The organism is Pantoea sp. B65, assembly GCF_047308185.1.
Taxonomy (GTDB): Bacteria; Pseudomonadota; Gammaproteobacteria; order Enterobacterales; family Enterobacteriaceae; genus Erwinia.
The window spans coordinates 1-227,799 of sequence record NZ_JAHXPU010000017.1 but is presented as its reverse complement, the minus strand read 5'-3'; the positions used below and the strand labels follow the sequence as shown (position 1 = coordinate 227,799).

Here is a 227,799-nt window from a genome sequence, read left to right as displayed (position 1 = left end):
TTCCGCCTGGCATGGAGTGAAAACCAGCCAAAGCCACAGGTGGCTTTTGGCCATGCGCGCTCGGCGGATGAAGTGGCAAAACTGATGCCGCTGCTGACGGCAAAATATGACTTTACCAGTGATGTACCTTATATCGCCCGGCGCGGCGGCTCGATGTTAATGGATCAAATCAGCAAGGCCCTGCAACAGGGCGTCACGCCACAGCGTGATGCGCCGCCGGACGTCCGCTGGTTGCTGTATGTGGCGCACGATACCAATATCTCTTACCTGCGCACGATGCTGAATTTCAGCTGGCAGCTCGGTAACTATCCGCGCGGCAATATTCCACCCGCCAGCAGTCTGGTGTTTGAACGCTGGCGTGACAGTCGCAGCCAGCAGCGGTTTATCCGCATCTATTTCCAGGCGCAAACGCTCGATCAGATCCGCGCATTGCAGACGATCGATCAGCAACATCCGCAGCTGAAACAGGAGTTAAGTGGCAAAGATTGTCAACTGACGGCGGTAGGTACGCTGTGCCCATACCCGAGCACCATCAGGCGGATAACGGCAAGTATTGATGGCAGTGCCGTCAGTAAAGTGAATTATAGCGGAGAGTAATAGCAGCTGGCCGGGCGTCTGCCCGGCCAGTAAGTGGTTACTGACGACTGAGACGCTGTTTAATCATATAGCCTGCCAGCAGCAGCACAATCCACACCATACCGACATACAGTGATACGCGGGTATCCGGGAAGTAACCAATCAGGCCGATAATAAACACCAGGAACGCCACACCGACCATGGCGGTAAAGGCGCCACCCGGCACGGCAAATTTCAGCGCCCGCGCTTCTTCAGCGCTCAGTTTGCGGCGGAAAGCGATCTGCGAGCAGAGGATCATAATCCAGACCCACACCGTGGCAAAGGTCGCCAGCGAGGCAATCACCAGGAACACTTTCTCCGGCATCAGGTAGTTAAGATAAACCGCCACCAGCATTGCCAGCATCATCACCAGCACCGTCACCCACGGAATGCCGCGCCGTGATACTTTCATAAACATCTTCGGCGCATGACCCTGCTCCGCCATGCCGTGCAGCATACGCCCGACGCCGAATACGTCGCTGTTAATCGCCGACAGTGAAGCGGTGATCACCACAAAATTCAGCAATGAGGCCGCCGCGGCAATCCCCAGATGCTGGAAAGTGAGAACGAACGGACTACCGGCGGTGCCCACCTGGTTCCACGGGTAGATCGACATAATTACAAACAGCGTGCCGACATAGAACACCAGGATACGCAGCGGTACTGAGTTAATTGCGCGGGGAATCGACTTCTCCGGCTCTTCAGCTTCACCGGCGGTAATACCGATAATCTCAATACCACCGTAAGCAAACATCACCATCTGCAGCGACAGCAACATACCGACAATACCATGGGCAAAAAAGCCGCCATTGCTCCACAGATTATGGATACCGGTCGGCTGACCGCCGTTGCCAATCCCCCAGATAATGATGCCAAAGCCGGCAAGGATCATAATAATGATGGTGGCAACTTTAAAGAACGAGAACCAGAACTCTACCTCGCCAAACACCCTGACGCTCAGCAGATTGATACCGCCAATAATCAGCACCACGCTTAGCACCCATATCCAGTGCGGCACGTCCGGGAACCAGACGCCCATATAAATACCAAAGGCGGTTACATCGGCAATGGCGACAATCAGAATTTCAAAACAGTAGGTCCAGCCGGTGATATAGCCCGCCAGCGGACCGAGATAATCCTGGGCATAGCGCGAAAACGAACTGGCCTGCGGATTGTTGACCGACATCTCTCCCAGCGCACGCATGATAATATAGGCCACTGCGCCGCCAATGATGTAGGCCAGTAGGACACTTGGCCCGGCCATTTTTATCGCGTCAGCGGAGCCGTAAAACAGCCCGGTACCAATAGCCGATCCCAAAGCCATAAACCGTATATGGCGTGTGCTCAGTCCGCGTTTGAGCTTGTTCGTTTCTTGCATAGCGACTTATCACCTGTGGAAATGAAAAAACCACGGGCAAGCCCGTGGTTATAAAACAACCTGCTGGATTACTGCTGGTGAGCAGTCACTTGCTGACGTCCCAGTAGCCGGTCATACAGCGCAACCAGAACCAGCATTGCCAGTGACGGCGGCAACCAGGCCAATCCCTGATCGGCCAGCGGCAGATGCTGACCCCAGACAGGCAAAATATCTTTAAAGTTGGTGGTTTTCGTCGCATCAATAATGCCGAATAGCAGGCTGACCAGCATGGTCGGCGCAATGATACGACTGCTTTTATGCCACCAGCTCAGAGTAAAGCTCAGTACCACCAGCACAATACAAGGCGGGTAGATGGCGGTCAGTACCGGAATCGAGATCTGAATCAGATGACTCAGCCCAAGGTTTGATACCAGCATCGAGAACAGACCGAGAATAAATACCAGCGTACGATAGGAGAGCGGCAGACACTGCGCGAAGAACTCGGCGCAGGCACAGGTCAGGCCAACCGCCGTGACCATACAGGCGACGAAAATCAGCGCCGCCAGGAACAGGCTGCCCATGTTGCCAAAGGTCTGCTGCACATAGGCGTGTAAAATCGCCGCGCCATTAGCATGCTGATCGACCAGCGCACCGCTGCCGGAGCCGAGTTTAAACAGACTGAGATAAACCAGCGTCAAACCCATACCGGCAATCAGACCAGCGAGTATGGTATAGCGCGTCAGCAGCCGATTATCGCTAACGCCGCGTGAACGCGCCGCATTGACGATAACAATACCGAACACCAGCGCCCCGAGGGTATCCATGGTCAGATAACCATTCACAAAACCGCTGGAGAAAGCAGCATACTGATACGCTTCGCTGGCCGGCGTAACGCCGCCCGCCGGCCACATCAGTGCGGCCAGCCCCAGTACCGTCAGCGCGACAATTTTCAGCGGCGCCAGAATATGGCCGACGGTGTCGAGCAGCTTACCCGGATAGAGGGAGATAGCCATCACCAGCACAAAGTAGACCACGCTGTAGATAAATAGCGGCAACGGGCCTTCACCGGTAATCGGCGCGATACCGACTTCAAACGAAACCGTTGCGGTTCGTGGCGTGGCAAACAACGGCCCCACCGCCAGATAGCAGACGGTAGCCAGTAGCAGACCGGCGGCTTTGCCGATTGGCGAGCTCAGCGCGTCAATACCGCCGCCAACCCGTGCCAGCGCAATTACGGTGATCACCGGTAAACCCACCGCGGTGATCAGGAAGCCCAGAGCCGCAACCCAGACGTGTTCCCCGGACTGAATTCCCACCATCGGGGGGAAAATAATATTGCCCGCGCCGACAAACAGGGCGAAGGTCATGAAACCCAGCGCGAGGATATCTTTTGGAGCTAAACGATGTGTCATAAAGCCGAATTGCCTGTAACTGATGTTGCGTGAAAGTTGTGTTTAAACGTTGCGAATCCGACAGCACGCTAAAAATTATCAATAGTTCAGACAACTACAGAGCAATATGCTTACTGATGGCCTGACGTGCAGGTGATTTGAGCTGATTTTCTTCTGTTCACAGGGGATGAATCGACAACGGCGCTAAGTAGAACTTTTATAGCGGGTAAAGGCAATACGGGATCGAAAAAGCAGAGTGATATATCGGATAAATCATTTAAAGCAGTGCATCACTTCAGAATATAACAAAAGCGCATTACATGATTTGTATTTTTTCTGCACAGCGTGAGGTTAAATTGGTCATTAATCGGTTTTTAATGCACAAAAGGCGCGTATAAACGCGCCTGTCTGCACAACTTTACGCCAGCTACCAGAGCTTTTTCGCGATATCAACCACCAGCCGCAACTTCGCCCACTGCTGCTCTTCCGTCAGGCTGTTGCCCTCTTCGGTTGAGGCGAAACCACACTGTGGACTCAGGCAAATCTGGCTCAGATCGACAAACTTCGTCGCTTCAGTAATACGCTGCTGCACAGTTTCCGCCTGCTCCAGCTCACCGTTTTTGGTGGTGATCAGTCCCAGTACCACCTGCTGATTGCCCGGCCGGATAAAACGCAACGGCTCAAAGCCACCGGAACGTTCGTTGTCATATTCAAGGAAGAAGGCGTCGACATTCACCGTGCCAAACAGAATTTCGGCTACCGGCTCGTAGCCCCCTTCCGAGATCCAGGTGGAACGGAAGTTACCCCGGCACACATGCAGACCAATGGTTAAATCGTCCGGTTTCCCTTCAATCGCCTGATTCAGCACCCGGGCATAAATACGCGCCAGCTCCTGTGGATCTTCCCCGCGTTCGCGGATCTGACGTTTCTGATCGTCGGAACACAGATATGCCCAGACGGTATCATCCAGCTGCAGATAGCGACAGCCTGCCGCGTAAAAGGCTTTAATCGCGTCGCGATAAGTCTGCGCCAGGTCGTCAAAATAGGCATCCAGCTGTGGATAAACACTGGCATCAATCGCTTTGCGACCGCCCCGGAAATGCAACACGCTCGGGCTGGGAATGGTCATTTTCGCTACCGCGTCGCCACTGACACTCTGCAGGTAGCGGAAATCTGCCAGCATCGGATGTTCGCCGAACCCCAGCTTGCCGATCACCCGAATGCCATGGGCTTTGGTCTGGACGCCGTTAAACTGAATGCCCTGCTCAGACTCATAACGCTCAACCCCCTGCAGGCCGTCGAAAAAGTCAAAGTGCCACCATGCGCGGCGAAACTCGCCGTCGGTTACCACCGGTAAACCACAGGCGCGTTGCTGGCTGACCACATGGCGAATGGCTTCATCTTCAATCTGACGCAAGGCAGTGGCATCAATTTTTCCTGCGGCAAACTGTTCGCGCGCCTGTTTAATCGCTGCCGGACGCAGGAAACTGCCAACAATATCGGCACGGAATGGCGCGGTGGTTCTTTGCATGTTAATAAACTCCTGGCTTATGCGCGCGGCGCATAATTTACCTGTGAAATAGTTACTCTTGGTTATTCTCAGACTTCTGGATGTCTATATGTCTGAAAGCAGAGTGACATGAGCATTCTTCAGGTGCAACAGAGGATATTTCATCGGTGATGAATAAAATTCATCATGGCGGTGCGGGCGGCATCAATCCGCCCTACAGAGGGGAGCCATTGATTAACGCCTGCGCCTGATGCAGCTGCGTATCCGAAAGCGGTAAATAGCCCGCGCGCTTCACCAGCTCCTGCCCCTGCGCGGAAATGGCCTGTAGCAGAAAAGCACGGGTCAGTGGTTCCAGCGGCTTACCCGGCGCCTTATTAACGTAGATATACAGCGGACGACTGTACGGATAACTACCGTTACGAATATTTTCGGTGCTCGGACTCACCGCCGCCGCGCCATCACGCGCAATGGCCAGCGTTTTTACCCCGCTAATATGAAAACCGATACTGGCGTAACCAATACCGTTAAGCGTGGCGGCAACTGCCTGCACCACCGCCGCCGAGCCGGGATACTCACTGACATCACGGCGAAAATCACCGCCGCACAACGCCTGCTGTTTAAAAAAACCCCAGGTGCCGGAAGCGGAGTTACGGCCAAAACGTTGCAGCGCGCGCTGCTGCCACAGTGCAGATTTCAGTTGCAGATCGCCCCATTTTTCCGGCACCGTCGTCGCGCCACAGCGACGCGTCGCTGAAAACACCGCGTCCAGCTGCTGACTGTCGATCGCCGTTAGCGGATTGTCCTGATTCACCATCACCACCAGCGCATCCATCGCGACCGGTATCGCCAGCGGCGCATAGCCATACTTATCAGCAAACAACTGACGTTCTCCGGCCTGCATCGGACGGCTCATCGCCCCCAGTTGCGCGGCGCCAGCCGCCAGCGCGGTAGGTGCAGTAGAAGAACCGGCCGCCTGAATCTGCACATTAACGCCGGGATACTGACGATTAAAATTCTCGCCCCACAGCGCCATTAAATTCCCCAGCGTATCAGAGCCGACACTGGTGAGATTTCCCGCCAGCATCCCCTCTTTTGCCGTCGCCGTCGCAGACAGCAGCAGTAGCGCCATCAGAATCAGTTGTTTCATGCTTTGCGCCTGTTAATGGTCAACGCGTAGCATTCTCCGGCAATTCCGCATGAACAATCAACCGTGGCGCCAGCGTAAAACTGAAGCAGGTCTGAATATCCGGAATACTGGTAATATCCAGCCGCGAATTATGGTGGCTTAACGCATGCTTGACGATCGCCAGCCCGAGGCCACTGCCGCCGGTGGAGCGGGAGCGCGCCTTATCCACGCGATAAAAACGCTCGGTAAGACGTGGGATATGCTCAGCGGCAATACCCGGCCCGTTATCTTTTACCGCAAAGTGCGCGCCGGTTTTATCGCGTAACCAGCTGATATCAATCCGGGTGCCGGATGGCGTATGGTTCACCGCGTTATACACCAGGTTAGAGATGGCGCTGCGCAGTTGATCATCGTTGCCAAACACCTGCAGATGCGGATCGGTATGAAAATGAATTTCATGACGTCCGTTACTCAGGGTTTCCGCTTCGCGCTGTACCAGCCGTAACATCATCGGCACATCGACTTTCTCCTGCAGATCAATCGCCGGAGCTGCCTCGATACGTGACAGAGTCAGTAGCTGTTTTACCAGACTGTCCATCCGTCGCGTCTGTTCCTGCATGGTGTGCAGCGCTTTGTTACGCGAGGGACCTTCCAACACCGCATCATTCATCATCTCCAGATAGCCCTGCAGCACGGTTAGCGGCGTGCGCAGCTCATGGCTGACGTTGGCGAAAAAGTTTCGCCGCGCCCCTTCCAGCTGATGCTTCTGGGTGACGTCACGCGCCACCAGCAACCACTGACCTTCGCTGTAAGGCATTACGCGGAACTCTAAATGACGATGATTATTCAGCACCAGGGTTAACGGCCGGGCAAAGTCGCGCTGACGCAGATAACGGGAAAACTCCGGATAACGCAGCAGGTTCAGGATATTTTGGCCATTATCTTCCGGCCAGCGCAGCCCGAGGTGTTGCTGCGCCAACCCGTTACACCAGAAAATATTGCCCTCTTCGGTGGTCAGCACTACCGCATCCGGCAACGATTCGGCGCCGCTGCGAAAACGTTTGATCAGGTTACCCAGCTCGCGCCGACGACGACGGTTACGCAGTTGCATTTGATAGAGGCCATAGAACAATGGCTCCCAGCTGGCGTGACCGGCAGGCGGCGTCATGGTGCGGTCGACCCACAGCCAGTGCGACAGGCGCAGTAAATTATAGAAGTGCCAGCCGAGCACGCCGAGCACTGACACTAACAGCCACCACGGCAAATAGCCGAACAGCAGACCCAGTATCAGTGCCGGCAGACAGGCCAGCAATAGTTCCAGCAGCAATCTCTTCCAGGAGAGGCGTTCCAGCACGGTTCAGACTCCGATCAAAAACGAGCGGAGAAACGATACCCCGTTCCGCGCACCGTTTGCACCATACGATCGTGGCCGGTGACTTCCAGCGCCTTACGCAAACGGCGGATGTGAACATCGACAGTGCGATCTTCAACATAAACATTGGTACCCCAGACGTGATTCAGCAGCTGTTCACGGCTGTAGACACGCTCAGGATGCGTCATAAAGAAATGCAGTAATTTATATTCGGTCGGCCCCATATCCAGCGGGGTGGTTTCAGCCATCACCCGGTGTGATGAGGGATCGAGGCTCAGCCCCTGCATCTCGATCACTTCTTCAACCGCCATTGGCGAGATACGGCGCATCACCGCTTTAATTCGCGCGACTAACTCTTTGGGCGAAAAAGGTTTGGTGATGTAATCATCCGCGCCCACTTCCAGCCCCCGCACCCGGTCTTCTTCTTCGCCGCGCGCGGTCAGCATCATCACCGGAATATCGCGCGTCATGGCTTCACGCTTCAGGTGTTTAATAAATTGAATGCCGCTGCCGCCTGGCAGCATCCAGTCAAGAAGGATCAGATCTGGCCACGGTTCGATCAGTAAATTTATCGCACTGTCATAATCTTCCGCTTCTATCGGTTGATAGTCATTTTGCTCAAGGACGAAACACAACATCTCACGAATTGGGGCTTCATCTTCGACTACCAGAATGCGCTTAGCCATTATTGCTCCTGCTGATGTGACCGGTTTGTCACTGGGGTTCGCGGCGCCATTATGCGTCAGTTTTATGACAGTTTTATGAAAAAAGCACGCCCCGGAATCCGGTTTGTCACACTTTTGTGAAACCAGATTTGGCAATTGCTCACCCGCTTTTCGGCCACTCTGTTTATAATCGCCCTCTCAGGTTACCGTTTGTATCCTGAATCATGTGAATTGCAGTATCACCGATATGCAGGGAGTTCTATGCGCATCATCCACACCGCGGACTGGCACCTCGGCCAGTTCTTCTACACTAAAAGCCGCGCGCCGGAACATCAGGCGTTTCTCGACTGGCTGATCCTGGCCGTAGAAGAACATCAAATCGATGCGGTCATTGTCGCCGGTGATATCTTTGATACCGGCTCACCGCCGAGCTATGCGCGTGAACTGTATAACCGTTTTATTGTGCAGCTACAGCGAACCGGCTGCCAGCTGGTCGTACTGGGCGGCAATCACGATTCGGTCGCCACGCTAAATGAATCGCGCGATCTGCTGGCCTGCCTGAATACCCGTGTCATCGCGGCCGCCAGTGAACAGATTGCCGACCAGGTATTGCTGCTAAACGATCGCCAGGGCAATCCGGCGGCGTTACTCTGCGCCATTCCCTTTTTACGCCCGCGCGATATCCTGCGCAGCCAGGCCGGACAATCAGGACGCGAGAAACAGCAAAGCCTGCAGGAAGCGATTAGCGAACACTATCAGCGCTGTTATCAGCAGGCGTTGCGCCAGCGCGAGGCGCTGGCGTTACCATTACCGATTATTGCTACCGGTCACCTTACCACGGTCGGCGTCAGCAAAAGTGACGCGGTACGTGATATCTATATTGGCACGCTGGATGCTTTTCCGGCGCAGGCGTTCCCTCCCGCCGACTATATTGCGCTGGGGCATATTCACCGCGCCCAGCGCGTTGCCGACAGCGAGCATATCCGCTATAGCGGCTCGCCAATCCCGCTGAGTTTCGATGAAACCGGTAAAGCGAAAAGCGTGTTCCTGGTCGAGTTTGCTGGCCAGCAACGGGTTCGGGTGGAGCCATTGCCAATCCCGCTATTTCAGCCAATGTGCATGATTAAAGGCACGCTGGCGCAGATCGAACAGCAACTGACACAATTCACCACGGCCAGCAGCAACGTCTGGCTGGATATTGAAATTGTCACCGAAGATTACCTTAACGATATTCAGCGGCGCATCCAGCAGCTGACCGACGACCTGCCGGTCGAGGTGGTACTACTGCGCCGCAGTCGTGAGCAGCGCGACAATGTTATCGCACGTCAGAATAACGAAACCCTGAATGAACTCAGTGTCGAAGAGGTTTTCAGCCGACGGCTGGCACAGGAAGAGAGCAGCGACACGCAGCGGCAACAGCGAATACAGCAGCTGTTTGCCACCACCCTGGATGCGGTTCGCAGCGAGGAACAGCAATGAAAATTTTAACGCTGCGCTTTAAAAATCTGAATTCGCTGAAAGGCGAATGGAAAATCGACTTTACCGCCGAGCCCTTTGCCAGCAACGGTCTGTTTGCCATCACCGGCCCGACCGGCGCCGGTAAAACCACTCTGCTGGATGCCATCTGCCTGGCGCTGTATCACCAGACGTCACGCCTCGGCGGCATCAGCCAGTCGCAGAATGATTTGATTACCCGCGATACCGCCGAATGTCTGGCTGAAGTCGAATTTGAAGTGAAAGGCGTCGCCTGGCGCGCATTCTGGAGCCAGAATCGTGCGCGTGGCGCGCTGGATGGCAATCTGCAGGCGCCGCGCGTCGAGCTGGCGCGTTGCGCCGATAACAGCATTGTCGCCGATAAGGTCAACGACAAGCTGAAGATGACCGAAACCCTTACCGGCCTCGATTTTAATCGTTTTACCAAATCGATGATGCTGTCGCAGGGTCAGTTCGCCGCCTTCCTCAATGCTAAAGCCAGTGAACGGGCAGAGCTGCTGGAAGAGCTGACCGGCACCGAAATCTATGGTCGCCTCTCGGTGGAGGTATTCGAACGCCATAAAAGTACGCGTATCGCGCTGGATAATTTGCGCGCGCAGGCTTCCGGCATGGCGCTGTTGGATGAAGAGGCGCGCCAGGCACTGCAACAGCAGCTGGATCAACTGATTTCGCAGGAGCAAGTACTCACTCAGTCACTGAACGGCTTGCAGTTTCAACAGCAGTGGCTGACCCAACAACAGCGGTTACAGCAGGATTGCCAGCAGGCTCAACAGCGGCTTCAGCAGGCAGAAACGGCCTGCCATCAGGCGCAGCCGCAACTGCAACGACTGGCGCAGGCGGAACCGGCAGAGAAGCTGCGTCCGTTGTGGCAGCAGCGCAACCAGTATCAGCAGGACATTATTGTTCTGGAACAGCAAATTAACGCACTAAGCGCCGAGCAGCAGCAGGCGACGGCCCGGCGGCAAACTCTCAGCGAGCAGCAACAGCAGGCGGAAGCGTCGCGTCAGCAACTGCTGGCACAGCGTCAGCAACAGGAGACGCTGATTAATGAACAGATTATCCCGCTGGACCATCAGCTGGCCAGCCTGCAGCAGCAGTGTGAGCAGCTGAGCAAGGCACTGAGTGAACTTCAGCTGACGCAACAGCAAAAACAGCAGAGTCAGCAGCAGCAACAGCAGGAAATCAACCAGTTACGGCAGCAGCGCCAACAGCATCAGCAGTGGCGTGAACAGCATGCGCAGGTGGCGCAATGGGGCGAATCTTTACTGCTGTGGCGCGAGCGCTTTAACCACCTGCAAAAAAGCGAGCAGGTACTTACTTCGCTGCAGCAACGTGAACAGCAACAGTTACAGGCTATCGCCGGGCAAAACCAGGCGCTGGAACAGCTGGTTCAGCAGGTCACACCGTTACAGGCCCGGCAGGAGGCGGCACAGCAGCAGCTTAATCAGGCTGAACAGGCCTTCAATCTGTTACAGCAGCAACAGCCGGAAGCAGTGCTGCGCGCCGGGTTACAGCAGTTACAACAACAACGCCCGTTACGTCAGCAGTTGGCTCTGCTTTCGCCACAACTGATCCAGCTCAGTCAGCAGCAGCAGAAACAACAAACCGCACTCCAGACGCTGAGCCAGCAGCTGGAACAGGATGAACAGCAGCTGGCCGCGCTGCGCAGCGCCTTTAAAGAGAAGAAGCAGCACCATATAGATCTGAAGACCCGCTGCCAGCTGGAACAACAAATCGCTGACTTAGCGCAGTACCGTGCGGCGCTACAACCGCAACAGCCTTGCCCGTTGTGCGGCTCCTGCCAGCATCCGGCGATCGCCGAATATCAGTCGCTGGAGCTTTCCGGCAATCAGCTGCGTCTGCAACAGCTGGAAAAAGAAGTGCAGCAGCTGTTCGAGCAAGGCACCGCTAAGGGTGAACAGGTTCGCTTAACTAAACTGCAGCTGGAAAAACAGCAACAAGATCGCCAGCAGACCGACAGCGATATTGCGCAGCGGCAACAGCAGTGGCTGGAACTCTGTCAGTCGCTGGCGCGGGTAAATATGGCCGCGCTGGATGGCGAAGCCGTCGCCAGCTGGTTGCAGCGCCAGGAACAGCAGGAAGCGGCACTGCAACAGTCACTGCAGCAGCTGGAGCAGGCTACGCGGCTTTGCCAGCAGGCCAGAGACGCGCTTGGCATCCAGCAGCAGACGCTGCAAAAACAGCAGCAGTCACAGCTACTGGCCCAACAGCAACTGAGTTATGCGCAACAGCAACTGGCCGAACTGCAAAAACAGCTATCGGCGGAACGTCAGCAGGCACAGCAACAGCGCGAGGATTTGACGAAGCAACTGGCTGCCTGGCAGTTTACCGTCCCGGCCACTGAGGCGGTGGAAAGCTGGCTACAGGAGCGTCAGCAGCAGTGGCAGCGCTGGCAGCAGGGTGAGCAAGTACTTGCTGATCTCGGCCCCAAACTGGCCGCATTACACAGTCGTCAGGAGAGCAATAGCGCCGAACTGGCAGAACTGCAACAGCGGCTGGAGCGCGGCAACAGCGAGCTGGCGGCCGCCCGTCAGCGTTGCAGCGAAATGCAACAACAGCGCCAGCAGCTGTTTGGCGCACAAGTGATCGCGGAGGTACGACAGCGGCTGCAGCAGCAGGCCGTACAGGCCGAGGCGCGCTGTACAGAACAGCATCAACTGTGGCTGACGGCGCAGAGTCAGCTAAATACACTGACCGGACAGCATAAATCACTAAATAACCAACTTTCGTCGTTACAGTCGCGACTACAGGAAGCGCAGCAGCAGTTGAGCAGCGCGCTGAGCAAAAGTCCGTTTGCCGATGAGAGCGCCTTTACTCAGGCGCTGCTGGATGATGACACTGCGCACGCCCTGCGCGCGCAGCAGAAACAGCTGGAGAGCGGCCTGCAACAAGCCAGCGCATTGCAACAGCAGGCAAATAAGGCGCTGATGGCGCATCAGGCGCAGCAGCCAGACAATGTTACCGATCAACCGGAGCGGCTCACGGAACAGATCGATAGCCTGCGTCTGCAGGTGCGCGATAATGCGCAGCAGCAGGGCCAGGCACGTCAGCAGCTGTTGAGCGATCGGCAGCGACGTCAGCAGCAACAGGGGTTGTTACAACAAATTGCCGCCGGCGAACAGCAGCTGGAGGACTGGGCGTGGCTGAATGAGATGATTGGCTCCGCCACCGGCGATAAATTCCGCAAGTTTGCTCAGGGGCTGACTCTCGACCATCTGGTGTGGCTGGCCAATAACCAGCTGGGCCGCCTGCATGGTCGCTATCTGCTGCAGCGCAAATCGCAGGAAGCACTGGAGTTACAGGTGATCGACACCTGGCAGGCGGATGCCCGACGCGACACCCGCACCCTGTCCGGTGGAGAAAGCTTCCTCGTCAGTCTGGCGCTGGCGCTGGCGCTCTCCGATCTGGTCAGTGATAAAACCCGTATCGAGTCGCTGTTTCTTGATGAAGGTTTTGGCACCCTTGATGCTGAAACGCTGGATACCGCGCTGGATGCGCTGGATGCGCTGAATGCCAGCGGTAAAACCATCGGCGTTATCAGCCATGTTGAAGCGATGAAAGAGCGAATTCCGGTGCAGATTAAGGTGCGAAAAGTTAACGGACTGGGCTACAGCAAACTGGAGACGCCCGCGGCCTGAGGGCACAGGGGGCGCCGCAACGGCGCCCCTGGCGATCAGATTTTTGCCGCTTTCGCGCGCGGACCTGGCAGAATACCGCCATTACTATTAGCCGTCAGTAAGCGGTCACTGGTGACGACAGCAATATCGTGCGCGCCATCGCTAATATTATTGGCAATCTGCTTAACTGCCGCAGTGACCAGCATGCCAACCAGCCCCTGATTACCATTGTCTTGCTCGTTATTCGCTGCGGTGGCGAGGCCACTCCAGATCTGTTTACCGCTGCGCAAATCCACCAGTCTGGCAGTGGCGCTCACTCGCGTCACACTGTCGATAACAATATATTTGGTACCGTAATCAGTAATGTCGATATACAGCGCCGCATCAGCATTAAAGATACTGCGCAGTTTTGCCGGCGGCACGCTACGAATATCACTGGCATTGGTTAACCCGTTCTGTTTGAAGGTTTCTTCCACCACCGCCACCGGGAAAACATAGTAGCCGGACTCCGCCAGCGGCTGCGTCACCAGCGAGGCAAAACTGTGGGCGGCACTGATATCCGTGGTATGGTTTTCCGCCGGCAGCACCAGAATCGAGGCCGGCTTACTTTCACGGAAAGCTGAATAATCATAGGGGGTTTTCTTCACGCAACCGGTCAGGGTAACCGTGGCCAGTAGTGCGGCAATGGCTAAGATTTTCTTCATTGTGCTGCTCCCTGCTTGTTGCGCATCAGGAAATCCATGTAGAAAGAGGACTCAGGAAAAGCGGTTTTCTCCGCGGTAAACTGGCGGAAAGCCAGATCCGGGTGGCCGGTATTGACATATAACAAACCCAGCTGCGCATGCAATCCCGGGGCTACCGGTTTATTTTTCGCATTAGCCTGCTGAATAACCGCGTTCAGCGTCTCAATCTCTTTTTCCGGTGCCGCCGTATGTTTGTAATAGCTATATAATGACGGCTGATATTCCCCCCAGTAATAGGTGGTGCTGGTTTTTTCCGCGCAGGCGGTTAATAGCAGAGCCGTAGCCGCTGCCAGCGTATATTTCACAATGCGCATTTTCTTCTCCGTTTATTATTTAACCGCACGCCAGGCGCCGGATTCAATTCCGCTGACCAGATGATTTACCGCTTCACGAATCGCCAGATCCATCACTTTGCCATTTAGCGTGGAGTCATAGCTGGCAGTACCGCCAAAACCAACCACTTCACGATTTGACAAGGCATACTCTCCGGCGCCCTGCACCGAATAAACCACTTCTGCGGTCGCCACATCGACAATGTTCAGGTTGACTTTGGCATAGGCAATCTGCGTTTTGCCGCGGCCCAGAATGCCAAACAGCTGCTGGTCGCCGACCTCTTTGCGGCCAAACTCGGTGATATCGCCGGTCACCAGATAATCGGCGCCTTTAATTGACTGCAGGCTACGCTTGTAGCCTGCTTCGGCTTTCAGTTCGTCAAGGTTGGCGCGATCGAGCACGTTAAAACGCCCGGTCTGCTGGAGATGAGTGATCAGAATGGTTTTGGACTGATTACCCAGATGATCGACGCCATCGGAGAAGATGCCGTTCATATAAGACGAGCGATTATCAAATTTCCCCACGGCAATCGGGCTTTTCACCCCCTGCCAGGCCGGCTGGCTGGCAGCAGTAACCTGAGGGGCTTCTATTGCACGTGACGACTCTGTGGCGCAGCCGCTAATAACGGCACTACTCAATAACGTTAAAGCAATAAGCTGATAATGAGTTTTCATTTCTGTTCCATGAATGAAGTTAAAAAACCAGCAGCGCGCGATTAATAACCGGGGTAAACAGATTCCTGTCACGCCGGAAGCAGCAATAAAACAAACTTCCGCTAAACGAAAAATAGATTAATCATGATGTAAAATATAATTTATTACCGTTATTAACTGATTTGCTTTATTCTGTTTGCCGCCAATAATGCTGGCTGCTGCCAGGCCGCAGGGGAATTATCTGTAAATGGTCAGGCAATGCTGGAATAACCTGTCAGCAGAAAGCTAACGTTGTAAGCTATCGGCTGCCATGAGAAAATCTTTAGCAATCCGGGGGATAAAATGACGCCAGCGATGCAGCGGACAGGGATGATAGCGGCGGGAATGACCGTGCTGGTACTGATGCTGGCGGGCTGCCAGTCAGTCAGCCCCAGTCGCCACCCCAAACTGCCCCCTCCTGACGCCCGGGAGTTGCAGCAACAGGCGGAAAAACAGTGCCGCACGCCGCCAGCGGGCATGTCGCAGCAGGATTGTCACTATTACGCTCAGATGCAGTACGGGATCCGGCGTAATTTTTACGATGCTGACCACTATCGCGGGCGCGAGTGCACGCTAACCATTAGCTGGGGACGCCATGGCCGTTACAACGTATTGAGTACTTCAGGGGATGAGGTATTGTGCAAAAAAGCCTGGGGAGTGGTAAGCAGTGCAGATTACCTGCCGCCGCCGCCCAAACATATCCCTGGCAAAATCATGATTGATTTCAGGCCCGGCTAACCGGCCATCTCATCCTGACGCCACTGGCGCGGACTGATGCCAAACCAGCGGCGGAAAGCGCGTGAAAAAGCACTCACTTCCGAGTAACCCAGCAGCAGCGCCATTTCCGAAATCGGCAGCTGCTTTTGCTGCAGATAGTGCCGCGCCATTTCGCAGCGCACTTTATCCACCAGCGCAGTAAAACTAAAGCCTTCGTCACGCAGCCGACGCTGCAGCGACCAGCTTGACAGCCCCATTTTTTCCGCCACTTCTTCCAGAACCGGTTCACCCTGCAGTAACGACAAATGCACTTGCGAGCGGGCCTGATCGACAATATTTTGCTGCGGCGCGCTGCAGTTAAGACGGCGGATTGCGTCCTGCATAACGGTTAACAGGATCGGATCGCTGTCCGGCATCGCGCGTGCCAGATCGCGTTTGGGGATCACCAGCGAGTTAAACGGCTGATCGAAATAGACCGGGGCATCAAACACTTTACAGTGCTCATGCCACTGCTCCGGGCGCGGATGCTCAAAGTGCACCTCCCGCGGCGACCAGCTTTTACCGGTGACATGGCGGATCAGATTCATAATCATGCCGAGGGTTAACTCCGCATCCTGACGGCGGCAGAGAATCGCCCCGTGCCGCACCTGATAATCAAAGCGCCAGCACTCCCCTTTATCCACCAGCCGCGTCAGGGTGTCGTGCTGATGAAAAGGAAAGGCATTAACCACATTCTGTAGCGCCTGCTCCAGATTGGCAGAGCAGAGACCCACATAACCAATCAGACCTAATGACTGCGGTTTAAACTGCTTGCCGTAGTGCAAACCGAAGTTATCAAAACCAGAGGAACGCGCCGCTTCTTCCAGCACCCGACAATAGTTAATCAGTCCGAGGCTAAGCGTCGGGCTGGCCAGCAGTTCCGGATCGATACCGCTAACGCCGAAAATCCGGTCCGCATCGCCGCCCTTATCACTGATAAATTCACTCAGCCCGGTAGCGGCCGCAGCCAGCACTCCCCGGTTACTGGCAAACCCGGCAGCCAGCACGCCAGCCATCCCGGGTTGTCTTGTCATTACATTTTCCATCATCGCCTCGCCTCGCGCTGCAAAAGGAATAGTCAGGCTGGATCGTTACAGCTTATACCGGGGTAAGCAGCAAATTTCGTACCAACCATCAGGGCGTCAGGAATCAGTAGGTTAGCAGAGGGGATATCGGGCCGGGCACCGCGGGTGCGCATCCCTGCCCGATAATAGTGCAGGCTCAGGCGCCGACCGGCAGCTGAGAGGTTTCCAGATAGCGGCGGCACAGACGCACCGAATGATCGGCCCACTGTGGCCCAAGGCTTTGCGCCATTTCGGTTTCCGCATGGGAACCGGCCCATGCCAGCAGCTGAATGCGGCGCTGCATCAGTAAAGTCGGCACCAGCGCCATATCGTCATCGGAGATATGCGCCACCTGTTCATAGCCGTGGATCCAGTGATCGACCCACTCGGCGGCGCGCGGATGGTGCTCGACAAAACTGATGGCCGCCGCCAGATCGTGCAGATACCAGCCAAAGCCGCAGTCGTCAAAATCAATCACCCGGGTTTCACCACGATGCAGCAGCAGATTGGTCAGGCGCAAATCGGCATGGATCAAACCATAACGGTCGGCGCTTTTGCCGTAATCCGCCAGCTCGCTGCCAATACGTGCAATCGCCTGCTCAACGATGGCGCGATCGCCGACTTTCAGATTAGGTGCGTCCTGCCAGTGTCCCCAGTGGCTGTGCGGGCTAACCATGGTGTGATGATCCCAGATAATGCGCTGAAAACCCTGGGGCCGCTGCCAGCGGCGGCTGTGCTGATGCAGGCGCGCAGTGATATGTCCCAGCTGCCGGAAAGCGCGTGGATCAACTTCGGTGGTCGGCATTTCGCCTTCAATCCAGTGAAACAGCACCGCATAACGCTCGCCGCCGTCTGGCAGCGTCAGCGTCAGTACCGCTTCCCCCTGCAGGTTCAGCACCGCTTGCGGCACTTCAATACCGGTTTCGCGCAGGGCGTTCAGCCAGTGCAGCTCACTCTCGATATCGGCTTTTTGATGGTAATCCGCGCGGTGCAGACGCAGTGCATAGCGCCGGCCCTGCGCCACCAGCAGAAAAGTGGCGTTTTCTGAACGACACAGCAGGCTCAGTTCGCCCTGCAGCGCCGCGGGATATTGTGCTAAAGCAGCGTGCGCCAAAGCCGTCAGCGCAGTGTTATCAAGGGTGTCGTATTGTTTGGCACTCATAAGTCAGGCTCCGGGGATAACGAATGTGTTATCAGCATGTGATGCCTGCCGTCTGTTCGGCTTGACCGCAGACGACCCAATGTTGACCGCAGCGTACAACTGGCACTTTTCTTGCCTCTAAGTTGACTATAGAAGACAAAACTTAGTGCGCCAGCGTCAAGTCTTCCCCTGCATGCCAGCGTCATTATCAAACGCAGTTGGCAAGCGATAACCGGGGCGAGGCGCTGACCTCGAATAACAAGACGATGACGGGGATAACATCATGACGAGTAAGCTAAAGCCCACACTGGGCACGATACATCTGTGGGGCATAGCGGTAGGTCTGGTCATTTCCGGCGAGTATTTCGGCTGGAGCTACGGCTGGGGAGTGGCAGGCACGCTGGGGTTCCTGATCACCACCGCACTTATCGCAACCATGTACACCTGTTTTATCTTCAGCTTTACCGAACTGACCACCGCCATTCCGCACGCCGGGGGGCCTTTTGCCTATAGCCGCCGCGCCTTTGGCGAAACCGGCGGCCTGATTGCGGGTATGGCAACACTGATTGAATTTGTTTTTGCTCCACCGGCGATAGCCATGGCTATCGGCGCCTACCTGAATGTGCAGTTTCCGGAACTGAATCCTAAATATGCCGCTGTCGGCGCTTATATTGTGTTTATGGCGCTGAATATTCTGGGGGTCAAGCTGGCGGCGATGTTCGAACTCTGCGTCACGGTGCTGGCGGTGATAGAACTGCTGGTGTTTATGGGCGTCGTGGCGCCAGGCTTCAGCGTGGCAAACTTTACCGCCAATGGCTGGTCAGGTGGCGAGAGTTTCGGCCTGCCGGCGGTGTCCGGTATTTTTGCCGCCATTCCGTTTGCCATCTGGTTCTTCCTCGCCATCGAAGGCGCCGCCATGGCTGCTGAAGAGGCGAAAGATCCGAAGCGCACCATTCCGAAAGCCTATATCAGCGGCATTCTGACGCTGGTGGTGCTGGCGATTGGCGTGATGCTGCTGGCGGGGGGTGCAGGCGACTGGCGTACGCTGTCGAATATTAACGATCCACTGCCGCAGGCGATGAAAATGATTGTCGGCGAACACTCTGGCTGGATGCATATGCTGGTGTGGATTGGTCTGTTCGGCCTGATTGCCAGCTTCCACGGCATTATTCTTGGCTATTCGCGTCAGTTCTTTGCCCTGTCCCGCGCCGGTTACCTGCCGCCGGGGCTGGCAAAACTCTCGCGTTTCCAGACGCCGCACCGGGCGATTATTGCCGGTGGTCTGATTGGCATCGCGGCAATTTTTAGTGACAACTGGATCAACCTGCAGGGCATGACGCTAACGGCGGCGATGATCACCATGGCGGTATTTGGCGCTATCGTGATGTACCTGATGAGCATGCTAAGTCTGTTCCGTCTGCGTCGTATCGCCCCGGAAATGGAACGCAGTTTCCTGGCGCCGGGCTATCCCTGGGTGCCGGCGATAGCGCTGGTGCTGGCGTTTGTCTGCCTGATCGCCATGCTGTGGTTTAACGCATTAATTGGCGGACTGTTTATCGCGTTTATGGCGGTCGGCTATGCTTACTTCCTGCTGACCAAAGCACAGCGTGACCGTGCCCCGGCGGATGCAATGCTGTCAGGCGCCGACTAATCTCTGCCGCCCTCTGCCAGTGACGGCAGAGGGCTGATTTCCCGCTACAGCGGCCACAACCAGGCCGCGCCACGCACGCCGCTGGAATCGCCATGCTGCGCCTGCAAAACCGGCGTCTCACACTCGCCGCCAAACACCCAGTTTTTCAGCAACAGCGGCACTGTCTGGTACAGCCGCGCGACATTGCTCATGCCGCCACCCAGCACAATCACATCCGGATCGAGAATATTGATCACCTGCCCGAGCGATTTTGCCAGCCGTTGCTCATAGCGACTCATCGCCAGTTCCGCCAGCGGATCCTGCTGATCCAGTAGCTGAATAATTTCCGCTCCTTTACGCGGCTGACCGCTCAGACGCTGGTAATCAATGGCAAAACCGGTGCCTGAAATAAAGGTTTCGATACAGCCCGCCTTCCCACAGTAGCAGGACACTTCCTGACGATAGCGCAGCTCGTCGTCATCCATCCACGGCAGCGGATTATGTCCCCACTCGCCGGCATTACCATTACTGCCGATATGCGCCTGACCATTCAGCGCCACGCCCGCCCCGCAACCGGTGCCGATAATCACCGCGAACACCGTCGCTTTCCCTGCTGCTGCCCCGTCAACCGCCTCGGACACCGCCAGACAGTTAGCATCGTTAGCTACCCGCACTTCGCGCCGAAGTCGTGTGGCGAGATCTTTATCCAGCGGCTGGCCATTCAGCCAGGTGGAATTGGCATTCTTCACTTTGCCGCTATACGGCGACAGCGTACCCGGAATACCAATGCCGACACTGCCCTGCTGAGCGGTGTTCTGTTCCGCCAGGGTCACCAGCCCGACAATGGCATCGAGGGTCTGCTGATAGTCATCACGCGGAGTCGGCACCCGATGACGAAACAGCTCTTCTCCCTGGTTGGATAAAGCAATAACCTCAGTTTTGGTGCCGCCTAAATCGATACCTATACGCACGTTTTAGTCCTCATTATTCGACGCAGAGTCAATTACCTTAGAAGGGCAAAGCAGGAAAGGCAATGAAACTGCAGCGATGTTTCGCTATCATGCGCCCTGACTTGAAGACTTGCGCGCCAGATCGCGCCCCGGCTAAGGACAACACCATGTTGTGGTTTAAAAATTTAATGGTTTATCGTCTGAATCGTGACATTCCGCTGTCGACGGACGATATGGAAAAGCAACTCGAAGCCTTTTCCTTTAGTCCATGCGGCAGCCAGGATATGGCAAAAACCGGTTGGGTTTCACCGATGGGCTCACGCGGCGATGCGCTGACCCATGTGAATAACGGGCAGATCCTGATTTGCGCCCGTAAAGAAGAGAAGATCCTGCCCTCGCCGGTCATTAAACAGGCGCTGGAAGCGAAGATCGATAAGCTGGAAAGCGAACAGCAACGCAAGCTGAAAAAAACCGAGAAAGACTCGCTGAAAGATGAAGTGCTGCACAGTCTGTTGCCGCGCGCCTTCAGCCGTTTCAGCCAGACTTTCTTGTGGATCGATACGGTTAACGGTCTGATTATGGTCGACTGTGCCAGCGCCAAAAAAGCCGAAGATACCCTGGCGCTGCTGCGCAAAAGTCTGGGTTCGCTGCCGGTGGTGCCGCTGACGCTGGAAAGTCCGATCGAGCTCACCCTGACTGAGTGGGTGCGTTCCGGCGAGGTGCCGGCCGGGTTTGCGCTAATGGATGAAGCCGAACTGAAAGCGATCCTCGAAGATGGCGGCGTGATCAGCTGTAAGAAACAGGATCTGGTGTGCGACGAGATTGCCAACCATATTGAAGCCGGCAAGCTGGTAACCAAACTGGCGCTCGACTGGCAGGAACGCATCCAGCTGCGGCTCTCCGATGACGGCTCGCTGAAGCGCCTGAATTTCGCCGATACCCTGCGCGAGCAGAATGACGATATTGACCGTGAAGATTTCGCCCTGCGCTTTGATGCGGACTTTATTCTGATGACCAGCGAGTTAGCGGCGCTGGTCAGCAATCTGGTGGAAGCTCTGGGCGGCGAAGCTCAGCGTTAATCGCCACCAGAGGCGGTATTGTAGGGGCGGTATTAATGCCGCCCGCGCCGATGATTTGCAACGGCCGTGATAACGGCATTTATGCCGCCCGCGCCAGTGATTTGCACCGCCCATGATGACGGTGTTTATGTTACGGGAGCCATAAATGGCTCCCCTACAATATTTCAGATATTCCCTGTAGGGACGGCATTTATGCCGCCCGTGCCAGTGATTTGCACCGGCCGTGATAACGGTGTTTATGTTACGGGAGCCATAAATGGCTCCCCTACAATATTTCAGATATTCCCTGTAGGGGCGGCATTTATGCCGCCCGTGCCGATAATTTGCACCGCCCGTGATAACGGCATTTATGCCGCCCGCGCCGATGATTTGCACCGCCCGTGATAACGGTGTTTATGTTACGGGAGCCATAAATGGCTCCCCTACAATATTTCAGATATTCCCTGTAGGGGCGGCATTTATGCCGCCCGTGCCAGTGATTTGCAACGGCCGTGATGACGGCATTTATGCCGCCCGTGCCAATGATTTGCACCGCCCGTGATGACGGCATTTATGCCGCCCGTGCCGATGATTTGCACCGCCCGTGATAACGGCATTTATGCCGCCGCGCCAATTATTTGCACCGGCCATGATAACGGCATAGCAGCGGCTCAGACGTTATCGCCGCCCACTTATCTGCACTGTCACCACACTGCCCAATACCATCACTAAACCGACCATTGCCAGCCCGCTCATCTGCTGACCAAGAAACACCCAACCCAGCACTACCGCCGTCAGTGGGCTCAGTAGCCCCAGCGATGTCACCGCTACCGGCGACAGACGCGCAATACCGCGGAACCACAGGCAATAGGCCAGCAGCGCACCGGCAATCGACAGATAAGCATAAGACAGCAGCTGGCTGTGACTTAACGCTGGCAGCGGGGCATCGGCCAGCCAGGCCGCCGGCAGCAAAATCACCCCGCCCAACAGCAGCTGCCAGCCGGTTAACGCCATCACCGGTAATGGCAGACTCCAGCGCCGAGTCAGCCAGGCTCCCGCCGCCATACAGCCCGCGCCAAGCAACGCCGCCATGATTCCCACGCCATTCCAGACGCTATGGGGCGACAGCAGCAGCAGCGCCATACCGAAGATGCCGCCAATACTGGCCCACACCGCCAGCGCCAGTGGCCGACGCTTATCCACTGCCCAGGCGAGAAACATCACCAGTAGCGGCTGTATTGCCCCCACCACCGCAGCCATTCCTCCCGGCAGGCGATAAGCGGCAACAAACAGTAACGCCTGAAAAAAGCCAATATTCAGCGCCGCCAGCAGCAACAGACGCCACCAGTAACGTAACGCTGGCAGCGTGCGCATCCATAACACCAGCAGCAAACCAGCCGGTAAAACGCGGATTAACGCAGCGGTAAAGGGGCGGTCGGGTGGTAAAAACTGTGACGTAACAATATAAGTTGACCCCCAGATCACTGGAGCCAGCGCGGTCAGCGCGATATCCTTAAATACAGAATCTGATAAACTGTTCACAAACTACCTCGATATCAAGATAAAAATCCAGTCTGCAAAGATATTACCTTGACGTCAAGACATTGGAGCACGTATGACTACCCGAAAACCGGATGCGGTTGACGCAATTCTGGAACAGTGGCGACGGGAAAGGCCGGATATCGATGCCAGCCCGATGGGCCCGATAGGCCGTCTGAAACGTTGCACTATGCTGCTGGAACCGAGGATTGAAGCGGCATTCACCCCGTTTGGCCTGACGCGCTGGCAGTTCGATATGCTGGCGACTTTACGCCGTTCCGGCGCCCCTTTTTGCCTGTCGCCTACGGCGCTGTTCTCCGCACTAATGATCACTTCCGGCACCATGACGCACCGGCTGAAATTGCTGGAAGCCAGCGAACTGATCGTTCGATTACCCAACCCTGAGGATGCGCGCAGTCTGCTGGTGCAACTGACGGAGAAAGGCTTAACCCTGATTAATCGGGTGGTGGAAGCGCATGTGGAAAACGAAAGGAAAATCTTATCCCTGATCCCGGAAATGACACTGGCGGAACTGGATAATGCATTATCGCTATTAATGCAGGCACTGGAAGAGAGTTCAGCCGCAGGGGGCAGGAAGCATTAATATGCCAGAATATGCCAGTCTGGCCGGGGATCCCCGGCCAGTTACAGATTACAGATAGCGGCACAGATAGGAGGTCGGTTCGGCAACCTGCAGATGGAATTCGCTGTGCTCAGGAACGTTAAACGCCGTTCCCGCCTGATAGATTTTCCACTCGGTTTCACCTGGCAGCAGAACTTTCAGTGAACCACTTACCACTGTCATCTCTTCCGCCTGAGCCGTGCCGAAGTTGTATTCACCTTCAGCCATCACGCCAACGCTCGCGCGTCCGGTGCTGGCACTGGTGAAACCAATGGATTTCACTTTTCCGTCAAAGTACTCACTAACGTTGAGCATGCAACTTCCTCGAAACCTAAAAATGTGTGAAAAGTCAGTGTAGAGGTTTGTTTAACGCTCTGTCACGCAAAATTGCTGCGCAATGTCGCCTGCCTCACGCCCTGATTACACCAACAGTTCAGCAGCCAGTTTCGCCACCAGCACATTTGACAACAGCACCGGAATATCCAGCAATTTCTGCAGGAAATCACGATGATGCTGGTGGTAACCGATGCAATCCAGCACCACCACATCCGCTCCCTGTTCTTTCAGCGACAGCGCCGCCGCCGTCAGGGTTTTATCATCGCTCAGGTAAGGGCTGGCCACCGCAAAACAGGGCGCTTTACGGAGATGACGCCATTTACTGGCCTGCTCACCAATCTGTTCGCGCACCGGCACCACAATCCCCACCTGATGACTGTCGACAATGGATTTAATCAGCGGCGGAATGATACGGTCCGGTTCCAGCAGTAACGCGTTATTCGCCTGCAGATGACCAAACTCCCCGGTGCAAAGTAACAAAATAATTTCGTAGCCCTGCTGCTCCAGCTCCAGTATTTTGCGCTGCAGGCCAGTTTCCACTTTGGCCGCCGACAGACGCGCCTGCGAACCATCCTGTAAACGCGATACCAGCAACTTTTCATGCGGCTGCGGGGCAAACTGCTCTGCAACCTCAGCGGCAGTCAACCCGTCCAGTAATCCGGCATGAGCAATCTGCTCTTCCGGCAGATGCTCCAGCAGCAGCGGCAGAATATCGCTGCGTGGAGACTGACCAATGGTAAGCGTAACCAGTGTCTGCTTCATGATTATTTCCGCGCGCGAAGATGGCCCAGACTGCCGTACATGTCAACCAGGCGGGCATACTCATCGGCGTCATAGAACTGGCAGGTGCCGCGGCCAAATTCTTTTGCCACTTCCACCGCAAATTTCGCCGTCAGCGCAATATCCACTTCATGGCTTGCGCCGGTACCGCAGCCTGGCACCACAGATTCAGTACAGATTGCTACCCCGACTACCGGCACATCAGTGGCGGTCGAAGGCTGTAAAATACTGTTCAGATGATAGATACCGTTACCATAAGGCGTGATGTCCTGGGTAGTAATCGGGAAGGTCACCGCCGGACGCCCGCTGGTCATCTCCATAATGCGCAACAGATCTTCCGAGACGCGCAGGATATAGCCCTGTTTTACCGTCGGCGACAGCGCATAGCCTTTGTGATTGAGAATGCGATTTCCCTTGGTGGTATCAATAGAAAGGATAGCATCTGCCTCAGCAATAGCTTCGTTATTGCTCATGGAGAGATCGTCGATCGGCGAGTCCATAAAATCTACCGGCTCATGCGGGCGCGTTGGCGCATCCGGGCAGATATGCGTGGTGATAATCACATCGCCAGCCAGAACATCGCCTTTGCGCTGCATTTCCGCCAGTTTCAGGGCGCTGGCGACCGCGGCCACCGCACCATCGGCATCGGAAACCAGGCCAATGCGTGTCGGACGCGCGCCAATCCCCCCCAAACGGCCGATAATACCCAGCGTCGCCGCGTTACCACCGTGAAGTTTGCCATCGCTGCCGTGGATTTCGATGCGGACAAAATCAGTGCCGCCTTTACTACTGTCCACCCGATGGGTGGTGGCTTTCACACCGGCATAACCGGCAAACAGATCAACAATATCCTGACCACTAACCCTGGCGTGGTCCATTAACTCAAAAACCTGCAAAGTTTGTTGCAAACTCATGTTCAATCCTCAGTCTATTTTTTGCTGCCACTGGTAAAGATGGAGTTGAAGAAGCTGTACAGCGCATCGCCGGCAATAAAACCGGCTGCCATCACTTCCATTGGCGTGCGGCCACGCTCACCCCAGATACGGCTGATAATCAGGCGCAGCACAATACCGGCGACCACCGCCCAACCGGCGGCGGCGTTATTGATCAGCAAACCGGTAGCCAGCAGCACGCCCAGCTGACGTTTTGGCCCGCCGATTAACTGGATAATCGCGCCAGGGATCGCCCAAATCAGCAGGTTCATCGCGATCCCCGGCTCAGCGCCGGCCTGAATGGTTTTGGCATAGACGCGCGCCACCGGCGGCAGTAAGTCCTGGGCAAAATAGCTAAAGTGAGCAAACCACACCACCGGAATCGCCACCAGGAAAGCAATCAGCGCGGCGATCAGCTGAATGCGACGTCCCCACAGCTCTTGCTGCACATTTTTGCCATGGCCGCGCAGCACAAAGCCCGCCTTCAGGTCGTAACCCATATCGGCGAAGGCCGGACCGGTGGCGGCGGTAAAACCGGTTAACACACAGAGTGCCAGCGGCGGGAAACCAATCAGGATGCCGATAATCAGCGTAATCAGCGCCACAGCAAAGGCCGGAAACCAGCCGGAGTGCATAGCGGCAATACCGACAATCAGCTCATGCACAAAGGCAGCAAAGGCGGCATACAGGATAAACAGCAGCAGCATCGGCAGTGACATCGCACTCCATAAGCCCGCTGCCAGCGCCAGCAGCGCAGCAATCAGCACATACCCTGCCGACCCCAACCCCAGCGCTTTGCGTACTTCGCTGTCCGGGCTGGAGTAGCCGCTGTTATCGGTTTTCTTACTGCGGATCACCTGCACGACCTGAATCAGCGCCACCAGACCGGCGCCCACCATCACGCCGTGGGGAATATAGTTGGCATTGATATTAATTCCGCCAACCGGTTCGGAATAAGCGCGCAACAGCAGGCCAATCCCGAACATCCCCAGCGCCCAGATATTGCCGATAAATGCGGTGCCAAAGGCCGCCATTGGGATTTTCAGCATCGATCCGACCACCCCGCCGACAATCCCCACCACCAGCAGCCAGGCTTGTTTACCGCCCTTATCACCGGCTTTAATCGCTTCCGCCGCCGCTACCCCGGGAGGCCAGGCATTACTGGCAGGGAAAACGCGCGTATCAAACAGCCGATAGAGTAGATAAGCGTCCAGCAGCATCGCGGCAGATACGCCAATAAACATCGGCAATACCAGCTGTGGCTGCCCCATCACCCATGGCACGGCAATTGGCATTAACAGACTATTCGCCGCACCAAAAGTCGCGGAGGAGATGGCGGTTTGCGCCAGGTTTTGCGTATCAATCGAACGATAACGCTGAAAGGCTTTCATTGGCATACGCGCTAACAGCATCGCCAGTAGTGCGCCAATAATAGAGGTATTCGGTGTGACACCGAGTGTAGTTAACAATTGCACGCCAATAATGGCGCCAAGCACTGAAAGCAAAATCAGCATCACGACGATGCCCATATCCTTAAGTGGATTATCCTGCCGCATATTTTCCCCGTTGAATTACCCTGTCTGTCGGTTTATTGCAATATTATCGGATTGGTTATTCAGGTTAATTCTCCCCTGCGGAACGCGCCGGGGAGAATGACCTGTTTTTAGTCTCTGCGGACTTTGCTTTTACAACGTGAGCTGGAAATAAAGCCCTGGTGTTGGCTTTTCACTTTGCTTTCCCTGGTGAGGCGCAAAGTAGTCACTGACGAGCCGGATGGGTTTGCAGCCATTGCAGATCGCCAAATTTTTCGGCCAGCTGATGCGCGGTGGTCATCAGCGCCGCTAAAACCAGTGGGGAATAGCGCTGTTCAGCCTCAATCGACGGAAATGACAGACACAACCCAATAGTTTCGCCACGATGTTTATTGGTCACCGCCGTTGCCAGCGAACTGATACCCTGCAGCGTCTCGTTGCGGGCTAATGCCCAGCCCTGCTGACGCACCTGCGCCAGCATCGCCAGCAGTTCATCCAGCGTTTGCGGCGAGTTCGGCGAACTCACCTGCCAGGCATCCTGATACAACGCACGGACATATTCATCGCTGTGACGCGCCAGGATGGCACGGCCTACCGAGGTTTCTGCCGCCGGCGAGCGACTTCCGGCGGGGGTCACCACCTGAATAAACTGACGGCAATGAAACATGCGCATCACTATTATTTCGCGCCCTTCCAGCACCGAGATATAGCCGGTGCCGTTAGCCTCCATCGCCAGCCGCGCCATCAGAGGCGAGGCGCTATCGACCAGCGGTGTCGACAGATAACTACTGGCCACCGAGAGCAACACGCGGCCAATATGAAAACAGCGGGTTTCCGGATCACGCTCCAGCAGCCCCTGAGACTCCATGGTCGCCAGCAGCCGCGAAACGGTACTTTTCGGCAGCGCCAGCGACTCGACCACATCACTGAATGACAATCCTGGCTGGCCTTGCATCGCGCCGTAACGGGTAAAAAGCTTTAATACCGCGGCGGCATTTTCTAAGGTTGTCATTGTGCTGTTCCGCTATATGGAACTAAGTTCCTTTTTAATCTGTAATGAAATTAAGATCGTTACCCTGGCAGGTCAAGACCTCATTTTTGATCAGCGGAAATAAGCACAGCATGATATGCCGGAGAAATAGCAACGAAGGGACAATGCGCTACAAATAAAAGCAAAAAGCGCGGAGATCGACAAAGGGGGAAAAAATCCCCCGAAGAATATTCTGAAATTATTTCATTTAGCTTTCGCTAAACAGAGGTAATTAATTAGCTGAACTATATACCACGGCGGGCAGGGATAATTATGCCGCTACTCTTTATCGATATCTTCGTAGCGCTGTTTCGCGTCCTGCGCTTCCTGTTCCGTTTGATGTTCGCTGATTAACGTATTTTCATGAGGGTGATCGGCGCGCAGTTGATACCAGGTGACGGTGTGGCCTGCAGGGCCCTTTTCAACCGCTTCGATACGAGCCTCGTGCGGATATGGAGGTTTAGTCGCCATAATATATTCCCTCTGATAGTGGATGAAGATAGTGATATCCAGAGGGTAAGTATAGACAAGAACGGGATTTTTTCCGCAAGCCCCCTGCGGTACGGCATGTATACCGTCCGCAGGAGAAAGAATCTAGCTGGCGCGCGCCAGAGACAACGCCTGCAGCAGTTGCCGGACAACCTGATCAGGGGTTTGCATGGCATTGATCACATGGTGTGCCGCCTGATGATACAGTTTATCGCGCTGTGACAGCACTTCCACCATCTCATCGGCAATCGGGCGTCCGGTCAGCGTCGGGCGCTGATCCGCTTGCGGATAGGCGGACAAACGGGCCGCCAGCACTTCAGGTTCAGCCTTCAGATACACCACCTGGCCCTGTTCGCGCATAAAGCGACGATTATCTTCCGCCAGCACCATGCCGCCGCCGGTCGCGATCACCGTTGCAGGGGCGGTGACCGCCATCAATGCCTGGCTTTCACGCCGACGAAAGCCGTCCCATCCTTCTGCCGCAACAATATCGGCAACCGTTTGTTGCGTGGTTTGCTGCAGAAAATGATCGGTATCGCTAAAGGCATAGTCCAGTGCCAGGGATAACGCCCGTCCAATGGTTGTTTTTCCGCATCCGCGGGCACCGATCAGATAGATGGGTAATGACATAAATGGTAAATCCTCAGCCACATTGTCAGGGGCAACATGCTCGCCAACACGGGTAAAACAGCTCAACTTTGCGTCGCATCATACCGACAATTTTTCCCGCGAGCCAGATGTAAAGTCATTTTTACGAACTGTAACGTAAACATTCCAGCTAACCAACTGATTATCAATAAAGAAGCCATGCACGTTTTGTGCATGGCTTTGCTGATTAGCCGTTTTTTTGCTGGCAACATTTACTTACCCGACGCTGATTTACTTTCCTGCCGCGATTGCCACAATGAGGTTGTTCCCTGTTTACGGAGGTTTACCATGCAGAATGAAGAACAACAACTGATTGAGAATCTGTTTAGCCGACTGAAGCAGGCCGAATCCCAGTCAGGGCCGCGCGATGCCGCCGCTGAGAAACTGATTGCCAGCCATCTGCAACAGCAGCCCGGCGCAACCTATTATATGGCGCAGGCGATCCTGATTCAGGAAGCGGCGATGAAGAAGCTTAATGAACGCGTGAATGAGCTGGAAAGCCGTCTGGCGCAACAGCAGCAGCAACCTCAGCAAAGTAGCGGTGGTTTTCTTTCCAGTCTGTTTGGCGGCGGCAATCGCCAGTCGCAGCCGGTGCAGCAGCCGACACCATCCGCCTGGAACAGCGCGCCAGCGCAGCCGCAAGCCGCGTATAACCCACCGCCTGCGGCGGCGCGCGGTACCGGCTTCCTCGGCGGCGCCTTACAAACCGCCGTCGGCGTGGCGGGCGGGGTGGTAATGGCCGATATGCTAACCAGCATGTTCCGTCACTCGCAGCCGGAAGAGATTGTTAATATCATCAATGAACCGGCAATGCCGGAAGCGATCGATACCAGTCTCGACACCTTTAATCAGGGTGGACAAGAGTCGTTTCTTAATCAGAATGCCGGTGTATCGCAGGATTATGCCAATGATAATAGCGACTTCGGCAATGATGGTTTTGATGATAACGACTTTGGCGATGATGACAGTTTTGTCTGATGGCACGGGCGGCATTAATGCCGCCCCTATGGCGTTTATCCCTTTAACAACCATTTATCCAGCTCATTGGCAAACTGCTGCCGATCCCGCTGATTTAATGTCGATGGCCCGCCGGTCTGGATGCCGCTGGAACGCATAGTATCCATAAAATCGCGCATCGTCAGGCGCTCACGAATGGTAGCATTACTGTAGCGCTCCCCACGCGGATTCAGCGCGATCGCCCCCTTCTCCATCACTTCCGCCGCCAGCGGGATATCGGCGGTCACCACCAGATCGCCCTTTGCGGCGCGTCGGACAATTTCATTATCCGCCACATCAAAACCGGCAGGAACCTGCAAGGTGCGTAAAAAACGCGACGGCGGTACGTTCAGTGGTTGATTCGCCACAAAAGTAATCTCCACCTGCGCACGATCGGCGGCGCGATACAGCACCTCTTTAATCACTTTTGGACATGCATCGGCGTCCACCCAGATTGGCATAACATTTCCTGTCAGGATTGGGGAATGATGGAGATCTTGCCGTTCTTTTCCAGAATGGCAAATTTTATCTGATCCAGGCGCTCCAGTCCCTGGCTGGTACGGGCCGATAACAGAATATCTTCCTCACTGATGCCCGCCTGACGCGCCCGTTTCGGCAGTAGTTTACCGTTCTCCACCAAAATCAGTGAGCCGCCATCGATCAATAACTCCAGTCGCGGCATCCAGGACTTCAGCATACCGAACAGAATATCTATCACCACCAGGGTAACAATCGTCAGGCTGGCGCCGGTTACCGAAAAATCATTACCCAGTAGCGCCTGCTGTGTGGCCTCACTGATAATCAATAGCAGAATCAGATCAAACGATGTCATCTCCAGCAACGTCCGCCGTCCGGCGATTTTCAGCACCACCATTAGCACCAGATACATACTGGCAGCCCGTAATACTGTTTCCATGATCACTCCTAAGGATAAACCCACTGCGTGAACTGCACGCGGGTGTCGTTATTCAGCGTAACCGTGACCGGATAGCGACCAAAAGTCTGCGGCTGCATACCCAGCCAGACCGTCGCCCCGGCTTGTTGGTTACTTATGGCATAGGTCAGGATCAGCCGGTTATTCTCACTGCGCGCCGTTAACGGCTGCGGCTGTAAACTCTGGATCTGGAAATTATCCATCTCCTCGCCACCGATCGTCAGGGTAAAGCGCTCCCCAGGCAGATGCTTAACCCGTAACGTCATATTCATATCGCTGTCGCTGCGACCAAAGCGCTCATACTCCACGCGTAAATTGCCGTCGTCGGAGAGCTGCTGACGACTGCTCAGCACCCCTTTCGAAAACAGCCCACAGGCGCCAAGAATGACTATCACTGCCAGCACCAGATAACCGACATACTGAATGCGCCATTCAATACGCTGCCAGCGCATATTTTCCTGAACCGGATAGCTACGGCTCTCATCTTCGTGTTTTTGCATGATTATTTATCTTCGCGGGTCGGATGGCTTTAAGCGTAGCTGAAGCTGGATTAAGGTGGAGAATGTCGTAAGCTAGTCGACAGCGAAAACTAAATGTATGAAGGAAATGAGATGCTGGAGAAAAAGATAGGCTTTATCGGCTGCGGCAACATGTCTAAAGCCATCATTGGCGGCCTGGTGGCCGGTGGCGCGATAAAGCCTGAGAATATCTGGGTATTTGATCGTAAACCCGCAACCAATCAGGCGATGCAACAGCAGTATGGCATCACCCCGGCGCAGAGCGCTGAAGAGGTCGCCAGGCAGGCTGATATTCTGTTTGGCGCAGTTAAGCCGAACGTGATCCTGAAAGTATTGAAAGAGGTAGCGGGTAGCCTGAATAAAGAGACGCTGGTGGTTTCTATCGCCGCTGGCGTGACGCTGGATGCGCTGGCGGTGGCTCTCGGCCACGACCGTAAAATTGTCCGGGTGATGCCTAACACGCCGGCGCTGGTCAATGAGGGGATGACTTCCGTCACCCCTAACGCGCTGGTCACCCGGCAGGAAACCGACGAAGTCGTCGCGATTTTCAACAGTTTTGGCAAAGCCGCTGTGGTAGATGAATATCTGATCCACGCGGTCGTCGGCGTCAGCGGCTCCGCCCCCGCCTACGTGTTTATGTTTATTGAAGCGATGGCCGATGCGGCCGTTCTCGGTGGTATGCCACGGGCGCAGGCGTATCAGTTTGCCGCTCAGGCGGTGAAAGGTTCGGCGCAGATGGTGCTGGAAACCGGCAGGCATCCGGGCGAACTGAAAGATATGGTCTGCTCGCCCGGCGGCACGACCATTGAAGCGGTAAAAGTTCTCGAAGAGAAAGGCTTCCGGGCAGCGGTGATCGAAGCCATTAGTCAGTGTATGGCCAAGTCGGCCGCACTGAGCAAAAAGCCCTGACTGCCCGGGGCGGAGGCAGCTCCGCCCCGCGTTGCTTACTGATATTCTCTGGCCAGGCTGAGAGCCTGTTGTAGAGTCATCGGCTGCTGCATACGCTTTATCAGCAGCGCCGTCAGGGTGTACATCCCGCAGGAAGCCACCGCCGCCAGTTTTCCCTGCTGACCATAGAAGGCGATAAATTTCTTTTCCGCTAACGAGCCGAGTAGTTCAAATTGATCCCATTCGCTGGCATGGCCCAGATATTCATAACGCTTGCCAAAATGCGCCGTCCAGAAAAACGGCACCCGATCATAAACCTGCTGCGCGCCCAGCATATTCTGCGCCGCGATCCGCCCCTGCTGATGCGCCACACGATAGTGCTCAATGCGCAGCTTACCGTCGCGGGTCGGATAAGTGGCAATGTCGCCTGCCGCCCAGATATTCTGCGCCACCTGTAACTGCGCGTCGGTTTGCAGGCTGCCATCTTCCAGCAGCGCGATATCGTGAATAAAACCGGCGGCGGGCGCAATACCGGTAGCAAACAGCACCACATCCGCGGGTATCACCTTGCCACTCTTCAGCATAACGCCGCTGACATGCTGTTCACCCTGCAACGTCGCCACTTCATCCTCAATAAAGCGAACGCCATTCTCTTCATGCAACTGACGAAAAAAGGTGGCGATCTGCTCGCCAAATTGCTGTTTAAACGGCAGTGGATGACGGGCGATCACCTGTACCGCAATCTTGCGGGCGCGCAGCGCCGAAGCCAGCTCCATACCGATAAAACTATTACCGATAATCACCAGTTGCTGACGGCTATCCACTTCCCTGAGCAGGCTGTCAGCCTGCTCAATGCTACGTAACACATGCACGCCAAACAATGCTTTACCGGCGATATCCGGGCGTTGCGGCACCCCGCCGCTGGCAATCAGTAACTTATCGAAGTGCAGCGTCGAGCCATCGGCAAAGTGTAAACACTGCTCACGGCTGTCAAGGCGTTCAACATCCCCCTCAACACGTGTCACCTGGCCGAGGAAATCCTCATCCAGTAGCGCAGGAACTTCGCTGATTTCCATCTTGCCGGCGGGGACAAATTTGCTTAACGCCGTCCGATCATAGGGCGCCTGATTTTCGCGATCGACCAGAATCAGCTTACCGTTAAATCCCTCATCACGTAGCGTCCACGCTGCCGCACTGCCTGCCGCGCCACTGCCCAGAATCACAAATACCGGTGTTTCCTCGCGGCTAGCACTCTGCCGGCTCGCCGCCAGAGGGTGCGGATCGACCTGGACCATGCCATTTTCAATCCGTAACGGATAGCGCTGCAAATGGCTGAGCGCCAGCGGATCGGACAGGGTGCCGTCACTCAGGTTAAATACCGCTTTATGCCACGGACAGATCAGCTGCTGGTCACAAATCGCCCCTTGCTCAAGCGGCGCGCCAGCGTGTGGACAGGTAGCCTGCCAGGCAGACACCGATTCGCCGTTGCGGATCAGCAACACATCGGTGTCACCTACGGCGGCTTTAAGCGGTTTCATCTGCGGCAGATCCTGCAGTACCAGTACATTTTGATAGCTCACGACAATGCCTCCTGTTTTTAATTGCAACTGGCATGGCGTAAACAATTAATAAGGCCGCTGCCAGCCGGTCGCGTTTAAACCCATATCTTTTACAGGAATAGATTTAAGCCTGGCAGGATAAGTGAGGTTGGCAATGCGCGGATAAAAACTGCTGGATAACCTGTTGTTTAATCCTCAGTTTAAAAGCTTAAACAAATATTAATCAGGTCGTCACCGACTGCGCAATCCAGATCTCATTATTGCGCTAAGTCATCAAATGTCGGCCGCAGGCCAAAGCTTACACCGACCATTCGGCAGATTTAATAACGGGGATAAGTGAGAAGTCTTTGGATATAGCCCTGTAATAATGAGGCATCTTCCTGGGTGCTGGTGGCTGCATCTTCTGCCGCTTTGCGCATCGCAACCTCAATGCCGGCATTTAGCTCCAGGCGCTGCGACTCCTCCATTTTACGCAGCATGGCGGTGACAACTATTTCTAACGCTTCAACCTGAGCAGTTAACTCTTTCGACTCTTCTTCTTTGGCAGCGAGCTTTAACAATAATTCAGCAATGAGATTTTTCATGCGAATGTCTCAGCAAGTTAAAGCAGAACGTTAACATTGAGATAAATAAAATGGTAGTGCTTTTCAGGTTATATTTTCGTAGTTTAACCACAGAAGATAGCGATAAACAGGGGCGAAACGTTTCTCTGTTTATTTGCTGGCGGCAACCGGCAGGATAGAACAATAACAGCGCGAACAAACTTAATCTGAATGATTATTATTGCATCGCCAAAATACAAACCCCCCCTTTTGTTAGCAAGGGGGGAACTGACAGGCTTAGTGTGGGCCATCCATAAAACCACCGCGCGGACCACCGCCGCCGCCGCCCCAACCACCACCACCACCGCCGTGTCCACCACCGCCGCCGCCGCCCGGTCCCCACATCGGGAACAGACAACCACTCAATGCTGTTACCAGCGCCACAATTGTGACCAGCTTAATAATACGACCCATAAATAGAACCTCAGTGTGACGATTTCGAGCCGAGTGTATGCGCAGGAATATCGCCCGACAATGCGGAATACTCTGCTTCAGGCCGCAATTTACCGGACGTAACCACACTTAACACTTTCCTGTCGGAATCCAGTGACCAGACTGCAGCAACCGCCGGTTACCGTCAGATAATCCCCGTCGTTCGGAACGCGATCGCCGTCGCGGAATCACCGCGTTCCTCTTTACTGTTGGGATAATTACGGGCAATGTGAGCGCATAACATTCAATGAGAGTTAATGATGAAAACAGAAGCCATTCACACACTGTCAGAGATCATTGCACGGCGCGACTGGGAACAGCCAGGCACCACCCAACTTAATCGCCTGCCCGCTCATCCCGCCTTTTTTAGCTGGCGCGATGCGCAGCAGGCGCGTGACGACCTGCCATCCGGCCGCCGTCAAAGTCTGAATGGCAGCTGGCATTTTAGCTATTTTTCCCAGCCGGAAGCGGTGCCGCAAAGCTGGTTACTGCAGGATCTGGCTCAGAGCGACAGTATCCAGGTTCCGTCAAACTGGCAGCTCGCCGGTTATGACAGCCCGATATATACCAATGTGCAGTATCCGATTCCGGTCACGCCCCCGCGAGTGCCGGAGCACAATCCAACCGGATGCTACTCGCTCACATTCGCCGTTGACCCCGACTGGCTGCACGCCGGACAAACGCGGATTATTTTTGATGGCGTCAATTCGGCTTTTTATCTGTGGTGTAACGGCAACTGGGTCGGTTATTCCCAGGACAGTCGCCTGCCGGCTGAATTCGACCTCAGCGATTTTCTGCAGCCAGGCAATAACCGTCTGGCAGTGATGGTGTTGCGCTGGTGTGATGGCAGCTATCTTGAAGACCAGGATATGTGGCGCATGAGCGGTATTTTCCGCGATGTTACCCTACTGCATAAACCACCGGTCCAGCTCAGCGATATTCAGCTGGAAACCCATCTCAGCCCGGAATTCAGTTCGGCGCGGCTACAGGCAAAAGTCGTCGCCAGCGTCACGGCGGACAATAGCGCTGATTATCAGGTGAAGATCGAGCTCTGGCGTGGCAATCAGTCGGTCGCCAGTCAGCAACAGCCTTTTGGCAGTGAGACCATCGACGAACGCGGCCACTATATCGATCGCACTACCGTTAACCTGCAGGTGGCGCAGCCGCTGCTGTGGAGCGCCGAAACCCCGCATCTGTATCGTGCGGTGATTTCACTGCTTGATCGCGCCGGAACCCTGATCGAGGCGGAGGCCTTTGATGTTGGCTTCCGCCAGGTCACCATTGAGCAGGGATTATTAAAACTGAATGGCAAAGCATTGCTGATCCGTGGCACCAACCGCCATGAGCATCACCCGGAACATGGCCAGGTGATGGATGAAGCCACCATGGTGCGCGATATTCAGCTAATGAAGCAGCATAACTTTAATGCGGTGCGCTGCTCCCACTATCCGAATCATCCGCTGTGGTACCGGTTATGCGATCGCTACGGTCTCTACGTGGTGGATGAAGCCAATATAGAAACCCACGGCATGCAGCCGATGAACCGTCTGTCTGATGATCCGCTCTGGTTTAATGCCTTTAGCGAACGCGTTACCCGCATGGTGCAACGCGACCGCAATCACGCCTGTATAATTATCTGGTCGCTGGGTAATGAATCGGGGCACGGCAGCAGCCATGACGCGCTGTATCGCTGGGTGAAAAGCAACGATCCGACGCGTCCGGTGCAATATGAAGGCGGCGGTGCCAATAGCGACGCCACCGATATTATCTGCCCGATGTATGCCCGCGTCGATCAGGATCAGCCGTTCCCGGCGGTACCCAAATGGTCGATCAAAAAATGGATCGGCATGCCGGGAGAAACCCGACCGCTGATCCTGTGCGAATACGCCCACGCGATGGGCAACAGTTTTGGTGGTTTTGACCGCTACTGGCAGGCGTTTCGCCAGTTTCCGCGTTTACAGGGCGGCTTTGTCTGGGACTGGGTCGATCAGAGCCTGACCAGACAGGATGCTGATGGCCGTCGCTGGCAGGCTTACGGCGGCGATTTTGGTGATAAACCGAATGACCGTCAGTTCTGTATGAACGGTCTGGTGTTTGCCGACCGCACGCCGCATCCGTCGCTGTATGAAGCGCAGCATGCGCAGCAGTTTTTCCAGTTCAGCGCCGATGCCGCCAATCCGCTGGCATTCACCATCAGCAGTGAATACCTGTTCCGCCACAGCGACAACGAACAGCTGCGCTGGCGCATTGAACAGGATGGCGCAGTAATTGCCAGTGGCGCCCTGCCGCTGGCGCTGGCGCCGCAGGGTAGTCAGCGTATTGAGCTGGAGGCGCAGCCTGCCGTAAGCGGAGAGCTATGGCTGAATCTTGAGGTGGTGCAACCGCAGGCGACCGCATGGTCGGCGGAAAATCATCGCGTCGCCTGGGCGCAGTGGCGTCTGCCCGCCAGTCTGGCGCTACCGCCGGAAGTCAGCGCCGGTGAGGCCCCGACCCTGACCGCTGATGCCGATCTGATTGAGATTGGGCATGGTCAGCAGCGCTGGCAATTTTCCCGTCGCAGCGGCGAACTGATTCAGTGGCTGCAGCAGGATCGCGCCGGCTTACTGTCACCGCTGCGCGATCTGTTTGTGCGCGCGCCGCTGGATAATGATATCGGCATCAGTGAAACCACCCGTATCGATCCGAATGCCTGGGTAGAGCGCTGGAAACGCGCCGGACTGTATCAGCTGGAAGCGGTCACCCTGCAGTTTAAGGCCGACAAATTGCAGGCGTCGGTGGTGGTCGAAACGCTGCACGCCTGGCAATACCAGCAGCAAACGCGGTTCCTCAGTCGCAAGCGCTACGAGGTGAATGCGCAAGGCGAAATGACCATTGAAGTCGCGGTAGAGATCGCCGCCGGGGTACCTGCTCCGGCACGTATCGGGGTGCGCTGCCAGCTGGCGGAAGTGACGCCGACAATCAGCTGGCTGGGGCTGGGCCCCCATGAGAACTACCCGGATCGGCGCAGCGCGGCACAATTCTCACGCTGGAACCTGGCGCTGGATGCATTGCATACCCCGTACGTTTTCCCCAGCGACAATGGTCTGCGCGGCGGCACGCGCCAGCTGGATATCGGCAGGCTGCAGCTAAACGGCGATTTCCATTTCTCACTTAGCCGTTACAGTATGGAACAGCTGCGCGATACCAGTCATCGCCATTTATTACGCGAAGAAGCTGGCTGCTGGCTGACAGTGGATGGTTTTCATATGGGCGTGGGCGGTGACGACTCCTGGAGCCCCAGCGTCAATGAGGATTTTTTACTGACCGAACGACAGTACCACTACCGTTTTACCCTGCGTCAGCGCTGATGCGGGGAGAGTGGTTAACCGCCACCCGGTACGATTAGCGCTAGCGCAGGTCACCCGGTCTTGCCAGATTACTGGCAAGACTCCTGCCACGCTTTTTTCTACGCGGCGGCACGCGCATTGTGCTGCCGGTACAGACGCCGCAACTGCCAGGTATTCACCAGCAACACCAGCGCCGTAACGATAAATACCCAGCGGAAACCAGCAAACGCCGAAACGCCTGCCCCAATCAATGGTCCGACGACATTGCCGAGATACATAAAAGACTGGTTATAACCGAAGATACGTCCGGTCACCTGGTCGCTGGAGTGACGCAGCAACAGGGTCTGTACCGCTGGCATCATCGCGCCGTCGGCAAAACCGAGCATAAAACGCAATATCCCCAGTTGCGCTGCATTGTGCACAAACCCCATGGCGACAAACAGCACAATTGACAGACACAGGGTGGCGATTAATACCCGTTCCGAGCCAATACGATCGCCAAGCTTACCCAGTACGGGCGCCGATATCAGTGCCGAGACGCCGGGGATCGCCGCAATAAAGCCACTGAGAAAGGCAATATTTTGCACATCCGGCGCCAGGTCGCGCACAAACAGCGTCAGAATCGGACTGATGGAAGAGTTACTTAACTGAATGACCAGCGTGGTAAAAAACAGGGTGATTACCAGCGCCGGATTATTCAGCGTGTGTAATACCGCGCTACCGCTGAGTTTGTCCTCTTTTTTCACCGCTTTGTGGCCGGTCTCTTTAATCAGAAACAGCGTGATTAAAAAACTGACCATCAGCAAAGCGGAGGTCAGCAGGAACACGCTGCGTAAGCCAACCCAGTCCGCCAGCAAACCACCGAGCATCGGGCCGGCAATCACGCCTGATATCTGCCCGGTCGCCACGGTACTTAATGCCCAGCCGCTGCGCTCGCGTGGTACCTGGGAAGCCACCAGCGCCATGGCGTTAGGAATATAACCGGAGGTCAGCCCCATCAGGGCGCGCAGCAGAAACAGCTGCCAGACATGGGTGACAAACGCCTGCATCAGGATCACCACCCCCATGCCAAAAGAGGCGCGTAGCAGCATCAGCTTACGGCCTTTACGATCGGCCAGGCTGCCCCACATCGGTGAAACCACCGCCGAAACCATAAAGGTGACGCTGAAAGTTAATCCGGACCAGAGAGTTAAAGCACTATGGGATTCAACACCAAGCTGTTGAATATAGAGAGGAAGAAACGGCAGAATTTGACTGATTGCCAGCCCGGTAAAAAAACAACCGAACCAGACTGAAATAAGATTTACCTTCCAGGATTCCATAGCGAAGTGCGCGTGGCCTCAAAATACATAGCTGAGCGCCAAGTCTATCAAGTTGATAAATATGATGAGTGGCAAATCTTGGCAGCGGGGAAAGTTCAGGTTTTTCAGCTAAAACCGCCTCCTGCTGACGCCCTGCCACACTGTCTGCCGCCGAATGGCATTATCTTTATGCTTAAAACGCAAAAAACCCGCACAAGGCGGGTTTTATGTAGCGTGTCGTGGCTGAACACCAGGCGGTTAAACCTGACCTTCAACCGCGATAAGTTCGCTTAGATAGCAGTTACGTTAGCAGCTGCAGGGCCTTTCTGGCCATTCTCGATAGAGAATTCAACTTTCTGACCTTCTTCGAGGGTCTTAAAGCCGTTGTTCTGGATTGCAGAGAAATGTACGAATACATCTTTGCTGCCGTCGGTTGGAGAAATAAAACCGAAGCCTTTCTCAGCGTTGAACCATTTTACTAAACCAGTCATTTTGTTAGACATTTGTCTATCCTTCATTCAATTACAAGCCACATTGGGCGAAATGGTTTGTCTACAGAATTTATGAGGCACTCAGGAAGGAGTCAGGAAGAAGAGATATCTAAGATAACGCTTGAACTGAAGACTGCTTTACTAAAACTGCTCGCATATTCGGCTCTGCTTAACAAACCGACGTCGCATTTACTCATAGGGGCCAGAGAGATGCAAGGTTTATTTTTCCCCCTTGCGCTATTCCTCGATCGCCGACACATTCTGACTGGCGTTAGCCGCATAGCGTTGCAATACTGGACCAGGAAAGATTTTACTCTGATGGCGCGCCACCCCCTACCCGTTAAGGATATCAGCATGCTGGAACTGTTTAAGGCGATTGGACTTGGCCTGGTAGTGTTGTTGCCGCTGGCTAACCCGTTAACCACGGTGGCGCTGTTTTTAGGGCTGGCGGGGGAAATGAGCTTCCGCGAACGCAACAGACAAGCGCGTGATGCCTCGCTGTATGTTTTTATTATTATGGCTGTCGCCTATTACGCCGGTAACCTGGTGATGGATACGTTCGGTATCTCGATTCCGGGCCTGCGGATTGCCGGTGGGTTGATCGTCGCTTTTATCGGCTTCCGCATGCTGTTTCCGCAGCAACCTGCCGGTCAGTCGGTGGAGGCAGAGCATAAGCAGGATGAGCTGAATGATCATAAAGGGGTGAATATTGCCTTCGTGCCGCTGGCGATGCCGAGTACCGCCGGCCCCGGAACCATTGCAATGATCATCAGTTCCGCCGCCACCATCCGTAACAGCACTGAGTTCTCCCCCTGGGTGCTCACCGTGGCGCCGGTACTGACGTTTATCGCCGTCAGTGTCATTCTGTGGATCAGCCTGCGCAGCTCAGGCGGCATTATGCGTCTGGTCGGCAAAGGCGGCATCGAAGCAATCTCCCGATTGATGGGATTCTTACTGGTGTGCATGGGGGTGCAATTTATTATTAATGGGGTTTTAGAGGTAGTTACCACTTATACACACCCTTAGCGTAAAAAATATTTCATTCTGTTACTGACAACCCTTCAGCCGCGTTCTATGTTTAAAAAATCTCCACCTGTTTAACTTCTGGCAAGTGGCGGGTTAACTGTTCTGGTTGCCCGGATCGCAATCATATGTGTCCTGTTTATGATCTCACCGGCTTACCGGTGTGTGGCCGATGGCGCTTTTTCGGAGGTTTATCATGCGAGCATATACCCGTGGCGCAGGCCGCGAGATCACCGAATATTTTAATAGCCCGGCCTGGCACGCCCCGCGCGAGGCGGAATTGCTGGCAGCGGTGATGACTGAGCTGATGCAGTCCGGTAAACCCGCCACCAGCAAAGCGATTATTGCCAGTGTGATCAGCAAGCTGGAACATGAAGTGGATGAGACGTTGTTACAGGGCTATCGCAATGTGCTGGCGCAACTGATGGATGAGAAGCCGGAGTAGCTATTCTGCCATGTCACCCCTGTGTGCTTTAAATGAACCCTCAGACCGTCAGCCATAAATACCAGAACAGCGCAATTTCATTGCGCTGCGGATTGAGCGCGCGGTACAAGGCACGGTCAATGCCCGCCAGTTCAAAACCATATTTCTCGTAAAACAAGCAGGCGGCGACGTTATTGGATTGCGTCTCCAGTACCAGCCCGGAGAGATTTTGCTCACGCGCCCACTGCACGGCGGCATCCATCAGGGCGCGGCCACAGCCCGCCTGACGGGCAGGACGATCGACGGCAATATCTTCCACCAGCGCCAGACCATTCCAGTTACGGCTAACCGCCAGATATCCCAGCAGTTGCTGCTGGCGCCGGGCGATAAACAGGGCGCTATCAATACTATCGACGTAACCACTGAACTGCTGTGGATCGTTGAAGTAGTGCTTTTCATAAATCTCAACCGGCTTCAGATTCTGACTGACGGGGGAGTCAAAAACCGCGACAAACTCTTGATCGACGCGAAAGCTATAATCAAGCGCACTCAGGGAGCTAAGCATTGTCGCGCTGGCAGGCGAGACCGTTATTGCTGGGTTAGTTTCAGGCATCATCTCTGTTATCCGTTTAATGACTCCTGCTAATTATTCATCTACAGCGTAGTCGATTGCACTAAGCAAATGATCTGATGTTAAAAAAAAGCCAAAAAAAATCCCGCACACGGCGGGAAGGTATGACAAGACAAGCATTACCTGTTTGGGGTGACGAGGAGATCACTTCTCCAGGGCAAGGGCTAAGCTAACCTGACGCCATTGCAGCAATATGACAACCGGCGCGGATTAATGCTAAACCGCCCGGGCGCGGCGCATCCCCCCGTTGCGCTGCTTACCCGCAGTAAACGCGGCTTATTTTGCCGCTGACATCCCCCTGGAAGTTGAGACGATTAAGATTAAAATCCATCGTCACCGCGCCGTTGTGCGGAATGGCGCGCACCGGGGTGGCAAATTTTACCGTCTCCAGCGAAGAGAGCGGTTTGCCAATATAGTTCTGGTACTGTGCGGCGCCACAGCGATCATTCTCAGTATCAACCGGTTGCGCGGCGCTATTGTGGCTGGACGGGCTATTACAGGCGGACAGCGCAAACATCGCGGCTGGCAGCAGAATTTTTGCATACAATTTCACATTTCACTCCTCTTCGACCTGTTTTGACTGTAGGTCAGCATTCAGACCGGCAGATTACTTTGTCCTGGCGGACGGTTTTTCACCCTACCGCGTCCGCGGTTTTCACTCGTGTCAGAGCGGCACAAATCGCTTAAGATTTAAGCAGTGATTGACTATAATTTCCTGAGATAAATCTGAGGAGGACATTATGGAACTCACCATCTTTATCTGCTTTGCCGTGCTGATGACGCTTATCGCTATCCGTGTGCGTTAAACCTTCTGCTCTGCTTTTCGCGGTGCGGGCCGGGTAATCATCTGGTCCACTGTCTGCCGGCCCGCAGTTTCCGCACTTTGTCGACTCGACAGTTGTCTAACTGATTGATAGTATTGCCTGACTCATCTGAAGCGGGCAAATGATGAACGCCAATACCAACCGGATCATGCTGACGCTGTTTTATGTCGGCATCTTTGTCATCTACTACCTGATAACCCTGCTGATTACATTGCTGCCAAATGCGGCGACGCTGCGCAGCAACGGCCTGCTGGTACCGGTAGTTTGCCTGTTTGAGTTTGCCGCGATCTGGCCGATTTATCGTTTTTACTGTTCACGTCGCGATGATATTCCGCCGGGTACGCTGCGGTTAACCACTACCTTACTGTTTATCGCCGGGCTGGCGCTGCTGCTTTTGCTGCAAAGCCAGGTACTCCAGCCTGAAGCCTGGCTGGAGCAGCAGTCACATCAGAGCCGTGCTGCGGTGCTGATCCTGGTGTTTACCGCCGTGGCGCTGGGGCCGGTTTTTGAGGAGATTCTGTTTCGCGGCTTTATGTTGCAGGGATTTCTGCTGTGGGCGCCGAAAAGCCCGCTGGCCAGCGTCACTCTCACCTCGATTCTGTTTGCCGCCATGCATACGCAATATGTGCATCTGCAAACCCTGGCGATGTTAACGCTATTTTCCATGTTGCTGTGCTACGCGCGGCTGAAATCCAACGGCCTGAAGCTGCCGATTTTTCTGCATATGGTTAATAACCTGCTGGCGCTGTTGCCGGCGCTGTATGCCACGCTGCTGAATGGCTAATCCGGCTGACGATACTCGCCGCGCCGATACAGCCAGACCGCCTTATGGCCATAAGCCGCCACTTCGGCAAAGTGAAAACCGAGCTTTTTCGCCAATGCCTGCGAACGCAGATTATCCGGGTCAATAATGCAGAACAACCCGGCCTGCAGCTGCTGGTCGGCCCAGGCCAGTACCGCGCGCGCCGCCTCGGTCGCATAGCCTTTGCCCTGTGCTTCCGGCAGTAACGTCCAGCCGGCCTCGACAAGGTCAGCGTAATGCGCCGGCAGATCTCGCCGGTTATACGCCAGTCCGACACTGCCAATAAATTGCCCGCTACTCCGTACTTCCAGCGCCCAGTAACCATAGCCCATCAGCTGCCAGTGCCCCAGATGACGTAACAATTTGCTCCATACCTGCTCCGCATTTAGCCGTCGCGCTTCCGCTACCTGCTCACCGGCCCACAAACGCTGACAGGCGGCAAAATCATCGGCAGTAAAGGCACGCAAACGCAGATTTGGCGTGATAATAACGGGAGTAATGGCTGACGACATAAGTAATCCCTTTGATTTCGCGACGGAAAATTTGCTAATAATAATAGTGCTAAGATTGAACCGCTGACAGCCAGTTATTATCTCAGCCGCCGATTTGTTGACGATTTATAACCAATTTCATTTACTTAGAACAAAAATACATAACGATAGCGAATAATCTACTATTTGATAATGCTATGAGTCATTTACACTCGCGACAAATTTTAAGGTAAGGAAACGTCATGAAAAGTATCGTTCCGTCACTCATCGCCGTCACGCTGGGCGCCTCTTTTGCCACTCAGGCCGCCACACCGCCAGATACTCTGGTGATTGCCCAGTCGATCGATGATTCCAGCAGCTTTGACCCGGCGCAGGGTTTTGAACTGACTTCGATGCAGGCCTTTACTAACATCTATCAACGCCTGGTCCAGTCCGATCCTGGCAACCCGGTCGATCTGAAACCCACGCTGGCGACCTCCTGGCAAGCTGCTGGCGACAACCGTAGTCTGATCTTTGCCCTGCGTGATAACGCTAAATTCTCCAGCGGCAATCCGGTACGCCCGGAAGATGTGATCTTTTCCCTGTCGCGGGTAGTGAAGCTGAATCTGGATCCCTCTTTCATTCTGACCCAGATGGGCTGGACCAAAGACAACGTTGATGCGCAGCTGAAAAAAATCGATGACCAACACGTTCAGGTCAGCTGGACTGCTGATATCAGCCCGACCTTCGTATTAAGCCTGCTCTCGGCGCCGGTCGCATCGATCGTCGATGAAAAAACCGTTATGGCCAACCAGCAGAAAAACGACCTTGGCAATCAGTGGCTGGGCGCGCACTCGGCGGGCAGCGGCCCGTATCAGATCCGCAAGTTTATTCCCCATGAAGTGGTGCTGCTTGCCGCCAATCCGACCTCACCGGCCGGTGCGCCGAAGCTGAAAAACATTCTGATTAAAAACGTGCCGGAACCTGCGGCGCGTCGCCTGCTGCTGGAACAGGGCGATGCCGATATTGCCCGTAATCTGGGCGCCGATCAGATGGCGGCGCTGAAGGACAAAGCCGGCGTGAAACCAATGGCGATCCCGATGGCTTCGCTGTACTACATACAGTTCAATATTGATGCCTCACCGGCGCTGAAAAATCCGGCGCTGTGGGAAGCATCCCGTTACCTGTTCGACTACCACGGCATTGCCGATGATCTGCTGAAAGGTCAGTTCCAGGTGCATCAGGCGTTCCTGCCGGAAGGTTTCCTTGGTGCGCTGAACGATAATCCCTATAAATACGATCCGGAGAAAGCCAAAGCGATTCTGCAGAAAGCCGGCCTGACCAACGTTAGCTTTAAGCTCTCCGTCAGCAACCAGCCGCCATACCTTGATATTGCGCAGGCGCTGCAGGCCAGCTTCGCCAAAGGCGGGATTAAAGTTGAGCTGATTCCGGGCCTGAGTACCGAAGTCTCCACCAGCGTGAAGGCGCATAAGTATGAGGCGACACTGAACGCCTGGGGCGCTGATTATTTCGATCCCAACACCAACGCCGCCGCCTTTGCCTACAACCCGGAAGATGGCAGCAAAACCCTGGCATGGCGCTCGAACTGGCACATTCCTGAGCTGAGCAAGCAAACGCTGGCGGCCACTGCCGTTAGTGATAACGCGAAGCGCATTGAGATGTATCAGAGTATGCAGCGCGAAGTGCAGAAAAACTCACCCTATGTGGTGGGTCTGCAGGCGCGCAACCTGATCGCGCTACGCGCTAACCTGAAAGGCTATGTACAGGGCATCAACCCGGATATGGTTTACTACAACCAGGTCAGTAAATAATGGCAGCACCTTCTGCTGACGCCGGGTCCGCCCGGCGTTTCTGGCGCGGTGGCGGACGTCTCGCCACCAGCCTGCTTTCGTTACTGGTGACGCTGCTCGGCTTACTGGCGTTTACCTTTATGTTGTCCCATCTGTCGCCGGTTGATCCGGTGTTGCAGATTGCCGGCGATCACGCCAGCGAATCGACCTATGCTCAGGTGCGCCAGGAGTTAGGCCTCGACCAGCCGGTAGTGATGCAGTTCTGGCACTATATCGAACATCTGGCGCACGGTGATTTGGGCGTGTCACGCATTACCAATCAACCGGTAGCCAGCGACCTGCTGCGTACTTTCCCCGCGACTATCGAACTGGCGACCTGCGCCATGATTTTTGGTGCATTTTTTGGCATCACGCTGGCGCTGCTGGCGGCATGGAAACCAGGCAGCATTATCGATAACCTGGCGCGGCTGATTTCGCTGCTCGGCTATTCGGTTCCTATTTTCTGGCTTGGCCTGCTGGGTTTACTGCTGTTTTACGCGGTGCTGCACTGGTCGGCGGGGCCGGGCAGGCTGGATGATATCTATGTCTATACCCTGGAGCCGCACACCGGTCTGATGCTGATCGACAGCTGGCTGTCGGGCGATCGGGACATGTTCCGCAACGCCATCGCCCACCTGTGGCTGCCGGTGGTGGTACTCGGCATGCTGTCGATGGCCGGCATCACCCGCCTGCTGCGCGCCGCGCTGCTGGAAGAGAGCAGCAAAGAGTATGTCACCCTCGCGCGCGCCAAAGGCGCCGGACGCGGACGTATTTTGCTGCTGCATATTTTCCCCAATATCTCCGGCACACTGATTACCGTGCTGGCACTCTCCTACGCCACTCTGCTGGAGGGGTCGGTACTGACGGAAACCGTCTTTGCCTGGCCTGGCGTTGGCCGCTACATGACTACTGCGCTGTTCGCCTCCGACGCCCCGGCGATTCTGGGCTCCACCCTGCTGATTGGCGGCTGTTTTATCGTGCTCAATACGCTGGCCGACGCCCTCACCTGGTTAACCGATCCGAGAACCCGATGACGCAAAATTTAACTGATATTGAAAATGTGACGCCGCGTCGCTATCGCCGTCGCCGGGTGACGACGCTGGTGATTGGCGGCGCGCTGGTTGCCATTCTGCTGCTGGCGGCACTGCTGGCCCCGCTACTGGCGCCATTTGATCCGAATGCGCAGCTGATGTCAGCACGCCTGCTGCCGCCGTCTGGCGCGCACTGGTTAGGCACCGACGGCTTTGGTCGCGATCTGCTGTCGCGGGTGATTTACGGAACGCGCCCGACGCTGTTGCTGGTCTCGCTGATTCTGCTGCTGACCATTCCGGTCGGCATGCTGGTTGGTATCGCTGCCGGTTATCTCGGTGGCTGGACCGAGCGCGTGCTGATGCGCATTACCGATATCTTTCTGTCACTACCCAACCTGGTGATCGCCCTGGCGCTGGTGGCGATGCTTGGCCCGGGCCTGATGAATGGTGCGCTGGCGCTGGCGCTGACCAGCTGGCCGCCGTTTGCCCGCCAGGCGCGTGCGGAGACCCTCGCCCTGCGCCGCAGTGACTACCTCGCCGCCGCGCGTATGCAGGGGATTACCGGTTTGCGCCTGATGTTTGGCCATATTCTGCCGCTCTGTATGCCCAGCGCCGTGGTGCGTGCGGCACTGAGTCTCGGCGGTATTATTCTCGCCGCCGCCGGTCTCGGTTTTCTCGGTATGGGCGTACAGCCGCCAACCGCCGAATGGGGATCGATGGTCGCCGAAGGCAGTAAAGTGATTTTTGACCAGTGGTGGGTCGCTGCCGCACCGGGCGGTGCAATTCTGTTTGCCAGCCTGGCTTTTAACCTGACAGGCGACGGCCTGCGCGATCGACTGGATACCCGTAATGCCAACTGATTCTTCTGCGCTGATTATCGCCGATGGGCTAAATATTTCGCTGGGTGATGGCACCACGCTGGTAAAAGATCTGTCATTTACTCTCGGACGTGAACGCGTGGCGTTGGTCGGGGAATCCGGTTCCGGCAAATCCCTCACCGCCCGCTCGCTGATGGGGCTGCTGTCACCGTCGTTGCATGTTCAGGCGCGCAGTTTACAGGTTGCCGGCGAAGATGCCTTAACCCTGAGCGAGCGCCGCTGGAACCAGTTACGCGCCAGTAAACTGGCGATGGTAATGCAGGATCCGAAATATGCTCTGAATCCCACCCGCACCATTGGCTGGCAGGTTGAGGAACCGCTAAAACTGCATCAATCCTTTGGCCGCGCCGAACGTCGGGAAAAGGTCTGTGAGATGCTGGATGCCGTGGGTCTGCCGCAACCCGCGCAGCTGATGACGCGTTATCCGCATCAGCTCTCCGGCGGTATGGGGCAGCGCGTGATGCTGGCCATCGCGCTAATTGCCGATCCACAATTTCTGATTGCCGACGAACCGACCTCGGCGCTCGATCACGCGATGCGCGATCAGGTGCTGGCGTTAATCCGTCGTCTGGTTGAGCAGCGTAATATGGGACTACTGCTGATTAGTCACGATCTGCAACAGGTAGCGGAACACTGTGATCGCGTGATGGTGATGTATAAAGGTGAAGTACTCGATACCCTGCCAGCGGCTGAACTGCCGCGCGCGACCCATCCATACACCCGCACGCTGTGGGCCTGCCGACCGGGTAAAGCGACTCATGGTCAGCCGCTGCCGGTACTGGATCGCGCGGCACTGGAGGCCACTCGTGAGCATGATTGATCTGCAACGGCTTAGTGTGTCGCATAAACAAGGTTATGAACTGCGTACTGTGGTACATGATGTATCGCTGTCAATTGCTGCGGGTGAATGTTTTGGCCTGGTTGGCCCCTCCGGCTGCGGCAAATCCTCACTGCTGTGGGTGATGGCCGGGCTGAATCCGCACTGGCAAGGAAGTATGCAGCTGGCCGGACATCAGGTTGCGCCGGGTAAAGCCTTTACCGGCGCGCTGCGGCGTGAAGTACAGATGGTGTTTCAGGATCCTTACGCCTCGCTACATCCGCGCCACCGTCTGCGCCGCACGCTGGCTGAGCCGCTAAAACTGCTGAAAGTAAAAGATATTGATGATCGTATCGATCAGGGTTTCCGTCATGTTGGTCTTGATCCGGCGATGGCCGATCGCTATCCGCATCAGCTTTCCGGCGGACAACGCCAGCGTGTCGCCATTGTACGCGCGCTGCTGTTAGAGCCGAAAGTGCTGCTGCTGGATGAGCCTACCTCGGCGCTGGATATGTCGGTACAGGCGGAGATCCTTAATTTGCTGAATGACCTGAAGCGGCTGGATAATCTGACGATGGTATTAGTCAGTCATGACCCGGATGTCATCGATCATATGTGCGATCGCGCCGCGCATATGGCCAATGGCCGGATTGTCGGTTGATGGCAGCGGCACGGGCGGGATTGATCCCGCCCCGGTGGCAGATTTGCAGCAATATTTTTCGAGCCCCCCCGATAGTTTAATGATCATCCATTTCTCAGCTGTTCACGCCACGCTACTCTCGTCAGCGGAGGCACAACGGATGAAAAAACGTTTATCACCACGGCTAAAATATTTTTGCTATGCCCGGCCAGGAGCATATTTCGTCACTCTGGTTACCCATCAGCGTAAAACGTTATTTGGTGAAATCATTGACGAAGAAATGTTCCCTACCCGGCTGGCTAAACTGGCGACTGAGCACTGGTTTACACTGCCCCGACGCATCGCCACCCTGGCTCTGGACCAGATGGTCATCATGCCGAATCACCTGCATGGCATTATCTGGCTGACGCCAGAAAACGCGCGTTCGCTTACCCAGATTGTCTGCCACTACAAAGCCGGGGTCACACGAGAATATCAGGCGCATCAGCCGCTGTGGCAGCGTGGGTTTTACGATCGTGTTATCCGTAATGAAGCAGAGCTTAATGCCATTCGTCAGTATATTCATGATAACCCGCAGCGCTGGCATGAGGACCGCCTGAACAGGTCTGAAACCGGGTAGCGGCGGGATTTATTCCGCCCGCTGCCTTATGCAACACGGGAGCCGTAGCGGCGGGATTTATTCCGCCTGCTGCCTTATGCAACACGGGGGCCATAAATGGCCCCCTACAGACCCTGTAGGGGCGGGATTTATTCCGCCCGTAAATATCCCCTGAGGTTAATTATAACCCTTTGATCTGGCTATAGTCTGAAAGCAGAAAACCATAGTTAAAACTCATATTTCCAACGCTGAATTTGCCACCTATAGTCCTGATATCCCCCTCCATGTCAGGATCAGCAAATGCGTAAACTTTTACCCGCTCTTATCGCCAGTGCATTAACGTTAAGCGCTGGCGCCAATGCAGCGACGCCCGCAGACACGTTAATCGTGGCCATTCCGCTTGATGGCATTATCAGTTTCGATCCGGCAGAAAGCTTTGAAACCGTCAGCACCAGCAGCCTGACCGATCTCTACCAGGGGCTGGTCGCCTCTGACCGCAACAACCCACGCGCACTGGTCGCCGAGCTGGCCAGCAACTGGCAACCCGGCAGCAGCGAACACAGCCTGGTATTCAACCTGAAACCAGGGGCGAAATTCGCCAGCGGCCATCCGATAACCGCCGATGATGTTATCTGGTCACTCACCCGGGTGGTAAAACTGAATAAGACTCCGGCTTTTATCCTCGGTGAATTCGGCTGGACGCCAGAAAATATCGATGCGCAATTTACCCGTATCAGCGACAACAAACTGGAACTGCGCTGGGTATCGCCTATCGGTAGCGATCTGGCGCTGCGCCTGCTCAGCGCGCCGGTGGCCTCAATCGTCGACAGCAAGCTGGTACAGCAACATGCTAAAGATAACGATTTTGGTAATGGCTGGCTGCGTACCCGTTCTGCCGGCAGCGCCGGCTACAGTATCAGTAACTATGTACCGCAGCAGGCGCTGGTGCTGGAACAGAACCCCGAGGCGCAGCCCGCGCCAAAACTAAAACGGGTGATTCTGAAAGGCGTGGCCGATGCAGGTTCCCGACGTTTATTGCTGGAACAGGGGGATGCGGATGTCGCCTATGAACTGGGAGCCGATCAGTTTGATGCCATCAAAAATCACCCTAGTATTAAAGTCGCCAGCTTTCCTTCCAGCCTGATTTACTACCTCGGCTTTAATACTCAGGACAAGCAGCAACCCGCGCTGGGAAATCCGGCATTCTGGCAGGCGGCACGCTGGCTGGTGGATTATGACAGCCTGTCAAACCAGCTGTTAAAAGGGCAATATCAGGTGCACCAGACCTTTCTGCCGCAAGGTTTTGACGGGGCGCTAAACGATAAGCCGTTTAAACTGGATGTCGCCAAAGCGAAGAGCATTCTGCAACAGGCCGGGATTAAACCGGGCACCCGCTTCTCGTTAACTATCGTTAATCAGCCGCCCTACACCGATGTGGCGCAGGCGCTGCAGGCCAGCTTTGCCAAAGCCGATATTGATATTCAGATCCAGCCGGTGGCGGAGTCAGAGCTGTGGGGCAAAATGCGTGGGCGCAACTTCCAGTCAATTTTTATCTACTGGGGAGCGGACTATGTCGATCCGAATACCAATGCCAGCACCTTTGCCTATAACGTGCCGGGAGGGCCAAAAACCCTTGCCTGGCGCGTAGGCTGGGAGATCCCCAAACTGAGTGTGCAAACCCGTGCCGCTGCTGCCGAAAGTGATGTGCAAAAACGTCAGGCGCTGTATGGCGAGTTGCAAAAGGAAATTCAGCAAAACTCGCCATTTGTGGTGACCCTACAGGGACAAAAACTGGTGGGGCTGCGGGAAAATGTCAAAGGCGCGCAGCAAGGTATTGGTACCAGCATGCTCTATTACGATCAGGTGAGTAAGTAGCTTTCCCCACCGCCGCTAAACGCCATTATCCTGATGGCGTTTACGGTATTTTAGCGGTGTATCGCCAATCATCTTCTTAAAGCAGGTGATAAAATAGGAGGTATCGGCAAATCCGGTCTGCTCTGCGATCGCTTCTACCGCCCGCTGATCACTGCGCAGATAGTGACAAGCCTGCCACAACCGGCGCTTCAGCAGATACTCCTGGATCAATCCGCCGGTCTCCTGTTTGAAGGTGCGGGAGATATAGCTGCGCGACAAATTCAGCGCCGTCGCCAGCGCCGCCAGGCTGAATTTCCGCGCGTAGTTCTCTTCGACCCAACACATCACGCGAGTGGAAATGCTGTTGTCCGGTGGTTTACGACTGACAGAATGTTCCGGGAAAAAATTCATCAGTTGCAGAATCAGGCAGGCACTGTCCGGCAAATTAAACGGACGACTGTCAAAAACGCGCTGATACACCGTAAATAACTGCTCCAGGCCGGATTGATATTCACTCAAATCATATACCGTTGCGGCGCTGCGTTGATGGCAAAATCGCTGTAAGCGTGCCCGCTGGTGGGGAAAGTCGCGCAGGAAATTGATAAATGTCGTGCTATCAATATGAATCATCGTACGTCGATAGCTGTCGGCAGCGCGCGGATCAATCATCACCTTGTGCAGCTTAAAGGGTGGGAAAATAAATCCACATCCCGGGTGCAAAGCATATTGCTGATTATCAACAATAATGGTGCCATGCCCCTGTTCTATCAGCAAAATTTCCAGCCCCTGATGCCAGTGGTGATACCCGACGCGGCCAACCACGCGCCGGGTAAAGGAGATTGCGCGTTCGGTTAAAGAATTAAGTTCAATGGTTTCCATCGTCATGCCATGTACCACGCCACTGGTTACGATTCCCCGTAGAAAATTTAAACCGTTGTTTTATTTTTTTATCACCATAATTTTTATTAGCCGAGGATATTGTGATAGCCCCGGCACTGTTCACGCCATTGCGTCAGCTACGGCGGAAAAATTGGCAATATGGTGGTTGGGTCACATGGCAGACGCGGGATCAGGAGTAGAGCCGGAAAGATTGCGGGCGGGCGTCCCCGCACCGCATTCGGTTACGAGATGGCGGAATCAGAAGCGTGCTTATGTTTATCCGCTTCAAAGTGCGCTTTAAACTGCTCGTAGATCGAGATCATATTTGACGCATCGCCCTGCAATGGGCTGAGCTTACCGGCGCGAACCAGTTCGATTACCAGCTGAAGGGCAGCCTGCTTAGGGCTGCTGGATGGATGTGCAATTTCGTTAGACATACGGCTCCCGGTAAAGTGTAAAACGTCAACTGTAACAAGTTTAGCTACTGCCTGTTACCCTTTTCCGGTTAGCTGCGCTGCATCTGTATTAAAACCAGGCAAATCACTCACCGCAGCGTTTTTTTTGCCAGCGGGCTGAACGGGGTTACCCCCATGGTGTGAACTACGGTAGATTGCTATATCCATCCCGCCGATCGTAGCGCGCACCTCTGACAGGAGTATGTAATGGATAATAGCCTGCTGGCGTTGTTGTCAATTTGTGGTGTTATTGCGTTAGGCGCGATCTCACCGGGGCCCAGTTTTTTGCTGGTGGCAAAGACCGCCATGTCCGCGAGTGCTCGTAGCGGGGTTTTTACCGCCCTCGGAATGAGTGCAGGCAGCGCACTGTTCGCGCTGGCGGCCATCCTCGGGTTACAGTCGATCCTACTGACCGTCCCGTGGTTATTCTGGCTGCTGAAGATTGCCGGTGGTATCTATTTGTTATTTCTGGCCTATAAAATGGTGGTTAACGCACGCCAGCCGTTGCCCCTGGAACTGAATGGCCCTGGCGCACAAGGAGCCCTGCGCGGTTTCAACCTTGGTCTGCTGACGCAAATTAGCAATCCACAAACCGCGCTGGTGTTTGGCAGCGTGTTTGCGGCATTTCTCAGCCATCAATATCCCCTTTGGATGAATATTGCGCTGCCGATCGCGGCTTTCGTTATCGATTTTGCCTGGTATCTGTTTGTGGTGATGGTGCTGTCCGCTCCGGTTCCGCGCAAGGCTTATCTGCGATTTAAACAGCGTCTCGATACCCTGAGCGGAGGCTTGATGGCGCTGCTGGGGATCAAACTGATCGTTAGCCAGCATTCTTAACATGCCGACGCCAGCGATGTTATCCCGCCGCCCGGCAGGATGACGCTGGCTATCTCTTCTGCTGTTTTAGCCAGTGCTGCATGCGGTCAATCTCCGGCTGCTGGGCACTGATAATTTCCTGCGCCAGCTTGCGCATTTCCGGATCCTTACCGTATTTTAGCTCGGTTTTCGCCATATCAATCGCCCCCTGGTGATGCGCTGTCATACCCCGGGCGAAAGCCACATCCGGATTGTCCGACTGCATTCCCTGCATCATATCGCCATGCATCTTATTCATATCACTTTGATAACTCTGCTGTGCACCGCTCTGCTGCGTGTGGTTCATATCCATAGGCATCGACTGCGCAGCCAGCACGCTCAGCGGCGCCAGCAGCACCATCAGCAGTAAAGATTTTATCTTGTTCATTGCGTCCCCTCATCCATCAGATAACCTCAGTTATTCAGAGGGTAAACCCTCCCCTTGGGGTAAGGTCAAGCAGCGTGATAAAAACGCAGTTTCCCGGCGACAGAAACGACAAAGCCCGCGGGTAGCGGGCTTTAGTGGTTAAACTTCATCAGATTTCCAGTGATAAGCAGTATCGACGTTAGCGTCGGGGTTTACTGCAATGGTTAGGTGCCGCCCCGTAGGGATGATTTTGGCGCTGCTGGCGACGTGTAAACTGACGTCGGACAACCAGGGCCGCTACAACTCAGGATGCTTGTGGAGAAATCCTCTTCGCTTGTTGTTTATTGGAATTCCAAAATAACACCTTCAGCGCTAAATAACTGTTCGATTATTTCTGTTTTGCAGACCGGAAACTTCTTAAAAACCGAATTTTTCCGGAAACTTTGTCATTAAGATTTTACTTCAACTATTAACGGCCTCAAAATGGGGGCAAGCTGATACCACATTTTGTCGGTCTCTTCCGCTCGCGTGCGTCAGCCCCAAAAAAAGAGTTTTAAAAGCGTGATCTGTTAAGCAATTATTAGATTGCCCAATCAGCGTCCTGCGCAATAGCTCTACACTCACAGTACCAATAATTAGCAACCTTATTATGATGGCGTATCGCTGGCTGTCAGGTGCCCGGTGATCTCTTACAGTGTGTTAAAGGATGTGCAAAATGAAATGCCCACAGGTATGGCATACAACCAACCTGCCCGCTCTGGGGATGGTCGGATTATTACTTTCACCGCTTGCCATGGCAGAAACGGTAACGGTTTCACTCTCTCAGGAACAGGACGGTGGCGATAAGGGTCGGGCCTGCATCTATGTACACCAGGGTAAAGCGGAATTCCGTATGGTGAAGCCTGGTGAACAATGCGCGCCTAATATCACCATTGAAGACAAGAAAGCCTGAGTGCGATTGCCGGCAATCGTAGCTGAAGTACGGATTATTAAGTCGCTGTAATATTAAATAAAAATTCAATCAGAAACTTATTTTCTGAGGAGAATTATTGCTTTTTTTTTGCTTATTTTTAATCTGATAAATGCGTAAATTTGAGTTAAATGAATTTAATGGATTAATAATAGCGCTTTTATTTTCGCTAATGTATTTTTGTGGCCGCCGGACAAATATATTTCCTGCGGCCAATAACCATGCGGCTTCAGCTAAAAAACCACACTTTGGCTTTTCTTATCTTTTCAGTATCACAGAAACCGGTACGCAGTTGCCGCTTCGCTCGGCTATACTCAACTTCTGAAGCCAGAGAGTATCTGGCCTCAACGCGGTAGTTAAGGAGGGGGGTATGTTAATTGGATTTGTGCTGTTAGTAAGCGCCTGCGGTTATGATGCCTGCGATGCCCTGCCGGTGTCAGAACATATCTATCCCACTCACGCCGCTTGTCAGCAGATGGCGGACCGTATTCACCAGCGCCGTCCAAATGCGGTACTGATGTGCGGCGAGGTGTGGCGCTAGACCCGCCCCACCGCACAGCAAAATGGACAGTTTATTTTAATGACGCCTGCTTCAGAGCATTAAAAATCATCGATTTGTCAGAATCGGTGATATTGTGCTGTGAAATCAAACGATTAAATACAGGCCGGTCGTCCTCTTCGATACGGTCGCCGGCTTTCAGCAGTTGCGCCAGCTGCTGAAAGGTTTGCGTGCTGTGCTGTGCAATTTTTTCACGCGCCACAGACAACGGTAGTGGAGTCCACTTCTCTTCAGGCTTCGACAGCCAGTCAGCACGGTAGCGATATTGTATTGCTTTTGCCGCATCCATTTGCGCGCGAATAAAAGGTTTTATCGACTGTGGTTGCAGACCGAGGAGATCGGCGCTATTCACGGCAAGGGCCGACACCCGCGCCTCCTGCGCCAGGTCCTCAATCGCCTGATGATGAGCTGCCTTATAGCCAGCAACATCTTTCATCCAGGCAAGACGCTGATTAATATGCTCAAACAGCTGCGTTTTCTCACTTGCCTGCACGGCGGGCAGCAGCAGCGGTGTCAGTAACATCGCCAGTAATCCACACTTATTCATTATCGCGCTCCTCCTCCCTGAACAGACTAAGTAGTTTAGCCCGGAAACTAATTAGCCAGCATTTCGCGTAAATTTCAACAATAAAACACCCTCATATTTCGTTAACCCTGTAGTGGTTAGCTGGAGTAGACTGATTGATCAGAGTGCGTCTTATATTTGCCAGTTGAAACCCGTCGTGTGACAGGTCAAAATATAGGCTATTTTTTATTACACCCCCAGCTCAGCTATAGTTGCCCCAATGAAAACGCCCAAGCCGCGTCGTCCTAATGGTCGATGGATTTACTACATACTTTACGATGGCATTTTATGGCCCTGTCCGGTGCGCTGGGAGTGGGAAAATGGCTACGGCGGCTGGCTGCCTTTTTATTACTCCCCGACCTTCGAATTCGTCGCTGGCGACCCGGGTAAAGCGCATCGGGTGTCAAGAAGCACCAGTAAAGCGCGCGAAGCGGAGCGCGTGCATTAAGCGTGTCCGTGGCATGTTTACAGAAACTGGCAGCCAGGGGAAAAGCATGCCAGGTTGTAAACAAGGAGGTAGCGCTATGAAACGAGATGTGCTGAGTGAAGAGTACTATGATGAAGTCTGTCGCGTCGTTGGAGATGCCGTTATCGTGCTGGCAGAAAGCGGCCACGATACGCAACGTGCGGTGATCACCGATCTGCTGAAGCAAACCCGTCTGAAACGCGGCGATAGCGAAAGAGATGAGCAGAAAATCCTCGAGCATGCCATCCGGCTGGTAAAACCCTGACCAAAGCGCCAGGCTGAAGCCTGGCCGCCTGCTTTTGTTTAATTCTGCTTAACTGAGTGGACAGTTTCTCGCCTTGTCCGGCATTGAATGCCATGATGCAAAATCATCGCCTTCAGGTTGGACCGCCATGAAAAAAATCCTTCTCAGCGCTTGCCTGGCTGGCTTTCCGGTACGCTATAACGGTTCGGCCAAAACCCTTGTCAGTAAACAGCTTGCCCGCTGGCGGCGACAAAATCGTTTGGTAATTTTTTGCCCGGAGCTGGCGGCGGGGTTCCGGACGCCGCGTCCGGCGGCAGAGATCCAGCCATCTTTACATGGCCATGCGGTTATTACACAGGGCGCCAGAGTGATCGAAGCCACGGGTGAAGACGTTACCGAACGTTATATTTTAGCCGCCTGGCTGACGCTGGAGATGGCTCAGCAGCATAACTGCCAGTTTGCCATTCTCACCGAGGGCAGCCCGTCATGTGGCAGCAATATGATTTACAGCGGCGGCTTTAACGGCAGCAAAATAGCTGGCATGGGGGTCACCGCCGAACTGTTAACCCATAATGGTATTGAAGTGTTCTCAGAGCACAATATTGCGCAGTTATGTACGCGCCTTGCCCGGGAAAAGTCTGATGATATCCCCTGCACCAGTCGCTGAAGAGCGGCAGATAACCGATAACGCAAAAAGGGAGCCACAGGCTCCCTTCCAAACTGAATTCAGGATTACTTGATCAGGTCAGCAGTCATATACACATAGTTGCCGGTGCTGGCGCTGGTAATTTTATACGATGCAGCGCCGGCTTCCTGAGCTTTAGCGGCAATTTGCGCTTCCGCGGTATCAAGCTGGCTGCCGCTGGCAGAAACGCTCTGAGCGAAGCTGGTGAAAGATACGGCTGACAGCGCGATAACTGCAACAAAAGTTTTGATAGATTTCATAATATAATTCCTTCAGGTTTTTGACTGTGAGAAGGCTCATCGCCTTCGATAAAACAATAGTAACGCCCGCAATCAATGTTTGATAGCGGATCTATTTGCTTATCTTAGTCAAAAAAATTGACCACACTTCCTCACTGTCAGTAACCCCATTCAAGAGATTCGGCAACATGCCGATAACTACTTTGTAGCCACAGCGCCAGCTTCCGTTGTTGTAGCCAGCGACAGGCCATACCCCGTAGAACTCACTCTCCTGCAAAAGGAAACTGTTTATGGCGATCATTTTTATTCCGACGCTGGTCAAGTCGCTGGTTAAAGCGCAAAACAAGCAATCCACCCCGTTATCACGGGCAGAGGTGGAACAGATCCGCGCTAATGCAACCGCCGTCAGCCTGCCTGATCATATTGCTGCCGAAATGACGAAAAACGGTATCTGGGCGGATATCAACCCGGATCGTTGCTGGGAAGAGTGGCTGGCCTATTGTCATGTCAGACGCATCGGCAAAGATCGCCGCATCGGCGCCCGCTAGCGCTGTCGATCGATACCGTCAGATTTTCTGCCAGGCTGCGCCGCAGCGGGCAAAACTGCTGCAAGAAAAACCTAATCAGGTTACGCTATTGCCCTTCAGCGTGGCGACAGCGCCACCCCTTTGCCTGCGTTGGCAAACATCTCTGAGAGAACAGAATGAACAAAAGAGCGATTGCACCGGCTATTATCTTTATTGCGGCGGTGGTTTTCTTTGTCTGGTTTATTGCCAGCGGCGCTGCGGTGCCAGGTAGCTGAAAACCAACAGCTGCGACGCGATAGTTCCTGGCGATAATTTAACAAGGAGTCAGTCAATGGCAGTGGGATCAATTGAAGAAGTCAGAAACCAGATAGATCGGCTTGATCAGCAAATTGTGGCTTTAATTGCGCAGCGCAGCCAGTTTGTCCGGCTCGCCGCCAGCTTTAAGAAAGACGAAAACGCGGTGCGGGCGCCGGATCGGGTACAGAAAGTTATCGATAAAGTCAGGGCGCAGGCAGCGCAACATGGTCTGCCAGAGAGCATTGCCGAAGAGGTCTATCGCGCCATGATAAATGCTTTTATTGCTTACGAACTCGAACAACATCAGCAGTTATCAGACGCGAAATCGTGATCGCTTCCAGGGCGGTATCATACCGCCCGCGTTGCATGCATCTTCATTGCCCTGGTCAGGCTTAGCGCTGATCGGCTGATACCACTTTGCCGTCCAGCGTCATCGGCTCACCATCCAGCGACAACGAACAGTTACGCAGCGGAATATCAAGATGGCAAGGCGTATCGCGCGTTCCCCCCGCTTCCGTATTGGGTCCGCTGGAGAACAGGAAGTTGCCGGCAAACGCCCGCGCATCCATACCGATGGTTGACTCACGATCGTAGAGACCTAAGGTGCTCCAGTGCGCGCGCGTCATTAATCCCCAGCCAACATGCGCCATGGCATAAGCCTCCGGATCGTTAAACGAATCCATAAAGCTGCGCATAAATTCGGCATCAAATCCGCCTTCAATCTTGCGGATATACCCCTCTTCAATAATCAGCGTCACCGGTTCCCGCACATAGCGTTTAAATGGCAGAATAATATCGCCACTATCAATCACGATCTTACCGTTCGAACTGCCTTCATTCGGCCACGTGGCAACAAAACAGCTTGGCCAGTGGTCCCACTTACCTGCCACATCGGAGAAACCGTGCTGCGTTAGCACCGGATAAGCGCCAAGTGCGCAACGGAAATCGGTGCCGGCTGGCGAGGTCACCGTCATGGTTTTCGCCTGCTGCAGCCGTTTGGTGGCCGCCAGCGCGCGCTGTTTATCCTCCAGCGTTGGCAGTAAGCGCAGCAGAATTTCCGGTGGCTCCACCGCCAGTAGCATGCGGGTATTGGCTTTCAGAATCTCTTCCTGCTGCGGTGAAAACAGCAGCATCATGGTATCGATAATCAGGTCGCTGCTTTTTAGCGCACTGAGCGCCACTTTATTGGTTTCAAGCGCGGTTTTACCGACATAGCCCGATTTATCCGGACTCAGCGCTTTCTCGCCGTTCATCGGCGGCAGCACCAGACGCGTCACCACCGCGCCCATCAGACCACAGGCAATTTCACAGGTGTTGACCACCTGCGGATGGGAGTCGGTGCTGGTCAGCAACGTCACCTGTTCGCCAGCGGTTAACTGGCACAGGCTGAGAACCTGCTGCCAGCCGCTAACCAAATCGCTATCACTTACAGCCATCTTATGCTCCTCAATCAGATAAAGTTCAGGCGATACTTGCCGCCGCCAGCGAGAAATAGTGACGATCAAAATGCAGTAACGGGGTATGTTGCTGACCAAAGCGTATGGCCTCTACCGCACCAAAAAACACACTGTGGGTTGAAGTCTGCACACGTTCAGCAATACGGCAGTCAATATTAACCAGTGCGCCATCCAGCGCGGGCGCACCGCTCTCCAGTTCACTCCATTGCGCATGGGAAAAGCGATCGGCAGGCGCAATCCCGGCCTGACCGGCAAACATATCGGCGAGAAAACGCTGTTCCGCATGCAGTACATTGACGCAGAAGCTGCCGTTTTCCACTATTGCGCGATGCGCCTCACCAAAGTGATTGACGCAAATCAGTACCATCGGCGGCGTCACCGTCAGGCTGCATACCGCCGAGGCGGTCAGGCCGCGTCGTTCGCTGCCCTGCCCGGTAGTAATGATATTGACCGCCGTCGCCAATTGACGCATCGCTGCTTTGAATTGATCTTCCAGCGTATTTTGCACAGTTGTCATCGTGATTCCTCTTTTTCCCAGCCAGGTAAGCGGCGTAATTGTCGGACAAAAAACGGGGCCCCCAACACCACCACAAACATACGTACGGTTTGCAGAGCCAGAACAAAAGTCACATCAACGTGGCTGGCAATGGCGACAATCGCCACCGAGTCAATGCTGCCGGGTACCGTCGCCAAAAACGCCGTCAGCAGATCCACGCCCATTAAGTAACTCAACAGCAGTGAAAACAGCGCGCTGAGGCCAATCAGCGCCAGCGACGCCAGTAACGCCAGCGGGATCATACGGATCAGCCGCAGCAGGATCGCGCGGGTAAATTTCAGGCCGACCTCCAGACCAATGGCGGCAAACGCCAGGTTAAGCACCCAACCGGGCAGCGTCATATGGTAGAGGTCGCTGGCGCTCAGTACCGCCCCGACAATCAGCGGTACCATCATCGCCGCCGCCGGTAAGAAAGCGAGGTAACGTGTCGCCAGCGGGCCAAGCGCGGCAATCGCCAGCGTGCTGCACAAGGCGCTGACAGCAATCGGCGTAAAACTAAACAACTGTGTGGTATTGAGCGCTGCCGACGGCGTGGCAAACAGATGCGACACCATAGTTACCGCCAGCACCACCGCCGCCAGGCGAATGTATTGCACCAATGCCACCACGCGGCCATCAGCATGGCGTTCATAGGCGATAATCACCATCGCGCTCGACATGCCGGGCATCGCCGCCCAGATGGCGGTTTCCGCCGACACTTTGCCGAAATAGCGAATGCCCCAGCTAATGCAAAATGAAAACAGTAAGGTAGCCGATACCGACAGCAACAGAATCGGCCAGTTCGCAATGACCGACAGTAAAATAACCGGCGTCAAATTGGTGGCGATCAGGCAACCGGCTACCCCCTGCGCCAGCAAAAACAGCGGACGCCACAGCTTGCGCTCATTACCGCTGACCGCAAAAAACACCCCGGCCAGCATTGAACCTAACAGTGCTGCAGCCGGGAAATTAATCAGCGTTAATAGCTGAGAAATACCGGCGGCGAGAATAAACAGCCCGCACCAGTTCAGGAACTGATTACTGCGCGAGGGCGTAATGGCTGACGCGGTTAGCTTCATACTGATCCTGTAAAAACATCGGGCATACTGCCCGTCTGGCGCCTGAAATCGGTTAACCGCTGACGCTGTCGTCCGTTAAATGATCTTCAATCCAGGCCGCACACTGCAGCAAACGCGCATCCTCGCCGATACGCCCAACCAACTGAATACCTACCGGCAACCCCTGAGGTCCGCGCCATGCCGGTAAGGTAATGCATGGCGTATGCAGTAAGGTCCAGACCTGGTTAAACGCCGGATCGCCAGTGGAAGCCAGTCCCTCCGGCGCTTCACCGGGTGCGGCGAGGGTCAGAAACAGATCATAACCGTCCATCAGCGCCTGCATGCTGGCGCGCCACTGGCCGATTTTTGCCATCGCCTGCTGGTATTGCGCCAGCGTCGACCCGGCCTTGAAGTCCAGAAAGCGCCGCGTCACCTCACTGATTTCAGCGCGCCGATGTTCAAACGCCAGCGCATGCGTAACCTCCCAGCCCATCACCGCATCATGCATGGCGAACAGTTCGCTGAAATGCTGCGGCGTGGCCACCTCCGCTACGCTGGCGCCCGCCGTCGCCAGCCGGGTGGCGGCAAACTCCAGCGCCGCATGGGACTCAGCCCCTGCCTGCGCCCAGTTTGACGAGCGAAACAGCGCAATACGCGGTTTATAGCTGGCATCGGCGATATTCAGCGCCGGCTGACTGGCCAGCACCGCGCTGGCAAAACCGGCATCGCGCAGGTTGCGGGTGATCACGCCGATAGTATCCAGCGAGTGCGACAACACCTTGGCGCCGGTACTGTTAATGGTGCCAAAACTGGGTTTATAACCCACCACGCCGCAATAGGAGGCCGGGCGGATAATCGAACCCGAGGTTTGCGTGCCATAGGCCACCTGCGCCATATTGGCCGCCACCGCCGCACAGGAGCCGCTGGATGATCCCCCCGGCGTATGCTGCGGATGATGGGGATTTCGCGTCTGATTGGGGCTGGCCATGGCAAACTCTGTGGTCACCGTTTTGCCGAGGATAATCGCGTCAGCGCGCCGCGCCATCGCGACGCAGCTGGCGTCCCAGGCCGGGCGAAAGCCGCTATACAGCGCCGAACCGTAGCCGGTCGGCAGGTCGACGGTGTCGATGACATCTTTAACGCCAATCGCGACGCCAGCCAGCGCCCCTTTCTGCGGCCGCGCATCAAGGGCGCGGGCTGCCTGTAGCGCCTGTTCCGCAGCCAGGGTTTGCCAGGCGAGAATGGTCGGATCACGGCGGGCAATCTCAGCCTGACGCGCTTCAGTGGCGGCAGTGGCGGTAAGTTGCCCGGCTTGCACCTGCGCGGCCAGTTCACGGGCAGTTAAGGCAAGAATGGCCTGCTCAGTAAGAGACATCGGTAGCTCCTGAAATTAAAGAGAAGGACGGCGATTAAACCAGGGTTGTGCGCGTTCAAGCTGACCGGCCAGCGCAAACAACGTGGCCTCCTCGCCAAAAGCGGCGCCAAAATGGACGCCAATCGGCAATCCGCTGGCGGAGATACCCAGTGGTACGCTCATCGCCGGACAGCCAGAGGCATTAAACACACAGGTAAACGGGCCGTGCTGCCAGAAGCGCTGATAAAACCCATCAAGATCCGTGGTATTGCCGTGCATTTCGCCGAGCAGTGGCGCCGTTTCACTGGTCACCGGCGATAATAAGATGTCGTACTGACTAAAAAACTGCCCCATCGCACGCGCCGTGGCATGCAGCTGATTGATCGCCCACAGATAGTCGAGACCGCGCCAGTTTTGCCCTTCAAGGATCCACTGCTGGTTTACCGGCTCCAGCAGCGCCAGCGGATCGCGGATCGCGCGTGCGGCGGCGAAGCTGTTCATCCCATTCGCCACATTAACCCCGAGGATAATGCGCCAGGCGCGCATCAGGGCTTCCACGTCATAGGCACAAACCGCCGGTTCCACCTGATGGCCGAGTGAAACGCAGAGCGTTGCCGCCTCGTCCACGACCCGCAGGATCTCCGTATCAACGGCATTGCCTAACGGTGAGCGGGTGATCAGGCCAATGCGCAACGGCCGNGGGTAACCGCCTGTAAAAAGCTGTGCGGGCTGGCGGGCGCCGCATAGGGATCGCCGCGATCCGCGCCGGCGCTGGCATCCAGCAAGGCAGCGTTATCGCGTACCGACCAGCTCAGCGCATGCGGTGTGGACATACCGGCAATCGCCTCCACCGCTACCGGCCCCAGCGGATTACGCATCCGGCTGGGTTTAAAACCAAACAGACCGCAATGTGATGCCGGTACGCGCGTGGAACCGGCGCCATCCGAGGCATTTGCCAGCGGCAGCCAGCCGGCAGCGACCGCCGCCGCAGACCCGCCGGACGAACCGCCCGGCGTACGCCGCAAGTCCCATGGATTACGGGTTGCGCCATAGGCCAGCGGCTCAGTGGTAAAACTCAGGGCAAATTCCGGCGTATTAGATTTTCCCAGCAGCAGTAAACCCGCCTTGCGGTAACGCGTAATCAGCGTGCTGTCCTGTGTGGATACCACCTCGCTAAACAGGCGCGAGCCGCTGGATAGCGCTTGCCCGCTGACCTCAAAGCCGGTGTTTTTAATAAGCATCGGCACCCCGGCAAACGGCGCATCCGGCAGCCCGTCGCGCAGTTGCTGACGCGCCTGTTGATAAGCCGGATGCACCAGCGCATTTAGCGTTGGGTTGCCGCGTTCGCACAGGGTGATGGCCGTCTCCAGCACCTCCTCTGCGCTAATCTGGCGCTGGCGGATCAGCTGCGCCAGCCCTAAACCATCGTAATCTGCATACTCGTTAAACATGCGCTTCCCCGAAACCGAGAGAGACGCGAGAAAGCAGAGCTGCTTTCACGCGCGTTGAGCAATACCCGGAGAAAAACCGCCGCGGCGATCAGGCCAGACCGGCCAGCTTCTTCACCTGGTCAACGAAGACATCACGTTTCACTTCTTCATACAGACGCGCGCGCAGGCGCGGCGCCGGGCTGGAGTTCACGTTTTCGAACAGCGCGACGCGGCCCGCCAGAGAACTGGTGGTCATATCCCAGATAAAGTTCATCAGTTGCTCTTTTTCCATCGCGCTGGCGCCGTGACCAACCAGCAGATCGCGCAGATAGTGACCAATATCCGGGTTATCAAACGCGGCTTTGCCAAAACGCATCACCAGCCCCTGCCCGCACATCTCCTGCAGCACATGGATAATGCGCGGATAGTGCTGAATCGAGTAGAGGCGGCCGGTGGTCAACATGCCGACATCCGGCGCCATCACCTCGCCTTCGGTCATCTTCGCTTTCGCTTCTGCGGCATAGACAAAGGCACGTAAGGTTTGGGCATATTCAATCAGTTCGCCGAGCATGGCCTGTACCGCCGGAATTCTGCCGGTGCCAAGCACATCCAGCACCAGCTGACCAGCGCCGACAAACAGCTCCGCTTTCACCGCCAGGCGTGTTAACACGTGCCAGTGGGCAAAAGTACACACCGGTCCGTAATACTGCATCGCGGTGGGATCGCCGAGGTTAAAGATGCGATCGGTCGGGACGAACACATTGTCGAAAATAATAAACTGGTCGGCCTCTTCACCGAGGCGGGCAATCGGATGGTCAAAAGGATCGGCGCCAGGATGAGACACCATTTCCCGCGAAATCAGGCGAATGCCTTCCGAGTTAATCGGCACCGAACCCCAGATACAGGCTTCCGCAGGCGTTTCCTGAATACCGCCAAGGTTGGTGAAGAAAATTTCATTGGCCTGAGCCGCAATCGAACCCACCGTTTTCGCGCCGGAGACGCGAATGCCGCCGCGCTCAATACTTTTTACCCGCAGCAGTGAGGCTTCACCGGCTTTCGGCGAGGAACGGTCGGTTTGCGGCCCGGCCAGACTTTCCGATGCCGTCAGATTATTGTCGCGGCCATATGCCAGATAGCGTTCGATATTCTCGGCGAAATCGGGCTGACAGCCATCAAACGTCGATTTTTTCGCTTTAAAGGTCGGCAGATAAGCATACAGACCCACGGCAATGGCTGGCGCCAGATCCGGTGGACGACCAAAGGTGCCGCCGGTTTTTAATGAGGTGTATTCGATCATCTTGCGACGATCCTGCAGCTCGGCAATGGTGCGCGGGATCTGCCAGGCTCGGCTGTAAACGTCGCCGCTAACACTGTCGGTTACCGTGGTGGCATCCGCATGCTCGGCAGTAAACTGATCGTCGAACATGGATGCCAGTAAATCAATGCCGGCAGCCAGCGCCGGTTCATCGGTGACCTTCTCCAGTTTTTTGCCGTTTACCCACAGCTGGCGGCCATCATCTAACGAAGCTTTGAACTCCGCGCCGGTTTTCAGTTTTTGTTGTGCTACGCCTTTCAACATCGCTTCCACTGGCTACCCCCTGAGTTTGAGAACCTGTTACGGCGCTGAATGTGCAGCGCCGTACTGAACAGCAAAACCATTAACTCAACCATTTCCGGGATTCCTCTGGTGTTGGCCTGCCCGGTATAGCCAGAAAAACACAACAACAAAAAAATTTCAACCAATAACGCTGGTCATTAAAATATTGGTTAAAAAAGATAAAGGGGTGAAAAAGGGTGATAAAGGCGCGCTAACCGCAGGAGAAAAAGTCAAATAAAAACCAATAAATTCAAAATATTAAATAAAACAAATTCAATTTCCGTCGCACCCTTCCGCCTGAGCAACCAAATTCAGCCAATGGAAAACTCTATGACCCGCGGCCTTGTGATAACCAAACGATCTGGAACAACCAAAAATATTGGTTGCATATTGGTTATACCGATAGCTTAATGAAATGCATCTGAGTATTACTGCGGTGATCTGAACAGCGTAAGCCAGTGATTACGCTGTTTCATTCCGTTAATTGGCCTGGTGCGGAGGGGATGATGGCAGGAAAAAAGTCTGATTCATCAGGTTGCAGGCTGGCACTGTGTGCTGTTGCTCGCTTCGCGACAGGTAAACTGGCCGGAATGCGGCGTTTGCTGACGCCGATCGGGCAGCGTGAACTGATAGCGGGTCTGCCAGCTGGCACCATGCTGACCACACCAGAAACGCTGTACCGGCATGCGGTCCTGCTGCTGGTTAAGAATAAACACTTCGCCGCTGCGGCTGTTTTTCCACAATGCGGTATCCAGCGTTTTTCCCGGTGCAATATCGCCCAGAGCCACCGAGTACCAGTGCGCAGTGGTCACTTCGCAGGACAACGCCTGTGCGCCCTGATTATTCACGGCGATGACAAATTTATCGAGCCCCTGCGTTCCGCGTTCAACATGCAGCGTTTCCTGTGCCATCAGCGGAGATGAAAAAATAACGGCAGAAATAAATAACCAGCTAATTCGCATAGCAACTCCCGGAATAAAGGAACGGACAGATGAATATTTACCTGTATCAGATTTCACATAATCACAGCCGGGGAGAGAATTAATACCCCGAGCCGATGATTGGCACCACATAAAGATTTAATTAATTTCAGGCAATGTCAACAATAATATTATTGAGGAAGAAGAAGATGATGAGAAGTTGGCAAAAATTGCGTTGCGCGTTGTTCGTTAGTCTGTTTTTTTGTGCTGCCAGCCAGGCTGCAGAGATTAAATCGATTGCGATTCTAAGCCCGGAACCCGGCACCGACTTCGGCTGGAACCAGCAGGGAATTGACGCGGCTAAAGCCGCCGGCGCCAAAGAAGGGGTGAAAGTCATGGTGGCGGAAAACCTCGGCTATGGCGATATTCGCCCGGCTCTGCGCGACCTGATCGATGACGGCGCGCAGTTGCTGATTGCCCATGCCAGCGGCTACAACCAGGCGGCGCCAGAAATTGGTATGCAAAGTAAAGTGCCGGTAGCGGTAACTGACAGTCCGGCGTCACTGAAAGCCGGGCTGGTAGCCGACTATACCGTCAGCGGCCATGAAGGGGCTTATCTGGCCGGAGCGCTGGCGGCCAAAATGACCCGCAGCGGTACGCTGGGTATTGTGGTATCCGGTGAGCCGCCATCCTGGAATGCGCAGTCTAACGCCTTTATTCGCGGCGCGCGCGCCACCAAAGCCGATGTCAAAATTCGCTATGCGGTAATTGGCCCGGCGGCCTACAGCGACGCCGCAGGCGGTAAGCGCGTCACCGCCTCGGTGATTGCCGCAGGCGCGGATATTATCTTTGGTCAGGGCAATGGCTCCAGCTTTGGCATGTTGCAGGCGGTGGAAACCGCCAAAGCGCCAGACGGCGGTAAAGTCTGGTTTATCGACGTTATTGGTGATAAATCGAAAATCGACAAAGGCAATTTATTAAGTTCAGTGTTATGGAATTTAACGCCGGTATTTACCGCCATGATCAGTGATTTAAAAACCGATAAATATGGCAGCCATAATTACTCCACCTCGCTGGCCGATGGTTCGATTAGCTTATTAAAGACCAGCCATATTCCTGAAGGCGTCTGGAAAAGTGTCAATCAGATAAAAGAACAGATTATCGAAAAGAAAATCACCATCCCGGCGGAATATGATGCCAAATCACTGCATGATTTATTAAACGCCGGTAAATCTTAATTTTTTGCGTCACGGTTTTATCCCTGAATAATGGGTGTTGCAATGTCCAGGGGTGGCGATTAGCCGCCCCTGTAACCAGGAGTCCGTTATGAGTGAGCTTTCGTCTGCTCTACAACCAGTACTGTCGGTGAAGCAAATAACCAAACGCTTCCCCGGCATTGTGGCTAACGATCAGGTGGATTTTGCCCTGTGGCCTGGTGAGGTCCATGTCTTGCTGGGGGAAAATGGGGCGGGTAAATCCACGCTGGTTAGCATGCTGGCAGGCCTGTTGCAGCCTGATGAAGGCACTATTTCGCTGGATGGAGAACAACGGGCAATTAATTCGCCACAGCGCGCGCTGGATTTGGGCATTGGTACGGTCTTTCAGCACTCAATGATGGTGCCATCGCTCACGGTGGTCGATAATTTCGCGCTTGGCGCGCGCTGGTGGAAACGTCCGCCGCGCGCGCAATTAGCCACGGAAATTCAACGCATCAGCGCAGAGATTGGCGTTAACGTTAACCCATATGCCGAGGCCGGTTCATTGTCGCTTGGCGAGCAGCAACAGGCGGAAATTGTCCGCACTCTGCTACGCGGCAGCCGGGTGCTAATCCTCGATGAAGCCACGGCAATGCTGACGCCGCAAAACGCCAGCGAGCTGGGACAGCTGATGCGCCGACTGGTGGCGCAAGGCCTGGCGGTAGTGTTTATCACCCATAAACTGAATGAAGCGCTGGACTGGGGCGATCGCATCTCGGTACTGCGCCTTGGGCGTAAAGTCGGGGAAATCACCCCGGACATCCTGCGAACCCTCAGCCGCGAAGAAGCGACACGCCAGGTAGTGCAACTGATGTTTAACCTCGATCCCGCGCTGACCAGCGAGGTCGCCGGAGTGGTGCGCCATAGCAGCTGTCAGGAAGAGGCAAAACCGGTGCTGGAAATCCACGCGCTGGAAGTCAGCGATAACCTGGTGCCGGTCAGCCGGGTGGAACTGCGGATTCGTCCCGGTGAAATTATCGGCGTCGCGGGCATTGATGGCAACGGTCAGAAACAGCTGGCGGAAGCCATCGCCGGCCAGCGCCCGCTGAGCGGTGGCCGGATCTGGCTGGACGGCGCATCGATTGAGAGCTGCTCGATCGGCGAACGGCGGCGACGCGGTTTACGCTATGTCACCGATAACCGCCACGGCGAAGGCACAGTGAGCACCTTTCCGGTCGCGACCAATCTGCTGCTAAAGCAGATCGGCGACGCGCCATTCTGGCGTCACGGTATTGAACAGACGGCGGAAATTGCCCGCTGGAGCGCCGCACGTATCCGTGAATACGATATTCGCGTACCGCAAACGGATACCCCGATTGGCAAACTCTCCGGCGGCAATATTCAGAAAGCAGTGCTGGCGCGCGAGCTTGGCGACACGCCACGGGCGGTGATCTTCTCCAAGCCGACTTACGGGCTGGATCTACAGAATATCCGTTCCACGCGCCGCCGTATCCGCGAGTCGGCACAGGCAGGTAGCGCCGTAATGCTGATTTCTACCGATCTGGAAGAGATCCTTGAGCTGGCTGACCGCATCGCCGTGATGTCGCAAGGCCAGATTGTCGGCATAGTCGACAACGATCCTGCCGCCCGCACGCGGGTGGGTGAATTGATGAGTGGAGTGCATTAATGAGCAGTCAATCCGGACAAAGTGATATTTCAACCCCAGCGGTAACACTGCCGCCCTGGATCAGGCTGTGGCTCGCCCGGCTCGGCTTTTCGCTGCTGCCATTGCTGATCGCTCTGCTGATCACCGGCAGCCTGCTGTTAGTGATGGGGGTCAATCCGCTGGAGTATTACGGCTATATTGTGCGTAAAGGCCTGCTTACCCCTTCCGGGCTGGATGCCACCTTAACGCGAATGGGCCCGCTATTGTTGATTGCCGCCAGTCTGATCGTCGCTTTTCGCGCCGGACTGTGGAATCTCGGCGGCGACGGTCAGTTTCTGCTGGGCGCGGTGACGTCGTCGGCGGTAGCGCCGGCGCTGATCGCCTGGGGCGTACCGGTTTGGCTGACGCTGCTGCTGGCCATGCTGGCGGCGGCGCTGGCAGGCGGCATCTGGGCCTTGTTGCCCGGGCTACTGAAAGCCTGGCAAAATATCAATGAAATCATCACCACTATGATGATGTCGTTTTTAGGTATTTCGCTGGCGAATGTGCTGGTGAAACTGGTGTTTTTTGATCCCGCCACCACAGTGCCGCAAACCCGCACCCTGCCGTGGGAAGATCGCCTGCCGATGCTGTTTGGCAGCAATATCTCCAGCGGATTACTTCTTGGTCTGCTGGCGATTCTGGCGGTGCACTGGATGATGACGCGCACCGCCTTCGGCCTGCAACTGCGGGTGGTGGGCGCCAATCCGCAGGCGGCAGTTCATGCCGGTATCCCGGTCAGTCTGCTGACGCTGGCGGTATTTGCGCTCTCCGCGGCGCTCGCCGGACTGGCCGGCGCGGTGGACATTATCGGAGTGCAGGGCAATGTGCGCGCCGACTGGAACCCCGCCTATGGTCTGGTGGTGGTGCCGCTGGTGTTCCTGGCGCGGTTTAACGGCTTTGGCACTATTGCTTTTGTCTTTCTGTTTTCCATGCTGTCGATTGGCAGTGAAAGCGCGGCGCGACGCATGGATATTCCCAACCATTTCACGCTGGTCACGGTTGCGGTACTGATGCTGGTGCTGGGATTGACCGAATGCGTCGGGCAGCGTCAGCGCCTGAAAGCGAGGGGGTAGTATGGATCTGTTTACGGTTGGTTTTCTGACTTCACTCCTGCTGGGGGCTGTCACCGCTGGCGTGCCGTTGCTGCTGGCTGGCCTGGGTGAGCAGCTGTCGGAAAAAGCGGGCGTGCTGAATATTGGCCTTGAAGGCATGATGCTGAGCGGCGGCTATCTTGGTTTTTACGTTGCCTGGCAAAGTCAGTCGATGGGGCTGGGGCTGCTGGCGGGCGGCGTTGCCGGCGCGCTGACCGGCGGGCTGATGGCGCTGCTGTGCGTCTGGTGGCGACTGAATCAGATTGTGGTGGGTATTGCCATTACGCTGGGCGCCGAAGGCGCCACCGCCTTGCTGCACTATTTTCAGTTCAGCCGCACCTATCCGCGTCTGGGCAATGTCGAAAGCTGGGCGATACCGGGTCTGAGCAAGCTACCAGTGGTCGGCCCGGCGCTGTTTAACCAGCCGCTGATCGTCTATCTGGCGGTGTTAGCGGTGCCGATGTTTGCCATTATCTACCGCGCCACGCTGGCGGGTCTCTATCTGCAGGCGGCGGGCGATAAGCCTGCGGCGCTGGATGCGGCGGGGGTAAATGTACTGCGAACCCGCACGCTGGCGGTCGTCATCACCGGGCTGTTTGCCGGTTTGGGCGGTGCTTTTATGTCACAGATCGGCGCCGGGATTTTTGTGCCTTTTATGACCCAGGGGAATGGTTTTATTGGCATTGTGCTGGCGATGCTGGCGCGCGGCAGACCAATGTGGGTACTGGCTGGCGCCCTGTTGTTTGGCTGCTGTCTGTCGATGACCACCGCATTACAGGTGCTCGGCGTCGATGTGCCGACTGATGTGATTCAGATGCTGCCGTTTATTACCGTGATGCTGGTGCTGCTATTGTTCGGTCGCCGTGCCAGTTTACCGGCGGCGCTGGGCGCGCCCTATATTCGCGGCGCACGTTAAACCGGCGGGAGCCATAAATGGCTCCCCTACAATATTCCAGATATTCCCTGTAGGGGCGGCATTTATGCCGCCCGTGCCGACGATTTGCACCGACCGTGATGACCGCATTTATGCCGCCCGTGCAGATGATTTGCACCGATCGTGATGACGGCATTTATGCCGCCCGTGCCGATGATTTGCACCGACCGTGATGACGGTGTTTATGTTACGGGAGCCATAAATGGCTCCCCTACAATATTCCAGATATTCCCCGTATGGGCGGCATTTATGCCGCCCGTGCCGACGATTTGCACCGACCGTGATGACGGCATTTATGCCGCCCGTGCCGATGATTTTCACTGACCGTGATGACCGCATTTATATTACGGGAGCCATAAATGGCTCCCCTACAATATTCCAGATATTCCCCGTAGGGGCGGCATTTATGCCGTCCGTGCCGACGATTTTCACTGACCGTGATGACCGCATTTATGTTACGGGAGCCATAAATGGCTCCCCTACAATATTCCAGATATTCCCCGTAGGGGCGGCATCTATGCCGTCCGTGCCGACGATTTTCACCGATCGTGATAACGGTGTTTATATTACGGGAGCCATAAATGGCCCCCCCTACAATATTCCAGATATTTCCTGTAGGGGCGGCATTTATGCCGCCCGTGCCAATGATTTGCACCGACCGTGATGACGGCATTTATGCCGCCCGCGCCGATGATTTGCACATTTGCAGAGGGCGCTGGGATTAACCCATGATTGCCATCGCCGCCGCCACGCCGACGCCAATATCCAGCTGCGCCTCCCGCAACTGATTCAGCGCCCCGGCCAGTGCGGTAAGCGCAATAATGGCAAACATCGGCTGCGCGGTGGGGCCCATATGACCGACACGCAACACTTTGCCCAGCGTTTCACCGCGTCCCGCGGAGAACATCACGCCATAAGCTTCACGCGCACGCAGCCGCCATTGCTGTTCATTAACCCCTTCCGGCACCCGCACCGCGGTTGCCGTCGGTGAAGCGAAGCGCTCATCCGCCGCCCACAGGCTAAGCCCCATCGCCTGTATCCCGGCACGAAACGCCTGCGCGGTTAATGCATGACGCGCCCAGACCTGTTCCGCGCCCTCCTGCAAATAACCATCCAGCGCCGCTTCCAGCGCATTGATCTCCGCCACCGAAGGCGTATAGGGGAATGGCTGCTCTGCCGACCAGGCATGACGCCAGTCAAGCAGACTCAGCACTGAGGCGCGCGGTGCGGCAGCATTGGCTTCAATCTTCCGCCAGGCCGCATCCGATACCGCCACCAGGCTTAATCCCGGCGGACATCCCATGCATTTATTTGGTCCGGTAATAAACAGATCCGCCTGACAGCTGGCCGCCGTCACTGGCACCCCGGCGAATGAGGAAACCGCATCCACCAGCAGCAATTTACCGTGTTTTTTGACTACCCGCCCAATCTCATCCAGCGGGTTAAGGGTGCCGGACGGCGTATCGTGATGGCAGACCGCCACAATGGTGACCTGCGGATGAGCGCTCAGCCAGTGATCAACCGCGGCGGGATCAATCACCTGATTGAAGTCAACACGCAGCTCTTCAACCTGGGATGAGTAGCGCCGTGCCCAGTCAGAGAAACCGGCGCCATATACGCCAGAGACCAGGTTCAGTACCACATCATCAGAGCTAATCAGCGAGGCCGCCGCCGCTTCCAGCGCCAGCACCGGCTCGCCCTGCAAAATCAGCGGTGGTGTGGCGGTTTGCAGCGCCTGCGCCGCTTTCAGGCTCACCCGTTCAAAACAGGCCTGAAAAGCCGGATCGTAGTCGTACCAGATCGGCATCGACAGCGCGCGGGAAACCGCCGGGTAGATATCGACCGGACCGGTGGTCAGAGTAAATAACGGTTGTGCATAGGCGGAACGCATTATGACCTCACAGGATAATTGCCAGACAGAGGTTCACAGTATGTCCCGCAACCTTAAAAATCAACCAATTCACAAATGGTTTTATTAGCACCATTTTTTCGGTTATGATAAATAAAAAATGCGCTCAACCATTATTCAGGCGCAAAACGAACATGTTATCAATATGTTTTAAAACACATTTATTAGTTAACCATTTTAACTGGTTGCATGACATGAATAATCGACATCACCCCTACCCTGACGCCCCCGGGTACTGAAAACTGACAGGATCGCCTCATGACAACCATTAAATCCGCGACATCAGAGCGCTCGCCGGTCAAGGAGAAACAGCAGGAGAAGCTGGAACACCTTGTCAGTGAGATCAAAAAGCTGATGCAGGCGAAAGGGATGTTACCGGCGGAGCGCGTGCTGGCTGAGAAGCTCAATATCAAACGCCATCTGCTGCGTTTAGCCCTGCAACTGATGCGCGATCGTGGGGAAATTCCGGCCGCGCGCCCCGGTCGCCGTACCAGTGTGCCGAAAGTCAAAAGCCGGGTGGTTAAACACCCGATAACCACCGCGGCGCCACAGGATGCGGTCAGCAACTTTATCGGCAGTGACCTGGTGCGCTCCACCAATCCGCTGGAAGTGATGGAAATGCGCATGATGCTGGAACCGGCGCTGGCCAGGCTGGCGGCACTGCGCGCCTCTCCTGAGGAGATTGCGGCGATTAAAGCCGCCGCCAGCACCCCTGACGATCTCACCCCCAGTGAAGCCGATCAGCGTTTCCACCGGGCAATCGCTATTGGTTCGCGCAACAGCCTGGTCAGTGAACTGTTTGTGTTATTAAACCAGGTCGCCAATGACAGCCGCCTGCGTTTCGCACAAAGCGATGAAGAAACCACTTATGATCGCATCGAACAGCGCGACCGCGAGCACCATCTGATTGCCGATGCGATTGCCAGCCGCGATTCTGACGGCGCCGAACGCGCAATGTGGCAGCACCTTGCCGTGGTGCAACAAAAAATTATTAGTCGCTTAGGTTTTGCACCTTCAAAGAAGGACTACGCCTGAGATCACGAGCAACGGGGGAAAGCTATGCGTCATTTTGATGTACTGGTCATTGGTGGTGGTTCAGCAGGTTCAGTACTGGCGTCGCGTTTTTCAGAAAACGCAGATTGCCAGGTCGCGTTACTTGAGGCCGGGGAATGGCCGAATGATCCGGATATTGCCCGGCCCGATATGTGGCCACTGATTCAGGGCCGATCTTATGACTGGCAATACGCTACCTTACCGCAAGCCGGTACCGCTAATCGCGTCCACCCATGGCCACGCGGCCGCATTGTCGGCGGTTCCAGTTGCTTACATGCCATGGCGCATGTGCGTGGCCATCAGGATGACTTTGCCCCCTGGGCACAGGCCACCGGCGATCAGAACTGGTCATGGCAGGGCCTGCTGCCGTGGTTTATCAAAAGTGAACGCTTTTCACAGGGCGCCAGTGCGGTTCATGGTGCCGATGGTCCGTTAGATGTCTGGCTTCCTGACGAAGAAGTGCATCCGCTGGTAAAAAGCTATATGCAGGCCGGGCTGAATCAGGGGGTGCCATGGCTGGGCGATCATAATACCGGGCAGCTGTGCGGCGTGGCGCCAAACTCCCTGACCATCCGCCAGGGCGAGCGGGTTTCCGCTGCCGATGCCTGGCTGAAACCGGCGCTGAAACGCAGTAACCTGACGCTGCTGTTGCAGACGCAGGTGGAAAAGTTGCTGATTAAACAGCATAAAATTGCCGGTGTTGCCTGCCTTATCGCCGGTGAAGCACAGACGATTACCGCCGATACGGTGATCCTCGCCGCTGGCGCGCTCTCCTCCCCGGCACTGCTGATGCGTTCCGGCATTGGCTGCGCCAGCGAACTGGCAGCGCTGGGCATCAGCTGCCAGCTACCGCTGGATCGGGTGGGTAAAAACCTGCATGACCATTTGCTGGCGGCGGGCAATGTGTGGCTGGCGCGTCAGCCGATTGCGAAAACCCGGCTGCAACACTCCGAATCTTTGATGTATCTGGATTCGGCGGATATTACCCGGCGTGATGCGCAGCCCGATATTGTTTTAGGCTGCGTCTGCGCCCCGTCCGTAGCGGAAAGTTTCCCGCAGCCGGTGGCTGGCACCACCTATACCCTGCTGTGTGGCGTCACCCGCCCGACCAGCCGGGGGCAGATTACCCTCAGCGGCGCCGGCAGCCACGACAAGTTACTGATCGATCCGGCCTATTTGCAGACTGAGCACGATCGCCAGACTTTTGTTAAGGCGCTGAAAATTGCCCGCAAGATTGGTAATGATGCGGCACTCAGCCCGTGGCGGGAAAAGGAGTGGTTACCCGGTGAAACGGTGCAGGATGATGCCGCGCTCAGCGATTTTATCGCCCGGGCGGTGATCACCCACCATCATCCGGTCGGCACCTGTCAGATGGGGAAAACCGCGCAGGATTCGGTGGTTGATGGCCGGCTACGCATTCATGGTCTGGAAAATGGTTATGTGGTGGATGCTTCAGTGATCCCCACCATTACCAGTGGACCCGTGCATGCCGCCATACTGGCGATTGCCGAATCTTTTGCCGGACGTTTTCGCTAATCACTGTCGCCCCTCTGTATACTGCGGGAGGGGCTCGGTTTCTGCATAATAAACTTGTCATGCCACATCTGACGCCCTCTGAAGATAACCCTGATAGCGGATCTCCACACACCACCGCGAATAGATCACGCAGCGCCAGTGGCGAAAAAAGCAGTTAACACACTGAAAAAAAACACTTTATACTGTCTGGCGCGGCAATTGCATCGATAGAGGCATTTCAACACAAAAGTGGAAGTGTCTATGCCCTGGTATTATAAAAACCCGATTCTCCATGCCGATTATGCCGACCCGGATCTTATCAGAAGCGGCGCTGATTTCTGGATGGTGTCATCCAGTTTCAATCATCTGCCCGGCATCCCCCTGCTTCACTCCAGAGACCTGGTGCACTGGACACTGGTTAATCATGTCGTACCGCGTCTGCCATCAGAAAATTATGATCGCGTCCAGCCCGGTAAAGGCATCTGGGCGCCCAGCCTGCGCTACCATGCAGGTCGCTACTGGGTGTTTTTTAGCATTCCGGACGAGGGTATTTACGTTTGCCATACGGCCAATCCGCTGGGGAGCTGGAGCGAACCGCACTGTCTGAAACAGGTTGCGGGATGGATCGATCCCTGCCCGTTCTGGGATGATGATGGCCGCGCATGGCTGATTCATGCCTTTGCCTGGAGCCGCAGCGGCATCAAAAATAAACTGCAACTGATCGAAATGGCTCCCGACGCATCACGCTTGCTTGATCAGGGCAAAATTATCTTCGACGGCACACCATCGCATCCGACGCTTGAAGGGCCAAAACTGTATAAACGCCATAATGAATACTGGATCTTTGCCCCCGCTGGCGGTGTTAAACGCGGCTGGCAAACCGTGCTGCGTTCACGCCATTTGCATGGCCCGTGGCTGAGCCGGGATGTGCTGCACCAGGGCGAAAGTCCGGTAAACGGCCCTCATCAGGGCGGCTGGGTTGAACTGGAGAATGGTGAAAGCTGGTTTCTTCACTTTCAGGATAAAGGCCTGTATGGCCGTATCCTCCATTTGCAACCGATGCACTGGCAGCAGGATGGCTGGCCGTTAATTGGCGAACCGCTCGATGAAACCGGTAAAGGACAACCGGTGCTTAACCATCGGGCGCCGGATTTACCCTGCTACCCGCAAGAGATGCAGACCAGTGATGCATTTTTATCGGGTCAGCCCGGCAAACAGTGGCAATGGCAGGCTAATCCGCGCAGCGACTGGCTGCTGCCCGGCAGCCCTGGCCTGCGGCTGCGTTGTGCGCCATTAGCTGACAAAGAGGGTACGCTGGCGTTGTACGCCACTCCCCAGTTGTTGCTGCAAAAATTTCCTGCCGTCCGCTTTAGCGTGACTACCGTTATCACTCCTGATTTTCAACAATCCGGTGATGAAGCCGGGCTGGTGATCTACGGCGAACGCTATGCCGCACTGATTCTCTGCCAGCAGCAAGGGCGTCTGCTGGTCGGCTTACGTCATGGCTGGATAAACGATCGTGGGGGCTTAACTGAGCAGTTACTGCTGATTGACGATGTTTCCGGTTGCGCAGTCGCTGAGCTGGCCTGCGACATTGGCTATGACGGGATTGGTCATTTTCGCTATCGCCGGGCAAGCCATGGCGACTGGCAGCCGGTTACCCCGCCATTTTCTGCTGGCGCCGGGAAATGGGTCGGGGCAAAAACCGGAATTTATGCGGCGTCAGGCCATAACCATTCTGCCGGGCATGCCCGCTTTACTCATTTTATCGTTAGCAGTAAATAACCCGGCGAATAAATAAGGGCAGGAAAACCTGCCCTCTGGCTGGCGCTTAAAAAATATAATAACGGATACCTAAACGGAATCGGACCTGGTTGTCATGGTTTTTATCCTGATCTAACCATGCGACTTCCGCATACGGCATCCAGTGCTGATTAACCCGATAACGAGCGACAATACTTGGCTCCCAATGGGTTTTCTGCCCGTTTGAGGCATAAAAATCCCCGCTATTAATAAAAAACTCCGGATTAAGCTGTAACCATAATTTATCGGTTGCCTGATAATTAAAGAACACGTCAATCTGATGGCTGTCGTTGTAATCCATATTACTATTATAATCGAGTTCTTTATGGGTCATATGGTTATAGCGGTAACGCGTGGCAATACTGAAAGCCTTACTGAACTTATATTCAATCCCGGCATAGGGCGCCAGTTTGGTGCCGCCACTGTCGATATCGGTCAGGCCGCCAGGTGAAAACGTCCAGTTATCGCTTAACGGAATCGGATACCAGCCCTCAAACTCCTGAAAAGTACTTCTGAACTGCTGGAAGTCCTGACCGGGGTCATACATTGCTGAAGCCAGTATCCCCGCACCATTATCAAAAATATGCCCGGCACCGATTTTGTATTGGTTTTTCTCTGCGGCAGTGGTATGCGCATAGCGGTTATCAATCCATGTCGCAGACGCCAGCGCATTCAGGGAACAGCAAACCAGTGGCAGAGCCATGGCCAGGTAAAGTGTTTTTTTCATTTTAGTTCCTGCTATTATTTTTTGTTGAGTAATTCTCAGTGCAAGCGCGTCCCCACAGAATAATTCCGTGTCGCACAGGGTTTATATTTCACCGCAAAAATGAAACACAACCTCTCTTACGCACTTATATTGATGAATAATAACCTTGGTGACAGAAAACTGTTATTGCCACGCATTATATTAAGCAAAGGCTATGCCATAAAAATAAAACCACTTAATTACAGTAAGTTAAGAAAATACCGGCCAATACCTTAGACACTTTATAATTAATCGTTCCTGTTTCAGCTTCTGTTTAAACCATAACACTGTGTCTTCTGCTACTAAATTTGAAGGCGCTCACAAAAAAGCATTACTGTTTAATTACAAAGTATTCTAAAACTTTGGCCGCGCCATCCTGCTGATTACTGTCAGTAGTCCAGTCAGCAATCAATTTGATTTCTGCCGCCGCATTGCCCATTGCCACTGCCAGTCCGGCAAATAACAGCATCTCTTTATCGTTTAGTTCATCGCCAACCGCAATAATATCGTCAGGTACGATATTCAGATATGCGGCCAGTTTCTTACAGGCCGCGCCTTTATGGACCCCCTGCTTCATTACCTCGTAATAATTGGGTTCACTACGCACAAAATGATAGCGATGATATATGCTGTCCGGGACCAGGCTGGCGAGCAGATTAATGTTTTCTTCCGACTCAATAAACATCATTTTGGGCGAGGTGCGCGGCTGGTTTTGCCAGCCATCAACGAGTTTAACCACCGGCAGATGGCTATACTGATAGCCTCCGCAACGGCGCGTGACAGGAAAGGCGGTCATCAACTGATTATTTTCGAGGAAATACGCGGCATAGCCCAATTGCTGTCCCAGTGCGCTGAGTGCCAGCACATCGGCATGTTCCAGCAGCTCGCTGCCAATACAGCATCCCTGTGATTCGCTCCAGATCAGCGCACCGTTACAGGCGATGGCGAACCCCTGTTTCTCGGGCAGCGGCAATTGTCGCATCAGCTCCAGCACACTACTCAGTGAACGCCCGGAAGCCAGCGCAATCTGTACCCCCTGCGATAACGCACGCTTTACCGCGGATTTAAACCGTGGGGTCAGTTGCTTTTCGGGAGTTAAAGCGCTGCCATCGAGATCAAAAACCACCAGCTTATAGCTGGTCGTGGCGACCATCATCCGGCCACTATCTGATGACATAATTCCTCGCCCTGTAGCCAGCGACGAAATTCCTGCAACACAGAATCAGCCAGACGCTGAGTTTCATCATTTAACGCCCCGGCAATATGGCTGCTTAACTGAATATTGGGTAATTTATAAAGCAGTGAACCTGCCTCCGGTGGCTCAGGTTTAGTGACATCTAATAGCGCCGTCAGGTCCGGGCGCTGGCTAAACACGTCAATTAAATCCGCCTCGTTAACCTGTAATCCACGCCCGCTATTAATAAATACCGCCCCGGGGCGCATGCGGCGAAAGAGTCCCCTATCTAATACCCCAATATTGTCTTGCCGGTTCGGCAGATGATTGCTGATCACAAACGCCGTTTCAAATGCCTCTTCCAGAGACATAACCCGATGTTCTGCGCGCGAAGGTACCGTCAGCACCGTCAGCGAAAATGGCTTTAGCAACTGCGTCAGCGTTTGTGAAATGGCGCCAGCACCTAACAACGCCACGCTTTCTCCATAAGCGCCAGCAGCCGGATGCTGACGACTCAGCGCGGCGAACATCGCCGGAGTGCGATACTCACGGGTATTACGAAAGTAGCCTTTACAGGCTAATAAAATTTGCGCCAGACAAAATTCGGCAACCGGGATCGCATTCGCCCGCCAGGCACTGACCACGGTAATGCCGCGCGCCAGAAATGGCGCGGCAAAATAATCAGTACTGCCCGCGGCGTAAAATACCGCTTTTAGTTTTGGTAAACGCTCCAGTTGCGGCGGGCTGAGCGTAAACATGCCCCAGCTGGAAAATATCACTTCTACCTGCGACAACGCCGGTAATTCCGTCTCCAGCAGCGCCGGAGTCACAATATGCGGATAAAGCTGGCACATTGCATTGAGCTGTTGCCAGCGGCCACGGGAAAATACCTGCCGGAATTTTTCCGGCTGACTGGAAAAACATGCTGCATAACAAGTCATCTCACACCTGCCCTATTTGGGCGGCAATCGATGCCGCCCATACTGATGGTTGTCACACTGACCGGTTAGCGTCAGACAATGCCAATAGCAGCGGCGGCAAACCCAAGAATAATCAGAAAAATAAGGACCCGGTTCGGACTGACCTTTTTGTTCAGCATCCGCAGGCACCCCAGCACCAACAGCAATGGGATCAGCCCGACGCAAATTTTGTCGAGGATCTCCTGTAACACAAATGGCTGGCCGGCGATCATGGTTTTATAGCTGGTGGGAAACTTCACCATTGTGGCGCTCATCGCCCCCACCATCATCAGCCCCATAATTGAGGAGGCTTTGGTTATACAGCTTAATAGTCCCGACTGAGTCGCCTCGGCAATATATTTAGACCCCAGCCGGTAGCCCATTACTCCGCCGTAGTAACGGATCAGATAGCTGGGAATGTTATAAATCAGCAGAAACAGTAACGGCCCCAACAGATTTCCCTGTGATGCCAGACCAATGGCTATCCCGGTTGCGATAATGCGCAATACGCCATAGAAAAAAGAGTCCCCGACACCGGCAAATGGCCCCATCAACGCCACTTTAATGCCGTTAATCCCTGCAGTATCAAACGCCCGATTACTGGCATTCTCTTTTTCCATCGATAATGTCAGCCCGAGAATAAACGGCGCCAGATGTTGGTTAGTATTAAAAAACTGGCTGTTGCGCTTTAACGCCTCCAGGTAACGATGCGGATCCGGGTAGATCTTTTTCAGCATCGGCGCCAGCGCCCAGCCGTAGCTCAGCCCTTCCATACGGGTAAAGTTCATTGAACCCAGTAGCGGAAACTGGCGAAAGAACAGCTGACGCAACATTTTTTTCTCTTCTTTGTCGCTACTGACGGCAGCGTCTGTTATCCGGATATCAGTCATTGAAGAACCCATCCTTATCATCTACAGAAATAGCGCTGGCGTTGGTGCTATTCGCCTGCTGTTTATTTAATTTGAGCTGATTGAATTCGTTAAAGCACAAGTAAACCGCCACCGATCCGGCAATAATCGCGATACCCATAATCGGCAAACTCAAATAGGCGGCGAGGGCAAAACCAATAAAGAAGAAGGCGGCAATATTGCGATTCCACAACGCCTGAAGCAGGATGGCAAAACCGAGCGCGGGCAGGATGCCGCCAACGGCAGTCATACCGTGCATCACGGTGCTGGGGATGTTATCCACCAGGCTACGAATCACGTCGGTGCCAAATAGCACGCCGAAGAAAGCGATCACCGCAAAGGGAATACCATAGAACAGGGTCATCCCCAACGTCAGACCAAGCGCAGCCCGGTCGCGCCCCTGATCCAGCAGCGCGTCATATTTTTCCACCAGTGCGGTATACACCAGTTTCAGTACCTGATAGACAAATACCGCCAGCAGGCTAATTGGCAGCGCCAGCGCCACCGCTACTGCAGGTTCGGCATGCGTCAGAATAGTAAATGCGGTAGCCAGTACCGATCCGACCGCCAGGTCAGCGGGGACCGAACCGCCGATAGTGATAGTGCCAAGGAAAATCAGTTCAAGACTGGCGCCAATAATAATCCCCTGCTGCAGATCACCCAGCACAAAGCCCACCATAGCGCCACACACCAGCGGCCGCTCAATCAACGGCTGGCCAAGGGTATGGTCACAAAATTTGGCGACAAACATCACCAGTGCCACAAGCAATGCTGAAATTAACATGATGACCTCGCTTATCTGGCGTTATCTAACATTTCGATCAGATTTTTCACCGGGTGGGAAGGCAGGACCTGGTACTCGACCTTCACGCCCTGGCCGGCAATGGCAAGAAAATCCGCCACATCTGCCGGCGTGACATATACCGTGTCGGAGATTTTGCTTTTTGCCGCCAGATTGTCGGTGATGCGCCCAAAGTTAGCGACATTAAGGGTTTTTATTGCCGTAACCTGTTCAATTAGCCGACGGGCATCCGCCACATTATTAACAATCACCAGGATCTTCATCTTTTCAGAACGCGGATCGCAAAGCGTATCTGCCGCCTCTTTTACCGCCATAATTGCGCACTTCGCCGTATCGGGGGCGGCCATACGCAGTGACATTTTTTGTACTTCATTATTCACGATCTGATCGTTGGCGACTAAAATTCGGTTCACACCAAGATGCTTGGTCCAGACCACAGCAACCTGCCCATGAATTAAACGATCATCAATACGAACTAAGGAAATCATCAGCCTTTCTCCTGTTATTAGAATTTACCAGTAGGGTGTCCAGATACGGGATAAGCGCACCAGCGCCTCGAAATAGAAATAATCGCCCCACAGATTGGGCTGGTTAATGCCCATATTGCGGCCATAGTTGTAAACACCTTCCCGCAGCAGACCGTCCTCTTCACGCACGAAATAGTGTTGATGCAGGTTACGCATCATCATACTGATAGCGTGCTGATAGGCCGGACGCAGCGTATCGCTAAGCGGCAGCTGCCTGAGTAATTCGCTCAGGCCGCAAACCGCAATTGCCGCTGCCGAGGTATCACGCAGCGCATGGTCCTGCGGCGTGAAAATTAAATCCCAATAGCAGATATAATCTTCCGGCAGACGGTTGAGGAAGTAGTGACTCAGTTTGCGCGCCAGTTCTGGCAGACGGGTATCGCCGGTATAGTTAAAACCCAGCGCAAAACCATATATTCCCCACGCCTGGCCGCGTGACCAGCAGGAGTCATCACTGAATCCCTGGTGGGTATCCCCACGCAGCGGCTGGCCGCTATGGATATCCATATAGAAGGTGTGAAAGGTGGAGGCGTCGCTACGCACCAGATAACGCGCCGCCTGCTGCAGATGACGGGTTGCCGCCTGCCGCCACTGCAGGTTTCCGGTTTCATTTGCCGCCCAGAACAGCAACGGAAGATTCAGATTACAGTCGATAATCATCCGCCCCTGTCGCGCCGGGTCGGTTAAATCCCCCCACGCCTGAATCACCCCGGCGGTATGGTCAAAGCGGCGATACAGCAGTCCGGCGGCGCGCAGCGCCAGTTCGCGTGCCGGTTGATTAGCGGTCAGTTTCCACGCATTGACGCAGGAGAGCAGATAGAGAAACCCCAGATCGTGAGTATCAACCTTAATCTGCTGGTCCAGTCGTTGGGCGAAACTATCAAGCAACGTCTCCGCCGCCTGGCGATATTTTTCCGCGCCCGTCACCTCCCAGGCCAGCCATAACAGGCCGGTCCAGAAGCCTTCGGTCCAGTCGACCTTTGCCACTGGCAGGTAGCGGCCATGCTCAGCGCTGGCGGCCGGGAAAGTGTGACTAAAACGAGGCAGCATGGCATCAATACGGGCGAGAACATCGCCAATCGCATCCTGTAACCATTGCCGGGTCAGCGCCGGATATGACGCCTGATAGCGCGGATGAAGAGGTTCAAGTATTACGCTCATTGCAAGTCCTCTACAGCGAAAAAATCATCGGCGTCGTTATCGCTGCTGCGGCTAAGATTCTGGCGTGCAGTCATCACTTCCGCGCGCAAATTCATGTACTGCATAGCGTCGATTGCCATCTGCATGGCGTCTTTTACCCGTGTCGGCGTATCGCGATGCTCCGACAGACAAAACTCCATCAGCATGATTAAATTCGCCCCGCTGATCACGTGCATATGGGCATAACTGACCATCACCTGAACGGCAGTGTTATTGACGCTGCCTCCCGCCATATCCGTGAACAGCACCAGCTCATTGCCGCGTCGGGCGGCTTCCAGCGCCATCAGGTCAAAGCGCTGCGCCAGTTCGCTGGTTGAACCAATATCTCCACAGTAAGCGCAGATGGCAGTGATGCCGTGATCGCTGCCGATCAGTAAATCAAGCCCCGAAACGATTCCTTCAGCATACTTGCCATGGCTGGCGATATAGACCTCTCGCATTACGCGTTCCTTAAATGGTTTCTGACAACTCAGGCTAACCAGAGCAAAAGCCATGCCATAAAAAATAACCATTTAAAAACATCAGGTTGAATATTAAAATCAACGCTACTGTTTGTGTCTAAAGCCAGGCGGGGAGAGAGCGTCTAACGCTGTACCCGGCGGAAAATACCGTCGGGCAAGGGGAAGTTATTCCACTGACTGCGGGGTGATCCAGGGTTCCATGATTTCATAAATCATCAGCACTTCGGTAAGCGGCAGAGAAATATGGTATTTACGATTTAGCGCATCAAAGAACGTGTCATGAACCGCGATAAACGCCTGTTGTTCCGCACCCGGCTCGGCGTCGTCACGATTATGCATGCCGGCGTTCACCATAACCCGCTCAATCATCAGCGCCAGATGCATAAATAAATTAATCCGCAGATAGCTTTCAAAGTGAATTTTATAGAATGCTTCATACTCTTTGATCACTGACTCCACCTCATCAATAATCACCACCGGATTAAGGAAATTAAGCCGGCTCGCCACCCCCTCCACGGTAAACAGTTTAACCACCTCTTCCACCATCGGCTCCAGTCCATCGGCAGACAGCAGGTCGGTGAAATAGTCGCGGCGCAACACCGCCGTTTTCTCTTTAATCAACTGTTCGACACTTAACAAAGGAATATAGCCGGCATCAAGATCGGTGGTAGTGATAATCAGTCTGGTGCCATTCAGTGACGGATCGGCACGGGCGATTTTCCACTTCACATCATCATATTCCATGGTGACGATCTCAATCTCCTCGCGCAGCAGATAGCGCTGAACAATATCTTTCAGTTTGCGCGAAATACCTTCGCCAGAAATACACGAAATGATGATCTTATTACCCGGCAAGATTCCGGCGTAATAACGGGTCTCCACTTCCCAGGCGCCCTTCACACTGTCGATAATCTCTTCCATCGAGAGGCGTTGCTGCATACGGGAGGCAATGTCTAACGCCATGGCGGTACTGACATTATTAATCACCAGCAACTCGCCATGCAGATGGAGTTTAATCTCCTCGTAAATCTCTTTCAGTGACCCCATATCAACCAGAATAATTAATCCGCCTCCCTGCTTAATGGCATCAAGATGATTGATCAACATATCAATAATCTCACGGGTGGAAGTGGCATTTGGCATATCGAAGGCTTTAAAAAAATACCCCCCGGTTAGCTGGTTCGCGACCCCGGCAATGCTGGATGCGGTAGCGCGGCCATGCGACACAATCACGCCCTGAATAATGTCATCATCGCCGGCAAGTTTCTGAAAGGCGCTGCTCAGCAACGGTATTAGCAGCGGTAGTGAAGTATTTACCACATGCTGACGCAACAGGCTGATGCAGGCATCAGCCACCAGCCTCGCTTTGCAGGAGACGTAATCGGTAATGGTCTGCAACTCATTAACTTGTAACTCATTATGCTGATGATGCAGCGCATAATGAACGCATAACCAGATAGCTTTACGCTGATCCAGGCTGAATGTCAGCCCGGTTAAATTTTCCAGTTCATTGACGGCATGCATGGTGTTCTGCCAGATATAACCGCTGTAAAGCTGGTCATGAGTGACGACACCACCGATGGTGGTTAACAGTTGCTCCAGCTTACGAATAAACAACAGTGTATTACCGCTGTGACAGAACTCTTTAAAAATCACTTCATCGCGCATCGCTTTCGGCAGAAAGGCGTCGACATCCAGCTGACGGGGCGTTTCGCGCGGGGAAATAACCAGAATTTCACCACTGGCTGGCCGCATTTGCGGTATCGCCAGTGTGATCGATTTAAGATTATCGCTTTCACTCCAGGCACTGGCGCAGATGACTTTAATCTGGTTTTTTAACTCGCCAATGTTGCCCCGCACTGGCGACATCACCAGCTGATGCATCAGGGAGGTATCCAGACAGATATCGCGTGCAAGGCTTTGCGCTTCCTGACGCAGAAAAAACTCCACCTGCGCCACGCGTTCCGTCAGTGGCCGGGAGATAAAATTGGGCAGGTTAACGCGCACCGGAATGCGACGACGGAAGGTATTCAGCAGGGCAGTATCAATGTTTTCGGTGGTGGCAAAGATAAAGCGAATTTTTGCCGGATGCTGGCTACGATTATCGCCAAGCCGGTAGAAATAGCCTTTATCCATAAATAAGAAGAGTTTTTCCTGATTTTCGGCGGACAGGCGGTGCACTTCATCGAGAAACAGAAAACCGCCATCGGCATCATCAAAGGCCCCCCGCTTCTCCTTGTCCGCGCCGGTAAAGGCACCGCGCACATAGCCAAACAGCGTACTGGACAGCAACTCAGGATTATTGGCATAGTCAGCGCAGTTAAGCTCAATTAACGGTTTATCGGCGGCGATAAACCCACGCTCCAGCGCATAGTCGTAAATCAGCGTGGCCAGATGACTCTTCCCCACCCCGCTTTCACCCGCCAGCAGCACCGGCAACCCTTCGTCAGGGTAATCCACCGCCGAGCGGCAAAGCGCAACGCTGCGCGCCAGGCTGCCGTCGGCGCCAATCAGGCGGCTGAAGCTGTCTGGCGCTTTGCTGACAACCGGCTTATTACTCAGGAGAGGCGGCGTATGATTGACAAAAAAACGCACCGGCCGCGTATTTTCTTTCACCAGCTTCTGATCATCGCAAAGCCGGTTAAGATAATGACTGATCACACTGCGATTAACCGGAATGAAATCAGCACAATCCTGTGCGGTAAAGCCAGCGGGGTTGCTGGCGTAGTGCGTCTGAATTTTCTGGAACAGCTTATCTTTTGCTGACAGGGTCATGGGGGCAATTCCTGAAAGTACCGCCGCGTGGCAGGCACGCTTCGACACTAAACACTGTTATTTCAGTTGAACACTACTTACTTTCCTCTTTATCAAATAAAAATGAAACAGTGTTTTAATCAGGATATGAGTGCTGTCACATTACTCTCTCCGCCAGGCGCTTTATGGCAATCTCCGGCACCGTGTGACGCCGGATAACCCGCTGACAGAGGATCGGGATAGCCGCCTGGCGCAGGTATGGAATTTTGCAAAACGGCGATGGTGAGATTAGAGTGATGCCGGTGCCGTGGCTACGCCATATGCCTGAATCGAATATTACTGCAGAAGGATGATTAAGACCGTTATGGAAATCTTTGCCGTTATTCTCACTTTCTTACTTGGTGTCGTGGCAATCGTTGGCAATACATGGGACAGCAGCAAAAGCGGCGCTGACAAACTTACCACCTCGGGGCGATGGACCGCGGTTCTGCTGTTGGTTTCCGTGCTGGTCTCCGGCTATTCCGCCTGGGATAAATATGATAAAGATCAGCAGGCAGAACAGCAAAAGCAGCAGCTGGGGAAAATTATCAGCACTGAAATTACCAGCAGCCTGAATGAGATTGCCGAACCGTTCCGCGAACTGTATATCGATAATTCCACCGGCGATCTCACTACTGATAAGAAGAAGATCTCCTTTGATATGCTGCTGAATGAGGCGATGCTGGAGAAGGCGCAAACCACCTGTCTGGCGCGGCGTCCTAAAAACGTTATCTCATTCCCCGATCGCGGCAACTGGCATGAGATTTTCCGCCAGGATATTTCCGCCGGAAATGCGCGACTGAGTAAAATCGTTGATCGCTATGGCGTATCGATGAGTAGTGGGATGCTGGATGCCATTAACGATCTGCAGGTCAACGGCAGTTTCAGCGGCTATGCCAACAGCTCTGCGCTGGATATTCCCGCCCGCCAGGCCGCTCAGGCTGATGATAAAGATATTGAACTCCAGTGCGCCATTGGCCAGCCGATAGGCGCCTATAAGCAATATCTGACGATGCTGAAAAAAATTGCATCGCTGAACCAGCCCGATAAGCTGCTTAAATAGCTGACCAGGCTGCACGACTGCTGAACGGGCGATTAAACGATGGTCACCACCCGCCCTTCAGCAGCGCTGATGCGCGCGGCATCCAGCACTTTGATGGTCTGAATCGCTTCTTCTGCGGTCACCGGCGGCTTGCCGCCTTCGAGCACCGCGCGGGCAAACTGCTGATAATAAGCCTGATACGCCCCCTGCTCGGATGGGATCACCTGGTTGCCGGAGGCGGTGTGCAGCGTCCCCCAGCGTTCGGGCTGTTCTATCCCCCAACCGGCAGGATCGTCCACCGGCCGCAGGCCGGCAAATATCGCCTGCGCCTGCACATCGCTACCCGATGCGCAGTAGCTGCCCGCAGCGCCGTAGCAGCGCAACTCGCGCACCGCCAGATGATTAAGCTTGCTGGCGGATAAGTGCGAATGTACCCCGGAGTGATGCACCAGCGTCAGAACAAAACTGGCATCGGTCTGCTCTCCCTGCACCGTAATAAAGTCTAATTGCGCATGCACACTGCTCACCGCACCATGCAGCCAGATCGCCTGATCAACCAGATGGCTGCCCAGATCGCGCAGCAAACCACCCTGCGGACCGGTTTCCAGCGTGTGAGGATCATCCAGATCCATGCGCGAGTGGAAACGCCACAGCTGGCCCAGCGAACCTTGCTGCAATACTTTGCGTAACGTCAGGATATCGGCGTCAAAACGACGATTGTGGAACACCCCCAGCACCACCCCTTTGGCTTTCGCCGCGTCAACCAGATCCTGTGCCGCGCGGGCACTGGGGGCAAATGGCTTATCGGCAATCACCGCCACCCCGGCGGCAATCGCTTCCAGCACCAGTTCACGACGCGTATCCGGCGGCGTGGTAATGGTGACCGCATCCACACCGGCCGCCAGCATAGCGGTGAGGCTGGGATAGATGTTAATATCCGGCAGGTCAGCTTTCACCCGTGCAATGGTTTCCGCCGCGCGCGCCACCACGCCAACCAGTTCAACTCCCTGCGCCGCAGCAATAAAAGGCGCATGAAAGTAACGTCCGCCATTACCGTAGCCTACTAAGCCTAACCTCATACCTGTTTCCCCTTTTTTCAACCGGTTGTCGCTAATGATCGGGTTTTATCGTCCGGCGACTATCACGCCACAATGAAAATAAAATTCCAAACACTATCAATATGAAAACCATAATCCATTAAGCAGCGGATAATTTGATAGCGGGGAAATGCCGTTTAGTGATAACCATCACAGAAACAGCGCAGGTTAAGTTACTTTAGCGGCGGCGACGGATTATCGTCGCGACGTTCATCCGGATCCGCCATCTCCTGCTCCGCGCTATTGACCATGGCCGACTGAATCTCCTCCTCATCGATGGTCGGATTCAGGGCTGCCGCCAGCGGGGAACTGGTCAGGGTATCGGGCAGCGGCACATGGGGAAACTGCACCTCGTCGGCGGCGGTTACCGCCGAGACTTTCTGCCAGCTAAGGGCGGCGATCGCCACGCCGCACAGGCAGAAAAAGGCGTAGAGCATATTGCCGCCAAGGGGTTGCATAATGGCGCCGGTGAGCAAAGGGCCAATACAGGCACCGATACCAAATGCCATTAGCAAACAGGCGGTAAGAGAGACACGTCGCTCAGGCGCCACCTGATCATTGGCGATGGCGACCGCCAATGGATAGAGGGCAAACTGCATCATACTGACGGCGAACGCCATAGCGACCACCAGCTTAAAGTTAAACACCAGCGGTAACGCCAGCGGAATAGAAACCAGCGCAAAAACCAGCGCGCAGATAAATAGCAGACGATTACGATCGAAACGGTCGGAAAGCCAGCTTAGCGGGAATTGAGTCACCAGACCGGCAAAGATAGTGATCCCCATAAACACCCCGGTCAGATGGGTGCCGAATCCCAGCTGGCTGATATAGACCGGGGCCATCGCGTAAAATGCCCCAACCGCCATGCCGATAACCAGTGTCATAATCAGCAGTCGCGGGATGGTTTTAAAAAAGTAGCCGGGCTCCATCGGCGCTGGCGACATCGGCTGCGCATTGGTGCGGGTGGTCAGCGCAATCGGCACCAGACAGAGCGCAAAACAGAGCGCGACAATAATTAAACTGGTGCTGCCGAAATCACTCTGCATCACCAGAACAAACTGACCGGCCGACAGTCCCAGATAAGTCGCCACCATATACAGGCCGAAGATCACGCCGCGCTGCCCGGCTTCCGCCTGATCGTTAAGCCAGCTTTCCAGCACCATATACTGGCACATCATGCATAACCCGATAATCAGACGCAGAAAAATCCATAGCGGTAGAAAATCGGTCAGGCCATGTCCCAGTACCGAAGCGGTAATAATCCCGGCACAGGAGACATAGGCGCGGATATGGCCAACGCGCGCAATCAGGTTGTGCCCGACCTTGCCGCCAATCACCAGCCCGACATAGTTAGCGGCAGTGATGCCGCCGATCAACGCCCCGCTCACCTGTTCATGAGCGAGACGCAGGGAGACATAGGTGGTTAGCAGGCCAGAGCCCAGCAACATCAACAGGGTGGTGGTGTAGAGCGGCAGATATGCCCGGAGAACCTTTTTCATTACGACTCCCTGTAGTTTTAATCCGCTGATTTTTACGGCCAGTCTGGAATCGTAGTCTTTTTTTGCCCTCACCGGCAAATAACCGCAGGGAGTTTCGGATTGATGGCAACGAAAAAAGTAAGCTGCGTTAAATCCATTAGCCCGGGTAAGGCAGCAGCATCCTGCGAACCTTATCGGTGGGCAAAAATATGTCCCATAAACTCCACCATCGTATGGGCCGCCAGATAAGATGTCATCCCGGTACCCACATCCAGCAACGGATTCACTTCAACTAAATCGAAACCAATAATTTCCATCCGCTGCGCCAGTGCGCAAAGGGTATCGCGCAGCTGTGCGTAGCTCATACCGTCAGGTTCTGCGGAAACGCATCCCGGCACCAGCGCCATATCAAGCACATCAATATCAATGCTGACGTAACACTTTTCACCAGCAGGTAATAATGCTGCGATCTGCTGTGGGGTAGCGCGACGAAACTGATCAATCGGCACAATACGGCTGCCTTGCGCCTGCGCATCGATAATTTCGCTCGGGCGCACGCGCAGGCTGCGGATCCCCACCTGAGTCAGGCTTTTTACCTGCGGCAAAGCGGCGATATGGCGAAAAGGCTGACCGTTGGTATAGTGCATCTCGTTCTGTACCGGCGCAAAATCCAGATGCGCATCGAACTGAATAACATGTACCGGCTCTTCAATACCGCGGATCAGCGGGTAAGAGATGGAATGATCGCCGCCCATGGCTACCGGTATTGCCCGTTTACGTCGTAGCTGGCGTGTCATGGCAGAAATGTTATCCAGCGTTTGCAACAGATTGGTTGGCAGGATATCCACATCACCCACATCCTGAATTTTGCCATCACTAATCTCATGGGCGAGGAAATGCTGCTGGCGCGCGATATCATAAAAACCGCTGGGGGAAAAACGCATTGAGTGTTCACGGATACTGCGTGGCGCCATGCGCGAACCGGGCATAAAAGGGGAAGCCTCATCCAGCGGTACGCCAAATACCGCCATCTCCGCCTGCAGCTGCGCAACGTCCTCACAGTAGTTGGCACGTAAAAAGGTTGCGATGCCGCTAAAGGCGCGATTCACCCGATCGACGCCACGCATATTGATCATTTTGCGGTGTTCTCCCTCAGCAGTTCAGCTGATTTTTTTAAGTAAAGCCTGAGTTCTGGCATGAGTCGGGTTGGCGAAGATGGCCGCCGCCGCGCCAGATTCCACAATACGTCCCTCCTCCATCACCACCAGCGTATCTGCCATCTCTCTGGCGAAGGTCATTTCATGGGTCACTACCATCATGGTCATGCCCTCGAGCGCCAGCTGTTTCATTACCGCCAGCACTTCATCCACCAGTTCAGGATCCAGCGCCGACGTGGGCTCATCAAACAACATCACCTCCGGCTGTAACGCCAGCGCACGCGCGATGGCGACTCGCTGTTTCTGTCCGCCCGACAGGCTGGCAGGCATGGCATCCGCTTTATGCACCAGCCCAACCTTCTCCAGTAGCTGCATCGCCAGTTTTTCGGCATGTGCTTTTGGCTGCTGCAAAATTTTGCGCGGACCGATCGCCACATTCTGCAGGATGGTCAGATGAGGAAATAAATTGAACGACTGAAACACCATGCCAACATGCGTTCGTAAGGCATTCAGCCTGAGATCGTCCAGCATCTTCCCCTCATCCAGCAACCGTTCGCCGCAGATGCGGATAGAGCCGCTTTCCCCTTGCTCAAGGCCATTGCAACAACGTAAAAAAGTACTTTTCCCGGAACCACTCGGCCCGATGATCACCACGACTTCACCGCGTTGCACTTCGAGGGTGATACCGTTAAGAATGGTATGCGGGCCAAATGACTTTTGCAGTTGGCTAACCTGAATAATTCCCTGGCTCATTGCACCATCCCTCCGGCACGCAGCTTGCGCTCCAGTTGGCGTAACGCCAGCATGGTCGTACTGGTCAGGATCAGATAGATACCGGCAATCAGGATATAGACCTCCAGCGAGCGGTAGGAAACACTGATAATTTTTTGCCCTTCATGCATAACATCGTGGATAGTAACCAGCGACACCAGTGCCGAATTCTTGGTCAGCGCGATAAATTCATTAGCCATCGGTGGCACCATACGAACCAGCGCCTGCGGCATAATCACCCAGCGCATCGCCTGCCCTGATGACATGCCCATTGATCGCCCCGCTTCCATTTGCCCGCGGTCAATCGACAGGATGGCACCGCGAACCAGCTCGGAAACATAGGCTGCGGAGTAACATCCCATCCCGACCACGCCGCAAACAAACGCGGGGATCACGATGCCAAAGTACGGCAGCCCGAAATAGAGGATAAAAAGCTGCACCAACAGCGGCGTACCCCGGATTAGCACCACATAGCTGTTACCCGCCAGCCAGAGCACCTTACGCGCGGGATTTACCCGCGCCAGGCCAATAAAGGTGCCAAGGATACAGCTCAACAACATGGCGCATAGTGTCACTTCTATGGTCACCAGTGCGCCTGAAAGCAGCTCCCGCCAGCCTGCGAGAGCCGGTGTAAAATCAAAAGTGACCATACCCGGTTACGCTCCTTTAGTTGCCTGCCACGCCAAACCACTTCTGGTTGACACGCTGCCAGGTACCATCAGCCCGAATGGCCTGGAGTGCCTGATTAAGCGCTGCGCGCAATTCCGGCTGGCGTTTGCTGACAGCGATACCATAATCTTCGCGTGTTAAAGGTTCGGCCAGCACCTTGCTGGTACCGCGTGTTTTAGCGTAGAGCAGCGCCGCGGGTTTCCCGGTGACCACCGCATCAGCGCGGCCGGAAGAGAGCGAGTTAAACATCTCCTCATTTTTTTCCACTTCAATCAGTCTGGCCGTTGGATACTGGCTGCTCAGCAGGCTAACCGATTTGGTGCCCACCTGAACTGCCACCCGTTTACCGGCAAGATCGGCCGGACTTTTAATGCTGGTATTATCTTTATTGACCAGGATGACCAGCCCTGCAGAAAAGTAGGGATCGGTAAAGTCGACAACTTTTTTGCGTTCATCGGTAATGTAGATCGCCGACAGAATAATGTCGGAACGTCCGGCGAGCACCGAAGGTACCATCGCTTTAAAATCCATGTCGGTATACTCCAGCGGGCGCCCCAACTTTGCGGCCAGCGCGCTGGCTATATCAATATCAAAGCCCACGCGGTTGCCGTCCTGTATGTATTCCATCGGCGGGAAGGTGGGATCAATTGCGACATGTACCGGTTCAGCGGCCAGGGAGCTGCCAACGTATAGCAGAGCGGGCATACAAAGCGTCATCAGTAATCTTTTCAGTTTCATCAACATTTTCCAGATTAATTAGCGTGTAGTATCGCAATAGCCGGCGCGGATCGCGGCCCCGATAAAATTCAGAATCAGACGGCCTGCAATCATGCAGGAATGTTGGTTAATATCTTTTTCTGGCTGGATTTCGACAAAGTCCATACCTACCACACGTCCTTTCTTCACCAGACCATGTATCAATTTTCGTGCCTGAACAAAGGTAACGCCGCCGGGAGCGGGTCCGGCTACCGCTGGCATACAGGTTGGATCCAGACCATCAGCATCAATCGTCAGATAGTAGCGACCACCATCCGGAATCCGGGCCAGTACCGCTTCCATACCGATATCGTGCAATTCATAGGCAGTAATGATTTTCGCGCCCCAATTGCGGGCATAATCTGCCTCTTCCTGGCGCGCGCTGCCCGAAGCACGCATGCCAATCTGAATAATATCTTTCACATACGGCAGCTCAGACGCACGACGCATTGGGCTGGAAAGGCCATCTTTCACGCCATTGACCTCATCGCGCCAGTCAAGATGGGCATCCAGATGCACAATGGTCAGTGGCCCCTGATCGTCGAAAGCGCGGAGAATCGGATTCGTAATGCCATGGTCACCGCCGAGCACGATCGGGATCGCCCCTGCCGCCAGAATTTTGCGTGTCGCCAGCTCGGCGCGCTTAAAATGGCCGCGCGGATCGTTGAGATCGGCAGGCACATCGCCGCAATCAACAAAGCGCACATCTTCCCGCCCCTGTAGTAGCGGGCCGTCAATATCAAAATCAAAACGCTCCGGGCTGCGGATCACCCGATCGGATGCCTGACGAATGGCAGTGGGCGCATTGGTCTGATCGTTGTTGTAGTCCTGCGGGGTATAAGCTGCGCCATACGGCATACCTAATACAGCAAAATGCGCCTGTAAGTTATCCAGATCCAAAGCAAGTTCAGAGAATAACAGTGACTTATGATTTGTTTTTGGTGCAATAGTAAGTTTTTCAGACATGGTGTATTTCCCTGGTGTGGCAAAATATATTATTCGCGATTGTATTAATGGTTACGCCCAGGGAAAATAGACTTTTTATGCAATCATCGTTGCGGGAAAAACAACCATGAAAAACAGAGTGCTGAACGAGCGTGATTTACGGGCATTACGCATATTTTGCGTGGCAGCCCAGGCAGGAGGGTTTTCCGCAGCAGAAAATAAACTGAATATGACCAAAACCACTATTAGCCGCCAGATTAAATCCGTTGAGGAGACGCTGGGCGCAAAGCTCTGTAGCCGCGGTCCACAAGGGTTTGAGCTCACCGTGGCAGGCAAGGCGGCACTGGTCTACGCGCAGGAAGCGCTCGACGCGCTTGACCGTATTTTCCCGGCAATTGACGCCAGCCGGGAAATTATTTCTGGCGACCTATCGATAGGTTTTTCTGATAATACTATTGGTAATCCCGGCAGTTATTTACATCTGGCTTTAAAGGAATTACGCCATACGGCTCCGATGGTAAACTTATCGCTGCATACTCTTACCGCGCCGCAGCTTATTCAGGCACTACTGGATCGTAAACTGGATATTGCAGTGAAAGGCATAATGGAGCATCAGAAGGTCATATCTTTACGTTATATTGAACTCTATACCGAAAGCCACCAGCTTTATTTTGTTGGCGCGGAATTAGCTGACGAAAAACGCCCGGTGGTTTTCCGTCACCAGCAGGCTTTTGTGGAAGAGAGTATTACCCGTATGGGTTACCGTCGGGGTCCGGAAGCGAATGGTATTGAAGCGGTCGCCATGTTGGTAGCCACCGGGCAGTATGTTGGTATTTTGCCGACCCACTATGCTGATTTACTCCGTCCGGTGCTGCCGTTACAGGAAGTGCCCGGTACACCGCGCTGGGAAGTGAAACACTATGCGGTCACCCACGGCTCACGCCCGCTCTCCCCGGCCGCCGAAACCATGCTGAAATTGCTGCTCGCCAGCCACCGACGGCAGGCACACGTGGTATAGCCCGCGGACTGCGGCGCCAGTCAGCCGTTTTTTATCGCACCTGATTATTCCATTATTTTTTCAGCGGCAAGGGTTAACAAGCGCCATGCTATGAATAACCTTCGCCATATTGCTATCAGGATGCAAACCATGACCAGAAATCTGAACAAAGACACCCAAATATGTATGTCACTGGCCGCCCGCCCCGGTAATTTCGGGACACGCTTCCATAACTATCGGTATAACGCGCTGGATCTCGATTACTTATATAAAGCCTTTACCACCACCGATCTGGCTGCGGCGATTGGCGGCGTACGGGCGTTGGGTATCCGTGGCTGCGCCATTTCGATGAGGCCTGCATTCCACTGGTTGACGAACTGGACGCGTCGGCGCAGGCGATTAATTCGGTGAATACCATTGTCAATACTAACGGTTATCTGAAGGCCTATAACACCGACTATATCGCGATTGCCACACTGTTAAAGCAGTACCAGGTACCGGCCGGGATGACCTTTGCGCTGCGCGGCAGCGGCGGGATGGCAAAAGCCGTCGCCTGCGCATTAAAAGATGCCGGTTTTAAACAGGGTTATATTATTGCCAAAAATGAAACCACCGGTCGCCAGCTGGCGGCGTTAACCGGTTTTACATGGCGCCAGAGCCTTGAAGGGGTAGAAACGCCCGGCTTATTGATTAACGCCACACCGGTCGACATGAGCGGCGGAGCGGATGCCGATAAACTGTCTTTTAGCGCCGCTGAGGTGGATGCCGCCAGAGTGATATTCGATGTGGTGGCATTGCCGGAAGAAACGCCGCTGATCGCTTATGCCCGCAGTAAAAATAAAACGGTGATCACCGGTGCGGAAGTGTTTGCCATTCAGGCGGTGGAACAATTTGTGCTGTACACCGGTATCCGGCCAGATGACGCATTATTCCACGCCGCCGCCGCTTACTCACGCCAGTAGCGCTTACCGCCGCTGGCTACCGGTATCAGGAGTGGGTTTCGCCCAGCGGCCAGGACTCAAACAGATAGCCATCAAAGTTGATATCATCGACATCGGAGAACTCCAGCAGCCGCATTTTAACGTTTTCAAGGTGTTGCCACATCGCCAGCTTCGCCGCTCTGGCATCTTTCTTGATTAATGCGGCCAGAATTTGCTTATGGTCGGTAAGCCACGCCTGGCGATAGTGGGTATCGTGCAGATGACGGTGCAGTTGCAGCCACATCGGGTTATTTTCCCGCCATTGCCAGGATTGTTTAAATAACTCGACCAGCATGCTGTTATGGGTAGCTTCGGCAATGGCAAGGTGAAACTGCATATCACCGCTTTCATGATCGTCGCTGACCAGTTCCTGCTCTTCAACCTGTAGCGCGCGGCGCATCTTGATGATGTCATCACGGGTCGCCTGTAGCGCGGCAAACTCGGCAATATTACTCTCCAGCAGCTGACGCGCCTGCAGCAACTCAAACGGCCCGGCATCGTTGCACTGCTTAGCCGCTGACGCATCGGCGTTTTGCTCCTGCGGCAGCATCATCACAAAAATCCCGGAGCCGCGACGCACCTCAATCAACCCCTCAATCTCCAGCATTATCAAAGCTTCACGCAACACGGTACGCGTGACGCTCAGTCGCTCGGCGATCTCACGTTCCGGAGGCAGGCGGTCACCAATAGCGAACTGCTCACGGACGATCATAGTGCGTAACATGCCGCCAACTTCCTGATAAGGACGCTGTGGGCGCGCTGGAATAGAGGACGCTTTCATGATGATATCCACTTATATGTTGCCAGAAGACCCGCGAAATGCCGGGTAACTGGCAAACTATAACATAACTGGTCAGTCAGCTATAGACGCCAGGCCAGATGAAACAAATCTCTAACCATATCAGTCAGAAAGAGATAATTATTTACTGCTTAAAACGCATTTCAGCGCGGAGAATGCTGGCTTGCGCGCTGAATTGGTTGATCAATTAATCCCGGTTGCTGCCAGCGGGCCACCTCCCGCTTTAACCGCCGGTGAAATAGCGTTGCGCATTGTTAAAACAGATATCTTTTACCATCTGCCCGAGCAGCGCTTCATCATCCGGAACTTCCCCATCTTCCACCCACTGACCAATCAGATTACACAACAGACGGCGGAAGTATTCATGACGCGTATAAGAGAGAAAGCTGCGTGAATCGGTCAGCATGCCGACAAACTGGCTGAGCAGGCCCATTTGCGACAGCTGCTGTAGCTGGCGCAGCATGCCGTCTTTCTGGTCATTAAACCACCATCCGGCGCCAAACTGCACCTTACCGGCAATACCGGCGCCGGGGAAATTGCCGATCATGGTCGCCAGCACTTCGTTATCGCGCGGATTCAGGCAGTAGAGAATGGTCCTCGGCAACTCATTGCTGACATCCATACTGTCGAGCAGGCGCGACAGCGCCCAGCTGATAGCGTTATCGCCAATCGAATCAAAACCGCTGTCCGGCCCCAACAGGCGGAACATGCGCGTGTTGTTATTGCGGATTGCGCCGATATGCAGTTGCATTACCCAGCCGCGCGCGGCGTACTGACGGCCCAGCCATACCAGCACCGCCGTAGTAAATTGTGCAATTTCCAGCTCATCCGGAACGCCACCGGCCAGGCGTTTCGTCAGTATCGCATCCAGTTTCCGATCGTCCGGCACAGGCGCATAGCGCAGTACCTCGATACCGTGATCGGCAGCGCGGCAGCCGTGCCGGGCAAAGTGATCGAGCCGCTGGGTGAGCGCGGTACGCAAATCCGCAAAGCGCGTAATGGCCACATCCGCCACCGCTTCCAGCTTATGCAGATAGTCGACAAAGCCATCGAGCTCGATTTTAAACACCTTGTCCGGACGCCAGCTTGGCGCCACTTCAATATCAATGCTGTCGTCGGCGGCAATCTGACGGTGGTATTGCAGTGAATCAAGCGGATCGTCGGTGGTTCCCACCATGCGCACATTCATCTGACGCATAATGCCGCGCGCCGAAAACGCCGGCGTGGCCAGCAGCTGATTACATTGTTGCCAGATACCTTCGGCGCTATCCGGCCCGAACAGGGTATCGCTAATACCAAAAGGCCGGCGCAGTTCAAGGTGCGTCCAGTGATACAGCGGATTACCCAGCGTACGCGGAACGGTGCGCGCCCACGCCAGATATTTATCATAATCACTGCTGGTTTTACCGGTGATCAGCGACTCATCAACGCCTGCCGCACGCAGTGCGCGCCATTTATAGTGGTCGCCTTCCAGCCAGATCTGCCCGAGGTTGGCAAAACGGCGATCTTCCGCAATCTCCTGCGGATTGAGATGGCAGTGGAAATCATAGATTGGCATCGCCGCGGCATACTGGTGATACAACACCCGCGCGGTGGCGTTTTTCAGCAAAAAATCTTCCGTCATAAATGCGGTCATCGCTCTTCTCCTGGCTGATTAAAGGGCTTCCACGACAGCGCGGGCGCCTTTTTGCAGCAATTGCAGGTAAGCCTCGCTTACCGCACTGACAAAGGCGTGATTATCCGGCAGATCATCGCCAAAAATGGCTCTGATAGCCAACAGCGCGCGCACCCGCTCCAGCGGTTCAGTATATTGCTGGTGAATCGCCTGAAACTGCGCCAGCAGCGGATCGACCACCTCAATCGCCTCGCCCTGCTCATCGATTCCGCTGACGTAGCGCATCCAGCCCGCCACGCCGAGCGCCAGATGGCGCCACTGATGGCCCTGAGCAAGGTGCAAACGAATCGGATCAAGCAGGCGTTGCGGCAGTTTCTGGCTGCCATCCATGGCGATTTGCCAGGTACGATGGCGCAGTGACGGGTTGCTAAAGCGTTCAATCAGCATCCCGGCATAGCGATTAAGATCGGTGCCGGCCGGCATTGACAGGGTTGGCGCCTGCTCGTCCAGCATCAGAGCCAGCGCCGCCTTGCGGTATGCGGCATTGCTCATGGTGTCGGCAACGGTCTGATAACCCGCCAGATAACCGAGCCAGGCGAGGAAAGAGTGACTGCCATTGAGCATACGCAGCTTCATCATTTCAAACGGCGCCACATCGGCAACAAACTGCGCGCCGACGTTATCCCACGCAGGACGGCCATTAACAAAATGGTCTTCAATCACCCACTGGCGAAAAGGTTCACAGGCGATGGCGCAGGGATCAAACACCCCAAGCTGTTCGCCAATTTGCCGCAGCGTCTCTTCCGTGGCGGCAGGAACGATGCGATCCACCATGGTGCTGGGGAAAGTCACATTGGCGGCGATCCACTGCGCCAGTCCGGCGTCGCGCGCCTTCGCCAGCCCGATAACCGCCGCCTTCGCCACCTGGCCATTCTCGCGCATATTGTCGCAGGACATGACGCTAAACGCCTGCAGTCCCTGCTGGCGGCGTAAACTCAGCGCCTCGACAATATAGCCGATGGCGGATTTCGGCTGTTGCGGATTGGCGAGATCCTGCTTAATTAGCGGATGACTGAGATCAAGCTGACCGCTGGCGGCATCGGTGCAGTAGCCTTTTTCGGTGATGGTCAGCGAGACAATCGCGGTTTCCGCGCGCGCCATCGCCTGCAATATACCTGCGCTGCCGACCGATTGCGGATGTAGCGCCTCTTTGACCGCGCCGATAATTTTCAGCTCACTGCTTTGCGCGCCGCGTTCCGCCACGGTATAGAGTAAATTCTGCGCCTTCAGCTGGTCGATTAGGCGCGCACTGTTGCCGGGCATCAGACTGACTTCGCAAATGCCCCAGTCGCTGTCGCTACTCTCCAGCAAATGATGAGTAAATACCGCCTGATGCGCGCGGTGAAAGGCGCCGCAGCCGAGATGAACTATGCGTGACACCAGACGCGTGGCGTCCCACGCCGGACGCGCCACGGAAACCGGGCTGTTGGCAATATTCTGCGCCATAACAAACTCCTGTCAGGTAACGACCCTCGCCTGGCGGCAGGGTTATTGAATATAACAACTGAGTGACAACAGAGCGCCGCACCCGGCTGATGCAGAGTGCGGCGAGAGATTAGTGACTGAAGAAAGCGCGGTGAATCGCCAGCTCAACGCCACGCAATTCGGCCAGACCTTTCAGGCGACCAATCGCCGAGTAGCCGGGATTGGTTTTCTTGCGCAGGTCATCAAGCATCTGGTGACCATGGTCAGGACGCATCGGGATCAGATCTTCCTCCCCGGCGACTTTACGGCGATGCTCTTCTTCCGCGATGGCTTTCACCACCTCGTACATATCGACATCGCCATACAGATGTTCGGCTTCATGGAAGGTATTCGGATTCTCTTCCCGCAGCGTGGAGCGCAGATGGGTAAAGTAAATACGCGGACCAAACTGCTTAATCATCTGCACCAGATCGTTGTCGGCGCGCACGCCATAAGAGCCGGTACACATGGTAAAACCATTCGCCTTGCTGCTTACCGTCTCCACCATCCATTGCATATCCTCAATGGTCGACACGATGCGCGGTAGGCCAAGAATCGGTCGCGGCGGATCGTCCGGATGGACCGCCATACGCAGCCCCACCTGCTCAGCCACCGGAATAATCCCCTGCAGGAAGTAAGCGAAGTTTTCCCGCAGTTTGGCTTTATCAATATTATCATAACGTTGCAGATGCTGGCGGAACTGCTCAAGGGAGTAGCCCTCTTCCGCACCCGGCAGCCCGGCGATAATATTGGCGATCAGGCGATCTTTTTGTTGCTCGCTCATTTCGGCAAAGCGCTGATTCGCCTGCTGTACCTCGGCGGCAGTGTAACTGGCTTCCGCCCCCTTACGCTTCAGCAGATGCAGTTCAAATACCGCAAATTCAATCTGGTCAAAGCGCAGCGCTTTAGCGCCGTTCGGCAGCTGATACTCAAGGTCGGTACGGGTCCAGTCCAGTACCGGCATAAAGTTGTAGCAGACGGTGTAAATGCCACACTGAGCAAGGTTACGCAACGACTGCTGGTAATTTTTAATCCACAGATCGTACTGCCCGGAATGGGTTTTGATATCCTCATGAATCGGCACACTTTCTACCACCGACCATACCAGACCAGCAGCTTCAACCATCGCTTTACGCTTCAGGATCTCTGCCACCGTCCATACTTCACCGTTCGGAATATGGTGCAGTGCGGTCACCACGCCGCTAGCCCCGGCCTGGCGCACATCGGCCAGCGTCACCGGATCATCAGGACCATACCAACGCCAGGTCTGCTTCATGCTGAATCCTCTTTATTATCTGCCATTTAGTGGTTGACCACCATGCGATTGCTTATTCCCATGGCGGTGCTGTACTTACCTGCGTGCTAAATTCAATCATTTTGCCAGGGTTGTCAACCTGGCATAGTAAATTGGTTAACCACATCACAGATCGATAATCTTTATGGCTGGCGGATAGCTGAGACTGGCTGGCGCTAAATTTTGCGCGGTTAAGAGAGGCAGGTGTCATGACTGGCACCCTGGCTGGCCGGGGACGGAATAAAAGAGATCAACCAATTTCACCACGGTAATACCGGAAAGTTATCATTAACTTACAACTGCCCAACCAGCGCCTTCAGTTGCTCAATCAGTACCTCCCGTTCCGTTGGCGCATCTTTTACGAAGGTTGACTGACGGATCACCAGCCGGGTCGGCAACAGCTCCAGTATTCTGCGCTGGGGCTCCTGCAGCATATTACGGATATGCTGCACCGCGCGCTCGCCCAGCAGGTCGAAATCCTGCGCCACCGTCGTTAGCGCCGGCTGGAAATAGAGGCTATCTGCCGTATCGTCATAGCCGGTCACCGATACCGCATGGCTGCCGGATTTATGCAGCTTATTCAGCGCACTGAGTACCCCCAGCGCCATCTGGTCGTTGGCCACCACAATGGCGCTAATACGCGGATTGGCGCTCATCAGTTCAAAGGTTTTTGCCCAGCCGCTGGCGGCACTCCAGTCGCCAAAAGCGGTCATGGTATTGCTGACGCCGAGCCGGTGCAGCGCCTCACGCCAGCAGCCGAGACGCAGACGCGCCGACACCGAGCTGACCGGACCGGCCAGCAAACCAAATTCACGATGCCCCAGCTCCCAGAGATGATTCACGCAGGCGCCACAGCCATCGCGATGATCAAAGCGTAAACAGGAGACCTCAGTGTCAGGGGGCACATCGAGAAACAGACATGCCATATCGTTATTTTCGATCGCCAGTCGTTCCGCCACCTCCGCTTCAAGCGGCATACTGACAATCACCGCGCGAATATTCTGGGCGCGCAGCTCATTCAGCGCCACCTGTAGCTGCGGATAGTCGGCACTTTTCAGCATCGCCATGGTGACTTGCAACTGATGGGCTTCCGCATGACTTTTAATCGCCGCCGCCACTTGCGATGGCGCATGCAGCGTCAGTGAGGCGGTAATCAGCCCGAGCGCCGGTAACGCCTTGCCCGCCAGCAGCTGCGCCGAGCGGTTGGGTACATAGTTAAGAGTATGCATGGCCTGCATAATGGTATCGCGGGTGCGCTGCGACACCAGCGCCGGATTATTCAGCACCCGGGAAACCGTTTGCTGGGATACGCCCGCCAGATTCGCCACATCTTCCAGTGTTGCCGAACGATTTTTCATACCTCGTCTCCCCGGCTGTTTCGCGCCATCATCGTTCTCCGTGCCACCCCGTTCAGGCCTGATTGTCGTAAAATGTCGTGCGCTAACATTTTATGTCTAAAGTACGACATTTTGGGCCTATTTTAGCCGGGTTCTGTGATCGTCTTCCAATTCCATTCACCTGATAATTGCCGTAAAAACGCATTAGAGCGATAAATAACAGCCAATGTATAGCGCATGACATTTTAATGCTTTCAACCACACTAATAATAAAATAACGGGATACCCTATGAAGCTCTCTGAACTCAGCACAAGAGAACGGCACAACTTCAGCTACTTCATGCTGTTCTTTTTCTTCTACTATTTTATTATGTCGGCGTACTTTCCCTTTTTCCCGGTCTGGCTGGCGGAAGTCAATCATCTGACAAAAACGGAAACCGGGATGGTATTCTCATCCATTGCCCTGTTTTCCATCGTGTTTCAGACCGCCTTTGGCCTGATATCGGATAAATTAGGATTACGTAAGCACTTATTATGGTGCATTGTAATCCTGTTAATTCTGTTTGCCCCCTTCTTTATTTTCGTGCTGTCACCCCTGCTGCAATACAACATCTGGTTTGGCGCGCTGGCGGGTGGGATTTATCTTGGCTTTGTGTTTTCCGGCGGCTCCGGCGCGGTCGAAGCCTATATAGAACGCGTCAGCCGCACTAACCGTTTTGAATATGGTCGGGTGCGGGTATCCGGCTGCGTCGGCTGGGCGATTTGCGCCTCTTTAACCGGTATCCTGTTCAGCATTAACCCGAATATCACCTTCTGGATAGCCTCCGGATTTGCGCTGGTGCTGGCACTACTGCTGATTCTGTCACGCCCGGAACCGGACCAGAACCAGGCAGTAATGGAGAAGGCCGGAGTCAGACAGCGCGAGTTCTCGCTGAAAATGGCCAGTGAATTATTGAAGATGCCGCGTTTTTGGGCATTTCTACTGTACGTGGTGGGGGTGGCGAGTATCTATGATGTCTTCGACCAGCAGTTTGCCAATTTTTTTAAAAGCTTTTTCTCGTCGCCGCAACAGGGCACCGAAATATTCGGTTTCGTTACCACCGGTGGGGAATTACTTAATGCGCTGATTATGTTTTTCGCCCCGGCCATCATTAACCGCATCGGGGCCAAAAATGCCCTGCTGGTTGCCGGTGCGATTATGTCAGTACGAATTATTGGCTCGTCATTTGCCAGTAGCGGTATTGAAGTGATTATCCTTAAAACTCTGCATATGTTTGAGCTGCCCTTCCTGCTGGTTGGCACCTTTAAATATATCTCTTCGGTTTTTGACCCACGTCTGTCGGCGACGCTGTTTCTGATCGGTTTTAATCTGTCGAAACAACTTTCCGGGGTGGTGCTCTCTACCTGGGTAGGACGGATGTATGATTCGGTGGGCTTCCACCAGGCTTATTTGATCCTTGGGCTGATCACCGCCAGCTTTACGCTGATCTCTTTCTTTACCCTCAGCGGTCGCAGCGCCAGCCGCCTGCTGGCCGCCGGAGCGAATAAAGCCTGATGATAATTGATCAGCCGCAAACACAGGTGGTCGCCTCTGAGCCAGATGTTCTGGCTCAGAGGGATGCAGAAGCGTAGTGGTACAACGGTGATTAGTAGTTAAACAGACTAAATGTGCCGGCGTAGTAAGTTACCATCCAGGCTACATAGCCAAACCATACCAGCATAACCAGACCCATACCCATTTTAGCTGTCATTTTCCTGCCCCTCTGTCGCCTGCAATTTCAGCAATGACTGTATGCAATAAAGAGTGGCAGGACGCTGACGGGCGCATATTGCGCTGGATCAATTTAACCCTGAAAAGCCTCCGGCGGATATTCTGGCGCAGATCACCATTCAGCAATCCGCCCTGGCTAATTGCCGCCGGACAGCTCGGTGGTGCGTTTCACTGCCGCCAGCACACTACGCTGCAATCCGGCGGCAAAATCACTGTTATTCAGTTGATACAGCCCATTAATCCCCACCCCGGCCGGCGAGTTATTAATGTCCATCAGCTGTCGCGGATGGTGGCCGCTCAGTTTTAACATCTCCACCGCCCCCAGCAGATTTTCCCAGGCGACCTGCGTAGCCTGAGGGCGGGATAACCCGGCCAGCACGCCTGCGTCGGTCAGTGATTCAATAAAGTAATAGACGTAATTCACCCCGGCGACCGCGTAGCCGGTGAAAATATCAATCAGACGTTCTTCCAGCAGCATCACTTTGCCGAAACTTTCGAGGAACGGTAACAGGGGTTCTGGCTGCACAAGGGCATTAAATACCACGCCACTGTATCCCAGCCCGGTATCGGTCAGGGTATTGGGAATAATGCGCGCAATCGGGCGTGTCGCGCCCAACAGCGATGAAAGGCGCGCCAGCGTTACACCGGCAATAATCGAAATCACCGTGGCCGTCGGCGCGGCGTATTGCGTGATGGTTTGCGCCACCGCCGCAATATCATCCTGCGGACGCACGCCGATAACAATATAATCAGCCTTGCTCAGCGCGGCAGCGGCATCGGCGCTGTCCGTTAACTGATAACGCTCACGCAACAGGCTGATGCGGGCCGGATCAATATCCGCCAGCGTGATCTCAGCGGTCTGCAATACCTGGCGCTTTAACGCCGCCCGAATGATGGCTTCGGACATCTGACCGGCACCGATAAAATGAATATGGCTCATGGTTATCTCCGTAAAGAAAACAAAAAATATTATTTCAGCGACCGTTCCACCAGCGACGCCCAGATACCAATGCCGGGAGCGATCAGGTCGTCATTAAAGTCGTAGCAGGCGTTGTGCAGCGAAGCCGATGGCGTGGCGCCGTCCGCCCCCAGCCAGCAATAGGCTCCCGGACAGGCTTCCAGCAAATAAGCAAAATCTTCCGCCGCCATCGAAGGCGGATGCGTGCCATCTACCCGGCTGATGCCGGCAGTATGCTCCGCCGCATCGCGTAGCCGCTCAGCCTGAGCGGCATGGTTGCGGGTCACCGGGTAGCCATACTCCCAGCGTACGGCGCCGCTTACGCCATAAGCCACCGGCACCGACGCCACATACTCTTCAAGCAGGCGCCAGCAGGTTTTACGCGTTTCATTACTCAGGCAGCGCAGGGTGCCGGAGAGTTGCAAAGTATCCGGAATCACATTGATCGCTTCGCCAGCATGAATTTGCGTCAGACTGATCGCTACCTGCTCCAGCGGGGATAAACGGCGTGACACCAGCGTTTGCAGCGCCATAATCAGTTGCGCGCCGGCCACCAGCGGGTCGGCGCCTTTTTCCGGCATCGCCGCATGGCACCCTTTGCCGGTCAGGGTGATAGCGAAGTTATCCTGTGAGGCCATCATTGCGCCAGAGCTGACCACCACCTCTCCCAGCGGCAAGCCCGGCCAGTTATGCAGGGCATAGACCTCCTGCATCTGGAAACGGCTAAACAGCCCGTCCTGCACCATTAAACGACCGCCGCCGGCATTCTCCTCCGCCGGCTGGAAGATAAAATGCACCGTGCCATGGAAACGGCGTGTCAGGCTTAAATAATGCGCGGCCCCCAGCAGGATCGCCGTATGACCATCATGACCACAAGCATGCATGGTGCCGGGATTGACCGAGCGATAGTCAAACTGATTAGCCTCCGCGATTGGCAGCGCGTCCATATCGGCACGCAACCCGATTGCCGGCCCGTCACCGTTGCGCAGCGTGGCGACAATACCGGTGCCCGCAATGCCGGAATGCACTTCCAGGCCAAAGGAGAGCAGCAGTTCGCGGATTTTACTGGCGGTCTGATACTCCTGCAGACCGATTTCCGGATGCGCATGAAATTCCCGGCGCCAGCCAATAGCCTGTTGAATAATACTTTGCGGGATCACGGCGATAAGCCCTCGGTTTATTTAGCATCTTACAGCAGAGAGAAACTAACCCCATATAATTATATGAGGCTGTATATATTGATTAGCATTAAGTTATAAATAAAAAATAGCTTGTGTTATTTCTTGCCAATATAAATACGCGCCAGACCTTCTTTGGTGACTTCAACCGCATGTTCCGCACTTAAGGAAATATGTTGTTCCATCAGCACTACCCCTTTTTCCACATCACGCTGACGTAACGCGGCAATAATTTCCACATGCTCGTCATAGGCATTATTTCTGCGCACCGGGGTTTCCAGATCGATACGCCGGAAGAAACGACTTAATGAGTTCAGGCTTTCCAGCATTTCATACAGTCGGCTATTGCGCGAGATACGGGCGATTTCCATATGGAACTGCTCGTCAATTTCCGCGATGCTGGCCCACTCTTCCGCACTGCGTTCTTTGCCCTGCTGCTGGCTGACGCTCTCCCAAATCGCCGTGGTTCTGGCAATCTCTTCATCGCTGGCGCGCAGACAGGCGAAACGAAAGGTCGCCTGTTCAATGATCATGCGTACTTCATACAACTCCCGCACGCCTTCAGGGGTAAGGTCACGGGAATAAAACCCGCGGTTAGGGACAAAGTTCATAAAGCCATCCTGCGACAGACGATTTAGCGCCTCGCGGATCGGGGTACGGGAAACACCCAGCTGGCTGGAGAGCTCCATCTCATTCACCCGCTCGCCAGGCCGGAAATGGTACTCAATCGCCAGTGACTTTATCTTTTCATACACTTTGTCCACGCTGTCTGCACTGCGTGAGGTTTTTTTCGCAACTACCACACTGCCCCCTTCGCTGCTGGCGATTAATAATCTCATCCCCTGCGGAATATATTAAGCAGCATTTTTAACGGATAAAATGAGTTGATGTTTTCATTCAAGCACAGCGCAAATGATAACTCAACACAAAATTGCATACACTTCTGCATGCAGATTTAGCCCCTGAGACACAACTGTTTTTTATAACCACCCCGCCTTTACGACACAGCAAAAATCCCTCTGCACCATAACAATGCAGCGCTGCGCTAAAATGGTGATAAGTGTATTCACTTGTAAACGCAGTTGACGATACACTTACCTAAAAATATCGACGGAATAATTAAAAATTGCATTTTTATTTATTTCCTTTGTTGATTGTATTTATTCACAATTTATCCCAGCGGCCTGCTATCACCATCAACTCCCCCTCCCTGTCAGCGGCGCAACTGGTACACAACTTGCTTAATACACAAGTGTATGCACTTCTACATTCACTTTAGTGCATCCGCTTTTGCCAGCACCAGGGTAAACCGGCCCCCACGGGCTTGGTTTAACTTTTACCGGCCTGAAAGCCGGATCCGTAGCGGAGAACCATAATGAAGAGTCGTTTAGGTCAGCGTATTACTTTATCTGCTTTAACTGGTATCAGCCTGTTGGCTTCCATTCACGCCGCGATGGCTGATGTCAGTCTTGGGGCGATTCTGCCGTTAACCGGCGCCAGCGCCAGTATCGGTGAAGATCAGCGCCGGGGCATTGAACTGGCGGTAGAAAAAATTAACGCCAGCGGCGGTGTGAACCAGCAACAGCTGAAGGTGATTGTGGAAGACTCTGCCGGTAGTCCGGTGACCGGGCTGAATGCGGTGAGAAAACTGACCCAGGTGAATAAGGTTCCGCTGGTAGTAGGCGATTTCTCCTCCAGCGTCACCATCCCGGTCGGGCAGTATCTGGTTAAAAACCAGCTGCTGCATATCAATATTTCCGGCACCAGTACCGATGTGCGCAAGATCGGCAAAACCTCTTACAGCGTCATCGGGCTGGACGATCTGTCGGCGCGATTCTCGGCGGAAGATGCCTTTAACCTCGGTTACCGTAAGGTGGCTTTTGTCGCACCGGATGGCGCCTACGGCCAGGGTATGGCGGAACAGTTCAGCAAAGCGTTTGAAAAAGTGGGCGGCAAAGTGGTGGCGAAAGTGCTGTATACCAGCGGCCAGCCCTCTTATCGCCGTGAGCTGGAGCAGATCTCGCGCGCCCATCCTGATGCGTACATCTATACCAGTTACGGTCAGGACGCCATTGTTCTGAACCGCGAAGCCTGGGAACTGGGTCTGCACCAGACGCCATGGTATGGCATGTATCTGACCATGGCGGTTGCCGACTCACCGGCGCAGTACACCAATGGCCAGCTGGGGATGGAAGTCGCCGGCACCGCCAAAAATAGCAACGGCGATTCCAGCCAGAGCTATACAGAAAACTATCAGAAAACGTTCCATGAGAAGCCGCGCTCAGTCTACGGCAGCTACGCCTATGACAGTATTATGCTGGCGGCAGCGGCCATCGATAAAGCCCACAGCGCCGCACCGGCGGCGATGATCGCCGCCATGCAGACCGTGGCGCCGCAATATACCGGCATCACCGGCACATTAAATCTGGATGCGGATAATCAGCGTCAGACACAGCCCTATCTGAAAACCAAAGCACTTAACGGTGAGCCTGTCGCACGCTAACAGGCCGGTTGTTGCATCACCGTGACGCAAGGTCACGCTGTTCAGGAAAACGTTATGTTTCAGTTTCTTATTGATACGTTAATTCGTACGGCTGATTTGTCGCTGGTTGCGCTGGGTTTAAGCCTGGTGTACGGACTGGTGCGCTTCGCCAATATTGCCCACGTGCAGTACGCCATGGTCGGGGCATTCCTGACCGCTGGCGGTCTGCAACTGGGCATGCCGATCGCCGTGGCGATGCTCTGTTCGGCGCTGCTTTGCGGTCTGCTGGCGATGTTGCTGCATCACTGGGTGTTTCAACCACTGTTAAAAGCCAGTGCCGCCAATGCGATGATTGGCTCTCTGGCGGTATCGATGGTGTTGATCGCGTTGATATTAGGCGTCGAGGGATCGGCGCCGCTCAGCTACCACCAGCCGATCGGCGAGATCTGGCTGGTGGCTGGCTCGCGTATCTCCGGCGATGAGATCTGGAGTCTCGCCGTGACGCTGGTGATTGTCATCGCCTTTAGCGGCCTGATGTTCTATACCCCACAGGGACGCTCGATTCGCTCCCTTGCCAGTAACCGCGATCTGGCGGCGGCCTCCGGCCTGAACGCCAGCGCCATCATCCACTCGGTCAATCTGATCGCCGGCATGATGGCGGCGGTTGGCGGCTCAATGATTGCCATGAATGGCAGCGCTTATATCAATCAGGGAAACGATCTGATGCTGCCGGTACTGGCCGCCGCCATCCTCGGAGGTCTGGGTAATCCGATGGGGGCGATTCTCGGCGCGCTGCTGATCGCCTTCACCGAAACCCTGGTCACCAGTCTCGACTGGGGATGGCTGTTCGGCGGCGAAATGCTGTTTATTCCTGCCACCTGGATCAATGCCTCCTCTTTCGTGATGCTGTTGCTGGCCTTGTTGCTGCGTCCATATGGTCTGTTTAATCGCGAGGTGCGCCGTGTCTGAGTTTCTGCTGCATATTATTTCTATTGCCGCTATCTATGCGATTGTCGCGCTGGCGCTGAATCTGCAGGCGGGCTACGCCGGGCTGCTTAACTTTGGTCATATCGCCTTTGTTGGTATTGGCGCCTACGCCGTTGGTATCGGTTGCCAGTTTGCGTTGTCGCTATGGCTGGTGATCCCCGCCGGTATTCTGCTGTCGCTGCTGGTTGCCGCGGCGATGGCGGCGCTGGGTCGTCAGCTCTCCGCTGATTACTGGGGTATCGCCACCCTGGCGCTGGCGGAGATCATCCGCATTGCGGTGACCAATGAGGATCAACTGACCGGCGGCGCGCAGGGAATTGGCGGCATTACCGCGCCCTGGGCCAGCGGCGATCAGGCTGGCGACGGCGTGATTTTCGCCGTGCTGATCCTGCTGGCGCTGCTGGTCAGCACCGTGGTTTCCCTGCGTTTCGCCAGTAGCCGTTTTGGCCGCGCCTTACGCTTAATGCGTGAACAGCCGCAGCTGGCAATCTGTATGGGTTATGCGCTGCCGTGGCTGAAATGCCGCGCGCTGATGTGCAGCGCGGTGATGTGCGCCGCAGCGGGAATGATGCTGGCCTGGTACACCAACTATGTCAGCCCGGACTACCTGCTCTCTTCGGAAACCTTTCTGATCTGGAGCATGGTGATGATTGGCGGTATCGGCAATGTGCGCGGCGTGTTGCTTGGGGTGCTGCTGGTTGAAGGGCTGTACAACTTTATTCCCTTCGCCAAAGACTACCTGCATATCAATTCTGACCTGACCGGCGCCTTGCGTCTGGGGCTGGTTGGGCTGGTGATGCTGATCTGCCTGCTGGCGCGTCCCGGCGGCTTGCTACCGGAAAAGTTGAGGATATTACCATGACCACACTGCTCAACGTTGCGGCGATCGGTAAAGCGTTCGGCGGCAACCGGGTACTCGAATCGGTCTCATTCAGCCTGCAACAGGGAGAAATTCTCGGTCTGCTGGGGCCGAATGGTTCCGGCAAAAGTACGCTGTTAAATACGATTTCCGGTTTTACCGCGATTGATAGCGGCACCATCACCATGGGTGAACAGCGCATCGACAACCTGCCGACGCATCGCATTATCGAAGCCGGGATTGCCCGTACCTTTCAGTTACCGATGATGCCGGAAAAAATGACGGTGCTGGAAGTGATTATGGCGGCAGGCACCCGCCACCACGGCTTATGGAACGGGCTGTTATCACTCTCCTCGGGCAGACGTGCCGAACAGGAAGACCGGGCCAGGGCGCAACAGTTACTGGAAACCCTGCTGCTGACGCGGGTGAAAGATCTGCCGGCGGCAGCGCTCTCCGGCGGGCAGAAAAAACTGCTCGGTATCGCCTGCGCCATGATGGGTAATCCGTCGATTCTGATGCTTGATGAACCGATGGCTGGGGTACACCCGCAGCTGCGTCAGGAACTGGTGGAAACTCTGGTCAGCCTGAGCCAGCAGGGTATCTCGCTGTTGGTGATTGAACACGACATGCATTTTATTAATACCCTCTGCCAACGCTGCATCGTGCTGGATCGCGGGAAAATTGTCGCCAGTTGCCGCCCGGACGAGCTGGCGGAAAACCAGCAGGTGCTGGAAGCCTATCTCGGGCAGGGCACTCACAGATTACGGGAGGCCGTATGATTACGCTGAACCAGGTGATCGCCGGTTACACACCCGGCATTGATATTTTGCAGGGTATCTCCCTGACGGTGGCGGAGGCAGAAATCGTTACCCTGCTTGGCCCCAACGGCTGCGGCAAATCGACGCTGCTGAAATGCATCGCCGGTTTTCTGTCGCCACGCAGCGGCAGCGTTGAAATTAATGGTCAGGATACCAGCAATATCCCAATCCACCGCAAGATCCGTGAGTGCGGGCTGGGCTTTGTACCGCAACTGGACAATGTGTTCAATAACCTGACTATCGCGGAAAACCTGCAGACCGGCGGGCAATTTCTGCCCCCGGCACAGCGGCGGCGACGCATGGCGGAGCTGGCCGATCAATACCCGTTACTGCGCAAAAAATGGCGCGCCCCGGCTTCGGCGCTATCCGGCGGCGAGCGGCAAATTCTCGCCCTCACCCGGGCGTTAATGCCCAACCCTTCGGTGTTGCTGCTGGATGAACCCTCTGCCGGGCTGTCGCCAAAAATGCTGCTGGAGGTATTCAGCGCCATTCAGACCATTCGCCGTCAGGATAAGGTCACCATTCTGATGGTGGAACAGAATGCCATGGAAGCGCTGCATATCTCTGATCGCGCCTGGGTACTGGCACTGGGCAAAGTGGCGATGAGCGGCAAAGCACAGGATCTGCTGAACGATCCGCGGATGCGTGAACTCTATTTCGGCGGACGCGCCGCCTGATATGACTTGTTTAAAGGAGACCAGGGTATGAATCTTAACCCGGTAATCGATCACGCGGTGATCAATGTCGATAATCATCTCGATACGGCGGAGAGCCTGTTTCGTCGCATGGGTTTTCAGCTATCCGATCGCGGCCACCATTCCATGGGGTCGAGCAATCATCTGGCGATTTTTGGCGAAAACTATCTTGAGCTGCTGGGCTACGAGCCACAAAAAGCGACCGGAGCAAGAGGTTTATGGCAGGCGCCGCTGGGTCTGGCGGGTCTGGTGTGGAAGACCCACAATGCCGGGGATACCTACCACTATCTGCAGACGCTGCAACTTGACGGCGGGCCGCCGGCAGCCTTCAGCCGGCCGGTGATACTGCCGGATGGACAGACGATGGATGCGCGCTTTTGCATTACCCGGCTGGCAGAAGATGCCATCCCGAATGGTTTTAGTTTTTTCTGTCAGCATCTGACGCCGGAGGCTGTCTGGCAGGATGCATGGCGCCAGCATCCGAACGGCGTGCTGGATATTACCGAGTTTGTGATTATGGCGTCGCAGCCGGCGCAGGCTGCCGCGGTATACACCCGCTTATTTGGCGACCGCAGCCAGCAATGCCCGCCGACAGACAGTTACCGTCTGCAGGCCGGCGCCAGCTGCCTGCGTATCATTACCCCGGCGGCGGCCAGCGCTGAATTCGGCGCGGTCCCAGCCGGTGACTATCAGCGCCCGCGCATGGTGGCATTAGCTTTCCGGGTGGCCTCACTGAACAGACTGGAAGATTATCTGCTCAGCGGCGGAGTCGGTTATCAGCGAAAAGAGGGGCAGATTGTGATTACGCCAGACAGCGCTTTCCATGTTGCCCTGCGTTTTCAGCAATAACTCAGGCATCAGCAGGATGCTTCAGGGCGTCGGTTTCTGGCCCTGAATAAACGCCGCCAGTCCCTTGATCTGCTCATCGCTCAGATTCGCTTTCGCCCGTGCCGCCGCCCCGGTGCCGCCACTATCACGCAGACGGGTCATCCCCTCGATGGCCTGTTGCTCTGACAGGGTGATCAGCGGCGGGACTTTGTTATTAAACGCCGCTTTCTCCGCCTTGCGGCCATGACAACCGGAACAGTCGCGCTGATACTGACGGGCATAATCCTCAGGCGCCGCCAGCAGCGACGCCGAAAACAGCAGCCCCAGAGCCAGATATAAATATTTCATCACCCCTCCCCGGCCAGTTTACGGAAGGTCGCGGTCAGCGCCTCCTCATCACGTGCTCCCTGATGCATATCGATAACCCGCCCTTGCGCGTCAATCAGAAACGACGTCGGCGTGCCAATCACCTGATAACGCTCCTGGGTAATTTTCAGCTGGTCGCGTACCACCGGATAGGTGATATGGTGTTTCGCCAGCAGCGGCTGAATATCCACCGCATCGCTATCGGTATTTATCGCCACCACCACCAGCTTATCGCCCCACTGCTGACTCAGTTTTTCTAAGCTGTGCATTTCCGCCAGGCACCCGCCACAGCTGGCAGACCAGAAATTAAGGTATACCCCTTTTCCCTGCCAGCGGTCGAGGGAGGTCTGGTTGCCCTGCGCATCAAAGGCGGCCAGCGCCGGCGCCGTCGCGCCCAGCGTCAGCTTTTCCTCTTTGCAGCCAGCCAGCAACACCAGTAACAGTAACAATCCTTCACGCCAGCGCATGTTGATTTCGCTCCTCGCCGAGATATTTGCCATGTTGCAGGCGGATCACGCGGTCAGCAAACTGACCGAGCGCCGGGTTATGGGTAACCATAACGATAGTGCTGCCCTGACGGTGTAAATCTTTCAGCAGATCCAGCACGCGCTGTTCGTTATCTTCATCCAGATTACCGGTCGGCTCATCGGCAAAAATCACCGGCGGTTCGTTTACCAGCGCCCGGGCGATGCAGACACGCTGCTGTTCGCCGCCGGAAAGCTGGCCTGGCAGATGAGTGACGCGGTGTTCCATCCCAACCTGCGCCAGTACCGCTCTGGCTGCCGTTTCATCCGGCACGCTGTGGTAATGCTGCGCCAGCATCACGTTTTCCAGTGCGGTAAGAAAGGGGATCAGGTGAAACTGCTGAAACACCAGGCCAATCTTTTCGGCACGGAAACGACGCCGGCCTTCTTCATCCAGCCCCGCCGCATCAACGCCATCAAGCAGTACCTGTCCGTCGCTGACGGTATCAAGGCAGGTAAGAATATTCATCAGCGTGGTTTTCCCGGAGCCGGAAGCCCCCATAATCGCCACGAATTCGCCACGGGCGATGCGCAAATTAATATCGTCGAGGGCAGTAATGTCGCCAAATCGTTTATATAAATGCCGGGTTTCAATCACCAGATGTGGGATGCGCACAATGGACATAGCGCTACTCTCCTTTAAGAACTTTTGCCGGCTCTACGCTAACCGCGCGCCGCACCGGGACGATGGCCGCTAATGCGGCGACTAACAGAGACAGAACCAGCGTAATCGGCAGTACCGGCAAACGCAGTGCAATGGTGGAATTAAACACCGTCATCCCCAGCAGCTGCGCCAGTAAGTAGCCGGCCAGCCAGCCGCACAGCACCGCCGCCAGCGCAATCACGCCGGTTTCCGCCAGCATCTGACGAATAATGTCGCCGTGGCTGGCGCCGAGGGCTTTTTGCAGAGCAAACTCTTTTGCGCGTTCGCCAACAATCGCCATCAGTGTGGTATTCACGCACAGCGATGACAGAGCAAGGATCACTATCGAGACCAGCCCCATCAGTCCTTTAATTTTGTCCAGCACCTGCCCTTCCGCTGCGGATACTTTGCGGATCGGGCGGATCTCCAGCTGCGGATAACGCTGTTGCAGCTGGCTGGCAAAACGCTCCACCTGACCGACATCGTTGTTAACGCTGAGCAGCGCATGACTGAGCTGCCCGCGTTGATGCAATAAGGTCTGCGCCAGAGCGAAATTCACGATCAGCATGTTATCCGTGGCGTCGCCCGCCTCGACAATGCCTTTAATCCGCAGTTTTTTCTGCCCGTCGTCATTGATCAGGGTAAGCGTGTCACCCACTTTCAGATTGAGACGTTGCGCCAGTTTGACGCCAATCATCGCGTTGCGATCGTCAAAATTGACACCGACCCAGCTGCCGGTCACCTGCCAGTAAGGGACTAAGCGCGGAAGGGATTCAAACCACGCGCCCATCAGCACCACTTTTTCCAGCTCGGTACGGGTCATCCCGTACAGCCAGGGGCTGGCCGCGTTGATTAACCCCGCCGGCGCTTCCTCAAGCACCGGCTGCAGCTCGCGCTCGGAGAGACTTTTGCCATGCCCCGGGCCAATATAGAAATTAGCGCCGAAGGTACGCAGCTCTTCGCTCATCTTGGCATTGATATCGAAATACACTGCCGACAAAGCAGTAACAATTGCCGCGCCGACGGTCAGCGCCGCGAAGACCACCATTACCCGCTGCATACGCAAACGCAGGGCGCGCCACACCAGCAGCCATAGCATCCCGTGCTTAGCGCCCATACAGCACCTCCACCGGATACAACCGCGCAATACGTCGCGCCGGGAACCAGGTGCCAATCAGTGAAATCAGCACCGCCACCACCAGCACACAGGGGATCACTACCCAGGCAAAATTCAGCGGGGCGTCAAATAACATCAGGCCGATGGCTTTCGCCAGTCCCCAACCGGCAATGCAGCCTGCGGCGCCGCCGAGAACGCCACTGCTGGCCGCTTCAAGATAAAACAGCAGCATAATTTGCCACTGCCGGGCGCCGAGCGCCTTCATCAGACCAATCTCTTTCGCCCGCTCCATAATGGTACTGGTCATCAGCGAGGCGATACCCATGGCCGCGGCCACCAGCGCCGCGAGGGTGACGACCGCCAGTAATAACTGAATTTTGTCGATCACCACCCCTTCTGACGCCGCCACCTGCCAGATAGGCCGCACCACCGAACCGGAGATCGCTTCCTCCAGTTGATGCGCAATCGAAGAGACATAAGCGGTGCAGTACCAGAGGTCGTACTCTTCCGCATTCAGCGCATCAAGATTTTCGCGCGCGCGGCGCGACAGTTCATTTTCCGGCACCGTCAGCGCGGAGACACGAATCGCCTGCACTTTACCGCTAAGCCCGAGCAGCGACTGGACGATACTCAACGGCATTACCAGCTGATTATCCTCGTCACTACCGCTGGTCAGTATCCCGCTGATGGTCACCTGCTGGCTGGCTTTCTCGCCCTGCAACTGCAAAATATCGCCCGCTTTCCAGCCAAAGCGCTTCGCCAGCGCGTGGCCTGCCAGCATCTGCGGCTGCCCGGCCACCGGCTCCTGCGGCCAGCTGCCGTTTACCTGCCAGTAAGGGCTGACCGCCTGCTGTCCGGTGCGATAGTCATCCTCATCCGGCACGTTAACCGGCTGATTGAAAAAAGTGCCCAGCACGCTGACCGGCTGAGCGTTAACCGTGACTTCCCCACTGAGCAAAGGCGCAAACCCGACAATATTGTTGCGCCAGAAAATGTCCTTGATCGCCGGCAGTTCACCCTCGTCGAGAAAATCCTGCCCGGACAGCGGGTTACTCTGTTCGCTAAACAGCGCCGGTAACGCCGCCTGTCCGGCCGGTTCAATCAGAATGTTCGCCCCGTAGGACTTCAGTTCGCGCGACATTTTGTCACCGATATCAATCGACACCGCCAGCAGCGCGGAAATTAACCCGGCGGCGAGAAACACCGTCAGCACGGCCAGCGCTTTACGGCGTAAATTGCGTCCCCAGGACTGGCGCAGCATTCGCCACAGCATGGTTACTCCTCCTTCCCGCCGGGGACAAATTGCTCTGGCGTCGCGCGGAAACGGTTGTAATTCGCCTCCGAAGCGAAGAACCAGGTTTTGCCCGCATAGCTGTATTTATACTCCGCCTGCACATTGGTCAGCGACGCACCGTTTACCGGATCGGTAACCTTCAGCGTGACCACCGTCGAGAAGTAGTTTGCCCCGGCCGCCAACGCGGCTTGCGGGATGGTCAGCTCATGCTCACTGGTTTGCCAGCCATCAATCGGCACCGGATTACAGCCCCCGGCTTTGCCAATCGACGGGATAAAGATGTGGACGCCGCAGGCCACGCAGATAACCTGGTTGCCTTCCATCACATAACCCTGATCGCCGCACAGCAGACAGGCATCAAAGACCACGCCGGGACGCATTCTGTCCGGATAACGATTGATGACAAAAAAGCGTACCGCTTTACCGTCGTCAGCGATCCACACAAAACGGTGTAACTTGCCATCACGCACCTGATCCAGCGGAATATGGACCTGACCATCCGCCGCCAGCGTAACCGGCTGCGCTTCTGACAGGCGTGGCGGCTGCGATGCCACCTGATCCCAGTATCCCTGCCCGGCGGCGATAATCAGCGCACAGCACAGGGTGGTGAGTAACAGTCGTCTGGCGCCCAGATAGCGGGCGCAGGCCAGCCGTCGCGCCACCGGCCCGGACGTGACGGCTACTTCACGGCGGCGCGCGCGCAGCGTCGGCCACCAGCCAGCCGCCAGTAGCAGCAGTAACAAGGCCCCAGCCCAGTTAAATAACGACGCGTTGTTGGTGACATGCGCCACGAAACTCAGCAACACTTTGGTTAATGGCATGACCTGCAGTTTCATCAGCAACAGCAGCAGGTCGCCAGAGATCGGCAGCAGCAGCAGAACCACCAGCAGCAGCGCCAGCGGCCAGCGCGTCCAGCTGAGGCGACGCAGCAGCATCGCGGCCAGCACCGCGGCCAGTATCAGCAGCGCAAACGCCAGCGTCAGCGCGGTAATATTCAGCAGCAGATCGGTATTCAGTACGTGTGTGGAGGTGATCGCCCCGAGATTTGGATCCTGCACCCAGCGGCGGGCCGCGCCGATGATCAGCACCGCCTGCCAGAAGTAGCCCAGCCGTGGCGCTGACCGGCTACAGGTCAACAGAAACAGCAGCAGCAACAGGATTTCCGCACCGACCAGCCCAAGCTGTAGCGGCTGAGAGCCGGTCAGATGCAGGCCGGTCCACATGCCGCCCGCCAGCGCCAGCGCGAAGTTCCACACCAGCGGACGCAGTGTGGCCTGGCGATGACTCCAGTTCACCCCACACAGCAGAGCAACGCATAAAAATGCCTGCAGGGTAGTGATAAAAAAATAACTCATAACATCAACTCAGCGCGGCACAATAGCCAGCCATTGCAATGGATACTGCTTTGACCGGGTGACGGTTACCCCGGCACCCGGGTCAGTTGCGCCCGGGGTGGCGATCAATTCAGACCGACGTACTTAAATTCGTAGCTGACGTCGAAGGGTTTCCACCAGCGACCGACGCCGGTCTCGCTGTCAGTATGACGATGCATACCCGCTTTAGACGGCGGATCAATGTGGTAGGTCACTTTGTAGTTACCCACGCCCATCATTTTGATGTTAGCCCCGTAGTGTGGACCGTCGCTGGCCACCATCGGCATAAAAGTCCCTTCCTGTTTCGCGCCGGTATCGGTATTCACCAGGGTGTAATTGATGGTGAGGAACGGAACCCACTCACCGGCGCCAAAACCGTTTTTATTCCCTTCTACCGCATGAATATCCGCTTCAAGGTGAACATCCGCCTTCGCCGCCGGCAGGCCCATACCGCGCGGTTCCATATCAATCGGCTGCAGATAGACCGCCGCCAGTTCCATTTCATTCATCTTCACCGGCTCGCCCGCCGGATGTTCTTTAAAGGCAAAAGCGGCTGGTGCAGTTAATATTCCGGCAATCAGCGTGCTGGCTATCAGGCTTTTATTGATGGTCATCAGACATATCCTCGCGTCTTAAAGGAGAAAAAAGTTATGGTTTGCTTTTAAGCATGTCTTGCCCGGAAATCGTTACTCCGCGCCGTTGCATTACCCACAGGGCAAGCAGCGCAGCGACCAGTAACACAGCCTGCGGCAACAGAGTTTCTACATACGGATAAATGCCAAGCCAGCTGATTTCAGGCATTCCCGCAATCAGCGTTGGTTGAAAAAGTTTGCCCTCGACCAGTTCCAGTACCCCTTTTCCGGCAAAAACAAAGGCCATCAGGTACATAAAACTACCGGTAAACATAAAGAAGGGTTTCAGTGGCAGTTTGACCACCGAGTAACGCATTACCAGCCAGGCGATCAGCAGTACCACGCAGCCAATAGCAAAACCCGCCGCAATCGCCAGATGGCCGGAAGTGCTGGTGGCATCACCAACCAGCGCGTAATAGAACAGTACCGTTTCCGCCCCTTCGCGATAGACGGCAAGAAAACTGGTCAGCCATAACCCCATCAGCGAGCCGCGGCCAAGGGAGTTGGAGAGTTTGCCTTCCAGCCAGGCTTTCCAGTGTTGTGCCTCCACTTTTGACAGCAGCCAGTAGCTCATAAAGAACAACATAACCACCGCAATCAGCATGGTAAAACCTTCCAGCAGCTCACGGCTGGCGCCGGAATTGGTAAACAGCAGCTGGAAGATAACCGCAGTGAACACACTACAGATCAGCGCCGCCAGCACTGACTGGCGAATCAGCGCCAGCTTGTCTTGCTGGTTGTTTTTCACCAGGTAAGCGACGATAGCCGCCACGATCAGCAGAGCTTCCAGACCTTCGCGGACAATGATCAGCAGGCTATACATCAGCAGACCCCACTGCGTCCCACTACTGTCGCCCAGCAAGGTCAGCGCATGGGTCAAATCGCCGTTCAGAGCGTCGGCTTCCGCCGTCAGCGCGGACTCCGGCTGACCAGCTTTAATCAAACTTACCAGCCGGGTAAAATGACCTTCGAGTGTGGTTTTAAATGCGGCGTCGCGCGAGCCGACTTTATTTTCCATGCCGCTGGCTTCGAACTGGTCAAAATAGGTGTCCTGTACCGCCAGCATCGCCTCCTGCCCTTTGCCCTCGCGATAGAGTGCAATCGCATCCTGCAGACTGCTGTTAATACCGGCAGCGACTTTTGCCCAATCGTTCTGCGTTCCCGCATCTGCGGTGACCCGCGCATTGTCAGTTGGTGGCGCCGTTTGCGGCTGATCGTCACGGGTGGTTGGCAGGCCGGGCAGCAGATCCGCAATATTCTGCAGCAGATCGGTAACCCCGTAGGCCACCTGATTGAGGTTGTCCGCTTTGGCCGTCAGATCAATCAGTGCGGTGAACTGCTGATTAATGGCGGCGGCCAGCTGAGCGGAGCGATTCTGCCGCACCGACATTTCCATTTCGGAGTTTTTAAAGCCCTGATAATGCGCCTGCTGCACACTCTGGCTGGCCGCTGCATATTGTCCGGCCTGATACTGCGTTACCGCCTGAGCCAGCAGGTCGTCGATAGTCTGGAAACTTTGCTGCCAGTAAGGGGCAATCTCACCGTTGTGGTAAGTATCGTGCTGCTGTTCTGCCACCAGCTGATGACCGCCATCCAGCGCCGGCTCCACCTGCCGCAACTCATTTTTCAGCCAGTCGATGCGTTCCTGTACCTCCGCCTGCGACTTCCCCTCGCCGATCATGCGACGAATGTCACCAAAGGCAGTTTCCATCTGATAGCTTTTCTGGGCGGAGAAATTGATGCGGATCGGACCTTCAAGATTTTCAAACACCTCGAAATATGCCATCTGCACCGTGCGACGCGCGTCATTGACCTGCTGTTGCTGATACAGTTTTGCCGTTTCGTCGAGGCGCCCCTGTATGTCATTGATATGCTGTGCATAATCTGTTGCCGGATACGCCATCGCACTCACTAACAGGCAACAGGCGGCAAGGAGGAGTGAACGAAAGTTGGCCACAGGGTGTTCCACTAATATTAATGATATTTATTATCATTACTTTTTTTGTCAGGTTCTGTATATGACCAGGATCATACTCATCGCGAGTTTTGCCGATTGCTGCCGGCACTGAGCGCCGGGAGAAAAAAGCCTGAACCGGCTACCAATCACACTATCGTCATTTGTCACAAAACCTTCATAAATGGAATTTTATATTACAGATTAAGCTGTTACTGGCGATTCATCTGCTTTCGCCCGCGGATGGCGGTTAAAGCCGGTTGCTGGCGGGTCGATATCTGTTACGCGCGCTATCCTGAGCACTTCTCTTTGACCCCGGGAAACATTGACGATTATGAAACTCAACCATCTTACCATCGGCCAGCGACTCGGCTTGCTGGCAACAATTCTGCTGCTGGCCACCCTGTTTGTCGGCCTGCGTGGATTATCAGTTAATGCCGACGGGCTGGCCCATAACCAGAGCATTCTGGCGACGGAAAAGATCATTTCAGACAGTATCGACACCGCACGCAACGCCCAGGTGCAGTTCAAAATTCAGGTGCAGGAGTGGAAGAACACGCTGCTGCGCGGCACGCAGAGTCAGGAGAAATTCCAACAATATAAAAACGCCTTTATCGAACAGAGCCAGAAAACTCAGGCCTTACTGACGACGCTGGGCCAGTTGCTGCCGCAAATCGGTCTCGATGACCGCGCAGTGAACCAGACGCGCGCCCTGCATGCCGAGCTGGAGCAGCGCTATATCGCCGCCTTGCAGCAATACAATATTCAGGACGCCGCCAGCCCGCAGCATGTTGACAAGCTGGTTGCCGGCATCGACCGTGAACCTACGCGGATGATCGATGAGGTGGTCGCCACCACCCTGAAGCAGGCAGAAGTTATCCGCCAGCAGACCGATGTCCGCAACCTTGCACTGTACCAGCAGACCAGGCTGATGCTGCTACTGGCGATGGCATTTGCGCTGATTGCCGGCTTTATCATCACCTGGTGGCTGATTCGCAGCATTACCCGCCCGCTGGCGCAGGCGGTGTCCATCGCCCGCACCGTGGCATCCGGTGATTTACAGACCGCCATTGTTGTCAGTGGTCGCGATGAAACCGCAGAGTTAATGCAGTCCTTACAGGATATGAACAGCAATCTGACGCGGATTGTCGCCGGTGTCAGATCCGGTACGGAAACCATCGCCAGCGCCTCGGTGCAGATTGCCACCGGCAGCCGTGAACTTTCCGCCCGCAACGAAGCCCAGGCCAGTGCTATCGAACAAACCGCCGCATCAATGGAGGAGCTGACTTCCGTGGTAAAAAACAACGCCGATAATTTGCGTATCGCCAGCGATATTACCCGCGGCGCCAGTACTGCTGCCGGTCAGGGAGGTGAAGTGGTGGAACAGGTGGTGCAAACCATGAGTGAAATCAACCAGTTCTCCAACCAGATGAGCAGCATTATTGGGGTGATTGATAGTATCGCCTTCCAGACCAATATCCTGGCGCTGAATGCCGCAGTAGAAGCGGCGCGTGCCGGTAGCGAAGGGCGCGGTTTCGCGGTAGTGGCGTCCGAAGTCCGGGCGCTGGCGCAACGCTCGGCAACCGCGGCAAAAGAGATTGGCAGCCTGATTGATAACTCGGTAACGCGCATTCAGCAGGGCAACACGCTGGTGAAAAGCGCCGGCAGTTCCATGGAAGAGATTGTCGGCAGCGTGGAGCGCGTCAGCCAGCTGGTAGCGACCATCTCAATGGCCAGTAATGAACAGAGCATCGGTATTGATCAGGTAAATGTGGCGATCACCCAAATGGACACCGCAACCCAGCAGAACGCCACCTTGTCGCAGGAGTCCTCAATGGCGGCACAATCGATGCAGCAACAGGCGGAACAGCTGCTTGAAATGGTCAGAGTATTTAAGCTGCGGGAAGAGTGGAGTTAGAGGTTATCGCTGCTTAGTTGTGCCGCCAGTCGCGCCATCTTAGCGGATGGCGCGACTGGCAGGGATTGCGAAGCCATGGCGAATCAGCAACCCGTAATCGGCGATAATCGAAGCGGGTGTGGCAGAGAGTCATCTGTCAGTAGCTTATTTTTATCGGGAAACTCGCCGCATACTGCTGCCCGAGGTTAATTTTTTGCTCTGCCGCCCGGCGATATGCGCACCATACTGGTGCGTACGCCCCGCGCCATGCCTGATTTTACGTCCTTTTGCCACTGGCATAATTATTGCTCGATCCATAATAAGAGCCTCGCTTTTTTATAGGCAGAGGCCATCGCAAGATAATAAAATCGAGGTCACCTGCATGGCACACTACACCCTAAGACAGCTGAAATACTTTGTCTCGGTCGTCGAGCACAATAGTATCGCTGAAGCTTCCCGCCATCTGCATATCGCGCAGCCATCCATTTCTACCGCGATCAAAAGCCTTGAAGAGAGCTTTGATCTGCAATTGTTTATTCGCCACCATGCGCAGGGCGTTTCGCTTACCCCATCAGGCCGTCGCTTCTATGACAAGGCCGCCGACCTGCTGCGCATGTCGTATCAGTTTGAACAGAACACCCGCGCCGATAACGATCTGGTGTCAGGAACCATCTCCGTGGGCTGCTTTGAAACCGCCGCACCGCTGTATATCCCTCAGCTGCTGGCCGGTTTTAAAAAACTCTACCCCGAGATCAGCGTCCAGATCTCCGATGGCGAGCAGCATGAACTGACGCTGGGTCTGCACCGCGGCCGCTTTGATATGGCTATTCTGTATAAGCACGAGCTGGATCAGAGCATCCACGTTGAGCCGCTGAATGCTCCGCAGAAACCTTATGCGCTGTTGCCTGCCGATCATCCGCTGGCGCGACGTAGTAGTATCACGCTGGCGGAACTCAGCAAGGAGCCGATGATCCTGCTGGATGTGGTACCCAGCCGGAACTACTTTATTGATATTTTTAAACAGAAAGGACTGTCGCCGAACATTGCTTTCAGTTCGCCGTCAATTGAGATGGTGCGCTGTATGGTCGGTCAGGGGTTTGGCTTTTCGCTACTGGTCACCAGCCCGTTCCCCGATTTCACCTATGACGGTAAACGGGTAAAACGCGTCAGTATTCGTGATGAGATGGATGGTTCCTGCCTGGTGATGGCGCATCTGCGTCATGCCGAACCGACACGCCCCACCCGACTGTTTATGGATTACTGCCTCGAACAGGATCTGACGCCGAAACACCTTAATCACGCGGCGATCCCTCACCTGTCCGCGGTTTAGGTAAAGCTGCCCGCCTGTAGCCACTGCCACAGGCGTAGCAAAAAGGCATCACACTGCTCCAGTTGCTCAAGGCTGACGAACTCATCCGCTTTGTGCCCCTGCGCCATCGCGCCCGGCCCGCACACCAGGGTCGGCACGCCATGCTGCTGAAACAATCCCCCTTCGGTACCGTAAGCCACAGTTTGCAGGTTCTGCGGCGGCGGTAATAGCGCCAGCAGGGAATCAATCATCGCGGCAGAGCGGGTCTGCAACGCCGGGTAGTGGCTTAAACGGGTAAAGTGGATGGCGCAGTGGGGCGCAATCGCCTGCATCTGCGGCAGTAGTTGCCTGTGACTCCAGGCAATAACCTCATCCACCCGCTGCTGAGCGTCGGTGCCGGGCAGCGTGCGGATTTCAAAATCAAACTGACAGTGGTCGGGGACAATATTCAGCGCTTTCCCTCCCTGAATCAGCCCGGTCTGTAAAGTGGAGAACGGCGGATAAAACGCCAGATTCTGCTGCTGTTGCAACTGCTGCGCCAGCGCCATCAGCTGCTGCATCACCTGCACCGCATACTCAATGGCATTCACCCCCTGCGGAGTATAGGCCGAGTGACTGGCGTGGCCGGTGACCGTGCAACGCATGGCGATTTTGCCCTTATGGCCGGTAACCGGGCGCATTTCCGTTGGCTCACCGACGATGCAGGCCGCAGGTAGCACCGGCAGACCATCCAGCTGGTGTAGCAGGCCATGCACCCCTTTACAGCCCACCTCTTCATCATAGCTAAACGCCAGCCAGACCGGTAAACGCAGGGGGGTGGCCGTCAGCCGCGGCACCAGCGCCAGTACGGCGGCCAGCCAGCTTTTCATATCGGCGCTGCCACGTCCGTATAAGCGTCCGTCACGTTCTGTCAGCGTAAAGGGATCGCTGCTCCACTGCTGCCCGGCAACAGGTACCACATCGGTATGACCTGACAGCACAATCCCGGGGATATGCTGCGGGCCGATTACCGCCAGCAGGTTGGCTTTGCTGCCGCTGTCATCATGGATTAACTGGCTTTCCACCGCGTAACGCGCCAGATAGCGCTGTATATAGTCGATCATGGCGAGATTACTGTGACTGCTGACGGTATCAAAATGAACCAGATCCGCCAGCAATTCGCGGGTAGTGGGATTATTCATCGCCGGGTACGCCATAGCTGGGCGCCTGCGCCGGATTGAGCGCGCGGGTCAGATAGGCTTCGCTTTGCGGCTGCCACTGCTGCCACAAACGCGCCAGCTCGCCAATGGCATCCTGCTGATGCCAGTCAACGCGCAGATCGGTCAGCGGCCAGCTCTCACTACTGACAATCTTCATCCCGGCCGAGTAGATCGGTCCAGCTTCGCCACCCGCCTGTAAACCAGCCTGCAGCGCCTGCACCAGCCGATCTCCCAGCGTCTGCAACGGATCGGCGCCAAATGCGCTGACCATCGCCGCAATCACCGCTTTGTCCGCCAGCATATTCCCCGCCGCCACACAGTGCAGCCCCTGCTGCGCATGGTGAATACCCAGCGTATAAGCACCGGAAAACACCGCGCTGTGCCCCTGATTATCCAGCACCGTTACCTGACGCCAGTCGGCATAGGGTTCTGCCGTCATAACCGCCTCCAGCGCGGCAGCGGCGCTCTCTCCCTGCGCCAGCCGGGCGAGGATCTGCGGACCAAGGGAGGGTAGCGTAACATTCTGACTGGATACCGCGCCGACGCCGCTCATCAGCCACGGACAGCGCGCCGCCACCGCCATACTGGAGGAGCTGAGAGCAATGCCATACTGGCCGCTGCGCGGACAGAAACCGGCGATAGAGAACGTCATGTTATGCCTCCGGGATCACGGCAATCACATCAATTTCCACCAGCCACTGCGGCTGCGCCAGCCCGGAAACCACCAGTCCGGTAGAGATCGGAAACACCCCTTTCAGCCATTTCCCCACCTCCTGATACACCGGCTCGCGATAACGCGGATCAATAATATAGGTGGTGGTTTTGACGATATGGCTAAGATCACTGCCCGCTTCCTCCAGCAGTTGCCTGATGTTTTTCATCGCCTGATCGGCCTGCTTTGCCGCATCCCCCAGCCCCACCAGATTACCAGCAAAATCGGTGCCCACCTGGCCGCGCACATAGACGGTATTACCGGCGCGTACTGCCTGGCAAAGATCGTTATTCAGCGACTGATTGGGATAAGTATCTTTGGTGTTAAACATACGAATACGAGTGTGAGTCGGTTGGCTCATGGCGATCTCCTTGTTGTCACCAGGCGCAGCCAGGCTGCGCCCGCAGAAATTAAAGTTATGGACGCATTATGTTTTCAGACCAGCCCACGCTAAATATGCCGTTCCTGCCTGGCGTTGATCATGAACTTTAGCCGCTGAAACGCACTGCAGGTGCATGGCCTATTTTGGGTGGCCGGACAGTAGAAAATAAATAATGTTTTTTATCTGCAGGTAATAAGGAAAAACTGGCCTCCCTCTGATTCGTTTTTTCCATGCCATAGCCCAGAAAAATACATATTTATCTTTCCCTGCGCGCCCCTACACACTCAGGTCTTATTCAATTGCGAGGAGTTCGCTATGCAGCCCACTCTGGATAAATCCTCTGTTGCCCTGACGCAAGAAGCCTTTATTAGTGCAATCGGCAATTGTGTCACCGGCGTGACGGTGGTCGCCACCGACGGCCCCGGAGGTCAATATGGCATGACGGTAAGCAGTATGAGCTCAGTCTCTGCGGAGCCGCCGCTGCTGATGATTTGTCTTCACCGCAGCAGTCTGCTTTGCCAGGCCATTGCGGAAAATCGCCATTTCAGCGTCAACGTGCTGTCCGAAGAGCAGAAAACCGTGGCGCAAATCTTTGCCGGTCAGGTGAAAACCCACGATCGCTTCGCCCACGGCGACTGGAGCCCAGGGCTCACCCGCTCACCGCGACTTGCCGGTGCGGTGGCCTGCTTCGAATGCCAGTTACATAGCCAGTTTGAACTGGGCAGCCATCGGGTGCTGGTCGGTGAAGCGCTGGGGGTACAGAGCAATCCGCTGGCGCCGCTCGCCTGGCAGGCACGCCAGTTTGTGCTGGTACAGAGTGATATGCGTTAAAACCAGGAGACCAGTTTTTTGCTATAGCCTGGGTCGGAAAATATGAATTTCCTTCAGCATCCGCTCGTGAAAGTAATAGATAAAGCAAATAGAACAATTAAACAGACCTGCACCGGAGAAATATATGTCTTCATCTTTTTTGCTGAATAGCATCGCAGATTATTCAGCGCCCCACTCCCTGCCGGTGAAACGGCTGAGTCTGTCCGCGCGGCTATTCAGGCGCTGAAACGGTAACCGCGATAACCCCTGCCGGGAGTGAACCCATGACCTTTGACTGGAACTATATGTTGAGTCTGCTGAGTGATGCGGACTTTTGGCTGGCCAGTTGGACAGTCATCAAACTTAGCCTGCTGTGCTGGATACTGAGCATCATTCTGGGCTTTATTATGGCGCTGGCGAAACAGTCGTCCAGCCCGCTGTTGCACACGCCGGCACGCCTCTATATCTGGCTGTTCCGCAGTCTGCCGCTGCTGGTGCTGCTGATCTTCGTCTATAACCTGCCGCAGGCGTGGCCGGCCGCTTCGGCGCTGCTCAGCGACCCCTTCTGGACCGGCCTGATTGCGCTGGTACTCAGTGAAACCGCCTATATAGCAGAAATCCACCGCGGCGGCCTGCTGTCGATTCATAAAGGACAGCGCGAAGCCGCGCGGGCACTCGGGCTTCGCTTCTCTGGCATTCAGTGGCTGGTGGTGATCCCGCAGGCACTGCGCGTGGCATTGCCGTCGCTGGCGAATGAATATATCTCGATTGTGAAGCTCAGTTCGCTGGTGTCGGTGATCTCGCTGACGGAGATCCTGATGGTAGGACAGCGTCTCTATTCGCAGAACTTCCTGGTGATGGAGACCATGGCGGCGGTGGCTATCTACTACATCCTGATCGTGACGGTGTTCGACTTCCTGTTAAAACGGCTGGAAAGTTATCTTGATGTGAGCCAACGGAAAAATGCCCTGGCAATCGATCCCGCCCTGCTGACGCAGGCCGCGGCGCCAGCGCCGGCGACAGTACGCGGTTTTGCCAGCCAGCAAGGCCCGGCGCTACAGGCTTCGCAGCTGCATAAAGCCTATAACAATGTTGAAGTGCTGGGTTCGGTTAATCTGCAAATCCAGCCCGGCGAAGTGGTCTCGGTGATTGGCCCATCCGGTTCCGGGAAAACCACGCTGATTCGCCTGCTGAACGGGCTGGAGCAGTTGGATAACGGTGAGATCAAAATCAACGGCCAGCCGTTTCTGCGCCTCAGTAAGCAGGGCGAGCAGAAGCCACGGGTTATTGAACACGCCGAACATCGCCTGAATATCGGCATGGTATTTCAGAGCTTTAACCTGTTCCCACATCTTACGGTAATGAACAACCTGCTGTTGGCGCCGCGCTATCACCATCTGGCGTCAAAGGATGAACTGAAACAGCAGGCCTGCGCCCTGTTGCAAAAGGTCGGGATGCTGGAGCACGCCTTTAAATATCCGCATCAGTTGTCCGGTGGGCAGCAGCAGCGGGTGGCTATCGCCCGCGCGCTGATGATGCGTCCGCAGATTATGTTATTTGATGAACCTACCTCCGCCCTCGACCCGGAGAAGGTCAATGAGGTGTTGCAGGTGATTGAAACACTGGCCGGGGAAGGTATCACCATGGTGATTGTGACCCATGAAATGAATTTCGCCTTCAAAGTGTCCGACCGCATTATTTTTATGGAGAAAGGGCGCGTGGTCTGTGATGAGGCGCCGGACGCGCTACGTAATGGCCAGAATCCGCGCGTGGAAGCGTTTCTGAAGGATGTCTCACTCGCTTAACCATCTTTAAGTCTATTCATTGTCATCACGAGGGGGAACCATGATTAAGCAATGGCAGATCGATAAATTTAATCAGCAAGGCTATCTGGTAGTAGAAGATGTGTTGTCCGCCGCTGAAATCGCGACATTACAGCAGGACTTTGACCGCTGGGTGGCGGAAAGCTGCCGTCAGAGCGCTGCTTACGGCAGTACCCTGGATGGCCGTCCACGCTTTGATCTGGAAAGCGATCACCGCGCCGATCACCCTTCGCTGCGCCGCGTCAGTTCACCAACCGAGATTTCGGCCCCTTACTACCACGCGGCGTTTCAGTCAGCGATGGCGCAGATCGCCGGACAGCTGATTGGCGGCAAAGGGACGCGCTTTCATCACAGCAAAATCAATTCCAAGCTGCCGCACACCGCGACCCAGGTGAAATGGCATCAGGATTTTCTGTTCACGCCGCACAGCAATGACGACATGATCACCGCTCTGCTGATGGTCAGCGAAGTGACCCCGGAAAACGGCCCGCTGAAGGTGGTGCCCGGCAGCCATCGGGGACCGCTGTACTCCCACTGGCAGGAAGACCGTTTTAGCGGGGCGGTGGCGGATGAGGTGGTGGAACAATATTGCCAACAGCCGGAGGCCTGTTTCGGCCCGGCTGGCGCGGTCTGCTTTATGCACACCCGCCTGCTGCACGCTTCCAGCCCCAATGAAACCGGGCTGCCGCGTACGCTATTTATCAGCGTTTACGCGGCGGAAGACGCACTGCCATTGGGTGAAAATCCGCTGCCCAGTGAACACGCCGGACTGATGGTGTATGGCGCAGAGAGTGGACTGGTACGCTGCAGTGAAAATCAGCTGCGACTGCCGCAGAAGCCGCGCGGCGCCTCATTTTTTGTACAACAAGCCGGAAAAGAGTTTGCCGGCGCCTGATGACGTTACCTTGTGATATTCACTCTTTTACCTGCTGTGGAGGTTGTATGAATTTGTTCGCGCGCGTCTCTTCTCGTCCGCTGGTAGTGAGTCTGTTTGCCGCCAGCCTGACCCTGTCGTCGTTTACCGCCGCGGCAGCGTTTAAGCAGCCGGGTAGTATTATTGCCGGTTCCGATCTGACCTTTTTCCCGTATGAATATATGCAGGATAATCGCCCGGCCGGTTTTGATATTGAGTACCTTGATGGTCTGGCCGAAGTGATGGGGCGTAAAGCCGAGAATATCGATACCCGCTTTCCCAACCTGATCACCGGGCTGCAGGGAGGGCGTTTTGATATCACCAACTCCTCGATGTATATCACCGCCGACCGGTTGAAAGTGATCGATATGATCCCTTATCTGAAGAGCGGCGAAGCGATCCTTGCACCGAAAGGCAGCGCTTACCAGCCGAAGCGCCCGGAGGATTTCTGCGGTCATAAAATTGGTTCGATGGGGGCCACCTCCTGGCTGCAACAGCTGCATAAGCTCTCTGACGAGTACTGCGTGAAAAGCGGTCTGAAACCGATCGCCATCAGCGAATACACCACCGATCCGCAAACCACTCAGGCGATGCTGTCGCACGCCGTTGAAGCGCAGATCACCGATGCCGCCGTGGCACGCGGGGTGGTGGACAAACTGGGGGCGCGCGTAGTGATCTCCTCTGACAGCCTGATTTACCCGGTGCTGAACGGCTTCGGCGTGCTAAAAGGCAATGAGGAAGTGAAAAAGGCGATGATTGAAGGCATGGACAAATTCAGCAAAACCGAAAAATATGCCGCCCTGCTGAAGAAATATAACTTCCAGGCGCCAACCGCAGACGACATTAAAACGCTAATGCCGAAGCCCTGATATGCTGGCGCGTGCGCTAACGCCGGTTAGCGCACGCTGGATCTTAATCTGTCACAGGTGATGTATGGCCCTTTCCTATGAAGAGCAAGCCCGGATCGATCTGGCTGCCACTTTTCGTATTATTGCGCATCTGGGAATGCACGAAGCGGTCGCTAACCACTTCAGCGCCGCCATCTCGGATGACGGTAAACAGTTTTTACTCAATCCCAAATGGAAACACTTCTCGCGCATCTGCGCCAGCGACCTGTTGTTGCTGAATGCCGATGACGCCAGTAGCGCAGCGCGCGAAGACGTGGACGCCACCGCCTGGGCGATTCATGGTCAGATCCACCAGCGTTTGCCGCAGGTGCGGGCGGTGCTGCATTTGCATCCGATCTACACCACCAGCCTCGCCTGCCTTGCACATCCGCATATTCCGCCCATCGACCAGAATAGCGCGCGCTATTTCCGGCGGCTGGCGGTAGATACGCTGTATGGCGGCATGGCGGATACCGTTGCCGAGGGAGCGCGCCTCGCCAGTCTGCTGCAGGGCCACAGCCGGTTGCTGATGGGAAATCACGGCGTACTGGTAACCGCGCCCACTATCGGCGAAGCTTTTGATGATATCTGGACGCTGGAGCGCGCCTGTCAGATTGTGATTACCGCCTGGTCAAGCGGGCAGCCGCTGCAATTACTCTCCGATGAGGTGGCGGAGAAAACCGCCCGCGACTGGGAAAAAATTGGCGATTTCTCGCGCCGTCATTTTGAAGAGATGAAGCTGCTAATGATTAAGGCCGATCCCTCGCTGGCAGATTAGCGCCCGGCGGTAAAGGGTAACCCTGATGCAGTATCGCCGAGATCTCTTTTATCACCGGCGTGGTGGCTATTTTGACGATCGTCGGGAAAAACACCGGCTTAATATGCGCGGCAAGAGGAACCACAAAGCAGTGACGTAACCGGCTGGCATCCACTTCACTGGCTGGCAGCAGTGATGCTGCTTCCAGCCCCGATTCGATAAAATCAATTATCGCGCGCGGTTGGGTATTATGCATAACGACATCAGGATATTTGCCACTTTCCGAGAACAGATCGATAAATTTCTCATATACCCCTGAACCATGATGACGCTGCAGCAAGATCATCGGTAACGGAATTAATTGTGCCAGATCAATAAATTCAGCAGAGAAATCAGGCAGTAAATTTTTATGAATCACCGCCACCGTTGGCAGCGCATCCAGAACCTGGCAATCAAAAATATCATCAACGTGTGGTTTCTGAATTAACGCAATATCAATCAGACCATCATGCAAACCCTGCTCTAAATTACTGGAGTCGGAAACGGTAATACGCAATTCGACATGAGGATGACGACGATATAATTCCATCAGCAACGGCTGGAAATAAGACTGATAAAGATGCGTCATACCAATACGCAAGAAATTATTTTCCCGTTCGGCAATTTTTATTGTTTCCAGACGCGCATCTTCCAGCTCATTGATAATTTTACAGATGCGGTGATAAAAATAGTTCCCCGCCGCGGTAAGCTCCACGCCATTGCTGCTGCGAACTAACAGGCTGACGCCCAGTTCATCCTCCAGTTCCTGCACACGCTTACTGAGCGGCGGCTGCGCCATATTTAACTGGCGCGCGGCCTTACTGATCGAACCATACTCAATAACCTTGCAGAAATATTTCAGACGTTTCAGATCCATCAGCGCCAGCCTGTATTTTTATTTTAGTCTTATTGCTTATAATTGATTCAACAAGCGAATGTCAACCCTTTCTGTTTCATTATGTTATAAGTGTCACAGACATTAATAAACAACCCCAAGCGTAATGTTATCCGGCTGTTTTATTTCTGTTAATAAATCGCCAGTGAAAATAGCCATACTTTTTTGGTATGGTGATTATCAGCTAAACGGTATTTGCCGATATTAATATTGAGGATTATTTTCTTGCCGGACATAGGTTATTTAATTTTCAAGGACTCTATTATGGCAAGTTCCGATAAAAAGGGTGACGCAAACGCCACGATCACCGATCTTCGTTCAGCACTGGATCTGTTACGCAGTTTACCCGGCGAATATGTGGAAACCAGTGTGGAAGTCGACCCACAGGCCGAGCTTTCCGGGGTTTATCGCTACGTTGGCGCTGGCGGTACCTGCGAGCGCCCGACCCGTAAAAACGGCCCGGTAATGATGTTTAATACCATCAAAGGGTTCCCGGAATCCCGGGTGGTGATTGGTCTGAATGGTTCACGTAAACGTGTCGGCCAGTTCCTTAACTGCGCGCCGGAAAGACTGGGCCATCTGCTGAAAGACTCCGTACAACAGCCGATCGCGCCGGTATTGATTAACCAGCAGCAGGCCGCCTGTCAGGAAGTGGTGCATTTAGCTACCGATGCGGACTTTGACCTGCGCAAACTGCTGCCTGCGCCAACCAATACCGAAGAAGATGCCGGCCCATACATTACCATGGGGCTGTGCTATGCCTCCGACCCGGAAAGCGGCGAGTCCGATGTCACCATTCACCGTCTTTGCGTGCAGAGCCGTGATGAACTCTCTATGTGGCTGACTCCGGGTCGCCATATTGATGCATTCCGTATGAAGGCCGAAGCGGCGGGTAAACCATTGCCGATCTCCATCAGCATTGGCGTCGACCCGGCGATTGAAGTCGCCGCCTGCTTTGAACCACCCACTACCCCACTGGGCTTTGATGAACTGAGCATCGCCGGCGCATTGCGCGGTCACGCAGTAGAAATGGTGCAATGCCGGACCATCAGTGAAAGAGCTATCGCCCATGCCGAAATCGTTATTGAAGGCGAACTGCTGCCGGATGTCCGCGTGCGTGAAGATCAGAACACCAATACCGGTAAAGCCATGCCGGAATTCCCTGGCTACACCGGCGACGCCAAACCTGCGCTGCCAGTGATTAAAGTCAAAGCGGTTACCCATCGTCGTCAGCCAATCTGGCGCACCACCATGGGCCCGGGGGAAGAACACGTCAATATGGCAGGCATCCCGACTGAAGCCAGTATTCTGTCCATGGTCGAACGCGCAATGCCGGGTAAATTGCTGAATGTGTTTGCCCACTCTGCCGGCGGCGGCAAACTGCTGGCGGTGATGCAGTTTAAAAAATCCTCCCCGGCTGATGAAGGTCGTCAGCGTCAGGCAGGCCTGCTGGCCTTCGCTTCTTTCCCGGAACTGAAGCATGTGATTCTGGTTGATGAAGACGTGGATATTTTCGACAGCGACGACGTGCTGTGGGCGATGCAGACCCGCTACCAGGGCGATGTGGATACCGCATTTATCGCCGGTGTGCGCTGCCATCCGCTGGATCCGTCACAGTCTCCCGCCTATAGCCCGTCGATTACTCAGGAAGGGATGTCCTGCAAAACGATTTTTGACTGTACCGTGCCGTTCCATCTGAAAGCGCACTTCCAGCGTTCACGCTTTAAAGTCGTTGATGTGAAACGTTTCCTGCCGGATTTCGAATAAGGAGCAGAGCATGGCCACGCAACGCATTATCGTCGGCATCAGCGGCGCGTCAGGTTTTCAGTATGGCGTAAAAGCCCTGCAACTGCTGCAGGCGCAGGAGATGGAGGTGCACCTGGTTATTTCAAAAGGTGCAGAAAAAACCTGTGAACTGGAGACGGATTACTCGCTGAAAGAGGTGATGGCGCTGGCGGATGTTGTGCACTCCATTGGCAATCTGGGGGCATCGATATCCAGTGGCTCATTCAAAACTCTGGGTATGCTGGTCGCGCCCTGTTCTATGCGCTCGCTGGCCAGTATTGCCTGTAGTCTGACGGATAATTTGCTGACTCGCGCAGCGGACGTGGTGCTGAAGGAGCGACGTCGCCTGGTATTAATGGTGCGTGAAACGCCGCTGAACCTGAGCCACGTACGCAATATGCAACTGGTCACCGAAATGGGCGGGATTTTGTTCCCGCCGGTTCCGGCACTTTACCAGCGCCCGAAAACCGTCGATGAAGTCATTACCCACAGCGTAACGCGCGCGCTCGATCTGTTCGGGCTGGATATGCGTAGCATTCCGCGCTGGGGTGAAGGCGATCTTCCGGCACAACCAGAATCCACCCTGTGAACCATACGCTAAGGATGAACTATGTTAATCGGCCCATATGTTAATGGCTCGGCAGTCATTATTGGTGGCCTGCTGGGGGCTACCTCCAGCGCCTTTATTCCCGAGCGGGTAAAGAACTCGCTCCCGCTGATCTTTGGCCTCTGTTCTGTGGGGCTGGGAATTAGTCTGATCATTAAAGTGAAGTATATGCCCGCGGTGGTGCTGGCCATGATTATCGGCACCGCACTGGGTGAACTGTTATTTGTGGAAAAAGGTATCGGCAAGGCGGCAGGCTCTACCCGCACCATTATTAATAAATTTCTGCCGCCGGTTAAGGGATTAAGTCAGGACGCATTTACGGAAAAATTCGTGGCGATTCTGGTGCTATTCTGTGCCAGCGGTACCGGCATCTTTGGCGCCATGCATGAAGGGATGACCGGCGACCCGTCGATCCTCTATATCAAAACGGTGCTGGATTTATTTACCTCGGCAATTTTCGCCACCATGCTGGGTTTCTCGGTGATGGTGATCGGCATCCCGCTGGTGATTATTCAGGTTGCGCTGGCGATGCTGGCGACGCTGATCCTGCCGATGATCGCCCCGGATATGATGGCCGACTTCTCCTGTGCTGGCGGCCTGCTGATGGTAGCGACCGGGTTGCGTATCTGCAATATCAAAACTTTCCCGGTCGCCAATATGCTCCCGGCGCTGGTACTGGTAATGCCATTCTCATGGTTGTGGGCGCATTTGATTGGCTGATCGCTCTGCGGCCCGGCGTTGTTGCCGGGCTTTGGGAACAGCAGATTGGGTTGCGCAAAGCGAATGGCTGCCGCCCACGGCGTGATAAATTTTGTCAACCAGACAGGATCCGCGATGAACAGAGAACCAGAAAAAGAATGGAATGATGTACTGCTTAAACGCTCGGTTTCGCTTTCCGGCGCGCGTGAAGTGATTCACGCCGCGCAGCGTAAAGCGCAGGAGAATGGCTGGCGCATCTCGGTGGCGGTGGTGGACCGCGCGGGGGAAGTGGTCGCGCTGGAGCGCAACGACGCCGCCATCGGCATCAGCCCTACGGTGGCGCTGGCCAAAGCCCGCACCGCCGCATTGCTGGAGGCGCCATCCGGTGAATTTGAAGCTTTTATCAATGCAGGCCAGCCCAGTTTTCTTGCTACTCCGGGCGTTACGCCGCTGGAAGGTGGCATCCCGCTGCGCTTTGATGGCGAGATTATCGGCGCGGTAGGCGTGAGCGGCGCGCACGGAGCCAATGATAGCGCCGTGGCGCTGGCAGCGGCGGCGGCGCTTGTGGCATTAAGGAGAGATTAATGGCTGAGTTATCGGGTAAACATCTGGCGGTGATTGGCGGCAGTTCCGGCATTGGTCTGGAAGTGGTGAAACTGGCCGGTGAAGAGGGTGCCAGCGTTACGCTGATTGGACGCCACGCCGGACGTCTTGATGAAGCGCGCGCGGCGCTGCAACACAACGGGATAGTGGTGCGCGATACCCTGGTTTGCGATGCCCATGACCACCCGGCGCTGGAGGACTGCTTTCAGCAACTGGCGCCCTGCGATCACCTCGTTTCAATGGTCGGTGATGTGATGGGCGGCGGCTTTCTCAGCGCCGATATGGCAACCATTAGCCGGGTGATGCATTCAAAGTTTCTCACCAATGTGTTAATCGGCAAGCTGGCGGCGGAGAATATTCGCCCTGGTGGTTCACTGACCTTTACCGCCGGTACCGGCGGACGGGCACAAGACGCCTGCGCCAGCTATGTCGGCAATCTCGCTATCCAGGCGCTGGCCCAGGGGCTGGCGGCAGAGCTGGCGCCGGTCATTCGCGTCAATGCCGTGGCCCCGACCTGGACCGTAACGCCGTTCTGGCGTCAGCAACCGGCAGAACAGATTGAGCAGACGCGTCAGCACTTCGCCAGCATCATCCCGCTGGGACGTACCGCGCAACTGGCCGAACTGGCGACGGCTTACCTGTTCCTGATGAAAAATGACTTTGTTACCGGCCAGCAGCTGGCAGTCGATGGCGGCATTATGCTGGGCTGGAGTGATAAAGCACCGGCGGCCTAAATGCCGCCGCTGCCGCCGCCGCGCGTTATAAACCAATATCGCGCAGTTTTACCCCCGACATCAGTTTCTTCTCTATCTGTTCCAGGGTGACATTTTTTGTTTCCGGAACCAGCACCAAAGTAATAAAGACAAAACTGAGATTAAGCGCGGCATACAACCAGAAAGTGGCGGCGGCGCCAAAGGTGTCAATCAGCGTCAGGAAGCTGGCGCCGATAATCATATTGGATACCCAGTTAGTGGTAGTCGAACAGGTGATGCCAAAATCGCGCGCTTTCAGTGGCTGAATTTCTGAACAAAGGATCCAGACTACCGGCGCAGCGCTCATGGCGTATCCGGCAATACACATCATCGCCATGCCGACTGAGAGCCAGGAAAGACCGGTTGAGGCATGTCCGCTACCGAGGTACATAAAGCAAAAACCAAGCACCAGCGTCCCCAGCGCCATCACACTGAAGCCGATTTTTAACGCCGGTTTACGGCCGATTTTATCTACCGAAAATACCGCGATAAAGGTGGCCAGCATAAATGTCAGGCCGACGACAATGGTCGCCACCATCTGCTGCTCGGTGCTGGTAAAACCGGCCATTTTGAATATCTGCGGGGCGTAATACATAATGATATTCATACCGGTAAACTGCTGAAGCGCCTGTAATAGCATGCCAAGGAACACGGCGCGCCGCACATTGCGGTTAACCTTAAACAGCGCCCAGCCCCCCTGTTTCACTTTCAGGCTTTCACGAATATCGTTGAGTTCGTTGCGGGCCTTTTCCGAAGTATCACGCAGCATGCGCAGCACTTCTTCCGCCTCAATATGACGCCCCTTTGCCGCCAGCCAGCGCGGGCTGTTTGGCAGGAAAAACACCAGAATCATCAGTACCACCGCCGGCAGCGCCAGCACGCCCAACATGCCGCGCCAGTTACCGCTGTAGCTGAATGCGGTATCGGACAAAAATGCCATCAGGATCCCCAGCGTCACCATCAGCTGATACATACTGATCATTTTGCCGCGTACGTTTTCCGCTGCCATTTCAGAGAGATAAAGCGGAGCGGTATATGAGGCAATCCCTACCGCCACACCGAGCACGATACGCGCCGTCATTAACATCTCCACGCTGTTCGCCAGCGCGGAACCAATCGAGCCGAGAATAAACAGTACCGCCCCGGACATCAGGCTGTACTTCCGTCCCAGCTGCGAAGACAGCCAGCCGTTAAGTAATGCGCCAATTGCCGCGCCAAGCATCATGGTACTGACCACCCACTCTTGCTGACGGCTGCTGAGCGTAAAATGATCGGTTATAAAAGGGAGCGCACCGGAGATAACCCCAATATCGAGGCCAAACAATAATCCCGCCACTGCCGCAGAAACGGAGACAAACAGATTCATGCGCCGGGTATCACGCGCAATAATCCCCACACCATCGCTAACGTATGACATCGTAACAACTCCTGAAATGACCAGTTAATTCGTAAGGAGTTACGTTACAGGAGAACCATTTTCGCGAAACGGCATGAACCTCCAAAGACATGGACAAAACAGCTATGGGTTATCATAGTGTGACGCAGGTTACACTTTTGCGGTTATCGCACCGCAGCGAAAGATGACAATAAGGCTTTACTATCAAATAAATAATCTAAAAAACCCGTCCAAAAAATAGCCAAATCTATGGATTATTCTCTTATTAGTCCCGGCAGGAAAGTAACTATTGCGCCGGGGTGGTGACGGTGGTTCCCTCAGGCCACTTTCGGCCCGAATTTATCGGTAAACTCCTGCTTTACCTGAATATCAAAATCCGTAAACAGTGCCACCGGTTTTACGATGCGTCCTTGTTTTTCCAGCCGGACAAAGCCGCGCAAACTGAGTGTCTTCAGGGTGACCGAGAGATTGCTTTTCTTGCGACCTGACATATCCGCTAATTCGCTAAGGGTTTCCGGCTTTTGCTGATCCATCAGCCTGAGTAGCTGAATATTTTCATTACTCAACACCTGCGCCAGGGCGTTCACTGAGGTAAACCACAATTTCGGCTCATTGTTTTCCGGCTGGTATTCACCTTTGGCAATCGCCAGCATCCTTTGACGGATATGCTCTTCAGGCATTACGCCAATAAGTACTTTCATGGTATTAACCTCGCTTCTCACGTTGCGCAATGACCTCTTCTGACTTAATGAAGAAGTCTTCGATTAGCTGCGCCGCAGAGGCAAACTCATACGGATAGCCTTTGTCTGAGGGGGTACGATGGATAGGGTCGTAAACCAGTCTGCCGGAGTAGTGGCCTTTCTTTGGTAATTTGATTCCATGCGCATTATCGATACCAAATACCCGGGTACTATGTTTGTCGTGCAGCGTTAAGCTGTAGCGGATGCCATGAGGTATAAAAGCCGTTGGCTGCACTTCCCAGACGTCGATCTTCCACCAATAGCCATCATCGCGGAATACAATCGATCCATGAAGTGAAAGTAAGTAGTCTAAACCCTGGTCCATTTCCTTATGGCCCCCGCTGATGGTTATGACCCAATCATAACCATAAATCTTTCCCTGTCAAATACTGTTATTCCGGCGCAGCCACCCGCGCTTTCACCAGATCGCGGAACGCTCTGATCAGTGTCTCCCTGCTGCGTCCGCGACGGAAAATCAGTGAGAACGACGCCTGGTAACTAAATTGTTGTGGTGCAAGCCGTTTCAGTTGCCCCTTCTCCACCCAGGGCCGGGCGTTATGCTCCGGCAGATAGCCAATATATTTGCCTGACAGAATCAGGATCAACTGTGCCTCAATGCTCTCTACCGAGGCGGCACTGGCTTTAAAACCGCGCCGCGCCAGTTCCGCCTGATTCCAGTAACTGCGGGTGACAAAACCATAGTTATGCAAATCGCCCACCTCCTGCTCCGCCCGCTGGAAAAGCTGATGGCTGTCGCTGCAGTACAACCAGTGCTGCTCGTGATGCAGCGGCACCGTCACCAGGTTATTCACGTTAACCGGGAAATGGCCGATAGCCAGATCAAGTCGGTTATCCAGTACCTGCTGCTGCAATTCATTCGGGTCGCGCACCGAAAGATTAAGGTACAGCGCCGGGAAGCGTTCGCTGAACTGGTTGATGCTTTCCGCCAGCCCCAGTCGGCTGTCGGTGGAAACGGAATCCACCACCCCCAGCGAGAACACCCCGCCCTGTTCGGTTTTCAGCCCTTCCACCTGACGATCAAAATCCGCCAGCGTACCCAGCAACTGCAGGCTGTACTGTAAAAACTGCTCCCCACGGCTGGTCAGCGCAAAGCCGCCGCGTCCGCGCTGACAGAGGACAAACCCCAGCCGCTGTTCCAGTTCGCTCATATAACCGCTGATCGCCGGGGTGGTCATATTTAGCTCCTGCTGCGCACGCGAGTAGCCCTGGCAGCGGGCAACGGTGGCAAAAATAGTCAGCAGCTTCAGGTTTGGCAGGCGGTTAGCACTCACGTGTTCTCCTTCGGATTGGCACAGCATTAGTTAAGTAATCCCTGAACTGATTATTTGTCCTCAGGGATTTTTTCTCAAGCTTATCCGGCAGATGATGGCTTATGCAGTTTCACCTTCCGCCGGAGACAACCGATGCACTCAGTCAGCGATAACGACTTGCCGCAGCCACAGAGCGGTAACGATATGCCCCGTTTTGCCGGGCGCGGCACCATGATGCGCCTGCCCGCCGCCGATCATCCCGCCGGACTGGATGCCGCTTTTATTGGTATCCCGCTGGATATCGGCACCTCTCAGCGTTCCGGCACCCGCTACGGGCCACGGGCGATTCGGGCGGATTCAGTGATGATTCGCCCGTATAACATGGCGACCGGCGCCGCCCCCTTCGACTCCCTGCGGGTGGCGGATCTCGGTGATGTGCCGATCAATACCTATAATCTGCATAAATCAGTGCAGATTATTGAAGACTATTACAGCGAACTGAATGCCTTTCCGTTAGTGCCGCTGACGCTGGGCGGCGATCACACCCTGACGCTGCCGATTCTGCGCGCGCTGGTGAAAAAGCACGGTCCGGTCGGCCTGATCCATGTTGATGCCCATACCGACACCAACGACGAGATGTTTGGCGAAAAAATTGCCCACGGCACCACCTTCCGCCGGGCGGTCGAAGAGGGTTTACTCGATGTTAAACGGGTGATCCAGATTGGTCAGCGCGCACAGGGCTATGATGCCGGCGATTTCCAGTGGGGCGTGGATCAGGGCTTTCGCCTGGTGCCGGCGGAGCAGTGCTGGTATCAGTCAATGGCGCCGCTGATGGAACAGGTGCGTGCGCAGATGGGCAGCGGCCCGGTGTATCTCTCTTATGATATCGACAGTTTTGATCCTGCCTGGGCGCCGGGCACCGGTACGCCGGAGGTGGGCGGTCTGACCTCAATTCAGGGGCTGGAAATCGTGCGCGGCTGTCGCGGCCTGAATCTGATCGGCGCTGACCTGGTCGAGGTCTCCCCACCTTACGATCTTAGCGGCACCACCTCCCAGCTGGCCGCCAATATTCTTTATGAAATGCTCTGTGTATTACCCGGAGTGAATTACAACTCATGACGCATCGCGTCAGCTTAAGTTAAAGGTCAGGCATGTCTGAACAAAATCTGGTTTTCCCCGCGCGCGTACTGCGTGGCGCCGGCGTAATACAGCAGCTGGGAGGTATCTGCCGCCAGCTGGGGCAGCGCGCCCTGCTGATCGGCGGCCATCAGGCGCTGGAAGCGGTCGAACCCCATGTGCGCGCGCAGCTTGCTGCAGCCCAGGTTGAGCTGGTGGGCAGCGAATGGTTTGGCGGCGAAACCTCGCTACGGCAAATTGCCCGCCTGGGTGAACTGGCTAAAACCCTTAACGCGGAGGTGATTATCGCCGCTGGCGGCGGCAAAGCGCTGGATACCTGTAAGGCGGTCGGCGCCGAACATCATATCCCGTTGATCACTATTCCGACCATTGCCGCCACCTGTGCCGCCGTGACGCCGCTAAGCATCCGTTATGATGACCAGGGTAATTTTTACGATATTTTCCCGCTGCCTCAGGCGCCGGCTGCGGTGATTATCGACAGCGCACTGCTGGCAAAGGCTCCGCTGCGCTGGCTGGCTGCCGGCCTTGGCGATACGCTGGCAAAATGGTATGAATTCCGTGCCGTCAGCCAGCGTCATCCGCCGCTGGGCGCCAATGAGAAATCATCGCTGGCACACAGCCTGATCTGCTATGAAGTGATTGCCGAACACGGGCCAAAAGCCTGTGAAGCGCTGCGCAACCAGCAGCCGGATCAGCATCTCGATCAGGCGCTGGATGCCATTTTTACTTTTGCGGGCATCACTTCGCTAATGAGCAATGGCGCCCATATGGCGGCGTCGCATGCGATTTATGAAGGCTTCACCTTCTGCGATAAAACCCGTGAATATGGTCATGGACTGCTGGTAGGTTACGGCAACCTGTGCCTGCTGGCGCTGGAAAACCGCAGCGACGAAGAGTTGCTGCGCGAAATGACGCTGGCTTACCAGTGTGGTATCCCGCTGACGCTGACGGCGATTGCCGACCTGACGAGCGAAGAGCTGGCAGTGATTGTCGGCGAATCCGTCGCCACCACGGATATGAAAAATATGGCCGAACCGGTGTCGGAAGCCAGGCTGTATCAGGCGATGGCGCGCGTCGAAGCGCTGGCGACCGCTAACTTCTGATGGAAACGCCGCCATGCTGCTCAGTGAGCAACATGGCGGCGCCGGCTTATTGCAACAGCACTAACAGCTCACTGACATCCGCCTGCTGCTCCAGCGACAGGCAGTAAGCCTGCAACGCGGCGGTTTGCTGCGGCGTCAGTACCCGTTGCGCCAGCTGACTGAATTTCGTCAACAGCGCTGCGTCGCTTAACGGGTTGCCCGGCGATCCCAGCGGCACGGCCACATGCTGGCGCCAGCGCTGCCCGCTAAATGTTTCCAGTTCCACTATCGGTTCATCATTGCTGCTCTGCTGTGGATCGCTATGCAACACAATGCGTTGCAGCATGGCAGCAATCTCGCTACTGGCGCGTTTATCGCTGTCATATGCATCCAGCCCGGCATGACCAAACAGCACCCGTGCCGCCAGCGCATAGGGCAAACTCATCTGCGCCGCAGCGAGGCTGGCAAGGTCGCTATTGCCACACATCTCCAGCAGGAACGGATTCAGCCAGACGTGGATGCGCGCAATCTGCTCAGCCGCAACCGGGTGTTGCGCCAACAGCAGACCAACCGCATCAATCGCCGAATGGGTACCGCGACAGGAGGCATACGGCTTAATTGAACAGCGATTCAGCTTCCAGACTTCACCCAGTTCCGCGGTTAATGCTGATGGCTGACGGCTGTCGGGCGCGAAGGTTTTCAGAAAGCCGCCCCAGACATCGTCAAACGTCTGTAGCGGCCCGGTGATGCCTTTGGCCGCCAGCATTGCCGCCAGCACCCCGCCTTCCGCCGCCCGTCCGGCATGCAGTTTTTTACTCTGCGAACCATCATGGATAAAACCCCAAAGTCCGCCGCTGAAACTGGCGGCAATACCCAATGCCTGCGCGGTTTGGTTCTGATCCAGCTTAAGTAACGACGCCGCCGCCGCCGCGGCGCCAAACACGCCACAGGTGGCAGTAGAGTGCCAGCCCGCCTCATTGTGCGGCGCATAGCCACCACAGGCTTCCAGCACCCGGCGGCCAACTTCATACCCCAGCACCACGGCGCTAATCAGCGCCTTGCCGGAAACCGTGGCGCGACACAGCGGCACCAGCGCCATCACCGCCGGCAGGACTACCGCGCCAGAGTGGTCGCAGCCGCCGGTATCGTCCAGCTCATACATATGCGCCGCAACGCCGTTTAACCAGGCGGCGTTACGCGGCGAGGTTTGCCAGTGACATCCCCAGACGCTGGCCAGCGCCGCACAACCTTCAGCGGCAACCATCTGCTGCGCCGCCTGCGCGATCGGGCTATTGCTGCCCGCCAGCGTGGCGCCAAAAGTATCGAGAATATGGCGCTGCGCGCGTTGCACCAGTTCCGGCGGAAAATCGCTAAAGCGGCTGTTGGCGACAAAAGCGGACAGTTGATTCATCACCTGACTCATAACGGTGGCTCCGCGATCTGGCGGTGAAAAATCTCCGCCGGATGCTCTGGCACATTCTCCGGCTGCGTTTGCCACCAGTCGGCGACCTCCGCGGCGCTGGCCATCCACACCTGCTGATGTCCGGCGATAAAATCCAGCAATTCGCTCAGCAGGCCGATGCGCCCGGCGGTACCGATAATTTCCGCATGCAGGCGCAGGAGGTAACAGAGGCCAAAACGGTGGAAGCCGCGAAAATCCTGCTTCATATTTTCCAGCGTCTGCTGATAAGAGGCGATGCGTGACTGACCTGGTGGTACCGCCGGGCTGAGGTTAAAGGCGAAATACGGCTCGTCTTCCAGCTCATAGTGCAGCGGCAGTTCCACCAGCGGCGTCGCCGGATGGAAATAAGGCAAGTCATCGCCGCGCCAGCTGGAAGACCAGCGGATCCCTTCAGCACTCAGCGCCGCCGCCAGCCCCGGTTTCCACTGTCCTGCCGGCGTACGGAAACCCACCGGTCGTCTGCCGCAAGCCGCTTCAAGCTGGTCGCAACCCAGCCTGACGCTGGCAATCTGCTGCTCCAGCGTCAAGGTATCAAAATTCTGATGACGGTCGCCGCCACAGGCAATTTCATGTCCGGCGGCGACAATGCGGGCAAACACCGCCGGATTTTCTGCCGCCACAATCGCCGGCACAATCCAGCTGGCGCGCAGCTGTTTTTCCGCCAGTAACTTCAGCAGTCGATCCACGCCACGCAAGGTGCCGTAACGCCAGACTGACAGGGTTTTATCGCGTCCGGCGACCGCGGGAGTTTGCGTCAGAATGCCATGAATATCGTTAAAATCGATGGTCAGCACCACCGCGGATTGCTGCCCCTGCGGCCAGCGAGTCTGTTCAGTCATACTGCTGCTCCTGCAGATACCAGTGGGCGACATCGCGACAGCGCGCAAACCAGACATTACGCTGACGCATATGGGCAATAAACTGTTCCAGCAACAAAATACGCCCCGGTTTTCCACTGATTTTCGGATGAAAAAGCGTGGTCAGGCACAGGCCCTCATCCATTGCGCCATCAAATTCACGACACCAGTTATCCAGGGTCAACCCATAGCTGGCAGTGCGGTCCAGTCCTTTCGGGAAGTCTGGCTCGCGGGTATAGGCCAGCGAGGCGTAATCATCCATTTCCCATTTACCAGGAATTTCCACCAGCGGCTGCGGGTAGCCCGGCACGGCGATGGCATAGGGACGATCGTCGCCGCGCATGCTGCTGGAATAGATCACGCCGGCATCGAGTAACACCGCCGGGGTCTCCTGATGCCAGTCACCCGACGGGGTACGAAAACCCTCGGCACGAATGCCGAGGTAGTGCCAGAAGATCTCGCGCGATTTCGCCATCACCTGACGCTGCTGGTCAGCGCTCAACGCGTAAAAGGACTCATGGCGATAGCCGTGATAAGCCACCTCATGCCCTTTGTCCACTATCGCCGCACACTGGCGCGGCCACTGCTCCACCACCCACGCCGGAATAAAAAAGGTTGCCGGAACCTGATACTGCTCCAGCAGATCGAGGATCCTCCCCAGCGCGCGGAACGGGCCGTAGCCACCAAAGGTGAAATACTCCGGCTTCTGCCAGATGGAGCCGTTAAGCATGGCATCGCCGGTTGGCCCGTCCAGATCGAAGGCCAGCGCCATGCAGCCCTGCCGGCCTTCTGGCCAGCGCGGGCGAACGTCAGGTGCAGTCATGGTTATTTCCCGTTAACGGTAGCCGTGTTAATCGCGTTCGCCGCCAGACCCCATTTGCTAAGGATCTTCACGTAGCTGCCATCGGCGATCAGATCGTTAACCGCACCCTGCACCGCTGAAATCAGCGCCGGGTCGTTTTTATCAATCGCCATCCCGGTAAGCTGGGAAGCAATCGCCTGATCCAGCGGTTTATACGTGTTTTTCTCCAGATTCATCACGTAAGGCAGGGTCTCGCTACCCTGCACCGCGCCATCCAGACGGCGCTGACGCAGCTGGGTACGGGCATCGGCGGTACCTTCCGCCCCGACCACAATGATCGCTGGCTTGCCTTTGGCTTCGCAGTTCGCCGCGCTCCATTTGGCGATCTCCTGCGGGAAGGTGGTACGGCGGCTGGTGCCGACTTTTTTGCCACAGAGATCGCTGGCGGTATTGATATCCTGCCGGGATGCCAGGGTGTAGAACTGCGGGCCGGTCTGGAAATAGTCGATAAAGCTGACCACTTTCTGCCGTTCAACGGTATCGGTCATGCCGGACATCACCATATCCACACGTTTGGTCGCCACGGCGTTTACCATCTGTTCAAAAGCAATTTCCTGCCATTTGATTTTGATACCCAGTTTCTCGCCAATCGCATTCCCCAGGTCAACATCCACCCCGCTCAGGGTGTTAGTGGCCGGATCCTTAAATTCCATCGGCGGGTAGTTCGGCATAATCGCTACCGTCAGTTCCCCTTTCGTTTTAATCGCCTCTGGCAGCGCGGCAGCCCAGGCGGCGGAATTCATCAGAACAGCGACAGCAACGGCAGAAAGCACGATCTTTTTCATCTGGATTACCCTGGTTAGTGTTTAAAGAAGAATGGCGGAGATAAAGTTCTGCATCCGCGGATTTTGCGGATTCAGCAGGATGTCTTCGGGCGCACCGCGCTCGATAATGCAACCCTCATCCATGAACACCACCTGATTCGCCACCTCGCGGGCAAAGCCCATTTCATGGGTAACGACAATCATGGTGGTTCCCTCTTTCGCCAGCGTCCGCATAACCGCCAGCACCTCGCCGACCATTTCCGGGTCAAGGGCCGAGGTTGGCTCATCAAACAGCATCAGCCTGGGTTTCATTGCCAGCGCGCGGGCAATCGCCACCCGTTGCTGCTGGCCGCCGGACAGCGCCTGCGGATAAGCATGGGCTTTATTCGCCAGCCCAACGCGGTCGAGTAACGCCATGCCTTCTTCAACCGCTTCACGTTTTGGCCGCAGCAGAACGCGCGTTGGCCCCTCAATCACGTTTTCCAGCGCGGTTTTATGGGGAAACAGATTAAAACGCTGGAAGACCATGCCGGTTTGCAGACGCTGACGGGCAATTTGCTTGTCGCTCAGCGCGTGCAGCTTATTGCCGGCAATGCGGTAGCCCGCCAGTTCGTTATCTACCCAGATCCCACCCTTATCGATTTTCTCCAGCTGATTAATACAGCGTAAAAAGGTGCTTTTACCGGAACCTGACGGCCCGAGGATGCACATCACCTCGCCGTAGTTCACCTCGAGGCTGACATCTTTCAGGGCATGGAAGCTGTCAAAATACTTATTCACCTCAACGGCTCTGACGATATTTCTCATCGCGGAGTCTCCTTAGTTACGGCGGCGCTGGCCGCGAGAGAAATAGCGCTCAAGGCGGCTTTGCCCGAACGACAGCACGGTGACAATAATCAGGTACCAGATACCCGCCACGAACAGCAATTCCATAACGCGCGCGTTGGCGTAGTAGATGTTTTGGGTGTTGTAGAGCAGTTCTGAGTACTGGATCATGCTGGCCAGGCTGGTGGTTTTGATCATGCTGATAAATTCATTGCCGACCGGCGGCAGGATCACGCGCATCGCCTGCGGCAGAATAATGCGTTGCAATGCCTGCAGGCGCGGCATGCCGATCGACTTTGCCGCTTCATACTGACCGGTATCCACCGACAGCAACCCGGCACGCACCACTTCGGAGGTGTAGGCCCCCTGGTTAATGCTTAGCCCGAGGAGCGCCGCGACAAATGGCGTCATCACATTGACGGTTTCAATGCTAAAGACGCCGGGAATCGAGATCACCGGGAACACCAGCGCCAGGTTGAACCACAGCAGCAGTTGCAGGATCAGCGGCGTACCGCGAAAAATCCACGCGTAGCCAACCGAGATGTAGTGCAAAACCGGATTCGGCGACATATACATAATCGCCGCCACCACGCCAAACACGATGCCCAGCGCCATCGCCAGAATTGACATCACCAGGGTGTTAACCACCCCGTCGAGAATGGCGCGGGCGGTAAAGAACTGCCCGACAAATGACCACTCGATTTTGCCCTGCGAGAAAGCATGCACCAGCGACAGCAGCAGCAGGATAATCACCACCGTGGCGGTAATCCGTCCGTAATAGCGGCGTGGCACCACCTGATACTGCCTGAGATCGTAAGCCTGTTCCGCGTGCGGCCTGTCTGCGGTTTGGTTAACGTTTTGCGAACTCTTCATTCCGGCTCCGAAGGTCAATACTGCGGGTTCACAGACGCGGGCCGGCATAGGCATTCACCCAGCCGGCCTGCTGCTGCATACGCTCTTTCAGACGGGTAATCTGCTCGCTGACGCGCGCCGGCGCGGTGCCGCCGAAACCATCGCGGGAATGGATAGCCGCTTCCAGCGTCAGCGCCGCACGCACTTCCGGCGTCAGTCGCGCGTCCACCTCAGCCAGTTGCCGATCGCTCAGTTCGGAGAGGCCAATCGCGTGGAATTCACACAGTTGCACCAGCTTGCCGGTAATTTCATGGGCTTCTTTAAACGGTACGCCACGCATCGCCAGCCAGTCGGCGACCTCGGTCGCCAGGGTAAAGCCATCCGGCGCCTGAGCCAGCAGCTCCGCTTTGTTGACCTTCATGGTTTCAATCATTCCGGCCATTGCCGGCAGCACCAGAAGCAGGGTATCGACCGAGTCGATGGCGCTACGCTTGTCTTCACTGAGATCGCGGTTGTAGGAGAGCGGCATCGCCTTCATGGTAGCGAGCATCGCCGTCAGATTGCCGATCAGGCGGCCGCTGCGGCCACGGGTCAGCTCGGCAATATCCGGATTTTTCTTCTGCGGCATAATGGAACTGCCGGTGGCATAGCTGTCGCTGATTTCCACCCAGCGGAACTGGCGTGAAGTCCACAGACAAATCTCTTCACTGATGCGCGACAGGTTGACGCCAATCATGCTGGTGATAAACAGGAACTCGGCGACATAATCACGGCTGGCGACGGCATCAATTGAGTTTTCACACGGGGCGCGGTAACCCAGTTCTTGCGCCGCCAGCTCAGGACGACGGGCAATTGCCGAGCCGGCCAGCGCCGCCGCGCCGAGCGGTGAAAAGGCGCTGCGGTTATCCCAGTCCTGAATACGCTCTATATCGCGCGAAAATGACTGTGCATGGGCCAGCAACTGATGGGCAAACACAATCGGCTGCGCCTGTTGCAGATGGGTGAAACCCGGTGCGATAGTCTGTGTGTGCTGTTCGGCCTGGCTGACCAGCGCCTGTTGCAGGCAAAGCAGCGCGCTGGTGATACGCCGCACGTTGTCACGCAGATAGAGGCGCAGATCGTTAACCGTCTGGTCGTTGCGCGAGCGCCCGGCACGCAGCTTGCCGCCCAGCGCCCCGAGGCGCTCGGTCAGCACACGTTCAATAAAGGTATGCACATCTTCATCGGCGTAAATCGGGTCGACTTTTCCGGCACGGTAGTCGGCATCCAGTCGATCGATAGCAGCGATCATTTCGACGGTTTCCGCCGCGGTCAGCAGACCGGCACGCTGCAGTTCGTGAGCATGGGCGCGGCAGCCGGCAAGATCGTACGGCGCGAGGGCGAAATAGTGATCGGGACTGCGCGACAGCGCGGTTAAGGCGGCGGCTGGCGCCGTTTTAAAACGGGCGCCCCATAAACGATCGGCACTGTCAGACATGATTCCTCTCTCATTGCGCGGTTCACCCCGACAGCCGATAGATAAGCAAATCATCTGACCGGGGCGTAAGCGATAAATAAAAGTTATTTTAATTTACCATCTGGTAATTAGCGACTAATTCAGGTTCACTCTTACTTTCACTGTATTTCCGCCGGGGTTGAATATTTATTATGGAAAGTAAGCTTTCCAACACAGGAAACATGAATTACCTGCGCAGCGATAATTCATCGATGTCCATTAACAATGTCGACCTGAAGTTATTACGTGTATTTAAATGCGTGGTAGATTCGGGCGGACTGACCTCTGCCAGTCACGAACTGAATATTGGTCTGGCAGCGATCAGTAAGCAGGTTTCCGATTTAGAGATTCGCCTCGGAATGACACTGTGCAGCCGTGGACGGGAAGGCTTCGAGCTGACGGAATATGGCATTACGGTGTACCAGGCTACGCTGGAGTTGTTTGCTTCGCTGAATATTTTTCGCGAACGGCTGCATAACAGTCGCAATGAGGTGCTTGGCGATCTGAGTATCAGCGTCGTCGACAATACCATCTCAGACCCGCACTCACCGGTAGCCAAAGCAGTGCAACGGCTGCATAGCGCTGCACCAAAAGTAAACATTCGCCTGCAAACCGCGCATCTGGATGATATTGAAAAGGGATTAAATGAGGAGCGTTTTAATTGCGCTATTGCACCGGTATATGATGAGAAAAGCGAATTTGATTATTATTCACTTTATACCGAAACCTCATGTTTATATTGCAGCAGTGAACATCCGTTATTTTCCGCCAATAATAGCGACATTACCCTGGAGGTATTAAAAAACCAGAAAATCATTAATCATACCTATGTCACTCATCGTCATAACAATAAGCTATTCGCCTTTAGCAGCAGTAAAATTCAGGCGGTGCAGGTTGAAGCGGTGGCGATGCTGATCCTTACCGGGCATTTTATTGGTTATCTCCCGGCACATTATGCTGAGCGTTATGTGACGGAGAAAAAAATGCGGGCTATCGGCCCGGATGAACTTCAGGTAAAAACCCCCTTCTGCCTGATTATTAAAAAAGGGCGCAAAATAAATCAGCTGATCAAGTTATTTATCGACTCGCTGGGGATCGGCTAAGCTTATGCACTACCATGGAGCATCCGGCGCTGAGCGGCAACCGTAGCAAAGGAGCGCTTACGCGCCCCCTGCGCCGATCAGGCAACGGTAAACTGCCCTACCAGTTCCGCCATTGATTCAGACTGCTGATCCAGCAGCTGGCTGGAACAGGTCGCGGCGGAAACCATCGACGCATTCTGCTGAGTCACCTGCTCAAGCTGAGAAATAGCAAAATTAACCTGCGCTACGCCGAGAGATTGTTCCTCAGCGGCGCGGGCAATGTCCGTCACATAGTGTTTCATTCTGACGGTTTGCTCACTGGCGCTGGCCAGGGCTTTACCGGAAGCTTCAACCCTTGCCACCCCCACCACCACTTTTTCCATGGTAAGACGCACCAGGTCGCGAATTTGTTGTGCTTCGCGCGCACAACGCTGCGACAGGTTTCGCACCTCATTGGCCACGACGGCAAAACCTTTACCCTGCTCTCCCGCCCGGGCAGCTTCAACCGCTGCATTCAGCGCCAGCAGGTTGGTCTGAAAGGAGATATCGTCAATGGCGCCGACAATACCGCCGATCCGCTCGCTGGACTGACGAATATCCCCCATGGTTTCACTCGCCTGTTGGGCGATCAGATTGGCCTGCTGCATCTGCGTTTCCAGCTCTGACGTCAGTTGTTCAACCTGATGCGCATTGTCAGCCGTTTGCTGAATAGCCGTGGCAATTTGTTCCATGCTGGCGGCAGTTTCTACCAGAGAAGAGGCCTGCTCATCGGTGCGTTGCGCCAGATCTTCGTTACCGCTGGCAATATCATTACTGGCAATGCGTAACGCGCCGGAACTGGTTTTTATTTGCTGCACCATCTGCTGAATTTTTTCGATCGACTGGTTATACGCCTGATTCAGTGCTGACAGCTCATCGCTGCCGGGTACGGCCAGGCGCTGCGTAAGATCTCCGCCCATACTGGCGATGGTGTTCAGCGTATGGCTGAGCTGTGAATCAATGCTTTTCACAATCATCCTGGCAATCAGGAGCGCACCCAGCAGCGCCAGCAGCGTGATCGCCAGGAACAGTATGCGATCCTGTCTTGCGCTGGCATGGATCGCATCGGCAGTGCTGAGTAACTGTCCGGCAAGGCGATTTTCCTGCGTTTTCAATACATCAATACGTTTCGATTGCAGGGCAAACCATAGCTGAGCACTGATGCCTAAGTGATCGCTGCTCGCCAGTTGCAGGGCCTGTTGGCGCAGCTCCAGCGCGTCGCGGCTCTCCGGTTGCTGCATCAGTTGCGCAAACGAGCGGCGGAAATCACTATCGGCAGAGAGGAACAGCGCATTTTGCCAGGCCTGCTGCGCACCCACCAGGGTATTCAGTTTCTGTTGTTGCGCGACGGTGAAATGGTCGCTGGCAAATACCGCCGCTAATACCGCCCGTTCAATACCTGCCTGCTCTTTTAAATTCAGCAGACTGTAATAGGCATCCAGGTTTTTCATTATCTCAGCAGAAGTGGCGTTCTGGCTGATGTTACTGACAATATTCATCAGGTTAACAATATTCTGGCTGTACCAGGCCACCGCTTCATTTGGCGCTAATTGCTGCTGACCGATCCTGCCACGCATGGCGGTCAGCGGCGCAATGGTCTGGCTGAATGCGGCAATCGAATCATGGAGACTGTCATCGGCATTTTGCTTAACCATCAGCTCGAAGCGGGCCAGCATTGCATCAGTTTTAGCCTGCTGCTGCTGTAAATCCGCCGCAAACTGCACACCTTTACTGCTCAGGAAACCGGAACTCATCCCGCGCTCTTTTTGCAATTCATGAATGCCGTCGCCAGCGGCTTTCGCCACTTCAACCTGTTGTTTCAGCAGGGTCATTTGCTGTTCAATATGCAGGCGGGTGGTAATACCGTTAGCCGACAGCCAGATCAACACGACTGAAAGCGGAACGAGCGCAATACCGATCTTGAATTTCATCGCAACATGGTAGATCCAGGACATAGTTCAATCCCCGTGAAACATCAGCAGGCGTAATGGGTGTATCAACAGATATCGGAAGATAAATGACTTTCTTGATTAATAAACCATCAGCACAGCGGCTAATGCAGGGAAGTTTGCGCCAGAACAATTTTCAGCGGCACTGGCGTTATGCCTTAATCCGGGTATTGGCCCGCGCCCAATTGCCTGACGCGCAGGTTGTGACAAGAGCAACACAGCAGCGGCCATTGTCATACTTACCCTTAGCCGCCGGACGGGCTGAATCTATTCAGTGATAATTGATCAGATCGCTTCATCCGCACAGACTAACCTACCGGTGCCCGGCAATTGTGCGAAGCTATCCTGTATGTATTGGCCAAAGCCGCACGGCTTTCAGGGCAGCATATAACACGCAGAACAGGAGGATAATGATGAACTCAGAAAATCCAACTATCGCCCTCATCGGTCCGGGGGCTATCGGCACAACCATCGCTGCGGCGCTTTCTGAGGTCGGGCGCACGCCGACGATTTGCGGCCGCTCGGCGCACCAGCATCTGGATCTGCGCTTCGACGGCGGTCATATCGTGGTGCCCGGGCCAGTAGAAATTGATCCGGCCGCGATTAAAAACAGCGTCGATCTGGTTTTCGTCGCCGTCAAGTCAACACAGCTGGAGGCGGCGGCGCCGTGGCTTGCTGCATTATGCAGTGCGCAGACAGTAGTCTGTGTACTGCAAAACGGCGTTGAACAGAAAACACACTTTGCCCCCTGGCTGTCCGGCAACCCGCTGCTGCCGTCGGTGGTGTGGTTCCCGGCGCAACGCGAAACCGATACCTCGGTATGGTTACGTGGCAAACCGCGTCTTACCATACCGGACACGCCAGCCACCAGTGTGGTGCTTGCGGCATTGCACGGCACACGATGTGCGGTGGAGGTAGCGCAGGACTTCACCTCGGTCGCATGGCGAAAACTTCTCCAGAACGCGGTCGCGGGGTTAATGGTACTGGCGGGTCGCCGTGCGGGTATGTTCTCCCGAACCGACATTACCCGGCTGTCTCTGGCCTACCTGCGGGAATGCCTGGAGGTGGCTCGTGCGGAAGGCGCGATACTGGGCGACGAAGTACCGCAAGAGATCATCGATGGATTTCAGCGTTTGCCAGCCGACCTGGGTACGTCGATCCTCGCCGACCGGCAAGCCGGCCGCCCCCTTGAATGGGACATCCGCAACGGGGTGGTGCAGCGATATGGTCAGGCTCACGGTATCCCTACGCCGATTAGCGATCTGGTGGTGCCGCTGCTGGCCGCTGCCAGTGATGGGCCCGGCTAATATTACCGCCGTCAATGCAGAGCATGGATGCTGATATTATGGTGCGGTAATCAATGGGAGCAGGTCAGTACAACACGTACTTCGGCATTGATCCGCAACATTTCAGGTAAAAAAATAGCGATTATTTATTGATGCCAGACGACACTTTCTTCTATAGAAACCCGCCCTTCCCTGTAACTCAGGGAGGGATGAGTTGTATCTGGAATTCCAAACGAGATACCGTAAAGCAGCCTAAAATTCTCAGGCACATTTAAGATCCGACGCACCGTTTGGGCAAAGTAACTCAGTACTGCCTGTGGGACTCCGGCATAACCGCGAGCAGCCAGAGAAAGAAGGAATGTCTGTGCATACATACCGGCATCGGAGGCAACGCGAACGTTGTCCCCCACGGCAGGAATGAACAATAGCGCTACATGGGGCGCACCGAAAAATTTAACATTACGCCCGACCACTTCTGAACGACTCAACGTATCGCCACGCGCAACGCCCAGTGACTGGTAGTACGAGCGCCCCTGCTCCGAAGCTCGTTGCCTGTAAGGCTCGGGATAGGCTGCTTTATCGAATGTAAAATCAAGACTGTAGCTCCCGGCCTTCAGATCTGCCGTCAGTGCATGGCTTAATTCATGAAGCTTATCTCCCGCGACGATATGCAGGCACCAGGGTTGAGTATTGCAGTTGGATGGCGCGCATTGCGCTTCGAGCAAAATGTCTTCGAGGACATCGCAGGGAATATGGGATGGAAGAAAGGCTCTTGCCGAGTACCTGTTTTTTACAACCTCACTAAATGTTGGCTCTTGCGAACTCATTTGCTCCTCCGCCTGAAAGTAATCTGCAGTGAATTAATCACGCTCTCCAGATCCATCTTGTCATATCAGGCTTATCGTTATTATTCCTTGCCCCAGATTAGGTCTATGAATTTCATTCATAGCGTCTATTTAAGTGGCGTGATTATCTTTCACCGCAATTTCGTTAATCTGGGTATATCGCGTGAATAAGCGCGGTGAAAGGCAGCGGAAAGTGACTGCCGGCAGAGGGCATACCCCAGCCTGTCCGGCTGGGGTGTCACAGCAGGCAAACTAAATATTCTTATCGAAAAAGACGTCTAACTTTTGCAAAGCCTGGTCAACGTACTCAGGAACCCAATAAGTCTCGATATGGGTAGCGCCGTCGATCAGGAAGAGTTCTTTGTCCTGCGTTCCGGTGGCTTTAGCGAACGCATCTTTAGTCATATAGAGCGTATCCGCTTTTGTACCGGCAATCATCAGCAGTGGTTTATTGATGAGATTGAGATGGTCTGTCACGTCAAAGCTCATCAAATCCAGCAGGCTGCTTGTGGTGTATTTAAACGTTGAGTTCGGGTGTGCGTGAGTTTTCCAATAGTACTCATAGCCCTGTCGATATAAGGCAAAAGGTAATTTAGCGATCTGTTCATCAGTCAGGTTTGCATCGCCGGAATAAAGAATTTCGCCTCCGGCAGCTTCCTGAGCGCGAGCGTCAGAAGCCTGCTGAAGCCGCTGCTGGACAGTATCCAGCTGTGAATTCTGAAAACCATTACGGCGCACGAGACCTGAATTAAACATGCTAATTGTTGCAATCGATTTGAATCGTTTATCCGTTTCGGCGGCAACAAGTGAATACCCGCCGCCTCCACAGATACCAAGCAGACCGAGGCGAGAAGTATCAACCCCCGGATACTGGCTGATGTAATCAGCCATGCCGTGAACATCTTCAATGCGGTTAGCAGGTTTATCTACGCTGCGAGGCATACCACCGCTGCCCCCCTGCCAGGCTGCATCGGCGGTGATAGTGATGTAACCATGCTCGGCGAGGCGCTGCGCATACAACCCGGCGACCTGCTCTTTTACGCCGCCATTCGGATGTGCGACCACAACTGCAGGGTATTTTTTGGCGGGATCGTAGTTAGCAGGCGTATAGACATTCGCGGCAATCTGGATGCCGTGCAGATCGTATTTCACCGGATGAATATTGACCTTGCCTTTGACGTTCTCGGTGATGGCGCCGTCATAGACAAGTGTGAAGGGATTTTTTTTGTAATCAGCCGCATTGACTGAGGTAACTCCGGCGATTGCCGTGAGCAGGATTGCACTTAAAAGATTGAATTTCATTGTCTCTCCCGTTGAGTGTCAGCCTGGCAATGCAGGCTCGCGGAATTAAATTTGCAGCCTCAGATTAGGGAGAAAGTGCTGTCAGCATCGTGACGGGGAAATAACATTTTTGTCAGGAAACGGACTGGGTTTATCAATCGTACGTGCCGTCGCCATCATGTACCGGGGGGATGTCTTTGCGCGTAGTGAAGGTGGCATCAATACATTTGGCCTCACCTTTGCCATGCAACCGGATAAAGCGGTCAGCAATGCTCACTCAGGGACTGCACCGGGACCAGGGTTAACTGACAGAATTGTCAGGCAGTCGTCAGCCTGACGACATCACTCCCTCGTTAAACTCATCGCAGGCTATCCCCTCTTTATGGATAAGGACGCTTTGCATGATAAGAAATTTACGTTACCTCGGGCTGTTACTGCCCCTGTTTACGTTTTCATCCTGGGCAGCGGAACAAGGTTCCGCTGCCCATATCGCCCCCGCCGGAAGTCAGAACGCGGTGTATGGGCCAGCGGAGAACTTTACCGGTCGCGTCCGGGTTGATCCGCTGTTCAAACCGGATAACGACATCAGTGTTTCCGGGGCTTATGTCACCTTTGAGCCTGGCGCTCGCTCCGCCTGGCATACGCATCCGGCAGGTCAGCGGCTTATTGTGACCTCCGGCGTAGGGCTCACCCAGCAGGAAGGCCAGCCGGTGCAGGTAATCCGTGCTGGCGACGTTGTCTCTTGCCCGGCAGGTGTCAAACACTGGCACGGGGCTGCGCCTGGCAGTGCCATGACGCATCTGGCGATAACCGGGATGGTGGATGGCAAAAGCGTTAACTGGAAGGAGTTGGTGACAGATGAACAATACCACGCCCATTAAGGTATTAACGGCAGCGGTACTACTGACCTTGGGTTTTGGTCCCACGGTAAATGCTGCGCCCGTCAATAAAGGAGCCTCAGAAATGAACCAGGAACAAACCGTTTCAGATACGCTGTCAGCTCGCCAACAGGCCATCCCTTTAATTGCGGCATCGATGGCCAGCAGTCAGATGGATAAGCTGAATTCTGCCCTGAATCAGGGACTTGACGCAGGGCTCACGATAAACGAAGCCAAAGAAATTCTCGTGCAGCTCTATGCCTACACCGGCTTCCCTCGTAGTCTGAATGCGCTTAATGAACTGATGAAGGTCGTCGAGGCACGTAAACAACGTGGTATCAAAGACGTTGAAGGTAAAGAACCTGTCGCCCCGATCCCTGTCGGAGACGAGCTTCGCCTTGTCGGTACCGCAAACCAGACTAAAATCTCAGGCGCTCCCGTCCGGGGCCCCCTGTTTGATTTTGCGCCGGTCATTAATCAATTCCTGCAAACGCATCTGTTCGGCGATATCTTCGCCCGCGATAACCTCGACTGGCAAAGCCGCGAGCTGGCAACGGTTGGCGCATTAGCGGCCACGCCGGGTGTTGAAGCACAATTGTTATCACATACCCGAGCGAGCCTGCGGGTCGGCCTGACGGCAGCGCAGTTGCGCCAGCTGGCACAGGCTCTGCGTGAACATGGCGAAAATGACGCCGCCATGCGAGCGGAAAAGGCGCTACAACAGGCGCTGGCAAACAATTAGGAGTTGGTTATGGAGCATGATCCCACCCGCAGAATGTTAATTACAGCGCTTGCCGGGCTCACGCTGGCGAACGTCTCCCTGGCATCAGCAGCGACCGGAAACGCAAACGTGCGGGGCAAAAGCCGTATTCTGGTGGCGTACTTTTCCCGTAGTGGGAACACACGGGTAATTGCGGGCATCATTCACCGCAGCCTGAAAACCGATATGTTTGCAATCGAACCGGCCACACCTTATCCGGAAGACTATTTTCAGACCGTTGAACAGGCGAAAAATGAGCGTGAACGGGGAGTAAAACCTGCATTAAAAAATAGCGTCGCAGATATCGAACGCTATGAGACCGTGTATTTAGGCTTTCCCATCTGGGGGACCAGCGTGCCCCCCGTAGTGCAAACATTTCTGAGCAGCCATAACCTTGCGGATAAATTACTCATCCCCTTCATTACCCACGGCGGCTACGGTAAAGGGGACAGCGACGATATCCTTGCCAGTCTGGCCCCAACCGCTCGCCGCGAAAAACCGCTGGTCATTGAATGCGATCAGGAGCGGAGAACCACAGAAACGGTCACCAGTTGGTTAGAGACGATACGCGGCTAATCGTCCGCATTTATGAGTCTGCCAAATAAGGGCAATCAAGGGTGCTAAATAATTAACTCTGACAACTCAGATATGATTGAACTGCAAACATAACAGAGGATGTAATCTTGAAGACAATCTTAAAAACGCTGGCCATCTGCGTAATGGTGGGTGGTCTGGTGGCTCAGTCGGTATATGCCGAGCCATTGGTCATTCAGGAACAAGGAAGCTTTTCTGCTGGTGGCACTATCATCACCGCACCAGGGAAATTTGACGCGAAAAAGCCGCTGGACTCTACTGGTCAAACTTATCATGGCGATCATGCGTCAGTGTTCTACCAAATCCCGGAGAATCCGCATAAATACCCTATTGTCATGCTGCATGGCGCAGGTCAGTTTTCCCGTACCTGGGAAAGCACCCCGGATGGTCGTGAAGGGTTCCAGAACATATTCCTGCGTCGCGGATTCTCAACCTATCTTGTCGATCAGCCGCGTCGGGGCAGCGCCGGGCGCACTGCCGTAGAAGGTACTGTTACGCCAAAACCTGATGAGCAAATGTGGTTTAATCAGTTCCGTGTGGGCGTGTGGCCAGAGTATTTTAACGGCGTTCAGTTCTCTCACGACAAAGAAGCACTAAATCAGTATTTCCGCCAGATGACCCCGAATACCGGGCCGTTTGATATCAATGTTATCTCTGATGCGATGTCCGCAGTAGTGGATAAATCCGGCCCGGCTATCCTCTTCACCCACTCTCAGGGCGGTGGGCCTGGCTGGTACACGGCGATGAAAAACGACAAGGTCAAAGCCATTGTTGCCTTCGAGCCTGGCAGCAGTTTTGTCTTCCCGGAGAAAGAACTACCCGCCCCAATGCCAAGTGCGTTCGACACGCTGAAGGGTGAGCCAGTGCCGATGGAACAGTTTATGCCGCTGACTAAAATCCCGATTCTGATTATTTACGGCGATAACATACCGGATAAGCCTGTCGCCATGCCTGCCCAGGACAGCTGGCGCGTACGGCTGGCGATGGCTCGTGAGTGGCGTGACATAGTGAACAAGCATGGCGGGGATGTGACCGTGACGCATCTGCCTGAGGTAGGAATCAAAGGTAATACCCACTTCCCTTTCTCTGATCTGAATAATGTTCAGATTGCTGATTTGGTGAGTCAGTTTTTGAAAGAGAAAAATCTGCAGTAGGACGAGATAATAAAGCTCTGTCATATCGTTTTTATCGATCAAACCCATAACAGATGATAACCAAGAACTATCAATATCATATAATCGATCGATTTAGACAATTAATAAACAATCAACAGGAGCTTATTAAGCTCTATAAACTATCAATTAACTTTAATCGATCAATTTTATAGATCAATAAGTTAATGAATTTTTTAATCAATTATTGGATTTGTGAGAGGGGAAAGGATGTTTTCTGCCCCTCTACTCTCTAAAGGGCCATCTGTATGTGTCCTGATTTGGGTTAATGAAAACCCGGTTGCGGATATAGTCAGTGGGCATACCCTGTGGCAAACTTAAGTTTTCTCAGGCACAGGGAATCTGCTCAATGTCCGAAAGCCACGCTACCTGTCTGTTCACCGAAGGCCGGATAACGCTTCCGGACCAGTATCAGGACCGCACGGTTAATGTCTTTACCCTTTCCGGCGAGAACGCACCCGCATTTAACATCTCACGAGATACCCTCAATGATGGAGAGGCGCTGCCGGACTATATCAGTCGCCAGTTAGCGCTCATGGATAAGCATCTTAAAGGATGGAAACTGTCTCTGCGCGAAGCCGCCGTACTGGGGGAAAATTTTGTACACGGTGAATGTATTCATGCCAGCTACCTTCGTGATAACCAGCGGGTCTTTCAGCAGCAGGCGGTCTTTAATTCAGCGGATAACCATATTCTGGTGTTCACTATGACCGGTGTGGAAAAAATCAGGGACACGGACAGTCAGCGCTTTCAGGCGCTGCTCGCCAGTTTTCAGTTTAACACTTAACAATTAAGGAAGGTTGTTATGTTTGAAGCGGCACGCGTGGGCGATGATATCGGCCATTCCCATGCACTGGCAGGGATGATTGCCGGAACCATTGTCGGTGGGCTGATTGCCGCAGCGGGTGGCATCGCCGCCGGCGCGCTGATGGTGGCCGGTATCGGCGCATCCTGTCTCGGTATTGGTGTGCTTCTGGTCGGGGCCAGCCTGGCGGTGGGGTATTTTACTGGCGAACTGGCAACGAAGGCCAGGGACAGCATTGCGGATGCCGGGGCCGCCAGTATGGAGAAGGAAGGCGTTATCGCCACCGGCTCTCATAACGTGTTCATTAATGGCAGACCTGCCGCCTTTGCCACCAACAGCATGCTGGAGTGTGCCAGAGATGCTGGTTCACAGCAGATGGCCGAAGGCTCCTCACGCGTTTACATCAATGGCCTGCCTGCCGTTCGTACCGGCGACCAGACCACCTGTGGCGGCAAGGTCATGACCGGTTCAGGGAACGTGCGCACTGGCGGTGAGCCGGAACAGACACTGCCGATACAGTCAGAAGTGCCTGAATGGCTGTATAAAGCATCTGACCTGACGCTGTTATTTGCCGGGCTGACCGGCGGAGCCGCAGGTAAAGTCGGTGCGACGGGCAGACTGTTCAGTAAAATTCCGGGTATCAACAAACTGACCCGCGTCGCCTGTCGCGCTGGCGTGCTGATGACCGGTGCCGCCGCCGTGGGCATCATCGCCCGCCCGGTGGACATCGTCAGTGGACAGAAATTTCTCTCCGGTGATGACGAGCTGGACTTTGTATTACCCTCCCGTCTGCCGATCGTCTGGCAGCGTTACTGGCGCAGTGGCAATCCCGGCGACAGCGTGCTGGGACGTGGCTGGTCACTTTTCTGGGAAACCCGACTTGAACGGTATCAGGACGGACTGGTATGGCGTGCGCCATCAGGAGATTACGTGTCCTTCCCGCGGGTGCCGAAAGGTCAGCGTACCTTCTGTGAACCGGAGAAGCGCTGGCTGGAACACCATCAGGATGACAGCTGGTCAGTGTATGACATCAGCGGCGAGCGCTGGCATTACTCATCTCTGCGGAACAATTCCCCTTCCCTGCCGCTGCGCCTCACTGAACCCTGTGGTAACGATATCCTCTTTACATGGAACGACGACAACACGCTGCATGCACTCACCGACAGCGCGGGGCAAAGCGTGGTCTGCCGCTACATGACCGTCAGCGGACAGGTTCGCCTGACCGGGGCCTGGCTGGATAATGAAATCGGCCTGGTCAGCTACGACTACGACGACAAAGGCCGGCTGCTCACCGTAACCGGGCGCGGTGAGCAAGTACGCCGCCGTTTCAGCTGGTATGACGACGGCGACGGCACGGATTTACTGCGCAGCCATGAGGACAGCAACGGGCTTCTGAATGAATACCTGTGGCAGAGCATTGATGGTCTGCCGCGCGTGGTGGCATACCGCAACAGCGCAGGTGAACAGCTTAATTTTGATTACGATTTTGTAAACGGCACCCGCCGCGCCACCCGCGAAGATGGCACACAGGCGTACTGGCTGGTTGACGATGATGACAACGTCGCCCGTTTTACGGATTATGACGGTCGCCAGACCGGTTTCGTTTATCATGACGGCGAGTTATGCGATGTTATCCTGCCTGACGGAGCCATGCGGCGCAGCCGGTGGGACCGTTATGGTCGCCTGACGGCCGAAACCGATCCGGCAGGTCGTACAACTGAATATTACTGGTTTCGCAACACTGACCGCATTGCCCGCACTGTATATCCGGATTTGACGGCTACACAGGCTACATATGATTTAAACGGTCGCCTGCTGTCGGAAAGCGACGCACTCAGTCATATAACCACATACCATTATCCTGACGACGAAGAAACGCTGCCGGAACGCATCACCGACGCGAACGGCGGTAACGTGCTGTTGCAGTGGAGCCGCCAGGGGCTGCTGACGCAGCGTACCGACTGCTCCGGCAGCGTGACCCGCTTCACGTATGATCGCTTCGGCCAGCTTATCAGCAGCGAGGACGCAGAAGGCAATATCACCCGCCGCGAATGGAACGACGCCGGACAGCTCAGGATTGTCACCCGCGCAGACGGCAGCCGGGAAACGCTGCTGTGGAACGAACACGGCCAGCTCGCCGCCTGGCGAGACCCGCTGGAAAGTGAGGTACGCTGGCAGTATTCCGCGCTGGGACTGCCAGAAAGCTTTACCGACCGCACAGGACGAACCCGCCGCTGGCACTATGACCCAAGAGGCAATTTGCTGCGTCTGGAAAACGGCAACGGTGGTGAGTACCGGTTTACGTATGACCCGACAGGCCGCCCACTGAGCGAGGTCCGCCCGGACGACACATCCCGGCAGATGGAATGGAACGAGCGTGGACTGCTCACCACTCTCATGGAAAGCGGCAGACCAGACGACGATGGCGGCATCCCCCGGCGCGCTCAGCAGTTCAGCTATGACAGCAGCGGCCTGCTGACCACACGAACAACCCGCGATGTTCAGTACCATTTTCGGCGTGACAACAGCGGGCCGGGCAGCTTACCGCCCTGGAGCGCATACCGACCGCAGCGGGCATGGCGCTGGGTATTGAAGAGGATAATATTCAGTTTACATTTGACGCGGCAGGAAACCTGCTCGCTGAACAGGGAGTCAACGGTGAGCTGCATTCTGCGTATGACGTTCTGGGTAATCTTACCGCGCTGACCCTGCCCGGCGGCCAGCAGATAAGCTGGCTGCATTACGGCTCCGGTCACGTCAGTGCCATCCGCTTTAATCAGCAGACGGTCAGCGAATTTACCCGCGACCGCCTGCACCGGGAAGTGTCCCGCAGCCAGGGCGCACGCGAACAGCACCGGGCATACGACAGCCCCGGACGCCGTATCTTACAGCGCAGCGCACCCGATACTGTGCCGACACAGCCTGAACAGATGATACTTGAACGCGCCTTTCACTATACCGGGCGGGGAGAATTGTCTGACGTCAGTGACACACTGCGTGGCAACACAATTTATGGCTATGATGAGGAAGGTCGTCTTCTCCGGCACTACGAAGCCCGCCCGAATCACAGTAACAGGACGTTCCGCTACGACGCAGCGGATAATCTGCTGCCGGATAATGACCTGCCTGCCCTGCCGCTGAAGGATAACCGCCTCACGCACTGGCAGAATCTGTTTATGAAATACGACGGGTGGGGCAACCTTGTCAGTCGCCGCAGCGGTCTGTATGAACAGCATTACGAATACGACGCGGAAAACCGGCTGATACGGTCCGAAGGCACCGGACCGGAAGGCCGCTTTACCGCGTACTACTATTATGATGTGCTGGGCCGTCGCACACGTAAAACGGTTACCACGCAACGCGGCACCGCTGAGACTCGTTTCCTGTGGCAGGGCTACCGTCTGTTGCAGGAGCATCAGCAGAACGGACAGCTCCAGACGTATATTTACGACCCGAATGAAGCATACAGCCCACTGGCGCGTGTTGACCATCTGGTTGACGATAAACGCGGAGAGATTCTCTGGTTCAGTACCGATCTGAACGGTGCACCGCTGGATATTACTGATGAACAGGGACAGCTCCGGTGGAGCGGTCATTACAGCAGTTTTGGCGAGGTTGTCTGGCAGACGGAAGGTTTTCACAAAATCGCGAAGCAAGCTGCACTGACTCATCAGCCGCTACGCTATGCCGGACAGTACGCTGACAGTGAAACCGGACTGCACTATAATCTTTTCAGGTATTACGACCCGCAGGTCGGACGCTTTACGGTACAGGATCCGGTGGGGTTAAAAGGGGGAGCAAATCTTTACGCTTATGCGCCAAACCCGTTCAGCTGGATCGACCCGCTGGGGTTGACAGCATGTGGTGTTAAACCAACAAAGCGGTTACCCGAGGCTGAGCGGGGTCAATATAATTACAGAGGGATACATAAAGGTCATCCTGAATGGGATAACGCTCTGAAAGGTAAGGTTGTACCGGGTAATGTGAATTCTAAAATATCCCCGGAAGATCATAACTTCGGTGGTGTATCCGGAAATAGTCCATTCACTTCATGGACTGATGATCCTGCTGTCGCGCGCGGGTTCGCTGGAGCAGACGGCATTGTACTCAGAGTGAAAACAGGGGTACCAAAACCAGGCAATACCTGGTCGTGGGAATATTCTTTTGATGAATGGATGGAGCGGGAGATATTAATGAAAGGAGTTCGGTTTGGCGATGTGGAGGTATTTTTGCCATGATTGACTCAAAATTATCTATGCTTATAGATAGGTATGTTCCTGAAATTTACAAGAGTTTATTAAATGAGAATGGTGATAACAAAATTGCCGCTTTTGAATGCAGTAGAGAAAATGAACTGCGTTTAATGAAAGTTCATTATGAGAATGCCAAGCATTCAGGTTTAAATGCGATAGGCCTGGATAAGCTAATAACCGAACTGAACAAAAACCAAGATGATGCAGTGTTTCTTATTAATATAAGGAATAGGAAATGTTTTTTTAAAATGTATTTGGATAAGGGTTTACATGACCTATTAGGATATGTCCTTATAGAATTAAGGAAAAAAAGCGAGGCAGAAATACGATGGGGTCGTGAAGTCTTGGGTATTAAGAAGAAGCACCCAGACATGTGAGAATTTTATTCATTATGCCGGAAGTGATCTGAACGATCCTTCCGGCTTTTTATCTTCAGCCGCCTGCCGTCAGGATCAGACAGCCCTGTTCAACCACCACTGTTACCTTCTGGCCGACCCCAAACCCCGCCTCCCGCAGCCACTTGCCGGACAGGTTCAGCGCCGGTGTGCTGGTATCGCCTTTTGCGGCCGGTAACGGCAAAATCCAGGGCTGGCAGCGGCTGACGCCGCTGCTATGATAACGCTGACGCAGACAGGGAAGGTCACGGCGGAGCGGTAGCGTGCACGGGGCAAACGTGCATGTCAGGAATTTCGTGTTAACTATATGTTAATAGTAGCAAAATAAGGCTTTTAAAAGCCAGCAACATCAGTCAGTTAATGCCGCTAAAAAGTACGATGGCACCGGAATCGTCCCGATGACCCGATAGGGCTGGCGGTGGTACTAAAAACCGGAGGGACTACAGAACCAGCGCGGGCACTCCAAATATAGGCCAGATTTGTCTACGGGCTCGGGGGCACTCCAGACATATGCTAAAAAGCATGCTGGAAACTTGAAAAGTGAATCGCCCCTTTGGTGGGATACTCACACCAACGTAACTGTTATTTTTCGGAAAAAGATGAGTTGTAGACCAGGAACTCCCCAATAGAGTCGATTAATCCGGGAGCTAAGGGGAGTGTTGGTTCTGTATATGAAGTGATATTTGCCTTGAGATCATCCGAAGTAACCTCTTTCATTACATGGTTCATATTGGGCAGTATAACTAGAGATGCTTGAGGGTTCGCGGCTTTCAGCTGTCTTGCATCCGCTTCTCCCACCTGGAGGTCACGTTGCCCTTGTAGCACCAGCACTGGTTTGGAAAGGATCGAAATGAGCTGACTCGGATTATATGAAAACGCATTTATCAAAAAACCCTGAACTGCAGGATTAAAGAGATTTTGCAGCGCCGGATTCATATTCGTTGTATCGACTCGCTGCTTATGCTCCAGAGCATCGATTATCGGCAATGCCTGCTTTAATAATAGTTTGTTTGCCGGATTAGCTTTAAGTTGTCCTCTTAACACCTCGCCCATTGGCCTCCCTGGTGTCGCGACAAGAACCAGTCCGCACACATCATCTTCCGGAGCCGAGGCAAGTGCAACAAGCCCTCCTTCGCTGTGTCCCAAAACCCAAATACAGGGAGTTTGAATCTTACTTCTAAGCACTTTTACCCAAGTTCTAACGTCGTCAACATAGTCAGAAATCGTTACCGCATTTGCATCCTCTATGGCCATAGTGCTACCAAACATGCCACGTTTGTCGATACGAAGCGTTGCAAAGCCTTTTGAAGCGAGGCCTTCAGCAAGAAGCCGGTAAGAAGATGCATTCACACCAAGCGGGTTGTTTCCATCCCGATCCGTAGGCCCGGAACCCGGAACTATAAGAACAACTGCGTTTGGTTTTGAATTTGGGGTGAGTAATGTGCCTTTCAAAAGGCCTTTTGGCCCTGGGGCGTCCAATAAAGTTTCGGAAAAGGTCACCGCCATTGATGCTAAACTCATAAGGAGGATGTGCTCAAAAGAGCAATAGAGGCGGTGATATTCATCGATGACATTCCTATAAAAGTAAGCATGCCTGTCAATTTATATTATAAACATGACCGTCTATCCATTGATTAATATATCAGCCATGTTAGTAAATTCTGTTATTGGCACGAAGCTGCCAGCCTCAGGAGGCTACAGGTCTGCTCAGAGCGAAAAGCGGAAGTTCGCGATTCTCCTGTCTGCTGATGGATACTTTACTAACATAGCCGCGTATTCATCTACGGGGAGCAGGTCAGCGGATACAGACGTGCCCGAGCTGCAGCTCCGGGCGGCACGTTAGATTTATTTTCCGAGGAAACCAGGAATTGAAGTAGTGGCAGTGGCTGCTTTAGCCTCTTCGAGAAGCTTCGCCCAGTCGTCCGGGGGGGCGCCTGCGTTTAACATCCTTGCAAACACCGTATAGGCATCCGTCTTTGAGCCATAAGCGCGAAGCGTATCGAAATCATTTACCCACCCGATAATGATCATCTTATGCTCCGCACTGCAACGATAGAACAAACGGCACTGCGACAAGAATTTTGCGCGGAACCAATGCTTGTATTCATCGCCTAAAGTATCACCCTGACGATATTGCGCATTGAGGGGGTCGGTAGCTATCCATTCTTCGATCACACGCTCAATCGCACGCAGCAGCTTTGTTTCCTTCTTGTCTCGATACTCACTGGGCTTTGCTGCCTTTAGTTCAGCAACTTTGTGAGCAAGTTCTGCAATCTGTTTCAAAAAGCATGAATGAAAGCAGATTTTCCAACCGTTTAATTCTAAGTATTCCATGTATACCGCCGTTTCTAATCATTAGTCATCGGTAAGCGGCGCGTCTAAATCGACCTCAACTCCAGCAGTTAGTCCTTTGATGCTTTCCCAGAACGTCACCGGTACCGGGACAATGTTCTGTGGGTTTTTCTTCATGTCGTTTTCGAGAAAAGTCAGAAACTGCGATATAACCGGGTCGTCCTGTTCTTCTTCCTGTCGGGACATGATGACTTTACCGCCTGCAAGCAAGGTGTACGATATGTACTCACCTGGCTTGAGATGCAAAGCATCGCGTATTGCTGCCGGAATCGTTGTCTGGCTGCGCTCGGTGAGTCGAGACTCCGCGCGCAGTGACACGTCCGCACCATACATTTGAGTAGCCATTGATTGAACCCTCTTCATTCCCACTTCCTCCATCACAAGGGTGCGAGTGCCTGGCTCGCCGGGAATATGTTCATTACGTTTACCCAGAACTCCCATACTGCAGAGTCATCGGTTTGCTAAGCCGCTGGGATTTCTCCTTTAACTGTTAGTCGCTTACTTTTGCGATTGCTCGGATGAGCAAAGCAATTATAATGCGTTTGCATTACACAATGCAAATGCATTGTACAATAAACGGTTCCGGGCATCCCCGGGATATCAATGCCGCTATCAATATTGCCGCACTGGCTACTTAGAACGGGCAGGGAATCACCTTGCCTATATCTGTCCCAGATAATCTTTCTGTTCCGACGTGTAGTTCATACGTGTTCTTCGTTTCATGGCAACGTCCCCCTTCGATTAAGGATAGCGTTGCATCGACCCGTTGAACTCACAACGAAAAGCAGACCTGCAATTACTGTCTGCGTTTCCACTCATCGACTACATCACCTAAAGTTTTTGGAGCATCATTACGTATCCAGGCCATAAATTCTCGATTAAATCGAAAGTCGTCGCCACACTCCTTAATCATGAAACGACGGACGTTTTGACTGTTTTTGTAGTTTTTATCAACATTCGTAGCGCGTGTAAGCAATGAGCTATGCCAATCTATTTTCAATTTACAATCCCCTGTAATGATTCATTTTTTAGCATTCGTTTCATACCCGAAGTTGTCTAAATGTCGAATTCATCGCCTGTTAAGAGCGAGAAACTGAAGTCACTGCATATGCGACGAGGAGCTCCATTCTATTTTCTTAAACAATCATTATCAGGGGCTGCGAGAAAAAGGAAAATCTCATCAGCCAGCGATCCGGGCTCTGGCATTCAAATGGATAAGGATCATTTACCGCTGCCGGAAGACCAGACCCCAGTACGACGAAGCAAAATATTTGCTGGCTCTCGAAGCGCGACACTCGCCCTTACTGAAGCCATAAAAAGCTTGTCGAATGTCTCAGGGCGTGGAGCGGACGCTGCTAACACCGAATCATGTTAATTTATGGGGAGCTGGTCAAAGGTCGCCTGTTGTTCTTTTCGTTCGCCTTTGCCAGGATATATCGCACACGATTCCAGACCTGCCACGCAATCAGGAACAGGATCTACTCTCCACGCCCCATGACCTGTGCCCCGGCAGCAACGCGCTACGTGGCAATATCGACGTCGAACTGGTTCTGCTTTGAGGATTCCGATATGACCACCTTTCATCAGTTTACAGCCACCAGTCTTGGCGGCCAGCTTATCTCTATGGGCGACTACGCTGGTAAGGTGGTTCTGGTAGTTAATACCGCCAGCCATTGTGGCTTCACGCCACAATACGGTGGCCTTGAAGCGCTCTACAAGAAATACGCCGCCCAGGGTTTGGTGGTGCTTGGTTTCCCCTGCAACCAGTTCGGTAAACAGGAGCCCGGCGGCGCCGACGAAATCGCGCAGACCTGTCACATTAACTACGGTGTGAGCTTCCCGATGTTCGGGAAAGTAGAGGTCAACGGGACCGCAGCGCACCAGGTGTTTCGTTATCTGAAAAACGAATTGCCCGGCGTGCTGGGTGGGCGGATCAAGTGGAACTTCACTAAGTTCCTGATCGGACGCAATGGTAAACCGCTCAGGCGTTTTGCACCGTTCACCACCCCGGAGAAAATGGAAGCCGCAATCCTTGCTGCACTTGAAATCTAAGTTTTTCGGTAATTCGAACCATTCAATTTTAAAGCGCTTTCGAAAAACTCATTATCCGTGGGAGGATAACTTCCGCTCCTCGCTCTTAGCTGCCGTCAAGTACCCCGATCCATCCGCTTTGTGCCAGCAACGGCGTTCTAAATACAGGGAGGCTATTACCCATGTTATAACAGCGCTGGAGCTGAAATAACTCTCTCACAGGACCGGCTGTCTGGCGGTCTTGCTGAAACCTGACCAGGCAATAATTTTCATGACAACCCTTCGAAATCCAAACTCTCCTGTTAGATATAAGGAGAGGGGGGTTCCTGTGATAAAAACTCGATTTTAACCTTAACAATTCTTAACTTGTTTAACGGTTTTTTAAGAAGCTGGCTGTTATTAATATATTGATATTAATATTAATTTTTTAAATACTGAAGATATAAAAGATTATGTATGCCAAAAGACACTTCATATTGAAGCAAAGGTGTTTTTAAACACCTCATCGTGGGGGGCTTCTTTCCTGAACAGTGTATGGCTGTTTTGGTGCCATATCTCAGCGATAAGAACATTGCGTTTGAGTGCGTCGGCTTTAAGGGAAAAGTAACCCAAGTGTAACCCCAGAGAGGATTTTAAGGATAATGGTTTCTGTAACTCTTTGATTTAGATGGTGCCGATAATAGGAGTCGAACCTACGACCTTCGCATTACGAATGCGCTGCTCTACCAACTGAGCTATATCGGCTTTAATAAAGGGGGTATTGCGGGGTAATACGTTAGAAAAAACTGCCCACATAGTCAAGCCCATATAGACTGACTGCGCACTTTACCATCACTTATGAAACAGTCACTTACAAAGCGCAGTACCCTTGCCCAGAAAACCGCCGTTTTCTCCTCCGGTACCCTGATCATGTTGTGTGACACCAGGCGGAAGACATCCCACCGCTATTACTTACCTTACATATTTATCGCATTCAGCTATGCTTAGCTGCTGTAACCCGTTGTTCCTCAATAGATAACAGGAGATTGCGTGGAAGATATTAAATATGCTCTGATTATTGGCGCCTCACGAGGTATTGGTTTAGGTTTGGCGAACACGCTGGCCGAACGCGGATGGCAGGTGGTCGCCACTACCCGCAATGTCATTCCTGCATGTCACTCTGGTATAGACTGGCTAACGCTGGATATTAACGACGCTGAACAGCGTAATGCGTTGCAGGAACCCCTTAGTACCAGCCAGTTTGATGTAATTTTTGTGAATGCCGGGGTCTATGGTCCGGAACATCAGGACTTACTCCAGGCCAGCGATGAAGAACTTCTCTCCCTGTTTACCAGCAATGCTTTTTCTCCGGTGCGCTGTGCAGCGGAACTGCTGCCGCTGTTAACGCCAAAAACCGGCATTCTGGCTTTTATGTCATCACAGCTGGCCAGTCTGAATGAAAATCTGCACGCCACCTATCCCTTGTATGCCGCCAGTAAAGCGGCGCTGAATATGCTGTCGCGCGAACTTTCGCAGTCCACGGCGAAACACCAGCAGACGCTGCTCTGCGTGCATCCGGGCTGGGTACAAACCGATATGGGAGGTGCCGATGCTACCCTGACCGTGGCGCAAAGCGCCAATGGCATTGCCGATCAGCTGGATAAATGGCGCGGCAAAGGGGGACATCATTATGTCGATTACGCGGGAAATGTGCTTAGCTGGTAATCAGCCACGCCCGGCACGGAAATCCGGTCGCAGCAGCAGGATGGCTGACATAAGGCAAAATGCCTTATGTCAGTAACGGAAACCGGGTTAACTGCTTACCATGAAAAGTAAATATGCTCAGCGTGTTCTTTTACCGGCCGGTCATCACCCAGTAGTCGGGCGGCAACGGTAAAGGCAAAATCAAATACCAGACCGAACCCTTTACCGCTGATCAGGTTACCGTCTTCCACCACGCTTTGATCAACATACACGCCATCGCTCACCTTCTGCCATAAATCGCCAGAACAGACGTAGCGGCGCCCTTTCAGCAGATTATTACCGCCCAGCACTCTGGCGGCTGCGGAGCAAATAGGGCAGATTAATTTACCCTGTTCGTCATGGCGACGGATAAAGTCCAATACTTCGGCGCTTTGCGCCAGAAATACGCTCCCTTCCGGCCCGCCGGGTAACACCACCGCATCATAATTAGTGTCGAATGCATCTTTAAGCGTGCTGTCTGCCACCATCGGGATGTGGTGATAGCTCTCCACCGCACGCGTGGCGATACAGGAGAGTGTCTCTACCTCTATCTTAAGCCGACGTAAAATATCAATCGTAACAATGGCTTCGCCTTCCTCAAATCCCGGAGCCAGTAACACCGCAACCTTTTTCACCTGTTATCCCCTTCCAGCATGAGTATCGCAACGCTGGTTAAACATCAAAGTCCTTAAGAGTAACGGCTTGAGTAGTGGTGATGACGTTAGCCTGATCACAAAAATGAAACGGTGGTTTATTTTTTTTGATATACCAGACCATTTAGCGAAAGTGGCATCGCGGGGAAAGCAATAACCTACTTCCGCACATCCAGCACCATACGCACTGCCAGTCCGGCTAATACCGTTGCCATTAATCCGCGCTGGACCCGTTGCCACAGCGGACGTCCGGACAGAAACAGCGCAATCGAACCGGCAGTAAAGATAATGGCGCCATTTACCAGCATACTGATCACGATCTGACTAAAGCCCAGCGTCAGGGATTGCGTCAGCACACTCCCCTGCGACGGGTCGATAAATTGCGGTAACAGCGAGAGGTAGAGCACGGCAGCTTTCGGATTTAGCAGGTTGGTCACCAGCCCCATGGTAAACAGCTTACGCGGGCTGTCCGGCTTGAGCGTACGCAGCTGAAAAGGGGAATGGCCGCTGCGTACTGACTGCCACGCCAGCCACAGCAAATAGAGCGCCCCGGCGATGCGCAACGCGTCATAAGCAAAGGGCACCGCCATCACCAGTGCGGTAATGCCAAGGGCGGCGCAGATCATATAGAAAATAAAACCCAGCGCCACGCCGGCCAGCGAAATCAGCCCGGCTTTATGCCCCTGACAGATGGAACGCGATACCAGATAAATCATATTTGGCCCGGGGGTCAGAACCAGGCCAAGCGCGATGGCAGCAAAAGGTAACCAGTGCGAAAATGTCATACTACTTCTCCTGCCAGAGTCGCGGAGTTAGCCGCGAATGGTATCGTCGCCGTAAGCGATCCATTTATAGGTGGTCAGCGCTTCCAGCCCCATCGGTCCGCGCGCATGCAGTTTCTGCGTGCTGACCGCGACTTCGGCGCCTAAACCAAACTCACCGCCGTCGGTAAAACGGGTGCTGGCATTAACGTACACGGCAGAAGAATCGACCTGTTTCACAAAACGGTCGGCATTCTGGATGCTGCGGGTCAGAATCGCGTCGGAATGCTGAGTACCATGCTCGCGAATATGCGCGATAGCCTGATCCATATCCGCCACCACTTTGACGTTCAGATCCAGCGACAGCCATTCATCATTGTAATCGGCGTCCTTCACCGCCACTACCTCTGCGGCGCCGGTCTGTAACAGCGGCAGGGATAGCGCATCGGCATGCAGTTTAATCCCCTCCTGCGCCATCCGGTTGCTTAGCGCAGGCAGGAAAGTTGCCGCAATCGCCTGATGTACCAGCAGGGTTTCTACCGAATTACAGGCGCTTGGGCGCTGTTTCTTGGCGTTGACGATCACCTTCAGCGCCGCATCTGTTTCAATCGACTGGTCGACAAAAATATGGCAGACGCCAATACCGCCGGTAATCACCGGAATGGTCGACTGTTCGCGACAAAGTTTATGCAATCCGGCTCCGCCGCGCGGGATCAGCATATCAACGTAGCGATCCAGCTTCAGCAGCTGGTTCACCAGCTCGCGATCCGGGCTTTCAATCGCCTGTACCGCACCGGCCGGTAAGCCGTGCTGTTGCAGGGCGCGCTGAATAACCCGTACCGTGGCGCCATTGGTGCGAAAGGTCTCTTTACCGCCGCGCAGAATCACCGCATTACCGGTTTTCAGGCAGAGCGAGGCGACATCCACCGTCACGTTAGGGCGCGCTTCATAAATCACGCCCACCACGCCGAGCGGCACGCGGCGACGTTCGATACGCAGGCCGCTATCCAGCTGGCCGCCATCAATCAGTAACCCCACCGGATCCGCAAGGCGGCAAACCTGGCGCACATCGTTGGCGATACCTTTCAGGCGCGCCGCATCCAGCGTCAGGCGATCCAGTAATGCCGCGCTCATACCGTTCTGGCGCGCATCGGCAAGATCCAGTTCATTGGCCGCCAGTATTTCCGCGCTCTGCGCTTCAAGACTGTCAGCGATAGTCAGCAGAACCTGATTTTTTTGCGCGGTGGATAACACCGCAAGTTGGTAAGAGGCGGCTTTCGCGGCTTTACCCATTTCCTCAAGCATCGAAGACTCCTTAACTGACAATCATATCGTCACGGTGCACAGCAACCGGACCATATTCATAACCGAGAATTTCACTGATTTGCTGGCTGTGATGGCCGGCAATCATCCGCATCGCATCGCTGTTATAGCGCGAAACACCATGCGCCACATCACGCCCCTGCAGGCTGCGGATGCGGATCACTTCGCCGCGTGAGAAGTTGCCCTCAACTTTGCGAATCCCTTTAGGCAACAGCGAACTGCCACGTTCCAGCATCGCCGACAGGGCGCCATCGTCAATAACGATTTCGCCCGCCGGCGGCGCACCAAAAATCCAGCGTTTGCGGTTTTCCAGCGGCGTTTGCAACGCATGGAAGCGGGTGCCTACCGGCTGACCGCTAATCACATCGCCGATCACGCCCGCACGGCTGCCGGCGGCAATAATCACATCAATCCCGGCGCGGCAGGCGACATCGGCGGCCTGCAGTTTAGTCGCCATACCGCCAGTGCCAAGACCCGATACGCTGTCACCGGCAATGGTGCGTAATGCATCATCAATACCGTGCACATCGCTAATCAATTGCGCCGCCGGGTTATTGCGCGGATCGGCAGTAAACAGTCCCTGCTGATCGGTTAGCAACAGCAGTTTGTCGGCGCCAGCCAGAATTGCTGCCAGCGCAGAGAGATTGTCGTTATCGCCAACTTTGATTTCCGCCGTCGCCACCGCATCGTTTTCGTTGATCACCGGGACGATATGGTTATCAAGCAGCGCGCGTAAGGTGTCGCGCGCGTTAAGAAAACGCTCGCGATCTTCAAGATCGGCACGCGTCAGCAGCATCTGCCCAATGTGAATGCCATAAATTGAGAACAGCTGTTCCCATAACTGGATTAAACGACTCTGCCCCACCGCAGCCAGCAGCTGCTTTGAGGCGATGGTGGGCGGCAATTCGGGGTAGCCAAGATGTTCCCGTCCGGCGGCCATCGCGCCCGAGGTGACAATGACGATACGATGTCCGGCCGCGTGCTGCTGTGCGCACTGGCGAACCAACTCAACGATATGTGCCCGATTTAACCGACGAGATCCGCCGGTAAGGACGCTGGTACCTAATTTAACCACCAGGGTCTGACTGCCGCTCATTATTTCCTGCCGTTGCTAAAAAAAGTCTGCAAACAGCCATTTAATCAGGTGTGGCGGGTTAAGCCAACAGCCAGTATGGGAAAAGCACAAAATAGCGCTGACAATGCAGTAGACCAAAAGTTCGCAATTAACAAGAAACCAGAAAAAATGTCATAAATCTTTCATCCCCACAGGGTAAAACGTTCCTGCGTTAACAAGAGCCACCATGGCAAAAGTTATTTTACTCATTCGGGAAGTTTATTAAATGAAGAAGAGCGCTCTGGCAATTATCACGGCCGCACTGGCCCTGACCACTTCAGCACACGCAGCAGAAGTTTATAACAAAGATGGCAACAAGCTGGATTTCTACGGCAAAGTTAAAGCCATGGCCTACATGAGTGATAACACCAACAGTGATGGTGATAAATCATACGTCCGTATTGGCTTTAAAGGCCAGACCCAAATTAATGACCTGTTGACCGGTTACGGTCAGTGGGAATACCACATGCCGGCCAGCAATGCTGAAAGCGATGGCACCACCGGGACGAAAACCCGTTTAGGTTTTGCCGGTCTGAAAGCGGGCGACTACGGCTCAATCGATTACGGTCGTAACTATGGCCTGATCTACGATGTTGAAGCTTTCACCGATATGATGCCTGAGTTCGGCGGTACGGGTTATACCGGCGCTGATATCTATATGCTGTCGCGTACCAACGGCGTGGCGACTTACCGTAACAACAACTTCTTTGGTCTGGTTGATGGCCTGAAGCTCGGTTTACAGTATCAGGGTAAAAATGAAACCATCGGCTCGCGTGAAGGCTCCACCGCCAATGGCGACGGTATGGCCGCATCACTCTCGTATAAGATTCTGGATAGCCTGACGTTGAATGGCGCAGTCTCTTCTTCGAACCGCGTGCTGAACCAGAAAAACGCCACTTATGGCGCCGGTGATAAAGCAGAAGCCTGGGCAACCGGTCTGAAATATGACAATAACGGTGTTTATCTGGCGGCAACCTACGCTGAAACCCGCAATATGAACCCAATCAGCGGTACCGCTGATGTTAACGGCACCAGCACTTCTGTTAGCGGCTACGCTAACAAAATGCAGAATATTGAGTTAGTCGCTCAGTATCAGTTTGATTTCGGTCTGCGCCCGTCACTGGCTTACGTGCAGACGAAAGCGAAAGATGTCGAAAACGGTATTGGTGATGCCGACTACATTAAATTTGCTGACGTAGGCGCCACTTACTACTTCAACAAAAATATGTCGGCGTTTGTTGATTACAAAATCAACCTGCTGTCAGAAGACAACAAACTGGGCAAAAACACCGACGACATCGTTGCTGTCGGTATGACGTACCAGTTCTAAGCGGTCTGCCCGCATCTCGCCACGGATGCGGTGGTATTACCCTCATTTGTGTCTGTAACAAAAGGCCGCTCACAGTGTGAACGGCCTTTCTTGTTTTATTACGCAAATGGGGGTAATCAGGCAGTGAGTTTCACCGGCAGATCATTAAAGTGTTCCGCCGGGACTAATCCCAGTTCCATTCCCGCCAGCAGCTCTTTCAGACGTTCATGGAAGTTACGCAGCGTCTCTTCCAGTTTCTGATTGTTCTCTTTACCTTTGATGGCCGTTGGCTTCCAGTTGCCCTCTTTATCAAACAGGCCAAAATGGTACTCATAGGTAAAGTGATCGGATTGCGCTTCCAGCTCCATCCACCAGCCCCAGAACTCACGCTCCTCAGGTGCAGGTTTAACATTGACGCAAACTGCCAGACAGTCGAAGAAAAAGCGATCGTTGTCGCATTTGTTCTCGCGGATATACGGACCCAGAGCAGCGAAACGTTTCATCAGTCGGCTTTTTGGATGTCCACTCGGTAACGTCATGGTTTAACCTCCTTTGGTGTTGCCTACGTTTTAGCAAACTGTTGAATAATAGCAACTCATCTCTTTATCTGCCGCTCAAGCCAGTCACAAATTTTCTGCAACGCGTCATCGAAGTTCTGCAACACCGGCGAGAAGGTGATGGGCAGTAATTTCCCGTCAGCAGAGGAATTAACAATTAAGCGGGAATCCTCTTCCGGGCTGAAGGGATCATTCTCCCAGTACCCCGACAGCATTGGCGTTGGCGTACGGCGCCCCAGCAGCCCCTGCATTTTTAACGAATAGCGATTCAGCTCGGTACGCAGCGCGCTGTCGCTGGCGCTGGCCATACCGATACGGCTGGCCAGCATATCCATATACATATCCGGCACGCTGTTTTGCCGCTGTGCATCGGTCAGCAGGCTGTGAACCACCGGGCCAAGGCAGGCCACCGCGCGCAGGCGCGCAGGTTCCAGGTACGCCATCCTTACCGCAATATTAGCGCCAAAGCGATACGCAAAAGCCGCGACGCGGGTATGGTCTACCCACGGAACATTCTCCAGTCCGCGCAGGACCTGCTGATGCAGGAAGCTGGTGTCCTGAGTCAGTTTACATTTCGCCGACAGCCCCACCGACGGCATATCCAGCGTCAGCATGGCAATCCCACGCGGGGCAAGATAATCATGGAAAAAGCGGTAATAGTCCGTTTGCAGCGTGTCGAGGCCGCCACACATTATCACCGTCGGATAAGGCGCCGTCGTCTCTTTCGGCATATGGAGAAAGCCGGAAATGGTGCCCACGTCGGTAATGGTAAAATCCAGCTCTTTCAGCTCGCCCGCCAGCCGTGGCGTCGCCTCCTCATAGGCGCGAATCGCCAGCGTCTGCGCCTGTTCCGCCAGCTCATCGCCCTTGATATGGGGATAAGCCGCGATACTGAACAGGTTGGCGGCGTGCAACCAGTATTCACCGGCGGCGCTGTCGTCAGTGGTTTCCAGTGCCTTCTGTTGCCACAGTCCGGCCTGCTTCGACCATTCATAAATCCAGTTGCCACCGCGATAACCCATCACCGTATCGAGGTGTTGATCGTTGGTGTGCTCAGCATCACTGACGGCAATACGTGCCAGCACCTCGCTGATCTCCTGCAACGACAATCCGCGCCACGACCACATCAGGCGATTAATCATGCGATACCAGCCCGCGTGATGTTCACCATCAAGGGTTGACTGCACACTTTGCGTCGAATGATGGAGGCGCTTTACCAGTGAAGAGGTTTCAGGATGTTTAAAGCGCGGCTTGAACAACTCTTCACTGAGATTTTTCGGGATCATTTTGAAGCTTTCCTTCCTGCGCAGCATGACGGAAAATCATTTTAGCGTAGTGACGGACAGAAACAACAACGCCCGGCAAAACCGGGCGTGGTAATCATTTGGATTTGTGACAGGCTAAGAAAATAGCCGGTTATCAGCCTTTAACGATTGGCGGGATATATACCACGCCCATATCCCATGGCTGTTCAATCCAGGTATCCTGCGGGATATCGACCACATAATCGTCAACCAGTGGGCGGCCCGCGGGTTTGGCGAAAATAGTGACAAAACGCGCTTTAGGATACATTTCGCGGATCGCCTGTGCGGTACCCCCGGTATCCACCAGGTCGTCAATGACGATAAAGCCTTCGCCATCGCCTTCTGCGCGTTTCAGCACGGTCATTGCGCGCTGGTTATCGTGGTCATAGCTGGAGATACAAACGGTATCTACGTAACGGATGCACAGTTCACGTGCTAACAGTGAGGCAGGAACCAGGCCACCACGGCTTACCGCGATAATGCCTTTCCATTGTGCTACCGGAAGCAGGCGCTGAGCCAGTTTACGGGCATGGATCTGTAACATGTCCCAGGTGACGACGTATTTTTCGCTCATAAAGGAATCCCGGCCAACTGTATTGGCTTAAAAAGTATGCAATGGGAAAAAGGTTGCGCGAGATTATAAGGATCTGAAGCGGTAAAAACCAGCACCTGTGCACCTGGTTGGAGCTTTTTAGCGCGCCAGGTTGCGCAAGCTGCGTTAAACGGTGGTATTCTCTGGCCTGGCACGTCAGATTAACTGGCGGCATATTTTACTGGAAACTTTGCGACGCGCCGGGCTTACCGGTAGCCGAAACAGGAGACTTATCGTGTCTGAACTGTCTCAACTATCACCACAGCCGCTGTGGGATATTTTTGCCAAAATCTGCTCTATTCCGCATCCGTCCTACCATGAAGAAGCGCTGGCTGAACATATTCTGTCCTGGGCCAACGAAAAAGGCTTCTGGGTCGACCGCGATAAAACAGGCAATATTCTGATCCGTAAACCGGCCACGCCAGGGATGGAAAACCGCAAGCCGGTGGCGCTGCAGGCGCACCTGGATATGGTGCCGCAGAAGAATAACGACACGGTACATGACTTCACCAAAGATCCGATTCAGCCGTGGATTGACGGCGAGTGGGTTAAAGCCCGCGGCACCACGCTGGGCGCGGATAACGGCATCGGCATGGCCTCGGCGCTGGCGGTGCTGGCTGACGACAGCGTTGAGCACGGCCCGCTGGAAGTGTTGCTGACGATGACCGAGGAATCCGGTATGGATGGCGCCTTTGGTCTGCAGGCTGACTGGTTGCAGGCGGATATCCTGATCAACACCGACTCGGAAGAGGAAGGTGAAGTCTATATGGGTTGCGCTGGCGGTATCGATTTCATCACCACTCTGCCGGTTGAGCGTGAAGCGGTTCCGGCGGGCTTCGCCACGCTGAAACTGACGATTAAGGGCCTGAAAGGCGGCCACTCCGGTTGCGATATTCATGTCGGTCTCGGCAATGCCAACAAACTGCTGGCGCGTTTCCTTGCTACTCAGGCGAAGGCGCTGGATCTGCGTCTGGTGGATTTCACCGGCGGCACCCTGCGCAATGCGATTCCACGTGAAGCCTTCGCCACTCTGGCCGTCGCTGCCGATAAAGTGGACGCGCTGAAAGCGGCCGCTACTGGCTATCTGACAACGCTACAGAATGAAGTCAGCCCGAAAGATAAAAATATCAATGTGCTGGTTGAACCGCTGGCCAGTGAGGCCGAAGCGTTAACGGCCAATAGCCGCGACCGTTTTATCGCTCTGCTGAACAGCACGCCAAATGGCGTGATCCGCAATTCCGACGTGATGAAAGGGGTGGTGGAAACCTCGCTGAACGTTGGCGTGGTGTCGATTAAGCAGCATGAAGCCGAAATTATCTGCCTGATCCGTTCACTGATCGACAGCGGTAAAGATTATGTGGTGGAAATGCTGGTTTCTCTGGGCGAGCTGGCTGGCGCGAAAACCGCACCCAAAGGCGGTTATCCGGGCTGGCAGCCTGATGCCACTTCACCGGTGATGGCGCTGGTGCGCGAAACCTATGAGAAGCTGTTTAACCGCAAGCCTAACATTCAGGTGATTCACGCCGGTCTGGAGTGTGGTCTGTTTAAGAAGCCTTACCCGAATATGGATATGGTATCTATCGGTCCAACCATTACCGGTCCGCACTCCCCGGATGAGCAGGTACATATCGCCAGCGTGGGTCTGTACTGGCAACTGCTGACCGAGTTGTTACGGGTGATCCCGGCGAAGTAAGGGATGACGGATTGATGATTTCCCCAGGCGGCATATTGCCGCCTGTTTTTTTGCCATCACAATCCCAGCAGCAACTGCCGCTCCAGCTGGGGGTTAAGTAACGATACATGCAACCCTACCAGCCGCACGCCGCGGCCGCCGCGCCGCTCGTCCCAGGTCTTCCGCGCCAGATCGATTAAATCGCCTTTATTCAGCACCGGCCAGACATGTTCCTGAGTGGTCAGCTGGAAATCATTAAATTTCAGTTTCACCCCCTGGCGCGCAATAAGCCGGTCCGGCTTAATCGCCGTTAAGCGTCGCTCCAGCTCCTCATACAGATAATCGAGGATCTTCAGGCACTCTTCCCAGCTATCAATATCCTCGGATAGCGTACGCTCGACACCCAGTGATTTCCGCTCACGTTCGGTGATCACCTCGCGATTATCGATGCCGTGACTACGCTCCCATAACACGCGGCCAAATTTACCAAAGCGTCTCAGCAACAGCGCCAGATCGCTTTTTTGCACATCGGCACAGGTAAACAGCCCCTGCTCTTCCAGCTTTTTTGCCGTGACTTTGCCGACGCCGGGAATTTTTTTCAGCGGCAGCGTCTGCAAAAAAGCCGGCATCTGTTCCGGCGTAATCACAAACTGGCCATTGGGTTTATTCAGATCGGACGCGATTTTGGCGAGAAACTTAATCGGCGCAATGCCGGCGGAGGCGGTAAGATCCAGTTCATCGGCGATACACTGGCGAATTTCGCGCGCCATCAGCGTCGCAGATCCCTGGCAGTGTTCGCTATCGGTAACATCCAGATAGGCCTCATCCAGCGATAGCGGCTCAATTAATGAGGTGTAACGCGCAAAAATTTCGCGAATATGGCGGGAAGCGATTTTATACGCCTCAAAACGGCCAGGGATCACTTTCAGATGGGGGCAAAGTTTAAGGGCCATCGCCGTCGACATGGCGCTGTGAACCCCATATTTGCGTGCCGGGTAATTGGCGGTGCTGATAACGCCGCGCTGTTTCTGACTGCCACCAATAGCAATCGGGATATCACGCAAGCGGGGATCGTCGCGCATTTCGACTGCGGCAAAAAAACAGTCCATATCGACATGAATAATTTTACGCATATCCCCTCCGGCAATACTGGATAAGTATACAGTCAAAACCAAAGAGTTCAAGCTGGTCTGCGACAAGCTGGCCCGGCGATCGTCCCGGCCTGTCGGTATAACCCCAGACATTTTCAGGAATAATCTCAGCCAGCATCTTGATAAAAAAATAGACGATGTTAATGTTGCGCTGCGATAGCGGAATTTTCCGATAATGCAGTTATCAGACGTTGGTCTTTACCCTCAATATTTCGCGTTGCAGAACGGTGCTCAGACCGCGCATCGACGGCAACATAGCTATCTATGTCACCGGGATCGGCAACCTGAGGTATGACGCGTATCAACGTCGCACTTACACACCCTCTATTTCAAGGGAATCAGAATGGACAAAATCGCACTGTTGTTTGCGATGATCTTTCTGCCAGCCGTTAGTATGGCCAGCACTCCGGAACCAGTTCAACCGCTAGCGCCGGTAAGCAAAGAATTAAAGAAACAATTAATTGGTACTCCTGTCTATCTTCAGATCTTCAAAGAAGAGCGAACGCTTGAACTGTATGGAAAAATAGGCAACGAATTTCGTCTGCTGGATAGCTATCGCATCTGCAATTTCTCCGGCGGACTCGGCCCGAAACAGCGTCAGGGCGACTTTAAAAGCCCGGAAGGTTTTTATACCGTCACGCAGCGTCAGCTAAAACCTGACAGCCGTTTCTATCGTGCGATCAATATCGGCTTTCCTAATGAGTACGATCGTCAGCAGGGCTATGACGGTAAATATCTGATGATTCATGGCAACTGTGTCTCTATTGGCTGCTACGCCATGACCAATGCCTATATGGATGAGATTTTTACTTATGTGAATGCTGCGCTGCACAATGGTCAGACAGAAGTGAACGTGAGTATTTATCCGTTCCGGATGACGGAAAGTAATATGCAGCGCCATCGTAACTCATACTACACGGCGTTCTGGAAGCAATTGCAGCCAGGCTATGCGTGGTTTGTTGAGCATCGCCAGCCGCCAGCGGTGAGCGTGAATGCCGGCAAATATGTGCTGAATAACAATCCGGTTATCAACAACCATCCGGCGGCACCGGGATCAATCCTCGCGCTCACCAAGACAGAATAGCACCCACTCTCCGGGTTCTATTTTGTTCCAGGTTTCATTACCGGTAAGCGGCTGAGTCGCAATCACCGTGACCACGTCATCTGGCGTGGTCTGCTTCTGAAAATCGATCTCCACATCCTGATCGAGCAGTTTGGCTTTGCCAAAAGGCGCGCGCCGGGTGATCCAGAACAGATTGGTGGAGCAAAAAGCCATCAGATAGCGCCCGTCCGACAGCAGCATATTAAATACCCCCTTCTCTCGCAGCTCCGTCGCCAGTTCGGCAATATAACGAAACACCGCCGGCCAGTTACCAGGCGTACGCGGATAGCGGGTAGTCAGCTGATGCAGTAACCAGCAAAACGCTTTCTCACTGTCGGTTTCACCTACCGGACGAAACTGACCGGTTTCCAGCTGGCGATACCCTTTCAGTTGCCCGTTGTGCGCATAGGTCCAGTTACGCCCCCACACTTCACGGGTAAACGGATGGGTATTTTCCAGCGACACCTCACCCCGGTTGGCCTGGCGAATATGCGCCACTACCGAGCGTGATTTGATCGGGTAATCCTGTACCAGCCGCGCAATTGGCGAGTTAAAGCTCGGCTGCGGATCTTTAAATGTGCGACAGCCTTTGCCTTCATAGAAGGTGATGCCCCAGCCATCCTTATGCGGCCCGGTTCCGCCGCCACGCTGCACCAGGCCGGTAAAGCTAAAGCAGATGTCCGTTGGGACGTTAGCGCTCATCCCGAGCAATTCGCACATAATGTGACCTCAAAATCAAAAGATTCCCCCGCAGGCGGGGGAAGGCGCTAATTATTTAGCCATCTCTTTTTCAATCAGCAGGATCAGGATATGAATCACTTTAATGTGAATTTCCTGAATCCGGTCGGCAAAACCGAAGTGCGGCACGCGAATTTCCACGTCGGCCGCGCCGTCCATTTTCCCGCCGTCTTTGCCGGTCAGGGTGATCACTTTCATCCCCTGGGCGCGCGCCGCTTCAATCGCTTTGATCACATTGGCGGAGTTACCGGAAGTGGAGATCCCCAGCAGCACATCACCGGCACGGCCGACGGCCTCAATATAACGAGAGAAGATAAAATCATAGCCGAAATCATTACTGACGCAGGAGATATGGCTAACATCAGAGATAGCAATCGCCGGATAACCCGGACGATTTTCCCGGTAGCGCCCGGTCAGCTCTTCTGCGAAGTGCATCGCATCACAATGCGAGCCGCCATTACCACAGGAAAGCACTTTACCGCCCGCTTTAAACGAATCCGCCAGCAGTACTGCTGCGCGCTGAATAGCATGGATATTGGCATCATCGCTCAGAAATTTATTAAGCGTCTCGGCTGCTTCATTAAGCTCGGCACGAATTATGTCCTGGTACATAGGGATGTCCTTTGGGGGAAAGAAATTCCGCACAAGTTTACCGGAATGGGGGTAAGGCGAAAAGCGTCCTGCAACACAAGCCGCAGCTTTGTCTTTTGATGCGACCGGAGTGTGAGCCAGGTTGTAATTATAATGTAAACACATTGCTAACAAACTTTATCTGCTCTAAACCTGTAGCAATAGCTCAAACAGGTCAGACCTCTTACTACTTACGGAGCGGTTCACTATGATGGTTCTCAGTATTGTCGCGACGATTGTGCTGATAAGCGCACTCTTTTACCACCAGGTAAATCTGTTGGCCAGTAGCCTGCTGCTACTGGTATGGACAGCCGCTATGGCGATGTTATCCCTGTGGACGCCATGGTTGCTGATCCCGCTGGCGATTATTCTGCTGCCATTTAATTTTCTGCCGATGCGCCGGGCACTGTTCTCCAGATCGCTGCTGCATACTTTCCAGAAAGTGATGCCGCCGATGTCGCGCACCGAGAAAGAAGCGATTGATGCCGGTACCACCTGGTGGGAAGGCGATCTGTTTCGCGGTAATCCTGACTGGCAGAAGCTGCATAACTACCCGCAACCACGGCTGTCGGAAGCGGAGCAGGCATTTATTGAGGGGCCGGTGGAAGAAGCCTGCCGTATGGCCAATGATTTCCAGATCACCCATGAAATGGCCGATCTGCCGCCTGAACTCTGGGCTTATCTGAAAGAGCATCGCTTCTTTGCGATGATCATTAAGAAAGAGTACGGCGGGCTGGAGTTCTCCGCCTATGCCCAGGCGAAAGTGCTGCAGAAACTGGCTGGCGTCTCCGGCATTCTGGCGATTACCGTGGGTGTGCCTAACTCTCTTGGCCCCGGCGAATTGCTGCAGCATTACGGCACCGATGAGCAGAAAGATCACTACCTGCCGCGTCTGGCGCGTGGTCAGGAGATCCCGTGCTTTGCCCTGACCAGCCCGGAAGCAGGTTCTGATGCCGGAGCGATTCCGGATAGCGGCGTGGTCTGTATGGGCGACTGGCAAGGTCAGCAGGTGCTGGGTATGCGCCTTAGCTGGAACAAACGCTATATTACCCTCGCGCCAATCGCTACCGTGCTGGGGCTGGCGTTTAAACTGTCGGATCCGGACCACCTGCTGGGTACCACGGAAGATCTGGGAATTACCTGCGCGCTGATCCCCACCAGCACCCCCGGCGTGGAGATTGGCCGTCGTCACTTCCCGCTTAACGTACCGTTCCAGAACGGCCCAACCCGCGGCGAAAATATTTTTGTCCCTATTGATTATATTATCGGCGGGCCAAAAATGGCCGGTCAGGGCTGGCGGATGCTGGTGGAATGTCTGTCGGTGGGCCGCGGTATTACCCTGCCATCGAACTCTACCGGTAGTCTGAAAAGTATCGCGCTGGCAATTGGCGCTTACGCCCATATTCGCCGTCAGTTCAGGCTGCCGATTGGCAAGATGGAAGGGATTGAAGAACCATTAGCGCGCATCGCCGGCAATGCCTATGTGATGGATGCGGCGGCGGCGCTGATTACTTATGGCATTGTGCTGGGTGAGAAACCGGCGGTGTTATCCGCCATCGTCAAGTATCACTGTACCCATCGCGGCCAGCGCGCCATCGTGGATGCGATGGATATTGCCGGCGGCAAAGGCATTATGCTCGGCAGCAGTAACTTCCTGGCGCGCGCTTATCAGGGAGCGCCGATTGCGATTACCGTGGAAGGCGCCAATATCCTGACGCGCAGCATGATTATCTTTGGTCAGGGGGCGATTCGCTGTCATCCCTATGTGCTGGATGAGATGGCGGCGGCGCAGAGCGGCGATGTTAATGCCTTTGATAAAGCGCTGTTCAGCCATATTGGTCATGTCGGCAGTAATAAGATACGCAGTCTGTGGCTGGGGCTCACCGCCGGTCGCAGCAGTAAAACACCGACTCGTGACGCCACCCGTCGCTACTATCAGCATCTGAACCGCATCAGCGCCAACCTCGCATTGCTGTCGGATGTTTCAATGGCGGTGCTGGGCGGTAGTCTGAAACGGCGTGAGCGCATCTCTGCGCGTCTTGGTGATGTGCTAAGCCAGCTATTTCTGGCCTCTGCTGCGCTGAAACGCTATGAAGATGAAGGCCGCAATGAAGCCGACCTGCCGCTGGTGCACTGGGGGGTACAGGACGCGCTGAATCAGGCCGAGCTGGCGATGGACGATCTGCTGCGTAATTTCCCCAACCGTCTGATCGCGGGCATGCTGCGCGTGGTGATCTTCCCAACCGGTCGCCACTGCCGGGCGCCATCTGATCGGCTGGATCATAAACTGGCGCGCATTCTGCAACTGCCTTCGGCGACACGCACCCGTCTCGGACGCGGTCAGTATCTGACCCCGGGCGCCCATAACCCGGCCGGTCAGCTGGAAGAAGCGTTGCAGGATGTGATGGCGGCGGAAGCGATCCACGATCGGCTGTGTAAGCAACTGAAGAAGAGTCTGTCGTTTACCCGTCTGGATAAACTGGCAACGCGTGGGTTGCAGGAAGGATGGATTGATCAGCAGGAAGCGGAGGTGCTGACGCGTGCCGAAGCCAGTCGCCTGCGTTCGATTAATGTCGATGATTTTGCCGCCGATGCGCTGGCGACCCAGCCGGTAAAAACGGTCGCGCCGGCACGGAAAATAGAGGCGGCTTAAAGCGAGCCGGGTGATAAATCAGGCGGGATCCGTAAATGGTCCCTGGAGGCATAGGCGGCGGGATTTATTCCGCCCGCTGTCTTATGCAACACGGGAGCCATAAATGGCTCCCCTACATCAGGGCGGCAGATATTCTTCTGTAGGGGCGGCATTTATGCCGCCCGTATCAATGGTTTGCACTGCTGCCACCTTCGGGACGGGAGCCATTAATGGCTCCCCTACATCAGGAGGCAGATATTCTTCTGTAGGGGCGGCATTTATGCCACCCGTATCAATGACTTGCACTGCTGCCACCTTCGGGACGGGAGCCATAAATGGCCCCCTACCGGATCCGTAGCGGCGGGATTTATTCCGCCCGTTGTCTTATGCAACACGGGAGCCATAAATGGCCCCCTACGGACCCTGTAGCGGCGGGATTTATTCCGCCCGCTGCCTGATGCAGCACGGGAGCTACGATATTCCAGAAACTCCTGCAACAGAAATACCCTTAACCGTTTTGCCGAATACGCGCAATCAGCGCATCGATATCCTGCACATGTGGCGCCGCCACAATCAGCGTCTTACCTAAGCTGATAGCATGACGCAAACACTCATCGCGCATCGGCTCGCTGGCGATTTTCTTGATATCCGCAACCTGCGAAATCCCCACGGTACGGCGAATCAGCTCGGTGCCGCAGAAACCAATGGTATCCTGCAACACCTGCTGCAGAAATGCCCGGGCATAACCCGGATACGCCAGCGCCCGATCGCGGGTTTTCTCTGCCGCCAGCGCAAGAAAACGCTCAGCAAAGCCCAGCCAGACTTCACGGACATCCGCTAAACGCTGTTCGCGCCCATCTGCCGCTTCCCTGGCTGCCAGCAAGCCCGGCAGCGCGCAGTAGTTAATCAGCAGGTTGCCAATCGCCGTGCCAACGTCAAAACCGATCGGGCCGTAGAAACCAAACTCGGCATCAATCGCTTTCAGGCTGGTGGCCGTCACAAAGATCGAACCACTATGAATATCGCCGTGCAACAGCGCTTCGGCATGGGACAGGAAGCGGTGCTTCAGGCCCGCCACGGCAACTCTTAGCTGATGGTCATCGCGCAGTTCAGCGACAAAACTCTCCAGCGTCGCCGGGTAAGCATTGCGCTCATGCAGCTGGTACGGATCGTTAAAGAACAGATCCTCCGTCATTTCACACAATTCCGGGTTGGTGAAACGAATGACATCGGCTTTTTTCGCATGGGGATGCTGGAAGAAATCAGAAGTATGAAACAGGGTCTGCGCCAGATATTCACCCAGCTGCGCCGCCGCCAGCGGGAAATAACTGCCTTTCACCAGTTCGCCGCGCCAGATAGCGTGATCGGAAAGATCTTCCATTACCATTACCGCTAAATCAGTATCGTAATGCAGAAGTTTGACGGTATGCTGCGGACAAAATTTACTGTGTTCCAGCAGCGTTTCCGCTTCAAGGCGCGCACGATCCAGCGTCAGAGGCCAGGACTCGCCGACAACTCGCACGTAGGGCAGCGCCTGTTTGACGATAATCCGGCTCTGGCCCGTCTGGTCAAAAATTTTAAACACCAGATTAAGGTTACCATCGCCAACTTCCTGTGCGTCCACCAGTGAGGACGGATCGTCCAGGCCACCAAATTGTCGGGCATAATCCACAGCGTCTGCTGCAGTGAACGTACGGTATTGCGACATTGCCTTCTTCCTCATCGAAACTTTGTGCCTGATATAATAAGAATAAGCCGTTCAGACGTCTATACATCCGCGCTGCATGTTGGCACAATATGCAGCATTAACGCAACATGGATTTAAAACAGATGCAGACATTCAGCACCACCAGTTTACAGGTTCGTGACAATCAGCTGTGGATCCTTGATCAGCAGGCACTGCCGCAAGAAAAAATCTGGTGCCCTACTCCCGACGTTACCACGCTGGTCGGCCATATTCAGGCATTGCGCGTACGCGGTGCGCCGCTGATTGGCCTCTCCGCCAGTCTGCTGCTGGCGCTGCTGGCGGAAAACGGCATGCCGCAGGCAGAGCTGGCTGTGGCGCTGGAGGTGCTGCGCGCATCACGACCAACGGCGGTCAACCTGATGAACAATCTCGACCGCATGAAACTGGCGCTGGCGCAGGATCATTTCGTTGCCGCCCTCAGCGCCGAGGCGCTACGCCTGGTGGCTGAGGATAAAGCGCTGTGCGACAGCATCGCCGCCGCAGGCAGCGCGCTGGTTAGCCCCGGCAGCCGTCTGCTGACCCACTGTAATACCGGCGGCCTCGCGACTGCCGGCGTCGGTACCGCGCTGGGCGTTATCGCCCGTGCTCACCAGCAGGGCAAGGTAGCCAATGTCTGGGTCGATGAAACCCGTCCGCTGTTACAGGGTGGTCGTCTGACCGCCTGGGAGCTGGGCGAACTGGGGGTCCCTTACCAGCTGATTTGTGACTCAATGGCTGCCAGCCTGATGGGGCTAAAACAGGTCGATGCCATTTGGGTAGGCGCCGATCGAATTGCCGCCAACGGCGACGTGGCGAATAAAATCGGCACTTACAGTCTGGCGGTGCTGGCGCACTATCACGCTATTCCGTTCTATGTTGCCGCCCCGCATACCACCCTCGATCGCCAGTGTCCGCATGGCGCCGCGATCCCGATTGAGCAGCGCGATGCGCGCGAAGTCACCGGTGTTGCCGGTAGTTTTGGCCAGGTGCAGTGGGCGCCGGCTGCCGCCAGCGTCTATAACCCGGCGTTTGATGTTACCCCCGCCGCGCTGATTAGCGGTTGGGTGCTGGATACCGGGGTGGTGACACCTGCGCAGGTGGCGGAAGGAATTTTTCAGCCGCGTTAAGCGTACGGGCGGCGCCAACGCCGCCCGCCGCAGCGGGTTTATGGCAGACGCGGGTAAGCATCAGCAATAGTGTCGCCGGTAAACTGCGCAATCCAGCCTTCAGGATTATCGAAAATACGGATGGCAGTAAAGTGCGGAGCGGAACCCATATCAAACCAGTGTGGCGTTCCGGCTGGCACCGACAGCAAGTCATTCTTCTCACACAGGATCTGATAGATCTTACCATCAAGGTGCAGACAGAACAGCCCGGCGCCTTCCACAAAGAAACGCACTTCATCTTCGCCATGGGTATGCTCGGCAAGAAACTTACTGCGCAGCACCTCTCTCTGCGGATTGTCGGCACGCATGCTGATCACATCCCAGCTCTGATAGCCCTTCTCGGCCACCAGACGATCGATGGCATGCTGATAAGCTTTGATCACGGTGTCCGCATCCGGATTGTCACCCAGATCGCGATCGGCTGCCCAGCGTTCAAAGCGCACATCTTTGGCATTCAGCTGCTGACGGATCGCTTCAGCATCGGTGCTGTGCCAGACCGGCTGGGTGGCTTCAGTATCGGTAAAAATAGTCAATGCACTCATGAGGAAAACAGCTCCAGGTTAATCTGATCAAAACGGTTTACCTGACGATGGACGCTGACTGCATCCGCCTCGTCGCGAATTAACTGCACGCTGTGCCAGCCAGCCTGCTGTGCGGCATCCAGTTCCTGGCGGATATCGGATAAGAACAGCAGTTCACTGGCGGGCAGCGCGATCTGGCTGGCGATATTGCGATACGAAGCAACTTCGCGCTTGGCGCCAACATGGGTATCGAAATAACCGCTGAATAGCGGAGTGATATCACCTTCGTCGCTATAACCAAATAACAATTTCTGCGCTGCTATTGAGCCAGATGAATAAACGTATAGTGCAATCCCCTGTGCCTGCCACTGCTGTAATGCCGGCAGCACATCCGCATACAGATGACCTTTAAAATCACCGTTCAGATAGCCATTACGCCAGATCATCCCCTGCAGCGCTTTTAACGCGGTAGATTTGCGATCCTGGTCCATAAAGCTAAACAGGATATCCACCAGCTGCTCTGGCGTGGCGGCCGGTTGCGCAATTTCGCTACGCAGATCGTTCAGCACCGCGCTGACCGCCTGCTGATGCTGGTGTTGCGCGATATACGCCGCCAGGTGCTGACGGGCGTAGGGAAACAGCACATTATGCACAAAGCGAATATCGCTGGTGGTACCTTCGATATCGGTAACAATCGCACGAATCATTTGGCCTCCAGCAGGCGTCGTTGCATTTCACACAGAAACAGGAATTCCAACCCTTCCAGATGACGCCTGGCCTCATTTACATCTTTGCCCCAGCAGGTCAGGCCGTGACCACGCAGCAGAAAGCCGTAACGCAGAGGGGTATCGCGGGCAAACAGTTCAATGCGCTGCGCCAACGCATCGATATCCTGATCGTTATCGAATAGCGCAATCGACACACTGTCGAGATGCGACTGCTGTCCGGCAAGGGTTTTCTGCATTTCATAACCCTGCAGCAGCAGCGCCGCGCCTTTTTCCACCCGTGACAGCACCGTCGAATTAACCGTATGGGTGTGCAGTACGGCGCCCGCATCCGGGAACAGACGATAGATTAAGGTATGCAGTCCGGTTTCCGCTGAAGGCTTACGCCCGGACGGCGCACGGTTGCTGGCTATTTCTACCTGGATAAAATCATCGCGTGTCAGGCTGCCTTTATCTTTGCCTGATGTGCTCAGCAGGCAGTAGCTGTCATCTGCGCGAACCGACATATTGCCGCCGGTCGCCGGCGCCCAGCCTTTTGCGCCAATCCAGTGGCAAGCCGCCACCAGCTGGTCCAATTGCGCTAAAACCGTCATACCTTTCCTTATTTTTCAGGTGTTTGCAACGCTACTCTCGTTAGCTTTTAGACGTCTAAGCGTCTTGATTGCCAAATATTAACATCGTGTTATAGTGGCAGCAACACAGGCTTCCACCTCCAAGACATTAGCTCTATAGGTCATACACTCATGAGTCAAACACCCCTGATTCCCGAGAGCAAACTTCCGGCGCTCGGCACCACCATTTTTTCGCAAATGAGCGCGCTGGCACATCAGTATCAGGCGATCAATCTGTCGCAGGGTTTTCCTGACTTCGATGGCCCCGGCTATCTGCAGGAACGTCTGGCATACCATGTCAGCCAGGGCGCTAACCAGTATGCACCGATGACCGGCGTGCAGTCGCTGCGCGAAGTCATTGCCACTAAAACCGCCGAACTGTATGGCCATCTGCCGGACGTCGATAGCGATATTACCGTGACCGCCGGCGCCACTGAAGCGCTGTTCGCGGCGATTACCGCGCTGGTACGTCCGGGCGATGAGGTGATCTGCTTCGACCCAAGCTACGACAGCTATGCTCCCGCGGTTACGCTGGCGGGTGGGGTAATGAAGCGTATCGCCCTGCAACCACCGGGCTTTAACGTGGACTGGCAGCAGTTTGCCAGCCTGTTGTCGCCGCGCACCCGACTGGTGATCCTCAATACGCCGCACAATCCGTCCGCCACCGTCTGGCAGCAAAGCGATTTTGCCGCTCTCTGGCAGGCGATCGCTGAGCAGGAAATCTATGTGCTGAGCGATGAAGTGTATGAACATATCTGTTTTGCCGCCGAAGGGCATGCCAGCGTGCTGGCGCATGCGCAGCTGCGTGAACGCGCCATTGCCGTCTCGTCGTTCGGTAAAACCTTCCATATGACCGGCTGGAAAGTGGGTTACTGTGTGGCCCCCGCCGCCCTGAGCGCGGAAATTCGTAAGGTGCATCAGTATCTGACCTTTTCGGTTAATACCCCGGCGCAGCTGGCGCTGGCGGATATGCTGCGCGATCAGCCCGATCATTATCGCCAATTGCCGGACTTTTACCGTGGCCGCCGCGACCGCTTTGTGCAGGCGCTGGCCAAAAGCCGGCTGCAGCTCCTGCCGTGTGAAGGTACCTATTTCTTACTGGCCGATTACAGCGCGATCTCCGATCTGGATGACGTCAGTTTTTGCCAGTGGCTGACCAAAGAAGTTGGCGTGGCGGCGATCCCGCTGTCGGTATTCTGCGCCGATGCTTTTCCTCATAAACTGATCCGCCTGTGCTTCGCCAAACAGGAAGCCACGCTGGATGCTGCTGCGGAGCGCCTGTGTCGACTTTAAAACTGACGGTACTGCAACAACCACTGGTCTGGATGGATGGTGGCGCCAACCTGCGCCACTTTGACACTCTGCTGGCGGAAATACACGACAGCGATCTGATTATCCTGCCGGAAATGTTTACCACCGGCTTCGCCATGGAAGCGGCCAAAAGTTCGCTGCCGCAGGCGCAAGTAGTCAAATGGTTGCAGGCCCATGCTAAAACCACCAATGCCATGGTGGGCGGCAGCGCGGCGATTCAGACCGATAAAGGTGCGGTTAACCGCTTCCTGCTGGTCGAGCCGGACGGCAAACTGCACAGCTATGATAAACGCCATCTGTTCCGCATGGGTGATGAGCATCATCACTATCTGGCTGGTGAGCGCCGTGAGATTATTGAGTGGCGCGGCTGGCGTATTCTGCCGCAGATCTGCTATGACCTGCGCTTCCCGGTGTTTTCACGTAATCAGAACGACTACGATCTGGCGCTGTATGTGGCTAACTGGCCAGCGCCGCGCGCCCTGCACTGGCAGTCGTTGCTGCTGGCGCGCGCCATTGAGAATCAGGCGTATATTGCCGGCTGTAACCGCGTCGGTAGTGATGGCAACCAGCATCAGTACAGCGGTGATAGCCGGATTATCAGCCCGCAGGGTGAGATTCTGGCTGCCGCTGAGCCGCATCAGCCCGCCCGTCTTGATGCAGAGCTATCGCTGGAAGTATTGCGCGAATATCGCGAGAAGTTTCCTGCCTGGCGTGATGCCGACGCCTTTCGCCTGTAATGAAACGGCCTGTGGGGATCCCTCCCCGCAGGCCGTTTATTGTTATTAATATTGCTATATCCAGTAAAAAAACTTACCAATTAGTCTGCTGACGCGTAAACGGCACGCTTACGGTTGTGCTGCGAAGGTCGTGTCGCCGGTACTACAATAAAACCACCCGGCGTTAATTATTATAATACCCTGATACTACGGTAATTGCCCCGGTGCCGACCCAGTGTGTTTTTTTGGGGTGCCGGGCAATTATGCCAATATATCCTCACAGATCAATGCCACGGTCAGATGCTATTAGCAATAAGTCTAATAACTAAGAATAAAAATGATCGCGTTGTTTTTTCGAGAAAAAAACAAAGATAGCGGCCAAAAACAGTAGTAATAACGCAAGATTAGTGGGGAAAATAAAGAGGAAAATACCGAATGAGGGCGTAATTAAATCAGATTTCTTTAGGTATTTCTCTTACCAGAACCACTTATTACCGCTGCGCTTTGCCAGATTTACGCCACGCCACCTGCCAATACCGGTGAGCCATCAATGGCTCCGGTACTGAAACGCACCGCTTTGCGGGCGGCGCCAACCGTCCCGGCAAGGGCGTTATCAGGAGCCACGGTAAGTGGACCACGACCATGGCGATATCAGAAACGGTAAATGATAGTGGCTGCCGGTTGCCGGAATAATAAAATCGATCTGCGCCGTGACATAGAGCGCGTCGCGCCCGCTAATGGCAAAGTAATCGCCGATTTCAGCGGTCAGCCGGTAGTGACCGGGGGTCAGCGGCTCAGTGGTAAAATCCTTAATACGGCCATCACTGTCGGTCTGGCCTTTTACCACCGGCAGCCAGCCGGTAGTGCTGTCCTGTTCCAGCGCAATCACCACGCCGCCGGCCGGTTTACCCAGTGCCGTATCCAGTACATGAGTGCTAATGGTGCTCATTGAAAACTCTCCCTAAGACGCAGCAGGGTAATTTCACGTAGTTGCATTAACGCTTCCTGTTGTTCCTGCTGTGGATCATTTGCCAGCCGGCGCTGCAGCTCGGCAAGCATCTCCTCGCCGCTGCGCCCCCTGGCGCGAATCAGAAACACCCGGCCAAAGCGCTGTTCATAGTCAGCATTGCCGTTACGCAGCGCCTGCTTCAGTCGCGAGTCGTCGTCGTTTACCGCCGACTGCTCCTGGCGCGACAATGCAGCCTCTTTACCCGCCCCCGACGCCCGCTCGCCAATCCGCGGATGCGCAGCAAGCGCCTGCTGCAGGTCGTCCGCATCCCAGTGGCTGGCGAGCTTATCCGCATACTGCAACAGCGCATCAAGGGAAGCATAGGGCCGCGCGGCGGCCAGTTCGCCGCTCCAGCCAGCCAGCGCCACACAGTGGGCAATAGCGGCACGCGCAGCGGCATCCGTCAGTTGATTAAACTGTTCCAGTTTCATCATCTGTTGCCCAGCCCGTTGCCAGCGATATCATGCACCGCCAGAAGGTAGGCCTGAACCGCTTTGGCCACATCGCTTTCCAGCACCGATTCCGCCGGATGATGACTGATGCCACGGTCGCAACGCACAAACAACATCCCCACCGGCCAGCGTTCGGCAATGGCGATAGCATCATGGCCTGCGCCGCTTGGCAGCGACAAACTGCTGCCCTGTACTTGCGTCACCGCCCGGCTGAGTGCCGACTGCAACTGCTCATCACAGCGCGTGGCGGCAATACGGTAATATTCATCCGCGCTAAACGTCAGACCACGACGCAAGGCGATGGCTTCCGCCTGGGTGAGCAGATCGGAGAGCAATACCGCCAGCGGCTGGTCTTCCGGCCCGCGGATATCCAGGGTTAAGTCCACTTCGCCCGGGATCACATTCACCGCGCCCGGGGCACATTGTAAGGTACCAACGGTGGCGACCAGCTGCGGATTGTGCTGTGGCGTGGTGTTTTCGATATAGACCATCCACTCGGCGGCGGCGGCGAGGGCATCTTTACGATGCTTCATCGGCACGGTACCGGCATGGCCCGCTTCGCCGACAAAGCGGCAGTTCAGACGACGCGCGCCGTTAATCGCCGTGACCACCCCCAGCGCCAGCTGCTGCTGTTCAAGGCAAGGCCCCTGCTCAATATGCAGTTCCAGGTAGGCGACAATATCGCTTACCTGACGGGCGGCCTGAGCAATATTGCCGGCATCAAGACCGACATCGGCCATTGCCTCAGCCACGGTAATGCTGTTACCGTCCGGATGCGTCGGCCAGCTTTCCGGCCAGCTGCCGGTGATGCCACGGCTGCCCAGCAGGGTAATACCAAAACGCGTCCCCTCTTCATCGCCAAAACCGACAATCTCAATCGCCAGCGGCAAACGTAGCTGGCGCTGATGCAGATAGTGCACGGTTTCGATAGCGGTCAGCACCCCAAGCATGCCGTCATAGCGACCGGCATTACGCACCGTATCAAGGTGCGACCCCAGCAGCAGCGCCGGTGCGCCGGCGGCGGCGGCTTCATAGCGGCCACAAATATTGCCGACGCTGTCCTGCCACACCTGCATACCGGCCGCAGCCATCCACTCGCCCACCCGGGTATTGGCGCGCATATGCTCCGGTGACAGATAAACGCGCGTCAGCTTATCGGCGGTTTCGCTGATTTCCGCCAGCGCGTCGCAGCGGGCCATCACCCGGGCGGCAGCCTGTGCAGCTTCGGTTGCGTTCATCAGACAGCCACTCATTAGCGGCTCCCGTTGCTGTACAGATCCCATGCCGCCTGCATCGCCGCGCCCTGCGTGGTTTTAAAGCCGAGATGGTTCAGTACCGCTTCCAGCGCGGCGAGGGTTTGCAGTACGCAATCTTTACGCGCGTTATACCCCATGGTGCCGATACGCCACACTTTGCCGACCAGCGGACCAAATGAGGTGCCAATTTCAATGCCAAAATCTTCCAGCATCAGCTTACGCGCCTGATCGCCGTTAATCCCTTGCGGGATCACCACGCCGAGCACGTTATTCATCTTATGCGACAGATCGCCAAAGGTTTCCAGTCCCATGCCCTGAATACCGGCCAGCATCGCATCCCCGTGCAGCTTATGACGTGCAATGCCGTTATCCAGACCTTCCTGCAGGATCAGGCGCGCGCATTCCCGGGCGCCAAACAGCGCGCTGGTGGCTTCAGTATGGTGGTTAAGACGCTCCGGCCCCCAGTAATCCATGACCATGCCGAGATCAAAATAGTTGGAGTAGATCATCTCATCATCGCCATCCTGATGGGCGGCGGTGCGGATGCCCTGCTCGACGCATTTACGTTTACGGATCACCGCTTCCATCTGCGGGCTGAGGGTGATCGGCGAGGTGCCCGACGGGCCTCCCAGACACTTCTGCATCCCGGCAGACACCGCATCCAGCCCCCAGGCATCGGTTTCCAGCGGGTTGCCGGCGAAAGAGGCGGTGGCATCGGTATAGAACAACACGCCATATTTGCGGCAGATGGCGCCAAGATCTTCCAGCGGCTGCAGCATGGTGGTGGAGGTGTCGCCCTGTACCGTCAGCAACAGGCGCGGACGCACGGCTTTAATCGCATCTTCGATTTGATCCGCGCTAAAAACTTCGCCCCACGGCACTTCGATGGTGTGCACTTCCGCACGGCAGCGGCGGGCGATTTCACACAGCAGATGACCAAAACGGCCAAATACCGGTACCAGCACTTTATCGCCCGGACGGATCGCCGACAGCAGAATCGCTTCAATACCGGCGCGCGAGGTGCCGTCGATCAACATGGTCCAGCGGTTTTCGGTACGAAACACCGCACGATACAGCTCCATCACTTCATTCATATAGCTGGTCATTGCCGGATCGTACTGACCGAGCAGCTGGCTCGACATGGCGCGCAGCACGCGCGGATCGGCATTAATCGGTCCCGGTCCCATCAGCAGACGCTGTGGCGGATTAATTTGCGGGTAGTGAGTGATATCCATGGTTCATTCCTTAGGTAAATGCCCTGATGCGTTAATTGAGGCCGCGCACCGAGGAGATAAACTGTTTGAGTTCCGGCGTCTGCGGATCGGCGAACACCGTACGGCTGTCGCCCTGTTCCCATACCCGCCCCTGATGCATAAACACCACGCGATCGCCGACTTCCCGGGCGAAGTTCATTTCGTGGGTCACCAGAATCAACGTCATGCCCTCTTTCGCCAGTTGCTCAAGGACTTTCAGCACTTCGCCCACCAGTTCCGGGTCGAGCGCCGAGGTGATTTCGTCACACAACAGGACTTTCGGCGACATCGCCAGCGCGCGTGCAATGGCGACGCGCTGCTGCTGGCCGCCGGAGAGGTTAGCCGGATAGTAATCCATACGATCGCCGAGGCCGACCTTGTCCAGCATCTGTGCCGCCAGCTGACGGCATTCGCTCTCTTTCTTTTTCAGCACCCGACGCGGCGCCAGCATCACATTTTCCAGCGCGGTCATATGCGGGAACAGATTAAAACTCTGGAATACCATCCCCACCGAGCGGCTGATATCGCGCGCCTGCGAGTCGCGGTCGGTAATAGTGACGCCGCCCAGTTTGATGCTGCCTTCCTGATAACCTTCCAGCCCGTTCATACAGCGTAACAGGGTACTTTTGCCGGAGCCGCTGCGGCCAATTATCGAGATCACTTCACCCATTTCGATATCGAGATCCACGCCTTTTAATACATGGTTCTCGCCGTAATATTTCTGTACCTGATTAATGGTGATGAGCGGCATTGAATTTCTTCTCCAGATATTGGCTGTAGCGCGACAGCGGATAACACATCAGGAAGTAGCCGAGCGCCACCAACCCGAAAACTTTAAACGGCTGATAAGTTACGTTATTCAGTATGGTTCCGGCTTTGGTCAGTTCGATAAAACCAATAATCGACGCCAGCGCGGTCCCTTTAATCACCTGTACCGCAAACCCTACGGTCGGCGCGATACCGATACGCAACGCCTGCGGCGCCACCACGCGCCACAACGTCTGGCCAAAACTCAGCCCGAGACAGCGCGAGGCTTCCCACTGCCCTTTAGGCAGCGCTTTAATGCTGCCGTACCAGATATCCAGCAGAAAGGCGCTGGTATATAGCGTCAGCGCCAGTGACGCGGCGGTCCAGGGGGTGACATCAATGCCAAACAGCGCCACGCCAAAAAATGCCAGAAATAACTGCATCAGCAGCGGCGTTCCCTGAAACAGCTCGACATAAGCGCGGATCAGCCGCAATGACCAGCGACGACCGGTCAGGCGCAGCAGCAGCAAGGGCAGCGTCAGCAGGGTGCCGCCAGCAAATGCCGTCAGTGACAGCAGAATCGTCCAGCGCGCCGCCAGTAGCAGATTGCGCAGGATGTCCCAGTCGGTAAAAGTGGTCATCATGGCTGCTCCCCAAACCATTTGCGGCCTGCGGCCAGTAGCAATTGACGCATGGCGATCGACAGCGCCAGGTACATCAGTGTGGTGACCAGATAAACTTCAAAGCTTAAAAATGTGCGCGACTGAATCAGGTTAGCGGCAAAGGTCAGCTCTTCATAAGAGACCTGCGACACCACCGAAGAGCCAAGCATCACAATAATGCACTGGCTTACCAGTGCCGGATAAATACGTTTTAGTGATGGCGGCAGCACCACGCGAATAAAGGTCTGCGCGCGCGTCAGCCCCAGCACCCGTCCCGCTTCCCACTGTCCTTTTGGCGTCACCTGGATCCCGGCGCGAATAATCTCGGTGCTGTAGGCGCCGAGGTTAATCAGCATCGCCAGCAACGCGGCTTCGCCGGCGGTCAGTTTCATTCCCATATTGGGCAGGCCAAAAACGATAAAGAACAGCTGTACCACAAACGGCGTGTTGCGAATCAGCTCGACGTAGGCCCCCCAGAAGCGGCTTAGCCAGCCGGGCCTGCCGCTACGCAGCGCGGCGCCGAAAATCCCCAGCCCGACGCCGCCGATGGTCGCCAGAACCGTCAGCTGGATGGTCACCCACAGACCGGACAGCAATTCCGGCCAGTGAGGCCACAGCGCGGCAAAGTTGAGTTGTCCGATCATGCTCAGTCCTTACGCGCCTAAATCCGCTGGCAGTGGCGCTTTCAGCCACTCTTCCGACATGCTGTTCAGGGTTTTATCTTTAATCGCCTGCTCAATCAGCGCATCCACCTGCGCTTTCAGCGCGGGTTCGTTTTTGCGCAGACCAATAAAGCACGGCGAGTCTTTCAGCATAAATTTGGCAACCGGCGCTTTATCGGCGTTTTGACGCGCAATAGCAGCAACCACCAGGTTACCGGTGGCAACGTACTGCACCTGACCGGAGAGATACGCGGAGAGCGTGGTGTTATTATCTTCATAGCGTTTCACTTCGGCCCCTTTCGGCGCCACATCGCTTAACACCATATCTTCCACCGCACCACGGGTTACACCGATGGATTTGCCGCTCAGTTCAGCGGCATCTTTCAGCGGCGCATCTTTCGGGCCAAAGACCCCGAGGAAGAATGGCGCGTAAGCACGGCTGAAATCGATCACTTTTTCGCGCTCGGCATTTTTCCCCATGCTGGAGATCACCAGATCGACCTTGTCGGTTTGCAAATAGGGTACGCGGTTAGCACTGGTCACCGGCACCAGCTGTAACTTTAGTTTCATCTGTTTCGCGAGGTATTTCGCCATATCGATGTCATAACCCTGCGGTTGCAAGTCAGTGCCGACAGAGCCAAATGGCGGAAAATCCTGCGGGACGGCAATCCTGATCACGCCACGTTTCTGAATATCCTGCAGCTGATCGGCACTTGCCGTTGTTACCTGAGACAACATCAGCGCCGCGCCCATTACCGCCATTAATACCTTTTTCATCATCATACCCCGGTTAGTTAATCATGAAACAAAAGATTCTTGTTAACTGCATTCTGCAACTAATGTGCCAGAGGCAAAGCTGCCGCTTAATTTTTATAAGTGACAGATTTTACGCGGAAGTGGAGGGAAAACCGGCGGGAATCGGCGAGAACCTATTGAACCAAAAAGAGGCAAAGCACCAAAATGGTGCCCCGTTAGCGTTGTTCCAGCTCGTCAAGGTGCTGATACAGATCGGCGATCTGATGGATACGCTGGCGCCCCTGCGACAATAATTCATGCAGCAGCGCATTCGCCAGCAGATTAACGACGCTCATCGCCGAGGCATAACTGTCAAACGCCGAGACACTATCCAGCGAGGCAAACAGTTGCCAGCGCGATAGCGCGATCACCCCCTGCGCCTGCGGTTCACAGATCAGCAGCACCGGTATATTGTCCTGCTGCAGTTGCTGTAACAGCGGCCTGACAATACGCGGACGACGGCGAAACGCCACCACCACCACCACATCCTCCGGGGTGATATCCACCAGCTCTTCCGCCAGCGTCTGACCAGGTTGCGGCAACAGATAAACCTGGGTACGCGCCTGCACCAGTTGCTGACGCAGGTGCAACGCCACCGGATAAGCATTGCGCATACCGATAATAAATACCCGCTGGCCCTGCGCCAGCGCCTGAATAATCTCGCCAAACTGCGTGGTATCCATGCTGTTTACCCACTGCGTCAGGTTCGCCATCTCCTGCTTGTAGTGGCGCGCCAGCAGCGTGTTGCCCTGCACCGCATCCCGGTTATCGGTTAACGGCATGCCGCTCTGGCGCAGGGTACGCAGTTCATCGCGCATATCCTTATATTTTTCATAACCTAAGCGCTTAAACAAACGGCTAACCGTGGCTTTCGATACCCCGCTCAGCCGCGCCAGTTCAGCGCTGTTGTAGCTGATCAGGTCGTCAAAGTGGTCAAAGACAAAGTCAGCGATGCGCTGTTCCTGCGGCGACAGCTGGGGGTAATGACTTCTCAGACGTTCATCAAGCTGTTTCATGGCGCTCTCTTGTAACTTTCGTTTCACTGAACATAACACAATTTTTCGCGCCGCCAATCTTCCCGGCAGCAAATCATCAATCCGCTGGCAACCTGGAACATCTCTTGCTTCACTGTTCTTCTCTGTAACCCGATAAAAAAGAGCAAGCGATGATTCAGAGTAATATGGCCCCGCTGGGAATGGCGGTGACGCCCCACCATTTGGCGAGTGAAAGCGCCCTCGCCGTGCTGCGTGAAGGCGGCAATGCAATTGAAGCGATGGTCGCTGCGGCGGCAACGATTGCCGTGGTCTATCCGCATATGAATGGCTTAGGTGGCGACGGCTTCTGGCTGATCATGCCGCCGCAAGGCGAACCGGTGGCAATTGATGCCAGTGGTGCGGCCGGTTCGCTGGCGCATTTCGATTTTTACAGCGGTGAACAGCATATCCCGCATCGTGGGCCGAAGGCGGCCCTCACCGTCGCCGGAACCGTCAGCGGCTGGGCGGAAGCGCTGAAAATTTCGACGGAACTGGGCGGCGCGCAGCAACCGCTGGCGCGTCTGCTGGCCGATGCCATTCGCTATGCCGCCGATGGTATTCCGGTTACCCAGTCACAAGCCTCCGCCACGGCAAGCAAATTTAGCGAACTGGTCGCTCAGCCCGGCTTTGCCGCGAACTTTTTACCGAATGGCGAAGTGCCGCGCACTGGCAGTCGTTTCACCCAGCCCGATCTGGCGAACACCCTGACGGCGCTGACGATTGACGGGCTGGACAGCTTCTATCGCGGCCCGCTGGCGCATAAGCTGGCGCTGGAGATGTCGCGCCTCGGCATGCCGATCACCCTGGAAGATCTGCAGAGTCATCAGGCAAAACGCCGCACGCCGCTGTGCGTGTCTCACCAGCAGGGTGAGATCTACAATATGACGCCGCCCACCCAGGGACTGGTTTCGCTGGCGATCCTCGGCATCACCGACCAGTTAAACATGGCAGAGGCTAACGATGCGCAGACCGTGCACCGGATTGTCGAAGCCACCAAGCTGGCATTCGGCCTGCGCGATAAATACCTCACCGATCCGCTGCATATCAGTGAAGAGATGCAGTCACTGCTGACCCGCGACCGTCTGGCGGCGATGGCGGCGCAGATTGATGAGCAGAAAGCGGCGCCATGGGGCAGCGGGCGTGGTCCTGGCGACACGGTCTGGATGGGGGTGATGGACAGCAGCGGGCTGGCGGTCTCCTTTATCCAGAGTATTTACCATGAATTCGGCAGCGGCGTAGTACTGCCCGATACCGGTATTACCTGGCAGAACCGCGGCGCCGCTTTTAGCCTGCAACCCGGCCATCTGCTGGCGCTGGCTCCCGGTAAGCAGCCGTTCCATACCCTGAATCCGGCGGCGGCGCGTCTGCATGACGGCCGCATCATGGTATATGGATCGATGGGTGGCGATGGTCAGCCGCAAACGCAGGCCGCCCTGTTTACCCGTCATGTGGTGCAGGGCGTGCCGCTGCAGCAGGCGATCAGTGCGCCGCGCTGGCTGCTTGGCCGCACCTGGGGTCAGGCATCCGAATCGCTGAAACTGGAAGGCCGTTTTTCCGCGGAAACCATCGCCACACTACGGGCGCTGGGCCATGAGGTGGAAATCCTGCCTGATTTCAGCGAGGCCGTCGGCCATGCGGGCGCCATCGTGCGCCATAACAACGGCATGCTGGAAGGCGCGTACGATCCGCGCAGTAACGGCAGCGCCGCGGGTTTTTAACAGGAGACACTGATGAATAATACCCCTGACTGGGCGGCCTATCTGGCGCAGATGGAGCAGATTCTGGCGCTGGAATTAGATGATGCCCGCCGGGCCGAATTGCTGACGCAGTTTACCCGTATCGCCGCGATGTCGGCGCCGCTGATGGCTTTTCCCCTCGACGATCGTCTGGAAGTGGCGGGAGTGTATAAAGCATGAATCTGGCCACGCTCTCAATTGCAGAACTGCAATCCGCACTGACATCAGGCGAGATCAGCGCGCGCGAGATCGCCCGGCAGACGCTGAGCGCGATTGAACAGCACAACCCGGCAATTAATGCCTGGACGCAGGTGACCCGCGATCGCATGCTGCAGGAAGCCGATCGTATTGACGGTTTACGTCGTAGCGGCCAGCCGCTGCCGGTGCTGGCCGCAGTGCCTTATGCGGTAAAAAATCTGTTCGACGTGGCGGGCTATAGCACGCTGGCCGGCGCCAGTCTGTTCAGCGACCGTCCCGCTGCGCGTCATGATGCCTGGGCAGTGGATAAGCTGGCGAAGTCTGGCGCCCTGCTCTCCGGCATGCTGAATATGGATGCTTACGCCTACGGTTTTACCACCGAAAACAGTCATTACGGCGCCACCCATAATCCGCGCGACCTCAGCCGTATCGCCGGTGGTTCTTCCGGCGGTTCAGCGGCGGCGGTGACCGCCGGGCTGGTGCACTTCTCCCTCGGTAGCGATACCAATGGCTCCATCCGCGTGCCTGCTTCACTGTGCGGTATTTTAGGTCTGAAACCCACCTTTGGTCGTCTGTCGCGCAGCGGCAGCCATCCTTTTGTCGCCAGTCTGGATCATATTGGTCCGTTCGCCCGTAGCGCCGCGGATCTGGCGACAGTGTATGACGCCTTGCAGGGTGCGGATAGCCAGGATGCCTTCCAGGCCAGCGTGGCGGTGCAACCCACCCTGGCAGCGCTGGAGAAAGGTCAGGAGGGGCTACGCTGTGGCGTGCTCGGGGGCTATTTTCACCGCTGGTGTAATGACGATGCGCGCGCGGCTGTGGCCGCCGCCGCCCGCGCGCTGAATGGCAACGATGAAGTCCTGCTGCCTGATGCCGAAATTGCCCGCTCATCAGCGTTTCTGATCACCGCTTCCGAAGGCGGGAACCACTATTTACCGGCGCTGCGTGCCACCCCGGAGCGTTTCGAGCCGCTGTCACGCGAGCGCCTGCTGGCGGGGGCGATGATCCCGGCGGCCTGGTATGTGCAGGCCCAGCGCTTCCGTCGTCATTTCCAGCAGCAGGTGTTGCCGTTGTTTGAACAGTTCGATGTACTGATTGCGCCAGCGACGCCGTGCAGCGCCACCACCATTGGTCAGGAGACGATCCACATTAACGGACTGGATCTGCCGACCCGCGCCAATATGGGAATGCTGACGCAGCCAATCTCATTCCTTGGTCTGCCGGTAACCACCGTGCCGCTGCAAACCGCCAGCGGGCTGCCGATTGGCCTGCAGCTGATTGCCGCACCGTTTAAAGAAGAGATGTGTTTACGTGCCGCCCGCGCGCTGGAACAGCAGGGGCTGGTTATGGCGCAAGCCGTCACGATGAGTAAATAACCATGAACAGTGAATATATTGATCGCCCGGCGATTATCGCCGAAGTGACCGCCGCATTTTACCGTTACGAAACCGCGCTGGTCAGCAATGATACGGCGGTGCTGGACGAGCTGTTCTGGCATGACCATCGCACCGTGCGTCTCGGCGCCGGTGAAAATTTATATGGTATTGAGCAGATCCGCGCTTTCCGCGCCGCCCGTCCGTCCGCCGGTTTAGCCCGTCAGTTGCAGAATACCCTGATCACCACTTTTGGTGATGATTATGCGGTATGCAGTACCGAGTTTACCCGTGAGGGCAGCGCCAGCACCGGTCGTCAGCAGCAGACATGGGTACGGATGCCAGCCGGGTGGCGAATTGTCGCGGCACAGGTAAGTTTGATGAGCTGAAATCGTTGCGTCAGGCACGGGCGGAATAAATTCCGCCCGCTACAGATAGCGATCAGACCTGCGGCGCAGGATGCGCCTTAACCCAATGCTCGGCGATCTGCTGCCGCGTGCACACCCACGCTTTATCATGCTGCTGCACATAATCAAGAAAACGCTGCAGCGCTTTAAAACGACCCGGGCGCCCCAGCAAGCGACAGTGCATACCAACCGACATCATCTTCGGTGAGCTCTCCCCCTCTTCATACAGCACATCAAAACTGTCTTTCAGATAGGTGTAAAACTGCTCGGCAGTATTAAACCCCTGCGGGGTGGCGAAACGCATATCGTTGGTTTCTAAGGTATAAGGAATAATCAGATGCGGTTTTACCGTACCATCCTGGCAGGTTACCTGCGTCCAGAAGGGCAGATCGTCACCGTAGTAGTCGCTGTCATAAGTAAATCCGCCATGCTCAACCACCAGCCGACGGGTGTTCGGACTGTCACGCCCGGTATACCAGCCGGTCGGGGCTTTACCGAACAGGTCCATCAGCACATCCACCGCCTGCTGCATATGCTGACGCTCCGTTTTGGCGTCCATCCCCTGATAGTGGATCCAGCGCCAGCCGTGACTCACCACATCGTAATCGGCCTGTTTAATCGCTGCGACGATTTCCGGATGGCGCGCCAGCGCCATCGCCACGCCAAACACGGTAAGCGGCAGGCCACGCTTCTGAAACTCGTGATGAATGCGCCAGAAACCAGCCCGGGAACCATACTCATACAGCGAATCCATCGACATATGGCGCTCAGGGTAACTGGCGGCGCCAATAATATCGGATAAAAACTGCTCCGAACCGGCGTCGCCGTGCAGAATATTATTTTCCGCACCCTCCTCATAGTTCAGCACAAACTGTACGGCAATCCGCGCGCCATCGGGCCATGCCGCATGGGGTGGATTACCGGCGTAACCACGCAGATCGCGCGGATAGTTTTTGTTGAAGCTATATTCTTTCTTCTCTGCGGCATCAGTCATTGTCAGGTTTCCTGTCGTCGAGCCGAACTATCAGTTTAGGTGCTGAAAAGCGCCCGTCATGGTTTTTCGGATCGGAAAATCAAGATCGCCATGTTTGCTGGTTGATAATCCCAGCGCCACCAGCGATTCCACCATTTTCACCGCTGCACCCACGCCGTCAATAACCGGCAGACCAAGTTCCAGCGTTAACTCTCTGGCCAGCGTCGCCATCCCCCCGCAACCCAGCACAATGGCACCGCTGCCATCTTCGCGCTTCGCTTGTATACAACGCGCGCGCACTTTCTCTTGCGCGATACCACTGCCATCTTCCAGCGCCAGCACCGGTAAGTCGATAGCATGCAGTGCCGCGCAGTGATGCGCAAAACCATATTGCTGCAGCAAATGACGCGCGATAATCAGGGTACGCGGTAATGTCGTCACAATCGAAAAACGTGTCGCGACCATCGTCGCCATATGCATCGCCGCTTCGGCAATACCGACCACCGGTCCCTGCGCCAGCTCACGCGCCGCCAGCAAACCCGGGTCGCCAAAGCAGGCGATCACATGACCACTGACCCCCTGCTGGCGCCCCAGTTTAATTTGCTCCAGCACGCCCACGGCGGCAATCGCCTCATCAAAGTGGCCCTCAATCGAAGGTACACCCTGCGAAGGGGATACCGCCACAATTTCAGTCTCCGCCGCCGCCACCGCACGGGCGGCGCGGGCGATGGTTTCCGTCATCGCCCAACTGGTGTTGGGATTAATCACCTGAATAATCTGTTTTGCCATTACTCTGCGCTCCCGGGCTGACCAAACAGGCGCGCAAAGTCAGGCAGCGTCTCGCCGCTGCGTTCAAAGTGCAGGCTGGCTACGATATTGGCGAAATGTTGCTGCATCGCGTCTGTCAGCGCCGACAGCGATTTCTCACGTAACATGGCGATCAGACGATCGTGATCGTGACAGCGGCAGCCCTGCTGCCACGGGGCGCCCCAGGCGGCAATCACCAGTGATGAACGCTGTGTCAGCCGCGTCACCATTTCAGTCAGTACCTGGTTGCCGGAAATCGCCTGCAGCTGAATATGAAAAGCCGCCGAGAGGCGGATTGCCGCCGGACCATCATGCTCTTCATGCGCCAGCTGTTCCTGGCGCGCCAGCTTCTCCAGCGCCGCCAGATGCGGCGGCTGACAGTGCGCCAGCACAAAAGGCAGGTTGGCGCACTCAATCAGTGAACGGGTACGAAAGATATCCTGTGCTTCATCTACGCCAGGCGTCGCCACCTGTGCACCACGCTTGGGCGTCAGGGTGACCATTTGCACTGCCGCGAGGCGCTGTAGCACTTTACGGATCCCGGTACGGCTGACGCCAAATACTTCCGAGAGCGCCTCTTCAGGCAATTTACTTCCGGGTGGCAACTGATGTTCCACTATCGCTGACATCAGCGCCTGATAGATGGGTTCGTCTTTATCATTCAGGTCAGAGGCCGTTTTCAGGCCATTTTCACTCTTCATTACCTACTCCGGTAAACATCATTGCATACAAGAATCGTATACATGAAATTCCACTCCTGTATACAAAATTTCATTTTTGGCCTGTTTCCTGCAATACCCCTTCCACAGAGTTTGTTATTCGGTGCATTCAGAGGAGCAGGTTTCATGCCAAATAGTCAAAGTGTTAACCCGGCGTCGGCAAGCGAAGCCAATGCCAACTACAGTCCGCGGCTGTGTAATGAAGATCTGGCGCCGACGCGCGACCAGAACTGGAGCTGGTACAACATCTTTTCGTTCTGGATGTCGGATGTACACAGTATGGGCGGCTATGTGGTCGCCGCCAGCTTCTTTACCTTAGGCCTGGCAAGCTGGCAGGTATTGCTGTGTCTGCTGGTCGGTATCTGTATTGTACAGATCTGCGCTAACCTGGTCGCCAAACCCAGCCAAATGGCGGGAGTCCCGTATGCGGTAATCTGTCGTCAGGCATTTGGCGTGTTTGGCGCCAATATCCCGGCGGTGATCCGCGGCCTGATCGCCTTCGCCTGGTATGGCATTCAGACTTACCTTGCCGCCAGTGCGCTGATGCTGGTAGCGCTGAAGTTCTGGCCGGCGCTGGCGCCAATGACCCAGGTCTCATGGCTGGGTCTGTCGCAGCTGGGTTGGGTCTGTTTCGGGATGATGTGGCTGCTACAGGCGATGGTGTTCTGGCACGGGATGAGCGCAATTAAACGCTTTATCGATGTTGCCGGTCCGGCGGTGTATATCGTGATGCTGTCACTGGCAGGCTGGATTGTCTGGCAGACCGGTTTCGACGGCATCTCCTTTACCCTCGCCAGTAAGCAACTGAGCGTCGGCGAGCAAAGCTGGCAGATGATTACCGCCACCGCGCTGGTGGTCTCCTACTTCTCCGGTCCGTTACTTAACTTTGGCGACTTTTCGCGCTACGGCAAAAACATGGGCGAAATTCGTCGCGGCAACCGCTGGGGTTTACCGTTTAACTTCCTGCTGTTCTCTATTGTCACGGTCGTGATTGTCTCCGGCACCCAGTCACTGTTTGGCAAGATGATTACCGATCCCATCGAAACCGTCAGTATGGTGGGTAACGATCTGGCAGTGGCCATTGGCCTGCTAACGATGATCACCGCCACTATCGGCATCAATATTGTCGCGAACTTTGTCTCACCGGCATTCGACTTCTCTAACTGCTCGCCGCAGAAGATCAGTTTCCGCACCGGCGGCATGATCGCCGCAGTAGGTTCGGTGCTGCTGACGCCGTGGAACCTGTTCCAGTCGCCAGAGCTGATTCACTATACGCTGGATGTGCTCGGCGCCTTTATTGGTCCGCTGTTCGGTATTCTGCTGGTGGATTTCTATCTGATTAAACGTGGCACGGTATCGGTAAACGATCTGTTTGACGATACGCCCAAAGGGAAGTACTGGTATCGCGGCGGCTTTAACCCGAAAGCGATTGCTGCCCTGCTGCCAGCGGTGGCGATTGGCCTGGTGATCAGCTTTATTCCTTCACTGCATGCGGTAGCCAACTTTAGCTGGTTTATTGGCGCCTTCCTCAGTGGCGGCGCTTATCGCTGGATTGCCCGCGATGAACGCGCGGGTGTATCTGCGACGCAATATACCGGCAAGGTAGCGATTCAGAAGGACTAAAACGACGAAAGCCTGATTCATTACTGAATCAGGCTTTCTGAATGTTGGCGGAACGGACGGGGCTCGAACCCGCGACCCCCTGCGTGACAGGCAGGTATTCTAACCAACTGAACTACCGCTCCGCGCTTTGTTCCCCGTCGGGAACGAGGCGCATATTAATAGTAGCGAGATTTTCCGTCAACGGTTTTTAGCAGATAAAAACGCGTTTGCATGCTTTTTCATCATAACACTGTTTTTTGGCACATTTATGAAGCACTTATGTGCGCCACAGACAGCTGCCGCCTTTCTTCATCACTAAATCCAGACGCTGTTCATGGGCCATGACCTCTTCATCGCTGGCCTGCAACACGCGCAGTGCCGACTGTGGCCGGGTAATCCGCTGAATGCTCTGGCTGCCATCCGCTTCCTGACGCTCACCCTCTACTGAAAATGACAGTGAGGTTTGCCCGCCGGTCATCAGCAGGAAGACATCCGCCAGAATTTCGGCATCGAGCAATGCGCCGTGCAGCGTACGCTTGCTGTTATCGATATCATAACGCGAGCAGAGCGCATCAAGGCTATTGCGCTTACCCGGGAACATCTTACGCGCCAGCATCAGGCTGTCGGTTACCTGGCAAAAGGTATCGGTTTTCGCAATGCCTTTGTTCAGCTTACTGAACTCGTAATCCATAAAGCCGATATCAAACGACGCGTTATGGATCACCAGTTCCGCGCCGCGGATATAGTCGAGAAACTCATCGGCGATATCACTGAAGCTCGGTTTATCCAGCAGAAACTCGTCGGCGATGCCGTGAACGCCAAAGGCTTCCGGATCCACCAGCCGGTCAGGCTTCAGATACATATGGAAATTGTTACCGGTCAGGCGGCGGTTAACCACCTCTACGGCGCCGATTTCAATAATGCGGTGGCCTTCGTAGTGGACACCTATCATGTTCATACCGGTGGTTTCGGTATCGAGTACGATCTGGCGTGTAATTGCTGTGCTCATAGGGCTCGTTTATGTCAGACTTGGCGTTTTGTCAGAGGGAAGTTTACCAGAGATGCGTAAACAGGTAGAAATTTTCACCGACGGATCTTGCCTGGGTAATCCGGGTCCCGGCGGTTACGGCGCAATTTTGCGCTACGGCCAGCATGAAAAAACCTTTAGTGCCGGTTATCACCTGACCACCAATAACCGCATGGAAATGATGGCCGCGATTGTCGCGCTGGAAGCGTTAACCCAACCCTGTACCGTAACACTCAGCACCGACAGCCAGTATGTGCGCCAGGGCATCACCAGTTGGATCCATAACTGGAAGAAACGCGGCTGGAAAACGGCCGATAAAAAACCGGTTAAAAATGTCGATCTATGGAAACGGCTCGACGCGGCGTTAAGCCACCATGAAATTAAATGGGAATGGGTGAAAGGCCACGCCGGTCATCCGGAAAATGAGCGTTGCGATGAACTGGCGCGCAGTGCTGCCGGTAACCCGGCCTTTGACGATATCGGTTATCAGCCGGAATCCTGATCGCCGGCGTCGCGGAACAGGCGGGTCACATTGACAGTCTGACGCAGACGTCCGGTGTTGGCCAGCTTCCTGGCTGGCGTCATGGTCAGCGGGAAGGTGCGTTTTCGCGCCACGACAATATTCAGACAGCCTAAAGCCGGCAGGTGCGTGCTGATCATTTTTCCGCCCTGCCGGTTCCATGGCACCACCTGAAAACGGGTGCGGTGCATCACCTCATAATTGAGCAGGCTCAGCCAGTCCAGCAGCCGCATCTGGCTAAACATCCGCCCGCTCCAGGGCGCGCGCCGATGTAATCCCGGGATCGCTTTTCCCATTCCCAGCAGGCTGAACGGATTGAAGCCGCTAATAATCATCCAGCCATCATCAATCAACACCCGATCAACCTCACGCAAAATGCGATGCGGGTCACCGCTCCAGGCCAGAGTATGCGCCAGCAGGCAGGCATCGACGGATTTGGATTCAAACGGCAGACACATCGGATCGGCAATCACCTGCAGCAGCTCACCTTCCGCCCCGACATTCACCTGATGAGAGATGGAGCAAGCCTGAGTATCAATTTCCGCACTAAGATTGCCAATTTTAAGCAGGTGAAAACCATACAGCTTGCCGAGGCTCGGCTGCAGATGATGTGAAAGTGCATCACGAAAATATTCGCCCCAGGGCATGTCCGCCCAGGAGTTCGGAGCATTAAGAATTTGGCGTGTTTTAGCGGGCTTCATGCTTTACCATCTTCATTCCTTCACGGCCTTCTGAGAGGTGACTATGAATCTTACCAGCATTCCGGCACTAGAGGATAACTACATCTGGGCGCTAAATGATGACAGCGGTCACTGCCTGATTGTTGACCCGGGCGAAGCGGATCCGGTAATCGCCACTCTGCAGCAAAATCAGTGGCAACCCACGGCTATTTTACTCACTCACCATCACCATGACCACGTTGGCGGCGTAAAACAACTGCTGGAAATCTGGCCACAAATAGTGGTGTATGGACCGCAAGAGACAGAAGATAAAGGAGCGACAGCGATCGTCAGTGAAGGCGATCGCCTGACTATTTTGGGTCACGAATTTGAGGTAATTTACACCCCCGGTCACACTTTAGGACATATCTCATATTTCAGTTATCCTTACCTTTTCTGCGGCGATACCATGTTTTCTGCGGGTTGCGGGCGGCTTTTTGAAGGTTCGCCAGAACAGATGTTTGAATCTTTTCAAAAACTTAATAAACTACCCGAACAAACGCTGGTTTGTTGCGCACATGAATATACATTATCTAATCTGAAGTTTGCGCAGGCGATCTTGCCGCAAGATAATGAAATTGCGCGCTACTGCCTGCAAATTAAGGAGTTACGCGCTAAAAACAGCATTAGTTTGCCATCAAAACTGGCCGTTGAGCGCAAAATTAATTTATTTTTAAGAACGCATGATGCTGATTTACAAAGAGTTATAGGGTTCGATTGTGCACCACAGCCTCAATGGCAAGTTTTTGCCCGTTTACGCGAGTTGAAAGACCGTTTTTGATATTTGTGGTTGTGTTGTTGAAAACGAGCACGTATGATTGCTCGTCTTTTAAGCAAACTATTGACACACACATGAAGGCTAAAGCGATATTACTCGCCTCGGTCTTGCTGGTGGGTTGTCAGGCGTCAAGGCATGATGCCAACACCCCAGTCCAGCATGCACAGAGTCTGTCTTCAGCAGGTCAAGGTGATGAAAATGGAAAGTACGCAGATGGAATGTTGTCTCCGCGTTGGCAGGATGATGGAACCAACCTCGCGCAAGACCAGGATCTGTGGAATTTCATTAGCGACGAGCTGAAGATGGAGGTTCCGGAGAATTCCCGGATCCGTGAACAAAAACAAAAGTACCTGAAGAACAAGAGCTATCTCCACGATGTAACATTACGGGCAGAGCCGTATATGTACTGGATAGTCGAGCAGATTAAGACACGTAAAATGCCGATGGAACTGGTACTGCTACCCATAGTGGAGAGCGCTTTTGATCCCCACGCGACATCAGCCGCGAATGCCGCAGGCATTTGGCAGATTGTCCCGGCTACGGGGCGTAATTATGGTTTGAAACAAAACCAGTGGTATGACGGTCGACGTGACGTCGTCGCATCTACCAAGGTTGCGCTGGATATGATGCAGCGTCTGAACGACATGTTTGACGGCGACTGGTTACTGACCATCGCAGCCTATAACAGTGGTGAAGGACGCGTCATGAAAGCGGTAAAACAGAATAAAGCGCGCGGGAAACCAACCGACTTCTGGAGTTTATCGTTACCACGCGAAACCACGGTCTATGTGCCGAAAATGTTGGCTTTGGGCGAAATCCTGAAGAACAACAAGCGTTACGGCGTACGACTGCCGACTCCTAACGAAAGCCGCGCTCTGGCGCGTGTGGAAGTGGGTCAGCAGATCGAACTGACACAGGCTGCCGATATGGCAGGCATGTCACTGACCAAACTGAAGAGCTTTAATACGGGTTACAAACGCGGAACAACGGCGCCAAACGGTCCCCATTACATCATGGTACCGAAGTCGAATGTTGCGGCGCTACGTAACTCCCTGGCGACAGGTGATATCGCTGCGGTTCAACCCACCCAGGTGGCGAAAAACAGCAGCAGCGTTGGCGGTTATAAGGTACGCACTGGCGACACCTTATCCGGTATCGCCACCCGCCTTGGCGTTTCGGTAAAAGATTTGCAGCGCGCGAACAATTTGCGCGGCGCAAATATTAAACCGGGTCAGACGTTAAGTGTTGGTGGTGATAAAAGCACGACGCTGGCGGCTAACAGCAGCATCACCTACCAGGTGCGCAAAGGGGATTCCGTTGCCAGTATCGCTAAACGTCACGGTGTTAATGCCAAAGACGTGTTGCGCTGGAACAGCATCCTTAGTGATGCGAGAACCATCCAGCCAGGCGACAAGCTGACGTTGTTTGTGAATAACAGCGCCACGCCTGACAGCTAAGCAAATCAGCCATACCAGATACGTCCTTATCTGATAAAAGAGCCACTCCGCGGAGTGGCTCTTTTTTTTGCCCGACGCTCAGGGCTTAAAGGCTTCGATAAAGATAATATCGGTGCTGAAACTGCCATCCTGCTGTAACTGATAGTAGCGCCGCACCTCGTCAGAGGCTGATTGCTGATAGGCGCGAATTGCGGTCACCAACGCTTCCGGCGTGCGCATACGCGCTATCCAGCTGGAGAACTCCAGATACAAACGATCCTGCGACACATTGCTGATAGCTAAGCCGGCTTCAGTAAACATCGTCAGCCATTCACCCGGGTTATAGTCGCGCACATGTGAAGTGTCACGCAGCGCCTCGACGGTTTGCAGCCAGATATCCAGCACCGCATTCCCCGGGGCGTTGACGTCCATAAACATCACTCTGCCCGCCGGTTTCAGCACGCGTTTTACTTCACGCAACGCCTGGCCGACATCATGCCAGTGATGCGCGGAGTAACGACTGATCACGATGTCAAAACTGGCATCGTCAAAGGGTAAGGCCTCAGCATAACCCTGACAGGTGGTTAAATGGCCGTATCCGCGCTCCTGAGCGCTTTTCTTTACCACTTCCAGCATCTGCCCCGAAAGATCGTAGGCCACCACCTCACGCACCTGCTGCGCCGCGATAAAGCTGGCATGCCCGCCGCCGCATCCTAAATCGAGCAGCCGGGCTGCTGGCAGGCTGGAGAGTCGCTCGCTCAGACGTTGTAAATCGCGTCCGCTGGCATGCACTGCGCTGTTCAGGTAAGCGTCGGCACGATCGCCAAACTGTTTATCGACATGCTGGTGATGACTCTGCGTGGTCATAGCTCGGTTTCCTTTGGTGGTTTTTTTAACGATGGCAGATGCAACGACCTGCCCTGACGGCAGGCCTGTAACATACTCAGTTAAGCTCAGGCTTACCGGGGTAGAATTCGACGAGTAGCGGGTTATGATCGGATGCGCGCGTAACGAGGACTGATGCCTCTGCGACATGCATACCGCGGTAGAAAACAAAATCTAACGGGCGACCAAAGGCTTTACGCCGGTTATCGTCGGTAAAACGGACTTCGCGTAGCGCCATCTCGCGCGCAAAGCGAAATAGCGCATTCATCCGCTGCCGGCTCCAGGCGTTAAAATCACCCGCCATAATCACCGGTCCCTGATGATGCAGGATCTGCTCACCAATTGGCCCCAGCTGTTTACTGTAAACATCAATGCCGAGGCTAAAGTTAACCGCATGAATATTGACCACCATCAGCCTCTCACCGCCAGGCAGCGGATAAGCGGTAACCAGCGCCGATTTCGACAACCGCAGCAGCGGCTCACGTTCGCGTAGCGGGCAACAATAAATCGGATGGGCGGCGGCCAGGGTCATTACGCCAGAGGGATGTTGGGGCAAAACAAAAGCAGGCACCTGATCGGCAGCCAGATAATTGGAGGTGGCGAACTGCACCAGTTCCGGTGTGGTCTGCGCTTCCTGCAGCAGAACCAGATGCGCATCCTTACCAAAGTTTTGCAGCACCGATAACCAGTCAGCACGCTGCTGCTTAAAGATATTCCATACCAGTACCCGCAGCGTGGTTTCGGTGGGTAACGGAACTCCTGGCGGTAAGGCATCACCTACATGCAGCATCGCTCCAGGGGGAAAAATCCGCTCCGCTGGCTGACCTGCAACATATCTCATGGCATAGGTTTTCTTGTGCACTTTACCGCCCGAACCTTTTTTCACTGCTGAGTGTAGTATCTCGTCTTTCAGTTATAGGGGCTTTGCGTCTGAGTTTCAATCGGTACGGCTGATTTACGCGCGTCATAGCGAAAGTAAATGCAAAACGGCCGGCTTTTGCAGACCGTTGCTGTTTTTCAGCTCAGTACCGGCCGGGCAACCCGATCAAGACGGCCGCTGTATATCACCAACAGTAGCGCGACCAGAACAATCAGCGCCCCGACCCACGGGGTCTGCGCCAGGCCGTAATGACTGACAATTTGCCCCCCCACTACCGACCCCAGCGCAATGCCGACATTAAACGCGGCGATATTCAGGCCGGAGGCGACATCAACCGCACCCGGCGCTGACTGTTCAGCCTTCTGTACCACATAAACCTGTAAACCCGGTACGTTGGCAAAAGCGAAGATCCCCATGACCAATACCGTCGCCAGCGCAGCGTACTGAACAGATGCGGTGAGCTGGAACACGACTAGCAACAACGCCAGCGCGGCAAAGATAAAGGTTAAAGCCGCCACCGGGCCATGCTTATCGGCCAGCTTGCCTCCCCAGATATTACCAATCGCCACCGAGATACCGTATCCCAGCAGAATCAGGCTGACCGCCGAAGGGGAGAACCCCGCCAGCTCCTGCATCATCGGCGCCAGGAAGGTGAAAGCGGTAAATACCCCACCGTAGCCCAGCGCAGTAATCGCATAGATCATCAGCAGACGTGGGTTAGTCAGCACCCTAAGCTGCTGTTTAATGCCCGCCATGGCGCGCAGTGGTATATTGCGTGGAATCAACAGCTGGCTGCTGCCCAGCGCAATCAGGCCAATCACGGACACTGCCAGAAAAGTTTCGCGCCAGCCGAAGTGCTGGCCGATAAAAGTCCCTAACGGTACGCCAGTCACCAGCGCCACCGTCAGGCCACCAAACATTAACGCAATCGCTGAAGCGGCTTTCTCTTTCGGCACTAAACTGGTGGCGATGGTCGAACCTACCGAGAAAAATACGCCGTGCGCCAGACCGGTCAGCAGTCGGGCAATAATCAGGGTTTCATAGTCTGGCGATAGCCAGGCAATCAGGTTGCCAACGGTAAATAGCGCCATCAGGCTGACCAGCAATAATTTACGCGGCATGTTTGCGCTTAACGCCGTCAGCACCGGGGCGCCAATCGCCACGCCAAGCGCGTAGATGGATACCAGTAAGCCGGCGGAAGGTAAGCTAATCGCTAACTGTTCCGCGATGGCTGGCACCAGGCCAACAATAACAAATTCAGTGGTGCCTATGGCAAAGGCGCTGATAGTAAGTGCAAGTAACGCTAACGGCATCGGTCGCTCCGGTAATTCAGGTTATCTGATGGCGCTCAGTATCAGCGCATGCTTAAATAACAAAAAGATGCAGAATTTCAATTTACTTTTGCTGATGGAGCAATAATGAAAGCGACATCTGAAGAGTTGACCATTTTTGTCGCGGTGGTGGAGAGCGGCAGTTTCAGCCGCGCCGCAGAACAGCTGGCGATGGCTAATTCAGCAGTAAGCCGGGCGGTGAAAAAGCTGGAAAATAAGCTCGGTGTGGCGCTTCTGACGCGAACCACCCGTCAGGTTAAGCTGACGCAGGAGGGGGAGACGTATTTCCGCCGGGTGCAGAAACTGTTGCAGGAGATGGCCAGCGCCGAAAATGAGCTGATCGAGAGCCGGAAGGTCCCCAGTGGTCTGCTGCGTATTGATGCGGCGACGCCGGTAGTGTTGCATCTGCTGATGCCGATGATTAAACCCTTCCGCGAGCGCTATCCGGAAATTACCCTGTCGCTGGTATCGTCGGAAAACTTTATTAATCTGATTGAACGTAAAGTCGACGTGGCGATCCGCATTGGCAACCTTAGCGACTCCAGCCTGCGCGCCCGTCCGCTATTTATCAGTTATCGCAAGATTGTCGCCTCACCCGCCTGGCTGGCGCAGAATGGCACACCGAACAGCGTCGACGATCTGCGTCAGCATCACTGCCTCGCTTTTGTTGACGCGCCGCGTCTTAACCGCTGGCCGCTGGCTCAGCAGGATGGCCAGCTGTTCGATATTACCCCGGCGACCTCCTCCAATAGCGGCGAAACCATTAAGCAGCTGTGTCTGAGTGGCAATGGCATTGCCTGTTTATCGGAATATATGGTTGATAAGGAGATTGCCGATGGCAGCCTGGTGGAGTTACTTGCCGACCAGCTGTTGCCGGTAGAGATGCCGTTAAATGCGGTCTATTACAGCGATGGCGCCGTGAATATGCGCATGCGCGCGTTTATTGATTTCCTTAGCGCATGGATCAATGGACAATATCCGCCGGGACGCTAGCCGCCAGCCGCTGCTTCAGGCTGCCCGATGGCGAAAGCGATCGATTTCAGCGGGCAACAGATACATCGAGTCGATAACCACGCTGGCGCCGGCAGATTCGAGCCTGGCCTGATGATGACGGTCGCTGTGGGCGCCGCCGGTAAAACCAATCACATACATACCCGCCCTTTTCGCCGCCATCACCCCATGTACCGAATCTTCAATAACGATAGTGTTGCCGGGTAAGGCATGCAGCACCTGAGCGGCATGCAGGAAAATATCAGGTTGCGGCTTCGAACGGCCAGGCCCCAGATCGACAGCGGAAAAGATATTCGGCGCGAACAGATGCTTCAGTCCGACTAAAGTCAGCATATACTCTAACTGTTCTGAACCCGAGTTTGAGCAGATACATTTGCTGGTCGGGAGGGTGCTAATCACCTCCTCAGTACCAGCGATGCGGGTTAACTTTTCGGCAAAGCTCTCCAGCAATAACCGATAAAATTCCTGATGAATGCTTTCCGTAATGCTAACGCCTTTCTCTGCTCTGACTTTATTAATCAGTTCATCCCATGCCAGCCCGCTATAACCGGCGATAAATTCGTCAAACCCAATATCTACCCCCTGCTGACCCAGCAGCGAGAGGGTTAGTTGGATCCCGATAATTTCTGAGTCTACAAGCACGCCATCACAATCGAAAATGATCAGATCCAGTTTATTGTTCATCAGCCTCATCCGAAAAAAAACGTCTGGCCGCAGAGATTCAGCGCTGACGGCCAGACAAGCAAAACATGGGGTTACACGTTAACCAGCTCTTTTTTGTATTTTATCAACAGTTGCTGAATATCGCGTAGTCGGGATACCGCAATTGAGGACAATTTCTCTTTCGAAACATTGCGATCCAGGGAAATACAGTCTTTCCACAATGAGCGCCCGGCGATCACCCCCGATGCCCCATTGCGCAGCGAGATATCCACTTGTTTCAGGAAGGTCTGGTGATCGACGCCGGCGGACAGTACCGCCCATGGGATCTCGCCACATATTTCAGTAACTTTTGCACAGGCCTCTTCGGTTCCCGGATAGGGGATTTTCAGCACCTTAGAACCACAATCAATACAGGCCCGGCAACCATCCTGAATCAGCTGCGGGATCTTGCTTTGGTACTCTTCCTTGCTCTCACCTTCCAGCGGGTAAGTGAGAAACTCCACGACCAGGAACAGATCTTCGCGGGCAAAATCATCAATCACCGCGCGCAGGGTCGCCAGGTTAGCGCTATTGGCCTCGGGAGTATCCATACGTAAGTAGATCATGATTTTCCCGCCGGTGGCGCCCAGCTCACGAACTTTACGTGCATTAATTCCGTCAACCATTTTTGAAATACGATAACCCTGCGGCGAAGTATCCCAGCCAGAGGCATCCAGCCCGACCAGCAGACCGGTATTACGCGGCACCACTCCCTCATCAACAATACCAGGCACTGCGCAAATCGGATCGACTAAAACGCATCCGGCTTCCGATGCCAGGTAACTGGTAATATCGTATTTCGTTTTCCCTAAGGTTTCATTGCTGATTTTCGCCTGCTCTTCCGGCGTCGCGGCCAATAGCGTTCTCATACCACCGCGTTGATCACAGGCAACAACCATCATTGAACCGGTAGCATCGCAGATCATTTGATAGCCACGACGTTCAGCCGTTGTCATTTTGTTCATTGGTTAATTCCTCGTACAAGAGATAATGTATTTAAATCAGATTTAGTTCAGGCGGTTTTTAACCCACAAGATAAGGTCTTCATTATTTCCACCCTTATCCTGGTCAACGGTATATACCTCACCGAATTCCATGGGTTGCGCTTTTTCCGCCAACAGAATTAATTCAGGAATATATTCTTCACCGGGGTGTCCCTTAACGCGGCAGCCGCAGCGATGTTGATATCGTTCGGCAACCAGCGCGGGCGAGACTTTATTCCATATTTCGATAACCGTCTGGCAACCACACATCGCGAGGTAATCAGCTAAAACCGATCGTTCGCGAAAACCAAACCAGGCATCCATAATAAAAACCGTATCCGGTGGTGAACTCTTCACAATATTGAACATGGACTCATAGGCGGCATATCCCAGCTTGCGATTTAATGGCCTGTCGATGATGTCTGAAAACTGAACCATAAACGGCTCTTTGATCTCATCAATACTTAACACAGGAAAATTAAAATATTCAGAAAGAGCTCTGGCGACAGAACTTTTTCCTGATGCCGGTATGCCGTTAACTAAAATCAGTTTTTTCATAGTAACCCAATAATTTCATCAATTGTTGTGGCTCGTCTGATTTGAGATAACGTTTCCTCCTGTTCCAGCAGGCCGACGATCGATGCAATGCCCTCAGTGATATGAGAATCACTGTTCACCCCACCAAACATCACAATAATATCTACTGGTTCACTGCCGTTAATTGACACCGGATGCGTAAGCGTCACCATACTAAAGCAATCTTTAATTACTCCGCATTCCGGTCTGGCATGAGGAATGGCGATACCCTCATCAAAAACGTAATACGCCCCATACTCCATCGTGTTATTAATCACAGCTTGCGGATATTCAGCAGTAACAAACCCACCCTCAATTAATGGCTTTGCCGCTTGTTCTATGATTTCTCCCCATGAATCAACATCAATCCGCACCTGAATATATTTGTTCTTTAAGAGGAACTCTTTAATACTCATATCACCTCATATATTTCTGCGAATGGTATTCCTTAGCTCATCCATTTTCACAAAGACATCATCAACCCGACTACGGTAGTGCTTATTGCCCGAAAATATCTTCACAGCCTGGTTATATTTAACCATTAACTGTTTCTGAATGGCGTTATCTGCCGGGTTTTGTAATAAACCTGATTCCAGTTGCGATAACTCCGTCTCTATTCTCGCTGCTGCCTCATCATTTTCACTCCCCCCTTGAGATTCATCTGAATTAAACAGTTGTTTTAACTTTGAAAACATAATATCTCCTCACATCGTTTCTCGATGATGCGATTGATACCAGGCGATAGCCGCCAGCAATAAAGCGAATTACTTTGTCAGTTTTCGGTTAGCAAACCAGACAATCACAATAACAAAGGCGATAAAGCCAACCACGAACGGCCAGTCATTCTGGAAAGCATGACCCAATACCAGCCCGGTGCTGATCACATCCGAGTCACTAAAGGTGACACCTTTGAAACCGAATGTTTCGAGTAGCGGGACTAAGATGGCAGGTAAGAAGGTAATAAATAACCCATGTACAACCCCGCCAATAATCGCTCCTTTCCTGCCGCCCATGGCATTGCCAAACACGCCGGCAGCGCCGCCAGCAAAGAAGTTGGTTAACAGCCCGGGCAGGATCATCGCCAGACCAAACATCGGGAACACAATCATGCCAATAATCGAGCCGACGGTAGTGGCAAGGAAGCCGACGATAACCGCGTTTGGTGCATAGGGAAATAACACCGGACAGTCGAGCGCCGGTTTGGCATTGGGTACTAAGCGCATTGCAATGCCACGGAAAGCCGGAACCAGCTCATTCAGCAGTAAACGCACACCGCTGTACAGTACAAATACCCCGGCGACAAACTGCATCGATTGCATAAAGGAATACATGATGTAATTCATTCCGTTAGCAAACTGGGCGATATAGGTCGGACCCGCAAAGATCGCCGGAATGATGTACATCGGAATCATCACCACCGCCATTGACAGATAGGTGTCCTGGAGAAATTTGAAATTGTCCGGTAGTTCTAAGTCTTCCGTTGAGCGGGAGTTCTTCCCAATGGCGCGCGCCACAGCCGCCTGTACCAGATAGCCAATGGTGCAGAAGTGCCCAAGCGCGACATCATCAGAATCGGTAATCTTACGCACGATAGGCTGGGCGATGGCCGGCATTAACACCGCCATAATCCCGCCAAATATGCCACCGGTAAGGATGAGTGTCGCCCCGGTCAGCCCGGCCTTGTAACCAATTACCGTGCCAATGGTTGCCATCCACAACAGCGCCTGGCCGGTCAGGAAGATATATTTAAACGGCGTAATGCGTGCAATGATGATGTTGACAGCGAAGATCACCAACAGCGTCAGAGCCACTTCCGAACCGAGTTCGCGGTTTGCCACACCGGCAATCGCTGCAACGTCGGTAATATATCCCTTCATACCAAAACCGCTGGTAAAGATATCATTCAGAAAGGTTAAGGCTCCAACGATGATGTTGATGCCAGCCATCATGATCAGAAAACCCAGCAGAGTTTTAAAGGTCCCTTCGGCGGTTTTACCGACGGATTTTTTTTGCAGGATCAGGCCAATCATGGCGATTAAAGCAATCAGTATTGAAGCCTGCCCCAGCAAATCCTTCACAAGAAAATGTATAATAGCGTCCACTTACCACCTCATCTCTCAGTTCGAGTTCATATAAGCCAGAATTTTTTCTTCTATTTCTTTTTTGTCTGTCAGCTTATTAAGGACGATGACTCTTTTTTTCTCCTCCTCACTGGCATCCGAGTTTAAAATATCAGCAAACATCTTTTGGGTGAGAATAATGTCATATTTAAACGATGACGCTTCCGATACCGTGGTGTGATCGATATCAGCTTCGATACATAACTTTTGCAATACAGATTTGGCGCTCATTTCAATGGCAAAACTTGAGCCAAGACCGCAGCCACATACGCAGAGTACTTTAAGCATATTATTACCTCAGATAAGGTTATTTACTTTAGCCAGTTTGTAGAGATTACTATCTTCATCAACCAAACGTTTGTTCGAGTTTTCCAGATCAATCGGTATAGCTTTATTATTATTGTTAATTACGATTATTTTATTTGTCAGGCCGCTATTGATGCATCGTACGACCTCTTCCGCCAGAATAGCGCCTTGTATAATCTCCTCTCCAGTGGGAGTACCGCTTCTCAGGCCATAGCCGAGAATTGTTTTTCTGATTCTGATACCGATCTTATGTTCGATTTTACCGATCATCGTATCTATCGCCCCCTGAAATCCGGGGGTATATTCTTTGGTATAACCTTCAGAACATAAAATAATCACACTATTTTGTAGCTTAATTTTACTTTTGATCTTCCCGGCGAGAACATCAATATCCCACGGAGATTCAGGAATAAGTGCGATATCCGCATTACTCTTTAGCGCTGCCTGTAGCGTCAGTTCGCCGCAATAACCGCCCAGCAGCTCAATCATAAACACTCGTCCTGGCAAACCACGTCCGGTATTACGTAATTTTCCTACTTCGCTGATCACCTGTTCACAGGCAGTAGAGAAACCAATGGTATAACTATTACCCGTTATATCATTATCAATCGTCATGCCTACGCCGTAACAGTTAACACCATAACCACTGAGCACTTTCAAAAACTGAAAAGAACCATCTCCGCCGCCCATAATCAGACAATCAAGTTTTTTTTGCCGGATGTTCCTGACGATTTTTTCATAGTCAGATCTCTTACACTTATCCTCTTTCCTGCCTGATGAAATTAATGGCACCGGAGAAATCGATAAATCAACCAAATCCCGCCGCGAAATTTCTTTAAACCGGTTTTCGATTAAACCATTAATACCACCATCAAAAATCACCATTTCAGATTCCGTCATCCTGTTAATCTGGAACAGAAAATTATTCATTCCACTGACATCACCACCACTAATTACTAATCCTATTTTCATGGTTGACCTCAGATAAATACTCACCGGTGAATGTGGAATTAATGTTAATGATGGTCGAATTAATTTTTTCGAAGTAGATCACACTTTTGCAACGATTTCTGTTAACACAGGGTGTTGACAGCCATTAAAATCGCTCATTTTTGTGATAAACATCACGCTATTTTTTAGTGGTTTTTCAGTAAAAAATCGTAATCCACTGTTTTTTATCTGATTTATTTTTGTGAGCTAAATCTGGTTTTGGTTGTTATTTTCCGTGAATAAACCGTTGCTGGTTTTGTGATTTATTTCACATTAATCTGCTTGTCAGCTTTAAAATAAACCCGGGCTGGTAAGAACCGGCTTAGCTGGACCAGACAATTTATCGATTTTACAACCAGCGGTAATCTGTTCAGGGGAAAGTATTATTGATAAGAAATATGAAAGTGAAAGACGGTGTAGCGGGAGAATATACGCCGGTGCGCAGGGGGAATTTAGCAGGCAGAGGGGAGAAAGGGACAGTCTTCGCCAGTAAAGACTGTCCGGCAGTGGCTTTTAAATTATCAATCCCAGGCGGGCGCCAGACCTTCCGGACTGACCAGGCGGTCATTGCTGTCCAGCGTGGCGATCTGCGCCATATCTTCAGCATGCAGCATCAGTGACCGGGCTTTGAGATTGCTTTCAAGGTTCGCGCGTTGGGTCGATGAAGGAATTACCGCATAACCCGACTGCATTGCCCACGCCAGAATAACCTGCGCCGGTGTGGCCTGATGCTTGTCGGCAATCGCCTGAATCAGGCGATCCTTTAGCGCCTTGCCATAAGCCAGCGTCATATAGGAGGTAATAGGGATCCCTTTTTGTCGGGCAAACTCAACGACCTTACGGTTTTGCAGGTACGGGTGTAATTCAATCTGGTTGGTGGCAATCTCGTCCACGCCTACCGCATCAATAGCCTGCTGCATCAGTGCCGTGGTGAAGTTAGAGAGGCCAATGGCACGTGTCAGTCCAGCCTCTTTCGCCGCGACCAGCGCCTGCATGGTTTCAGCCACAGAGACCGCTGCGCCCGGTGATGGCCAGTGGATCAAAGTCAGATCGACATATTCCGTACGCAGTTTAGCAAGGCTCTGCTGCAGACTGGGGATCAGCGCTTCTGCGGAAAGATTTTCAGTCCATATTTTGGTGGTAATAAACAGCTGTTCACGCGGCACCCCACTCTCTGCTATAGCCTGGCCAACAGCTGCTTCATTTTGGTAAATCTGAGCGGTATCGATTACCCGGTAACCGAGCCCGAGCGCATTTTTTACTGATGCAATAACCACATCACCCTGTAAACGGAAAGTACCTAAACCAAAAGCGGGAATTGCCATCATATCCTCATTGTTCATATTGTTGCTGAAAGTGGGGAGAGTATGACAGCCAGATTATTGCTGAAAAAGCCGTAACTAAACCTAACACTTTTGACTAAAACGCAAAAATATGAGATTCAGACATACGAAAAAGCCCTGAGCAGATGCTCAGGGCTTTCGTAATAAGTGGCGGAACGGACGGGGCTCGAACCCGCGACCCCCTGCGTGACAGGCAGGTATTCTAACCAACTGAACTACCGCTCCACCGATTCTGTACTGACTTCAGACATCTGTCTGACTTCAGGTATTTCTCTCACTTCCGCGTCACGGGAAATGGTATTAATTTGATGCCTGGCAGTTCCCTACTCTCGCATGGGGAGACCCCACACTACCATCGGCGCTACGGCGTTTCACTTCTGAGTTCGGCATGGGGTCAGGTGGGACCACCGCGCTACAGCCGCCAGGCA

At 54.6% G+C, this 227,799-nt stretch carries 224 protein-coding genes, 3 tRNA genes, 1 rRNA gene and 5 pseudogenes (1 of these 233 only partly in view); 90 read left to right on the top strand and 143 right to left on the bottom strand.

Features of this window, described 5'->3' with window-relative positions; all coding sequences use genetic code 11:
- Positions 1-597: the 3' end of a histidine-type phosphatase gene (locus JWF83_RS07990; RefSeq protein WP_413649653.1), read on the top strand. Its footprint begins 690 nt before the window's first position; only the last 597 of its 1,287 coding nucleotides appear in the window; its start codon lies beyond the left edge, outside the window; it ends in the stop codon at positions 595-597.
- A 37-nt stretch (positions 598-634) separates the two neighbouring features.
- On the opposite strand, the gene proY is transcribed toward JWF83_RS07990, so the two are convergent.
- The 6 genes from proY to phoB form a co-directional block, all read right to left on the bottom strand.
- On the bottom strand, positions 635-1,993 hold the full coding sequence (gene proY, locus JWF83_RS07985) for a proline-specific permease ProY (RefSeq protein WP_413649652.1): 1,359 nt from the start codon (positions 1,991-1,993) through the stop codon (positions 635-637).
- Between the two features lie 68 nt (positions 1,994-2,061).
- Positions 2,062-3,384: a branched-chain amino acid transport system II carrier protein gene (brnQ, locus tag JWF83_RS07980; RefSeq protein WP_413649651.1), complete on the bottom strand. Its 1,323-nt coding sequence runs from the start codon at positions 3,382-3,384 to the stop codon at positions 2,062-2,064.
- A 406-nt stretch (positions 3,385-3,790) separates the two neighbouring features.
- Positions 3,791-4,894 carry a cobalamin-independent methionine synthase II family protein gene (locus tag JWF83_RS07975; RefSeq protein ID WP_413649650.1) on the bottom strand — a complete coding sequence of 368 codons (1,104 nt, stop codon included), beginning with the start codon at positions 4,892-4,894 and terminating at the stop codon, positions 3,791-3,793.
- A gap of 193 nt (positions 4,895-5,087) precedes the next feature.
- Positions 5,088-6,020, bottom strand: a complete 933-nt coding sequence (locus JWF83_RS07970) for a PstS family phosphate ABC transporter substrate-binding protein (protein WP_413649649.1) — start codon at positions 6,018-6,020, stop codon at positions 5,088-5,090.
- A 19-nt stretch (positions 6,021-6,039) separates the two neighbouring features.
- On the bottom strand, positions 6,040-7,353 hold the full coding sequence (gene phoR / locus JWF83_RS07965) for a phosphate regulon sensor histidine kinase PhoR (RefSeq protein ID WP_413649648.1): 1,314 nt from the start codon (positions 7,351-7,353) through the stop codon (positions 6,040-6,042).
- 14 nt (positions 7,354-7,367) lie between these two features.
- Positions 7,368-8,057 (bottom strand): phosphate response regulator transcription factor PhoB, encoded by a 690-nt coding sequence (gene phoB / locus JWF83_RS07960; protein ID WP_413649647.1) that lies wholly within the window; start codon positions 8,055-8,057, stop codon positions 7,368-7,370.
- Positions 8,058-8,297: 240 nt separating this feature from the next.
- Between phoB and sbcD the strand changes: the two genes are divergently transcribed.
- Both sbcD and JWF83_RS07950 read left to right on the top strand, forming a co-directional pair.
- Positions 8,298-9,515 carry an exonuclease subunit SbcD gene (sbcD, locus tag JWF83_RS07955; RefSeq protein WP_413649646.1) on the top strand — a complete coding sequence of 406 codons (1,218 nt, stop codon included), beginning with the start codon at positions 8,298-8,300 and terminating at the stop codon, positions 9,513-9,515.
- Positions 9,512-13,189, top strand: coding sequence for an SbcC/MukB-like Walker B domain-containing protein (locus tag JWF83_RS07950; RefSeq protein WP_413649645.1), 3,678 nt, complete (start codon positions 9,512-9,514; stop codon positions 13,187-13,189). Before sbcD ends, JWF83_RS07950 begins: the two co-directional genes overlap by 4 nt.
- A gap of 35 nt (positions 13,190-13,224) precedes the next feature.
- Here the strand turns inward: JWF83_RS07950 and JWF83_RS07945 are convergent, their stop codons facing one another.
- Genes JWF83_RS07945 through JWF83_RS07935 form a run of 3 tightly spaced genes read right to left on the bottom strand, consistent with a single transcriptional unit; the run spans position 13,225 to position 14,918 of the window.
- Entirely contained in the window at positions 13,225-13,872 is a 648-nt protein-coding gene (locus JWF83_RS07945; protein WP_413649644.1) for a DUF799 domain-containing protein, read from the bottom strand.
- Entirely contained in the window at positions 13,869-14,225 is a 357-nt protein-coding gene (locus JWF83_RS07940; RefSeq protein ID WP_413649643.1) for a DUF4810 domain-containing protein, read from the bottom strand. The genes JWF83_RS07945 and JWF83_RS07940 overlap by 4 nt, the downstream gene beginning before the upstream one ends.
- 15 nt (positions 14,226-14,240) lie before the next feature.
- Positions 14,241-14,918 carry a CsgG/HfaB family protein gene (locus tag JWF83_RS07935; protein ID WP_413649642.1) on the bottom strand — a complete coding sequence of 226 codons (678 nt, stop codon included), beginning with the start codon at positions 14,916-14,918 and terminating at the stop codon, positions 14,241-14,243.
- Positions 14,919-15,239: 321 nt separating this feature from the next.
- On the opposite strand from JWF83_RS07935, the gene JWF83_RS07930 reads away from it, so the two are divergent.
- Complete coding sequence (locus JWF83_RS07930) at positions 15,240-15,674, top strand: cell envelope integrity TolA C-terminal domain-containing protein (RefSeq protein ID WP_413649641.1); 435 nt, start codon at positions 15,240-15,242, stop codon at positions 15,672-15,674.
- On the opposite strand, the gene JWF83_RS07925 is transcribed toward JWF83_RS07930, so the two are convergent.
- The gene (locus JWF83_RS07925; RefSeq protein WP_413649640.1) at positions 15,671-16,726 is read right to left on the bottom strand and encodes an AraC family transcriptional regulator; all 1,056 of its coding nucleotides are present in this window, start codon (positions 16,724-16,726) and stop codon (positions 15,671-15,673) included. The two genes, JWF83_RS07930 and JWF83_RS07925, sit on opposite strands and share 4 nt — an antisense overlap.
- Positions 16,727-16,913: 187 nt before the next feature.
- Positions 16,914-17,918: a phosphotransferase enzyme family protein gene (locus JWF83_RS07920; protein ID WP_413649639.1), complete on the bottom strand. Its 1,005-nt coding sequence runs from the start codon at positions 17,916-17,918 to the stop codon at positions 16,914-16,916.
- Between the two features lie 262 nt (positions 17,919-18,180).
- On the opposite strand from JWF83_RS07920, the gene eat reads away from it, so the two are divergent.
- Entirely contained in the window at positions 18,181-19,548 is a 1,368-nt protein-coding gene (gene eat, locus JWF83_RS07915) for an ethanolamine permease (protein ID WP_413649638.1), read from the top strand.
- A gap of 44 nt (positions 19,549-19,592) precedes the next feature.
- Here eat and mak read toward each other — a convergent pair whose 3' ends face one another.
- The gene (mak, locus tag JWF83_RS07910) at positions 19,593-20,498 is read right to left on the bottom strand and encodes a fructokinase (RefSeq protein WP_413649637.1); all 906 of its coding nucleotides are present in this window, start codon (positions 20,496-20,498) and stop codon (positions 19,593-19,595) included.
- A 146-nt stretch (positions 20,499-20,644) separates the two neighbouring features.
- On the opposite strand from mak, the gene rdgC reads away from it, so the two are divergent.
- A complete protein-coding gene (gene rdgC / locus JWF83_RS07905; protein ID WP_413649636.1) occupies positions 20,645-21,556 on the top strand; it encodes a recombination-associated protein RdgC in 912 nt (303 codons plus the stop codon).
- Between the two features lie 657 nt (positions 21,557-22,213).
- Here rdgC and JWF83_RS07900 read toward each other — a convergent pair.
- Complete coding sequence (locus tag JWF83_RS07900) at positions 22,214-23,077, bottom strand: EamA family transporter (protein ID WP_413649635.1); 864 nt, start codon at positions 23,075-23,077, stop codon at positions 22,214-22,216.
- Positions 23,078-23,150: 73 nt separating this feature from the next.
- Here JWF83_RS07900 and JWF83_RS07895 point away from each other — a divergent pair, with 73 nt between their 5' ends.
- The gene (locus tag JWF83_RS07895; protein ID WP_413649634.1) at positions 23,151-23,678 is read left to right on the top strand and encodes a MarR family winged helix-turn-helix transcriptional regulator; all 528 of its coding nucleotides are present in this window, start codon (positions 23,151-23,153) and stop codon (positions 23,676-23,678) included.
- Between the two features lie 48 nt (positions 23,679-23,726).
- Here JWF83_RS07895 and ppnP read toward each other — a convergent pair whose 3' ends face one another.
- The 7 genes from ppnP to aroL all read right to left on the bottom strand — a co-directional run bounded on the left by ppnP (position 23,727) and on the right by aroL (position 29,425).
- On the bottom strand, positions 23,727-24,011 hold the full coding sequence (ppnP, locus tag JWF83_RS07890; protein WP_413649633.1) for a pyrimidine/purine nucleoside phosphorylase: 285 nt from the start codon (positions 24,009-24,011) through the stop codon (positions 23,727-23,729).
- Between the two features lie 105 nt (positions 24,012-24,116).
- Entirely contained in the window at positions 24,117-24,794 is a 678-nt protein-coding gene (locus JWF83_RS07885) for an AroM family protein (RefSeq protein ID WP_413649632.1), read from the bottom strand.
- A gap of 2 nt (positions 24,795-24,796) precedes the next feature.
- Positions 24,797-25,726, bottom strand: coding sequence for a DUF1177 domain-containing protein (locus JWF83_RS07880; protein ID WP_413649631.1), 930 nt, complete (start codon positions 25,724-25,726; stop codon positions 24,797-24,799).
- A gap of 14 nt (positions 25,727-25,740) precedes the next feature.
- The gene (locus tag JWF83_RS07875; RefSeq protein ID WP_413649630.1) at positions 25,741-27,300 is read right to left on the bottom strand and encodes an OPT/YSL family transporter; all 1,560 of its coding nucleotides are present in this window, start codon (positions 27,298-27,300) and stop codon (positions 25,741-25,743) included.
- Positions 27,301-27,502: 202 nt separating this feature from the next.
- On the bottom strand, positions 27,503-28,288 hold the full coding sequence (locus tag JWF83_RS07870; protein WP_413649629.1) for an IclR family transcriptional regulator: 786 nt from the start codon (positions 28,286-28,288) through the stop codon (positions 27,503-27,505).
- Between the two features lie 297 nt (positions 28,289-28,585).
- Positions 28,586-28,777, bottom strand: coding sequence for a YaiA family protein (locus JWF83_RS07865; RefSeq protein ID WP_413649628.1), 192 nt, complete (start codon positions 28,775-28,777; stop codon positions 28,586-28,588).
- Between the two features lie 123 nt (positions 28,778-28,900).
- A complete protein-coding gene (gene aroL, locus JWF83_RS07860; protein WP_413649627.1) occupies positions 28,901-29,425 on the bottom strand; it encodes a shikimate kinase AroL in 525 nt (174 codons plus the stop codon).
- 306 nt (positions 29,426-29,731) lie between these two features.
- Between aroL and JWF83_RS07855 the strand changes: the two genes are divergently transcribed.
- Positions 29,732-30,421, top strand: coding sequence for a DUF2076 domain-containing protein (locus tag JWF83_RS07855; protein WP_413649626.1), 690 nt, complete (start codon positions 29,732-29,734; stop codon positions 30,419-30,421).
- Positions 30,422-30,456: 35 nt separating this feature from the next.
- Here the strand turns inward: JWF83_RS07855 and JWF83_RS07850 are convergent, their stop codons facing one another.
- From JWF83_RS07850 to JWF83_RS07840, 3 genes are read right to left on the bottom strand one after another with little or no spacing between them, the layout of a single operon-like run.
- On the bottom strand, positions 30,457-30,900 hold the full coding sequence (locus JWF83_RS07850) for a YaiI/YqxD family protein (RefSeq protein WP_413649625.1): 444 nt from the start codon (positions 30,898-30,900) through the stop codon (positions 30,457-30,459).
- 11 nt (positions 30,901-30,911) lie between these two features.
- A complete protein-coding gene (locus JWF83_RS07845) occupies positions 30,912-31,355 on the bottom strand; it encodes a DUF421 domain-containing protein (RefSeq protein WP_413649624.1) in 444 nt (147 codons plus the stop codon).
- An 8-nt stretch (positions 31,356-31,363) separates the two neighbouring features.
- The gene (locus JWF83_RS07840; RefSeq protein WP_413649623.1) at positions 31,364-31,873 is read right to left on the bottom strand and encodes a hypothetical protein; all 510 of its coding nucleotides are present in this window, start codon (positions 31,871-31,873) and stop codon (positions 31,364-31,366) included.
- Positions 31,874-31,984: 111 nt separating this feature from the next.
- On the opposite strand from JWF83_RS07840, the gene proC reads away from it, so the two are divergent.
- Positions 31,985-32,800, top strand: coding sequence for a pyrroline-5-carboxylate reductase (gene proC, locus JWF83_RS07835; protein WP_413649754.1), 816 nt, complete (start codon positions 31,985-31,987; stop codon positions 32,798-32,800).
- Positions 32,801-32,835: 35 nt separating this feature from the next.
- On the opposite strand, the gene JWF83_RS07830 is transcribed toward proC, so the two are convergent.
- From JWF83_RS07830 to JWF83_RS07820, 3 genes are all read right to left on the bottom strand, one after another.
- On the bottom strand, positions 32,836-34,359 hold the full coding sequence (locus tag JWF83_RS07830; RefSeq protein ID WP_413649622.1) for an FAD-dependent oxidoreductase: 1,524 nt from the start codon (positions 34,357-34,359) through the stop codon (positions 32,836-32,838).
- A 299-nt stretch (positions 34,360-34,658) separates the two neighbouring features.
- Positions 34,659-34,922 carry an anti-adapter protein IraP gene (gene iraP, locus JWF83_RS07825; protein WP_413649621.1) on the bottom strand — a complete coding sequence of 88 codons (264 nt, stop codon included), beginning with the start codon at positions 34,920-34,922 and terminating at the stop codon, positions 34,659-34,661.
- Positions 34,923-35,177: 255 nt separating this feature from the next.
- Complete coding sequence (locus JWF83_RS07820; RefSeq protein WP_413649620.1) at positions 35,178-35,354, bottom strand: hypothetical protein; 177 nt, start codon at positions 35,352-35,354, stop codon at positions 35,178-35,180.
- A 278-nt stretch (positions 35,355-35,632) separates the two neighbouring features.
- On the opposite strand from JWF83_RS07820, the gene JWF83_RS07815 reads away from it, so the two are divergent.
- Positions 35,633-38,719 carry a beta-galactosidase gene (locus tag JWF83_RS07815; RefSeq protein ID WP_413649753.1) on the top strand — a complete coding sequence of 1,029 codons (3,087 nt, stop codon included), beginning with the start codon at positions 35,633-35,635 and terminating at the stop codon, positions 38,717-38,719.
- Between the two features lie 98 nt (positions 38,720-38,817).
- Here the strand turns inward: JWF83_RS07815 and JWF83_RS07810 are convergent, their stop codons facing one another.
- Entirely contained in the window at positions 38,818-40,020 is a 1,203-nt protein-coding gene (locus JWF83_RS07810) for a multidrug efflux MFS transporter (protein ID WP_413649619.1), read from the bottom strand.
- A 269-nt stretch (positions 40,021-40,289) separates the two neighbouring features.
- Positions 40,290-40,502: an RNA chaperone/antiterminator CspA gene (gene cspA / locus JWF83_RS07805; RefSeq protein WP_052899568.1), complete on the bottom strand. Its 213-nt coding sequence runs from the start codon at positions 40,500-40,502 to the stop codon at positions 40,290-40,292.
- Positions 40,503-40,844: 342 nt separating this feature from the next.
- On the opposite strand from cspA, the gene JWF83_RS07800 reads away from it, so the two are divergent.
- The gene (locus tag JWF83_RS07800) at positions 40,845-41,516 is read left to right on the top strand and encodes a MarC family NAAT transporter (RefSeq protein ID WP_413649752.1); all 672 of its coding nucleotides are present in this window, start codon (positions 40,845-40,847) and stop codon (positions 41,514-41,516) included.
- 193 nt (positions 41,517-41,709) lie between these two features.
- Complete coding sequence (locus JWF83_RS07795; RefSeq protein WP_413649618.1) at positions 41,710-41,958, top strand: biofilm development regulator YmgB/AriR family protein; 249 nt, start codon at positions 41,710-41,712, stop codon at positions 41,956-41,958.
- A gap of 40 nt (positions 41,959-41,998) precedes the next feature.
- Here JWF83_RS07795 and JWF83_RS07790 read toward each other — a convergent pair whose 3' ends face one another.
- Together JWF83_RS07790 and JWF83_RS07785 are read right to left on the bottom strand one after the other, a co-directional pair.
- Complete coding sequence (locus tag JWF83_RS07790) at positions 41,999-42,553, bottom strand: GNAT family N-acetyltransferase (RefSeq protein ID WP_413649617.1); 555 nt, start codon at positions 42,551-42,553, stop codon at positions 41,999-42,001.
- 271 nt (positions 42,554-42,824) lie between these two features.
- A complete protein-coding gene (locus JWF83_RS07785) occupies positions 42,825-43,121 on the bottom strand; it encodes an I78 family peptidase inhibitor (RefSeq protein ID WP_413649616.1) in 297 nt (98 codons plus the stop codon).
- 395 nt (positions 43,122-43,516) lie between these two features.
- Here JWF83_RS07785 and JWF83_RS07780 point away from each other — a divergent pair, with 395 nt between their 5' ends.
- The gene (locus JWF83_RS07780; RefSeq protein ID WP_413649750.1) at positions 43,517-44,176 is read left to right on the top strand and encodes a CPBP family intramembrane glutamic endopeptidase; all 660 of its coding nucleotides are present in this window, start codon (positions 43,517-43,519) and stop codon (positions 44,174-44,176) included.
- On the opposite strand, the gene JWF83_RS07775 is transcribed toward JWF83_RS07780, so the two are convergent.
- Positions 44,173-44,706, bottom strand: a complete 534-nt coding sequence (locus JWF83_RS07775) for a GNAT family N-acetyltransferase (protein ID WP_413649615.1) — start codon at positions 44,704-44,706, stop codon at positions 44,173-44,175. The genes JWF83_RS07780 and JWF83_RS07775 overlap by 4 nt on opposite strands.
- Before the next feature lie 221 nt (positions 44,707-44,927).
- Between JWF83_RS07775 and JWF83_RS07770 the strand changes: the two genes are divergently transcribed.
- The 7 genes from JWF83_RS07770 (at position 44,928) to JWF83_RS07740 (ending at position 52,353) form a co-directional block, all read left to right on the top strand.
- Positions 44,928-46,496 (top strand): ABC transporter substrate-binding protein, encoded by a 1,569-nt coding sequence (locus JWF83_RS07770; RefSeq protein WP_413649614.1) that lies wholly within the window; start codon positions 44,928-44,930, stop codon positions 46,494-46,496.
- Positions 46,496-47,548, top strand: a complete 1,053-nt coding sequence (locus JWF83_RS07765; RefSeq protein ID WP_413649613.1) for an ABC transporter permease — start codon at positions 46,496-46,498, stop codon at positions 47,546-47,548. The genes JWF83_RS07770 and JWF83_RS07765 overlap by 1 nt, the downstream gene beginning before the upstream one ends.
- Positions 47,545-48,405 carry an ABC transporter permease gene (locus JWF83_RS07760; protein WP_413649612.1) on the top strand — a complete coding sequence of 287 codons (861 nt, stop codon included), beginning with the start codon at positions 47,545-47,547 and terminating at the stop codon, positions 48,403-48,405. Before JWF83_RS07765 ends, JWF83_RS07760 begins: the two co-directional genes overlap by 4 nt.
- Positions 48,395-49,243, top strand: coding sequence for an ABC transporter ATP-binding protein (locus tag JWF83_RS07755; RefSeq protein WP_413649611.1), 849 nt, complete (start codon positions 48,395-48,397; stop codon positions 49,241-49,243). Before JWF83_RS07760 ends, JWF83_RS07755 begins: the two co-directional genes overlap by 11 nt.
- Positions 49,236-49,901, top strand: a complete 666-nt coding sequence (locus tag JWF83_RS07750) for an ABC transporter ATP-binding protein (protein WP_413649748.1) — start codon at positions 49,236-49,238, stop codon at positions 49,899-49,901. The genes JWF83_RS07755 and JWF83_RS07750 overlap by 8 nt, the downstream gene beginning before the upstream one ends.
- A 139-nt stretch (positions 49,902-50,040) precedes the next feature.
- Complete coding sequence (locus JWF83_RS07745) at positions 50,041-50,499, top strand: transposase (protein ID WP_413649610.1); 459 nt, start codon at positions 50,041-50,043, stop codon at positions 50,497-50,499.
- A gap of 279 nt (positions 50,500-50,778) precedes the next feature.
- Positions 50,779-52,353, top strand: a complete 1,575-nt coding sequence (locus JWF83_RS07740; RefSeq protein WP_413649609.1) for an ABC transporter substrate-binding protein — start codon at positions 50,779-50,781, stop codon at positions 52,351-52,353.
- A 15-nt stretch (positions 52,354-52,368) separates the two neighbouring features.
- Here JWF83_RS07740 and JWF83_RS07735 read toward each other — a convergent pair whose 3' ends face one another.
- Together JWF83_RS07735 and JWF83_RS07730 are read right to left on the bottom strand one after the other, a co-directional pair.
- Positions 52,369-53,217, bottom strand: coding sequence for an AraC family transcriptional regulator (locus JWF83_RS07735; protein WP_413649608.1), 849 nt, complete (start codon positions 53,215-53,217; stop codon positions 52,369-52,371).
- Between the two features lie 236 nt (positions 53,218-53,453).
- The gene (locus JWF83_RS07730; RefSeq protein ID WP_056233851.1) at positions 53,454-53,648 is read right to left on the bottom strand and encodes a hypothetical protein; all 195 of its coding nucleotides are present in this window, start codon (positions 53,646-53,648) and stop codon (positions 53,454-53,456) included.
- Positions 53,649-53,873: 225 nt separating this feature from the next.
- Here JWF83_RS07730 and JWF83_RS07725 point away from each other — a divergent pair, with 225 nt between their 5' ends.
- The gene (locus JWF83_RS07725; protein WP_413649607.1) at positions 53,874-54,503 is read left to right on the top strand and encodes a LysE family translocator; all 630 of its coding nucleotides are present in this window, start codon (positions 53,874-53,876) and stop codon (positions 54,501-54,503) included.
- 49 nt (positions 54,504-54,552) lie between these two features.
- Here the strand turns inward: JWF83_RS07725 and JWF83_RS07720 are convergent, their stop codons facing one another.
- Positions 54,553-54,909, bottom strand: a complete 357-nt coding sequence (locus tag JWF83_RS07720; protein ID WP_413649606.1) for a DUF305 domain-containing protein — start codon at positions 54,907-54,909, stop codon at positions 54,553-54,555.
- A 694-nt stretch (positions 54,910-55,603) separates the two neighbouring features.
- Here JWF83_RS07720 and JWF83_RS07715 point away from each other — a divergent pair.
- The gene (locus JWF83_RS07715) at positions 55,604-55,840 is read left to right on the top strand and encodes a hypothetical protein (protein ID WP_413649605.1); all 237 of its coding nucleotides are present in this window, start codon (positions 55,604-55,606) and stop codon (positions 55,838-55,840) included.
- A 388-nt stretch (positions 55,841-56,228) separates the two neighbouring features.
- On the top strand, positions 56,229-56,399 hold the full coding sequence (locus tag JWF83_RS07710) for a hypothetical protein (protein ID WP_413649604.1): 171 nt from the start codon (positions 56,229-56,231) through the stop codon (positions 56,397-56,399).
- Between the two features lie 31 nt (positions 56,400-56,430).
- Here the strand turns inward: JWF83_RS07710 and JWF83_RS07705 are convergent, their stop codons facing one another.
- Positions 56,431-56,964, bottom strand: coding sequence for a chorismate mutase (locus JWF83_RS07705; RefSeq protein WP_413649603.1), 534 nt, complete (start codon positions 56,962-56,964; stop codon positions 56,431-56,433).
- 238 nt (positions 56,965-57,202) lie between these two features.
- On the opposite strand from JWF83_RS07705, the gene JWF83_RS07700 reads away from it, so the two are divergent.
- The 3 genes from JWF83_RS07700 to JWF83_RS07690 all read left to right on the top strand — a co-directional run bounded on the left by JWF83_RS07700 (position 57,203) and on the right by JWF83_RS07690 (position 58,359).
- Complete coding sequence (locus JWF83_RS07700) at positions 57,203-57,430, top strand: hypothetical protein (RefSeq protein WP_413649602.1); 228 nt, start codon at positions 57,203-57,205, stop codon at positions 57,428-57,430.
- A 76-nt stretch (positions 57,431-57,506) separates the two neighbouring features.
- A complete protein-coding gene (locus JWF83_RS07695) occupies positions 57,507-57,713 on the top strand; it encodes a DUF2767 family protein (RefSeq protein WP_413649601.1) in 207 nt (68 codons plus the stop codon).
- A gap of 127 nt (positions 57,714-57,840) precedes the next feature.
- Positions 57,841-58,359 (top strand): DUF523 domain-containing protein, encoded by a 519-nt coding sequence (locus JWF83_RS07690; protein WP_413649600.1) that lies wholly within the window; start codon positions 57,841-57,843, stop codon positions 58,357-58,359.
- Positions 58,360-58,424: 65 nt separating this feature from the next.
- Here the strand turns inward: JWF83_RS07690 and JWF83_RS07685 are convergent, their stop codons facing one another.
- Positions 58,425-58,637, bottom strand: coding sequence for a YdgH/BhsA/McbA-like domain containing protein (locus tag JWF83_RS07685; RefSeq protein WP_413649599.1), 213 nt, complete (start codon positions 58,635-58,637; stop codon positions 58,425-58,427).
- A gap of 269 nt (positions 58,638-58,906) precedes the next feature.
- Between JWF83_RS07685 and JWF83_RS07680 the strand changes: the two genes are divergently transcribed.
- From JWF83_RS07680 to JWF83_RS07670, 3 genes are all read left to right on the top strand, one after another.
- Positions 58,907-59,164, top strand: a complete 258-nt coding sequence (locus tag JWF83_RS07680) for a hypothetical protein (protein WP_413649598.1) — start codon at positions 58,907-58,909, stop codon at positions 59,162-59,164.
- A 155-nt stretch (positions 59,165-59,319) separates the two neighbouring features.
- The gene (locus JWF83_RS07675; RefSeq protein ID WP_413649597.1) at positions 59,320-59,418 is read left to right on the top strand and encodes a YoaK family small membrane protein; all 99 of its coding nucleotides are present in this window, start codon (positions 59,320-59,322) and stop codon (positions 59,416-59,418) included.
- Positions 59,419-59,474: 56 nt separating this feature from the next.
- The gene (locus tag JWF83_RS07670; protein ID WP_413649596.1) at positions 59,475-59,771 is read left to right on the top strand and encodes a chorismate mutase; all 297 of its coding nucleotides are present in this window, start codon (positions 59,475-59,477) and stop codon (positions 59,769-59,771) included.
- Positions 59,772-59,832: 61 nt separating this feature from the next.
- On the opposite strand, the gene JWF83_RS07665 is transcribed toward JWF83_RS07670, so the two are convergent.
- The 7 genes and pseudogenes from JWF83_RS07665 to JWF83_RS07635 form a co-directional block, all read right to left on the bottom strand.
- Entirely contained in the window at positions 59,833-60,876 is a 1,044-nt protein-coding gene (locus JWF83_RS07665; protein ID WP_413649595.1) for a 2,5-dihydroxypyridine 5,6-dioxygenase, read from the bottom strand.
- 25 nt (positions 60,877-60,901) lie between these two features.
- The gene (locus JWF83_RS07660) at positions 60,902-61,414 is read right to left on the bottom strand and encodes a flavin reductase (RefSeq protein ID WP_413649594.1); all 513 of its coding nucleotides are present in this window, start codon (positions 61,412-61,414) and stop codon (positions 60,902-60,904) included.
- Positions 61,411-62,511, bottom strand: a complete 1,101-nt coding sequence (locus tag JWF83_RS07655) for an AbrB family transcriptional regulator (protein ID WP_413649593.1) — start codon at positions 62,509-62,511, stop codon at positions 61,411-61,413. Before JWF83_RS07655 ends, JWF83_RS07660 begins: the two co-directional genes overlap by 4 nt.
- A gap of 52 nt (positions 62,512-62,563) precedes the next feature.
- The gene (locus JWF83_RS07650; protein ID WP_413649592.1) at positions 62,564-63,865 is read right to left on the bottom strand and encodes an amidase; all 1,302 of its coding nucleotides are present in this window, start codon (positions 63,863-63,865) and stop codon (positions 62,564-62,566) included.
- 15 nt (positions 63,866-63,880) lie between these two features.
- A pseudogene (locus tag JWF83_RS07645) lies at positions 63,881-65,295 on the bottom strand (amidase).
- A gap of 88 nt (positions 65,296-65,383) precedes the next feature.
- On the bottom strand, positions 65,384-66,853 hold the full coding sequence (locus JWF83_RS07640) for a 4-hydroxyphenylacetate 3-hydroxylase N-terminal domain-containing protein (protein WP_413649746.1): 1,470 nt from the start codon (positions 66,851-66,853) through the stop codon (positions 65,384-65,386).
- A gap of 548 nt (positions 66,854-67,401) precedes the next feature.
- Positions 67,402-67,833 (bottom strand): hypothetical protein, encoded by a 432-nt coding sequence (locus JWF83_RS07635; RefSeq protein ID WP_413649591.1) that lies wholly within the window; start codon positions 67,831-67,833, stop codon positions 67,402-67,404.
- A gap of 167 nt (positions 67,834-68,000) precedes the next feature.
- Here JWF83_RS07635 and JWF83_RS07630 point away from each other — a divergent pair, with 167 nt between their 5' ends.
- The 5 genes from JWF83_RS07630 (at position 68,001) to JWF83_RS07610 (ending at position 73,384) form a co-directional block, all read left to right on the top strand.
- Positions 68,001-69,029 carry a putative B6 ABC transporter substrate-binding protein gene (locus JWF83_RS07630; protein WP_413649590.1) on the top strand — a complete coding sequence of 343 codons (1,029 nt, stop codon included), beginning with the start codon at positions 68,001-68,003 and terminating at the stop codon, positions 69,027-69,029.
- Between the two features lie 88 nt (positions 69,030-69,117).
- On the top strand, positions 69,118-70,674 hold the full coding sequence (locus JWF83_RS07625; RefSeq protein WP_413649589.1) for a putative B6 ABC transporter ATP-binding protein: 1,557 nt from the start codon (positions 69,118-69,120) through the stop codon (positions 70,672-70,674).
- Positions 70,674-71,768 carry a putative B6 ABC transporter permease subunit 2 gene (locus JWF83_RS07620; protein ID WP_413649588.1) on the top strand — a complete coding sequence of 365 codons (1,095 nt, stop codon included), beginning with the start codon at positions 70,674-70,676 and terminating at the stop codon, positions 71,766-71,768. Before JWF83_RS07625 ends, JWF83_RS07620 begins: the two co-directional genes overlap by 1 nt.
- Before the next feature lies 1 nt (position 71,769).
- Positions 71,770-72,702, top strand: a complete 933-nt coding sequence (locus tag JWF83_RS07615; protein ID WP_413649587.1) for a putative B6 ABC transporter permease subunit 1 — start codon at positions 71,770-71,772, stop codon at positions 72,700-72,702.
- A gap of 220 nt (positions 72,703-72,922) precedes the next feature.
- The gene (locus JWF83_RS07610; RefSeq protein WP_413649586.1) at positions 72,923-73,384 is read left to right on the top strand and encodes a hypothetical protein; all 462 of its coding nucleotides are present in this window, start codon (positions 72,923-72,925) and stop codon (positions 73,382-73,384) included.
- A 57-nt stretch (positions 73,385-73,441) separates the two neighbouring features.
- Here the strand turns inward: JWF83_RS07610 and ppaT are convergent, their stop codons facing one another.
- On the bottom strand, positions 73,442-74,611 hold the full coding sequence (gene ppaT, locus JWF83_RS07605) for a pyridoxamine--pyruvate transaminase (RefSeq protein WP_413649585.1): 1,170 nt from the start codon (positions 74,609-74,611) through the stop codon (positions 73,442-73,444).
- Between the two features lie 276 nt (positions 74,612-74,887).
- Between ppaT and JWF83_RS07600 the strand changes: the two genes are divergently transcribed.
- The 3 genes from JWF83_RS07600 (at position 74,888) to JWF83_RS07590 (ending at position 78,982) form a co-directional block, all read left to right on the top strand.
- Positions 74,888-75,664 (top strand): FadR/GntR family transcriptional regulator, encoded by a 777-nt coding sequence (locus tag JWF83_RS07600; protein WP_413649584.1) that lies wholly within the window; start codon positions 74,888-74,890, stop codon positions 75,662-75,664.
- A 24-nt stretch (positions 75,665-75,688) separates the two neighbouring features.
- On the top strand, positions 75,689-77,218 hold the full coding sequence (locus JWF83_RS07595; RefSeq protein ID WP_413649583.1) for a GMC family oxidoreductase: 1,530 nt from the start codon (positions 75,689-75,691) through the stop codon (positions 77,216-77,218).
- A 240-nt stretch (positions 77,219-77,458) separates the two neighbouring features.
- The gene (locus tag JWF83_RS07590; protein WP_413649582.1) at positions 77,459-78,982 is read left to right on the top strand and encodes a family 43 glycosylhydrolase; all 1,524 of its coding nucleotides are present in this window, start codon (positions 77,459-77,461) and stop codon (positions 78,980-78,982) included.
- Positions 78,983-79,028: 46 nt separating this feature from the next.
- Here JWF83_RS07590 and JWF83_RS07585 read toward each other — a convergent pair whose 3' ends face one another.
- The 9 genes from JWF83_RS07585 to JWF83_RS07545 all read right to left on the bottom strand — a co-directional run bounded on the left by JWF83_RS07585 (position 79,029) and on the right by JWF83_RS07545 (position 88,551).
- On the bottom strand, positions 79,029-79,727 hold the full coding sequence (locus JWF83_RS07585; protein ID WP_413649581.1) for an oligogalacturonate-specific porin KdgM family protein: 699 nt from the start codon (positions 79,725-79,727) through the stop codon (positions 79,029-79,031).
- A 349-nt stretch (positions 79,728-80,076) separates the two neighbouring features.
- Complete coding sequence (locus tag JWF83_RS07580) at positions 80,077-80,922, bottom strand: Cof-type HAD-IIB family hydrolase (RefSeq protein ID WP_413649580.1); 846 nt, start codon at positions 80,920-80,922, stop codon at positions 80,077-80,079.
- Positions 80,898-81,860 (bottom strand): hydroxyacid dehydrogenase, encoded by a 963-nt coding sequence (locus tag JWF83_RS07575; protein WP_413649579.1) that lies wholly within the window; start codon positions 81,858-81,860, stop codon positions 80,898-80,900. The genes JWF83_RS07580 and JWF83_RS07575 overlap by 25 nt, the downstream gene beginning before the upstream one ends.
- A gap of 71 nt (positions 81,861-81,931) precedes the next feature.
- On the bottom strand, positions 81,932-82,768 hold the full coding sequence (locus JWF83_RS07570) for a PTS system mannose/fructose/sorbose family transporter subunit IID (RefSeq protein WP_413649578.1): 837 nt from the start codon (positions 82,766-82,768) through the stop codon (positions 81,932-81,934).
- On the bottom strand, positions 82,761-83,570 hold the full coding sequence (locus JWF83_RS07565; protein WP_413649577.1) for a PTS mannose/fructose/sorbose/N-acetylgalactosamine transporter subunit IIC: 810 nt from the start codon (positions 83,568-83,570) through the stop codon (positions 82,761-82,763). The genes JWF83_RS07570 and JWF83_RS07565 overlap by 8 nt, the downstream gene beginning before the upstream one ends.
- Positions 83,571-83,581: 11 nt before the next feature.
- Positions 83,582-84,076, bottom strand: coding sequence for a PTS system mannose/fructose/N-acetylgalactosamine-transporter subunit IIB (locus JWF83_RS07560; RefSeq protein WP_413649576.1), 495 nt, complete (start codon positions 84,074-84,076; stop codon positions 83,582-83,584).
- Between the two features lie 24 nt (positions 84,077-84,100).
- Positions 84,101-85,276 carry a glycoside hydrolase family 88 protein gene (locus JWF83_RS07555; protein ID WP_413649575.1) on the bottom strand — a complete coding sequence of 392 codons (1,176 nt, stop codon included), beginning with the start codon at positions 85,274-85,276 and terminating at the stop codon, positions 84,101-84,103.
- Positions 85,273-85,755, bottom strand: a complete 483-nt coding sequence (locus JWF83_RS07550; protein WP_413649574.1) for a PTS sugar transporter subunit IIA — start codon at positions 85,753-85,755, stop codon at positions 85,273-85,275. Before JWF83_RS07550 ends, JWF83_RS07555 begins: the two co-directional genes overlap by 4 nt.
- A gap of 186 nt (positions 85,756-85,941) precedes the next feature.
- Positions 85,942-88,551 carry a sigma 54-interacting transcriptional regulator gene (locus JWF83_RS07545; protein ID WP_413649573.1) on the bottom strand — a complete coding sequence of 870 codons (2,610 nt, stop codon included), beginning with the start codon at positions 88,549-88,551 and terminating at the stop codon, positions 85,942-85,944.
- Positions 88,552-88,894: 343 nt separating this feature from the next.
- Here JWF83_RS07545 and JWF83_RS07540 point away from each other — a divergent pair, with 343 nt between their 5' ends.
- Complete coding sequence (locus JWF83_RS07540; protein ID WP_413649572.1) at positions 88,895-89,632, top strand: hypothetical protein; 738 nt, start codon at positions 88,895-88,897, stop codon at positions 89,630-89,632.
- A gap of 32 nt (positions 89,633-89,664) precedes the next feature.
- Here JWF83_RS07540 and JWF83_RS07535 read toward each other — a convergent pair whose 3' ends face one another.
- From JWF83_RS07535 to JWF83_RS07505, 7 genes are all read right to left on the bottom strand, one after another.
- The gene (locus JWF83_RS07535) at positions 89,665-90,690 is read right to left on the bottom strand and encodes a Gfo/Idh/MocA family oxidoreductase (RefSeq protein ID WP_413649571.1); all 1,026 of its coding nucleotides are present in this window, start codon (positions 90,688-90,690) and stop codon (positions 89,665-89,667) included.
- 191 nt (positions 90,691-90,881) lie between these two features.
- Positions 90,882-92,207 (bottom strand): MFS transporter, encoded by a 1,326-nt coding sequence (locus JWF83_RS07530; protein ID WP_413649570.1) that lies wholly within the window; start codon positions 92,205-92,207, stop codon positions 90,882-90,884.
- Between the two features lie 170 nt (positions 92,208-92,377).
- Positions 92,378-93,322, bottom strand: a complete 945-nt coding sequence (locus JWF83_RS07525) for an arginase family protein (protein WP_413649569.1) — start codon at positions 93,320-93,322, stop codon at positions 92,378-92,380.
- A gap of 24 nt (positions 93,323-93,346) precedes the next feature.
- Positions 93,347-94,096 carry an amino acid ABC transporter ATP-binding protein gene (locus tag JWF83_RS07520; protein ID WP_413649568.1) on the bottom strand — a complete coding sequence of 250 codons (750 nt, stop codon included), beginning with the start codon at positions 94,094-94,096 and terminating at the stop codon, positions 93,347-93,349.
- Positions 94,093-94,764, bottom strand: a complete 672-nt coding sequence (locus tag JWF83_RS07515) for an amino acid ABC transporter permease (RefSeq protein ID WP_413649567.1) — start codon at positions 94,762-94,764, stop codon at positions 94,093-94,095. Before JWF83_RS07515 ends, JWF83_RS07520 begins: the two co-directional genes overlap by 4 nt.
- Positions 94,765-94,780: 16 nt before the next feature.
- Positions 94,781-95,521 (bottom strand): transporter substrate-binding domain-containing protein, encoded by a 741-nt coding sequence (locus JWF83_RS07510; protein ID WP_413649566.1) that lies wholly within the window; start codon positions 95,519-95,521, stop codon positions 94,781-94,783.
- Positions 95,522-95,539: 18 nt separating this feature from the next.
- Complete coding sequence (locus JWF83_RS07505; RefSeq protein WP_413649565.1) at positions 95,540-96,505, bottom strand: agmatinase; 966 nt, start codon at positions 96,503-96,505, stop codon at positions 95,540-95,542.
- Between the two features lie 106 nt (positions 96,506-96,611).
- Here JWF83_RS07505 and JWF83_RS07500 point away from each other — a divergent pair, with 106 nt between their 5' ends.
- Positions 96,612-97,502 carry a LysR family transcriptional regulator gene (locus tag JWF83_RS07500; RefSeq protein ID WP_413649564.1) on the top strand — a complete coding sequence of 297 codons (891 nt, stop codon included), beginning with the start codon at positions 96,612-96,614 and terminating at the stop codon, positions 97,500-97,502.
- A gap of 129 nt (positions 97,503-97,631) precedes the next feature.
- A pseudogene (locus JWF83_RS07495) lies at positions 97,632-98,443 on the top strand (shikimate 5-dehydrogenase).
- Positions 98,444-98,468: 25 nt separating this feature from the next.
- Here JWF83_RS07495 and uxuR read toward each other — a convergent pair.
- The 5 genes from uxuR to JWF83_RS07470 form a co-directional block, all read right to left on the bottom strand.
- A complete protein-coding gene (gene uxuR, locus JWF83_RS07490; RefSeq protein WP_413649563.1) occupies positions 98,469-99,242 on the bottom strand; it encodes a Uxu operon transcriptional regulator in 774 nt (257 codons plus the stop codon).
- 241 nt (positions 99,243-99,483) lie between these two features.
- Entirely contained in the window at positions 99,484-100,896 is a 1,413-nt protein-coding gene (gene uxaC, locus JWF83_RS07485; RefSeq protein ID WP_413649562.1) for a glucuronate isomerase, read from the bottom strand.
- Between the two features lie 18 nt (positions 100,897-100,914).
- Positions 100,915-102,381: a fructuronate reductase gene (locus JWF83_RS07480; RefSeq protein ID WP_413649561.1), complete on the bottom strand. Its 1,467-nt coding sequence runs from the start codon at positions 102,379-102,381 to the stop codon at positions 100,915-100,917.
- A 109-nt stretch (positions 102,382-102,490) separates the two neighbouring features.
- Positions 102,491-103,675, bottom strand: a complete 1,185-nt coding sequence (uxuA, locus tag JWF83_RS07475) for a mannonate dehydratase (protein WP_413649560.1) — start codon at positions 103,673-103,675, stop codon at positions 102,491-102,493.
- A gap of 311 nt (positions 103,676-103,986) precedes the next feature.
- Complete coding sequence (locus tag JWF83_RS07470) at positions 103,987-105,051, bottom strand: LacI family DNA-binding transcriptional regulator (RefSeq protein ID WP_413649559.1); 1,065 nt, start codon at positions 105,049-105,051, stop codon at positions 103,987-103,989.
- A gap of 268 nt (positions 105,052-105,319) precedes the next feature.
- Here JWF83_RS07470 and JWF83_RS07465 point away from each other — a divergent pair, with 268 nt between their 5' ends.
- Positions 105,320-106,585, top strand: a complete 1,266-nt coding sequence (locus JWF83_RS07465; RefSeq protein WP_413649558.1) for an oligosaccharide MFS transporter — start codon at positions 105,320-105,322, stop codon at positions 106,583-106,585.
- 352 nt (positions 106,586-106,937) lie between these two features.
- Here JWF83_RS07465 and JWF83_RS07460 read toward each other — a convergent pair whose 3' ends face one another.
- The 3 genes from JWF83_RS07460 to JWF83_RS07450 all read right to left on the bottom strand — a co-directional run bounded on the left by JWF83_RS07460 (position 106,938) and on the right by JWF83_RS07450 (position 109,740).
- Positions 106,938-107,741, bottom strand: coding sequence for a pyrroline-5-carboxylate reductase family protein (locus JWF83_RS07460; RefSeq protein WP_413649557.1), 804 nt, complete (start codon positions 107,739-107,741; stop codon positions 106,938-106,940).
- Positions 107,742-107,770: 29 nt separating this feature from the next.
- Positions 107,771-108,925, bottom strand: coding sequence for a M20 aminoacylase family protein (locus JWF83_RS07455; protein ID WP_413649745.1), 1,155 nt, complete (start codon positions 108,923-108,925; stop codon positions 107,771-107,773).
- 110 nt (positions 108,926-109,035) lie between these two features.
- Positions 109,036-109,740: a GntR family transcriptional regulator gene (locus tag JWF83_RS07450; RefSeq protein WP_413649744.1), complete on the bottom strand. Its 705-nt coding sequence runs from the start codon at positions 109,738-109,740 to the stop codon at positions 109,036-109,038.
- 572 nt (positions 109,741-110,312) lie between these two features.
- Here JWF83_RS07450 and JWF83_RS07445 point away from each other — a divergent pair.
- The 6 genes from JWF83_RS07445 to JWF83_RS07420 are packed head-to-tail and all read left to right on the top strand — an operon-like array spanning position 110,313 to position 115,627.
- A complete protein-coding gene (locus JWF83_RS07445) occupies positions 110,313-111,440 on the top strand; it encodes an ABC transporter substrate-binding protein (protein ID WP_413649556.1) in 1,128 nt (375 codons plus the stop codon).
- A 54-nt stretch (positions 111,441-111,494) separates the two neighbouring features.
- Positions 111,495-112,388 carry a branched-chain amino acid ABC transporter permease gene (locus tag JWF83_RS07440; RefSeq protein WP_413649555.1) on the top strand — a complete coding sequence of 298 codons (894 nt, stop codon included), beginning with the start codon at positions 111,495-111,497 and terminating at the stop codon, positions 112,386-112,388.
- Positions 112,381-113,268 carry a branched-chain amino acid ABC transporter permease gene (locus JWF83_RS07435; RefSeq protein WP_413649554.1) on the top strand — a complete coding sequence of 296 codons (888 nt, stop codon included), beginning with the start codon at positions 112,381-112,383 and terminating at the stop codon, positions 113,266-113,268. Before JWF83_RS07440 ends, JWF83_RS07435 begins: the two co-directional genes overlap by 8 nt.
- Complete coding sequence (locus tag JWF83_RS07430; protein WP_413649553.1) at positions 113,265-114,044, top strand: ABC transporter ATP-binding protein; 780 nt, start codon at positions 113,265-113,267, stop codon at positions 114,042-114,044. The genes JWF83_RS07435 and JWF83_RS07430 overlap by 4 nt, the downstream gene beginning before the upstream one ends.
- On the top strand, positions 114,041-114,760 hold the full coding sequence (locus JWF83_RS07425) for an ABC transporter ATP-binding protein (RefSeq protein ID WP_413649552.1): 720 nt from the start codon (positions 114,041-114,043) through the stop codon (positions 114,758-114,760). Before JWF83_RS07430 ends, JWF83_RS07425 begins: the two co-directional genes overlap by 4 nt.
- Positions 114,761-114,787: 27 nt before the next feature.
- Positions 114,788-115,627 carry a VOC family protein gene (locus JWF83_RS07420; protein WP_413649551.1) on the top strand — a complete coding sequence of 280 codons (840 nt, stop codon included), beginning with the start codon at positions 114,788-114,790 and terminating at the stop codon, positions 115,625-115,627.
- 21 nt (positions 115,628-115,648) lie between these two features.
- Here the strand turns inward: JWF83_RS07420 and JWF83_RS07415 are convergent, their stop codons facing one another.
- From JWF83_RS07415 to JWF83_RS07380, 8 genes are all read right to left on the bottom strand, one after another.
- Positions 115,649-115,954, bottom strand: coding sequence for a c-type cytochrome (locus JWF83_RS07415; RefSeq protein ID WP_413649550.1), 306 nt, complete (start codon positions 115,952-115,954; stop codon positions 115,649-115,651).
- The gene (locus JWF83_RS07410) at positions 115,954-116,439 is read right to left on the bottom strand and encodes a TlpA family protein disulfide reductase (protein WP_413649549.1); all 486 of its coding nucleotides are present in this window, start codon (positions 116,437-116,439) and stop codon (positions 115,954-115,956) included. Before JWF83_RS07410 ends, JWF83_RS07415 begins: the two co-directional genes overlap by 1 nt.
- Positions 116,426-117,121, bottom strand: a complete 696-nt coding sequence (locus tag JWF83_RS07405) for an ABC transporter ATP-binding protein (RefSeq protein WP_413649548.1) — start codon at positions 117,119-117,121, stop codon at positions 116,426-116,428. The genes JWF83_RS07410 and JWF83_RS07405 overlap by 14 nt, the downstream gene beginning before the upstream one ends.
- Positions 117,122-117,125: 4 nt before the next feature.
- Complete coding sequence (locus JWF83_RS07400; RefSeq protein ID WP_413649547.1) at positions 117,126-118,256, bottom strand: ABC transporter permease; 1,131 nt, start codon at positions 118,254-118,256, stop codon at positions 117,126-117,128.
- Positions 118,246-119,529: an ABC transporter permease gene (locus tag JWF83_RS07395; protein ID WP_413649546.1), complete on the bottom strand. Its 1,284-nt coding sequence runs from the start codon at positions 119,527-119,529 to the stop codon at positions 118,246-118,248. The genes JWF83_RS07400 and JWF83_RS07395 overlap by 11 nt, the downstream gene beginning before the upstream one ends.
- 2 nt (positions 119,530-119,531) lie before the next feature.
- Positions 119,532-120,905 carry a Fe-S-containing protein gene (locus tag JWF83_RS07390; protein WP_413649545.1) on the bottom strand — a complete coding sequence of 458 codons (1,374 nt, stop codon included), beginning with the start codon at positions 120,903-120,905 and terminating at the stop codon, positions 119,532-119,534.
- 104 nt (positions 120,906-121,009) lie between these two features.
- On the bottom strand, positions 121,010-121,537 hold the full coding sequence (locus JWF83_RS07385; protein ID WP_413649544.1) for an iron transporter: 528 nt from the start codon (positions 121,535-121,537) through the stop codon (positions 121,010-121,012).
- A gap of 34 nt (positions 121,538-121,571) precedes the next feature.
- Entirely contained in the window at positions 121,572-123,458 is a 1,887-nt protein-coding gene (locus JWF83_RS07380) for an FTR1 family protein (RefSeq protein ID WP_413649742.1), read from the bottom strand.
- A gap of 385 nt (positions 123,459-123,843) precedes the next feature.
- Between JWF83_RS07380 and JWF83_RS07375 the strand changes: the two genes are divergently transcribed.
- Together JWF83_RS07375 and JWF83_RS07370 are read left to right on the top strand one after the other, a co-directional pair.
- Positions 123,844-125,427, top strand: coding sequence for a methyl-accepting chemotaxis protein (locus JWF83_RS07375; protein WP_413649543.1), 1,584 nt, complete (start codon positions 123,844-123,846; stop codon positions 125,425-125,427).
- Between the two features lie 361 nt (positions 125,428-125,788).
- The gene (locus JWF83_RS07370; protein ID WP_413649542.1) at positions 125,789-126,736 is read left to right on the top strand and encodes a LysR family transcriptional regulator; all 948 of its coding nucleotides are present in this window, start codon (positions 125,789-125,791) and stop codon (positions 126,734-126,736) included.
- On the opposite strand, the gene argE is transcribed toward JWF83_RS07370, so the two are convergent.
- Genes argE through JWF83_RS07355 form a run of 3 tightly spaced genes read right to left on the bottom strand, consistent with a single transcriptional unit; the run spans position 126,733 to position 128,987 of the window.
- Positions 126,733-127,911 carry an acetylornithine deacetylase gene (gene argE, locus JWF83_RS07365; RefSeq protein ID WP_413649541.1) on the bottom strand — a complete coding sequence of 393 codons (1,179 nt, stop codon included), beginning with the start codon at positions 127,909-127,911 and terminating at the stop codon, positions 126,733-126,735. The two genes, JWF83_RS07370 and argE, sit on opposite strands and share 4 nt — an antisense overlap.
- On the bottom strand, positions 127,889-128,566 hold the full coding sequence (locus JWF83_RS07360; RefSeq protein ID WP_413649540.1) for a DUF1028 domain-containing protein: 678 nt from the start codon (positions 128,564-128,566) through the stop codon (positions 127,889-127,891). Before JWF83_RS07360 ends, argE begins: the two co-directional genes overlap by 23 nt.
- Before the next feature lies 1 nt (position 128,567).
- On the bottom strand, positions 128,568-128,987 hold the full coding sequence (locus tag JWF83_RS07355; RefSeq protein WP_413649539.1) for a RidA family protein: 420 nt from the start codon (positions 128,985-128,987) through the stop codon (positions 128,568-128,570).
- A gap of 336 nt (positions 128,988-129,323) precedes the next feature.
- On the opposite strand from JWF83_RS07355, the gene JWF83_RS07350 reads away from it, so the two are divergent.
- The 5 genes from JWF83_RS07350 to JWF83_RS07330 all read left to right on the top strand — a co-directional run bounded on the left by JWF83_RS07350 (position 129,324) and on the right by JWF83_RS07330 (position 134,219).
- On the top strand, positions 129,324-129,839 hold the full coding sequence (locus JWF83_RS07350; RefSeq protein WP_413649538.1) for a flavin reductase family protein: 516 nt from the start codon (positions 129,324-129,326) through the stop codon (positions 129,837-129,839).
- Between the two features lie 263 nt (positions 129,840-130,102).
- Positions 130,103-131,623: an amino acid ABC transporter permease/ATP-binding protein gene (locus JWF83_RS07345; RefSeq protein ID WP_413649537.1), complete on the top strand. Its 1,521-nt coding sequence runs from the start codon at positions 130,103-130,105 to the stop codon at positions 131,621-131,623.
- 40 nt (positions 131,624-131,663) lie between these two features.
- Positions 131,664-132,536: a phytanoyl-CoA dioxygenase family protein gene (locus JWF83_RS07340; protein ID WP_413649536.1), complete on the top strand. Its 873-nt coding sequence runs from the start codon at positions 131,664-131,666 to the stop codon at positions 132,534-132,536.
- 47 nt (positions 132,537-132,583) lie between these two features.
- Positions 132,584-133,423: a transporter substrate-binding domain-containing protein gene (locus JWF83_RS07335; RefSeq protein WP_413649535.1), complete on the top strand. Its 840-nt coding sequence runs from the start codon at positions 132,584-132,586 to the stop codon at positions 133,421-133,423.
- A 64-nt stretch (positions 133,424-133,487) separates the two neighbouring features.
- Positions 133,488-134,219 (top strand): class II aldolase and adducin N-terminal domain-containing protein, encoded by a 732-nt coding sequence (locus JWF83_RS07330; protein WP_413649534.1) that lies wholly within the window; start codon positions 133,488-133,490, stop codon positions 134,217-134,219.
- Here the strand turns inward: JWF83_RS07330 and JWF83_RS07325 are convergent.
- Entirely contained in the window at positions 134,191-135,114 is a 924-nt protein-coding gene (locus JWF83_RS07325) for a LysR substrate-binding domain-containing protein (protein WP_413649533.1), read from the bottom strand. The genes JWF83_RS07330 and JWF83_RS07325 overlap by 29 nt on opposite strands.
- Positions 135,115-135,396: 282 nt before the next feature.
- On the opposite strand from JWF83_RS07325, the gene JWF83_RS07320 reads away from it, so the two are divergent.
- From JWF83_RS07320 to JWF83_RS07300, 5 genes are all read left to right on the top strand, one after another.
- Positions 135,397-136,899: a UbiD family decarboxylase gene (locus tag JWF83_RS07320; protein ID WP_413649532.1), complete on the top strand. Its 1,503-nt coding sequence runs from the start codon at positions 135,397-135,399 to the stop codon at positions 136,897-136,899.
- A 10-nt stretch (positions 136,900-136,909) separates the two neighbouring features.
- Positions 136,910-137,506, top strand: coding sequence for a UbiX family flavin prenyltransferase (locus JWF83_RS07315; protein ID WP_413649531.1), 597 nt, complete (start codon positions 136,910-136,912; stop codon positions 137,504-137,506).
- A gap of 21 nt (positions 137,507-137,527) precedes the next feature.
- Positions 137,528-138,244, top strand: coding sequence for a DUF554 domain-containing protein (locus JWF83_RS07310; RefSeq protein WP_413649530.1), 717 nt, complete (start codon positions 137,528-137,530; stop codon positions 138,242-138,244).
- 114 nt (positions 138,245-138,358) lie between these two features.
- Positions 138,359-138,808: a GlcG/HbpS family heme-binding protein gene (locus JWF83_RS07305; protein ID WP_413649529.1), complete on the top strand. Its 450-nt coding sequence runs from the start codon at positions 138,359-138,361 to the stop codon at positions 138,806-138,808.
- On the top strand, positions 138,808-139,560 hold the full coding sequence (locus JWF83_RS07300; protein ID WP_413649528.1) for an SDR family oxidoreductase: 753 nt from the start codon (positions 138,808-138,810) through the stop codon (positions 139,558-139,560). The genes JWF83_RS07305 and JWF83_RS07300 overlap by 1 nt, the downstream gene beginning before the upstream one ends.
- Before the next feature lie 25 nt (positions 139,561-139,585).
- On the opposite strand, the gene JWF83_RS07295 is transcribed toward JWF83_RS07300, so the two are convergent.
- From JWF83_RS07295 to JWF83_RS07280, 4 genes are all read right to left on the bottom strand, one after another.
- Positions 139,586-140,995: a sugar porter family MFS transporter gene (locus JWF83_RS07295; protein ID WP_413649527.1), complete on the bottom strand. Its 1,410-nt coding sequence runs from the start codon at positions 140,993-140,995 to the stop codon at positions 139,586-139,588.
- A gap of 296 nt (positions 140,996-141,291) precedes the next feature.
- On the bottom strand, positions 141,292-141,675 hold the full coding sequence (locus JWF83_RS07290; RefSeq protein ID WP_413649526.1) for a helix-turn-helix domain-containing protein: 384 nt from the start codon (positions 141,673-141,675) through the stop codon (positions 141,292-141,294).
- Positions 141,676-141,679: 4 nt separating this feature from the next.
- Complete coding sequence (locus tag JWF83_RS07285) at positions 141,680-142,039, bottom strand: DUF6516 family protein (RefSeq protein WP_413649525.1); 360 nt, start codon at positions 142,037-142,039, stop codon at positions 141,680-141,682.
- Positions 142,040-142,106: 67 nt separating this feature from the next.
- A complete protein-coding gene (locus JWF83_RS07280; RefSeq protein WP_413649524.1) occupies positions 142,107-143,006 on the bottom strand; it encodes a LysR family transcriptional regulator in 900 nt (299 codons plus the stop codon).
- Between the two features lie 132 nt (positions 143,007-143,138).
- On the opposite strand from JWF83_RS07280, the gene speB reads away from it, so the two are divergent.
- Positions 143,139-144,104, top strand: a complete 966-nt coding sequence (gene speB, locus JWF83_RS07275) for an agmatinase (RefSeq protein WP_413649523.1) — start codon at positions 143,139-143,141, stop codon at positions 144,102-144,104.
- A 32-nt stretch (positions 144,105-144,136) separates the two neighbouring features.
- Positions 144,137-145,225, top strand: coding sequence for an iron-containing alcohol dehydrogenase family protein (locus JWF83_RS07270; protein WP_413649522.1), 1,089 nt, complete (start codon positions 144,137-144,139; stop codon positions 145,223-145,225).
- A 46-nt stretch (positions 145,226-145,271) separates the two neighbouring features.
- On the opposite strand, the gene JWF83_RS07265 is transcribed toward JWF83_RS07270, so the two are convergent.
- From JWF83_RS07265 to argH, 7 genes are read right to left on the bottom strand one after another with little or no spacing between them, the layout of a single operon-like run.
- Positions 145,272-146,627, bottom strand: coding sequence for an MmgE/PrpD family protein (locus JWF83_RS07265; RefSeq protein ID WP_413649521.1), 1,356 nt, complete (start codon positions 146,625-146,627; stop codon positions 145,272-145,274).
- Positions 146,624-147,505 (bottom strand): polysaccharide deacetylase family protein, encoded by an 882-nt coding sequence (locus tag JWF83_RS07260; protein ID WP_413649520.1) that lies wholly within the window; start codon positions 147,503-147,505, stop codon positions 146,624-146,626. The genes JWF83_RS07265 and JWF83_RS07260 overlap by 4 nt, the downstream gene beginning before the upstream one ends.
- Positions 147,498-148,346: a polysaccharide deacetylase family protein gene (locus JWF83_RS07255; protein ID WP_413649519.1), complete on the bottom strand. Its 849-nt coding sequence runs from the start codon at positions 148,344-148,346 to the stop codon at positions 147,498-147,500. The genes JWF83_RS07260 and JWF83_RS07255 overlap by 8 nt, the downstream gene beginning before the upstream one ends.
- Before the next feature lie 2 nt (positions 148,347-148,348).
- Entirely contained in the window at positions 148,349-149,170 is an 822-nt protein-coding gene (locus tag JWF83_RS07250; RefSeq protein ID WP_413649518.1) for an ABC transporter substrate-binding protein, read from the bottom strand.
- Between the two features lie 21 nt (positions 149,171-149,191).
- Positions 149,192-149,956: an amino acid ABC transporter ATP-binding protein gene (locus tag JWF83_RS07245; RefSeq protein ID WP_413649517.1), complete on the bottom strand. Its 765-nt coding sequence runs from the start codon at positions 149,954-149,956 to the stop codon at positions 149,192-149,194.
- A gap of 12 nt (positions 149,957-149,968) precedes the next feature.
- Positions 149,969-150,847: an amino acid ABC transporter permease gene (locus tag JWF83_RS07240; protein WP_413649516.1), complete on the bottom strand. Its 879-nt coding sequence runs from the start codon at positions 150,845-150,847 to the stop codon at positions 149,969-149,971.
- 28 nt (positions 150,848-150,875) lie between these two features.
- On the bottom strand, positions 150,876-152,303 hold the full coding sequence (gene argH, locus JWF83_RS07235; RefSeq protein ID WP_413649515.1) for an argininosuccinate lyase: 1,428 nt from the start codon (positions 152,301-152,303) through the stop codon (positions 150,876-150,878).
- 170 nt (positions 152,304-152,473) lie between these two features.
- Between argH and JWF83_RS07230 the strand changes: the two genes are divergently transcribed.
- Entirely contained in the window at positions 152,474-153,424 is a 951-nt protein-coding gene (locus JWF83_RS07230) for a LysR family transcriptional regulator (RefSeq protein WP_413649514.1), read from the top strand.
- 77 nt (positions 153,425-153,501) lie between these two features.
- Here the strand turns inward: JWF83_RS07230 and JWF83_RS07225 are convergent, their stop codons facing one another.
- Complete coding sequence (locus JWF83_RS07225) at positions 153,502-155,397, bottom strand: methyl-accepting chemotaxis protein (RefSeq protein ID WP_413649513.1); 1,896 nt, start codon at positions 155,395-155,397, stop codon at positions 153,502-153,504.
- Positions 155,398-155,804: 407 nt separating this feature from the next.
- On the opposite strand from JWF83_RS07225, the gene JWF83_RS07220 reads away from it, so the two are divergent.
- Positions 155,805-156,698, top strand: coding sequence for an oxidoreductase (locus JWF83_RS07220; RefSeq protein WP_413649741.1), 894 nt, complete (start codon positions 155,805-155,807; stop codon positions 156,696-156,698).
- A 125-nt stretch (positions 156,699-156,823) separates the two neighbouring features.
- Here the strand turns inward: JWF83_RS07220 and JWF83_RS07215 are convergent, their stop codons facing one another.
- Both JWF83_RS07215 and JWF83_RS07210 read right to left on the bottom strand, forming a co-directional pair.
- The gene (locus JWF83_RS07215) at positions 156,824-157,504 is read right to left on the bottom strand and encodes a nitroreductase (RefSeq protein ID WP_413649512.1); all 681 of its coding nucleotides are present in this window, start codon (positions 157,502-157,504) and stop codon (positions 156,824-156,826) included.
- A gap of 270 nt (positions 157,505-157,774) precedes the next feature.
- Positions 157,775-158,824 (bottom strand): alpha/beta hydrolase, encoded by a 1,050-nt coding sequence (locus tag JWF83_RS07210; RefSeq protein ID WP_413649511.1) that lies wholly within the window; start codon positions 158,822-158,824, stop codon positions 157,775-157,777.
- Between the two features lie 118 nt (positions 158,825-158,942).
- On the opposite strand from JWF83_RS07210, the pseudogene JWF83_RS07205 reads away from it, so the two are divergent.
- The 8 genes and pseudogenes from JWF83_RS07205 to JWF83_RS07170 all read left to right on the top strand — a co-directional run.
- Positions 158,943-159,140 (top strand): annotated as a pseudogene (locus JWF83_RS07205) (two-component sensor histidine kinase); the annotation flags it as partial.
- A 64-nt stretch (positions 159,141-159,204) separates the two neighbouring features.
- Entirely contained in the window at positions 159,205-159,684 is a 480-nt protein-coding gene (locus JWF83_RS07200) for a cupin domain-containing protein (RefSeq protein WP_413649510.1), read from the top strand.
- Positions 159,662-160,423: a carboxymuconolactone decarboxylase family protein gene (locus JWF83_RS07195; protein WP_413649509.1), complete on the top strand. Its 762-nt coding sequence runs from the start codon at positions 159,662-159,664 to the stop codon at positions 160,421-160,423. The genes JWF83_RS07200 and JWF83_RS07195 overlap by 23 nt, the downstream gene beginning before the upstream one ends.
- A gap of 9 nt (positions 160,424-160,432) precedes the next feature.
- Positions 160,433-161,017: a flavodoxin gene (locus tag JWF83_RS07190; protein WP_413649508.1), complete on the top strand. Its 585-nt coding sequence runs from the start codon at positions 160,433-160,435 to the stop codon at positions 161,015-161,017.
- Between the two features lie 107 nt (positions 161,018-161,124).
- Entirely contained in the window at positions 161,125-162,189 is a 1,065-nt protein-coding gene (locus JWF83_RS07185) for an alpha/beta hydrolase (protein WP_413649507.1), read from the top strand.
- 367 nt (positions 162,190-162,556) lie between these two features.
- Positions 162,557-162,994: a DcrB-related protein gene (locus tag JWF83_RS07180; RefSeq protein ID WP_413649506.1), complete on the top strand. Its 438-nt coding sequence runs from the start codon at positions 162,557-162,559 to the stop codon at positions 162,992-162,994.
- Positions 162,995-163,012: 18 nt separating this feature from the next.
- A pseudogene (locus tag JWF83_RS07175) lies at positions 163,013-167,250 on the top strand (RHS repeat-associated core domain-containing protein).
- The gene (locus JWF83_RS07170) at positions 167,247-167,642 is read left to right on the top strand and encodes a hypothetical protein (protein WP_413649505.1); all 396 of its coding nucleotides are present in this window, start codon (positions 167,247-167,249) and stop codon (positions 167,640-167,642) included. The pseudogene JWF83_RS07175 and the gene JWF83_RS07170 overlap by 4 nt, the downstream one beginning before the upstream one ends.
- 55 nt (positions 167,643-167,697) lie before the next feature.
- Here the strand turns inward: JWF83_RS07170 and JWF83_RS07165 are convergent, their stop codons facing one another.
- From JWF83_RS07165 to JWF83_RS07145, 5 genes are all read right to left on the bottom strand, one after another.
- The gene (locus JWF83_RS07165) at positions 167,698-167,844 is read right to left on the bottom strand and encodes a SymE family type I addiction module toxin (protein WP_413649504.1); all 147 of its coding nucleotides are present in this window, start codon (positions 167,842-167,844) and stop codon (positions 167,698-167,700) included.
- A gap of 398 nt (positions 167,845-168,242) precedes the next feature.
- Positions 168,243-169,181, bottom strand: coding sequence for an alpha/beta hydrolase (locus JWF83_RS07160; protein WP_413649503.1), 939 nt, complete (start codon positions 169,179-169,181; stop codon positions 168,243-168,245).
- A gap of 324 nt (positions 169,182-169,505) precedes the next feature.
- Positions 169,506-169,994, bottom strand: coding sequence for a type II toxin-antitoxin system YhaV family toxin (locus tag JWF83_RS07155; protein ID WP_413649502.1), 489 nt, complete (start codon positions 169,992-169,994; stop codon positions 169,506-169,508).
- Between the two features lie 21 nt (positions 169,995-170,015).
- Positions 170,016-170,357, bottom strand: coding sequence for a type II toxin-antitoxin system PrlF family antitoxin (locus JWF83_RS07150; RefSeq protein ID WP_413649740.1), 342 nt, complete (start codon positions 170,355-170,357; stop codon positions 170,016-170,018).
- A gap of 451 nt (positions 170,358-170,808) precedes the next feature.
- Positions 170,809-170,988: a DUF6434 domain-containing protein gene (locus tag JWF83_RS07145; RefSeq protein ID WP_413649739.1), complete on the bottom strand. Its 180-nt coding sequence runs from the start codon at positions 170,986-170,988 to the stop codon at positions 170,809-170,811.
- A gap of 169 nt (positions 170,989-171,157) precedes the next feature.
- Between JWF83_RS07145 and JWF83_RS07140 the strand changes: the two are divergent.
- Both JWF83_RS07140 and JWF83_RS07135 read left to right on the top strand, forming a co-directional pair.
- A pseudogene (locus JWF83_RS07140) lies at positions 171,158-171,328 on the top strand (IS110 family transposase); the annotation flags it as partial.
- A gap of 253 nt (positions 171,329-171,581) precedes the next feature.
- Positions 171,582-172,064, top strand: coding sequence for a glutathione peroxidase (locus JWF83_RS07135; RefSeq protein WP_413649501.1), 483 nt, complete (start codon positions 171,582-171,584; stop codon positions 172,062-172,064).
- A gap of 647 nt (positions 172,065-172,711) precedes the next feature.
- Here the strand turns inward: JWF83_RS07135 and JWF83_RS07130 are convergent.
- Positions 172,712-172,787, bottom strand: a tRNA-Thr gene (locus JWF83_RS07130).
- 285 nt (positions 172,788-173,072) lie between these two features.
- Between JWF83_RS07130 and JWF83_RS07125 the strand changes: the two genes are divergently transcribed.
- Positions 173,073-173,747 carry an SDR family oxidoreductase gene (locus tag JWF83_RS07125; protein WP_413649500.1) on the top strand — a complete coding sequence of 225 codons (675 nt, stop codon included), beginning with the start codon at positions 173,073-173,075 and terminating at the stop codon, positions 173,745-173,747.
- 95 nt (positions 173,748-173,842) lie between these two features.
- On the opposite strand, the gene JWF83_RS07120 is transcribed toward JWF83_RS07125, so the two are convergent.
- The 4 genes from JWF83_RS07120 to proB form a co-directional block, all read right to left on the bottom strand.
- Entirely contained in the window at positions 173,843-174,400 is a 558-nt protein-coding gene (locus tag JWF83_RS07120; protein WP_413649499.1) for a DJ-1 family glyoxalase III, read from the bottom strand.
- A gap of 176 nt (positions 174,401-174,576) precedes the next feature.
- Complete coding sequence (locus JWF83_RS07115; RefSeq protein ID WP_413649498.1) at positions 174,577-175,203, bottom strand: LysE family translocator; 627 nt, start codon at positions 175,201-175,203, stop codon at positions 174,577-174,579.
- A gap of 27 nt (positions 175,204-175,230) precedes the next feature.
- The gene (proA, locus tag JWF83_RS07110; protein WP_413649497.1) at positions 175,231-176,484 is read right to left on the bottom strand and encodes a glutamate-5-semialdehyde dehydrogenase; all 1,254 of its coding nucleotides are present in this window, start codon (positions 176,482-176,484) and stop codon (positions 175,231-175,233) included.
- Positions 176,485-176,494: 10 nt separating this feature from the next.
- Positions 176,495-177,598 carry a glutamate 5-kinase gene (gene proB / locus JWF83_RS07105; RefSeq protein WP_413649496.1) on the bottom strand — a complete coding sequence of 368 codons (1,104 nt, stop codon included), beginning with the start codon at positions 177,596-177,598 and terminating at the stop codon, positions 176,495-176,497.
- 244 nt (positions 177,599-177,842) lie between these two features.
- Here proB and JWF83_RS07100 point away from each other — a divergent pair, with 244 nt between their 5' ends.
- Entirely contained in the window at positions 177,843-178,946 is a 1,104-nt protein-coding gene (locus JWF83_RS07100) for a porin (RefSeq protein ID WP_413649495.1), read from the top strand.
- Between the two features lie 116 nt (positions 178,947-179,062).
- Here JWF83_RS07100 and crl read toward each other — a convergent pair whose 3' ends face one another.
- The 3 genes from crl to gpt all read right to left on the bottom strand — a co-directional run bounded on the left by crl (position 179,063) and on the right by gpt (position 181,360).
- Positions 179,063-179,464, bottom strand: coding sequence for a sigma factor-binding protein Crl (crl, locus tag JWF83_RS07095; RefSeq protein WP_413649494.1), 402 nt, complete (start codon positions 179,462-179,464; stop codon positions 179,063-179,065).
- A 56-nt stretch (positions 179,465-179,520) separates the two neighbouring features.
- A complete protein-coding gene (gene frsA / locus JWF83_RS07090) occupies positions 179,521-180,768 on the bottom strand; it encodes an esterase FrsA (RefSeq protein WP_413649493.1) in 1,248 nt (415 codons plus the stop codon).
- 133 nt (positions 180,769-180,901) lie between these two features.
- Complete coding sequence (gene gpt / locus JWF83_RS07085; protein WP_413649492.1) at positions 180,902-181,360, bottom strand: xanthine phosphoribosyltransferase; 459 nt, start codon at positions 181,358-181,360, stop codon at positions 180,902-180,904.
- A gap of 253 nt (positions 181,361-181,613) precedes the next feature.
- Here gpt and pepD point away from each other — a divergent pair, with 253 nt between their 5' ends.
- Positions 181,614-183,071: a beta-Ala-His dipeptidase gene (gene pepD, locus JWF83_RS07080; protein WP_413649491.1), complete on the top strand. Its 1,458-nt coding sequence runs from the start codon at positions 181,614-181,616 to the stop codon at positions 183,069-183,071.
- Positions 183,072-183,127: 56 nt separating this feature from the next.
- Here the strand turns inward: pepD and dinB are convergent, their stop codons facing one another.
- Complete coding sequence (dinB, locus tag JWF83_RS07075) at positions 183,128-184,183, bottom strand: DNA polymerase IV (RefSeq protein WP_413649490.1); 1,056 nt, start codon at positions 184,181-184,183, stop codon at positions 183,128-183,130.
- Between the two features lie 361 nt (positions 184,184-184,544).
- Here dinB and dpaA point away from each other — a divergent pair, with 361 nt between their 5' ends.
- Positions 184,545-185,285 carry a peptidoglycan meso-diaminopimelic acid protein amidase gene (gene dpaA, locus JWF83_RS07070; protein ID WP_413649489.1) on the top strand — a complete coding sequence of 247 codons (741 nt, stop codon included), beginning with the start codon at positions 184,545-184,547 and terminating at the stop codon, positions 185,283-185,285.
- Here dpaA and JWF83_RS07065 read toward each other — a convergent pair.
- The gene (locus tag JWF83_RS07065) at positions 185,256-186,023 is read right to left on the bottom strand and encodes a class II glutamine amidotransferase (protein ID WP_413649488.1); all 768 of its coding nucleotides are present in this window, start codon (positions 186,021-186,023) and stop codon (positions 185,256-185,258) included. The two genes, dpaA and JWF83_RS07065, sit on opposite strands and share 30 nt — an antisense overlap.
- Before the next feature lie 51 nt (positions 186,024-186,074).
- Positions 186,075-186,653, bottom strand: coding sequence for a D-sedoheptulose 7-phosphate isomerase (lpcA, locus tag JWF83_RS07060; RefSeq protein WP_413649487.1), 579 nt, complete (start codon positions 186,651-186,653; stop codon positions 186,075-186,077).
- Between the two features lie 226 nt (positions 186,654-186,879).
- On the opposite strand from lpcA, the gene fadE reads away from it, so the two are divergent.
- On the top strand, positions 186,880-189,324 hold the full coding sequence (gene fadE / locus JWF83_RS07055; protein WP_413649486.1) for an acyl-CoA dehydrogenase FadE: 2,445 nt from the start codon (positions 186,880-186,882) through the stop codon (positions 189,322-189,324).
- A gap of 487 nt (positions 189,325-189,811) precedes the next feature.
- Here fadE and mtnK read toward each other — a convergent pair whose 3' ends face one another.
- On the bottom strand, positions 189,812-191,011 hold the full coding sequence (gene mtnK / locus JWF83_RS07050) for an S-methyl-5-thioribose kinase (RefSeq protein ID WP_413649485.1): 1,200 nt from the start codon (positions 191,009-191,011) through the stop codon (positions 189,812-189,814).
- A gap of 122 nt (positions 191,012-191,133) precedes the next feature.
- On the opposite strand from mtnK, the gene mtnA reads away from it, so the two are divergent.
- The gene (mtnA, locus tag JWF83_RS07045) at positions 191,134-192,156 is read left to right on the top strand and encodes an S-methyl-5-thioribose-1-phosphate isomerase (RefSeq protein WP_413649484.1); all 1,023 of its coding nucleotides are present in this window, start codon (positions 191,134-191,136) and stop codon (positions 192,154-192,156) included.
- Positions 192,157-192,194: 38 nt separating this feature from the next.
- On the opposite strand, the gene JWF83_RS07040 is transcribed toward mtnA, so the two are convergent.
- From JWF83_RS07040 to JWF83_RS07030, 3 genes are read right to left on the bottom strand one after another with little or no spacing between them, the layout of a single operon-like run.
- Complete coding sequence (locus JWF83_RS07040; protein ID WP_413649483.1) at positions 192,195-192,737, bottom strand: 1,2-dihydroxy-3-keto-5-methylthiopentene dioxygenase; 543 nt, start codon at positions 192,735-192,737, stop codon at positions 192,195-192,197.
- Positions 192,734-193,423 (bottom strand): acireductone synthase, encoded by a 690-nt coding sequence (mtnC, locus tag JWF83_RS07035; protein WP_413649482.1) that lies wholly within the window; start codon positions 193,421-193,423, stop codon positions 192,734-192,736. The genes JWF83_RS07040 and mtnC overlap by 4 nt, the downstream gene beginning before the upstream one ends.
- Positions 193,420-194,034: a methylthioribulose 1-phosphate dehydratase gene (locus JWF83_RS07030; protein ID WP_413649481.1), complete on the bottom strand. Its 615-nt coding sequence runs from the start codon at positions 194,032-194,034 to the stop codon at positions 193,420-193,422. The genes mtnC and JWF83_RS07030 overlap by 4 nt, the downstream gene beginning before the upstream one ends.
- A 150-nt stretch (positions 194,035-194,184) precedes the next feature.
- On the opposite strand from JWF83_RS07030, the gene JWF83_RS07025 reads away from it, so the two are divergent.
- Together JWF83_RS07025 and JWF83_RS07020 are read left to right on the top strand one after the other, a co-directional pair.
- On the top strand, positions 194,185-195,345 hold the full coding sequence (locus JWF83_RS07025; RefSeq protein ID WP_413649480.1) for a pyridoxal phosphate-dependent aminotransferase: 1,161 nt from the start codon (positions 194,185-194,187) through the stop codon (positions 195,343-195,345).
- A complete protein-coding gene (locus tag JWF83_RS07020; RefSeq protein WP_413649479.1) occupies positions 195,333-196,100 on the top strand; it encodes an amidohydrolase in 768 nt (255 codons plus the stop codon). The genes JWF83_RS07025 and JWF83_RS07020 overlap by 13 nt, the downstream gene beginning before the upstream one ends.
- 592 nt (positions 196,101-196,692) lie before the next feature.
- Here the strand turns inward: JWF83_RS07020 and uraH are convergent.
- The 9 genes from uraH to hpxU all read right to left on the bottom strand — a co-directional run bounded on the left by uraH (position 196,693) and on the right by hpxU (position 203,931).
- Positions 196,693-197,028 carry a hydroxyisourate hydrolase gene (gene uraH / locus JWF83_RS07015; RefSeq protein ID WP_413649478.1) on the bottom strand — a complete coding sequence of 112 codons (336 nt, stop codon included), beginning with the start codon at positions 197,026-197,028 and terminating at the stop codon, positions 196,693-196,695.
- Entirely contained in the window at positions 197,025-197,519 is a 495-nt protein-coding gene (uraD, locus tag JWF83_RS07010; protein WP_413649737.1) for a 2-oxo-4-hydroxy-4-carboxy-5-ureidoimidazoline decarboxylase, read from the bottom strand. The genes uraH and uraD overlap by 4 nt, the downstream gene beginning before the upstream one ends.
- Positions 197,519-198,793, bottom strand: a complete 1,275-nt coding sequence (gene hpxK / locus JWF83_RS07005) for an allantoate amidohydrolase (protein ID WP_413649477.1) — start codon at positions 198,791-198,793, stop codon at positions 197,519-197,521. Before hpxK ends, uraD begins: the two co-directional genes overlap by 1 nt.
- Positions 198,793-200,031, bottom strand: coding sequence for a pyridoxal-phosphate-dependent aminotransferase family protein (locus tag JWF83_RS07000; RefSeq protein ID WP_413649476.1), 1,239 nt, complete (start codon positions 200,029-200,031; stop codon positions 198,793-198,795). Before JWF83_RS07000 ends, hpxK begins: the two co-directional genes overlap by 1 nt.
- A 31-nt stretch (positions 200,032-200,062) precedes the next feature.
- The gene (locus JWF83_RS06995) at positions 200,063-200,800 is read right to left on the bottom strand and encodes an amino acid ABC transporter ATP-binding protein (protein ID WP_413649475.1); all 738 of its coding nucleotides are present in this window, start codon (positions 200,798-200,800) and stop codon (positions 200,063-200,065) included.
- On the bottom strand, positions 200,781-201,437 hold the full coding sequence (locus JWF83_RS06990; RefSeq protein WP_413649735.1) for an amino acid ABC transporter permease: 657 nt from the start codon (positions 201,435-201,437) through the stop codon (positions 200,781-200,783). The genes JWF83_RS06995 and JWF83_RS06990 overlap by 20 nt, the downstream gene beginning before the upstream one ends.
- Positions 201,437-202,102 (bottom strand): amino acid ABC transporter permease, encoded by a 666-nt coding sequence (locus JWF83_RS06985; protein WP_413649474.1) that lies wholly within the window; start codon positions 202,100-202,102, stop codon positions 201,437-201,439. The genes JWF83_RS06990 and JWF83_RS06985 overlap by 1 nt, the downstream gene beginning before the upstream one ends.
- A 9-nt stretch (positions 202,103-202,111) precedes the next feature.
- Complete coding sequence (locus JWF83_RS06980) at positions 202,112-202,897, bottom strand: transporter substrate-binding domain-containing protein (protein ID WP_413649473.1); 786 nt, start codon at positions 202,895-202,897, stop codon at positions 202,112-202,114.
- A gap of 194 nt (positions 202,898-203,091) precedes the next feature.
- Entirely contained in the window at positions 203,092-203,931 is an 840-nt protein-coding gene (gene hpxU / locus JWF83_RS06975; RefSeq protein ID WP_413649472.1) for a MurR/RpiR family transcriptional regulator HpxU, read from the bottom strand.
- 149 nt (positions 203,932-204,080) lie between these two features.
- On the opposite strand from hpxU, the gene JWF83_RS06970 reads away from it, so the two are divergent.
- From JWF83_RS06970 to hpxZ, 4 genes are read left to right on the top strand one after another with little or no spacing between them, the layout of a single operon-like run.
- Entirely contained in the window at positions 204,081-205,667 is a 1,587-nt protein-coding gene (locus tag JWF83_RS06970; protein ID WP_413649471.1) for a gamma-glutamyltransferase family protein, read from the top strand.
- 12 nt (positions 205,668-205,679) lie between these two features.
- Positions 205,680-205,865: an oxalurate catabolism protein HpxX gene (gene hpxX / locus JWF83_RS06965; RefSeq protein ID WP_413649470.1), complete on the top strand. Its 186-nt coding sequence runs from the start codon at positions 205,680-205,682 to the stop codon at positions 205,863-205,865.
- Positions 205,862-207,259, top strand: coding sequence for an AtzE family amidohydrolase (locus JWF83_RS06960; RefSeq protein WP_413649469.1), 1,398 nt, complete (start codon positions 205,862-205,864; stop codon positions 207,257-207,259). Before hpxX ends, JWF83_RS06960 begins: the two co-directional genes overlap by 4 nt.
- Positions 207,260-207,261: 2 nt before the next feature.
- Positions 207,262-207,645 (top strand): oxalurate catabolism protein HpxZ, encoded by a 384-nt coding sequence (gene hpxZ, locus JWF83_RS06955; RefSeq protein ID WP_413649468.1) that lies wholly within the window; start codon positions 207,262-207,264, stop codon positions 207,643-207,645.
- A gap of 52 nt (positions 207,646-207,697) precedes the next feature.
- On the opposite strand, the gene puuE is transcribed toward hpxZ, so the two are convergent.
- From puuE to JWF83_RS06940, 3 genes are read right to left on the bottom strand one after another with little or no spacing between them, the layout of a single operon-like run.
- Positions 207,698-208,657, bottom strand: coding sequence for an allantoinase PuuE (gene puuE, locus JWF83_RS06950; RefSeq protein WP_413649467.1), 960 nt, complete (start codon positions 208,655-208,657; stop codon positions 207,698-207,700).
- Between the two features lie 30 nt (positions 208,658-208,687).
- Positions 208,688-209,425 (bottom strand): allantoin racemase, encoded by a 738-nt coding sequence (hpxA, locus tag JWF83_RS06945; protein ID WP_413649466.1) that lies wholly within the window; start codon positions 209,423-209,425, stop codon positions 208,688-208,690.
- Positions 209,425-210,144 carry a GntR family transcriptional regulator gene (locus JWF83_RS06940; protein WP_413649465.1) on the bottom strand — a complete coding sequence of 240 codons (720 nt, stop codon included), beginning with the start codon at positions 210,142-210,144 and terminating at the stop codon, positions 209,425-209,427. The genes hpxA and JWF83_RS06940 overlap by 1 nt, the downstream gene beginning before the upstream one ends.
- Before the next feature lie 144 nt (positions 210,145-210,288).
- Here JWF83_RS06940 and JWF83_RS06935 point away from each other — a divergent pair, with 144 nt between their 5' ends.
- Positions 210,289-211,785 (top strand): NCS1 family nucleobase:cation symporter-1, encoded by a 1,497-nt coding sequence (locus JWF83_RS06935; protein ID WP_413649464.1) that lies wholly within the window; start codon positions 210,289-210,291, stop codon positions 211,783-211,785.
- A 45-nt stretch (positions 211,786-211,830) separates the two neighbouring features.
- Here the strand turns inward: JWF83_RS06935 and JWF83_RS06930 are convergent.
- Together JWF83_RS06930 and dnaQ are read right to left on the bottom strand one after the other, a co-directional pair.
- A tRNA-Asp gene (locus tag JWF83_RS06930) sits at positions 211,831-211,907 on the bottom strand.
- Positions 211,908-212,041: 134 nt separating this feature from the next.
- Positions 212,042-212,773: a DNA polymerase III subunit epsilon gene (dnaQ, locus tag JWF83_RS06925; RefSeq protein ID WP_413649463.1), complete on the bottom strand. Its 732-nt coding sequence runs from the start codon at positions 212,771-212,773 to the stop codon at positions 212,042-212,044.
- Between dnaQ and rnhA the strand changes: the two genes are divergently transcribed.
- Entirely contained in the window at positions 212,727-213,293 is a 567-nt protein-coding gene (gene rnhA, locus JWF83_RS06920; RefSeq protein WP_413649734.1) for a ribonuclease HI, read from the top strand. The genes dnaQ and rnhA overlap by 47 nt on opposite strands.
- Here the strand turns inward: rnhA and JWF83_RS06915 are convergent.
- Positions 213,278-214,012, bottom strand: coding sequence for a methyltransferase domain-containing protein (locus JWF83_RS06915; protein ID WP_413649462.1), 735 nt, complete (start codon positions 214,010-214,012; stop codon positions 213,278-213,280). The genes rnhA and JWF83_RS06915 overlap by 16 nt on opposite strands.
- A gap of 43 nt (positions 214,013-214,055) precedes the next feature.
- On the opposite strand from JWF83_RS06915, the gene gloB reads away from it, so the two are divergent.
- Both gloB and mltD read left to right on the top strand, forming a co-directional pair.
- Positions 214,056-214,811: a hydroxyacylglutathione hydrolase gene (gene gloB / locus JWF83_RS06910; RefSeq protein ID WP_413649461.1), complete on the top strand. Its 756-nt coding sequence runs from the start codon at positions 214,056-214,058 to the stop codon at positions 214,809-214,811.
- Positions 214,812-214,882: 71 nt separating this feature from the next.
- Positions 214,883-216,265 (top strand): murein transglycosylase D, encoded by a 1,383-nt coding sequence (mltD, locus tag JWF83_RS06905; RefSeq protein WP_413649460.1) that lies wholly within the window; start codon positions 214,883-214,885, stop codon positions 216,263-216,265.
- 78 nt (positions 216,266-216,343) lie between these two features.
- On the opposite strand, the gene JWF83_RS06900 is transcribed toward mltD, so the two are convergent.
- The 3 genes from JWF83_RS06900 to JWF83_RS06890 form a co-directional block, all read right to left on the bottom strand.
- Complete coding sequence (locus JWF83_RS06900; protein ID WP_413649459.1) at positions 216,344-217,111, bottom strand: class I SAM-dependent methyltransferase; 768 nt, start codon at positions 217,109-217,111, stop codon at positions 216,344-216,346.
- A 76-nt stretch (positions 217,112-217,187) separates the two neighbouring features.
- On the bottom strand, positions 217,188-217,991 hold the full coding sequence (locus JWF83_RS06895) for an endonuclease/exonuclease/phosphatase family protein (protein ID WP_413649458.1): 804 nt from the start codon (positions 217,989-217,991) through the stop codon (positions 217,188-217,190).
- Positions 217,992-218,146: 155 nt separating this feature from the next.
- Entirely contained in the window at positions 218,147-219,322 is a 1,176-nt protein-coding gene (locus tag JWF83_RS06890; RefSeq protein ID WP_413649457.1) for an MFS transporter, read from the bottom strand.
- Positions 219,323-219,427: 105 nt separating this feature from the next.
- On the opposite strand from JWF83_RS06890, the gene yafC reads away from it, so the two are divergent.
- Complete coding sequence (gene yafC / locus JWF83_RS06885) at positions 219,428-220,333, top strand: DNA-binding transcriptional regulator YafC (protein WP_413649456.1); 906 nt, start codon at positions 219,428-219,430, stop codon at positions 220,331-220,333.
- 15 nt (positions 220,334-220,348) lie between these two features.
- Here yafC and JWF83_RS06880 read toward each other — a convergent pair whose 3' ends face one another.
- The 11 genes from JWF83_RS06880 to rrf all read right to left on the bottom strand — a co-directional run bounded on the left by JWF83_RS06880 (position 220,349) and on the right by rrf (position 227,797).
- Positions 220,349-221,035, bottom strand: a complete 687-nt coding sequence (locus tag JWF83_RS06880; RefSeq protein ID WP_413649455.1) for an HAD family hydrolase — start codon at positions 221,033-221,035, stop codon at positions 220,349-220,351.
- A 71-nt stretch (positions 221,036-221,106) separates the two neighbouring features.
- Positions 221,107-222,018, bottom strand: coding sequence for a tagatose-bisphosphate aldolase (locus JWF83_RS06875; protein WP_413649454.1), 912 nt, complete (start codon positions 222,016-222,018; stop codon positions 221,107-221,109).
- Between the two features lie 42 nt (positions 222,019-222,060).
- Positions 222,061-222,594, bottom strand: a complete 534-nt coding sequence (locus tag JWF83_RS06870) for an AAA family ATPase (RefSeq protein WP_413649453.1) — start codon at positions 222,592-222,594, stop codon at positions 222,061-222,063.
- Positions 222,591-223,028 carry a PTS sugar transporter subunit IIA gene (locus tag JWF83_RS06865; protein ID WP_413649452.1) on the bottom strand — a complete coding sequence of 146 codons (438 nt, stop codon included), beginning with the start codon at positions 223,026-223,028 and terminating at the stop codon, positions 222,591-222,593. Before JWF83_RS06865 ends, JWF83_RS06870 begins: the two co-directional genes overlap by 4 nt.
- 6 nt (positions 223,029-223,034) lie before the next feature.
- Positions 223,035-223,307 (bottom strand): hypothetical protein, encoded by a 273-nt coding sequence (locus tag JWF83_RS06860; protein ID WP_413649451.1) that lies wholly within the window; start codon positions 223,305-223,307, stop codon positions 223,035-223,037.
- Positions 223,308-223,376: 69 nt separating this feature from the next.
- Entirely contained in the window at positions 223,377-224,714 is a 1,338-nt protein-coding gene (locus JWF83_RS06855; RefSeq protein WP_413649450.1) for a PTS sugar transporter subunit IIC, read from the bottom strand.
- Between the two features lie 15 nt (positions 224,715-224,729).
- A complete protein-coding gene (locus tag JWF83_RS06850) occupies positions 224,730-225,020 on the bottom strand; it encodes a PTS sugar transporter subunit IIB (RefSeq protein WP_413649449.1) in 291 nt (96 codons plus the stop codon).
- Between the two features lie 9 nt (positions 225,021-225,029).
- Entirely contained in the window at positions 225,030-226,010 is a 981-nt protein-coding gene (locus tag JWF83_RS06845) for a 6-phosphofructokinase (protein WP_413649448.1), read from the bottom strand.
- Between the two features lie 539 nt (positions 226,011-226,549).
- Entirely contained in the window at positions 226,550-227,353 is an 804-nt protein-coding gene (dkgB, locus tag JWF83_RS06840) for a 2,5-didehydrogluconate reductase DkgB (RefSeq protein WP_413649733.1), read from the bottom strand.
- A gap of 166 nt (positions 227,354-227,519) precedes the next feature.
- A tRNA-Asp gene (locus JWF83_RS06835) sits at positions 227,520-227,596 on the bottom strand.
- An 85-nt stretch (positions 227,597-227,681) separates the two neighbouring features.
- Positions 227,682-227,797, bottom strand: a 5S ribosomal RNA gene (gene rrf, locus JWF83_RS06830).
- Between the last annotated feature and the right edge of the window lie 2 nt (positions 227,798-227,799).

Excerpts from the sequence above, each read along its gene's own strand:
- JWF83_RS07675 (WP_413649597.1), top strand. The coding sequence starts at position 59,320 with ATGAACAAAAGAGCGATTGCACCGGCTATTATCTTTATTGCGGCGGTG.
- JWF83_RS07200 (WP_413649510.1), top strand. The coding sequence starts at position 159,205 with ATGATAAGAAATTTACGTTACCTCGGGCTGTTACTGCCCCTGTTTACG.
- JWF83_RS07225 (WP_413649513.1), bottom strand. The coding sequence starts at position 155,397 with ATGTCCTGGATCTACCATGTTGCGATGAAATTCAAGATCGGTATTGCG.
- JWF83_RS07040 (WP_413649483.1), bottom strand. The coding sequence starts at position 192,737 with ATGAGTGCATTGACTATTTTTACCGATACTGAAGCCACCCAGCCGGTC.
- JWF83_RS07625 (WP_413649589.1), top strand. The coding sequence starts at position 69,118 with ATGAGTGAGCTTTCGTCTGCTCTACAACCAGTACTGTCGGTGAAGCAA.
- JWF83_RS07795 (WP_413649618.1), top strand. The coding sequence starts at position 41,710 with ATGCGAGCATATACCCGTGGCGCAGGCCGCGAGATCACCGAATATTTT.
- JWF83_RS07320 (WP_413649532.1), top strand. The coding sequence starts at position 135,397 with ATGGCAAGTTCCGATAAAAAGGGTGACGCAAACGCCACGATCACCGAT.
- JWF83_RS07310 (WP_413649530.1), top strand. The coding sequence starts at position 137,528 with ATGTTAATCGGCCCATATGTTAATGGCTCGGCAGTCATTATTGGTGGC.
- JWF83_RS07595 (WP_413649583.1), top strand. The coding sequence starts at position 75,689 with ATGCGTCATTTTGATGTACTGGTCATTGGTGGTGGTTCAGCAGGTTCA.
- JWF83_RS07215 (WP_413649512.1), bottom strand. The coding sequence starts at position 157,504 with ATGAGTTCGCAAGAGCCAACATTTAGTGAGGTTGTAAAAAACAGGTAC.
- JWF83_RS07265 (WP_413649521.1), bottom strand. The coding sequence starts at position 146,627 with ATGAGTCAGGTGATGAATCAACTGTCCGCTTTTGTCGCCAACAGCCGC.
- JWF83_RS07155 (WP_413649502.1), bottom strand. The coding sequence starts at position 169,994 with ATGGAATACTTAGAATTAAACGGTTGGAAAATCTGCTTTCATTCATGC.
- JWF83_RS06860 (WP_413649451.1), bottom strand. The coding sequence starts at position 223,307 with ATGTTTTCAAAGTTAAAACAACTGTTTAATTCAGATGAATCTCAAGGG.
- yafC (WP_413649456.1), top strand. The coding sequence starts at position 219,428 with ATGAAAGCGACATCTGAAGAGTTGACCATTTTTGTCGCGGTGGTGGAG.
- JWF83_RS07575 (WP_413649579.1), bottom strand. The coding sequence starts at position 81,860 with ATGACTTGTTATGCAGCATGTTTTTCCAGTCAGCCGGAAAAATTCCGG.
- JWF83_RS07195 (WP_413649509.1), top strand. The coding sequence starts at position 159,662 with ATGAACAATACCACGCCCATTAAGGTATTAACGGCAGCGGTACTACTG.
- JWF83_RS07025 (WP_413649480.1), top strand. The coding sequence starts at position 194,185 with ATGAGTCAAACACCCCTGATTCCCGAGAGCAAACTTCCGGCGCTCGGC.
- JWF83_RS07755 (WP_413649611.1), top strand. The coding sequence starts at position 48,395 with ATGCCAACTGATTCTTCTGCGCTGATTATCGCCGATGGGCTAAATATT.
- JWF83_RS06875 (WP_413649454.1), bottom strand. The coding sequence starts at position 222,018 with ATGAACAAAATGACAACGGCTGAACGTCGTGGCTATCAAATGATCTGC.
- JWF83_RS07520 (WP_413649568.1), bottom strand. The coding sequence starts at position 94,096 with ATGAGCCAGGGAATTATTCAGGTTAGCCAACTGCAAAAGTCATTTGGC.
- JWF83_RS07875 (WP_413649630.1), bottom strand. The coding sequence starts at position 27,300 with ATGCGGCAGGATAATCCACTTAAGGATATGGGCATCGTCGTGATGCTG.
- JWF83_RS07940 (WP_413649643.1), bottom strand. The coding sequence starts at position 14,225 with ATGCGCATTGTGAAATATACGCTGGCAGCGGCTACGGCTCTGCTATTA.
- JWF83_RS06850 (WP_413649449.1), bottom strand. The coding sequence starts at position 225,020 with ATGCTTAAAGTACTCTGCGTATGTGGCTGCGGTCTTGGCTCAAGTTTT.
- JWF83_RS07630 (WP_413649590.1), top strand. The coding sequence starts at position 68,001 with ATGATGAGAAGTTGGCAAAAATTGCGTTGCGCGTTGTTCGTTAGTCTG.
- crl (WP_413649494.1), bottom strand. The coding sequence starts at position 179,464 with ATGACGTTACCGAGTGGACATCCAAAAAGCCGACTGATGAAACGTTTC.
- JWF83_RS07565 (WP_413649577.1), bottom strand. The coding sequence starts at position 83,570 with ATGTTAATTTCAGCATTGCTTGTGGCACTGGTGATGTTTGTCGCCAAA.
- argH (WP_413649515.1), bottom strand. The coding sequence starts at position 152,303 with ATGTCTGACAGTGCCGATCGTTTATGGGGCGCCCGTTTTAAAACGGCG.
- JWF83_RS07355 (WP_413649539.1), bottom strand. The coding sequence starts at position 128,987 with ATGAGCCAACCGACTCACACTCGTATTCGTATGTTTAACACCAAAGAT.
- JWF83_RS06960 (WP_413649469.1), top strand. The coding sequence starts at position 205,862 with ATGAATCTGGCCACGCTCTCAATTGCAGAACTGCAATCCGCACTGACA.
- JWF83_RS07335 (WP_413649535.1), top strand. The coding sequence starts at position 132,584 with ATGAATTTGTTCGCGCGCGTCTCTTCTCGTCCGCTGGTAGTGAGTCTG.
- JWF83_RS07290 (WP_413649526.1), bottom strand. The coding sequence starts at position 141,675 with ATGAAAGTACTTATTGGCGTAATGCCTGAAGAGCATATCCGTCAAAGG.
- JWF83_RS06970 (WP_413649471.1), top strand. The coding sequence starts at position 204,081 with ATGATTCAGAGTAATATGGCCCCGCTGGGAATGGCGGTGACGCCCCAC.
- hpxZ (WP_413649468.1), top strand. The coding sequence starts at position 207,262 with ATGAACAGTGAATATATTGATCGCCCGGCGATTATCGCCGAAGTGACC.
- iraP (WP_413649621.1), bottom strand. The coding sequence starts at position 34,922 with ATGAAAAATCTCATTGCTGAATTATTGTTAAAGCTCGCTGCCAAAGAA.
- JWF83_RS07375 (WP_413649543.1), top strand. The coding sequence starts at position 123,844 with ATGAAACTCAACCATCTTACCATCGGCCAGCGACTCGGCTTGCTGGCA.
- JWF83_RS07230 (WP_413649514.1), top strand. The coding sequence starts at position 152,474 with ATGGAAAGTAAGCTTTCCAACACAGGAAACATGAATTACCTGCGCAGC.
- JWF83_RS07315 (WP_413649531.1), top strand. The coding sequence starts at position 136,910 with ATGGCCACGCAACGCATTATCGTCGGCATCAGCGGCGCGTCAGGTTTT.
- eat (WP_413649638.1), top strand. The coding sequence starts at position 18,181 with ATGACGAGTAAGCTAAAGCCCACACTGGGCACGATACATCTGTGGGGC.
- JWF83_RS07300 (WP_413649528.1), top strand. The coding sequence starts at position 138,808 with ATGGCTGAGTTATCGGGTAAACATCTGGCGGTGATTGGCGGCAGTTCC.
- JWF83_RS07180 (WP_413649506.1), top strand. The coding sequence starts at position 162,557 with ATGTCCGAAAGCCACGCTACCTGTCTGTTCACCGAAGGCCGGATAACG.
- JWF83_RS07695 (WP_413649601.1), top strand. The coding sequence starts at position 57,507 with ATGAAACGAGATGTGCTGAGTGAAGAGTACTATGATGAAGTCTGTCGC.
- gloB (WP_413649461.1), top strand. The coding sequence starts at position 214,056 with ATGAATCTTACCAGCATTCCGGCACTAGAGGATAACTACATCTGGGCG.
- JWF83_RS07935 (WP_413649642.1), bottom strand. The coding sequence starts at position 14,918 with ATGAAAACTCATTATCAGCTTATTGCTTTAACGTTATTGAGTAGTGCC.
- JWF83_RS07160 (WP_413649503.1), bottom strand. The coding sequence starts at position 169,181 with ATGAGTTTAGCATCAATGGCGGTGACCTTTTCCGAAACTTTATTGGAC.
- JWF83_RS07590 (WP_413649582.1), top strand. The coding sequence starts at position 77,459 with ATGCCCTGGTATTATAAAAACCCGATTCTCCATGCCGATTATGCCGAC.
- JWF83_RS07690 (WP_413649600.1), top strand. The coding sequence starts at position 57,841 with ATGAAAAAAATCCTTCTCAGCGCTTGCCTGGCTGGCTTTCCGGTACGC.
- JWF83_RS07700 (WP_413649602.1), top strand. The coding sequence starts at position 57,203 with ATGAAAACGCCCAAGCCGCGTCGTCCTAATGGTCGATGGATTTACTAC.
- JWF83_RS07715 (WP_413649605.1), top strand. The coding sequence starts at position 55,604 with ATGAAATGCCCACAGGTATGGCATACAACCAACCTGCCCGCTCTGGGG.
- JWF83_RS07635 (WP_413649591.1), bottom strand. The coding sequence starts at position 67,833 with ATGCGAATTAGCTGGTTATTTATTTCTGCCGTTATTTTTTCATCTCCG.
- JWF83_RS06985 (WP_413649474.1), bottom strand. The coding sequence starts at position 202,102 with ATGATCGGACAACTCAACTTTGCCGCGCTGTGGCCTCACTGGCCGGAA.
- JWF83_RS07615 (WP_413649587.1), top strand. The coding sequence starts at position 71,770 with ATGGATCTGTTTACGGTTGGTTTTCTGACTTCACTCCTGCTGGGGGCT.
- ppnP (WP_413649633.1), bottom strand. The coding sequence starts at position 24,011 with ATGCTCAACGTTAGTGAGTACTTTGACGGAAAAGTGAAATCCATTGGT.
- sbcD (WP_413649646.1), top strand. The coding sequence starts at position 8,298 with ATGCGCATCATCCACACCGCGGACTGGCACCTCGGCCAGTTCTTCTAC.
- mltD (WP_413649460.1), top strand. The coding sequence starts at position 214,883 with ATGAAGGCTAAAGCGATATTACTCGCCTCGGTCTTGCTGGTGGGTTGT.
- JWF83_RS07325 (WP_413649533.1), bottom strand. The coding sequence starts at position 135,114 with ATGGATCTGAAACGTCTGAAATATTTCTGCAAGGTTATTGAGTATGGT.
- JWF83_RS07390 (WP_413649545.1), bottom strand. The coding sequence starts at position 120,905 with ATGAGTTATTTTTTTATCACTACCCTGCAGGCATTTTTATGCGTTGCT.
- JWF83_RS06935 (WP_413649464.1), top strand. The coding sequence starts at position 210,289 with ATGCCAAATAGTCAAAGTGTTAACCCGGCGTCGGCAAGCGAAGCCAAT.
- proY (WP_413649652.1), bottom strand. The coding sequence starts at position 1,993 with ATGCAAGAAACGAACAAGCTCAAACGCGGACTGAGCACACGCCATATA.
- JWF83_RS07945 (WP_413649644.1), bottom strand. The coding sequence starts at position 13,872 with ATGAAGAAAATCTTAGCCATTGCCGCACTACTGGCCACGGTTACCCTG.
- JWF83_RS07680 (WP_413649598.1), top strand. The coding sequence starts at position 58,907 with ATGGCGATCATTTTTATTCCGACGCTGGTCAAGTCGCTGGTTAAAGCG.
- JWF83_RS07460 (WP_413649557.1), bottom strand. The coding sequence starts at position 107,741 with ATGAGCCATATTCATTTTATCGGTGCCGGTCAGATGTCCGAAGCCATC.
- JWF83_RS07540 (WP_413649572.1), top strand. The coding sequence starts at position 88,895 with ATGGAAATCTTTGCCGTTATTCTCACTTTCTTACTTGGTGTCGTGGCA.
- brnQ (WP_413649651.1), bottom strand. The coding sequence starts at position 3,384 with ATGACACATCGTTTAGCTCCAAAAGATATCCTCGCGCTGGGTTTCATG.
- JWF83_RS07420 (WP_413649551.1), top strand. The coding sequence starts at position 114,788 with ATGAATCTTAACCCGGTAATCGATCACGCGGTGATCAATGTCGATAAT.
- JWF83_RS07880 (WP_413649631.1), bottom strand. The coding sequence starts at position 25,726 with ATGAGTTTGCAACAAACTTTGCAGGTTTTTGAGTTAATGGACCACGCC.
- JWF83_RS07190 (WP_413649508.1), top strand. The coding sequence starts at position 160,433 with ATGGAGCATGATCCCACCCGCAGAATGTTAATTACAGCGCTTGCCGGG.
- JWF83_RS07760 (WP_413649612.1), top strand. The coding sequence starts at position 47,545 with ATGACGCAAAATTTAACTGATATTGAAAATGTGACGCCGCGTCGCTAT.
- JWF83_RS07430 (WP_413649553.1), top strand. The coding sequence starts at position 113,265 with ATGACCACACTGCTCAACGTTGCGGCGATCGGTAAAGCGTTCGGCGGC.
- JWF83_RS07740 (WP_413649609.1), top strand. The coding sequence starts at position 50,779 with ATGCGTAAACTTTTACCCGCTCTTATCGCCAGTGCATTAACGTTAAGC.
- fadE (WP_413649486.1), top strand. The coding sequence starts at position 186,880 with ATGATGGTTCTCAGTATTGTCGCGACGATTGTGCTGATAAGCGCACTC.
- rdgC (WP_413649636.1), top strand. The coding sequence starts at position 20,645 with ATGTTGTGGTTTAAAAATTTAATGGTTTATCGTCTGAATCGTGACATT.
- JWF83_RS07505 (WP_413649565.1), bottom strand. The coding sequence starts at position 96,505 with ATGTCTGAAAAACTTACTATTGCACCAAAAACAAATCATAAGTCACTG.
- JWF83_RS07240 (WP_413649516.1), bottom strand. The coding sequence starts at position 150,847 with ATGAAGAGTTCGCAAAACGTTAACCAAACCGCAGACAGGCCGCACGCG.
- hpxU (WP_413649472.1), bottom strand. The coding sequence starts at position 203,931 with ATGAAACAGCTTGATGAACGTCTGAGAAGTCATTACCCCCAGCTGTCG.
- mtnC (WP_413649482.1), bottom strand. The coding sequence starts at position 193,423 with ATGATTCGTGCGATTGTTACCGATATCGAAGGTACCACCAGCGATATT.
- JWF83_RS06890 (WP_413649457.1), bottom strand. The coding sequence starts at position 219,322 with ATGCCGTTAGCGTTACTTGCACTTACTATCAGCGCCTTTGCCATAGGC.
- uxuR (WP_413649563.1), bottom strand. The coding sequence starts at position 99,242 with ATGAAAGCGTCCTCTATTCCAGCGCGCCCACAGCGTCCTTATCAGGAA.
- JWF83_RS07360 (WP_413649540.1), bottom strand. The coding sequence starts at position 128,566 with ATGACGTTCTCTATCGCCGGTTTCTGTCCGCGCAGCGGCCAGTATGGC.
- JWF83_RS07670 (WP_413649596.1), top strand. The coding sequence starts at position 59,475 with ATGGCAGTGGGATCAATTGAAGAAGTCAGAAACCAGATAGATCGGCTT.
- JWF83_RS07600 (WP_413649584.1), top strand. The coding sequence starts at position 74,888 with ATGACAACCATTAAATCCGCGACATCAGAGCGCTCGCCGGTCAAGGAG.
- JWF83_RS07865 (WP_413649628.1), bottom strand. The coding sequence starts at position 28,777 with ATGGCGACTAAACCTCCATATCCGCACGAGGCTCGTATCGAAGCGGTT.
- JWF83_RS07255 (WP_413649519.1), bottom strand. The coding sequence starts at position 148,346 with ATGACTGCACCTGACGTTCGCCCGCGCTGGCCAGAAGGCCGGCAGGGC.
- JWF83_RS07705 (WP_413649603.1), bottom strand. The coding sequence starts at position 56,964 with ATGAATAAGTGTGGATTACTGGCGATGTTACTGACACCGCTGCTGCTG.
- JWF83_RS07345 (WP_413649537.1), top strand. The coding sequence starts at position 130,103 with ATGACCTTTGACTGGAACTATATGTTGAGTCTGCTGAGTGATGCGGAC.
- JWF83_RS07950 (WP_413649645.1), top strand. The coding sequence starts at position 9,512 with ATGAAAATTTTAACGCTGCGCTTTAAAAATCTGAATTCGCTGAAAGGC.
- JWF83_RS07790 (WP_413649617.1), bottom strand. The coding sequence starts at position 42,553 with ATGATGCCTGAAACTAACCCAGCAATAACGGTCTCGCCTGCCAGCGCG.
- JWF83_RS07765 (WP_413649613.1), top strand. The coding sequence starts at position 46,496 with ATGGCAGCACCTTCTGCTGACGCCGGGTCCGCCCGGCGTTTCTGGCGC.
- JWF83_RS07730 (WP_056233851.1), bottom strand. The coding sequence starts at position 53,648 with ATGTCTAACGAAATTGCACATCCATCCAGCAGCCCTAAGCAGGCTGCC.
- JWF83_RS07480 (WP_413649561.1), bottom strand. The coding sequence starts at position 102,381 with ATGGCGCAGAATATTGCCAACAGCCCGGTTTCCGTGGCGCGTCCGGCG.
- cspA (WP_052899568.1), bottom strand. The coding sequence starts at position 40,502 with ATGTCTAACAAAATGACTGGTTTAGTAAAATGGTTCAACGCTGAGAAA.
- JWF83_RS07415 (WP_413649550.1), bottom strand. The coding sequence starts at position 115,954 with ATGAAATATTTATATCTGGCTCTGGGGCTGCTGTTTTCGGCGTCGCTG.
- JWF83_RS07250 (WP_413649518.1), bottom strand. The coding sequence starts at position 149,170 with ATGAAAAAGATCGTGCTTTCTGCCGTTGCTGTCGCTGTTCTGATGAAT.
- JWF83_RS07895 (WP_413649634.1), top strand. The coding sequence starts at position 23,151 with ATGACTACCCGAAAACCGGATGCGGTTGACGCAATTCTGGAACAGTGG.
- JWF83_RS06870 (WP_413649453.1), bottom strand. The coding sequence starts at position 222,594 with ATGAAAAAACTGATTTTAGTTAACGGCATACCGGCATCAGGAAAAAGT.
- JWF83_RS07585 (WP_413649581.1), bottom strand. The coding sequence starts at position 79,727 with ATGAAAAAAACACTTTACCTGGCCATGGCTCTGCCACTGGTTTGCTGT.
- JWF83_RS07150 (WP_413649740.1), bottom strand. The coding sequence starts at position 170,357 with ATGGCTACTCAAATGTATGGTGCGGACGTGTCACTGCGCGCGGAGTCT.
- JWF83_RS07555 (WP_413649575.1), bottom strand. The coding sequence starts at position 85,276 with ATGAGCGTAATACTTGAACCTCTTCATCCGCGCTATCAGGCGTCATAT.
- JWF83_RS07550 (WP_413649574.1), bottom strand. The coding sequence starts at position 85,755 with ATGCGAGAGGTCTATATCGCCAGCCATGGCAAGTATGCTGAAGGAATC.
- JWF83_RS07580 (WP_413649580.1), bottom strand. The coding sequence starts at position 80,922 with ATGTCATCAGATAGTGGCCGGATGATGGTCGCCACGACCAGCTATAAG.
- JWF83_RS06995 (WP_413649475.1), bottom strand. The coding sequence starts at position 200,800 with ATGCCGCTCATCACCATTAATCAGGTACAGAAATATTACGGCGAGAAC.
- JWF83_RS07665 (WP_413649595.1), bottom strand. The coding sequence starts at position 60,876 with ATGGCTGTAAGTGATAGCGATTTGGTTAGCGGCTGGCAGCAGGTTCTC.
- JWF83_RS07440 (WP_413649555.1), top strand. The coding sequence starts at position 111,495 with ATGTTTCAGTTTCTTATTGATACGTTAATTCGTACGGCTGATTTGTCG.
- JWF83_RS07710 (WP_413649604.1), top strand. The coding sequence starts at position 56,229 with ATGTTAATTGGATTTGTGCTGTTAGTAAGCGCCTGCGGTTATGATGCC.
- JWF83_RS07380 (WP_413649742.1), bottom strand. The coding sequence starts at position 123,458 with ATGGCGTATCCGGCAACAGATTATGCACAGCATATCAATGACATACAG.
- phoB (WP_413649647.1), bottom strand. The coding sequence starts at position 8,057 with ATGGCTAAGCGCATTCTGGTAGTCGAAGATGAAGCCCCAATTCGTGAG.
- uxaC (WP_413649562.1), bottom strand. The coding sequence starts at position 100,896 with ATGACCGCATTTATGACGGAAGATTTTTTGCTGAAAAACGCCACCGCG.
- JWF83_RS07135 (WP_413649501.1), top strand. The coding sequence starts at position 171,582 with ATGACCACCTTTCATCAGTTTACAGCCACCAGTCTTGGCGGCCAGCTT.
- argE (WP_413649541.1), bottom strand. The coding sequence starts at position 127,911 with ATGGCGTACCCGGCGATGAATAATCCCACTACCCGCGAATTGCTGGCG.
- JWF83_RS07650 (WP_413649592.1), bottom strand. The coding sequence starts at position 63,865 with ATGTCTCTTACTGAGCAGGCCATTCTTGCCTTAACTGCCCGTGAACTG.
- JWF83_RS07305 (WP_413649529.1), top strand. The coding sequence starts at position 138,359 with ATGAACAGAGAACCAGAAAAAGAATGGAATGATGTACTGCTTAAACGC.
- JWF83_RS07400 (WP_413649547.1), bottom strand. The coding sequence starts at position 118,256 with ATGGGCGCTAAGCACGGGATGCTATGGCTGCTGGTGTGGCGCGCCCTG.
- puuE (WP_413649467.1), bottom strand. The coding sequence starts at position 208,657 with ATGACTGATGCCGCAGAGAAGAAAGAATATAGCTTCAACAAAAACTAT.
- JWF83_RS07065 (WP_413649488.1), bottom strand. The coding sequence starts at position 186,023 with ATGTGCGAATTGCTCGGGATGAGCGCTAACGTCCCAACGGACATCTGC.
- JWF83_RS07620 (WP_413649588.1), top strand. The coding sequence starts at position 70,674 with ATGAGCAGTCAATCCGGACAAAGTGATATTTCAACCCCAGCGGTAACA.
- JWF83_RS07405 (WP_413649548.1), bottom strand. The coding sequence starts at position 117,121 with ATGTCCATTGTGCGCATCCCACATCTGGTGATTGAAACCCGGCATTTA.
- JWF83_RS07340 (WP_413649536.1), top strand. The coding sequence starts at position 131,664 with ATGATTAAGCAATGGCAGATCGATAAATTTAATCAGCAAGGCTATCTG.
- uraD (WP_413649737.1), bottom strand. The coding sequence starts at position 197,519 with ATGAAACTGGAACAGTTTAATCAACTGACGGATGCCGCTGCGCGTGCC.
- uxuA (WP_413649560.1), bottom strand. The coding sequence starts at position 103,675 with ATGAAGCAGACCTGGCGTTGGTATGGTCCTGATGATCCGGTGACGCTG.
- JWF83_RS07470 (WP_413649559.1), bottom strand. The coding sequence starts at position 105,051 with ATGAAAAATCGTTCGGCAACACTGGAAGATGTGGCGAATCTGGCGGGC.
- JWF83_RS07245 (WP_413649517.1), bottom strand. The coding sequence starts at position 149,956 with ATGAGAAATATCGTCAGAGCCGTTGAGGTGAATAAGTATTTTGACAGC.
- JWF83_RS07750 (WP_413649748.1), top strand. The coding sequence starts at position 49,236 with ATGATTGATCTGCAACGGCTTAGTGTGTCGCATAAACAAGGTTATGAA.
- JWF83_RS07425 (WP_413649552.1), top strand. The coding sequence starts at position 114,041 with ATGATTACGCTGAACCAGGTGATCGCCGGTTACACACCCGGCATTGAT.
- JWF83_RS06845 (WP_413649448.1), bottom strand. The coding sequence starts at position 226,010 with ATGAAAATAGGATTAGTAATTAGTGGTGGTGATGTCAGTGGAATGAAT.
- JWF83_RS07975 (WP_413649650.1), bottom strand. The coding sequence starts at position 4,894 with ATGCAAAGAACCACCGCGCCATTCCGTGCCGATATTGTTGGCAGTTTC.
- dpaA (WP_413649489.1), top strand. The coding sequence starts at position 184,545 with ATGGACAAAATCGCACTGTTGTTTGCGATGATCTTTCTGCCAGCCGTT.
- JWF83_RS06940 (WP_413649465.1), bottom strand. The coding sequence starts at position 210,144 with ATGAAGAGTGAAAATGGCCTGAAAACGGCCTCTGACCTGAATGATAAA.
- JWF83_RS07525 (WP_413649569.1), bottom strand. The coding sequence starts at position 93,322 with ATGATCAATATGCGTGGCGTCGATCGGGTGAATCGCGCCTTTAGCGGC.
- hpxK (WP_413649477.1), bottom strand. The coding sequence starts at position 198,793 with ATGAGTGGCTGTCTGATGAACGCAACCGAAGCTGCACAGGCTGCCGCC.
- JWF83_RS07350 (WP_413649538.1), top strand. The coding sequence starts at position 129,324 with ATGCAGCCCACTCTGGATAAATCCTCTGTTGCCCTGACGCAAGAAGCC.
- JWF83_RS07840 (WP_413649623.1), bottom strand. The coding sequence starts at position 31,873 with ATGCAAAAACACGAAGATGAGAGCCGTAGCTATCCGGTTCAGGAAAAT.
- JWF83_RS07535 (WP_413649571.1), bottom strand. The coding sequence starts at position 90,690 with ATGAGGTTAGGCTTAGTAGGCTACGGTAATGGCGGACGTTACTTTCAT.
- JWF83_RS07925 (WP_413649640.1), bottom strand. The coding sequence starts at position 16,726 with ATGACAAGACAACCCGGGATGGCTGGCGTGCTGGCTGCCGGGTTTGCC.
- proA (WP_413649497.1), bottom strand. The coding sequence starts at position 176,484 with ATGCTTGAGGAAATGGGTAAAGCCGCGAAAGCCGCCTCTTACCAACTT.
- hpxX (WP_413649470.1), top strand. The coding sequence starts at position 205,680 with ATGAATAATACCCCTGACTGGGCGGCCTATCTGGCGCAGATGGAGCAG.
- JWF83_RS07445 (WP_413649556.1), top strand. The coding sequence starts at position 110,313 with ATGAAGAGTCGTTTAGGTCAGCGTATTACTTTATCTGCTTTAACTGGT.
- JWF83_RS07685 (WP_413649599.1), bottom strand. The coding sequence starts at position 58,637 with ATGAAATCTATCAAAACTTTTGTTGCAGTTATCGCGCTGTCAGCCGTA.
- JWF83_RS07610 (WP_413649586.1), top strand. The coding sequence starts at position 72,923 with ATGGCTCCCCTACAATATTCCAGATATTCCCCGTATGGGCGGCATTTA.
- JWF83_RS07410 (WP_413649549.1), bottom strand. The coding sequence starts at position 116,439 with ATGCGCTGGCGTGAAGGATTGTTACTGTTACTGGTGTTGCTGGCTGGC.
- JWF83_RS06900 (WP_413649459.1), bottom strand. The coding sequence starts at position 217,111 with ATGACCACGCAGAGTCATCACCAGCATGTCGATAAACAGTTTGGCGAT.
- gpt (WP_413649492.1), bottom strand. The coding sequence starts at position 181,360 with ATGAGCGAAAAATACGTCGTCACCTGGGACATGTTACAGATCCATGCC.
- JWF83_RS07545 (WP_413649573.1), bottom strand. The coding sequence starts at position 88,551 with ATGACCCTGTCAGCAAAAGATAAGCTGTTCCAGAAAATTCAGACGCAC.
- JWF83_RS07115 (WP_413649498.1), bottom strand. The coding sequence starts at position 175,203 with ATGACATTTTCGCACTGGTTACCTTTTGCTGCCATCGCGCTTGGCCTG.
- JWF83_RS07370 (WP_413649542.1), top strand. The coding sequence starts at position 125,789 with ATGGCACACTACACCCTAAGACAGCTGAAATACTTTGTCTCGGTCGTC.
- JWF83_RS07775 (WP_413649615.1), bottom strand. The coding sequence starts at position 44,706 with ATGTCGTCAGCCATTACTCCCGTTATTATCACGCCAAATCTGCGTTTG.
- JWF83_RS07465 (WP_413649558.1), top strand. The coding sequence starts at position 105,320 with ATGAAGCTCTCTGAACTCAGCACAAGAGAACGGCACAACTTCAGCTAC.
- JWF83_RS07295 (WP_413649527.1), bottom strand. The coding sequence starts at position 140,995 with ATGTCATACGTTAGCGATGGTGTGGGGATTATTGCGCGTGATACCCGG.
- hpxA (WP_413649466.1), bottom strand. The coding sequence starts at position 209,425 with ATGGCAAAACAGATTATTCAGGTGATTAATCCCAACACCAGTTGGGCG.
- JWF83_RS07800 (WP_413649752.1), top strand. The coding sequence starts at position 40,845 with ATGCTGGAACTGTTTAAGGCGATTGGACTTGGCCTGGTAGTGTTGTTG.
- dinB (WP_413649490.1), bottom strand. The coding sequence starts at position 184,183 with ATGCGTAAAATTATTCATGTCGATATGGACTGTTTTTTTGCCGCAGTC.
- proB (WP_413649496.1), bottom strand. The coding sequence starts at position 177,598 with ATGAGCGGCAGTCAGACCCTGGTGGTTAAATTAGGTACCAGCGTCCTT.
- JWF83_RS07745 (WP_413649610.1), top strand. The coding sequence starts at position 50,041 with ATGAAAAAACGTTTATCACCACGGCTAAAATATTTTTGCTATGCCCGG.
- JWF83_RS07920 (WP_413649639.1), bottom strand. The coding sequence starts at position 17,918 with ATGAGTGCCAAACAATACGACACCCTTGATAACACTGCGCTGACGGCT.
- JWF83_RS07030 (WP_413649481.1), bottom strand. The coding sequence starts at position 194,034 with ATGACGGTTTTAGCGCAATTGGACCAGCTGGTGGCGGCTTGCCACTGG.
- JWF83_RS06865 (WP_413649452.1), bottom strand. The coding sequence starts at position 223,028 with ATGAGTATTAAAGAGTTCCTCTTAAAGAACAAATATATTCAGGTGCGG.
- JWF83_RS07810 (WP_413649619.1), bottom strand. The coding sequence starts at position 40,020 with ATGGAATCCTGGAAGGTAAATCTTATTTCAGTCTGGTTCGGTTGTTTT.
- JWF83_RS07210 (WP_413649511.1), bottom strand. The coding sequence starts at position 158,824 with ATGAAATTCAATCTTTTAAGTGCAATCCTGCTCACGGCAATCGCCGGA.
- JWF83_RS07815 (WP_413649753.1), top strand. The coding sequence starts at position 35,633 with ATGAAAACAGAAGCCATTCACACACTGTCAGAGATCATTGCACGGCGC.
- JWF83_RS07560 (WP_413649576.1), bottom strand. The coding sequence starts at position 84,076 with ATGATTTCCTTAGTTCGTATTGATGATCGTTTAATTCATGGGCAGGTT.
- JWF83_RS07500 (WP_413649564.1), top strand. The coding sequence starts at position 96,612 with ATGAAAAACAGAGTGCTGAACGAGCGTGATTTACGGGCATTACGCATA.
- JWF83_RS07735 (WP_413649608.1), bottom strand. The coding sequence starts at position 53,217 with ATGACGATGGAAACCATTGAACTTAATTCTTTAACCGAACGCGCAATC.
- JWF83_RS07970 (WP_413649649.1), bottom strand. The coding sequence starts at position 6,020 with ATGAAACAACTGATTCTGATGGCGCTACTGCTGCTGTCTGCGACGGCG.
- JWF83_RS07725 (WP_413649607.1), top strand. The coding sequence starts at position 53,874 with ATGGATAATAGCCTGCTGGCGTTGTTGTCAATTTGTGGTGTTATTGCG.
- JWF83_RS07330 (WP_413649534.1), top strand. The coding sequence starts at position 133,488 with ATGGCCCTTTCCTATGAAGAGCAAGCCCGGATCGATCTGGCTGCCACT.
- ppaT (WP_413649585.1), bottom strand. The coding sequence starts at position 74,611 with ATGCGTTCCGCCTATGCACAACCGTTATTTACTCTGACCACCGGTCCG.
- aroL (WP_413649627.1), bottom strand. The coding sequence starts at position 29,425 with ATGTCATTACCCATCTATCTGATCGGTGCCCGCGGATGCGGAAAAACA.
- speB (WP_413649523.1), top strand. The coding sequence starts at position 143,139 with ATGCACTCAGTCAGCGATAACGACTTGCCGCAGCCACAGAGCGGTAAC.
- JWF83_RS07870 (WP_413649629.1), bottom strand. The coding sequence starts at position 28,288 with ATGACAACCTTAGAAAATGCCGCCGCGGTATTAAAGCTTTTTACCCGT.
- JWF83_RS07285 (WP_413649525.1), bottom strand. The coding sequence starts at position 142,039 with ATGGACCAGGGTTTAGACTACTTACTTTCACTTCATGGATCGATTGTA.
- JWF83_RS07660 (WP_413649594.1), bottom strand. The coding sequence starts at position 61,414 with ATGACAACTGTGCAAAATACGCTGGAAGATCAATTCAAAGCAGCGATG.
- JWF83_RS06915 (WP_413649462.1), bottom strand. The coding sequence starts at position 214,012 with ATGAAGCCCGCTAAAACACGCCAAATTCTTAATGCTCCGAACTCCTGG.
- JWF83_RS07780 (WP_413649750.1), top strand. The coding sequence starts at position 43,517 with ATGAACGCCAATACCAACCGGATCATGCTGACGCTGTTTTATGTCGGC.
- JWF83_RS06990 (WP_413649735.1), bottom strand. The coding sequence starts at position 201,437 with ATGACCACTTTTACCGACTGGGACATCCTGCGCAATCTGCTACTGGCG.
- JWF83_RS07720 (WP_413649606.1), bottom strand. The coding sequence starts at position 54,909 with ATGAACAAGATAAAATCTTTACTGCTGATGGTGCTGCTGGCGCCGCTG.
- uraH (WP_413649478.1), bottom strand. The coding sequence starts at position 197,028 with ATGAGCACCATTAGCACTCATGTACTGGATACGGCACTGGGTAAACCG.
- JWF83_RS07515 (WP_413649567.1), bottom strand. The coding sequence starts at position 94,764 with ATGGTCACTTTTGATTTTACACCGGCTCTCGCAGGCTGGCGGGAGCTG.
- frsA (WP_413649493.1), bottom strand. The coding sequence starts at position 180,768 with ATGATCCCGAAAAATCTCAGTGAAGAGTTGTTCAAGCCGCGCTTTAAA.
- JWF83_RS07770 (WP_413649614.1), top strand. The coding sequence starts at position 44,928 with ATGAAAAGTATCGTTCCGTCACTCATCGCCGTCACGCTGGGCGCCTCT.
- JWF83_RS07220 (WP_413649741.1), top strand. The coding sequence starts at position 155,805 with ATGAACTCAGAAAATCCAACTATCGCCCTCATCGGTCCGGGGGCTATC.
- JWF83_RS06980 (WP_413649473.1), bottom strand. The coding sequence starts at position 202,897 with ATGAAAAAGGTATTAATGGCGGTAATGGGCGCGGCGCTGATGTTGTCT.
- JWF83_RS07260 (WP_413649520.1), bottom strand. The coding sequence starts at position 147,505 with ATGACTGAACAGACTCGCTGGCCGCAGGGGCAGCAATCCGCGGTGGTG.
- JWF83_RS07930 (WP_413649641.1), top strand. The coding sequence starts at position 15,240 with ATGACGCCAGCGATGCAGCGGACAGGGATGATAGCGGCGGGAATGACC.
- mtnA (WP_413649484.1), top strand. The coding sequence starts at position 191,134 with ATGCAGACATTCAGCACCACCAGTTTACAGGTTCGTGACAATCAGCTG.
- JWF83_RS07820 (WP_413649620.1), bottom strand. The coding sequence starts at position 35,354 with ATGGGTCGTATTATTAAGCTGGTCACAATTGTGGCGCTGGTAACAGCA.
- lpcA (WP_413649487.1), bottom strand. The coding sequence starts at position 186,653 with ATGTACCAGGACATAATTCGTGCCGAGCTTAATGAAGCAGCCGAGACG.
- JWF83_RS07845 (WP_413649624.1), bottom strand. The coding sequence starts at position 31,355 with ATGGAAACAGTATTACGGGCTGCCAGTATGTATCTGGTGCTAATGGTG.
- proC (WP_413649754.1), top strand. The coding sequence starts at position 31,985 with ATGCTGGAGAAAAAGATAGGCTTTATCGGCTGCGGCAACATGTCTAAA.
- JWF83_RS07395 (WP_413649546.1), bottom strand. The coding sequence starts at position 119,529 with ATGCTGTGGCGAATGCTGCGCCAGTCCTGGGGACGCAATTTACGCCGT.
- JWF83_RS07170 (WP_413649505.1), top strand. The coding sequence starts at position 167,247 with ATGATTGACTCAAAATTATCTATGCTTATAGATAGGTATGTTCCTGAA.
- JWF83_RS07270 (WP_413649522.1), top strand. The coding sequence starts at position 144,137 with ATGTCTGAACAAAATCTGGTTTTCCCCGCGCGCGTACTGCGTGGCGCC.
- JWF83_RS07655 (WP_413649593.1), bottom strand. The coding sequence starts at position 62,511 with ATGAAGCTAACCGCGTCAGCCATTACGCCCTCGCGCAGTAATCAGTTC.
- JWF83_RS07570 (WP_413649578.1), bottom strand. The coding sequence starts at position 82,768 with ATGACTGATATCCGGATAACAGACGCTGCCGTCAGTAGCGACAAAGAA.
- JWF83_RS07385 (WP_413649544.1), bottom strand. The coding sequence starts at position 121,537 with ATGACCATCAATAAAAGCCTGATAGCCAGCACGCTGATTGCCGGAATA.
- dnaQ (WP_413649463.1), bottom strand. The coding sequence starts at position 212,773 with ATGAGCACAGCAATTACACGCCAGATCGTACTCGATACCGAAACCACC.
- JWF83_RS07850 (WP_413649625.1), bottom strand. The coding sequence starts at position 30,900 with ATGCCAATCTGGGTGGACGCCGATGCATGTCCAAAAGTGATTAAAGAG.
- JWF83_RS07640 (WP_413649746.1), bottom strand. The coding sequence starts at position 66,853 with ATGTTGAAAGGCGTAGCACAACAAAAACTGAAAACCGGCGCGGAGTTC.
- JWF83_RS07530 (WP_413649570.1), bottom strand. The coding sequence starts at position 92,207 with ATGAAAAAGGTTCTCCGGGCATATCTGCCGCTCTACACCACCACCCTG.
- JWF83_RS07855 (WP_413649626.1), top strand. The coding sequence starts at position 29,732 with ATGCAGAATGAAGAACAACAACTGATTGAGAATCTGTTTAGCCGACTG.
- JWF83_RS07000 (WP_413649476.1), bottom strand. The coding sequence starts at position 200,031 with ATGGATATCACTCACTACCCGCAAATTAATCCGCCACAGCGTCTGCTG.
- mtnK (WP_413649485.1), bottom strand. The coding sequence starts at position 191,011 with ATGTCGCAATACCGTACGTTCACTGCAGCAGACGCTGTGGATTATGCC.
- JWF83_RS07885 (WP_413649632.1), bottom strand. The coding sequence starts at position 24,794 with ATGAAGCAGACACTGGTTACGCTTACCATTGGTCAGTCTCCACGCAGC.
- JWF83_RS06880 (WP_413649455.1), bottom strand. The coding sequence starts at position 221,035 with ATGAACAATAAACTGGATCTGATCATTTTCGATTGTGATGGCGTGCTT.
- JWF83_RS07510 (WP_413649566.1), bottom strand. The coding sequence starts at position 95,521 with ATGAAACTGAAAAGATTACTGATGACGCTTTGTATGCCCGCTCTGCTA.
- dkgB (WP_413649733.1), bottom strand. The coding sequence starts at position 227,353 with ATGGCAATTCCCGCTTTTGGTTTAGGTACTTTCCGTTTACAGGGTGAT.
- JWF83_RS07100 (WP_413649495.1), top strand. The coding sequence starts at position 177,843 with ATGAAGAAGAGCGCTCTGGCAATTATCACGGCCGCACTGGCCCTGACC.